Origin of the sequence: Paenibacillus sp. FSL W8-0919 (genome assembly GCF_038003785.1) — a bacterium.
Taxonomy (GTDB): domain Bacteria; phylum Bacillota; class Bacilli; order Paenibacillales; family Paenibacillaceae; genus Paenibacillus_AQ; species Paenibacillus_AQ lactis.
The window spans coordinates 1384110-1614795 of record NZ_JBBOPV010000001.1 but is presented as its reverse complement, the minus strand read 5'-3'; the positions used below and the strand labels follow the sequence as shown (position 1 = coordinate 1614795).

At 53.9% G+C, this 230686-nt stretch carries 198 protein-coding genes, 1 pseudogene, 3 riboswitches and 1 other annotated feature (2 of these 203 only partly in view); of the genes and pseudogenes, 82 read left to right on the top strand and 117 right to left on the bottom strand.

Annotated features, from left to right (window positions below; all coding sequences use genetic code 11):
- A protein-coding gene (locus tag NST44_RS07015; protein ID WP_251535782.1) for a hypothetical protein crosses the window boundary here: on the bottom strand, positions 1-214 show its 5' portion. Its footprint begins 38 nt before the window's first position; 214 of the gene's 252 nt are visible here — the first part of the coding sequence; it begins with the start codon at positions 212-214; its stop codon lies beyond the left edge, outside the window.
- A gap of 180 nt (positions 215-394) precedes the next feature.
- On the opposite strand from NST44_RS07015, the gene NST44_RS07010 reads away from it, so the two are divergent.
- The 5 genes from NST44_RS07010 to NST44_RS06990 all read left to right on the top strand — a co-directional run bounded on the left by NST44_RS07010 (position 395) and on the right by NST44_RS06990 (position 7656).
- Positions 395-1744, top strand: a complete 1350-nt coding sequence (locus NST44_RS07010) for a hemolysin family protein (protein WP_028404092.1) — start codon at positions 395-397, stop codon at positions 1742-1744.
- Positions 1745-1961: 217 nt separating this feature from the next.
- Positions 1962-3554, top strand: coding sequence for a PTS sugar transporter (locus NST44_RS07005; RefSeq protein WP_144879032.1), 1593 nt, complete (start codon positions 1962-1964; stop codon positions 3552-3554).
- 293 nt (positions 3555-3847) lie between these two features.
- Entirely contained in the window at positions 3848-5551 is a 1704-nt protein-coding gene (locus NST44_RS07000; RefSeq protein WP_213616200.1) for a molecular chaperone HscC, read from the top strand.
- Positions 5548-6933, top strand: coding sequence for a J domain-containing protein (locus tag NST44_RS06995; protein WP_213616198.1), 1386 nt, complete (start codon positions 5548-5550; stop codon positions 6931-6933). Before NST44_RS07000 ends, NST44_RS06995 begins: the two co-directional genes overlap by 4 nt.
- An 18-nt stretch (positions 6934-6951) precedes the next feature.
- Positions 6952-7656 (top strand): DUF1266 domain-containing protein, encoded by a 705-nt coding sequence (locus NST44_RS06990; RefSeq protein WP_144879030.1) that lies wholly within the window; start codon positions 6952-6954, stop codon positions 7654-7656.
- A 117-nt stretch (positions 7657-7773) separates the two neighbouring features.
- Here NST44_RS06990 and NST44_RS06985 read toward each other — a convergent pair whose 3' ends face one another.
- The 12 genes from NST44_RS06985 to NST44_RS06930 all read right to left on the bottom strand — a co-directional run bounded on the left by NST44_RS06985 (position 7774) and on the right by NST44_RS06930 (position 25088).
- Positions 7774-8118 carry a hypothetical protein gene (locus NST44_RS06985; protein ID WP_340898523.1) on the bottom strand — a complete coding sequence of 115 codons (345 nt, stop codon included), beginning with the start codon at positions 8116-8118 and terminating at the stop codon, positions 7774-7776.
- Between the two features lie 8 nt (positions 8119-8126).
- Positions 8127-8807, bottom strand: a complete 681-nt coding sequence (locus NST44_RS06980) for a hypothetical protein (protein ID WP_340898521.1) — start codon at positions 8805-8807, stop codon at positions 8127-8129.
- A gap of 140 nt (positions 8808-8947) precedes the next feature.
- The gene (fumC, locus tag NST44_RS06975; protein ID WP_028404086.1) at positions 8948-10336 is read right to left on the bottom strand and encodes a class II fumarate hydratase; all 1389 of its coding nucleotides are present in this window, start codon (positions 10334-10336) and stop codon (positions 8948-8950) included.
- 503 nt (positions 10337-10839) lie between these two features.
- Complete coding sequence (locus NST44_RS06970) at positions 10840-11865, bottom strand: DUF2332 domain-containing protein (protein WP_340898518.1); 1026 nt, start codon at positions 11863-11865, stop codon at positions 10840-10842.
- A 132-nt stretch (positions 11866-11997) separates the two neighbouring features.
- Positions 11998-13980 (bottom strand): amino acid ABC transporter ATP-binding/permease protein, encoded by a 1983-nt coding sequence (locus NST44_RS06965; RefSeq protein WP_144879027.1) that lies wholly within the window; start codon positions 13978-13980, stop codon positions 11998-12000.
- The gene (locus tag NST44_RS06960; protein WP_007128887.1) at positions 13977-16031 is read right to left on the bottom strand and encodes an ABC transporter ATP-binding protein/permease; all 2055 of its coding nucleotides are present in this window, start codon (positions 16029-16031) and stop codon (positions 13977-13979) included. Before NST44_RS06960 ends, NST44_RS06965 begins: the two co-directional genes overlap by 4 nt.
- On the bottom strand, positions 16031-17047 hold the full coding sequence (cydB, locus tag NST44_RS06955) for a cytochrome d ubiquinol oxidase subunit II (protein ID WP_007128888.1): 1017 nt from the start codon (positions 17045-17047) through the stop codon (positions 16031-16033). Before cydB ends, NST44_RS06960 begins: the two co-directional genes overlap by 1 nt.
- Positions 17034-18437 carry a cytochrome ubiquinol oxidase subunit I gene (locus NST44_RS06950; protein WP_340898512.1) on the bottom strand — a complete coding sequence of 468 codons (1404 nt, stop codon included), beginning with the start codon at positions 18435-18437 and terminating at the stop codon, positions 17034-17036. Before NST44_RS06950 ends, cydB begins: the two co-directional genes overlap by 14 nt.
- A 317-nt stretch (positions 18438-18754) precedes the next feature.
- Complete coding sequence (ade, locus tag NST44_RS06945; RefSeq protein ID WP_340898509.1) at positions 18755-20560, bottom strand: adenine deaminase; 1806 nt, start codon at positions 20558-20560, stop codon at positions 18755-18757.
- Positions 20561-20908: 348 nt separating this feature from the next.
- Positions 20909-21010, bottom strand: a riboswitch (purine riboswitch).
- Positions 21011-21171: 161 nt separating this feature from the next.
- A complete protein-coding gene (locus NST44_RS06940; protein ID WP_007128891.1) occupies positions 21172-22416 on the bottom strand; it encodes an MFS transporter in 1245 nt (414 codons plus the stop codon).
- Between the two features lie 171 nt (positions 22417-22587).
- Positions 22588-24372 carry a sensor histidine kinase gene (locus NST44_RS06935; protein ID WP_007128892.1) on the bottom strand — a complete coding sequence of 595 codons (1785 nt, stop codon included), beginning with the start codon at positions 24370-24372 and terminating at the stop codon, positions 22588-22590.
- Positions 24369-25088, bottom strand: a complete 720-nt coding sequence (locus tag NST44_RS06930; protein ID WP_040738309.1) for a response regulator transcription factor — start codon at positions 25086-25088, stop codon at positions 24369-24371. Before NST44_RS06930 ends, NST44_RS06935 begins: the two co-directional genes overlap by 4 nt.
- 141 nt (positions 25089-25229) lie before the next feature.
- On the opposite strand from NST44_RS06930, the gene NST44_RS06925 reads away from it, so the two are divergent.
- The 3 genes from NST44_RS06925 to NST44_RS06915 all read left to right on the top strand — a co-directional run bounded on the left by NST44_RS06925 (position 25230) and on the right by NST44_RS06915 (position 27312).
- Positions 25230-26447, top strand: a complete 1218-nt coding sequence (locus NST44_RS06925; RefSeq protein WP_007128894.1) for a DUF418 domain-containing protein — start codon at positions 25230-25232, stop codon at positions 26445-26447.
- Between the two features lie 135 nt (positions 26448-26582).
- Complete coding sequence (locus tag NST44_RS06920; protein WP_007128895.1) at positions 26583-26888, top strand: antibiotic biosynthesis monooxygenase; 306 nt, start codon at positions 26583-26585, stop codon at positions 26886-26888.
- A gap of 295 nt (positions 26889-27183) precedes the next feature.
- A complete protein-coding gene (locus NST44_RS06915) occupies positions 27184-27312 on the top strand; it encodes a DUF4023 family protein (RefSeq protein ID WP_007128896.1) in 129 nt (42 codons plus the stop codon).
- A gap of 82 nt (positions 27313-27394) precedes the next feature.
- Here NST44_RS06915 and NST44_RS06910 read toward each other — a convergent pair whose 3' ends face one another.
- The 5 genes from NST44_RS06910 to cysK all read right to left on the bottom strand — a co-directional run bounded on the left by NST44_RS06910 (position 27395) and on the right by cysK (position 31486).
- Entirely contained in the window at positions 27395-27742 is a 348-nt protein-coding gene (locus NST44_RS06910) for a DUF1801 domain-containing protein (protein WP_007128897.1), read from the bottom strand.
- Positions 27743-27913: 171 nt separating this feature from the next.
- Positions 27914-28315: a VOC family protein gene (locus NST44_RS06905; protein WP_340898500.1), complete on the bottom strand. Its 402-nt coding sequence runs from the start codon at positions 28313-28315 to the stop codon at positions 27914-27916.
- Between the two features lie 323 nt (positions 28316-28638).
- A complete protein-coding gene (locus NST44_RS06900) occupies positions 28639-29892 on the bottom strand; it encodes an RNA polymerase sigma factor (RefSeq protein WP_007128899.1) in 1254 nt (417 codons plus the stop codon).
- 8 nt (positions 29893-29900) lie between these two features.
- Positions 29901-30332, bottom strand: a complete 432-nt coding sequence (locus NST44_RS06895) for a YciI family protein (protein WP_007128900.1) — start codon at positions 30330-30332, stop codon at positions 29901-29903.
- 236 nt (positions 30333-30568) lie between these two features.
- The gene (gene cysK / locus NST44_RS06890; protein ID WP_007128901.1) at positions 30569-31486 is read right to left on the bottom strand and encodes a cysteine synthase A; all 918 of its coding nucleotides are present in this window, start codon (positions 31484-31486) and stop codon (positions 30569-30571) included.
- A 343-nt stretch (positions 31487-31829) separates the two neighbouring features.
- On the opposite strand from cysK, the gene NST44_RS06885 reads away from it, so the two are divergent.
- From NST44_RS06885 to NST44_RS06865, 5 genes are all read left to right on the top strand, one after another.
- Complete coding sequence (locus tag NST44_RS06885; protein WP_007128902.1) at positions 31830-32681, top strand: lipoate--protein ligase family protein; 852 nt, start codon at positions 31830-31832, stop codon at positions 32679-32681.
- 286 nt (positions 32682-32967) lie between these two features.
- On the top strand, positions 32968-34593 hold the full coding sequence (locus tag NST44_RS06880) for a PhoX family protein (RefSeq protein WP_007128903.1): 1626 nt from the start codon (positions 32968-32970) through the stop codon (positions 34591-34593).
- Between the two features lie 27 nt (positions 34594-34620).
- Entirely contained in the window at positions 34621-34848 is a 228-nt protein-coding gene (tatA, locus tag NST44_RS06875; protein ID WP_007128904.1) for a twin-arginine translocase TatA/TatE family subunit, read from the top strand.
- On the top strand, positions 34784-35578 hold the full coding sequence (gene tatC / locus NST44_RS06870; protein ID WP_276824950.1) for a twin-arginine translocase subunit TatC: 795 nt from the start codon (positions 34784-34786) through the stop codon (positions 35576-35578). The genes tatA and tatC overlap by 65 nt, the downstream gene beginning before the upstream one ends.
- Before the next feature lie 301 nt (positions 35579-35879).
- On the top strand, positions 35880-38186 hold the full coding sequence (locus NST44_RS06865; RefSeq protein WP_007128906.1) for a helix-turn-helix domain-containing protein: 2307 nt from the start codon (positions 35880-35882) through the stop codon (positions 38184-38186).
- A gap of 200 nt (positions 38187-38386) precedes the next feature.
- Here the strand turns inward: NST44_RS06865 and NST44_RS06860 are convergent, their stop codons facing one another.
- From NST44_RS06860 to NST44_RS06825, 8 genes and pseudogenes are all read right to left on the bottom strand, one after another.
- Positions 38387-39421: a glycoside hydrolase family 18 protein gene (locus NST44_RS06860; protein WP_007128907.1), complete on the bottom strand. Its 1035-nt coding sequence runs from the start codon at positions 39419-39421 to the stop codon at positions 38387-38389.
- Positions 39422-39447: 26 nt separating this feature from the next.
- Positions 39448-42081 carry a transglutaminase domain-containing protein gene (locus NST44_RS06855; protein WP_007128908.1) on the bottom strand — a complete coding sequence of 878 codons (2634 nt, stop codon included), beginning with the start codon at positions 42079-42081 and terminating at the stop codon, positions 39448-39450.
- A gap of 8 nt (positions 42082-42089) precedes the next feature.
- Positions 42090-43112, bottom strand: coding sequence for a carbohydrate-binding family 9-like protein (locus NST44_RS06850; RefSeq protein WP_144879839.1), 1023 nt, complete (start codon positions 43110-43112; stop codon positions 42090-42092).
- Between the two features lie 66 nt (positions 43113-43178).
- Positions 43179-44464 (bottom strand): annotated as a pseudogene (locus NST44_RS06845) (alpha-L-fucosidase).
- 66 nt (positions 44465-44530) lie between these two features.
- Positions 44531-45916: an alpha-L-fucosidase gene (locus NST44_RS06840; RefSeq protein WP_210094047.1), complete on the bottom strand. Its 1386-nt coding sequence runs from the start codon at positions 45914-45916 to the stop codon at positions 44531-44533.
- A gap of 181 nt (positions 45917-46097) precedes the next feature.
- A complete protein-coding gene (locus NST44_RS06835; protein ID WP_007128912.1) occupies positions 46098-47708 on the bottom strand; it encodes an extracellular solute-binding protein in 1611 nt (536 codons plus the stop codon).
- 41 nt (positions 47709-47749) lie between these two features.
- A complete protein-coding gene (locus tag NST44_RS06830) occupies positions 47750-48658 on the bottom strand; it encodes a carbohydrate ABC transporter permease (RefSeq protein ID WP_007128913.1) in 909 nt (302 codons plus the stop codon).
- 15 nt (positions 48659-48673) lie between these two features.
- Positions 48674-49645 (bottom strand): ABC transporter permease, encoded by a 972-nt coding sequence (locus tag NST44_RS06825; protein WP_007128914.1) that lies wholly within the window; start codon positions 49643-49645, stop codon positions 48674-48676.
- Positions 49646-50145: 500 nt separating this feature from the next.
- Here NST44_RS06825 and NST44_RS06820 point away from each other — a divergent pair, with 500 nt between their 5' ends.
- Complete coding sequence (locus NST44_RS06820; RefSeq protein WP_340898487.1) at positions 50146-51186, top strand: glycoside hydrolase family 18 protein; 1041 nt, start codon at positions 50146-50148, stop codon at positions 51184-51186.
- 426 nt (positions 51187-51612) lie between these two features.
- Here the strand turns inward: NST44_RS06820 and NST44_RS06815 are convergent, their stop codons facing one another.
- Positions 51613-51831: a DUF378 domain-containing protein gene (locus tag NST44_RS06815; protein ID WP_007128916.1), complete on the bottom strand. Its 219-nt coding sequence runs from the start codon at positions 51829-51831 to the stop codon at positions 51613-51615.
- A gap of 362 nt (positions 51832-52193) precedes the next feature.
- Positions 52194-53081, bottom strand: coding sequence for a LysR family transcriptional regulator (locus NST44_RS06810; RefSeq protein ID WP_340898484.1), 888 nt, complete (start codon positions 53079-53081; stop codon positions 52194-52196).
- A 161-nt stretch (positions 53082-53242) separates the two neighbouring features.
- Between NST44_RS06810 and NST44_RS06805 the strand changes: the two genes are divergently transcribed.
- Both NST44_RS06805 and NST44_RS06800 read left to right on the top strand, forming a co-directional pair.
- Positions 53243-54289: a YeiH family protein gene (locus NST44_RS06805; protein ID WP_340898483.1), complete on the top strand. Its 1047-nt coding sequence runs from the start codon at positions 53243-53245 to the stop codon at positions 54287-54289.
- 355 nt (positions 54290-54644) lie between these two features.
- Positions 54645-56111: an alpha-amylase gene (locus NST44_RS06800; protein WP_340898482.1), complete on the top strand. Its 1467-nt coding sequence runs from the start codon at positions 54645-54647 to the stop codon at positions 56109-56111.
- Between the two features lie 171 nt (positions 56112-56282).
- Here NST44_RS06800 and NST44_RS06795 read toward each other — a convergent pair whose 3' ends face one another.
- Positions 56283-57182, bottom strand: coding sequence for an ABC transporter permease subunit (locus tag NST44_RS06795; protein ID WP_007128920.1), 900 nt, complete (start codon positions 57180-57182; stop codon positions 56283-56285).
- 24 nt (positions 57183-57206) lie between these two features.
- A complete protein-coding gene (locus NST44_RS06790) occupies positions 57207-58115 on the bottom strand; it encodes an ABC transporter permease subunit (protein WP_007128921.1) in 909 nt (302 codons plus the stop codon).
- A 296-nt stretch (positions 58116-58411) separates the two neighbouring features.
- Here NST44_RS06790 and NST44_RS06785 point away from each other — a divergent pair, with 296 nt between their 5' ends.
- Positions 58412-58894, top strand: coding sequence for a glutathione peroxidase (locus tag NST44_RS06785; RefSeq protein WP_007128922.1), 483 nt, complete (start codon positions 58412-58414; stop codon positions 58892-58894).
- Between the two features lie 271 nt (positions 58895-59165).
- Here the strand turns inward: NST44_RS06785 and NST44_RS06780 are convergent, their stop codons facing one another.
- Entirely contained in the window at positions 59166-61139 is a 1974-nt protein-coding gene (locus NST44_RS06780) for a glycoside hydrolase family 127 protein (RefSeq protein WP_340898480.1), read from the bottom strand.
- Positions 61140-61204: 65 nt separating this feature from the next.
- Between NST44_RS06780 and NST44_RS06775 the strand changes: the two genes are divergently transcribed.
- On the top strand, positions 61205-62095 hold the full coding sequence (locus NST44_RS06775) for a helix-turn-helix domain-containing protein (RefSeq protein WP_244869256.1): 891 nt from the start codon (positions 61205-61207) through the stop codon (positions 62093-62095).
- 298 nt (positions 62096-62393) lie between these two features.
- On the opposite strand, the gene NST44_RS06770 is transcribed toward NST44_RS06775, so the two are convergent.
- From NST44_RS06770 to NST44_RS06755, 4 genes are all read right to left on the bottom strand, one after another.
- Entirely contained in the window at positions 62394-62795 is a 402-nt protein-coding gene (locus NST44_RS06770) for a VOC family protein (protein WP_028404052.1), read from the bottom strand.
- A 125-nt stretch (positions 62796-62920) separates the two neighbouring features.
- The gene (locus NST44_RS06765) at positions 62921-63418 is read right to left on the bottom strand and encodes an SRPBCC family protein (RefSeq protein ID WP_340898479.1); all 498 of its coding nucleotides are present in this window, start codon (positions 63416-63418) and stop codon (positions 62921-62923) included.
- Positions 63419-63501: 83 nt separating this feature from the next.
- Positions 63502-63819 (bottom strand): ArsR/SmtB family transcription factor, encoded by a 318-nt coding sequence (locus NST44_RS06760; protein ID WP_244152668.1) that lies wholly within the window; start codon positions 63817-63819, stop codon positions 63502-63504.
- Between the two features lie 261 nt (positions 63820-64080).
- Positions 64081-64818, bottom strand: coding sequence for an HAD family hydrolase (locus tag NST44_RS06755; protein WP_340898478.1), 738 nt, complete (start codon positions 64816-64818; stop codon positions 64081-64083).
- A gap of 341 nt (positions 64819-65159) precedes the next feature.
- On the opposite strand from NST44_RS06755, the gene NST44_RS06750 reads away from it, so the two are divergent.
- Positions 65160-66041, top strand: coding sequence for a class I SAM-dependent methyltransferase (locus tag NST44_RS06750; RefSeq protein ID WP_340898477.1), 882 nt, complete (start codon positions 65160-65162; stop codon positions 66039-66041).
- 205 nt (positions 66042-66246) lie between these two features.
- Here NST44_RS06750 and NST44_RS06745 read toward each other — a convergent pair whose 3' ends face one another.
- From NST44_RS06745 to NST44_RS06720, 6 genes are all read right to left on the bottom strand, one after another.
- Positions 66247-67398, bottom strand: a complete 1152-nt coding sequence (locus tag NST44_RS06745) for a glycerate kinase (RefSeq protein WP_340898475.1) — start codon at positions 67396-67398, stop codon at positions 66247-66249.
- A 90-nt stretch (positions 67399-67488) separates the two neighbouring features.
- Positions 67489-69048: a solute symporter family protein gene (locus tag NST44_RS06740; RefSeq protein ID WP_007128932.1), complete on the bottom strand. Its 1560-nt coding sequence runs from the start codon at positions 69046-69048 to the stop codon at positions 67489-67491.
- A gap of 128 nt (positions 69049-69176) precedes the next feature.
- Positions 69177-70688: a solute symporter family protein gene (locus NST44_RS06735; protein ID WP_007128933.1), complete on the bottom strand. Its 1512-nt coding sequence runs from the start codon at positions 70686-70688 to the stop codon at positions 69177-69179.
- A 4-nt stretch (positions 70689-70692) separates the two neighbouring features.
- Positions 70693-70998: a DUF485 domain-containing protein gene (locus tag NST44_RS06730; protein WP_007128934.1), complete on the bottom strand. Its 306-nt coding sequence runs from the start codon at positions 70996-70998 to the stop codon at positions 70693-70695.
- Positions 70999-71466: 468 nt separating this feature from the next.
- Positions 71467-72267 (bottom strand): LytR/AlgR family response regulator transcription factor, encoded by an 801-nt coding sequence (locus tag NST44_RS06725; RefSeq protein WP_007128935.1) that lies wholly within the window; start codon positions 72265-72267, stop codon positions 71467-71469.
- A complete protein-coding gene (locus NST44_RS06720; RefSeq protein ID WP_007128936.1) occupies positions 72254-74023 on the bottom strand; it encodes a LytS/YhcK type 5TM receptor domain-containing protein in 1770 nt (589 codons plus the stop codon). Before NST44_RS06720 ends, NST44_RS06725 begins: the two co-directional genes overlap by 14 nt.
- Before the next feature lie 273 nt (positions 74024-74296).
- Between NST44_RS06720 and NST44_RS06715 the strand changes: the two genes are divergently transcribed.
- The 4 genes from NST44_RS06715 (at position 74297) to NST44_RS06700 (ending at position 79020) form a co-directional block, all read left to right on the top strand.
- Entirely contained in the window at positions 74297-74929 is a 633-nt protein-coding gene (locus NST44_RS06715; RefSeq protein ID WP_007128937.1) for a hypothetical protein, read from the top strand.
- Positions 74930-75268: 339 nt separating this feature from the next.
- Positions 75269-76081 carry a CPBP family intramembrane glutamic endopeptidase gene (locus tag NST44_RS06710; RefSeq protein ID WP_007128938.1) on the top strand — a complete coding sequence of 271 codons (813 nt, stop codon included), beginning with the start codon at positions 75269-75271 and terminating at the stop codon, positions 76079-76081.
- A 70-nt stretch (positions 76082-76151) separates the two neighbouring features.
- Complete coding sequence (locus NST44_RS06705; RefSeq protein ID WP_340898468.1) at positions 76152-78422, top strand: sensor histidine kinase; 2271 nt, start codon at positions 76152-76154, stop codon at positions 78420-78422.
- Positions 78388-79020 (top strand): response regulator transcription factor, encoded by a 633-nt coding sequence (locus tag NST44_RS06700; protein ID WP_340898466.1) that lies wholly within the window; start codon positions 78388-78390, stop codon positions 79018-79020. Before NST44_RS06705 ends, NST44_RS06700 begins: the two co-directional genes overlap by 35 nt.
- A 56-nt stretch (positions 79021-79076) precedes the next feature.
- Here the strand turns inward: NST44_RS06700 and NST44_RS06695 are convergent, their stop codons facing one another.
- Together NST44_RS06695 and NST44_RS06690 are read right to left on the bottom strand one after the other, a co-directional pair.
- Positions 79077-79526: a threonine/serine exporter family protein gene (locus NST44_RS06695; RefSeq protein ID WP_213616160.1), complete on the bottom strand. Its 450-nt coding sequence runs from the start codon at positions 79524-79526 to the stop codon at positions 79077-79079.
- Between the two features lie 61 nt (positions 79527-79587).
- Complete coding sequence (locus NST44_RS06690) at positions 79588-80343, bottom strand: threonine/serine exporter family protein (protein ID WP_340898463.1); 756 nt, start codon at positions 80341-80343, stop codon at positions 79588-79590.
- Between the two features lie 359 nt (positions 80344-80702).
- Between NST44_RS06690 and NST44_RS06685 the strand changes: the two genes are divergently transcribed.
- From NST44_RS06685 to serS, 4 genes are all read left to right on the top strand, one after another.
- Positions 80703-81227 (top strand): PadR family transcriptional regulator, encoded by a 525-nt coding sequence (locus NST44_RS06685; RefSeq protein ID WP_007128943.1) that lies wholly within the window; start codon positions 80703-80705, stop codon positions 81225-81227.
- A gap of 96 nt (positions 81228-81323) precedes the next feature.
- Positions 81324-82046 (top strand): ABC transporter ATP-binding protein, encoded by a 723-nt coding sequence (locus tag NST44_RS06680; protein WP_340898461.1) that lies wholly within the window; start codon positions 81324-81326, stop codon positions 82044-82046.
- Positions 82047-82133: 87 nt separating this feature from the next.
- Entirely contained in the window at positions 82134-82907 is a 774-nt protein-coding gene (locus tag NST44_RS06675; RefSeq protein WP_340898459.1) for an ABC transporter permease, read from the top strand.
- A gap of 333 nt (positions 82908-83240) precedes the next feature.
- On the top strand, positions 83241-84551 hold the full coding sequence (serS, locus tag NST44_RS06670; RefSeq protein WP_340898457.1) for a serine--tRNA ligase: 1311 nt from the start codon (positions 83241-83243) through the stop codon (positions 84549-84551).
- Between the two features lie 145 nt (positions 84552-84696).
- On the opposite strand, the gene ltrA is transcribed toward serS, so the two are convergent.
- Positions 84697-86088, bottom strand: a complete 1392-nt coding sequence (ltrA, locus tag NST44_RS06665; protein WP_213617299.1) for a group II intron reverse transcriptase/maturase — start codon at positions 86086-86088, stop codon at positions 84697-84699.
- Between the two features lie 620 nt (positions 86089-86708).
- On the bottom strand, positions 86709-87449 hold the full coding sequence (locus tag NST44_RS06660; protein ID WP_340898452.1) for an HAD family hydrolase: 741 nt from the start codon (positions 87447-87449) through the stop codon (positions 86709-86711).
- 399 nt (positions 87450-87848) lie between these two features.
- Here NST44_RS06660 and NST44_RS06655 point away from each other — a divergent pair, with 399 nt between their 5' ends.
- Positions 87849-88892, top strand: a complete 1044-nt coding sequence (locus tag NST44_RS06655) for an LLM class flavin-dependent oxidoreductase (protein WP_210094060.1) — start codon at positions 87849-87851, stop codon at positions 88890-88892.
- A gap of 262 nt (positions 88893-89154) precedes the next feature.
- Here the strand turns inward: NST44_RS06655 and NST44_RS06650 are convergent, their stop codons facing one another.
- From NST44_RS06650 to uxaC, 9 genes are all read right to left on the bottom strand, one after another.
- The gene (locus NST44_RS06650) at positions 89155-89913 is read right to left on the bottom strand and encodes an SDR family NAD(P)-dependent oxidoreductase (protein ID WP_007128949.1); all 759 of its coding nucleotides are present in this window, start codon (positions 89911-89913) and stop codon (positions 89155-89157) included.
- Positions 89914-90075: 162 nt separating this feature from the next.
- Positions 90076-90828 carry an SDR family NAD(P)-dependent oxidoreductase gene (locus tag NST44_RS06645; protein WP_340898450.1) on the bottom strand — a complete coding sequence of 251 codons (753 nt, stop codon included), beginning with the start codon at positions 90826-90828 and terminating at the stop codon, positions 90076-90078.
- Positions 90829-90848: 20 nt separating this feature from the next.
- The gene (locus NST44_RS06640; RefSeq protein ID WP_007128951.1) at positions 90849-91274 is read right to left on the bottom strand and encodes a MarR family winged helix-turn-helix transcriptional regulator; all 426 of its coding nucleotides are present in this window, start codon (positions 91272-91274) and stop codon (positions 90849-90851) included.
- 305 nt (positions 91275-91579) lie between these two features.
- Positions 91580-92221: a nitrite reductase gene (locus tag NST44_RS06635; RefSeq protein WP_251535802.1), complete on the bottom strand. Its 642-nt coding sequence runs from the start codon at positions 92219-92221 to the stop codon at positions 91580-91582.
- A gap of 77 nt (positions 92222-92298) precedes the next feature.
- A complete protein-coding gene (locus NST44_RS06630) occupies positions 92299-94731 on the bottom strand; it encodes a heavy metal translocating P-type ATPase (protein WP_340898448.1) in 2433 nt (810 codons plus the stop codon).
- A 33-nt stretch (positions 94732-94764) separates the two neighbouring features.
- Positions 94765-94965, bottom strand: coding sequence for a cation transporter (locus NST44_RS06625; RefSeq protein ID WP_007128954.1), 201 nt, complete (start codon positions 94963-94965; stop codon positions 94765-94767).
- A gap of 483 nt (positions 94966-95448) precedes the next feature.
- Positions 95449-95772, bottom strand: a complete 324-nt coding sequence (locus NST44_RS06620; protein ID WP_007128955.1) for a metal-sensitive transcriptional regulator — start codon at positions 95770-95772, stop codon at positions 95449-95451.
- Positions 95773-96329: 557 nt separating this feature from the next.
- Complete coding sequence (locus tag NST44_RS06615; RefSeq protein WP_251535804.1) at positions 96330-98429, bottom strand: alpha-glucuronidase family glycosyl hydrolase; 2100 nt, start codon at positions 98427-98429, stop codon at positions 96330-96332.
- 123 nt (positions 98430-98552) lie between these two features.
- A complete protein-coding gene (gene uxaC, locus NST44_RS06610; RefSeq protein WP_007128957.1) occupies positions 98553-99959 on the bottom strand; it encodes a glucuronate isomerase in 1407 nt (468 codons plus the stop codon).
- Positions 99960-100198: 239 nt separating this feature from the next.
- On the opposite strand from uxaC, the gene uxuA reads away from it, so the two are divergent.
- The gene (gene uxuA / locus NST44_RS06605) at positions 100199-101296 is read left to right on the top strand and encodes a mannonate dehydratase (protein ID WP_007128958.1); all 1098 of its coding nucleotides are present in this window, start codon (positions 100199-100201) and stop codon (positions 101294-101296) included.
- A gap of 17 nt (positions 101297-101313) precedes the next feature.
- Positions 101314-102222 (top strand): SDR family oxidoreductase, encoded by a 909-nt coding sequence (locus NST44_RS06600; RefSeq protein WP_340901423.1) that lies wholly within the window; start codon positions 101314-101316, stop codon positions 102220-102222.
- Between the two features lie 324 nt (positions 102223-102546).
- Here NST44_RS06600 and NST44_RS06595 read toward each other — a convergent pair whose 3' ends face one another.
- From NST44_RS06595 to nirB, 6 genes are all read right to left on the bottom strand, one after another.
- Positions 102547-103863 carry a 6-phospho-beta-glucosidase gene (locus NST44_RS06595; RefSeq protein ID WP_007128960.1) on the bottom strand — a complete coding sequence of 439 codons (1317 nt, stop codon included), beginning with the start codon at positions 103861-103863 and terminating at the stop codon, positions 102547-102549.
- A gap of 76 nt (positions 103864-103939) precedes the next feature.
- Positions 103940-104923 (bottom strand): N-acetylglucosamine kinase, encoded by a 984-nt coding sequence (locus NST44_RS06590; RefSeq protein ID WP_340898441.1) that lies wholly within the window; start codon positions 104921-104923, stop codon positions 103940-103942.
- A 113-nt stretch (positions 104924-105036) separates the two neighbouring features.
- Positions 105037-105936, bottom strand: a complete 900-nt coding sequence (locus NST44_RS06585; RefSeq protein ID WP_007128962.1) for an AraC family transcriptional regulator — start codon at positions 105934-105936, stop codon at positions 105037-105039.
- Between the two features lie 374 nt (positions 105937-106310).
- Positions 106311-107066 (bottom strand): uroporphyrinogen-III C-methyltransferase, encoded by a 756-nt coding sequence (gene cobA / locus NST44_RS06580; RefSeq protein WP_034272406.1) that lies wholly within the window; start codon positions 107064-107066, stop codon positions 106311-106313.
- Between the two features lie 64 nt (positions 107067-107130).
- On the bottom strand, positions 107131-107442 hold the full coding sequence (gene nirD / locus NST44_RS06575) for a nitrite reductase small subunit NirD (protein ID WP_007128964.1): 312 nt from the start codon (positions 107440-107442) through the stop codon (positions 107131-107133).
- Positions 107439-109889, bottom strand: coding sequence for a nitrite reductase large subunit NirB (gene nirB / locus NST44_RS06570; protein WP_034272380.1), 2451 nt, complete (start codon positions 109887-109889; stop codon positions 107439-107441). Before nirB ends, nirD begins: the two co-directional genes overlap by 4 nt.
- Before the next feature lie 541 nt (positions 109890-110430).
- Here nirB and NST44_RS06565 point away from each other — a divergent pair.
- Both NST44_RS06565 and NST44_RS06560 read left to right on the top strand, forming a co-directional pair.
- Positions 110431-111033 carry an ANTAR domain-containing response regulator gene (locus NST44_RS06565; RefSeq protein WP_007128966.1) on the top strand — a complete coding sequence of 201 codons (603 nt, stop codon included), beginning with the start codon at positions 110431-110433 and terminating at the stop codon, positions 111031-111033.
- Positions 111034-111058: 25 nt separating this feature from the next.
- Positions 111059-112117 carry an anthranilate phosphoribosyltransferase gene (locus NST44_RS06560; protein ID WP_213616148.1) on the top strand — a complete coding sequence of 353 codons (1059 nt, stop codon included), beginning with the start codon at positions 111059-111061 and terminating at the stop codon, positions 112115-112117.
- Between the two features lie 165 nt (positions 112118-112282).
- Here the strand turns inward: NST44_RS06560 and NST44_RS06555 are convergent, their stop codons facing one another.
- Complete coding sequence (locus tag NST44_RS06555) at positions 112283-113377, bottom strand: branched-chain amino acid aminotransferase (protein ID WP_213616146.1); 1095 nt, start codon at positions 113375-113377, stop codon at positions 112283-112285.
- A gap of 126 nt (positions 113378-113503) precedes the next feature.
- Here NST44_RS06555 and NST44_RS06550 point away from each other — a divergent pair, with 126 nt between their 5' ends.
- Positions 113504-114394: a LysR family transcriptional regulator gene (locus NST44_RS06550; RefSeq protein WP_007128969.1), complete on the top strand. Its 891-nt coding sequence runs from the start codon at positions 113504-113506 to the stop codon at positions 114392-114394.
- Between the two features lie 166 nt (positions 114395-114560).
- Here NST44_RS06550 and NST44_RS06545 read toward each other — a convergent pair whose 3' ends face one another.
- The 6 genes from NST44_RS06545 to NST44_RS06520 all read right to left on the bottom strand — a co-directional run bounded on the left by NST44_RS06545 (position 114561) and on the right by NST44_RS06520 (position 119606).
- Complete coding sequence (locus NST44_RS06545) at positions 114561-114788, bottom strand: GNAT family N-acetyltransferase (RefSeq protein WP_007128970.1); 228 nt, start codon at positions 114786-114788, stop codon at positions 114561-114563.
- Between the two features lie 448 nt (positions 114789-115236).
- Entirely contained in the window at positions 115237-115773 is a 537-nt protein-coding gene (locus tag NST44_RS06540; protein WP_213616144.1) for a GNAT family N-acetyltransferase, read from the bottom strand.
- A 472-nt stretch (positions 115774-116245) separates the two neighbouring features.
- Positions 116246-117163, bottom strand: a complete 918-nt coding sequence (locus NST44_RS06535; RefSeq protein ID WP_213616142.1) for a macrolide 2'-phosphotransferase — start codon at positions 117161-117163, stop codon at positions 116246-116248.
- Between the two features lie 538 nt (positions 117164-117701).
- Positions 117702-118532, bottom strand: a complete 831-nt coding sequence (locus NST44_RS06530; RefSeq protein ID WP_340898430.1) for a formate/nitrite transporter family protein — start codon at positions 118530-118532, stop codon at positions 117702-117704.
- Between the two features lie 47 nt (positions 118533-118579).
- Positions 118580-119023, bottom strand: a complete 444-nt coding sequence (gene cynS, locus NST44_RS06525) for a cyanase (protein WP_007128974.1) — start codon at positions 119021-119023, stop codon at positions 118580-118582.
- A gap of 289 nt (positions 119024-119312) precedes the next feature.
- Positions 119313-119606 (bottom strand): DUF6509 family protein, encoded by a 294-nt coding sequence (locus NST44_RS06520; RefSeq protein ID WP_028404018.1) that lies wholly within the window; start codon positions 119604-119606, stop codon positions 119313-119315.
- A gap of 198 nt (positions 119607-119804) precedes the next feature.
- Between NST44_RS06520 and NST44_RS06515 the strand changes: the two genes are divergently transcribed.
- Positions 119805-120371 carry a hypothetical protein gene (locus NST44_RS06515; protein ID WP_340898427.1) on the top strand — a complete coding sequence of 189 codons (567 nt, stop codon included), beginning with the start codon at positions 119805-119807 and terminating at the stop codon, positions 120369-120371.
- A 92-nt stretch (positions 120372-120463) separates the two neighbouring features.
- Here NST44_RS06515 and NST44_RS06510 read toward each other — a convergent pair whose 3' ends face one another.
- Both NST44_RS06510 and rlmN read right to left on the bottom strand, forming a co-directional pair.
- On the bottom strand, positions 120464-120934 hold the full coding sequence (locus tag NST44_RS06510; RefSeq protein WP_340898425.1) for a DUF3052 domain-containing protein: 471 nt from the start codon (positions 120932-120934) through the stop codon (positions 120464-120466).
- Positions 120935-121060: 126 nt separating this feature from the next.
- The gene (rlmN, locus tag NST44_RS06505) at positions 121061-122122 is read right to left on the bottom strand and encodes a 23S rRNA (adenine(2503)-C(2))-methyltransferase RlmN (RefSeq protein WP_340898423.1); all 1062 of its coding nucleotides are present in this window, start codon (positions 122120-122122) and stop codon (positions 121061-121063) included.
- Between the two features lie 480 nt (positions 122123-122602).
- On the opposite strand from rlmN, the gene NST44_RS06500 reads away from it, so the two are divergent.
- Positions 122603-124084, top strand: a complete 1482-nt coding sequence (locus NST44_RS06500) for an NAD(P)/FAD-dependent oxidoreductase (RefSeq protein ID WP_340898421.1) — start codon at positions 122603-122605, stop codon at positions 124082-124084.
- A 57-nt stretch (positions 124085-124141) separates the two neighbouring features.
- Positions 124142-124738, top strand: a complete 597-nt coding sequence (locus NST44_RS06495; RefSeq protein WP_007128980.1) for a TetR/AcrR family transcriptional regulator — start codon at positions 124142-124144, stop codon at positions 124736-124738.
- Positions 124739-124832: 94 nt separating this feature from the next.
- Here NST44_RS06495 and NST44_RS06490 read toward each other — a convergent pair whose 3' ends face one another.
- Entirely contained in the window at positions 124833-125792 is a 960-nt protein-coding gene (locus NST44_RS06490) for a metallophosphoesterase family protein (RefSeq protein ID WP_007128981.1), read from the bottom strand.
- 188 nt (positions 125793-125980) lie between these two features.
- Between NST44_RS06490 and NST44_RS06485 the strand changes: the two genes are divergently transcribed.
- From NST44_RS06485 to NST44_RS06475, 3 genes are all read left to right on the top strand, one after another.
- A complete protein-coding gene (locus NST44_RS06485; protein WP_007128982.1) occupies positions 125981-126754 on the top strand; it encodes a DeoR/GlpR family DNA-binding transcription regulator in 774 nt (257 codons plus the stop codon).
- On the top strand, positions 126754-127605 hold the full coding sequence (locus tag NST44_RS06480; protein WP_007128983.1) for a DMT family transporter: 852 nt from the start codon (positions 126754-126756) through the stop codon (positions 127603-127605). The genes NST44_RS06485 and NST44_RS06480 overlap by 1 nt, the downstream gene beginning before the upstream one ends.
- Before the next feature lie 109 nt (positions 127606-127714).
- Positions 127715-128530 carry an alkaline phosphatase family protein gene (locus tag NST44_RS06475; protein WP_007128984.1) on the top strand — a complete coding sequence of 272 codons (816 nt, stop codon included), beginning with the start codon at positions 127715-127717 and terminating at the stop codon, positions 128528-128530.
- A 46-nt stretch (positions 128531-128576) separates the two neighbouring features.
- Here the strand turns inward: NST44_RS06475 and NST44_RS06470 are convergent, their stop codons facing one another.
- The gene (locus NST44_RS06470) at positions 128577-129107 is read right to left on the bottom strand and encodes a cysteine hydrolase family protein (protein ID WP_144868040.1); all 531 of its coding nucleotides are present in this window, start codon (positions 129105-129107) and stop codon (positions 128577-128579) included.
- A 395-nt stretch (positions 129108-129502) separates the two neighbouring features.
- Between NST44_RS06470 and NST44_RS06465 the strand changes: the two genes are divergently transcribed.
- From NST44_RS06465 to NST44_RS06445, 5 genes are all read left to right on the top strand, one after another.
- Complete coding sequence (locus NST44_RS06465; protein ID WP_144868038.1) at positions 129503-130600, top strand: GntR family transcriptional regulator; 1098 nt, start codon at positions 129503-129505, stop codon at positions 130598-130600.
- 43 nt (positions 130601-130643) lie between these two features.
- The gene (locus tag NST44_RS06460) at positions 130644-132842 is read left to right on the top strand and encodes a GH92 family glycosyl hydrolase (RefSeq protein WP_340898413.1); all 2199 of its coding nucleotides are present in this window, start codon (positions 130644-130646) and stop codon (positions 132840-132842) included.
- 190 nt (positions 132843-133032) lie between these two features.
- Positions 133033-134697: a spore germination protein gene (locus tag NST44_RS06455; RefSeq protein ID WP_340898411.1), complete on the top strand. Its 1665-nt coding sequence runs from the start codon at positions 133033-133035 to the stop codon at positions 134695-134697.
- Positions 134698-134729: 32 nt separating this feature from the next.
- A complete protein-coding gene (locus tag NST44_RS06450; protein WP_340898409.1) occupies positions 134730-135839 on the top strand; it encodes a spore germination protein in 1110 nt (369 codons plus the stop codon).
- The gene (locus NST44_RS06445) at positions 135836-137047 is read left to right on the top strand and encodes a Ger(x)C family spore germination protein (RefSeq protein ID WP_340898407.1); all 1212 of its coding nucleotides are present in this window, start codon (positions 135836-135838) and stop codon (positions 137045-137047) included. Before NST44_RS06450 ends, NST44_RS06445 begins: the two co-directional genes overlap by 4 nt.
- A 142-nt stretch (positions 137048-137189) precedes the next feature.
- Here NST44_RS06445 and NST44_RS06440 read toward each other — a convergent pair whose 3' ends face one another.
- Positions 137190-138605, bottom strand: a complete 1416-nt coding sequence (locus NST44_RS06440; RefSeq protein WP_213616113.1) for a hypothetical protein — start codon at positions 138603-138605, stop codon at positions 137190-137192.
- 166 nt (positions 138606-138771) lie between these two features.
- Here NST44_RS06440 and NST44_RS06435 point away from each other — a divergent pair, with 166 nt between their 5' ends.
- The 5 genes from NST44_RS06435 (at position 138772) to NST44_RS06415 (ending at position 144685) form a co-directional block, all read left to right on the top strand.
- On the top strand, positions 138772-139473 hold the full coding sequence (locus NST44_RS06435) for a response regulator transcription factor (protein ID WP_340898404.1): 702 nt from the start codon (positions 138772-138774) through the stop codon (positions 139471-139473).
- Positions 139470-140477, top strand: coding sequence for a sensor histidine kinase (locus NST44_RS06430; RefSeq protein WP_213616109.1), 1008 nt, complete (start codon positions 139470-139472; stop codon positions 140475-140477). The genes NST44_RS06435 and NST44_RS06430 overlap by 4 nt, the downstream gene beginning before the upstream one ends.
- Before the next feature lie 380 nt (positions 140478-140857).
- Positions 140858-141628, top strand: coding sequence for an ABC transporter ATP-binding protein (locus NST44_RS06425; RefSeq protein ID WP_340898399.1), 771 nt, complete (start codon positions 140858-140860; stop codon positions 141626-141628).
- Positions 141603-143534, top strand: coding sequence for an FtsX-like permease family protein (locus NST44_RS06420; protein ID WP_340898397.1), 1932 nt, complete (start codon positions 141603-141605; stop codon positions 143532-143534). The genes NST44_RS06425 and NST44_RS06420 overlap by 26 nt, the downstream gene beginning before the upstream one ends.
- A 2-nt stretch (positions 143535-143536) precedes the next feature.
- A complete protein-coding gene (locus tag NST44_RS06415; protein WP_340898395.1) occupies positions 143537-144685 on the top strand; it encodes a DUF418 domain-containing protein in 1149 nt (382 codons plus the stop codon).
- Here the strand turns inward: NST44_RS06415 and NST44_RS06410 are convergent.
- On the bottom strand, positions 144637-145326 hold the full coding sequence (locus NST44_RS06410) for a hypothetical protein (protein WP_340898394.1): 690 nt from the start codon (positions 145324-145326) through the stop codon (positions 144637-144639). The two genes, NST44_RS06415 and NST44_RS06410, sit on opposite strands and share 49 nt — an antisense overlap.
- Before the next feature lie 208 nt (positions 145327-145534).
- Between NST44_RS06410 and NST44_RS06405 the strand changes: the two genes are divergently transcribed.
- Positions 145535-146365, top strand: coding sequence for a MerR family transcriptional regulator (locus NST44_RS06405; protein WP_340898392.1), 831 nt, complete (start codon positions 145535-145537; stop codon positions 146363-146365).
- Between the two features lie 192 nt (positions 146366-146557).
- Complete coding sequence (locus NST44_RS06400; protein ID WP_340898390.1) at positions 146558-147322, top strand: SDR family oxidoreductase; 765 nt, start codon at positions 146558-146560, stop codon at positions 147320-147322.
- A gap of 116 nt (positions 147323-147438) precedes the next feature.
- Here NST44_RS06400 and NST44_RS06395 read toward each other — a convergent pair whose 3' ends face one another.
- Complete coding sequence (locus tag NST44_RS06395; RefSeq protein ID WP_340898387.1) at positions 147439-149031, bottom strand: sigma-70 family RNA polymerase sigma factor; 1593 nt, start codon at positions 149029-149031, stop codon at positions 147439-147441.
- 77 nt (positions 149032-149108) lie between these two features.
- Entirely contained in the window at positions 149109-150086 is a 978-nt protein-coding gene (locus NST44_RS06390; protein ID WP_340898383.1) for a hypothetical protein, read from the bottom strand.
- A 119-nt stretch (positions 150087-150205) separates the two neighbouring features.
- Positions 150206-150490: a binding site (T-box leader), on the top strand.
- 48 nt (positions 150491-150538) lie between these two features.
- Here NST44_RS06390 and trpS point away from each other — a divergent pair.
- Positions 150539-151522, top strand: coding sequence for a tryptophan--tRNA ligase (trpS, locus tag NST44_RS06385; RefSeq protein WP_340898382.1), 984 nt, complete (start codon positions 150539-150541; stop codon positions 151520-151522).
- Between the two features lie 196 nt (positions 151523-151718).
- Here the strand turns inward: trpS and NST44_RS06380 are convergent, their stop codons facing one another.
- The gene (locus tag NST44_RS06380; RefSeq protein WP_340898380.1) at positions 151719-152897 is read right to left on the bottom strand and encodes a YhgE/Pip domain-containing protein; all 1179 of its coding nucleotides are present in this window, start codon (positions 152895-152897) and stop codon (positions 151719-151721) included.
- Between the two features lie 176 nt (positions 152898-153073).
- Between NST44_RS06380 and NST44_RS06375 the strand changes: the two genes are divergently transcribed.
- Positions 153074-153682 (top strand): TetR/AcrR family transcriptional regulator, encoded by a 609-nt coding sequence (locus NST44_RS06375; protein ID WP_007129004.1) that lies wholly within the window; start codon positions 153074-153076, stop codon positions 153680-153682.
- Between the two features lie 53 nt (positions 153683-153735).
- Here NST44_RS06375 and NST44_RS06370 read toward each other — a convergent pair whose 3' ends face one another.
- The gene (locus NST44_RS06370; protein ID WP_340898378.1) at positions 153736-154785 is read right to left on the bottom strand and encodes an NAD(P)/FAD-dependent oxidoreductase; all 1050 of its coding nucleotides are present in this window, start codon (positions 154783-154785) and stop codon (positions 153736-153738) included.
- Between the two features lie 331 nt (positions 154786-155116).
- On the opposite strand from NST44_RS06370, the gene NST44_RS06365 reads away from it, so the two are divergent.
- Genes NST44_RS06365 through NST44_RS06350 form a run of 4 tightly spaced genes read left to right on the top strand, consistent with a single transcriptional unit; the run spans position 155117 to position 158953 of the window.
- Entirely contained in the window at positions 155117-155989 is an 873-nt protein-coding gene (locus tag NST44_RS06365) for an ABC transporter ATP-binding protein (protein WP_077568716.1), read from the top strand.
- On the top strand, positions 155943-156899 hold the full coding sequence (locus NST44_RS06360) for an iron-hydroxamate ABC transporter substrate-binding protein (protein WP_340901422.1): 957 nt from the start codon (positions 155943-155945) through the stop codon (positions 156897-156899). Before NST44_RS06365 ends, NST44_RS06360 begins: the two co-directional genes overlap by 47 nt.
- A gap of 36 nt (positions 156900-156935) precedes the next feature.
- Positions 156936-157946 carry a FecCD family ABC transporter permease gene (locus tag NST44_RS06355; RefSeq protein WP_210094074.1) on the top strand — a complete coding sequence of 337 codons (1011 nt, stop codon included), beginning with the start codon at positions 156936-156938 and terminating at the stop codon, positions 157944-157946.
- Positions 157943-158953, top strand: a complete 1011-nt coding sequence (locus NST44_RS06350) for a FecCD family ABC transporter permease (RefSeq protein ID WP_007129009.1) — start codon at positions 157943-157945, stop codon at positions 158951-158953. Before NST44_RS06355 ends, NST44_RS06350 begins: the two co-directional genes overlap by 4 nt.
- Before the next feature lie 116 nt (positions 158954-159069).
- Here NST44_RS06350 and NST44_RS06345 read toward each other — a convergent pair whose 3' ends face one another.
- Together NST44_RS06345 and NST44_RS06340 are read right to left on the bottom strand one after the other, a co-directional pair.
- Entirely contained in the window at positions 159070-160647 is a 1578-nt protein-coding gene (locus NST44_RS06345) for a BCCT family transporter (RefSeq protein ID WP_007129010.1), read from the bottom strand.
- A 97-nt stretch (positions 160648-160744) separates the two neighbouring features.
- On the bottom strand, positions 160745-161086 hold the full coding sequence (locus NST44_RS06340; RefSeq protein ID WP_007129011.1) for a winged helix-turn-helix transcriptional regulator: 342 nt from the start codon (positions 161084-161086) through the stop codon (positions 160745-160747).
- Between the two features lie 122 nt (positions 161087-161208).
- On the opposite strand from NST44_RS06340, the gene NST44_RS06335 reads away from it, so the two are divergent.
- Positions 161209-161628 (top strand): YybH family protein, encoded by a 420-nt coding sequence (locus tag NST44_RS06335; RefSeq protein WP_007129012.1) that lies wholly within the window; start codon positions 161209-161211, stop codon positions 161626-161628.
- An 81-nt stretch (positions 161629-161709) separates the two neighbouring features.
- Here the strand turns inward: NST44_RS06335 and NST44_RS06330 are convergent, their stop codons facing one another.
- The 3 genes from NST44_RS06330 to NST44_RS06320 all read right to left on the bottom strand — a co-directional run bounded on the left by NST44_RS06330 (position 161710) and on the right by NST44_RS06320 (position 163688).
- Positions 161710-162687: a ring-cleaving dioxygenase gene (locus tag NST44_RS06330; RefSeq protein WP_007129013.1), complete on the bottom strand. Its 978-nt coding sequence runs from the start codon at positions 162685-162687 to the stop codon at positions 161710-161712.
- Positions 162688-162916: 229 nt separating this feature from the next.
- Complete coding sequence (def, locus tag NST44_RS06325) at positions 162917-163438, bottom strand: peptide deformylase (protein WP_007129014.1); 522 nt, start codon at positions 163436-163438, stop codon at positions 162917-162919.
- Positions 163439-163442: 4 nt separating this feature from the next.
- Positions 163443-163688 (bottom strand): helix-turn-helix domain-containing protein, encoded by a 246-nt coding sequence (locus NST44_RS06320; protein ID WP_007129015.1) that lies wholly within the window; start codon positions 163686-163688, stop codon positions 163443-163445.
- A gap of 239 nt (positions 163689-163927) precedes the next feature.
- Between NST44_RS06320 and NST44_RS06315 the strand changes: the two genes are divergently transcribed.
- The 4 genes from NST44_RS06315 to NST44_RS06300 all read left to right on the top strand — a co-directional run bounded on the left by NST44_RS06315 (position 163928) and on the right by NST44_RS06300 (position 168537).
- Positions 163928-164617, top strand: a complete 690-nt coding sequence (locus NST44_RS06315; protein WP_040738326.1) for a response regulator transcription factor — start codon at positions 163928-163930, stop codon at positions 164615-164617.
- Positions 164614-165618: a sensor histidine kinase gene (locus tag NST44_RS06310; RefSeq protein WP_007129017.1), complete on the top strand. Its 1005-nt coding sequence runs from the start codon at positions 164614-164616 to the stop codon at positions 165616-165618. The genes NST44_RS06315 and NST44_RS06310 overlap by 4 nt, the downstream gene beginning before the upstream one ends.
- Positions 165619-165842: 224 nt before the next feature.
- Positions 165843-166604 (top strand): ABC transporter ATP-binding protein, encoded by a 762-nt coding sequence (locus tag NST44_RS06305; protein WP_007129018.1) that lies wholly within the window; start codon positions 165843-165845, stop codon positions 166602-166604.
- Positions 166594-168537 carry an FtsX-like permease family protein gene (locus tag NST44_RS06300; protein WP_007129019.1) on the top strand — a complete coding sequence of 648 codons (1944 nt, stop codon included), beginning with the start codon at positions 166594-166596 and terminating at the stop codon, positions 168535-168537. Before NST44_RS06305 ends, NST44_RS06300 begins: the two co-directional genes overlap by 11 nt.
- Positions 168538-168833: 296 nt before the next feature.
- On the opposite strand, the gene NST44_RS06295 is transcribed toward NST44_RS06300, so the two are convergent.
- The 3 genes from NST44_RS06295 to NST44_RS06285 all read right to left on the bottom strand — a co-directional run bounded on the left by NST44_RS06295 (position 168834) and on the right by NST44_RS06285 (position 171319).
- Entirely contained in the window at positions 168834-169325 is a 492-nt protein-coding gene (locus NST44_RS06295; protein ID WP_007129020.1) for a DinB family protein, read from the bottom strand.
- A 355-nt stretch (positions 169326-169680) separates the two neighbouring features.
- A complete protein-coding gene (locus NST44_RS06290) occupies positions 169681-170898 on the bottom strand; it encodes an MFS transporter (protein WP_100085199.1) in 1218 nt (405 codons plus the stop codon).
- Positions 170891-171319 carry a MarR family winged helix-turn-helix transcriptional regulator gene (locus NST44_RS06285; RefSeq protein ID WP_007129022.1) on the bottom strand — a complete coding sequence of 143 codons (429 nt, stop codon included), beginning with the start codon at positions 171317-171319 and terminating at the stop codon, positions 170891-170893. The genes NST44_RS06290 and NST44_RS06285 overlap by 8 nt, the downstream gene beginning before the upstream one ends.
- 249 nt (positions 171320-171568) lie before the next feature.
- Between NST44_RS06285 and NST44_RS06280 the strand changes: the two genes are divergently transcribed.
- On the top strand, positions 171569-171814 hold the full coding sequence (locus NST44_RS06280; protein WP_007129023.1) for a hypothetical protein: 246 nt from the start codon (positions 171569-171571) through the stop codon (positions 171812-171814).
- A 118-nt stretch (positions 171815-171932) separates the two neighbouring features.
- Here NST44_RS06280 and NST44_RS06275 read toward each other — a convergent pair whose 3' ends face one another.
- The 8 genes from NST44_RS06275 to NST44_RS06240 form a co-directional block, all read right to left on the bottom strand.
- Positions 171933-172154 carry an aspartyl-phosphate phosphatase Spo0E family protein gene (locus NST44_RS06275; RefSeq protein WP_007129024.1) on the bottom strand — a complete coding sequence of 74 codons (222 nt, stop codon included), beginning with the start codon at positions 172152-172154 and terminating at the stop codon, positions 171933-171935.
- Positions 172155-172628: 474 nt separating this feature from the next.
- Positions 172629-173198: a helix-turn-helix transcriptional regulator gene (locus tag NST44_RS06270; protein ID WP_340898364.1), complete on the bottom strand. Its 570-nt coding sequence runs from the start codon at positions 173196-173198 to the stop codon at positions 172629-172631.
- A 289-nt stretch (positions 173199-173487) separates the two neighbouring features.
- A riboswitch (cyclic di-GMP riboswitch) is annotated at positions 173488-173582 on the bottom strand.
- 268 nt (positions 173583-173850) lie between these two features.
- Positions 173851-173945: riboswitch (cyclic di-GMP riboswitch) on the bottom strand.
- Between the two features lie 198 nt (positions 173946-174143).
- Positions 174144-174758 carry an FMN-dependent NADH-azoreductase gene (locus NST44_RS06265; protein WP_007129026.1) on the bottom strand — a complete coding sequence of 205 codons (615 nt, stop codon included), beginning with the start codon at positions 174756-174758 and terminating at the stop codon, positions 174144-174146.
- Between the two features lie 56 nt (positions 174759-174814).
- Positions 174815-176176 (bottom strand): MFS transporter, encoded by a 1362-nt coding sequence (locus NST44_RS06260; protein ID WP_007129027.1) that lies wholly within the window; start codon positions 176174-176176, stop codon positions 174815-174817.
- Positions 176177-176265: 89 nt separating this feature from the next.
- Entirely contained in the window at positions 176266-176856 is a 591-nt protein-coding gene (locus NST44_RS06255) for a TetR/AcrR family transcriptional regulator (RefSeq protein ID WP_007129028.1), read from the bottom strand.
- Between the two features lie 109 nt (positions 176857-176965).
- Complete coding sequence (locus NST44_RS06250) at positions 176966-178027, bottom strand: LLM class flavin-dependent oxidoreductase (protein WP_040738327.1); 1062 nt, start codon at positions 178025-178027, stop codon at positions 176966-176968.
- 204 nt (positions 178028-178231) lie between these two features.
- Positions 178232-178744, bottom strand: coding sequence for an SRPBCC domain-containing protein (locus NST44_RS06245; RefSeq protein WP_007129030.1), 513 nt, complete (start codon positions 178742-178744; stop codon positions 178232-178234).
- A gap of 26 nt (positions 178745-178770) precedes the next feature.
- Positions 178771-179100: an ArsR/SmtB family transcription factor gene (locus tag NST44_RS06240; protein WP_040738328.1), complete on the bottom strand. Its 330-nt coding sequence runs from the start codon at positions 179098-179100 to the stop codon at positions 178771-178773.
- A 1153-nt stretch (positions 179101-180253) separates the two neighbouring features.
- Here NST44_RS06240 and NST44_RS06235 point away from each other — a divergent pair.
- Both NST44_RS06235 and NST44_RS06230 read left to right on the top strand, forming a co-directional pair.
- Positions 180254-181468 (top strand): MFS transporter, encoded by a 1215-nt coding sequence (locus tag NST44_RS06235; protein WP_007129033.1) that lies wholly within the window; start codon positions 180254-180256, stop codon positions 181466-181468.
- Positions 181469-181554: 86 nt separating this feature from the next.
- The gene (locus NST44_RS06230) at positions 181555-182115 is read left to right on the top strand and encodes a hypothetical protein (RefSeq protein WP_007129034.1); all 561 of its coding nucleotides are present in this window, start codon (positions 181555-181557) and stop codon (positions 182113-182115) included.
- 168 nt (positions 182116-182283) lie between these two features.
- Here the strand turns inward: NST44_RS06230 and NST44_RS06225 are convergent, their stop codons facing one another.
- The 4 genes from NST44_RS06225 to NST44_RS06210 all read right to left on the bottom strand — a co-directional run bounded on the left by NST44_RS06225 (position 182284) and on the right by NST44_RS06210 (position 187515).
- A complete protein-coding gene (locus NST44_RS06225; protein WP_007129035.1) occupies positions 182284-183450 on the bottom strand; it encodes a mannitol-1-phosphate 5-dehydrogenase in 1167 nt (388 codons plus the stop codon).
- Positions 183447-183887: a PTS sugar transporter subunit IIA gene (locus NST44_RS06220; RefSeq protein ID WP_007129036.1), complete on the bottom strand. Its 441-nt coding sequence runs from the start codon at positions 183885-183887 to the stop codon at positions 183447-183449. The genes NST44_RS06225 and NST44_RS06220 overlap by 4 nt, the downstream gene beginning before the upstream one ends.
- A gap of 47 nt (positions 183888-183934) precedes the next feature.
- Positions 183935-186007: a BglG family transcription antiterminator gene (locus tag NST44_RS06215; RefSeq protein WP_007129037.1), complete on the bottom strand. Its 2073-nt coding sequence runs from the start codon at positions 186005-186007 to the stop codon at positions 183935-183937.
- 71 nt (positions 186008-186078) lie between these two features.
- Entirely contained in the window at positions 186079-187515 is a 1437-nt protein-coding gene (locus NST44_RS06210) for a PTS mannitol transporter subunit IICB (RefSeq protein WP_007129038.1), read from the bottom strand.
- Between the two features lie 365 nt (positions 187516-187880).
- On the opposite strand from NST44_RS06210, the gene NST44_RS06205 reads away from it, so the two are divergent.
- The gene (locus tag NST44_RS06205) at positions 187881-188561 is read left to right on the top strand and encodes a class I SAM-dependent methyltransferase (protein ID WP_007129039.1); all 681 of its coding nucleotides are present in this window, start codon (positions 187881-187883) and stop codon (positions 188559-188561) included.
- A gap of 136 nt (positions 188562-188697) precedes the next feature.
- Here NST44_RS06205 and NST44_RS06200 read toward each other — a convergent pair.
- Both NST44_RS06200 and NST44_RS06195 read right to left on the bottom strand, forming a co-directional pair.
- Positions 188698-190058, bottom strand: a protein-coding gene (locus tag NST44_RS06200; RefSeq protein ID WP_213617301.1) for an IS1182 family transposase whose coding sequence is annotated in 2 segments (ribosomal slippage) — positions 188698-189491 and positions 189491-190058 — 1362 coding nt in all. Because the reading frame shifts where the segments join, the coding sequence is not laid out codon by codon here.
- Positions 190059-190257: 199 nt separating this feature from the next.
- Positions 190258-190959 (bottom strand): FHA domain-containing protein, encoded by a 702-nt coding sequence (locus NST44_RS06195; RefSeq protein ID WP_244869285.1) that lies wholly within the window; start codon positions 190957-190959, stop codon positions 190258-190260.
- 191 nt (positions 190960-191150) lie between these two features.
- Between NST44_RS06195 and NST44_RS06190 the strand changes: the two genes are divergently transcribed.
- The 3 genes from NST44_RS06190 to NST44_RS06180 all read left to right on the top strand — a co-directional run bounded on the left by NST44_RS06190 (position 191151) and on the right by NST44_RS06180 (position 194470).
- Positions 191151-192131, top strand: coding sequence for a glycerophosphodiester phosphodiesterase family protein (locus NST44_RS06190; RefSeq protein ID WP_210094075.1), 981 nt, complete (start codon positions 191151-191153; stop codon positions 192129-192131).
- Between the two features lie 215 nt (positions 192132-192346).
- Complete coding sequence (locus NST44_RS06185) at positions 192347-193084, top strand: hypothetical protein (RefSeq protein ID WP_007129042.1); 738 nt, start codon at positions 192347-192349, stop codon at positions 193082-193084.
- Between the two features lie 36 nt (positions 193085-193120).
- On the top strand, positions 193121-194470 hold the full coding sequence (locus NST44_RS06180; RefSeq protein WP_007129043.1) for a polysaccharide deacetylase family protein: 1350 nt from the start codon (positions 193121-193123) through the stop codon (positions 194468-194470).
- Between the two features lie 154 nt (positions 194471-194624).
- On the opposite strand, the gene NST44_RS06175 is transcribed toward NST44_RS06180, so the two are convergent.
- Positions 194625-195362: a sulfite exporter TauE/SafE family protein gene (locus NST44_RS06175; protein ID WP_245255828.1), complete on the bottom strand. Its 738-nt coding sequence runs from the start codon at positions 195360-195362 to the stop codon at positions 194625-194627.
- A 237-nt stretch (positions 195363-195599) separates the two neighbouring features.
- Positions 195600-196295, bottom strand: coding sequence for a Crp/Fnr family transcriptional regulator (locus NST44_RS06170; protein WP_210094077.1), 696 nt, complete (start codon positions 196293-196295; stop codon positions 195600-195602).
- Positions 196296-196409: 114 nt separating this feature from the next.
- On the opposite strand from NST44_RS06170, the gene NST44_RS06165 reads away from it, so the two are divergent.
- Positions 196410-196754 carry a DoxX family protein gene (locus NST44_RS06165; RefSeq protein WP_210094078.1) on the top strand — a complete coding sequence of 115 codons (345 nt, stop codon included), beginning with the start codon at positions 196410-196412 and terminating at the stop codon, positions 196752-196754.
- 92 nt (positions 196755-196846) lie between these two features.
- Here the strand turns inward: NST44_RS06165 and NST44_RS06160 are convergent, their stop codons facing one another.
- Positions 196847-197347 carry a cupin domain-containing protein gene (locus tag NST44_RS06160; protein ID WP_210094176.1) on the bottom strand — a complete coding sequence of 167 codons (501 nt, stop codon included), beginning with the start codon at positions 197345-197347 and terminating at the stop codon, positions 196847-196849.
- Between the two features lie 508 nt (positions 197348-197855).
- On the opposite strand from NST44_RS06160, the gene NST44_RS06155 reads away from it, so the two are divergent.
- The 6 genes from NST44_RS06155 to NST44_RS06130 all read left to right on the top strand — a co-directional run bounded on the left by NST44_RS06155 (position 197856) and on the right by NST44_RS06130 (position 205976).
- Positions 197856-199208, top strand: a complete 1353-nt coding sequence (locus NST44_RS06155; RefSeq protein WP_210094079.1) for a glycosyltransferase family 2 protein — start codon at positions 197856-197858, stop codon at positions 199206-199208.
- 24 nt (positions 199209-199232) lie between these two features.
- On the top strand, positions 199233-200324 hold the full coding sequence (locus tag NST44_RS06150; protein ID WP_210094080.1) for an acyltransferase: 1092 nt from the start codon (positions 199233-199235) through the stop codon (positions 200322-200324).
- 6 nt (positions 200325-200330) lie between these two features.
- Positions 200331-201473 carry a glycoside hydrolase family 18 protein gene (locus tag NST44_RS06145; RefSeq protein ID WP_210094081.1) on the top strand — a complete coding sequence of 381 codons (1143 nt, stop codon included), beginning with the start codon at positions 200331-200333 and terminating at the stop codon, positions 201471-201473.
- A 115-nt stretch (positions 201474-201588) separates the two neighbouring features.
- Positions 201589-204759 carry a hybrid sensor histidine kinase/response regulator gene (locus NST44_RS06140; protein ID WP_210094082.1) on the top strand — a complete coding sequence of 1057 codons (3171 nt, stop codon included), beginning with the start codon at positions 201589-201591 and terminating at the stop codon, positions 204757-204759.
- A 201-nt stretch (positions 204760-204960) separates the two neighbouring features.
- Entirely contained in the window at positions 204961-205569 is a 609-nt protein-coding gene (locus NST44_RS06135) for a TetR/AcrR family transcriptional regulator (protein ID WP_210094083.1), read from the top strand.
- A gap of 17 nt (positions 205570-205586) precedes the next feature.
- A complete protein-coding gene (locus tag NST44_RS06130) occupies positions 205587-205976 on the top strand; it encodes a DUF5367 family protein (RefSeq protein ID WP_210094084.1) in 390 nt (129 codons plus the stop codon).
- A 189-nt stretch (positions 205977-206165) separates the two neighbouring features.
- Here NST44_RS06130 and NST44_RS06125 read toward each other — a convergent pair whose 3' ends face one another.
- From NST44_RS06125 to NST44_RS06105, 5 genes are all read right to left on the bottom strand, one after another.
- The gene (locus NST44_RS06125; protein ID WP_210094085.1) at positions 206166-206699 is read right to left on the bottom strand and encodes a DinB family protein; all 534 of its coding nucleotides are present in this window, start codon (positions 206697-206699) and stop codon (positions 206166-206168) included.
- Positions 206700-206848: 149 nt separating this feature from the next.
- Entirely contained in the window at positions 206849-207310 is a 462-nt protein-coding gene (locus NST44_RS06120) for a VOC family protein (RefSeq protein ID WP_210094086.1), read from the bottom strand.
- A 475-nt stretch (positions 207311-207785) separates the two neighbouring features.
- Complete coding sequence (locus tag NST44_RS06115; RefSeq protein ID WP_210094087.1) at positions 207786-208313, bottom strand: class I SAM-dependent methyltransferase; 528 nt, start codon at positions 208311-208313, stop codon at positions 207786-207788.
- A 392-nt stretch (positions 208314-208705) separates the two neighbouring features.
- A complete protein-coding gene (locus tag NST44_RS06110) occupies positions 208706-210178 on the bottom strand; it encodes a protein adenylyltransferase SelO (protein WP_210094088.1) in 1473 nt (490 codons plus the stop codon).
- A gap of 387 nt (positions 210179-210565) precedes the next feature.
- Positions 210566-211465 (bottom strand): 3-hydroxyacyl-CoA dehydrogenase, encoded by a 900-nt coding sequence (locus NST44_RS06105; RefSeq protein ID WP_210094089.1) that lies wholly within the window; start codon positions 211463-211465, stop codon positions 210566-210568.
- Positions 211466-211681: 216 nt separating this feature from the next.
- Here NST44_RS06105 and NST44_RS06100 point away from each other — a divergent pair, with 216 nt between their 5' ends.
- The 3 genes from NST44_RS06100 to NST44_RS06090 are packed head-to-tail and all read left to right on the top strand — an operon-like array spanning position 211682 to position 214561.
- Positions 211682-212818 carry a DUF418 domain-containing protein gene (locus NST44_RS06100; protein ID WP_007129059.1) on the top strand — a complete coding sequence of 379 codons (1137 nt, stop codon included), beginning with the start codon at positions 211682-211684 and terminating at the stop codon, positions 212816-212818.
- Positions 212819-212837: 19 nt separating this feature from the next.
- The gene (locus tag NST44_RS06095; RefSeq protein WP_213616827.1) at positions 212838-213959 is read left to right on the top strand and encodes a sensor histidine kinase; all 1122 of its coding nucleotides are present in this window, start codon (positions 212838-212840) and stop codon (positions 213957-213959) included.
- A complete protein-coding gene (locus NST44_RS06090) occupies positions 213956-214561 on the top strand; it encodes a response regulator transcription factor (RefSeq protein WP_007129061.1) in 606 nt (201 codons plus the stop codon). The genes NST44_RS06095 and NST44_RS06090 overlap by 4 nt, the downstream gene beginning before the upstream one ends.
- Before the next feature lie 191 nt (positions 214562-214752).
- Here the strand turns inward: NST44_RS06090 and NST44_RS06085 are convergent, their stop codons facing one another.
- The 5 genes from NST44_RS06085 to NST44_RS06065 all read right to left on the bottom strand — a co-directional run bounded on the left by NST44_RS06085 (position 214753) and on the right by NST44_RS06065 (position 221136).
- Positions 214753-215331, bottom strand: a complete 579-nt coding sequence (locus tag NST44_RS06085; protein ID WP_423803594.1) for a class D sortase — start codon at positions 215329-215331, stop codon at positions 214753-214755.
- A gap of 59 nt (positions 215332-215390) precedes the next feature.
- Positions 215391-216647, bottom strand: a complete 1257-nt coding sequence (locus NST44_RS06080; RefSeq protein ID WP_244869284.1) for a response regulator — start codon at positions 216645-216647, stop codon at positions 215391-215393.
- A gap of 419 nt (positions 216648-217066) precedes the next feature.
- A complete protein-coding gene (locus NST44_RS06075; protein WP_213616825.1) occupies positions 217067-217984 on the bottom strand; it encodes an SMI1/KNR4 family protein in 918 nt (305 codons plus the stop codon).
- A 317-nt stretch (positions 217985-218301) separates the two neighbouring features.
- Complete coding sequence (locus NST44_RS06070) at positions 218302-218805, bottom strand: DinB family protein (protein ID WP_007129065.1); 504 nt, start codon at positions 218803-218805, stop codon at positions 218302-218304.
- A 270-nt stretch (positions 218806-219075) separates the two neighbouring features.
- Positions 219076-221136 carry a TerD family protein gene (locus tag NST44_RS06065; protein WP_445670716.1) on the bottom strand — a complete coding sequence of 687 codons (2061 nt, stop codon included), beginning with the start codon at positions 221134-221136 and terminating at the stop codon, positions 219076-219078.
- A gap of 416 nt (positions 221137-221552) precedes the next feature.
- Between NST44_RS06065 and NST44_RS06060 the strand changes: the two genes are divergently transcribed.
- Complete coding sequence (locus NST44_RS06060) at positions 221553-222014, top strand: hypothetical protein (protein WP_340898335.1); 462 nt, start codon at positions 221553-221555, stop codon at positions 222012-222014.
- 153 nt (positions 222015-222167) lie between these two features.
- Here the strand turns inward: NST44_RS06060 and NST44_RS06055 are convergent, their stop codons facing one another.
- The 5 genes from NST44_RS06055 to NST44_RS06035 form a co-directional block, all read right to left on the bottom strand.
- Positions 222168-222827, bottom strand: coding sequence for a class D sortase (locus NST44_RS06055; protein ID WP_251537965.1), 660 nt, complete (start codon positions 222825-222827; stop codon positions 222168-222170).
- 379 nt (positions 222828-223206) lie between these two features.
- Complete coding sequence (locus tag NST44_RS06050; RefSeq protein WP_210094097.1) at positions 223207-226677, bottom strand: S-layer homology domain-containing protein; 3471 nt, start codon at positions 226675-226677, stop codon at positions 223207-223209.
- 575 nt (positions 226678-227252) lie between these two features.
- Positions 227253-227783, bottom strand: coding sequence for a DinB family protein (locus NST44_RS06045; RefSeq protein ID WP_210094098.1), 531 nt, complete (start codon positions 227781-227783; stop codon positions 227253-227255).
- A 329-nt stretch (positions 227784-228112) separates the two neighbouring features.
- On the bottom strand, positions 228113-228628 hold the full coding sequence (locus NST44_RS06040) for a hypothetical protein (protein WP_210094099.1): 516 nt from the start codon (positions 228626-228628) through the stop codon (positions 228113-228115).
- Positions 228629-228864: 236 nt separating this feature from the next.
- Positions 228865-229356, bottom strand: coding sequence for a CarD family transcriptional regulator (locus tag NST44_RS06035; RefSeq protein WP_007129072.1), 492 nt, complete (start codon positions 229354-229356; stop codon positions 228865-228867).
- A gap of 131 nt (positions 229357-229487) precedes the next feature.
- On the opposite strand from NST44_RS06035, the gene NST44_RS06030 reads away from it, so the two are divergent.
- Together NST44_RS06030 and NST44_RS06025 are read left to right on the top strand one after the other, a co-directional pair.
- Positions 229488-229928 (top strand): MarR family winged helix-turn-helix transcriptional regulator, encoded by a 441-nt coding sequence (locus NST44_RS06030; protein ID WP_210094100.1) that lies wholly within the window; start codon positions 229488-229490, stop codon positions 229926-229928.
- A 71-nt stretch (positions 229929-229999) separates the two neighbouring features.
- Positions 230000-230686 carry the 5' portion of a hypothetical protein gene (locus NST44_RS06025; protein ID WP_210094101.1) on the top strand. The gene runs 387 nt beyond the window's last position, so the window shows 687 of its 1074 coding nt (coding positions 1-687); its start codon is at positions 230000-230002; its stop codon lies beyond the right edge, outside the window.

Here is a 230686-nt window from a genome sequence, read left to right as displayed (position 1 = left end):
CGACTTGGACCCCATACGAAGGATAAACAGAATTATATGTTCCGCTCTTGGCTTCATGCTGCTCTCTTACGTTACGCCCGCGCTCGGCGAGGATCTGTCTGATTCCGTTATTGCCCAGCAAGGGATGGAGGCGCCCGAAGGAGCATATCCAGCCCCGGCCCCCGTGCCCAAAAGCCCGGATCCCGTCCGGCTGATGCTGGAGCTGCCTCGCCATGAGTCTCTGCTTTCCTTGAATGACGTTACATGCTCCACTGAAACCGATATGTTCCTGATCCTCAAGCACATGATGCTCGAACCTTTGAAGTTCCGGTCGAATTATGTTGACAGCCATGTATAGTTGACACTGGTTATTTAAAAACTAATTCAGATCAGAAAGAAAAAGGATGTGTTTTGTTTGGATGACAATATTGGCCTAAATATATTTCTTGTTGTATTATTAATCGCCGCTACAGCTTTCTTCGTTATGACGGAATTTGCCATCATCAGGCTTCGTCCCAGCCGGGTCGACCAATTGGTCATGGAAGGGCGCAAAGGCGCGCTCGCGGTTAAAAAGGTGACGTCCAACCTCGACGGCTACCTGTCGGCGTGTCAGCTCGGGATTACGATCACCGCGCTCGGCCTCGGTTGGCTCGGGGAACCGACCATCGAGAAGATCCTGCATCCGGTATTCGATAATTTCGCGATTCCGGCCGCCATATCTTCGTTGATCTCGTTCCTGCTCGCGTTCATCATCATGACATATATTCACGTCGTGATCGGCGAGCTTGCGCCGAAGACCATCGCGATCAATAAAGCCGAAGCTGTTACGTTCTTGTGCGCGACGCCGATTATCTGGTTTAACCGCATCATGTATCCGTTTATCTGGCTTCTGAACGGCTCGGCGAATAAAATCGTCCGCCTGTTCGGCATGCACCCTGCAAGCGAGCATGAAGAGGCTCACTCCGAGGAAGAGCTGCGCATGATTCTAAGCGACAGCTATGAGAGCGGCAAGATCAACCAGGCCGAATACGGCTACGTTAGCCGGATCTTCGCCTTCGACGATATGCTCGCCAAGGAAATCATGGTGCCCCGCACCGATATGATCTGCCTCTATGTCGATAAGCCGCTGTCTGCGAACCTGCAGATCATCAAGCGTGAGCAGTATACCCGTTTCCCGGTTGTCCGGGGAGATAAGGACCAGATTGTCGGTACGATTAACACCAAGCAGTTCTTCCTGGAGTTCGACGACAATTCGAACATGGACCTGACCAAGCTGATTCATCCGGCGATGACGGTATCCGAAGCGATTCCGATCAAGAAGCTGCTGCGGAAGATGCAGCTGGAAGGCACGCATATGGCTATCCTGATCGATGAATACGGCGGCACGTCCGGGATGATCACCATCGAGGACATTCTGGAAGAGATCGTCGGTGAAATCCGCGACGAATTCGACGAGGATGAAGAACGCGAGCTCATCCAGCCCGAGCCGAACCGCATTATCGCGGACGGCAAGGTGCCGATCAACCGGATCAATGATCTGCTGCACACCGACCTGTCCACGGACGATCTGGACACGATCGGCGGCTGGCTGTACGGACACAACTCGGAGCTGTCCAAGGGCGACATCTGGACATACGAGAACTTGACCTTCACCGTCTTGGAGAAGAAGACGCATCGCTATACGAAGCTTCAAATCGTCAAAGAGGTTGCCGAGGAATCGATGCAGGAAGCATCGGCGGCTTTAGCCGGAGAACGTGATTCCTAATCGTGAGTCCTTAGGCATAGATGATAGATACAACCGCCGTACAGGCCCCAGTGGGCCGGTACGGCGGTTTTTATCTGTGCACGAAACAAGAGAGCCTAACGGGTATCGCTGATATGCATCACATAGGATGACGATTGTCCATTTTACTGCTTTAATAAGTTACTCCAACGCTGTAATATAGAAAATAACATTTCTCACTTACGGGAGGCGGCTTATTATGAATCGTCAAATTGCCATCATCGGGAGCAGCGGCGGCAATCTGTATAATTTGGGCGGCAAGGAGCCCGGCAAACTGCTGGACGAAATCCTGGTGCAGATGGAGAGCGCGGGGCTGTCGTGCGGGGCGCTGCAGTTCATTGCTGCGGGGGTTTCCATGGATGCTGCCAAGGAGACCACACCTGCGGCGCTCTACAGCTGGAGCTCTTCGCAGGGAGCACCTGTCATAATCGCTGAGGGCACTCTGCAGCAGGTCAATCAAGCCGCAGAGCGGCTGGATCGGGAAATTGCCGAGCAGATTGAGCTCGGAGAGATAGACGGAGTCATCGTCATGAGCGCTGACCCGGAGGGCAGCAACCGCCATGCGGTGGAAGCCTGCGCTAAATACAAGCTGCCGGTGACCGGAACCGGCGGCACCTCGATGGCGATGATTCAGGCGAAAGGCGTGCATGTGATTGCCGCTTCCGGCACGACGGGAACGACGAACCGGACCCGTGCCGTTACGTTCGTCACTTCGCTCAGCAAGCATTGGCGGATTCCGTACCGCCCGGTGATCGGCACAGCCCAGGCATCTTCCTCTTCCGGTTCGGGAAGCAGCGCATCGCCCTGGCGCAGAATTAATATTCGCGGCATGATGATGGCATCGCTCCCTGGCTTTATCGGGATGGCATTGGTCCTGGCTGTGAGTAAAATCCCCGGCTTGTCGGCATTATCCGAGGTATTCGACCTGATGATCAAAGCGCTGCCGGTCATCCTTGCCGCTATCGCTGCCAAGCAGGTATCCGAGCTGGACGAGGTATCGATCGTGGCCGGTATCGTGGCCGGCATCCTGTCCGTAGAGGGAGGCATCATCGGGGGCATCATCGGGGGCATCGGCGCCGGGATCATCGTCCATTACCTGTTCCGTAAATGCGTGGAATGGCGCTTCCCCGCCACAACGGTCAATATCGTCGCCGGAGGCATTTCCGGTCTTATTGCCGGCCTCATCGTCTACTTCCTCATTGCGCCGATTGCGCTCAGCGCGGGTGAAGGCATCCGCACGCTGATTGAAACGCTCGTCTCCTGGAGCCCGGTCATGGCGGGGCTGATTGCCGGCCTGCTCATCTGGCCTGCCATCATCGGTGGCGTATACCATGCCGCCATCCTCCCTATTGTTCTGCTGGAAATGGAGACGACGAGCAACAGCTTCCTGGGTGCCGTCGACATGGTGGGACTAGTGATGGTATCGGCAGGAATCACGCTGGCCAACATGATCGCCCCCCGCGACAAGGGAGAAGCAGCGGTTGCGGCGCCGGGATTCGCCATGAATATGGGCTTTGGCACATTCGTTGAAGCCGCGTATCCCTTCATGTTCTCGAACAAGCTGGTTTTTGCAGGCGCGATTGCTTCAGCCGGTCTCGGCGGCATGCTGGTCGGACTGTTCGGCGTTCGGGGAACGGCCTACGTGCCTTCCTTTGTCGGTCCGATCACATCCAACAACACGTTCGGCTTCCTGATCTCAATGCTGGCGAGCCTGCTCTGCTCTTTCTTGATCACCTTCTTCGTTAACAAAATGTACGTCTACCGGAGCGCCAAGGGCACGATCGGCATGTAATGTAATAGGCAAGCGAGGCGTTACGGCGCTTCGGGCTTAGAATTACGGTAACACTCCATAAAACGGCCTGGGGGGCATCCTCGAGGCCGTTCTTTATTCGACAGAGAGAGCTTTTTCTGTGCAGACTCGTGTCGCATCTTGGAATCACTCTACCAACACTGGTAAAATAGGAGATACGGCCTTCAACATTTAAACGGCTTTATCTAGCCATGGGGCAATTCTAAGCGCCTGCAACAGTTCCTTAACCGGTTCCGTGCAGACGCTCGGATTAGAAAGAGGGGATAATTGACACAATGACGATGATCGGTATTGATCTTGGGACGACAAACAGCCTTGCGGCTTATTGGGCCGAGGACCGGGCGGCAATCATCCCGAACGTGCTCGGAGAGCACCTCACACCTTCGGTCGTAAGCGTTGACGACAACGGGGAGATTTTGGTCGGCCGGGTTGCGCAGGAGCGGCTTATCACGCATCCGCAAGCGACGGCAGCAACGTTCAAACGATTTATGGGGACAGAAAAAACCTACGCGCTCGGCCCTCACACCTTCACGCCGGAAGAGCTCTCATCCTTCATCATCAAAGCGCTGAAGGCCGATGCCGAAGCTTATTTGGGCGAGACGGTGACGGAAGCCGTCATCAGCGTTCCCGCCTACTTCAACGATACCCAGCGCAAGGCAACGAAGACGGCCGCGGAATTGGCCGGTCTCAAGGTGGAGCGGCTCATCAGCGAGCCGACGGCTGCGGCGGTTGCCTATGGATTGCACCAGGAGAGCCCCGAAACGAAATTTCTCGTATTCGACCTGGGCGGCGGCACATTCGATGTATCCATACTGGAATTGTTCGAAGGCATCATGGATGTGAAATCCATTGCCGGCGATAACTTTCTGGGGGGCGAGGATTTTACGGAGCTCCTCTTTACGCACTTTTTACATACGCATGACTTGAATGCCGAAGATCTCAGTGCCAAAACGAGATCGCTGATCTATAAGCAGGCCGAAATGTGCAAGCTGGCCCTCGGCCAGGATAACGAAGCCAAGATGACCGTCCCTGCCGAGACCGGCAGCTTGGAGCTGCGCATAAGCCGGACGGAATTTGAAAAGCTTGCCCAGCCGCTTCTGCTCCGTCTGCGCCAGCCGATCGAGCGTGCGCTGCGGGACGCTTCCCTTACACCTTCCGAATTGGACGCCATTATTCTCATCGGCGGAGCTACGCGCATGCCGCTGATTCGCAGCGTCATTGGCAGGATGTTCGGCCGGATGCCTTACAGCAACATCCATCCCGATGAGACGGTTGCGATCGGTGCGGCGATCCAAACGGCGCTGAAGCAGCGCAACCAAGCGCTCGAAGAGATGATTTTAACGGATGTGTGCCCGTATACCCTCGGTACCAGCGTTGTGCGGGAGATGGGAGGCGGCCAATATTCAACAGGGCATTTCCTCCCGATTATCGAACGGAACACGCCGATACCGGTCAGCCGGGTCGAGCGCCTCTACACGATTTCCGATAATCAGCGGCAAATGACCGTCGATGTGTATCAAGGGGAGAGCCGGCGCGTGGAGAACAACATTAAGCTCGGTGAGCTCCGGATCAAAATTCCGCCGGCCCCGGCGGGGGAGCAGAGCATTGACGTACGCTATACGTATGATATCAACGGCATTTTGGAGGTCGAGGTCATCAGCGTGGCAACCGGCGAGAAAAAAAGAGCGGTCATCGAAAGCAACGCCGGCTCCATGACCAAGGAGCAGATCGAGGCTCGGCTTGCCGAGCTGAAGGATATCAAGATCCATCCCCGGGATCGTACGGAGAACAGGCTGCTGATCGCAAGAGGCGAGCGGCTGTACGAGGAATCGCTGGGCGACCGCCGAGAGATGATTGCCCGGCTGATTCAGCAGTTCGAGATGCAGCTGCAGACGCAAAATGAGCAAGTGGTTAAACAGGCCTCCGAAGCGCTCAAGGAGCAGCTGGATCAGCTCGAAAGGTGGATGGATTTGACATGAGTGTATGGGACATTTTGGGGATCGAAGCAACCGGAGATACATCAGCCATCAAAAGAGCCTATGCGAAAAAGCTGAGACTCCACCACCCGGAGGATGACCCGGAGGGCTATCAGCGCCTTCGCGAGGCTTATGATTCCGCGCTTACGATGGCGCCTTACGTTGAGCCGGAGAAGGATGAGCGCCTGGATTTCGATGAGCCAGCCGCTTACGATGGCGGCCAGACGGCGCTCTCTGGCGGCGAGCTTTGGACGGGTGAAGAAAAAGACGATTACCCCGCATCCGGACGATCTCCGGCTGCTTCCGATTATTACAGAGAACCGCTTCACCACGCCCGCGAGCCGATTCCGCAGGACCCGATTGAGCAGTTCATCGATGAGGTCGACGAAATTTACGAGAATTTCCAGGCGCGCATCAATCCCGAGGCCTGGGAGGACGCGCTTAACCGGGACATCGTGTGGGATGTGCAGCGGAGCGGGGAACTGCAGTACGAACTGATGGACTTTCTGGAGGATCATCGCCATCTCCCCCGCCCGGTATGGCAGCGGCTTGACGACATGTTCCACTTCACGGAGAACAAGGAAGACCTGCTGGGGGAATACCCCGATTCGCTCATCGAATATATCATGAGCCAAATTAACGGTACCTCCGAGCTGCGGTACGAGTGCTTTAAGGAGCATCCCGCTCAGGATATCGATATCGAGCAGTATCTTGATCTGAGGGAACAGGGACAGTACATGATGAAGGAAGGCGAGCTGGAAGAAGCCCTCGACGATTTGACCCACGCCAGCGAGATGTACCCTCATGATCCCGACCTTCAGCTTATGCTCGGTAAATGCCATGCGCGGACCGGCAACCTGACCGCCGCGGACGAATGCTTCGGTCAAGCCATCCGGCTGGCGCCGGAGGAGCTTGATGGATATTGGCACCGTGCCCAGATCCGGTTCGAGCAGGCGGATTACTCGTCCGCATTGAGCGACCTTGAGAAGGTGCTGGGCCAAGAGCCGGAAAATACCGATGCGCTCTGCCTGAAAGGACGATGTTATATAGGACTTGAGGAGATAGATCAGGCACGGGATATCTTGAAACAGTCCAATCAGCTCGAGAATCCCCATATTCACTCGTATATCTACCTGTGCATGGCGTCCAACAAGCATAAATACGGCCGGAGACACATCACAGCCGCTGACCGGTGGCGGTCATGGAGAAGCAATCTGTTATTCGATACGCTCATGGTGCTCCGCTTAAGCTGGCTCTACATTCTGGTTTATCTAGCTCTGCAAATATTCTTCGACCTGCACCCGGTATATACGTGGCTATTGATTGCCGTCATCCTGTGGAACACCTGGAAGGCCATCAAAGTGCATTGGGTGCTTGCAACCTAGAAAGGAGGCATTCGCATCATGGAAGGATTCAGCCGCAAGCACAAGAAAAGAATCGAGCTCTACCTCCGCTGCTTGTCCAGCGTTTGTATCGATAGCATGCTGGGCTATTATTATATTCCTTATGAATTTCATCCCTCGGAGCGTTGGCTGCGAAAAGGCGTGATGAAAAAAGCGCTGGCCGACTGGAAGATCACGGACGCGGCCTCCCTCAAGGAGCGTATCGATTTTTTGCTAAACGACGGCCACTGCCAGGAATACCTGGACATTCATAACCGTTTGTCCGCCCTAACCCTCAAGGCACGCGAGCGTTATCTCGAGGACGCCAAAGACGATCCCGATTACAAAAAAATGATCGTTGTCGGCAAATGGATGGGGATGCTGCCTTCGGCCGATATCACCGCATTAGGCGGGGGCTGGGCCATCCTTCTTAGCCGGATCGGACGGATCTATCGCTTCCTGAGCGAAGAGGAGGCCTGGGAGATCAAACAAAAGGCAGCGGCCCTCCTGCAGCAGCATTACCGCAGCTGGGACGAATATCTTACCGCCTTTGCGGCCGGCACGCATTTTATCAAAGAGGATATCGCAATGAAGTACTCCCACCATGTTATAAGCAGAGCCAGCAACATCCTCGGGGGCAGCAAGCTTGCCTACAATAAGGTGCCTTGGGATCTAAGCCTGCTGCCGGACAAGCACGCTTCGGCCAGCATGTCGGCCTCAGTCTGACTGAACCTGGGTAACTGACGCTTGCGCTTGCGCGAACAAAGGCGGGAAACTCCCCTATCACGAAATAAACAAAAGCCAGGACAGACCGAATAAAGGCTCTGCCTGGCTTTTTCAATTCTACAATTTACGGAGCTCGATGTCCGAAGTGCCCGTGATCCGCGAAATGTCGAACTCCCTGAACTGATACGTCGGCGTCGCATCTTGCAAGGCGCCACTCCCCTTCTCCAGCTTCGCTGCATTGGCGGGCGTGTTCAGTTTTGCCGGATAATACTCGATCTGAAGATCGGTCTTGCCCGGAACCGTAACTCCGGGCAGCTGCTTGACCAGCTCCAGAATGCGCTCCTTCTCTTGGTCCAGGCTGCCCTCCGCAACATCGGCAAACACCACGATGTCTACATTCTGGCTAACCGGCTCGCCGCTGCAGGAATCCAGCTTGTCGTACTCCCGCACCACCTGCTTCATATTGCAGCTCACCCAGGCCTGAACGAAAGCGCCGTCCGGATACAGTCGATGACCGGCTCCGCCTTGTCACGAAGCTGCGCCCCCCATACACGATTGAGGTAGGTTTCACCGGATGGGACCGGCGGGCTGCCGTCGGTGCTGTCCAGCGTGAATTCCAGCTCAGGAGCTCCTTCGGGAATCGCCGTAAGATTGTATGATCCGACAGCCCATATATAGTCCATCTTGGTGACCTTGAACGGCTCGCCGTATTTTTGCTCCAAATATTGCTCGGCGGCTTCCCGAACAACCTGCTTCTCCGCAGCCGACTTGGTAAACGGGGCGGTTCCCTCCGTGTAACCGACATACACGGATCCGGCAAGCAAGAGGAGGCCGATCACCGTGCGCGCGGCGATGGCACCTGGTGAAGACAGCTGCCGCTGCCGTTTCTGCTCCAGCCACGGTTTTTTCGGCGACCGGTAGGTAAAATAAATAATCGTGATCACGATGCCCGCAATATGCAGCGCAAGTGCAGCCGGCAGCGCCAAAAAGCCGAGAAAGCCGAGCGTCAGCAGCAGAAAATAAAGCACAGCTCCCTGCAGCGCCATAAGCAGCGCCCCGGTAATGATCAGCATCGGGGTCCCGATGTAGAATAGGCCGAGGCCTGTAAAGATCACGGAAAGCACCACCGCGGTCAGCTGATGTTTCTTCACTGGTCATCCGTCCTTTTTAAGAAAAATTCCGCCCCATCCATCCGTCGAAGCTTTATTATAACAGCCGCTCCCCCGTTAGAGAAACAAAAACCCATCCACCTCGCGGGTGCATGGGTTGATTGGCCTTCACAGCATCCTGTTTATTCCTTCGGATGAATCATCTCTTCCGGCCGCACGATCCGGTCAAATTCCTCGGCGGTCAGCAGCCCGCTCGCCAGCGCAGCTTCCCGAAGGGTCGTGCCCTCTTGATGCGCGCGTTTAGCGATCGCGGCCGCATTCTCGTATCCGATATGCGGATTGAGCGCCGTCACCAGCATCAGCGACCGCTCCATATTGCCGCGGATGACTTCGAGATTCGCTTCGATGCCGACCGCGCAGTTCCGGTCAAACGAATCCATCGCATCCGACAGCAGGCGTGCCGATTGCAGGAAGTTATAGATGATCACCGGCTTGAATACGTTCAGCTCGAAATTGCCCTGGCTTGCCGCGAACCCGATCGTTGCATCGTTCCCCATCACCTGGCACACCACCATCGTAAGCGCCTCGCTCTGGGTCGGATTTACTTTGCCCGGCATAATCGAGCTTCCCGGCTCGTTGGCCGGTATGGTCAGCTCCCCGATGCCGGAGCGGGGCCCGCTCGCCAGCCAGCGCACGTCATTGGCGATCTTCATCAGATCGGCAGCCAGCGCCTTGAGCGCTCCGTGCGCAAAGACCACTTCGTCATGGCTTGTCAGAGAGTGGAATTTATTGCTGGCAGAGGTGTAGCTTTTGCCGATCTGCAGGCTGATTTCCGCCGCGGTCATCTCGCCGAATTTCGGATGGGCGTTGATGCCCGTACCGACGGCCGTTCCGCCGATCGCCAGCTCCCGCAGCGGCTCGATCGAAGAAGCGACCATAAGCTCGCATTTCTCAAGCATACGGTGCCAGCCGCTGATTTCCTGCCCCAGCGTAAGCGGCGTGGCATCCTGAAGATGCGTGCGGCCGATTTTAATGAGATCCTTGTACTCCTCGCTCTTCTCTTTCAGCGTCTTCTTGAGCCGTTGAAGCGACGGCAGCACGCTGTCCTCCAAGGCGATAACGGCCGCCATATGCATCGCCGTCGGGAAGGTGTCATTGGAGCTTTGGGATTTATTCACGTCATCGTTGGGGTGAATGCGCTGGTCGCTGCCTTTTTCCTGAAGCAGCTGGTTCCCCCGGTTCGCGATAACTTCGTTCACGTTCATATTGGACTGCGTGCCGCTGCCTGTCTGCCAAACGACAAGGGGAAAATGCTCATCATGCTTGCCTTCAATGATTTCATCGGCCGCGACGGTAATGGCCCAGACCTTATCTTCATTCAGCTTGCTGAGCTTGCCGTTGACAATCGCGGCGCTCTTCTTCAACACGGCGAACGCCCGGATAATCTCCTTCGGCATCGTTTCCGTGCCGATCCGGAAATTCTCGGAGCTGCGCTGCGTTTGGGCGGCCCAGAGCTTATCGGCAGGCACCTTCACCTCACCTAGCGTATCCTTCTCAATACGGTATTCCATCTTGTCTTCCTCCTTTGGCATTCTTGATTTCAGCATTAAACGCTTTATAGAGGTTGTTCAAAAAGTAGTCTTTTGATCACGAAGTGAATCAAGAAGTAACTCGGCATCGAATCTTGAATTCAGCCGGGCCTAAGCAGATGCTTCCGAAGCATGTTTCCTGCGGAAACATTTTAGTGCTCACGTACCCAAAACAGCAGATGCTTTCGAAGGCGTTTTCTGCGAAAACGTGTAGCTCCGCTCCTCAGTCCCTAGCTTCATCCAACCTAAAGCGTTTTGAAAAAACGCACTTCGGAAGGATAAGCCTCGGTGCTGAAAATTCGACTTTTTGAACTCCTATTTATATTCCATCTCCCCTATTATGGCACAGTCTGGCGCCGGAGAAAAATGCCGCGGCATGGAGAAGCGTAATGAGGGCACGGGTGAGGATTGCAGACGGTGTGGCGAAGAGAGATGAAGCACGAAGAAGGATTGCAAACGACGTGGAAAATAGGCGGACTAGCGATTCATGCCAGCCATTCAAACCAGCGCCCATGGCCGTCGGCTCTAAGGATGGTCTGTTCGCTCGATATGCCGCCGACAATAAAGTCGGCATGGAGATCGCCATCCCACATGTTGTTGTACACATGGACGATGTCGCGTTGTTTACCGATCGTGCTCAGATGATGGAGCAGCCGATGTTTGTTATCCTCGGGAATCTGGTTGGCTACATGCGTATGAAAGACGCATACGACGGCCTCTCCGGGAATGTCCCTCACAAGATCGGGCAGCAGCTCCGTCCCGTCCCCTTCTATGAACCGAATATCAGACCGGCTCTTAAGAAGAGCTGCGGCCTGCTCGAGCATCGATACCCGGCGGGGATTGCCCGGCCAAATGAGCGCCCGCAGCCATAATACATCCTCTGCGCTGTGCACATCGTTCACGTGAAGATCGATCCCCATCCGGTATACGACCGGGGGACTGGAAGAGAGCAGAAACGGGGACTTCCCGCCCTTGATCTCGGAATCGATGCGAACGACGGACTCCTTGTTGCCGTATACCTCCTGGCCACCGTAAGCATAGCTGTACTGATCCCACAGCAGTTGCAGTCCGGCGCTGCACCCCAGCTCCACAAGGGCAAGCGGCTTCCGAACCTTGGCATACACGGAGCAGAATACCGGATAAAGATACGCACAGCGACGGACCTCGTTCGTCTGCACCCGCTTGCTTCGGAGGATCTCTATAATCCCTTCCCTATGCTCCAGCACAAATGACCGGAAATGCGGGTAGCTTGCCTCCATTTCCTTCGGCTGCTCCGCGAGCCCCGGGTAATAGGCGCTAAGCACCGCCCCCTTCCCCTTTAGCAGCAAATATTGAACCGCTCCGAACAGCAGATTGGGCACTGGCTGTCCGGGCGATGCCTGCGCAGCTATCGACAAAACCTCCGCATCGCCGGCGATCTGCCGCGCCAAATGCGCGTACAAATCGCTGGCTCCCGGAAACTCCTTATCGGCAAAATGCTGAAACTCCCTCACCAGCCGCTCCTGATCCATATGTCACTCTCCTAACGAAAAAATGTATAGACCGGTCTAAGACCATGTTACATCTTTCCAGCCGCGCTTTGGATTGCGATCTTTTATCGGTCCGATAAGAGAAACAGCGGAATGGTTCAGGACCTATTCCGATTATGCGCCGGGGCGGTCCAGCCGATACAACCCGCGATACCTTGGGTAGCGCTCCATCAGCTCGTCGTGCGTACCGCGCATGACGACTTTCCCTTGCTCCAAGAACAGGATCTCATCCATCTGCTCGACGCCGACGAGATGATGGGTCACCCAGATCAGCGTCCGGTCCTGAAGGCTGGAGAAAATGGTAGAGAGCAGCTCGCGCTCCGTTCTGGGATCCAGCCCGACCGTCGGTTCGTCAAGGATAACGACCGGACTCTTCTGCAGCAGAATGCGGGCAAGGGCCACTCGCTGGCGTTCTCCTCCTGAAAAACGCTGCCCTGCTTCCTGCATGCGGGTATGGAGGCCGTCCGGAAGGGAATCGACCAGCGTAGTTAGCTGGGCCATCGCAGCGGCCTGCCGGATATCCTCTTCCGTGGCATCCGGTCGTCCGAGCCGGATATTGTTTGCCAGCGTGGTGTCGAATAGATGAGGGCTCTGATTCAGGACGGAAATCACGGACGAGATATCGTCGCCAAAAAGCGCTGCATCCGTGCCGCCGATCGTGACCGTGCCCGATGAGGGTGCCAAGACGCCCTGGATAAGCTGCAGCAGGGTCGATTTGCCGGCTCCTGAACGTCCGATGACCGCCACCTTGGCTCCGGCGGGAACGTCAAGGGAAATGTCCCGGAGCGCGTGTGTACCGTTGTCCAAACAGCCTGATGCTGTCGCGCCTGCCCAACGTGCCGAATGTGCTGCATCTGTCGCTTCTGGTTGATATGCTGTATCTGCCGCTTCTGGTTGATATGCCGCATCTGCCGTTTCTGGTGAGTGTGCTGCTGGCGAATATGCTGCTTCTGTCGCATCTGGCGAAGGTGCTGCTGGTGAATGTGCTGCTGGTGAATGTGCTGAGTGTGCTGCATCTGTCCCATTTGCATCGTATTGAAACGAGACGGCCTCCACCTTTATATGCGCGCCGCTTCGAATGACGGCATCCACTTCGCCCCGGCTCAATGACAGCTGCTCCGGGTATCCAGTGGTGGCGGAGCCCTCTCCATGCCCGATGGCCTTCAGTCTCTGAACCGATTGACCGTACAGCGGAATCCGCTCTACCGCCTCGGACACCGGCAGAAAAGCGTCCATCAGTGGAAACACCGCAAGCACCATCGCCGCGATCAGCGTAACGTCCAGTGAACCGCCCGCATACTCCTTGCCAGCTACATACACGACCGTGACGACCGTTACCGCAACGACCGAATGCCCGATGAAGCCGCGCAGCCGCGCCCACCGCTTGAGCGCCCGGTCGGTCCGGTCCACCTCGGCTTCATCCTCCTCGTATCCCGTCAGAAACTGCTGCTGCCGGCCGCTGACGTACCATTCATGCATGCCAAGCACCGCATCGGTCAGCTTCTGGTACAGCCGGTTCCTTGCCTGCTTCATCTCCCGGTTCTTCCGCTTCGTCAGCAGCAGGGAAATGAGCGGCAGCACGAATACCAGAACGGCCACATACAAGGCCAGCAGAAGAGCAAATCCCGGATCGAATCGTCCAGCGGCCGCAATCACGCCGGCATATAGGACCAGCGCCACGAACGACGGAAATACCGTGCGGATGTAAACGTCCTGCAAATATTCAATGTCATCGGAGAGCACGCCGAGGAGATCGCCGGTCCGGTAGCGGGAAGTTAACCGGAGTGCCTGAGGCTCCAGAATCCGGTACAGCCTCAGCCGCATCCGGGACAGGATACGGAGAATCGTATCATGCCCCACAAGGCGCTCCGCATAATGCAGGACGGCGCGTCCGATCCCGAATGTGCGGACACCTACCGTCGGCACGTACACCATCAGAATGTTCTCCGGACGGAGCGCGGATTTGGAGATTAAATACCCGGACGTAAACATCAGCATGCACGCAAACAGAACGGTAAGCACGCCGAGCATGGCAATCAGCAGAAAGCGCCAAAAATTTGCCGTCACATAAGGCCGAAACCACGATTCCTGCTTCATCCGATTCCCTCCATCTGCGAAGTAATCAACCCGTAATACACGCCCTTCAATTGCATGAGCTCCTCATGCGTTCCCGTCTCTGCGACGCGCCCCCGGTGGAGCACGATGATAACATCCATATCCTGCATCCAATGCAGTCTGTGCGTAGCAAGGAATACCCACTTGTCCCGGAATAGGGACAGCATCGTCTCTTTCAGCTCATATTCCGTCTCGATGTCAAGATGGGCCGTCGGCTCATCCAGCAGCAGCACCTGCCGCCCGCCGAGCAGCGCTCTCGCCAAGGCGACGCGCTGGGCCTGCCCGCCGCTTAAGGCTCGCCCTCCAGCTCCAATCATTTCATGAAGTCCATTCGGCAACGCGCGCACAAGGTCAATCAGTCCCGCCGCCTCAACAGCGGCCCGTACGTCCGCATCGGAAGCATCCGGCGCATAGAACCGCACATTATCCTCAAGCGTACTGCTGAACAAATACGGATGCTGCGGCATATACGTCACCCCGCTTCGCCAAGCCTCGCGGTTCCCGTCCTCCAGCGTCACGCCGTTCAGCCTGATCTCACCTGCGGTAGGAGCCGTAAAGCCACCAAGCAGATCAATCAGCGAGGATTTGCCGGCTCCGCTCTCCCCCACGATCCCGATCCTGCCCTTGCCCGGAATCCGGAAGCTGACGTCCTCCAGAGAAGCCGGCCCGTGCTCTTCATGCCGCAGGCCGACACCGGACAGCTCCAGCATGCTGCAATCATCCCATCGAAATACAGCCGGCGAGCTTCCGCAGTTTGTCGAACTATCCTTAATTTTAAGTATCGGGGCCGAGAGAGGCGTTCCGACTTTACGTGCCGTATCCGTTGTCGCCGCATGCGGTGCATCAGCTGTCATCCCCATTGCGGTATTGATTGTCTCGACTTTGGCCGCGTTAGTCGCTCGGGCGATAGCCGTGTCGGTTGTCTTCGGCACCGCTCCTTCAGCATCGGCAGCTGCATCAGCTGTGTGTATCCAACCTGCACCGCCGGCAGCCTCACCAACACCCGAATGGGCCACAGCGGCTTCGCCGAAGCCAACGGCGCCCGTATACCGAGCAGTCTCCACCGCTTCCGGCTTGCCGGTCTCCTCGGCCCGCGATGCCCGAATGATCGACTGCATCGCTTCCCCCGCCTGCTTGCCGTCCAGCGTCGCATGGAAATCGGCGCCGACCATCCGCACCGGAAGGAAGTACTCCGGCGCGAGAATCAGAACCAGCAGCGCCGGCAGCAGCTCGATACTTCCGTTTATGAGCCGCAGACCAAGGTTGACCGCAACGGACGCAACGGACAGCATGGTGAAGAAGTCCAGCGCGAAGGAGGACAGAAAGGCCACGCGCAAGGTGCGCATGGTCGCTTTCCGGTAATCTTCGCTGACCTGCCGAATGCTGCCGCTGTGCTTGCGGCTCTGGCCTAGAAATTTCAGCGTCATAAGCCCCCTGAGCGAGTCGACGAAATGATTGGACAGCATCCGGTAAGAATCCAGCTGCCGCTCAGTCTGCTTCCTTGCAGCGAGGCCGACAAGAATCAGGAAGGCAATCAGAATCGGCATGGTCACGAGCAAAATAATGCCCGAAATCCGGTCGGTCATGAATACGTACAGCCATACCAGCGCAGGAGTTATGCCCGCGCCCATCATCCGGGGGATGGTCAGCTCCGCATATTTGCGGAACTTGCCGATGCCCTCCAGCACAAGCGTAACCACATTGCCCGTTCCTTCCTTCCGGATCAGCGCCGGCCCTCTCCGGAAGAGCACGCCGAGCAGCTCCTTACGAAGGCTTGTGCCGGTCTGCTCCGCAGAGCGCTGCGCAATCCCTTGCTGGACGGCTCCGACCCCGTGCCGCATCAGAAAAGCAAGCAGGAACAGGGCAATGGTTCCCCCCTGCTCCTGCAGCGAGGCTCCCGCGAACAGCGCGGAAACCGTCTGTGCAAGCCATTTGGCCTGCAGGAGGATGGCCATGCTCTGTGCCAGGGTACATACGGCGACCAGAAGAAACGTCGTCTTGGCGCCACGGTAGCCCAGCAGATCTTTTCCCATCAGTATTCCAAATGCTCCTTCTCATGTACCCGTTTGTGGAAAACGAAGTAACTCCAGATTTGATAACCCAAGACGAAAGGCAGCAGCGTGACGGCCACGATGGTCATCACCTTCAGCGAATACGGGCCGGAAGCCGCATTATAGATCGTCAGATCGAACGCCTGGCTGATAGAGCTGATCATGACCCGCGGGAACAATCCCGCGAACACGGAGGCTACCGTAAGAGCGATCACGGCACCGGTCATCCCGAACGCCCAGCCATCCCGCTTGAGGCTCATGAAATATCCGCCGAGCAGGAAGGCCAGCAGCGCCAGCCCCAGCAGAACGGCGATCAGGCCGCCCCGGCGCTCGAACACGTCCGTCATGAAATACGTCATGACGCCGAATGCCGCGAACAGTCCCGCAACCGGAAGCAGCAGCTTCCGTGCCATGGAGCGTGCGCGCTCTTGCAAGTCCGAGGTCGTGCGAAGCGTCGTGAACATCAAGCCGTGCAGCAGGCACAGCAGCGTCATCGTCAGCCCGCCAACCACCGTATAGGCATTGACGATATCGAAGAAACCGGCGTGCATTTCCATTGCTTCGTTAATCGGCAGCCCCTGGATCAGGCAGGCAAATACGACGCCGAGCAGGAACGGAGGCAGCACGCTGCCTGTGAAAATGGCGCCGTCCCATACCCTTTTCCAGCGGGCATTCCCCACCTTCCCCCGGAACTCAAAGGCTACGCCGCGGCCGATCAAGGCCAGCAGGAGGAAGACAAGCGGAATGTAGAACCCGCTGAACAAGGTCGCGTACCAGTTCGGGAACGCCGCGAACATCGCGCCCCCTGCCGTTAGCAGCCATACCTCGTTCGCGTCCCAGAACGGGCCGATGGAATTGATGAGCACGCGGCGCTCCGTGTCGCTTTTGGCCAGAAGCTGCGTGGACATCCCAACGCCGAAATCAAAGCCCTCGAGAAAAAAGAACCCGATAAACAATACCGCAACCAGCACAAACCATACTTCATTAAGAGACAGCATTGTAGCCCTCCTTGTTAAACGGATCGCTTGCGTGGCGGTGGTCCGCCTCCTCCGCATACGGCCCTTTCTTAATCACCTTGACGAACAGATAGGCCATGACAGCCGCCAGCACCGCGTAAATCGCCGTAAACACGATCAGCGAGAACAGAATCGACCCGGCGCTGACATTCGGCGAAATGCTGTTCTCCGTCGTAATGAGCCCGAACACCGTCCACGGCTGGCGCCCGATCTCCGTCATAATCCAGCCCGAGCTGTTCGCTATGATCGGCAGGGAGATGCCAATCAGCATCATGCTCAGGAACCACTTCCCGGCCTGCTCGACCTTTTTGCGCAGCATCAGCCAAGCACCGTACAGACCAAGCAGAATCATGGCCGTTCCGGCCGCCACCATAATCCGGAAGCTCCAGAAGGTCGTGCGCACCGGAGGAATATAATCGCCCGGGCCGTATTCCTGCTCGTACTGGTACTGCAGCTCTTTCATCCCGATCACTTCGCCGCTAAATTTGCTGTAAGACAGGAAGCTGAGCAAATACGGGACTTTGAATTCCGCCGAGTTCTCCTGCTTATCCGGATCGATCGACGCAAAGACCGTCCACGGCGCCGGGTCCTCGCTCGTTTCCCACAGGCCCTCCGCAGCAGCCATCTTCATCGGCTGAGTCTGCACGAGGTACTGCGCCTGCTGGTGGCCGAACACCGCAACCAGAATGGAGGTAATCAGGCCAACCACAATCGCGAGGTTGAACGATCTTTTGAAAAAGTCCAAGTCCTGCTTCTTCATCAGCTTATACGCGCTCACCCCGGCTACGAGGAAAGCGCCGGTAGCCAGCGCCCCGAAAATCGTATGCGGGAACTCCACCAGCAGCTGACCGTTCGTGATCAGCGCGAAAAAGTCGTTCATCTCCGCCCGACCGTTGTTGATCTCGAATCCGACCGGACGCTGCATGAACGAGTTGGCGGCCAGAATCCAGAACGCCGACATCAAGGTGCCGAAGGACACCAGCCAGATGCTCAGCAGATGGACCTTCTTCGAAAGCCGGTCCCAGCCGAAGATCCACAGGCCGATGAACGTCGATTCGAGGAAAAAGGCCAGCAGTGCCTCGATCGCCAGCGGCGCGCCAAACACGTCCCCGACGAACCGGGAATAATCGGACCAGTTCATGCCGAACTGGAATTCCTGCAGAATCCCCGTCACTACGCCGACCGCAAAGTTAATGAGAAACAGCTTGCCCCAGAATTTGGCCATCCGTTTATACACGTCCTGGCCTTTGACAACGTACATCGTCTCCATGACGGCGATCAAAAACGCCAACCCGATGGAGATCGGTACGAAAATAAAGTGAAAAATGGTTGTCGATGCGAACTGTATTCGCGCCAGCATCACCGGATCCATAACATACCCCTTCCTTTAGCTCACGTCATCATTTTAAATTTGATTCTTTTGGTATTGTCGCAGACTGGAGCAGGAAGGATTGTGATAAACATCACAATCTCGGGGTCGAAAACGGATAAAAAGTTATAAATTTGTGACAAAAATCACGAAGTCCCGAACTTAAAAGGGACAGGCCCGCCATCCCTGGTGAGCCTGCCCCTTGTATACTATACCACGTGCCTCTCCCGGCGCGCGTCGTTCCTCATCACTGCTGCACGACCCTCGTCGTTATTGCTCGTACGATGCGGCATGCAGATCATTGCATTAGCTTGTACATTTTATTGAACCGGACCCACCTCAGTCTCGATCAGCTTAAACTCTATCACATCCGCAATCCCGCGGTTCGTGATGCGGATTTCCGGAATGACCGGGAGCGCGATGAGGGAGAAGGTCATGAACGGCGCGTTGATGAAGCAACCAAGCTCCTTCCAGGCATCCTCCAGCGCCGCCACTTCCTCGGCCACGACTTCCACCGGACGGTCAGCCAAAAGGCCGGCGATCGGCATAGCCACCTTCGCCAGCACCTTCCCGTCCCGGACGACGATCATGCCGCCGCCGCAAGCCGCCAGCTCATTGGCGGCAAATGCCATATCGTCCACATTCGTGCCCATCACCAGCAGGTTGTGGCTGTCATGGGCCACGGTCGAAGCGACCGCACCCGACTTCAGACCGAAGCCGCTCGCGAACCCTAGCGAGATTTGCCCGGTTCCGCGGTGACGCTCGATGCAAGCAAGCTGCACGACGTCCTGCTCCAGGTCCGGCTGGATGATACCGTCCTCCACCGGGAGAACCGCCGTCATTTTAGCTGTACGGGCACTGTTCTCAATGACGCGCACGACATTGACTTCCGTTCGCGCAGCCGAACCCGATTTGCTGCGGAGCAGGAAATCTTCCGGGGTGAGGGCCCGGGCTAGACGCACCGATTGATAAGCCTTCTCCGGATATTGGTAGGACGGAAACTCCACCACGAGGCGGCCGTTCTCCGCAACGACCTCGCCATCGGCAATGACGACCGATGGAACCATGCGCTTCAAATCGTCAATGAGCAGGATGTCCGCCGATTTCCCCGGCGAGACGCTGCCAAGGTCCAGTTCCATTCCGAAATAGCGCGCAACGTTGATCGTGCCCATTTGAATCGCGGTTACGGGGTCAACCCCTTCTTCCATCGCCCGCCGCACGATATGGTTCATATGGCCGAGCCGCACCAGCGTCTGCGGGTATACATCGTCGGTAATGAGCGACATGTTGTCCGTGCGCACCTTATCCTCGGTCACCACTTTGATGACCTCCTTGATGTCCTGCCATGCCGAACCCTCGCGGATCATCAGATGCATCCCGAGCCTAACCTTCTCCAGCGCCTGCTCCCGTGTCACCGTCTCGTGGTCGGAGCTAACCCCTGTAGCCAAATAAGCCTGAAGCATTCGGTCATCCTCAGCCGGAAAATGTCCGGTTACCGTCTTGCCCGCACGCAGCGTTGCTTCAATCTCTCCGAGCATCGTCGGATCGCCGTTCACGACGCCTGGGAAGTTCATTACTTCACCGAGGCCTGCCGTGCCGGGCCAGGTCAGCCCCTCTTCGATATCGGATACGCCAAGCTGGGCGCCGCCATCCTCCAGATCGAATGTTGCGGGGACGCAGGAAGGAATGGTCGTGAATACCTTCAGCGGCAGCTGCTGACCTTCCTCATGCATCCAGCGCACGCCTTCCATACCGAACACGTTGGCAATCTCGTGCGGATCCATATAGATACCGGTCGTTCCGCTTACGATGGCCGCCTTGGCAAATTCGGTCACCGTCAGCATCGTGGATTCGACGTGCATATGGCCATCAAGCAGTCCCGGCGTAATATACCGCCCTTTGCCATCAATCACTTTCGTGCCCTCGCCGATGGTATGATCCGCATTGCCGATATAGGCAATGCGCCCGGCTGCAACCGCCACGTCCATATTCGCTTGAAGCTCGCCCGTAAATACGTTGACCAGCGTGCCGTTCTTGATCACCAGCTCGGCTGGCGACTGCCCCAAAGCAACCTGTCCCAGCTGCCGGCTGACCTCGTATCGTTTATGTCTTTTGCTTGAACTCATGATGATTGCACGCTCCCCTTTTTTGCTGATTGGATATCTACGCAGTGAGTCTGATGATGCCCTTCATCGCAAATTTTTCACGCATGGAGGGAGGGGCCCATGGTTTAGATCAATACGATCCCCCTGAGCTGCGGAACGCAAAACAACCCGGACAGCGTACCTGCCCGGGATGCCTAAAGATTGAATTCATCAAGATGAGAAAGTCCCTTGCTTATCTGCTGCGCTCGCGTAATATTGCCGCTGATTCCGGATTAGACCTTGCGCCGGTCCCACTCGGACGAATACGTGAAACGCCACGCGTACCGGGGTACCGCCATGCCTCGCGATTCCCCTTCAAAGCTCGGGCTGTCCTATTCTCATCTTTTATGTAGTCAAGTCATTTACGGTAACCTGGTAGAGACGCCTGGGCCCTATTCCCCGGCATATACATCAAGATTTGCTGCTAAGACCTTTACCCTATTCAATTCTACTCATTTGTTGTTAGAATTATAATCCTCCTGTCCAAGAAGTCAAGTGACAGGAAGGAACCGGCCTCTTTAGGAAATACCAGGATGCCGCCAAAATCATGGCCGCAAGCCAGAAGCCTATGTATCGAATGAAGCACCCCTGTATTACAGGCTGACTTCGGCTGGAGCCTTTGATACCTTTTTGGCGTACAGCATCATCAGCGGAATGCTGACGGCAAACGCCCCCGCAACAAGCAGGAACGGAATGCGCGGATCGATGCCATAAGCCCAGCCTCCGATCACGCCGGAAGGCGTAATCACGATCAGGATAAGCACCTGGAGCAGCGCGAATATTTTAGCCCGGTTATCGTCATCAATGGCATTCGCAACCGCCGTTTCAAGATACGGATAGGTCATCATCGTTCCAACCGCCGCGATGATCGTGCTTACGCTGAGCACGACAAGGTCGCCCTCCGGGGCGATGACGAGAACGACGTTCGCAAGCACCGAAATGATGAATCCCCAGACCATCGTCCGGTTCACTTTGGACTCACTGATCCGCGGCATGATCCATCTCATGAACATCAGCATGATGATGGAGGAGAATGCCGGAAAGACGGAAATCAATCCGCTGCCGAGATGCAAATATTCCACCATAAAAATAGAGACATAGGTCGTCTTCACGGTCATCTGAAAGTTAAACAGAATATAAACGCCGAAGATGATCAGCAGGAGCGGGCTTTTCAGCATGCCCTTCATGACGGATATATAGTCGACCATGCCTTCGCGCAGGCTCATGGACTTTGTCTCCTTCATCTTGCGGTAGCCGATCTCCGTCTCCCGGGTCGCATAATGCCTGCCGATGAATTGAATCGTCATCAGGATACAGGCCAGCACGAACATGATCCGCACTCCAGGCACCAACGAGAAGTGATACACCAGCAATCCCCCGAGTGGGGCGAACAAGCCCCCTACTACGCTGATCAGCTGCAGCAGCGTAAACACATACGTCCGCTCCTTAGGGGCCGTGTCTTCAACAAGCAGGCAATAGAACGCCGTATGGGGCACTTTTTGAAAACCGTTGATTACAGCCGCGATGACAAAGAACCAGAAGTTTTGCGAGACGGCCCATAGCAGCGTAGCGATGCTCCAGCTGAGCACGTCGAAATAGAGCAGCGCACGCTTGCGGCCCATCCGGTCCGTAAGATAGCCGCTAAGAAACGAGGAAAGCACTTGGACGAGCAGGCCGATCGAGGTGATCCAGCCGATTCCCGTCTCGGTTACGCCAAGCTGGTACATAAAGATGGAGCTGTACGTCGCAAACATGCTGTAGGGAATCAGGAACAGCGGTTCATAGACGAGACAGCCCCTGGCATTACCGGTTAATTGCCGAAAAGAAGTTGAGCCCATGGATGTCCTCCGGTCGATAGATAGTAAGCAAATGAAATCATTTCCAGGCTATTATAGCGCACCAAGGATCGCAGCGGGTGGATTTTTTTGCAGCTATCCGGCCGAGATCGGCAATCCCGCATTCAGGCGTGCAACCCTAGTTATAGAGCCGATTCCTGCCGGCATCCGCTCTCACTTTCCCCTCGAATCCTTGCCGGTATCGGGCTCATCCCCGTCTCCCTGCCCAGCCTCAGGCAGCAGTACGGTAATGGTCGTGCCCCGACCCAGCTCGGACCAGATGCCTACCTTGCCTGCATGAGCCTCCACGATGGCCTTCGCAATGCTCATCCCGAGACCCGAGCCGTCCACGCTCTCCTCCGTGTTCGTTCCGCGGTAATACCGCTCGAACAGGTTAGCCTTCGTCTCCTCGTCCATGCCGTTGCCCTGATCCGCGACGATGATTGCGGCACCGCCAGGCCGGCTTTCGACCCGAACCTCGATCTTGACCCCTTCCGGATTATGCTTGACCGCATTGATAATCAGGTTATCCATGAGGCGCTGCAGCCACTTCGCATTACCGTTCACGAGCAGCGGCGTTTCCCCGCCGATATAGGTAAAGGTCGCTTCATTCAGCGTGGCATCGTTCACGTATTTCAGCACACAGCGGCGGACCAGCTCATTCAGATCGAGCGGGATAAGCTCCTGCGGGCGGATCGTGCTCTTGAGGCGGAACACGAGCGAGAAATCGTCGATCAGTTCCAGCATATAATCCCCTTTTTCCCGGATGACGGTGCCCATCTCCCGCAGCTCCTCCGCACTCCAATCATTCGGAGCGCTTTCCAGCATGTAACCGTAACCCTGAATGGAGGAGAGCGGAGTACGCAGATCATGCGATATCCCCGACATCCATTCCTCCCGGTTCCGTTCCAGACGTTCGCGTTCCCGTTCAGCCTCTGCCAGCTGCTCGGCCATCCGGTAAAAAGAATGGATCACTTCCTTGTACAGCTTATATCGCATGCGAAGCTTGCCGTTCTTGCGGAAGACCCGTTTGCGGTCTTTCGGCGTCAGCACTTCTTCATACGCTCCGCTGCCCATCCGCTCGAACCAGCCGGTAAAGAGCAGTAACGGGCGACTGTAACGATAGCCGTGCCAGATCGCAATGGCGAGCGAGAGAAGCAGCACGCTCATCATGGCCCACAGGGCGACGCGTATCAGCTCGTTCATCATCGGCCGTTTCCCCAGCGCTTCATCCTGCGGGGTATGGTAGATCCAGGTGTTGCCGCTGTTCTTGTCCCGAAATACGGCAATATGCGTCGAATAGGTACCCGGCTGCTCCTGCATGGCGATGATCTCCAACGGGTGGTACTCCGACTTATCTCCGGCGCCTTCCCCGAGCGACTGCACGATACGGCCTTCCCCGTCAATGATATGGAGGTAGCCGCCTGCGCCGCCAAGCTTCCCTTGCAGCTCCCTTTCGAATTCAGGGTCGACAAGCCCGTCCTTCTCATAAGCGGCCACCCAGTCCAGGAGCTGGTCCGATCCGGCATCGACCCGACCTGCCAGGAACAGCAGCGGTTCTTTATAGAACAGGTCCATCTGCCAGTCCATCGTATATTTGCCGAGCCTCCGTTCTTCCTTTATGGCGAGCAGGGTGCTGACGGAGTACTCGCTTGGAACATCCGAAGGGGTATTCGTGGCATGAATGACGTTCCCTTCCATATCGACGACCTGAAGCCACATGCCGCTCTCCTGCAGCAGCACCTTCCAATGCTCCTCCAGCTGAACGCTCCCCTTCTCCGCAACGGTTTCCCCGACGATGCTGTCCAGCACCCCTGCCGGGAAGTTCCGCTTGATCTCCTCGTTGCTGATATGACTAATAAGGAAAAACATCAGCACGATGATAAAACAGAACATGAATGCCGAGAATGCAATCAATTGATAGGTAAAATGAAAGGCAAGCCTTCTTCGCAGTCTCATCGGCCGCTCTCCTTGACGAGCTTATAGCCGAGTCCCCGAACCGTAAGCAGATACTGCGGGTTGCTCGGATCCTCCTCGATCCGCTCCCGGATGCGCCGGATATGCACCATCACGGTATTGTCCTCGCCCATGCCGTCAATGCCCCATACCGCTTCGTACAGCTGGGATTTGGAGAAGACGACGCCGGGATGCTTGCAGAAATACAGCAGCAGCTGGAACACCTGCGCCGGACACGGCACCGGTTCCCCAAGGACCGTCAGCTCGCCGGCAGCCTCATCCACTCTAAACCGGCCGAAATCCCAGGAGCTTCGAATAACGGCCGGACTGACTGCCGCATTCGTTCCGATGCCGCCGCGCCGCAGCCGCGCTTTGATCCGGGCCGCAATCTCCAGCGGATTAAACGGCTTGGTCACATAATCGTCCCCGCCCATGGCAAAGCCGGTGAGCACGTCAAGATCCGAAGCCTTGGCTGTAAGAAACAGGATGTGCGGACTTCCGTAGGCACGCAGCTGAGGACACAGATCAAAGCCCGTGCCGTCGGGCAGCATGACGTCCAGCAGCACGAAGTCCGCGCCATGTGCAGCGATTTCCCGAAGGGCCTCCTTGCAGCTGGCGGCCGTGTATATCCGGTTGAAGCCTTCTTTGCGCAGCACCATCTGGAGCATTTTCACGATCGAAGGCTCATCATCTACTATTAAAATTCGTGTATTGTCCATAATTCTCACCCGTACATTATGCTAGCACAGCAACCTTAACAGGAGTTAAACAAATGCCGGAGGCGTTAAGAAAAAGTTAGGTTGCCGTTTCCTTTATATTCAAGTGCAATGGCTATACTTATGGCTAAGAGGTGATGATGTGTGAGTACACATAAACGTTCAACGGTCGTCGACGCGATTCGCGGGTTAAGCCTGGCGGGCATTCTGATGGCCAATATGCTCATTTTTCAATACGGCATGTTCGGAAAGGATGAGCTGCATTTCTTCCAGCCCTCCGCGCTGGATACGATCAGCCACAATATCCTGAAGGTATTCGTGGAAGGCAGCTTCATGCCGATCTTTACCTTCCTGTTCGGCTACAGCATGGTGATGATGAGGGAGAGCCTTACAGCCAAAGGCCTGAAATACGGACGCAGCTTCTCCCGCCGCTCTGTGCTGCTGATCGGACTCGGTCTGCTGCACTCGACCTTTATTTGGGAAGGCGACATTCTATTGTTCTATGGGGGAATCGGCTTCTTTCTGCTCCTGTTCGTGAAACGCAAGGCGAAGACGCTGCTGATCTGGGGAATTATTCTGCTGGCCCTCATGACGGCCCTTGGATACGGCTCCATGGAACCGACTCCGGAAGACGCCTCCCGAATGGAAGCCTATGTGACCAAATCAATCGAGGTCTACGGCAGCGGCAGCTTTGGTGAAATCATGGATTTTCGGTCAAACGAGGAGATGCCGCTCAATCTGCCAGATTGGCTGATGCTCCTTGTGGTCCTGATCGCTCCGCTTATGAGCGCCCCGATGTTCCTGTTCGGCATGGCGGCGGCCAAACGGCGACGCTTCCTCCATCCGTCCATGGAAATCCGGCTGTATATCCGGTGGGCGCTGCTCATTCCCGTCGGCCTTGCGCTGAAGACCGCCGGCGTAATGCTGGGCACGACGCATGAATGGAACGGCATCTTCATGATGCTTGGCGGCCCGCTGCTGGCTCTAGGGTATATTTACTTGTTTGCTTCGTTATACGCCTTCTCATCAAGGCAATCGGTCGTGATCCGGGCATTCGAGGCGGTGGGCCGCATGTCGCTGACCAACTATTTGACGCAGAGCGTCGTCTGCGTGCTCATCTTCTACGGATTCGGACTCGGCTTGTTCGGCAAGCTCGGCGTGCTGCAAGGGGCGCTTTTGGCGATCGGCATCTATGCGGTGCTGGCAGCAGGCAGTCTGCTGTGGCTGAAGCGATTCCGCAGCGGTCCCGTGGAGAGACTGCTCCGGATGGGCACCTATTGGTCCTGGAGCGGCCGGCCCAAGACCAAGGCCGCTCCGGCTCCGGCCATCGATACGCCGGGCGAGGGGCCGGCGGCAACGTAAGCATCAGGGGTACAAGAGGCAGCCCGCTCGGCCCGCCTCACCTGCACCGGCTCCCCCAAGATGAAATCGGTCCGTCCGTTCCTGTATAATGGACATACGTTAGAGGAACAGGATGAATGAAAAGGAGGATGCGGCATGCTGGTTGTGACCAACTCGATTAAAGTGAAGCCCGGCCACGGCAAGGAGATCGCACAGCGATTCGCTGAGGCCAAAGGGGTTCAGGAAATTGAAGGATTCGTGCGGATGGAGGTATGGCATGAAGCCAAGGAAGGCGCCGAAGCCGAGGAACTGAAGGTATCTACCGTTTGGGAGGATGAGGAAGCATTCAAGCGCTGGACGTCCAGCGAATCGTTCCGCCAATCCCACGGTCAGGGCCGTAACGAGAATATATTAGGCGCTTCCCTGAATAAATACGAGCTGCTGATTAGCCATTCCAAGTAAGGCAGCGAAAAACGGAAGGCACGTAAAATTGGTTTAAAAGATAAAGGCCTCGGCGCACGTCTCCAAGAATGTGCGCCGGGCGACAGATTGTGCGAAACACAATTAGATCCAGCTGCAGGCATATCGGGGAAGCTCTCCCTTTGCCTGTCAGCTGGATTCTTATTTTTATAGGGACTGTTACCCCAGCCAGTTCCCGCCGCCATCAAAATCACCAAATACAATGACGTCCGAATGGTTATATTAAGCAGGACACGCTTGTTATCTCATATTTTGATGCAAAGGAGCCGAATCATTAATGGAAAGCACCCATGATTTCGTAGAAAAAATGAATGAGAATGCGGAGAAAGCCCGCCGCAACAAAAACAACGGCAAAGGGACGCCTAGCGACAAACTCCCGACGAAGCAGCACGGGACAAAAAAATGAAGCCGGCCTCGTCCGCGATCCCGTCAAGATCGCGGATGAACCGTCTCCACCGATACCGTCCCGCCTGCACACCGGTTTCTTACTATAAGCTCGCGGAAGCCTGCTTCAGCAGGGCAGAAAGCGCCTGCTCATCCACATCCTGTCCTTGGGCAATTTTCATCGTTTTCCGCTCCGGCGGTCCATCAAATGTATCCTCCGGCCATGCCAATCCCTCCGCGTTAAAAATCGTAAAGCTCACCGCGCTCTTGGCAACGCTGATCACGGCCGCGTATTTTCCGTTTTTCAAGAAATGCGGCTTTTTGTACTGCATCCGTTCCTGAACCTCCGGGATCGCGTTGTGGACAAGCTCCCTGAGATTCGTACTCAACTCGATCTTCCAGGCATCGCCTAATGCTTCGATGTAATCGGACACTTCTTGGTTTTGGTTCATTTTTTACAGCTCCCTCTATGTCACTGGATAATGGGCTCACGCTGCAGTAATGCTGCGAAGGCATGTATCCTAAGCACATGCGATCATGTCAAAACGCCAAACACGCTACCGACAAGCTTTATGCTCACTCACTAGGTATGACCGGTATCTTGGAGATCCACGTTCTTATGCCTAGCCCTGCTTCACCAGCTGCCACGTCATGCCGAACCGGTCCACGAGCTCGCCGTAATAGAAATTCCCCCATGGCTGAAGGGCAAACGGATATTTCTCCACGCCTCCGGCGCTCAGGTTACGGTAAGCGGTGCGTGCAGCCTCCTCGTCATCAAACGATAGCGACAGTCCCATATTAGCGCTCAGTTCCGCATCTTGAAAGGCATCCGACATGATTAACGTATTCCCTCCCGCCAGTGTCATCGATAGATGCATCACTTTATCCTTGCTCGATTCCGGCGTGCCCGGAGCGTCCCCGAAGGTAGACAACGCATGGACTTCTCCTCCGACCGCTTCGATATAGAACGCGGCTTGTGCTCTCGCGTCACCGGAAATAATAAATGGAATCAATTGTGCTTGCATATTCTTCATCCTCTTTTCATTTGTTTTTTAATAAGATGTTAGGCAAGTACGTAAAGTGTTCCTACGATCGCTGTTGCTCCCAAATTTCTTAATCTGATGAATTCATATTAGGGTAGAAATTCGGTCGCAAAGGCGACCACTAAGCTTATGCTTCCGATGTAGCTTTCATTTAGAAAGCTTTAGACTTCTTCGGAATCACTTTACTCCCTTGCTAATATCTCATTTTTTTGTTCATCTTATATAAGTGACGAACGGCCATCGCCCAAATCGACATCCACTCGAAATTTTTTCGAAAAATTTTTTGTATGGGAGAGAGCCCACCGTTATTCGCCGCTTGACGCGCATTCCGCGGCACGGCTAAGCAATAATTGCTTCTCCCGCTGGTTATCGGTCAGCGAAGCGGCTCGCTTGAATTCTTGGCATGCCTCATCCAGCCGACCCAGCTTGAACAGCAAATCTCCTCTGACGCTTGGCAGAAGATGGTATCCTTTCAGAGACGGCTCGGCTTGTAAAATGTCCACGATCTCAAGCCCGATCTCCGGCCCGAACGCCATGGAAAGCGCGACCGCCCGGTTCAATTCCACAATCGGGGAAGGGGAGACCTGAGCGAGCGCCTCATACAAGGCCGAAATCCGGATCCAGTCGGTATCCTCGGCCTTCGGCGCACCCGCATGGCAGGCGGAGATCGCGGCCTGGATCGCATACGGACCGGTCATGCCGCCCAGCTGCTCCACCCGCTCCAGCGCGGCAAAACCGCGCCGGATCAGCAGGTAGTCCCATAGTCCCCGGTTCTGATCCATGAGCAGAACCGGCTCGCCGCGTTGATCCACCCGGGCCTTGAAGCGGGAAGCCTGAAATTCCATTAACGCCACCAAGCCGTGGACCTCCGGCTCCGCGGGCGCAATCTCGGCCAGAATCCGTCCGATGCGAAGCGCCTCCTGGCACAGGAGCGGCCTTATCCACTGGCTGCCCGATGTCGCGGCATATCCTTCGTTGAACATTAGATAAATGACCTCAAGCACCGACGAAAGCCGCGGTTTAAGCTCCGGACCTTGCGGAATTTCGAACGCCACCCGGGTCGCGGACAGCGTCCGCTTGGCACGGACGATCCGCTGCGCGACGGTTGCCTCGGAAGTCAGGTAGGCATGGGCAATCTCGGCCGTCGTGAGCCCGCCAAGAAGGCGCAGGGTCAGGGCGACCCGCGCCTCCGGCGAGAGGACCGGGTGGCAGGTCATGAAGATCAGCCGCAGCAGATCATCCCCCACCTCGCCGGGTTCCGGCACATCCGGCTCGGAATCGGCCCACGGCTCCTGCTCCCGGCCAATCAGCTCATACTTCCGATCGCGCAGCTTGTTTCGACGAAGCATGTCCAGCGCTTTACGCTTGGCCACGGTCATCAGCCAGCCGCCCGGATTCTCCGGCATTCCCGTCTCCGGCCACCGTTCCAGTGCGGTCACGAGCGCGTCCTGCGCCAGGTCCTCCGCCAGTCCGATATCGCGCACCATTCGAGTCAAATGGGCAATAATCCGGGAGGACTCAATTCTCCAGATTGCGTCTATCGTACGATGTGTGTCCATGGATCCCTCTATCGCTTCTGCCGCTCGATATGCTCACGCATCTCATATTGCTGGGCCTGGGATTCGGGATCCTCCGTCAATTCAGTCGGCTCGAACACCTGCCGAAGCTCGATCTGCCCCGCGCCATACCCGTGAGGGTCCGGCATGCGCATCGCCCACTCGATCGCCTCTTCCCGCGATTTCACTTCGATCAACGTATAGCCGGCGATCAGTTCCTTGGCCTCGGTGAAGGGCCCGTCCGTCACCTTCGGTTTCCCTCCTGGCTCCGGATACGAAATCCGGATCGCGCCTGAGCTTGGATGCAGTCCGTCCGCTGCGAGCAGCACGCCGGCCCGGGCCAGCTCCATGTTGTACCTCATCATGGCGTCAAGCTGCTCCTTGCTCGGCAGCACACCCGCCTCGGAATCCTCGGTTGCTTTTACAATCATCATAAATCTCATGGGAAGTTCCCTCCTGTTATCAAATAGGACCTCGAAATCGGGCCTTTACTAGTTCAACGAACAACCGACTAGGGAATCGACATGGCAAAAACATTTTTTAGAGAAAAAAATCAACTATCAACCATTTCGTGAGTAAACGGAGGATTCCTTTTATAAAAAAGACAGCTAGAGAGATTTATTGCTCGGCGACATTGTCACGTAAAAGGGGACTCCCGCTGGGAGTCCCCTTTGTCATATCAAAAAATATCCATGCTCAAATACCGTTCGCCCGTGTCCGGCGCAATGCAGACGACCCGCTTTCCTTCGCCCAGCCGCTCGGCGACGCGCATTGCCGCGAATACCGAAGCGCCGGAGGACGGCCCCACAAGGATCCCCTCCTTGCGGGCCAAGTCCCTTGCCGTCTGCAGCGCATCCTCGTCCGCAATCTGAATAATTTCATTATAAATGCCGGTATTCAGAATCTTTGGCACGAACCCCGGACTCGTCCCCACCAGCTTATGAGGACCCGGCTGCCCGCCGGAAAGGACAGGAGAGCCCTTGGGCTCCACGACCGCAATATGCAGGTCCGGCAGATGCCTCCTTAGCTCCTCGCCCGTGCCCGTTACCGTTCCGCCGGTGCCGGCCGTAGCGACAAACGCATCCAACCGTCCTTGGGTCTGCTGCAGAATTTCCGGGGCAGTCGTGGCGCGATGAATATCCGGATTGGCTGCATTCTCAAACTGCTGCGGAATGAAGCTCCCGGGGATCTGCTCCCGCAACTCAAGGGCCTTCGCAATCGAACCCGGCATGCGCTCGCTGCTCGGCGTCAGGACAACCTCGGCCCCGTAGGCCTTTAGCAAATTGATCCGTTCCTTGGACATATTATCCGGCATAATGAGGATGGCGCGATACCCTTTGGCAGCGGCGATCATGGCAAGTCCGATGCCGGTATTTCCGCTGGTCGGCTCGATAATGGTGCCGCCGGGCTTAAGCAGGCCCTTCGTTTCCGCCGTATGAATCAAATTGTAAGCGGCCCGGTCCTTCACGCTGCCGGACGGGTTGAATTTCTCCAGCTTCACATAGATCTCGGCCGCCCCTGGCGGCGCGAGACGCTGAAGCTTTACCATCGGCGTCTCCCCGATCATATCTGCAACGCTTTTATAAATGTTGGCCATGATGCTTCATACTCCTTATATGTTCAAAAATTATATTCAAAAATAATATTCCCGCGGTTTCTGTCATCATTTATCTAACAAAGGTAATAAGCTTACTCGGATTATAGGAGAGTTTCCTCTCGCTTGTCAATGAAGCTGTCTGCTGAGAACGTCCATACCGGACAGCCGCCAAGCCCGCTTTATGGTATGCTGTTCATGAGATTATCCCGATCGGGGATCCGTAATCGCCATACGGCCCCTTGTTTGATCACGGATAAGAGGAAACCTTGTTCACATATGTGGCAACTATAACGAACCGAAGATGGTATATAGCCATTGTACAATAGAGGAGGCGCAAGAAAGCGTGAATACCCCGCTGTCACTGCAACATCAACCGATCCTCCTGCTGGATCGGACCGACGATTTGAATTCAGATGATGTGCTGCTCCATTTTGCATTGGATGAGCTGTTATGCCGGCAGGCCGGAAGCGGCGGTCCTGCCGTGTGTCATTTGTGGCGCCACCCGAGGGCGTTTGTCATGGGCGCTCGAGACAGCCGTCTTCCGCAAGCGCCCGAAGGGGAAACATGGCTCCGCTCCCTTGGCTACGACACTGCCGTCCGCCACTCTGGCGGCGCAGCCGTGCCGCTGGACCCCGGCGTCGTCAATGTGTCCCTGATCGTTCCCTTTCAATCGGCCGGCCCGGCACCGGACTTTCATCAGGATTTCGAGCTGATGGTTGCGCTGATCCGCCAGGCGCTTCAAGGCACGGAACGGCAAGTAGACACCGGCGAAGTCGCAGGCGCCTTTTGCCCGGGAACGTTCGACTTAAGCATCGACGGCCTTAAATTTTGCGGCATCGCCCAGCGGCGGCAGCGGAAGGCTTTCATTGTCCAGGCTTTCGTTATCGCGGAGGGGTCCGGCAGCGAGCGTGCCCGGCTCGTCCGTACCTTTTACGATATCGCAGCCGCAGGCGCCGACCCGAAGCTGTACCCGGTCGTGGAGGATACCAGCACCGCCAGTCTGGAGCAACTGACGGGGATCGGCACGGGCGAAGACGCCGTACACCGCTTTGTCGACGATGTGCGGAACGTGATCCGGAGCTGGCAGGCGGATCAGGATTTGACCGAAGCCGCCGCCTCATTCGCCATGCCGGAGGCCGAGAGCATCCGTACGATGGCCATGCAGATGCGTCAGCGGTATCAGCGAACAGAATAACTTTCTTTTTACAAAAAATTAAAAGCGTTCATCATCCAACTCCCTCCCAATCCGGCAGGGAGTATTCGGCATGCCTGCTCCTCATCGCTCGAGGCGAACGATAGCTTCCTCCCATCCCCTCTTTAATCCCGCCGCAGCTCGCTTACCTCCTTTTGATATTTCCGCACCCGAAATTACTTCTATTTTACAAATCCCCCATGAACGATGATATGGACTTAACATTTCCAGCTTACACTTGTCCTATCGAACATTTAATCATGAGGGGTGGATTAGTTTGAGTAAAACGATGGACCGCAAAACCTTCCTTTCTTATCTGGGCACCGGCGCAACCGCGCTTGCAGCTGCTTCTGCCGGCTTAGGCGTTCTGGAGGGCAAAGCTTCCGCGATGTCGGGAACAGCCAATCATCTGTTCGGATTCAAGACAAACCGCGTCAGCGGATATTTCGATCCGATCGAGCCTACCAAGGCCGACGAGCTCGTCCTGCCGAGAAATTTCAAATACGACGTCATTGCCGCATTCGACGACGTGATCAATCCGGCCGGCGAAAAATTCGGCTCCGGCTGCGATTACAACGCCTTTTTCCCGATCAACGGGTCCAATGTCCGCGGTTTGCTGGTCAATAACCATGAATATTCCACCATCTTCTCGATCGGCCCGGTGAAAGACGGCAAAATGACGGCCGACCAAATCGAGAAAAACTTGTACTATCAAGGCATGTCGGTGATCGAGGTGTACCGTGACGAGAAGGGCGTATGGAAGATGGACACATCCTCCAAGCATGCCCGCCGCATTAACGGTTTCACCAAGTTCGACATTACCGGCCCGGCGCGCGGCATTCCGGCGCTGAAGGGAGCAACGACGGCTACCGGCACATTCGCCAACTGCTCCGGAGGCGTAACCCTCTGGAATACGGTGCTGTCCTGCGAAGAGAATTTCGAGGAAACCGCAAGCATCTCGGGATTGCCGGAAACCCATTACGGCTGGGTCGTCGAGGTCGATCCATTCGATAAATCCTTCCTTAAAAAGCATACGGCGCTCGGAAGATTCAACCACGAGAATACGGCAATGGGTCTTGCGAAAGACGGCCGGGTCGTGGTCTACATGGGCGATGACAAGAAGGATGCCTGCGTGTATAAATTCATCAGCAACGGCAAATACGACAAGAGCAAGGGACGCGCCAACTCCGCCCTGCTGGAGGACGGCACGCTCTACGTAGCCAACCTGAAATCCGGAAAATGGCAGCCGGTTACGCTGGAAGAGGTGCTGAAGGCGGCAGCCGACGCGCCGGAGGTTAAAGGCAAGTTCAAGTCCCAAGGCGATGTCGTCACGTATTGCCAGGAAGCCGCTCGCCTCGTAGGCGGAACGCCGACGGACCGTCCGGAGGATATCGAAATTTCGCCGTTCGACAACACCGTCTTCGTCTGCCATACGAACAATGACAACCACGGCAATATTCATGGCCATATTACGCGGATCTTCGAAGCCGGGAACGATCTGGCAGCCCTCGAGTTCGATTTTGAAATCTTCGCGGCAGGCGGCCGGCAATCGGGCTTCAGCTCCCCGGACAACCTGGCGTTCGATTCCAACGGCGATCTGTGGGTCGTGACGGACATCTCCAGCAGCAGCCAAAATAAAGGCGTGCATAAATCCTTCATGAATAACGGACTGTTCGTTATTCCAACGAGCGGACCGGATCAAGGCAAAGCGCTGCAGTTCGCCTCCGGCCCGGTGGAATGCGAGCTGACAGGCCCGTTCTTCTCGCCGGACGAGCAGACGCTCTTCCTGTCTGTACAGCATCCGGGCGAGAACACGGAGGATCTGAGCAAGCCGACCAGCACCTGGCCGCACCGCTCGGGAGAGAACATGGCGCGCTGCGCAGTAGTCGCCATCAGCGGCTTCAAGCTGGACTAATCTCAACTATAGATAGGAGCGATAGTCATGCCGTTTGGCAATATCGGAATCGGTGGCTTAATCTTGATTTTAATTATCGCCTTGATCATCTTCGGGCCTTCCAAGCTACCTGAGCTGGGACGGGCATTCGGCAGAACCCTGAGCGAATTCAAAGGCGCAACCCGGGGCTTGGTGAACGGGGATGAAGAGAATGAGGACGGGAAGAAAGACGATGCTCCTAAAGCGGCTGCTGCAGCGGGCAAGCAAGGCAGCTAACCCGAACGACCAGAGCGCGATCGAGCATCTCGAGGAAATGCGGAGGCGCCTGATCCGCACCCTGATCGCGTTCCTCGTTGCGATGGTGGCCGCCTTTATCTACGTCGAGGAGATTTACCGCTGGCTGGTTCGGGATATGGACGAGAAGCTTGTGCTTCTCGGTCCTTCCGAGGTCATGTGGGTCTACATGATCATCGCCGGCGTCGTGGCGCTGGCCGTCACGCTTCCGGTTGCGGCCTATCAGGTCTGGAAGTTCGTGCAGCCTGCGCTGCCGGATGGCGCCCAGCGCTCCGCGCTGCTCCTCATCCCGGTCATTAGCGTGCTGTTCATTGTCGGGCTCGTCTTCGGCTACTTCGTGCTGTTTCCGATGGTGCTGCAGTTCATGCAGCGGATGGCGGAAGGCCAATTCGAGACGATGTACACGGCTCAGCGGTATTTCACCTTCATGATTCATATGACCGTCCCGTTCGGATTCCTGTTCGAAATGCCGGCCATTGTCGTATTTCTTACCAAGCTTGGCATCGTGAATCCGCTTCGGCTGGCCAAGATGCGCAAGGCAGCCTACTTTCTGCTCTGCATCGTAGCCGTAACGATCACACCGCCGGATATCATGTCCGACCTGATCGTGATCGTCCCGCTGTTTCTGCTGTATGAGATCAGCGTATCGATCTCCAAAGTCGTTTACCGCAAGCAGCTGCAATTATCGCCTGCAAGCGGAGGCACATCCTGATCCTTCAGCTCCCCCTTGAAGGATGATACCCATGGAACCCGCGAATCTGCTCCCTTACCTAAGTAAGCGGCAGACTCGCGGTTTTTTTCGTATTCGCTCCGCCCAGACAAGTTTATTTTCCCCTTTCTCTGTAGCTTCTGGAAAGAATCCATCAAAACTTTTAAATGATGCATTGATTTATGAGGCAAGTTCTCCTAGTATTTTTAATAGATCATTTAACGGCTCGGCAATCCGGCAATTGCTTCGCTGTCTTTATGATAGCGCTATCACGGTGCTATTAAATAACGGGAGGCCTGCAAATATGAAATGGAATCACTTCAAGTCCAAGCTTTTGGTTAAGTATACACTCTCATATATATCCATTTTCCTGATCCCTCTTGTTATTTTGACCGTCATCATTTATCACAACGCCGTTAAGACCTTACGATCGGAAATTGAGCAGACCAACGTCAATCAGCTGACCCAGGCCAAAACCGTCATCGACGACCGTATGAAGGAGCTGCAGGATATCGCATTCCGTATCGCCTACGACGAACAGTTGACGCGTTATTGGACGCACCATCCGTATTACAGCCGGGAATCGATTGGCGCCCTGGTCAAATATAAAGCCACCAGCTCGATTATCGATGAGCTGTTCCTATTCTTTCGCGGGGATAATAATATCTATTCTTCCCAAGGTCTGGAGAACCTCGACGTGTTCACCGGCCGCTACAAATTCAACACCTGGAACAAGGAGGATCTGATCCGGGACTTGAATACCGTGCGCCTCCCGACGATGCGCCCGGCGGAGCAGGTCATCCAGGGCACCCGGGGGCAGAAATCCATGCTGGCCTATCTTGTGCCGATCGCCCCGAACAACACCCCTGCCCATGGAACCGTCATGTATTTGATCCATGAATCCAATTTGACGGGCTTGATCGATTCCATCTTGACCGATTACCATGGCATGACCTATATATTCGATAATAACGGCCAGGTGCTGGCCGCCAATCATCACGGTGACACCATTACGAAGAACGACGTAAAAGCGCTGTTTCAATTGGAGCCCGGTACGCACAGCCTGTCCCTGAACGGAGAGACCCATTCGGTGGTTTCCGTCAAATCGGATGACGGCTGGACGTATGTTACAGCTATGCCCAGCAGCCAGTTTTTCAGCCGCATCGTCCACATTCGGACCTTTGTTGTATTGGTGTTCTCGTTCGTTGTCATCATGGGTACCGTCCTTGCGATTTTACTGGCCCGGAGGCAGTACCACCCGATCTCCGATCTGATGGAGTTCGTGCGCTTGAGAAATGTCCGCAGCCTCTCCGAGCCCCCCTCCCAGACCAACGAGCTGGACTGGATCAAGAAGACGCTGCATGACTACAGCAAGCGCGTTGACCTTCAGGAGCCTTACGCGCGCAACCATATTCTGCTGATGCTGCTGAAGCACGGACATACCGGGGAATTGCCGTCCGACCTGAAGGAGCAGCTCGGCATCCGCTTCAACCGCTCCCATTATTTCGTCGTTACGATGGGCTGGGAGACGCATGCCCTGCCCGAAGCGGATCCATCAGGCGGCTGGCCGCTGATGCAGCTGATGAACGAGGTCGAGCTGCCGGAGCTGACCGCCCATGCGTACGGAGTGGAGCTGCCGCAGCCTGACCGGCTTGCGCTCATCGTCGGATTCAATGCCGATACCGGGCATGAGGCCAGCCTGAACGGCATCATGGAAGCGATCGTGGAGGCGCTCCGGTCGATGGTTATGGAGCACGCCGGCAGCCCGCCTGTCATCGGGACCGGCAACCGCTACAGTCATCCGGAGCAGCTGAACCAGTCCTACATTGAGGCTTCCACCGCATTTGAGGCCTCCATGCTTCACGGTCAGGGCAGCACCACCTTCTTCCATGCGCTCTCCGGAGCGAAGGATTCCTCCTCCTTCTGGGTGCCGAAGGACGTGCTGCTGAAGCTCGATCAGAGCTTGAAGCAGGGAAGCTACGACGTGGCGGCCCGGATGATCTCCACCGCGCTGGACAGCCTGAAGGAGGAAATGCCGTCGGTTCCGCTGCTGCGCTGCATCTGCTTCGACATTTTGAATACGCTGCTGAAGACGGCCTCGGAGCTCGGCATGCACCATGTCGTTCAAGAGCTTCCGAGTATCACATCATACGACTCCCTGGAGGACCTGGAGAAGAAGCTCGCCGGTCTCGCCGCCGACATCTGTACCCATGTCGAGGCGAAGAGCGAGACGGAAGAAAGCTCCTTGATGGACGAAATCGTAAGCTATATCGATGCGAACTATTCGGATTATGACCTTAGCCTGGGAACGATCTCATCGAAATTTTCGATCTCCTCGTCCTATTTCAGCCGCTCCTTCAAGGAGAAGGTCGGGGTGAACTTCACCCAATATATCTGGCAGAAACGGATGGACGAAGTCATCCGGCAGCTGCTGCATACGTCCGATCCGTTGAAGGACATTATTTCGCGGGTCGGCTACCTGGATACGCCGAACTTCATCCGCAAATTCAAGAAGGAAACCGGCTATACGCCGGGACAATACCGCAAAATGCACAGCCAGAATGGAAGTGCCGACGCCTCGGATGATGAGGATGAGGAATATATCGGGTAGCCGGTTGCTGCCTGCATGCACTACAAACAAAAACCTCCCCTGAAGCTCGCAAGCTTAGGGGAGGTTTTGTTTGTGCTCATATGTCCAAAGAACCATCCAGGTATCCCTGGATTCGCAACGCGCACATTGGGCATGTGCCGTCTATCTTGGTATTACGGAGCCTTCTGTACGGCCTATTCGATTGCTCGGGAACGGGCCGATTATTTGCTCCCCAGGCCTTGATGCATCGCATCCAGCAAGCGTCCGGTCTTGTCGCAGCCGTATTCCCAGAACATGATGCCCGCCAGGCCCTCGTCCCGGACATAGCCGCATTTGCGGCCGATCGACTCCTCATCGTCGTAGGAAATCAGACACGAGCCGTTAAACAAAAACGGCGCGCACGCCTCGTCGTCCCAGTACCGGACATAGCCGTTCTTGTCGATGTAATCGGCGGCAAGCTCGGCGTAGCCTGGCCCATAACCGCCCGTGGTACCGGCCATCTGGTGCAGACCCCGGTTGCGGTCCGGAACCTCGCGCCACATCCGGGAATAGAACGCTGCCCCGATCACGATTTTCTCCTTCGGCACGCCGGCGCGCACGAACAGGTTTACGGAAGCATCGACGCTGATCCGGAACAGATCGCCGGACGGCGCATACAGATTCGTATGATGCCCGGTGAGGATCTGAAAGCCGCCGCGCATGTCATACGTCATCAGCTGGACGAAGTCCAGATACTGCTGGACCTGATCCATCTCTGTGCCATCCACATAATATTGATCGGCTCCCGCCGCGATCGTCAGCAGATAATGGCGGCCATCGCGCTCGCCCTTGGCATCCAGCGCTTCGCGGATCGCCTTCAGCAGCAGCGTGAAATTCCGCTTATCGTCCGGGCTCGAAGCAATGCCGGCTTCGCCGTAGCAAGGATATTCCCAATCAAGATCAATCCCGTCAAACGGATGCGATTCCAGCACCCGGACGGCCGAAGCCGCCATGCGGCTTCTTCCTTCTTCGGTGGAGGCCGCTTCGGAGAATCCCCCCGCGCTCCAGCCGCCGACGGACAGGAGCACCGTAAGGCTGGGATGATCCCGCTTCATGGCATGCAGAACCTCCGCGTTCTTCAAATGCTCCGTCGTAATTTCATCATTCCGAACATGGCCGAAAGCCACGTTCAGATGGGTCAGCTTCAATAAATCCTCCCGCTTCATCTCGGGAAGAACGGCATCAACGGCATAGCCAGCCACAATATATTGCTTCATGTTCCTTCGCCCTCCAGCTCTCCATTTTAAGAGGATATTCCCGACAGTATGCGCAGCGCTTCCTTGCCCGTACCGATCTTATAGCCTGAAGCCGTATACCGGATCTGGTCCTGACTGTCCAGCACGAACAGATGCGGAAATCCGGCTTCGCGGGCCGGCGATTTCGAGATGAAATCAGGCAGGGCCGAGTAGCTGGCGTCACGCGCAAACACCGTGCGCTGCGGCAGCTTCGGATAGCTGGCAGGATCGAACGAAGCGGTCCATTCCTTCTCTCCGATCACCAGGACAATCGGAACGTTAAGCTGATCCAGCGACTCCGCCAGCTCACTCAATTCGCGGAGCAGATGCTTCGTCGGCTCGCGCTCCGGCTCAAGCCAAGCGGCTATCGCGCCTTCGGCACCCAACAGGTCTCCCATAAGCGCAGCCTTTCCATCAAGCAGGGCCAGCCCATGCTCGCGCGTAAGCGTGCCGAGCACCGGAATCTCTTCCCGGGTGTCGCGGAACGTCAAGGATACCGCAGCGGTTCCGTCTGCACGGACTGTAAAATAGGTGAAGCGCACTCGAACCGTGCCGTCCTTGAGACGGACACCGGTCGTTAAGCGATAAGCCCCTGCCTCGACCTCGAACGGATCATCATATACGTTAGACATGCCGTATGGATAAATCAGCGTCTTATATACGCCGTTCGTAAGGCGGGCGAGCGAAAAGTTCTCGCCGTAGGAGGCGGACGGCACGTCCTGTCCGGCATTCGAATCCTTTAACAGACGCAAGAGACCCCATCCGCCGGCTTCCTGATTCGCCTCACGATCAGCGCTGCCGGCAGCGTCCGGCTGCAGCGAAGCCTCTTCCCAAGCGCCGTTATGCCAGTACTGCGGCTTCTGCTCGCTCGGGTGCAGCCGCGCCGGGATGCCCAAGCTGCGGCATACGGCGACGAACAGAATGTCCAGCGACTCCGAATCGCCCTTCCGCAATCGGAAGGTGCCTGCCGGGTTGCCTTTCCCCTTCAGATTAGGAAGGTCCTCCCACAGCTCGAAGCCATCCGCCAGGCGGCCTGCAAGCTTCGCCGGCGTTACCCGGAAGGCTGCGATCTCTTCAGGGGTAAAGGTCCCCTGGAACAAACGGCGATACGGCACGAGCATTTCAAACGATACGCGCGGACAGAGAATGTATGGGACGAACAGTTCCTCCGCCCAGCTCCCTTGATGCTCCATCGCACCGGCCAAATGATCGTTCAGCGTAGGCCGGAAGGTATCGATCAAGTCCTTCTCGTTCAGAGATTCCAAGAGCCGCAGCGGCCACTCGCCATACTCGCCGGACTGCTCTTCAAGGAAAGCGGCAATCTCTCTGCTGTTGCCCCGGGCTTTATGCAGGACGTCCCACACCCGCTCCGGCGGCAGCCCGAGTCCGCGGGCGATGCTCTCCGCCTCCTCGGCTTTCAGGAAGGTATCCTCGTATTCGGTCCGGATCCTCGTCCCTTCCTCCAAGCGGCGGTTATGGCGTTCCAGCTCCTCCTCGGACGGCTGTTCATCGGCATCCCCCTGAGCTTCGGGAGGAGGAACCATATCGAAATCAACCGTACCGACCGGCTGCGCCGCTTCGGCGACCACGATTTGCACCTGCTCTCCGTCCCCGGCGCCCAGCTTATGCTCGCCCCAAGCGCCGTCTTTCACGGCACGGATCAGCACGTCGCCATAGCCCGTCTTGAACGAAGCTTCCCCCTGCTCATTGGTCGGCAGAATCGCAATCGGATACAGCTCCGCCATGTTATACAGCTCGAAACGCACCTCGGCGCCGGCCACCGGTGCCCCGTTGTTATCCTTGACTTTGACATGGATCGTGCGTGTTCTTGCATAATTCTCGAGCAGATTGATTTCGGTAAACCACTTATCGGCCAGCGTAATATCCTCCGGTCCAGGGTAATCGGCGAAAATCCGGGTGTTGATCAGCATCGCTCGCCGTGCGGGCGGACTGAACCAGCCTTGATTCAGGCGGGCTTCCGGCTCGCATGCGCCGATGTAATACCATTGCCCGTCAGCCCATGCCTCCACCCAGGCATGATTGCTGTCGCAATGGGCCCAGCGCGGCGTATATACTTGACGGGCCGGGATGCCGATGCTGCGCAGGGCGGCTACCGCGAGCGTGGATTCCTCGCCGCAGCGTCCGCGCGCGTTCCGAATCATCGTCAGCGGCGATATCGTCCGCAGATCGCTCCCGATGTACGTTGCCTTCTCATGGCACCAGTAATTGGTCTCGAGAATGGCATCCTTCATCGATAACCGCGAAGTTCGCTCTGCCAGCGCATCATATAGAATGCCGCGGGAATCCTCGATATTTTCCGTGTTGACGCGGTAAGGCAGCACGAAGTGCAGGAATAGATGATCCGGCACTCGATTTCCCCAAGGCACCTGCTTTCGGATCGCCAGCGTCCGGCGCACATGGCTGAGGAACAGCTCCCCGTCGTAATCGGCCATGTCATTCACCGGCATGTAGGCGTATAGATACTTCAAAGCCCACGTTTCCTCTTCGGTCAGCTCTTGGTCAAATATGCCGAACAGCTCCTGCTTTCTGGCCTCACCCAGGATCAGCTTCTCTTTGAATTTCGCCTCGATGGTCTCCCGCATATCGGGTTCCAATGAAAATGCGGAGGTTTGAATGGTCATATCGGCTTTCACTCCTTCCACAGCTTCCCGTCTTCCCGTATACAGATCACGGCGCTGCCGTCCGAGGACGGTGCGGTGATCTGGAACAGGCCGCGGGTCGTTTCGATGACGGGCTCGATGCTCCATGAATCCTCGCCCATCAGCAGCTTCAAATCCTTTGTGAATTCGCCATGCCCTTCGTAATAATTGCGCTCGCGGTAATAGAGCTTGCGGAGCTCCCATTTGATCCGCTCGTCTTTTGGCAATTCAAAGCCCGAGCCCGCTTCGCCCTCCGCGAAGACGACGTAGCCCCACAGCTCCGGATAATGCATATTGATGATGCCCATCGGCGACCAGACCCAGTTGTCCTCCGGGTATGGCTTGCCTGTCTCCGGATTGAGCACCTTGCGGTATTCGCCGTCCTGCACCTCTGTCCGCCATTCCACGCGGGAGAAGTTAACGCGCCAGAATTCACCCGGCACCGGCGGACGCCCCTCCTTCGCACATTCCCGCAGACTGCTCCAAGGCATCGCCACTTCCACGCTCCACTTCCGGTTATCCGCCCCGGGACGGTTCAGCTCTCCGTCGATATGCACGGCGGTCTTTAGCCCTGCGATATCCCAGCCGTTGACCGGAGGCCCGCCGTCCCGGTACGGCTTGACCAGCAGCAGATCCCATACGGTATTCAGCGCATTGATTTCGAACTCGTAATATTGATGACTATCCCCGTCCGGATCGATAAAAATCTCAAAATCATTGTCGTAAAAGATCACCGAGTCCCGCTCGGTCAGCGTTGCCCAGATCTGATCCTCGATCAGCTCCGCCGCGAAGTAGAAATACTCGTCATCCCACAGCATTTTGACCCGGGTCCGCTTTTCGGGCTTCGGCCTAAGATCCCCCTCGATATCCACGAAATCCTCGGTCCATTCCGCCGCTTCCCAGAACGGCTTATCGATCCGTCCATCCAGCTCAAGGGGCTCCTTCGCACGACGGCATATGTAATGTTTCGGAGCATATTCGATCTGCGGCTCCGGCACTCCGCTTCGGTTCATTTCATTCCCTCCGTTTGACCCGGGAGGAGGCGCCGGCTGCATAACCCGCGCCCTCCCGGCGATTGTTTAGTTATGGGTGACAACGGCTCCGGAGCCGCCGTACATCTCCAGCTCTTCGTCAAACTCAAGTTTCAGCACCGTTACCTGTTCATGAGCATCTTCGGAGTCATATGGATCCAGGTCGTTCCCGGAATGTTGAACCATGGCACCCCGCCATGAATTTCGTGGGTCAGCTCCTTGCCCGAATGCAGCACCGTAATCCTCTTGATCGGGTTGCAAAGACCTTTCAGGCATACATTCTCCTTCGGATCGTCATAGACGAACAGGTACAGCGTCTTGCGGTCTTTCGAAATGGTGCTTCCCCCTAGATAATAACGGGTCATGATGCCTTCCCCGGTTCCGAATACGGCCTCTTCATGCGTCCGGATCCAGTCGCCCAGACCGAGCAGAATGTCCTCCTGCCGCTTGTCGATCGTGCCGTCTTCCCGCGGGCCGATATCGAGCAGCATATTGCCGCCCATCGAAATGCAATCGCAGAACATCCGAATGATCTGATTCAGCGATTTGTACTTGTGATCCGTCGGCACGTAGCCCCAGGATGTATTGATGGTCGTGCAGAATTCCCACGGCCCCTCCGGCCTCGTGATCGGAATGCCCTGCTCCGGCGTCTTGTAATCGCCATGCCCCTGAAGCCTTGAATTGATGATCAGATCCGGATTAAAGGACTTTAAATAATCCTTGAATGCCGGCAGGTTCCACTGCTCGGCGCTGCGCTCCCAGTCCCCGTCGAACCACAGCAGGTCCACCTTCCCGTAATTCGTCAGAATCTCGCGCAGCTGCTGATTGTTAAATTGAAGGAACCTCTGCCATCTCTCCTCATCCTGAACGCCGTCCACCGGGCTAGAGAATCGGTTGACGCTCCCGAGGTCTTCCGGAACGCGGCCTCCTTCATACACGCTCGGATAGTCCGGATGCGACCAGTCGATCAGCGAAAAATACATCCCGAGCCGAAGCCCCCGCTTCGTCACCGCTTCGGCATATTCCTTGATAATATCCCGCTTCGCAGGCGTCCGCTTGACCACATTCAAGTCGCTGTACTGCGTATCCCACAATGCAACGCCGTCATGGTGCTTTGTCGTCAGCACCGCATATTTCGCGCCGGATTTCTCGATCAGATCCGCCCAAGCCTCGGCATCGAATTTCGATGCCGTAAAGCCGTCCAGCTGTTTCATATACTCCTCATAGCTGATCCTTCCGTTATAGAAGGACCAGGATTCGGAGACCCCGTCCACCGCGTAGATGCCGTAGTGGATAAAGATCCCCAGCTTCGCCTCCTCAAACCATGGCTGCATATCGTCCGCACCTTTCCCCGATGTACTTGTAGCTTTCTTAAGCTTCCCGAGCTGTCGGCCTATCCCTTAACGGATCCGGAACACATGAGCGATCGGCGCCGCCCCATGCAGCTCCCTCTCCGGCAGCCGTACCGCGATTCCGTTCTCCGTCCGGCGGTAATCCAGCACCTCCTGGCCGCCGATCAGGTCGATACGGCTCGGCTCTGTCTGAAGCGGAAGATGCACTTCCCCGGCAACCTCCTCCTGCTCGTCCTTGTACAGATAGAAGGCGTACGTTGTGTCCCCTTTTTGAGTAAAATGCACGTTCTGGACGGAATACGGCTCGCAGGTCCGCGTGCCATAGATAGCATCGCCGTATACCTTCAGCCATTCGCCCATGCCCCTCATCCGTGAGATCGCCGTCTCCGGCAGCCTTCCGTCCGGCTGGGGCCCGATGTTGAGCGCCAGATTGCCGCCCTTGGCCACGATCTCCACGAGCAGATGGATCAGCTGGCGCACCGATTTATAACGGTCCTCATACCGGAAGGAGAACGACGTTCCCATCGTGATGCAGCTCTCCCAAGGAACGTGCAGGGCACGCTCAGGCAGCGTCTGCTCCGGCGTAATGAGATTCTCGTAAGGTCCGCCGACCGTCCGGTCCGCCGACAGAAGCCACGGCTGAATCTCGCGCGCTTTCTCCACGACCTCGCCCAGCCGGATGTTCTGATCCCGATAATCATTCACCCAGCCGGCGTCAAGCCACAGCACGTCAATCCGGCCATACCTTGTCATGAGCTCCATGATTTGCTGATGCGTAAACTGGACGAATTGCTCCCATAACCAAGGGTATTCCTTCGGATTATAGCTAGGCCCCCGCGACGTGAAGCTGCCGGCTTCCATGCCGGGCGCCCAGTAGTAAGGCGTATGCCAATCGGCTTTGGAGAAGTAGGCGGAGATGCCAAGCCCCCTTGCCCGGAACGCATCGAACAGGTTCTTGGTGATATCGGCGTATTTATGCCGATGAAACGGACAATCCGTGCCCGTGATCCGGTAGTCGGTCGTATGGGTATCCCACATGCAGAAGCCGTCATGATGCTTCGTCGTAAAATTCAAATACTTGAAGCCGTTATCGGCGGCCAGGTCCGCCCACAGGTCCGGCTGGAAGCGCAGCGGATTGAACGTTTTATTCAAGTCAAAATACTGCCGCTTGAGCTCCTCCGCGTCGATGTCCCAGTCAATTCCGTCACGCGACCATTCCGCATCCTTATCGCTAAGCGCCCAGGATTCAACGAGCCCCAGCTGGGAATAAGGGCCCCAGTGCATCATGAGCCCCAGCTTCTGGTCCTTAAACCATTCAAGACGCTCCAGCAGCAGCGGATCCTCCGGCTTGACCCATTTGTCTTCACTGCTGTAATTGTGGACGCCTGCCTCCACGACCGGCTGCTCTTCTTCGATCAGCTTGTTCTCCGACATGTTAATACCTCCGAGTAGGTTGATTGTTCGTCACCGGGCGATTCGCTTCGGGCGGTCCGCAAGCCGCTCGCCGGTTTCGCTGCATTCCTCATTCATCCGTTTAAAAATAAGAGCCAACCCCCGGTCTGAAAGCCTAGACCGGGATATGTTGGCCTTTTGTTGTTCTTGTTATAGATCTGTATTATTTATTGGTGTTCCAGCGGTCGTAAGCGCCTTGGTACAGCTCGACGATGCGGTCGCCGCCCATCTTCTTAACCTGCGCTACATACTTATCCCAATTTTCAAGCGGCTCTTGGCCCGTGATGAACTTCGCTTCCATCTGCTTGACGTAAGTGTCCAGATCGGACATCAACGCCGTAGCCTCGCTTTGCTCCTCATTGGTCAAATACACGTTAGGGAATGGAGCTTTGCCGATCGGCACCAGCTTCTCTTGGTTTTGCTGATCGATCCACTCATCAAATTCGGTACGCAGCCCTTTCGCCACTTCAGGATCGTTGATGCCCGGCGTCAGAATGCCGTAGTTTGGCGTGATTTTACCGCGGTATTCCTCACGGTCGCCGCCATCCGGAACAGGAAGCCATTCTTTCACGCGGTTCTCTTTATCCTTGAACTTCCAGAGCACGCCTTCAGGTCCTTGATTGAACAGCGTCGAACCTTCATAGCTGTAGAGGTAGTCGATCCAGCGCATGGTCGCTTCAGGGGCAGGGTTCTTGCTGGAAATGGCGAACGTGCCGCGTGCCGACATGCCCGGATGCTTGCCGTATACCGGAGATCCTTCGATTTCGCTCTTCACCGGCGTCATGAGCGGATGCTCGGTGCTAGGCTCGCCACCCAGGGTGAAGTACGGATGATAGTCGTTGAATAATGCGAGCTGATTGTTTTCGCCTTTGGCTTTTTTCTGGTCTGCCGTCTGGGAGAAGGTTTCGTGATCCAGCAGCTCTTCCTTCCATAGACGGTTCATGAATGTCAGGTAGCCCTTATAGCCTTCTTCTTGGAAAGGATAATGCACCTTTCCTTCCTTGTCGGCATAGATGCCTTCGTTGTACATGCCCCAGAAGCCGAAGAAGTACATCCGCAGGTCATCCAGCTTGACGGAAGTCAGCGGAATCTCGTCCTTCTTGCCGTTGCCGTTCGGATCCTCTTCCTTCACGCGCTTCAGGAACGTATACAGCTCTTCGGTCGTTTTCGGCTCGCTGACATTGAGCGCCTTTAGGAACTTGCCGTTATACCACATCGGTCCGCGGTACCATACCGCTGCGGTATCGATAAACGGCAGTGCATACATATGGCCGTCCGGTGTCGTAAATGATTTGCGCACATCCGGATGCGCATCCAGAACCTTCTTGATGTTCGGGGCATAGCCTTCATCAATGTATTTCTCAAGCGGAATCAGGATGCCTTGACTGCCGTAAGTTACCTGCTCAGCCGGCTTCAAATCCGCAGCGTAAAACATATCCGGGAGATCACCGCTTGCAAACACCAGGTTCTTCTTCGTCTCGAAGCTGTCGATCGGCGAGAGCTGATACTCCAGCTTGATGTTCGTCAATTTCTCCATCTCTTGCAGGACAGGCATCGTCTTCCAGTCCGCCACCCCGGCATCCTGGGACATGACCGTCAGCGTAATCGGCTCATCGACGATCGGGAAGCCTTCCTTCTTGACCTCCGTGCTGCTGGACGTTCCGGAAGGTGCGGCAGAACCGCCGTCTCCCTTAGGCGAACCACAGGCTGCAAGCATGGCTGCCGACAAGGTAAGACAGAGTAAAACGGATGATGCCTTACGAAGCTTCTTCATAACAACAACTCCCCTTTTTTGGTGTAGATTATGGTTTAAGATCAGCCCTTTACAGAACCAATCATAACACCCTGCACAAAGTAACGCTGAAGGAATGGGTAGATGACAATAACTGGCACCGTCGCGACGATGATGACGGCATATTTGACCAGTGCGGCGATTTCGGCCTTCGAGTTCATGGCGGCAGCCGATGAAATGTCGATGGCTCCTCCGCCTTGGGCCGCCATCTCCTGCAGAACCAGAATTTGGCGCAGGAAGAGCTGCAGCGGATACTTCGCCGCATCGTTCAGATAGATCATGGCGCTGAAATAGCTGTTCCAGTGCCCGACGCCATAGAAGAGCGCCATGACGGCGATGATTGGCATCGACAGCGGCAGCACGATTTTGATGAACAACCGGAAATTCGTACATCCGTCGATATGAGCGGCTTCCTGCAGCTCCTTCGGAATGGTCGACTGGAAGAACGTCCGTGCAACGATAATGTTCCAGATCGAAGCGGCTCCCGGCAAAATGAGCGCCCACATGCTGTTGATCATGCCGAGATCCTTGACGAGCAGGTAGCTCGGAACGAGGCCCCCGCCGAAAAACATCGTGACCAAGAACATCGCCATGAAGAATCCACGGCCTACAAAGTCGCTCCGGCTGAGCGCGTAAGCGGCCGGCAGCGTGACAAGCAGGTTGACCGCCGTTCCGATCACGGTATAAATAATGGTGTTCTTGTAGCCGATCCAGATATTCTGGTTCTCGAACACCCGAGCATAGCCCTCGAAGGTAATTCCTTTAGGGAACAGCCACATTTCGCCCGAGGCGACGGCCTTCGGATCGCTGATCGATGCGCTGACGATATACAGCAGCGGGTACAGAACAATGACCAACGCGATCGTTAAGTACAGATAGTTGCAAAATAGAAACAGTTTATCTCCGTTGCTTTCTTTAACTCCGGATGCCATGCGTAATTCCTCCTTCTACCACAGACTGTTTTCGCTGGTGCGCCGCGCAATTTGGTTGACCGTGAGCAGCAGAATCGCATTGACCACGGAGTTGAACAAGCCGACGGCTGTTGAGAAGCTGTACTGCGCATCCACCAAACCGGAGCGATAAACGAAGGTCGAGATGACATCGGACGACTCCATATTAAGCGGGTTCTGGAGAAGCAGGATTTTCTCGAAGCCGACGCCCAGGATGCTTCCCATATTCAAAATCAGCAATATCGTAATGGTCGGAACGATCGCCGGAAGATTGATGTGCAGAATCCGCTTGAACCGGCTGGCACCGTCGACGACGGCAGCCTCATGCAGCTGCGGGTCCACGCCCGACAAGGCTGCCAGGTAGATGATCGTTCCCCAGCCCGTGCTCTGCCAAACCCCGGACAGCACGTACACCGTCTTAAACCAGGCAGGGTCGGTCAAAAATTGGGGCGGTGTGAATCCAAGAAACTCCACCAGATTGACAATCATGCCCGTCGAAGGCGTCAAGAAGGTAATAATCATACCGGACATGACGACCACCGAAATAAAATGCGGTGCATAAGTTACCGTCTGTACCGTCCGTTTGAAGAACGAGTCCCTCACCTCATTAAAGGCAAGCGCCAGAATGATCGGCAGCGGGAATCCTATAGCAAGCTCGTACAAGCTGATGCTCAGCGTGTTCCAGAGCAGGTCCCAGAAATAATAAGAATTAAAGAAGCGAACGAAGTGGTCGAATCCGACCCACGGGCTTCCCGTTATCCCTAATGTCGGGATGAAGTTTTTAAAGGCGATTTGTATCCCGTACATCGGCCCGTAATGGAATATCAGAAAGTACAGAAATGCGGGGGCGATAAACAGGTACAGCTCCCAGTTTCGGACCATCCTCCTCCATAAGGTATTTTTCTTGCGGCTTGCCGTTGTGTTAACCGATATGCTCTGCGACAGGGCGGTGTGGCCATCTTGCTGCATCGGTTTCTCCCTCCTCTTCTAATGGAAATCCGGTCAATTTAAGAGGTTGTTCAAAAAGCCGCCTTCTGATCTCGAAGCCAATCAAAGTGCTGATAAACCGACTTTTTGAACGCTCGCTTTAAGGATAAGCACCCCTGTTCAAATGTAAGGAAAGAGGTTCCTTGAGCACACTTCCTCATCTGCGGGTTTGCCGCACCGGAAAATGTTAACGCTTACATCCCAAGTGTATGGACTGCGTACCGATCCGTAAATATGTCATTTTCAATGGTCGTTGTAAGCGGCTACAATCGTTGATCCTACGCGGTTTTGGTCGTTTTTGCGCAGCTTGTCATTGTCATTTCGGCCAAGGAAAACATGTTGATTTTGACCGCAGCCAACGCTTTGGCATACTGTGCAAACGATTCGCGCTGTCTTGACAGATGCTGGATAGGAACGCTAAGCTTCAAAAAAACAGCCGTATCGCAAATCTCACATATTTTATTGAAACGAGGTTGAAACTCATGACGGAATCCCCTTGGATTTTAGCCGGATATGCGGGACGCAAGGTTCTCTCCGAGGTTACGGCAGAGGACGCGCTGCGACTCACCCATCTGAATGTAGCTTTTGCCCACATCCGGGAAGGCACCATTTCGTACCCCCATCCGGAGACTGCCGATGAAATCCGCCGGCTGAAATCGGTTAACCCTAAGCTTCAGGTTCTGCTGTCGGTCGGCGGCTGGAGCTCCAGCGGCTTCTCCGAGGCAGCCGCCTCGCCGGATGCACGAACACGCCTATGCGAATCGGCAAATGAAATTTTGGAGAACTTCCCCTTTGACGGAATCGACCTGGACTGGGAGTACCCTTGCTACTCCGTTGCGGGCACCTCCGCTTCGCCTGACGACAAGCGGAATTTCACGCTGCTGCTTCAGGCGCTCAGAGAGTCTCTGGACCGGTTCGGGCGGGAGAAGCACCGCCGCTATATGCTGACCATTGCCGCAGGAGCCGATCAGTATTATATAGATGGAACCGAGATCGACCTCATCCACCCCTTTCTGGATTTCATACAGCTGATGACCTACGACATGCGCGGCGGCTTCCAGACATACACCGGGCACCATGCGAATCTGTATACGTCCACCGGCGATCTGTTCCGGATCAGTGCGGACGCCTCGGTCCGATTATTCACCGCGGCGGGGGTGCCGCGCGAGAAAATCGTCATCGGAGCTGCCTTCTATTCGAGACGATGGAACAACGTGCCGAACGTAAACAACGGATATCTCCAGGTCGCTCCGGCCGCAGGCGGTTACGGTCCGACTTATACGGAGCTTGCGGCTCAATATTTGAACAATCCCGCCTTCACACGGCATTGGGACGACGAGGCGAAGGCCCCTTACCTGTTCGACGGCAGCAGCTTCATCAGCTACGATGATCCCGAGTCGTTAACGCATAAATGCCATTACGTAAAGGAGCAGCGGCTTGCAGGGATCATGTTCTGGGAATACAGCTGCGATGCGACACACAGCCTGCTGGATGCGATGCATAAGGCGCTCGCTCTTGAATGATCGCCCTCTCTCAAAGCCCCCTTTCTCTAAATGGATTGTCTTCAGTTACGGCCTGCCTTCTCTTATTTGGAGAAGCAGGCTGTTCTTCGTTCGTGTGATTACACAGATGCAGAATGTTTAGTTGTGTAATGTTTTGTAACACCAAATTGCCATCTGTTCAAATCTGTGCTTGTTGCTTGTTTTCATTCTAGGGGACCCCCCTCTTCGCGTAAATATGTCGTTTTAATCGAAATGAAATGCTGAAATCCCCTTGATACAACTAGGTTCATTCCGCATGATATGTTGATTTTGTCCTGTACGTCCAAATCCATGCACAAGGTTTACATCACCGTTCACACATAAAAAAGCCGCTCCCTTTTGTTGGGGCGGCCTTTAAACAATCCACTTTCTATCACGGATATTACGTTTTATGTTATATAAATTAACTCATTTTGCTGTTCTTCGATCATCATTGGTGACGTCACCGAAGAATCGGATCGAGTACAGCGCACACAGTCCCACAATCGTGTAAACGATCCGCGAGCCTGCAGAGCTCTGTCCGCCGAACAATGCGGCGACCAGATCGTATTGAAACAAGCCGACCAGCAGCCAGTTGATGCCGCCAATGATCAGCAGCAAGAGCGCAATGGTATTCCACGTTCTCATCGTCTTCCCCCCTTATATGAACCGAATGTTGATGAACATCTTGAATCGCATGCTATATAAGATGAACGATTGAACGGGATGCAGGGCAAGTGCGCTAAAATTCTCCTGCAAATCGCTGCTGCTCCGATCTCATTCTTTTGGTTCATTCTATATAGTTCTAGTAGTTTTAGTATCTAGTTTTAACCTTTTCTTGGCATTGTAATCATCCAAGCGCAAAAAAACATCCTCCGTAAAGAAGGATGCTGCGATATCCTGCGATATTAGGATGTTGCAATGAAGGTCACTCTTTGGATTTTTGCAAAATCCTCATGTAAATGACTTATTGATTTTCGCGATCGATGGAAGAACCGCTTACGTATATTTTAGTACATTCCCTGTCTGCTCCTAAGCAGCTCGAGAAATACTTCCACGGCTTTCGTATGATAGGGAGTCTTCTGTGAAATGAGGGAGAAGCGGCGAATCACGGGCCTCCCGTTCGGCTTCAGCATATGGAGGGTGCCGAGCTGAAGCTCCTTGCGAACCACAAATCGTGACAGCAGCGTGACGCCTAAGCCTGCTTCGACTGATTCCTTGATCAGCTGTGTGCTGCCGAATTCAACCACATGCCGGGGATGAAAGCCGCTAGCAGCGAACATTCGCTCCGTCGCCTCGCGGGTGCCTGAGCCCTGCTCGCGCAAGATCCACGTCTCCGTTTGAAGCTCCGCCAGCGGGATTTCAGACCACGGGTCATAGCGCTGCCCGCGCGGAACGACAACGACCATTTCGTCCTCGGCGAACGCCTCAATATGCAGCCGCTCGTCCTGATAATCTCCCTCGACGATACCGACATCCGCCTCGTGCCGCAGGATCATTTCCGCCACTTCGGCCGTGTTTCCGATGGTGATGGTAGGACGGATTAACGGATACTGCTGTCTCAAGGAAGCGATCATACGGGGGAGCAGATACTCGCCGAAGGTATAGCTGGATCCGATCGACAAATCGCCGCTTGCCCGATGCATCACATCATCCACAAGGGTGTTCATGCGCGTATATAACCCCAGGATCTCCTTCGCGTGATGATATACGATCTCTCCCGCTTTATTCAGTCGAACATATTTATTGCTCCGATCCAGCAGCCGCGTCCCCAGGGAACGCTCCAATGCCCGGATATATTGACTTACCGCAGGCTGCGTCATAAGCAGCTCCTCCGCTGCCCGGGTAAAGTTCCCTTTCTCAACGACGGTCACAAATACCTCTAACGCCTGATCCATTTCCTCGCCCTCTTCCTCCCTATACATTCGTTTATGTTGGACAGCTCCATATTATCATAATCAAATACTTATCATTACTATCATTATGATTTATTTTTCTTATTTAATAAAGTGGGATACGATAGGTTCAGACCAACCGAACAAACCGGAGGTTATGACTTATGGCTGAACCTGCGCATTCCCAATCGCAAGCCGCCAAGACCGGCCCTGCAGTAGCCCCGAAGACCCCGTCGATGACGGCTGTCATCGGCGGCATCGCATTTACGCTGGCCATCGCCCTCATCGGCTTAGCGCTCGCAAACCTTCCAGGTCTTCGCTATCTCGGCCAGTTGGCTTGGGCGATCCTGATTGCCGCCGTGTACCGCCAGATTCGCGGCTATCCGGAGGCGCTGCGGCCCGGAATCCAATTTACGGCCAAGCGGCTTCTTCGTCTGGCCATTATATTGTATGGGTTAAAGCTGAATATCGGCATCGTATGGCAACAAGGCCTTGGGCTCATGCTGAGGGATGTCATCAGCGTTGTGTTTGCCATCGCCGTGACACTGCTCATCGCCAAGCGGCTTAAGGCGGATATGTCCCTGTCCCTGCTGCTTGGAATTGGAACAGGCGTATGCGGGGCGGCTGCCATTGCAGCCGTATCGCCCATCGTGCAAGCCAAGGAAAAGGATACCGCGCTTGGGGCAGGGATGATTGCCTTTGTCGGTACGATTGCTGCCATTCTCTATACCTTGATACAGCCGTCACTGCCCTTATCCGATGCCCAGTTCGGAATCTGGTCGGGCGTAAGCCTTCACGAAATCGCTCATGTAGCGCTTGCGGGAGCATCCGCCGGCGAGGAAGCCTTGACGCTCGCCCTGCTCGCCAAGCTTGGCCGTGTTTTCCTGCTCCTGCCCCTGAGCGTCGTCCTGGTGCTCTGGATGAAGCGAACGCATCCGAATGAAAGCAAGGCCAGACCGGAGTTTCCCTGGTTTCTCATAGGCTTTATGGCAGCAAGCATGCTGGGCAGTTGGGAATATACCGGACAGCCGATTATTCCCCTTCCGCTCAAGGATGCGTTGTCGCAAATCGCCTCCTTTCTGCTGGCGATGGCGATGGTAGGCCTCGGATTGAATGTTCATGTCAAAGATTTGCGCAGAGCCTGGAGACCGCTGCTGGCCATGGCCATAGCGACGATCCTGTTGGTCCTGCTGACTTACATGTTGGTTTGAATACACCTGCTCCCGCTGTCTGGGAAGGCAATGTCTGCCGGCGGAAGCAGGTGGAATCCGTAGGCTGCGCCGCCGGAATCGTCAGGAACACCGGCAAATTTCGAGCGTTTTGGAGAGTCTGGAAATCCTCGCGCCCCATGACCCGTGCGGCCCCGTTATCATCCGGGGCCGCACGTTTTTTTATACGCACATTCGTTGTGTCTCGCCGTTTTGCTCGTCTGTTCCATGCCATATTCGGGAACAATTGAACTGTGGTTTAACACGGTATGCTCCCCGGGTATGGTTATGGATATGGATAGCTATACCCTGTATGACATAAACGCAAGCCATCTTTACAGAGGAGATGAACGCAAGAATGCAGCGAAATCATACGATGATGCAATTTTTCGAATGGCATGTCGCCCCTGACGGAAAGCATTGGAAACGTCTGAAGGAAGCGGCGCCCGAGCTCAGCAAGGCGGGCGTCGATACGGTATGGATCCCACCGGTGACCAAAGCGCTATCGGCCGAAGATAACGGCTACGGTGCGTATGATCTGTACGATCTGGGGGAGTTTGATCAAAAGGGCACCGTACGTACGAAATACGGCATGAAGCAGGAATTGATCGATGCCATCGCGGCCTGCCACAAGTACGGGATCGCCGTCTATGTGGATCTCGTGATGAATCATAAGGCCGGAGCGGACGAAACCGAGCGATTCCATGTGGTGCAGGTCGATGAAATGGACCGGACCAAGGAAATATCGAAGCCCTTCGAGATTGAGGGCTGGACGAAATTCACGTTCCCTGGCCGGGGCGGCAAGTACTCCTCTTTCCAGTGGAATTTTCATCATTTCAACGGGACCGACTACGATGCGGGTAGAAAGCGCGCCGGCATATACCGCATTCTCGGCGAGAACAAATCGTGGAACGAGAAGGTGGACCATGAATTCGGCAACTATGACTATCTGATGTTCGCCAATATCGATTACAGCCATCCCGAGGTCCGCAAAGAGATGATCGGATGGGGTCAGTGGCTCGTCGATACCCTGCAATGCAGCGGCTTCCGGCTGGACGCGATCAAGCATATCAACCATGATTTCATCAAGGAATTTGCAACAGCCATGAAGAAGAAACGAGGAGACGACTTCTACATCGTCGGGGAGTTTTGGAATCCGGAGCTTCAGGCGTGCCGAAGCTTCCTTGATCGGGTAGATTACAAGATCGATCTGTTTGACGTATCGCTCCACTATAAGCTTCATGCTGCGGCCAAAGGCGGGCGTTCCTTCGACCTGCGGACGATCTTCGACGATACGCTGGTGCAATCCCATCCAATGAATGCCGTTACGTTCGTCGACAATCATGACTCCCAGCCCCACGAATCACTGGAATCCTGGGTGGAGGACTGGTTCAAGCAGAGCGCTTATGCCTTGATCCTGCTTCGGAAGGACGGCTACCCCGTCGTCTTCTACGGTGATTATTACGGCATCGGCGGGGAGCATTCACTTCCGGGCAAGAAGGAATCCATCGACCCGCTCCTGTATGCCCGGGCTCACCTCGCGTATGGCGAGCAGGATGATTATTTCGACCATCCCAACACGATCGGCTGGGTTCGAAGGGGGCTGCCGGAAGCCAAGCACTCCGGATGTGCGGTCGTTATGGCAAACGGGGACCCCGGCGAAAAACGCATGTATGTCGGCACCCACCGCGCTGGTGAAGAGTGGATGGATCTGACTGGCAACCGGGATGAGCGTGTTACGATCGGGAGCGACGGCTTTGGCGTCTTTCCTGTACACGGCGGCAGCGTATCGGTATGGGCACGGAATACGGACCATCAAAATTGAAGGGCTCCTAACGCGACTCTCCTTGATTGGTTCGGATGATGCACAACAAAAAAACCGGAAGCATTGAATTCGCATATCGCCATGCATCGATTGCAGGCATTTAGGCGAATCATGATCGACTTCCGGTTTTTTTCTCGTAATTGAAGCTCGGCCAGCACGCTCTTAAAGCCTCTAGCCTCTCACCTGGAAACGGCGGCGCAGGCCTTCTGCGAGCAGATTAAATGTCACAATGGCAATCATCATCGCACACGCAGGATAGAATACATATTCAAATTTGCCGAGGAATATATCCGTGCGGTGTCTGGCCAGAATGGTCGCCCAGTTCAGCCCTGTCTCAACGAATTCCATCGTATAATAATCGACTTCCTTCCACTCATGCCCCAGAAAAATGTTTACAATCGCAAGCTGGCCGAGAAGGAGCAAAACCTTGCCCATGTCGAGACAGAAATTGACGATCATCTCCGGAAACATGATGGGAACGTAATAGTTCTTTGTCAGCGTTCTGGTACGGAGCCCCAGTGCGGTGCTCGCTTCCATGTACGGCTCCCTGGACATTTTATAAGCCTGCTCCTGAACGGTGACGGCCACACGTCCGACCTCCACGCTAGCCAGGATCAGAATAGCCCAGGCCAGCCGATGCTGGGCAAACAGGAGGAACGGAAGCGCCAGCAGCAGCGCCGATGCGAATACCGGCGGCATATAGGAGAACAGCTGATTCCAAAACGTGATCAGCCGGTGGCAAAACCCTGTTTTCCTACGGGCCATGATCCCCAGCGGAATCGCGATGATGTACCTGACGGCCGCTATGGCCAGGACAAACAGGATCGTTTCCTTCGCGCCGACAACCAATCGGCTCAGATTATCGACCCCTTCCTTGTCCGTGCCGAGCAGGTTTTTGGACGATGGTTTAAAGGCAGGCAGCACGAGCTTCTCTTCACCGTTCTTCATGACCCACCGGGATCGCTCTTTGCTCAAATCCGCGTCGATAAACGGAAGATGGGGGCCGACGAACGCTACAAACACCAAGAAAGCAAGCAATGTGCCTCCGAGCCATAGAGGGATATTTTTCAAGTCCGGCTACCTCCATTCATTTCTTTATCTAGGATCGAAATATTTGCGGGCTGAATGACTAATCCACTGCACGACCAGGAAGAGCAGCATGAAGAAAAAAGCGATGCCGATAATGACGCCCGGTTCATATTCGGGACCCGTACCCGTGTAGGGGTTGAAATCCAGCGCCTGGAACAGCCTCCAGGCTGCGCCCGGATAGTTCCGGTAATACTCGACCACCAGCAAATTCGATAGAATGAATACGAGCAGACCCGGAAGATGCGTCAAGATCGCCGCGATGCCGTTGCGGAGCATGTGCTTGTACACCACGGCCCTGTCGCTGAGCCCCTTGGCCTTTGCCAACAGGATGTACATCTTTCCTTCCTGGGCAAGAAGCGAAGCGGAGGTCACTCTGGCGATAAAAAAGATGGGATAGATCGAGACCAGAAGCGCGGGCAGCGCGAACGCCTCCCAGCCTTCCACGGCAAAATAGCGGACGGCCGGCACATGCTTGACCAGAAACCACTGCACAAACAGCATGAGGAAAAAATCAGGTATGGACTGGAACAGCCATGTTGTCCAATGGCCGAGCACATTGAATTTCGTCTTGGACAGCTTGTAGTCTGCAACCCCTTTCAAAATCCCGACGACAAACCCGATTAAAAGCGCCGAGACGATGACCAGCAGGCTCATACCGACGGCGACCAATGCCGCTGCCTCTGCCGTCTGCCCCTTATATCGCGACGGTCCGAGGCTTCCGTGCTCGATGATCTGGCGGAAGAAATCACCTATATATGTAAGGTACCGGTTCATGTCGAATGAGGGATCCGCTACAACCTTATGACCATCCAATGAAATATTGATGTCTCGGGGAATCAGGACGATCAGGACAATGAAGCTAAAGGCCAGCAGGCTGATGATCGTCGATTTGAGCATTTGCGTTTTCAAATTCATATCGGCCTCCTAAGTGTCCTCGTAATACGGAAATTCATTCATATGCTTAATTGGTTATTCTACTACTACCATAATTCTCCTAGTTTAGTCCAGTAAAAAATTACATATTTTTACTCTCTTATATGTTGCTAAACTTGCGATGGAGGTGTATTGCCTGCAGCAATGTTGAACGGTAATCAGCGTCGACGCTCGGACGACAAGCCATAACGCGACCGGTACTGCAAAGAAGTTGCAATGCTTCCCGATAGCATATAATCTGGTTGCATAACCCAAGTGCGATGAAGGAGGTTTACCGGATGACCATTTATGATTACGAGGTAACGACAATCACCGGCGAACGCGAGAAGCTCGAGAAATATCGGGGTCATGTGCTGTTAATCGTAAATACGGCGACCAAATGCGGATTCGCTCCTCAATTCAGCGGGCTGGAGAAGCTGCATCAAACGTACCGCGACCAGGGACTGGCCGTGCTCGGCTTCCCCAGCAGCCAGTTTATGAACCAGGAGCTCGAGGACAATGCATCGATCGAGGAAGCGTGCAAATTGAATCACGGGGTGACCTTCCCCCTTTTCGCCAAAATCGATGTAAACGGCACCGATGCCCATCCGCTGTATAAGCATCTGACCCAACAAGCACCAGGCGTGCTCGGCAGTAAATCCATCAAATGGAACTTCACCAAATTCCTTGTGGACCGGGAGGGGAAGGTCGTCAAGCGGTTCGCCCCCGCCGATGCGCCCGAGAAAATCGAAGAGCATATCAAGAAGCTTTTACAGGCGTAGACTAGGGGAATAGCAGAAAAATGCAGCAGACCTCCTTGAATCTCTCCCTGAACCGATAAAAGTTATACTTTTCTATGACTGAAAAAAAGACGCCTCCCGAAGGGCAGCATAAATGCCTCTTCGGGTGACGCCCTATTGCTATGGGATTTACTGTTCCATTAACCGTTTCCGCACGCTCCATGGTTGTCGTCCAAGCGTTGACGCTGATCATCGTGCAGCAGTCATCATTACACCGCGCGCCGGGCTCGGGCCTGCCAGACGAATCCGGCATTTACACCAGGCTCGCTTCTTCCCGGATCCACACGGCCATCTCGTTCTCCCCGCGATTCCCCCACAGATAATACGGAATTGCCTTTAATGTGGCCGATTTCGCCTGCCGCGGCGCTGCCCGGTACAATTCTCCGTTCCAGGACTCCGCCTCTTCCCGCCAGCCGGCTCCTTCGATGACAACGGCGCCTCCCGGCAAATCCGCCTCGAATCGCGACGTTAATTTCGGATCAGCCGCCAGGGTAACGGCCGAGATTGGCGCGCCATTATCGACGCTCTCCCAGCAGTATACAAGCGGTCCCCGCTGAATGGCCGCTTTGCCGGCATTCGCACGAACCAGCGGATGGGCTCTTACCTGAAGAATGTCGAGCGAGAGCGCAAGCTCCAGCGTATCGCCCGAAGCCCAGGCTCGGGTAATGTACGCATAGCCTTCCCGGATCAAGCCTGTCGCCTTCAGCTCCTCTCCATTCACACGGATGACGACTCGGCCTCGGCACCACCCCGGGATGCGCAGTGCCAGTGTCCATTCCGCCGTCTGCGGCGATTCAATGGTAAACGTGACGTTCCCGCTCCACGGAAGCTCGCTGGTCTGCTTGACCTTTACGGCGTTTCCGCGAAGGGACACCGCTGCCTCACCGCCGATGTAAAGATGGGCAAACAACGTATCCTCATTCGAGGTATATACGTATTCGCCGAGTGAGGTCAGCAGTCTCGCCACATTCGGCGGACAGCAGGCGCATGCGAACCATCCCGGCCGGACCGGCTTCACATGATGCTTGCCCGGATCGTGACGGCAGGCATCCGGCCACACCTCGAGTGGATTCACGTAGAAGAAATGGGTCCCGTCCTGCGCCATGCTGCCGATTACCGTATTGTACAGCGCCCGTTCCATCACGTCCGCAAACTCGGATTTCGGCGACAGCTCCAGCATCCGCCGGGCGAAGAAGATCAGTCCAATCGAAGCGCAGGTCTCCGCATAGACGGTATCGTTCGGAAGATCGTAATCGATTGTAAACGCCTCGCCGTGGTGGGTCGAGCCGATCCCCCCGGTAATGTACATTTGTTTATGGACGATGTTGTCCCACAGATTCTCGCATGCCTCCATTAGCGATGCATCTCCGGTGCGGGCGGCCAAATCGGCCATGGCAGTATACATATAGACGGCACGCACCGAGTGGCCCACCGCCACCTTCTGCTCCCTGACCGGCAGATGGCTCTGATGATATGAAAGATGGGGAGCTCCGGATACCGAAGCATAGAAGGAGCTTTTTCCGCGCTGTTCCCACTCTTGATGGAAAAAATGCGGCTCCCTCCCCCGCTCGTCGATAAAGTATTGGGCTAGCCGCAAATACTTCTCCTCATGGGTAACCTCATATAATTTCACAAGCGCCAGCTCAATCTCCTGGTGACCGTCAAAGCCATGGATTTTGCCCTCTTCCGGTCCGAATACCGTATCGATATAATCGGCGAACCGGCAGGCCACATCCAGCAGCTTCCGTTTGCCGGTTGCACAGTAGTGGGCAACCGCAGCTTCGATCAGATGCCCGGCGCAGTACAGCTCATGGCAGTCCGTTAGGTTGGTCCAGCGTTTAGTTGGCTCTTTTACCGTAAAATACGTATTCAAATAGCCGTCCGGCTGCTGGGCATCGGCAATCAGGTCAATCAGCTCGTCCACCTGCTGCTCCAGCTTCGGGTCAGGGTGAATGGCCAGGGAATAGGCCGCAGCCTCCAGCCATTTGGCCACATCGCTGTCCTGAAATACCATGCCTTTATATTCACCCTGCTCCCTGCCGGCGGCGATGCGGAAGTTGGCGACCGCGTGACTCGGCTCCACCCCCGGAATCCGGTCATGAAGCGCCTCGTATTGATAAGGGATGACCACTTCCCTTACCAGCCGGATATAGCGGGACCAGAAGGGATCGTTCAGCTTGACCTGTTGAAGCGGCACCGCAGCGGATCGTTCCGTTACAACTTTCATCGGATAATCACTCCTTGGGATCGTATTGTTGCCTCGACACCTCCCATTCTACGTTTTATGATAGGATGAAAGCGATAAAGGATATGACCCAGTTTTTTATACGATTTCACACATGCATTGAGGTGATTGAGCTGGCCGATTCGAATATTCTATCCATTCCATCCCTGCCCCCGCCCTACTACCTTGAATCCGGTTCAACCTTGTATGCCGCAGGGGATCAGCACCCGAATCGGAGAAATCTTGGCGTATATGATCTCATCCTCGTGCGAAGCGGCTGTCTGTACCTCGGCGAGGAGGAGGAGCAGTGGGAGCTGCACGCGGGAGATCTGGTCATCCTGCTGCCGGATGCCTATCACTATGCGGTGCAGGCATGCAGGGAGGAGACTTATTTTTACTGGCTGCATTTTCAAGCGGCAGCGGATAGTCCCACACATTCAGGCAGCATTTCACACAGCATATTCCTGCCGAAGCTGGCTCATGTCCCATACCCGGATCAAGCCTATCAGCTGTTCGAATCGCTCCACCTCCTCGCGACGGAGCCGCGCTCCATTGCCTTATGGAGGGAGCAGTCGCTGTTTATCGAGCTCATGCAGCTGCTGGACCAGTCAAGGGCCGGGCAGGAGCAATCCCGTGCACGCAAGGTGGCCGAACAAATCGAATCGTTCATCAAAATGCATTACCGGGAACCGATCAGCAATGGCCGTCTATCCGAGAGTCTTCATTTTCACTACAATTACCTGACGCGCTGCATGAAGGAATCCCACGGGGTGACGCCGTCCGAATACCTGCTGCAGTATCGCCTGGATCAAGCGAAAAGGCTGCTGCTGACCACCCGTTGGCCCGTGTCCCGCATCGCCGAGCATGTCGGCTTCCAGTACCCTCCCTATTTCACGCGCCGATTCTCGGCACGCTTTGGCATATCCCCGTTGCAATACAGGAAGCAGTATACCGAATAGGGGGGATAGCTGCTCGATGTGAGATTGGATTTACATATTGGATGAGCCATTGAATTGCAAGTGGGGCACGTACGTAAAATGGTCCTTCGGTCGCCATCATCCTCTATAAATCACACTAAAAAACCGCCCGGGCTAAGCGCCCGGGCGGTTCTGTGGCATTCAAATCACATGAAGGTTCCTATGGAAAGGCCAAGCCTGGGGCTAAAATGCCTACGTCGCATGTCAACACATCTGGCGGCTTTGAGGCTGCAAAGAATTGCGGAAAGAAGCTCCTTCTCGCACAAGCTTAGAGGCAATATTAAGCTTCAGCCGGAAGATCCAGCTGCCACGATACGCCGAACTTGTCCACGATCCAGCCGAATTTGCGGCTAAAGCCGTAATTGCCCAGCGGCATCAACGGTCCTCCGCCGTCCAGCAATAGGCTATACAGCCGATCGATCTCCTCGTCCGAATCGCAGGTCAGATAGATGGAGAACGAAGGCGTGAACGTAAAGTCATGCTTCACGTTGCTGTCGATGCACATGAAGGGCTGTCCCTTCAAGGTAAAGACGGCGTGCATGACGCTTCCTTCTTCTCCCGGCTGTCCGGGACCGTACCGCGTGATGCTCGTGATCTCCGAATCCTCAATCAAGGACGTATAGAACGTCATCGCTTCCTCCGCATTCCCTTGAAACATCAAAAACGGCGTCGCTTTGTTCATCATTCAAACCCCTCTTCTTATCGAATGGATAACATCGGTTAAAGCAGCTGGCGGTCTTTTCAAACGCCCATCCTTGCCCTATTTCTCAATTTGCGCGTGGTGGGAAAACTCCAACCATCAGGTCGTTATGAAGGAAATTCGATCGTACCCGTCTCCAAGAGCTGCTTCAGCCCTCCAAACATCAGGCTCCAGCCGTGTTCCGAAGAGCTGTTGTATTCATTTAGCGCCCGCTCCACGTCCTCGGCGGTCCAACCTTCCTCATGCGGCACAACGATCACCTGCGTAAACGTCATCTCGCAGCCGTCCTCAACCCGCTTCAGCTCGACGGTGACGATATCCTCGGTATCGCTGAATTGCGGCATTCTGAAGGTGAAGACCAGCCTGCGGGGCGGATCGATCTCCCGATATTCTCCGATCGCCCGGTAATCCTTCCCTCCGCGATGGTCGACTATCTCCCAAGTGCCGCCGACATGAGGCTCGTTTCTGGCGATTTTATTGGTCGCCTCCATCGTAAATAGCCACTTCCGCATCATCTCCGGATTCAGCCAGGCGTCAAACACCCGCTCGGGGCTCACTTGAAATATGCGCTTCATGACCAGAGTCGTTGTCGAAGCATTCTCCATAGCTGGAACTCATCCCTTTCTGCATTCAAAATCATCAGGCCTTCCTGTTACCATCGTTACCTCCTCGAGCGAGGTGCAACCCTTTAATGCTCCTCCTTCTTCGCTTTATAGAGCTCGCGCTCCAGCGCGTCGAACTGTTGCGTCCAGAAGCGCTCATAGAATCGAAGCCATTCAAGCGCCCTGGCCATGACATCCCCATTGAGCCGGCAGGTATGGATCCGGCCCTGAACCGTTCGTTCCAGCAGGCCGGAGCGCTCCAGCACCTTAATATGCTTGGAAGCGGCGGCCAGCGACATGTCGAAGGGCTCGGCCAGCTCGGACACCGTCCGTTCCCGCGAAGCGATCATCCGAACCATCTGCCTCCGGGTCGGATCGGCCAGCGCGTGAAAGATATGATCCAATTGTTTCTCATCATTATGTTCAACCATATGGTTAACTATAGGGGATCGCAAATTAAAAGTCAACCATTTGGTTGAATATATATCGTAAAAATATGAGCTGTCTCTTCAACCCGATTCGTCCAGCGATGCCGGAAGAACGAAGCCTTTTACTTTCATATGAGCCAAGCACCGCGCGCTGACACCCACGCACGGTGCGGTTTATCTGGCAGCCCTCTGGACCGCCGCTTGAGGAATGTTTCGAGATATAAAGAGGAGAGTATCTTAAGAACCTAAAAGCCCGTTAAGCATACGTCCGAGCTCCTCATAGCTGGTCGCCACATGATGGGGCTTATGCTCCGATTCAGGCTCAACCCCGCGGTGATTAAACCAAATGACATGCCAGCCGGCCGCCAGGGCGCCGACCACGTCATTGCGCCAGGAATCTCCGATATAATAACAGCGTTCCGGCATGGTCCCCGTCCGTTCGTTCACGTGACGGAAGATCCGGGCATCCGGCTTGTCCCATCCGACCGCCCCGGATACGAATATGCGCTCCTGCGGAATCAGATCCCCCAGCTTCATGGCCGTAATTTTGTTCATCTGATGGTCTGCCGGCCCGTTCGTTATTAACCCTACAAGATGCCCGGCATCCTTCAATGTCTGAAGCAGCTCGCGAGCGCCATCGAACATGGTAATCTCATATTGCTGTCCTAGATACGCCCGCTGAACCGCTTCGGCTTCCTCACGGGTCAGCTGTATCCCGAACTCCGCCAAGGCCAGCTGAAAGCGGCGGGTTCTCATATCCTCAACCGCGTCCCCGTAAGCCGCCGTACCGGCCCCTCCAAGCTCTTCGGACAACCGGTCGCTGTAATACCGCATCCGGTGGTAGGCCTTTTCATATGGGAAGGATTCCCGGGGCTGCACAATCGCCTGCAGTGCATCCCGAAACGGTGCCAAATGGTCGTATAACGTATCATCTACATCAAAGAAAATCCCTTTCCGTTCTGATTGCCCAGTCATGTTCATCCCTCTTCCTATCATCGGGTCGCTTGTCTCTATCGGGATCATGCATCCACATCAATATGGTATGCTTGCCGGTAAAATCATCTGTGACCGGTTCCCTGCCACCCTGATCTTCTAATTCCTCTATTGTACATGCTGGACCTCCTGTCACACCACCCCACCCGGGCCGCCAGCTGCTTAAGGCCATGTCCCCCTCCTTTAGGGATGAACCCCTGTTTACCAACGGCGCGCCCCGCTCCCCGCTCCATCTGTAAATATGTTCCTCCGCTATGATAAGATAGTTACAAACGAATGAGCAGCCAGTTCCATCGAGAAACGAAAAAGGAGATGAATCGCTTATGACCAAGGACTTGACCGAAATATGGCAAGGTGAATCCGTTCCCGAAGGCAACCGTGTCAGCAACGTGGAGCGCTTTAGCGGCTTCGAAGACACCTATGACCGGCACCGCCCGGAGGCGCCGGAGGAGGTCGTTACCCTGCTCACCGGATATCTGAGCCGCAGACCTTCGCTTGTCGTCGATCTGGGCTGCGGGACCGGATTGTCGTCTTTTGTATGGAAGGACGCTGCGGACCGGATTATCGGCGTTGAGCCTAACGATGATATGCGGGGAAAGGCTCTCGCCAAATTGCAGTCCCTCACGGAGCAGGGGGCTGACGGCCATGCCCAATCGGGCGCCATTACCTTCGTCTCCGGCTATTCGAATCAGCTGGCGCTGCCGGATGGGGCTGCGGACATCATTACCTGCTCCCAGTCCTTTCACTGGATGGAGCCTGCCAGTACTTTAAAGGAGGCCGCACGCGTGCTGCGCGAGGAGGGCGTATTCGCCGCCTACGACTGTGACTGGCCGCCCAGCCTCACCTGGAGAATCGAGCATGCTTATCATGAGCTGATCCGGCTGGCCGATGACATCATCGACCGCCGCGTAAATCCGGAGGATCAGGCTTACAAAGGGGATAAAAACGAGCATTTGAAGCATATCCGGGAGAGCGGACTGTTCCGGTTCTCCAAGGAAATCGTTTTCCATCACGTCGAGCCGTTTACCGCAGATCGTTACACCGGGCTTGCCGTCAGCCAAGGCGCCATCCAAACCGTCTTCAAGTTAAATCAGCCTGAGCTTCACGAGAAGATCGCGTCATTCCAAGCGATGGTGAAGGAGTATTTCCAGGAACGAACCCTTCCGCTCATGCTCAGCTACCGCATGCGAATCGGCATTAAATAACCTGGGCAGCATAACAGCAGCAGGGGCAGCCTCTCCCGTAAGAAGAAGCTGCCCCTGCTGTTGTTAACATATCAGGTCGTCCGGGCGAGGACGAACATCGTGCAGGAAGTCATCACTAAAGTGCGCACCGGGAGTTGCACACGGTTGCTAGGCTAAATTCAAACGGAATGCCAATCCAGCCGGTCAACCAGTCAACCGGCCAGGATCATCTCCGGTTCATCGCCTGCATCAGGCGGATGATATTCTCCGAGGTTCTCTCCACATTCCGCCTCCCGCCCGCCAGCGCCTCCTCCAATGTGGAAGCGCCTGGCATAATCCCGAATATCGCATCAATTCCCAGGCCGTACAGGACCTCGGCTCCGTCGCCGACCCGCCCAGCCAGCGCCACGACCGGCTTGCCGTGCCGCTTCGCAACCTGGGCAACGCCAAGCGGCGTTTTGCCGTACTGCGTCTGGAAATCCATCGCGCCTTCTCCGGTCCATACCATATCGGCCTGCCGGATTCTGTCCTCCAGTCCGGTGAAATCGACGACCATTTCGATCCCCTTCCTTAGGTTCCCGTTCAGGAAGGCCATCAAACCTCCGCCCAGTCCGCCCGCGGCCCCGGCACCCGGTACGTCTGCAATATCCTTGCCGAGCTCCTGCTTAATCACCTCGGCATAATGGCGGAGATTGCGATCTAAAATTCGGATCATATCCGGAGTCGCCCCTTTCTGAGGCCCAAACACGCTGGAGGCCCCCCTCTCCCCGCAAAGCGGGTTCGTGACGTCACAAGCAACCTCCACCTGCACATCCTGAAGACGGGAATCGAAGCCCGACAAGTCAACCCTAGCAAGGCGCCCCAGCTCCCCTCCGCCATAGTCAAGCTCCTTGCCTTCCGCATCCAGCAGTCTGCCGCCCAGCGCCTGCACTACTCCGGCTCCGCCATCATTCGTAGCACTGCCGCCGATGCCGACCAGCAGCTTGCGGATTCCGTGGCCCAGGCAGGCTCTGATCAGCTCCCCCGTCCCGTAGGTCGTCGCCGCCAGCGGATTCCGCTCCGCCGGCGGCACGAGATGAATCCCGCTGGCACTGGCCATTTCGAGGATGCCGGTGCTGCCGTCGCCGGAAATGCCGTACGAGGCCATTACCGGATGCCCCATCGGACCCGTCACCCTTCGGGTATAAACCGTACCACCTGTCGCATCCACGAGGGATTGCATCGTTCCTTCTCCGCCGTCCGCCATAGGCACATGAATGCAGGTGACATCCGGACTTCCCTTCTTGATGCCGCGTTCCATCGCTTCACATACTTCCTTGGCTGTCAAACTCTCTTTGAAAGAGTCAGGCGCCAGCACAATGACGTAGTCCCGTTTCACGTTATCCCCTGCCAATCCTCATAATTTCAAGTCTCTTTGTCGCTTCAGGCGTCTTTTGATTGTTCCGGTCATGAATCCCCTTAGTCCTTTTCAACCTGCTTCCCGCGTTCGGATCTCGTCCGGGGCGACATGAGCGATCGTCTGCATGATCTCGAACTGTCCCCTCGAGCTGGTTCTGCGTGCCAGCAGCGTGCCGAGGATGCCGCCGGCGAACCCGATCGGAATCGAGACGATCCCCGGATGCTTCAGCGGAAATATCGCCTCGGCCCGGATCCAGCCCGTAACCGGGTCCATGACGTTCGGGCCGATCGCGATGAGCGCAAGGGACGATACCAGCCCGCAGGTAATGCTCGCCATCGCGCCGAAGGCGTTAAAGCCGCGCCAGAATAGGGTGAACAGCAGCACGGGCAAGTTCGCCGAGGCCGCAACCGCGAAGGCAAACGAAACAAGGAAGGCGACATTCAGCTTCTGCGCTCCGAGCGCGAGCACAATGGAAGCCGCGCCGACCACGATTGCAGACAGCTTGGCCACCTTCATTTGCTGCGCCTCGCTCGCCTGCCCGCTGCGGAAAATGCTGCTGTACACATCATGGGCAAAGGCCGATGAGGCGGTGAGCACGAGACCGGAGATCACGGCCAAAATCGTGGCGAACGCGACCGCCGATACGAATGCCATGAGAAACTCGCCCCCGAGTGCGCTGGCCAGCAGCGGAATCGCCAGCTCCACCCGCTCCGACAGCGCGGACCAATCCACGAAGGCGGCCGCCCCGAAGCCGAGGAAGATCGTCATCACGTAGAAGATGCTGATCGTCACGGTCGCCGTCTTCACCGACAGCCGAACCGCGCGCGGATCCCTAACCGTATAAAAGCGGGCAATGATGTGCGGTAGTCCGGCCGTGCCCAGTACCAGCGCCATGTTGAATGAGATCATATCCAGCGGGTGATCGAACATATTCCCCGGCTTCAGGAACTGTTCCTTGAGCGGTGTTCCATGCTCCATGGAGGCAAACAGCCCCAACAGATCCCAATCAAACCGTGACAGCACGATAAGGCTGATCATTAGCGTGCTGCTCACCAGCAGAATAGACTTCACGATCTGCACCCAGGAGGTTGCAAGCATGCCGCCGAAGGTAACATATACGGTCATCAGACCGCCGACAAGCACGATGGCCCATGAGGTCTCCAGGCCGAACAGCAAATGGACAAGCCAGCCTGCTCCGACCAGCTGGGCAATCATATAAAAGACCGTGATCATCAGGTTATTGAGCGCGATTAATCCGCGCAGCCGTCTCTCTCTGAACCGGACCGCAACCGCATCCGCCATCGTATACCGGCCCAAATTATGAAGCGGCTCGGCGATGAGGTATTGCACAATCACATAGGAGGCCAGAAATCCGATCGAATAGAAAAATCCGTCAAAGCCGTACACCGCAATCGAGCCCGCAATGCCTAGAAAGGACGCGGCGCTTATATAGTCTCCCGAGATGGCCAGCCCGTTCTGGAGGCCGTTCAGCCGGTTGCCTGCCGCGTAGAAATCGTTCGTGCTGGTTGTCCTTCCCGCAGCGTAATACGTCATCATAAGCGTCCCGATGACGATCGCCAGAAAAAAAACGATGCCGGATATGTTCACGTACCAGGCCTCCTTATTCATATACGCTTAAGCTCCTTCTATCATTTTACGATAAGATGACAAAAAAAGGGTGACCCTCCTGCTAAAATGCAGGTAGAAGACCACCCATTTTTGAAATCTGAGCCCATATGAAGTACAATCGGCGCTGCTTATGCGCCCGTATTCGCCTTCACCAGCACTTCGGCATACTTCGCATCGTCCTTGGAGGAGGATAGGAATGTGCCGACGTAGGCGGCCAGGAATCCGAGCGGAATGGAGACAATGCCCGGATTGCTCATCGGGAACAGCGGCTCCCCGATCAGAATGGCCTTGCCCGCCGGATCCCATATATTCGGGCTGAGCGCGACGAGGATAACCGTGCTGATCAGTCCGGTCAGCATGCCGGTGATCGCGCCGGCCGTATTGAACCTTTTCCAGAATACCGTGAACAGGATAACCGGCAGGTTCGCGCTGGCCGCGACCGCAAAAGCAAGCGAGACGAGGAACGCGACGTTCATCTTCTGCGCAAACAGGGCCAGCAGGATCGAGACGACGGATACGCCGATCGAGGCATAACGCGCCATCTTGAGCTGCTCCTTCTCCGATGCGCTTCCGCGGCGCAGGATTTGCCCGTAGAAGTCGTGGGCGAACGCCGATGCCGCCGACAGCACGAGGCCGGTTACGACCGCGAGGATCGTAGCGAAGGCAACGGCCGAGATGAGGGCGAACAAGAAGTCGCCGCCGATGACCTTGGCCAGCAGCGGGGCGGCCATGTTGCCCGCATTGTCGACTGCGGTAATATCGGACGCCCCGACGAAGGCAGCAGCACCGAAGCCGAGGAAAATCGTCATCACGTAGAAGATACCGATGATCCATGTGGCGTAGACGACGGAGCTGCGAGCCGTCTTCGCGTCTCTGACGGTGAAGAAACGGATCAAAATATGCGGCAATCCGGCCGTGCCGAGCACGAGCGCCAGGTTCAGCGAGAGCGTCTCAAGCGGGATTTTGTACTTGTTGCCGGGATTCAGGAAGGCCTCCTTCAGCGGTGTGGCCGTCTTCATATGCTCGAACATATTCGTCAGGCTGAAGTCGAATTTCGCAAATACGATGATCGAGATGATGAAGGTTCCGGCCATCAGCAGCACCGCTTTGGAGATCTGCACCCAGCTGGTGGCATGCATGCCTCCGAACACGACATAGATGGTCATCAGCACGCCGACGATCAGTACGGACGTCACGTAGTCCAGACCGAGCAGCAGCTTAATCAGCGCCCCCGCGCCGACCAGCTGCGCAATCATATAGAAGATGGAGATCGAGATCGTGTTGAGCGCAGCGACGCCGCGTACCTTCTTGTCTGCAAAGCGGGCGGCGATCATATCCGCTACGGTATACTTGCCCAGATTCCGAAGCGGTTCGGCCACAAGGTACAACACGACCAGATAAGCGACCAGGAAGCCGATACTATAGAAGAAGCCGTCGAAGCCGACCAGCGCGATCGAGCCGGCGATGCCGAGGAAGGATGCCGCCGACATGTAGTCCCCGGCGATGGCCGTGCCGTTCTGCCAGCCCTTGAGTCCTCCTCCCGCCGTGTAGAAATCGCTCGTATTGGTCGTCTTTTTGGCAGCGAAATACGTAATGACAAGCGTCAGCAGCACAATACCGCAAAACAAAGCAATCGCCATATGCCTATGCCCCCATATCCTTTTTGATCTCATCGGCAATTCGGTCGAACTGCGAAGCCTTGCGGGAGTATAGGATGCACAAGACCCAAGTCATGATGAACTGCGCGAACGCAAACACCCAGGCCCACGTGATCGGTCCTACGGCCGGACGATTCAGCACGTCGGTGTATGACGTAAGAATCGGCAATGCGAAATAAAACAGCAGGAAAAATACCGTCATCGGGACAATGAATCGTTTCTTGCGGGAGAGCAGCGTTTTGAATTTGTCCGAGTGCCATACTTCCGTATAGCCTTTTTCCTTCGCTTCCATTACTTTCCCCTCCATCCATGGCGGAAATTCGGATTAACCTGCGCCTTTTCGATTGTAAGCGCTTTAAATCGATTATATACGGCAGCCGCGGCTCCTACTACCGCTCCTGCGCAAAGCGTCGGATGAGCTGCGCGAAACGCCGAATTTGCCGTCTGGAAAGTGTCGTTTACCACCGCTTTCCAGACGGCAAATTCACATTCGTGAAGCGTTAGCCGATACAGGGGGGGGAAATGGCTCAGCGTGATCGAACACGTATTCAGCTGACGCCAAGGGGAAGCATTCCCGTATCAGATGCATTCTACCGACGCAGGTGAAAACGACTGCATTGAGTGTGTGCTGCCGACGCAGGGGGAAGTGACTGCATGGAGCGCGTGCTGCCGTCGCCCAGAGAAGCAACTCTGCATCGAAATGCATTCTGCCCTAACACTGGGGACGGAACGCTCCATGAGTCCGGGTGGCGTTAGAGGTCTACGCTTTTCGCAGCAGCCGGAATAAATCCTTAGCCGCCTCTCTGGATAGCGGGATCACCGTCCGCAACTCGTCTTTCATGACAATGTTATAAGCCCCGTTCGTCCAGGGCGACAGCTCGGCAATGCGGTTCACGTTCACCAGATAGCTCCGGTGCGGCCGAAAGAACGAATAGCCGGTCAGTCGCTCTTCCAGCTCCTGCAAGGTCTGCTTGCTCATGATCCGCTGTCCTTCCGCCGTGTGAATGGCGACGATCCGCTCTTCCCTAACGGCGTAAAGAATCGCCTCGGGATCGACCAGCACATGCTTGTCGCCGTCGTCCAGCAGCAGCAATCCGCTCATTTTGCCGGCCTTGGCTTCCGGCGGCTGCAGACCCCCCGGTCGTGCATGGACGGCTGCAGGCACAGTCGCGCCTGACAGTCCCTGACTTCCGGCATACCTGGCGCGGATCCGCTCGAGCGATTCCTTAAAGCGGATATGACTGTATGGCTTCAGCAAATAATCGATCGCATTCAGGCCGAATGCCTCAACGGCATATTCGTCATAAGCGGTCGTGAACACGATAAGCGGCGAGTGCGGCGAGGCTTTGAGCATCCGGGCAGCCTGCAGGCCTTCCAGCTCCGGCATATGGACATCGAGGAATACGACATCGGGCTGCCACTGCGCAGCGAGCTCCAGCAGCTCCCTTCCGCTCGCCGCATAAGGCAGCATCTCGATATCCGGCTCCTGCTCGAGCAAATAGGCCAGCTCTTCCCTTGCCAGCCGTTCATCTTCAGCGATCATCACTTTAATTCGCTTCACGGCAACGACTCCCTTCCAATACGCTGCAGGGGATGCGGAACGATATGCGCAATCCGCCCTCCGCAACATTTTCGATGATAAGCCTGGCTTCCCGGCCGTACATTCCCATAAGCCGCTGATTGATATTGTAAATGCCGATTCCCGTCCCGCCGCTCTCGTGAAGCGGCCGTTCTCCGAGACGCTCGAGCAAGACCGGCGATATGCCTGAGCCGTTGTCCTCCAGCAGGACGACAGCCATATCCCCGTCGCGCCTGAGCGTGAGCTTAATGAGACCGCCGCTGGCCGTATTGCGCAGGCCGTGCTTGATGCTGTTCTCGACCAGCATTTGCAGCGTGGCGGGCGGTATTTGCAGCTCCTCGAGTCCCGGCTCAAGCGCGCAATGAAAATTGAACTGGTCCTCGAACCGGATCTGAATAATGTCCAGGTAGGCACGCAAGAGCTCCATTTCCTCGCGGACCGTCGTGGCACGCGAGGCCATTAGCTTGGCATTCAGACGCATGAACGCGCCCAGCTGCATCGTCGCATGTCTCGCCAGCTGCGGGTCCGAGCGAATCAGGGAGTGAATCGCATTCAGCGTATTATACAGAAAATGCGGGTGGATCTGGGCTTGGAGCAGCTTCAGCTCCGCCTCTTTCATGAGCTTGGCCATATTCTCGTGGGAGGTGGCGCCAAGCTGATAAGAGATCAGCTGGCCCAGCCCCCGGGCCATCGCCAGCTCGACCCGCCCGATATCCTGAGGCCGCTTGAAGTACAGCTGGATGACGCCGACGATCTGGCTTCCTTCCAGCATTGGGACGAGGATCGCGGCGCCGAGCGACGGATGCTGCGGCTGGATATCCTCGGCATGATCCACTACGTGGAGCTCGCCGGTTGCAATCACTTTTTTCGCCATAGAGGAGCTGATCTCTTCTCCTGGCTCAATGGTCCGGCTGGCCGCCCCCGCATGGGCAAGGAGCCGCTCGGTGTCGGTGACCGCGACGGCGGTCGTTGTCTTGAGCTCCCTTAGCAGCAGATCGGCCACCGCCTGTGCCGTCCGGTACGTCAATCCTTGCTTCAGATGAGGAAGGGCTGCTTCGGCGATGTGAAGTGCCTTCTCCGTCTCGTACGCCGCGGCCCGTTCCTCTTCGGCAAGCGCCACCCGCAGCATCGTCGTGAACACGGCGATCGAGATGCTGTTCGTCAGCACCATCGGCAGACCGATCAGATTTACGAGCTCGATCGCCTTTAGGGAATCTTCAGCACAGATCAGGATGACACCCATGAACAGCACCTCGGCAAACATGCCGACAAACAGCGCCTTCGCCGGGGAGACCACCCGCTCCTGCGCGAAGAAGCGGGCGACGCCGCCGGCAAGCACGCCGATCAGCGGTGCCGTAATGGCACCTGCCAGTCCTGTATAGCCGCCCATATAGAGAAGATGCGCTCCCGCCAGAAGACCTCCGCCGAAGCCGACTCGGGGACCGCCCATCAATCCTCCGATCACAACGCCGACCAGGGCGGCATGGGCCAGCGCCTGATCCTTCGTCAGGGGCATCAGCCAAAAGGAGGTGCTGATGCCCCCCTCCTCCACAACCACCCCGGCATACGTGCCTAGAATGCCGAAGAGCCCGAAGAGGCAGGAGTAAAACACGCTTTGAACGCCCGATATCCCCTTCCGATCAAGTAATTGGCGGAACAGCGGAATTCGGGTCAATATAAAGGCAAGGATGAGCAGCATGCCCATCCGTTCGAACAGATGGAGCGCAAGCTCCTGCATAGGAACCTCCCTCTTCCCGCGTAAAATACGGCTTATGCTTCAGCTACTTAGCTTCATTTTGATGTCTGGTTATGGTTACATGATTGGTTACGGTTATGAATGAATTCGATTCCATTCCCACGCGAATGCGTTTTCAATTGATGCATGATGATTATAAGGCACAGGTTGCAGAGAAGACAATAAAAAGGAATATATGAAGCGAATGGCAAAATGATAAAGGGCTGCTCTTGTCTGGTGAAAGGCAAAACAAATGCAAGATAAGGGGGAAGTGAAATGAAGAAAAGATACTTACTAAAGTGGATTATAATAACTACCGTACTTGTACTGATTTCAAACCTGCTCCAATTTGTTGTATCCAACCGAGTTGGTGGGGACAAACTGCCTGTAACTTCTCAACCGATCCACGACAATAACAATAGCTACAATATATTTACGGATTATTCGAGTCGTATTCAAAGCACGTATAGATTGTTATTGGAGCTAGAAAATGATAAGTATAGTAAACCAAATGATGCCTTCTTATTGTCACAGGGATTTTTAATAGGAAACAGTACTGATTACTATTCAAATTTAGAAGTGTTAATCCAAGGTTTGGACAGCAATGATTATAATCATGAGCTTCATAACATTGTTGAAACGAATAAAAATTTGCAAACGATGATCTATAAATTAAACAGATATTTCTTTACTCAACGGAATAACGCAAAACTCCCTGAGAACTGGGAAGAGATAAAAGAATTACTCGCGAAAATAAGCACTCAATTAACTTCAGAATCTACAAAAGATGTGAGTCTGTATAATATTACGAGCTATCCTAAGGAATTTGTTACGAAATCCAAATACACGACTGCTATTTCAACTTTAAACAAAGATATCTTTAAGGTTATTGATTTAATTGATAATTAGGATCCTCCCCAAAAAAAAGCAGCTAAGGACCTTCGTCCTCGTTAACATGTGCGATAAAGCTTGAAATCCATTGTGAGATCCCTGGGGGTCGAACATTCTATCTTTTTAAACTGGACTAGGCAATATGAGCATCACGGTGAAATAAATGGTTGATTTGGGTACGAGTTCAATTCATTCCACGTTGGCCGGCAAAAATCCGCTGCGTGATCACGCAAAAAATTCGGCGTGCTTCCCCCCCGGAATCGTTGGGGAATACGGATTTCCTCCTAATCTAAGCCCTCTATAATAAGGAACATAAACAGCCATTGAATTGGTATCCTTATGTGGAGGGTTATTCTTATGCCTAAAATGCCGTCAACGTTCTATCAGAAAATTATTCATTTCTTCAATTTGTCTGATCCTGATTATGTCCGTTTCGTACGCTCATATGAAGCCAAGACGAAGAAGCAAATCGCGTTCTATCTGTTTCTTGGCCTTCTCCCCGGTCTGATCGCGTACTTATTCACCTTTCCGTTGCGTGAGCCGCTCATGAAGTGGACGGGTCTATCCTCTGTTTATGTACAGTTTATTGCTCTCGTCGTGATGTCGATCGGATGGCATATGCTCTTTCCTTTTTTGATGCTCCGCTTCAAAGACGGGCTGTCGTTCAAACAGTCCCTTGTTTACCTTGGTTTTGGAAAATTCGATCTGAAGGGAATACTGACCGTTCTGCCCCTCTTGACTGTCCTGTTCACAATACTTTCGCTGCCTTACATGAGATATGTGTATACACCGCTGTTTGAGTGGTTGAACGGGTTTTCTGCGCTTCATATGGGAGAATGGCATATTTTCAACCAGGGATATTACGATTTCCCGTTACCGCTGCTTCTGGTCGGCCTTGTCGGCAATTTCATCGGGGAAGAAATTTATTTCCGTGGCTATCTGCTGCGTAAAGTGGGGCGCTTAAAGTTTGACTGGCTGTGGATCTCCTTCATTTTCTATTTCTACCACATGTGGCAGGCTCCCATCAACTGGGCCCTCTTGCCTCTGGCAATCGTTACTCCATTCGAAATTTTAGTCAAGCTGCGGAAAAATATTTATGTAGCCATCCTGTTCCATCTGTTCACCAACTTTTTGTGGGGAGCCATTACACTCTATCTGGTAGGGGTGTGACGCAAACAAACCTGTTTGTCGTTCATCCACAGCAAAAAAGATAGTACAATGGCAGCAAGGGGGTTGCAGCTTGTCGACTATTCTGCGGAAATACAACTGGGTCATATACGGAACGGCCCTTTTATACCTTGTTGCAGCGGCCTACATCCATGTCGCTACGCTTCAAAATCCATATACCGGTTTATTGTTCCGCGAGGATCGTGGCGCATGGATCGTATCATCCGTCGATCGTGCAGGCCATGCAGCGCAATGGGGCGTTCGTATCGGGGATCAGCTCGTCGCGGTGGATGGCAAAGCACCAATTGATATGATCGAGCTCGGCAGCCAGTCATATTTGAAGCAATCGGGGACGCTTCTGTTCATGCGTGATGGACTGGGCACGATTGAAATGCGTAATAGCGCAAAATCATCAGACGTGTACAAGGGGTTGTTCACCGGTTGCGCGGAGCTGGCGCTGCTTGCCATCGGACTGGTGGCTTACCGGAAAAAGCCCGAGTCACATATGGTCCGTCTGTTTTATGCGCTGAATGTATCCATGGCAGCGACGCTGCTGTCCGTATACTCGACGGAGAACACGCTGACCGGATGGATTATGCCGTTGGTGGCGAGCTCGTTGCCTTACCTGTTGTTGGCTTTTTTCATCTCCTTCGTATTCCGATCTGTTCCCCGGTGGATCGGCCTGGTGCTGGCCTTATACCGTGTGATGGCCGCATTGTTCGCCGCGTATGCCCTGATCATCTTCTCACTGGGCGTTATTCCAGGTTGGACCCGGAGCGTCATCCATATGGGGCTGTTCGCAACATTTCTAGCTATATTCGCTATTGCGGCTGCCTATTGGAAAGCGATGGACCGTGCCGAGAAAAACAGCCTGCTCACGTTTGCGACAGCGCTAGCCTTCAGCCTTTTGCCCTATTTGTTCCTGTGTGCGCTGCCCGATCTGCTGTGGGGCGAATTTATGACGCCCCCGGACACGGCGTTGACCGGCCTCGTGGTCCTCCCGGCTTCCGTATTGTGGCTATTGGCACGACAGAAGCTGGTCGACATGCGCTTCTATCTTCCGCGACTGGCCATACACGGCTTATATATCGGGCTGATGCTCATTTTGATCGCTGCTCTCATTCGCAGCAGCGCTTCCAAAACAACGCTTGTGCTATGCGGCGCATTCCTTATCCTTGTGCTGATGCACCAGATGAGCATCAACAGCATCAAGCGACAACGGGAGCGGCGTGAAGACCGGCTTGACCGACAACGGCTGGAGATGTCAATCCGGCTTGCAGAACACCGCAATAGCCGCGACCTGCTGCGCATGCCTGCAGAGCTTGTCCATAGCGTAACGGAAATAGAGGGGTTGTGCTTTGTCTGGAATCGTGATACTGAAGCCGTCATCTACGGAACGGGGCGGTTTGCGGAAATCACGGAATTCGCCGATGCAGGCAAGCCAATTCCGCGGGAGGCGCTGTCAGGACACGGTTTCGAACAGGTGCTGGACCTTGTTGTCCAACCCGGCGAACCGATCATAGGCTATTTGGGATTAGGCGCGAAAAAAAACCGAACCGTTTTCACCTCGGAGGAGCTCGGGTTAATCGATAAGGTGAGACGGGAAACCGTTCGTTTGCTGACGAACACTGCCCTGCTTGATGAGCTGCGTCAAGCACGCGGCACATTGACCGGGGATCAATCCGAATACCGTCTAGTGGAAGCGCAAGAAGCGAAGCAGGTTCGAACGTCATACTATTTGCATGACCATGTTTTGCAAAACCTTATTTTTCTCTCCCGCGATCTGGAAGAATTGCATGATACGCAACAATGCAGCAAGCAGCACACAGCAATCTGGTTGAAATGTCTCTACGATACACAGCGCGACATCCGCCTGCTCTGTGATGATTTGTATCCACATATCGTCGATCAAGCGGGACTGGGTGACGCTCTGCGCTGGCTGATGCGTACGATTAAAGAGAATGGCGGGCCGACGACTAATCTCGTGAATGGGCTGCCGGAAACGCTATCTCCGTTATACAAGATCACATTGTTTCGTATTGTGCGGGAGCTTGCAAACAATGCGTTAAAACACGCCAAGGCGGACAATCTGACTATACGTTTATGGGAAACCCATGACGCGGTCCACTGTCAAATCAAAGATGACGGCATCGGAATAGATCCGGTTGCTGCAGGCGGGCGCGGATTCGGGCTCGCCACGATCGGAAGCCAGGTTGCACAATTCAAGGGTGATATCGATATTGACTCGGCAACCGGGCGCGGGACAAACGTCCACGTTTGGCTGCCGAAGCAGGAAGGGAGTTCAAACCATGGAGCAGCCCATCAAGGTGGTACTGCTGGATGACCATCCACTAGTCATGGAGGGGTTGAAAAATCGACTTGAGCGAGAATCAGATATTCGTGTAGCCGGAACATTCAATGACCCTCGCGAACTATTGTCTCAAATCGCATTGCTGCATCCGGATGTCGTCGTTATTGATATCTCGATGCCAGGCATGAACGGATTCGAGGTGCTAGAGGAGCTAAAACGAACTTATGGCACTTCAGTCAAGATGATCGTATTATCGGGATACGAGTACGACGAATATGTACATAAAGCTTTTGAGATCGGCGTGCATGCCTATTTGTCCAAGCAAGCGACCTACCCGCAAATCATGAATGCCATTCGACAGAGCCTGCTCGGTCACCGGCTGGTATCGGAGCGGATGACTGCTCTCCCCAGAACCGACCAATTGACACCGACGGAACGGGAGGTGTTAAAACACATCGCGTTAGAGAAAACGAACAAGGAAATTGCAACGGTGTTGTTGATGAGTCAACGGACGGTTGAATACCACATGACGGCCATTAACCGGAAACTCGGTGTCAAGACGAGGATTGGTGCGGTTTCCAAAGGCTATGAGCTGGGTTTGCTGGAGCGGCTGCATGATGAGGATAAGTGAACATTCCCGTGGTGTATTACGCCAGCGCTTATACTTGAAGCATTTCATAACCCAGCTTAACGCGTAACGGACCATTTTCGGATCACCTGGTTGATGACCTCCGAGAGCAGCAACCCGAGCGCGATGGCGCCAGAGATCATAAAAGCCTGTGCCCCCAGCTGCACGGCCTGATCGAACTGATTCTCCGCCACATGCCGGAGGGCATTGTAAGCAACCCCGCCCGGTACGAGCGGGATGATGCCCGATACGCTGAAAACGATGATCGGGGTCTTGTACTTCTTCGCAAAAAAGTGGCTGATCATCGTGACGCAGAAGGCCGCCACCACCGTGGCCGTCACCGGCTTGACCGCCATATCCTGTAGCAAAATATAGAGCAGCCAGCCCACCATTCCGGCAAAGCCGCATTGCAGCAACGCTTTCCGCGGCGCGTTGAAGATCATGCCGAAGGCGGCGGAAGCGATAAAGCTCGTCACGAGCTGCTGGATATAAAAGCCGATCACGGCCATCCTCCTCTACTCTATGGATTTTGATTAAAACCACCGATCCGGGATGTCCCACATCCCTCGGCTAGAATGAAAGCGTGAACGCCACGCCCGCTCCGATGGCAAACGACGTAACGAAGGCCTCCGCCCCCTTGGACAAGCCCGAAATCAGGTGACCGGCCATCAAATCACGAATCGCATTCGTGATGAGCAGCCCGGGCACAAGCGGCATAACCGAGCTGATAATGATCGTATCCAGTTCCTGCCCGATCCCGAGATTGACCAGCCATACCGAGACGATGCCAATGACAAGCGCACCCGAAAATTCCGCAAAGAACCGGACCGAAATGACCCGGTGCATCACCACAAAGCATGTAAAACCAAGCCCTCCGGCTACCGCAGCCGGTAGGAAGTCGGCCCAAATGCCGCGGAACATGATCAAGAAGCAGCCGCTGGCGACGGCCGAGAGCAGGATCAGCAGCCAGTTGGGATAGATGGACGGTTCTTGCTCGATCTGCTGAAGAGCCTGATACGCTTCTTCAATCGTCAATTCACCCAGGCTTATTTTTCGCGACACACTGTTGACCTTTTCAATCTTGTCCAAATTCGTGGTCCGGTCGGAAATCCGGATCAAGCGCGTAATATGCTGCGGTTCCTCCACGGAAAAGATGATGCCCGTCGGCGTCATATAGCTGTGGCTGTTCGTAACACCGAACGAGGCGGCGATCCGCATCATGGTGTCCTCCACCCGGTATGTCTCCGCTCCGCTCTGCAGCATGATTTTTCCTGCCAACAGGCAGACCTTGATGATGTCATGCTCCCGCTTCAATGATTCGTTCAATCCCAATCCTCCTGATGACAGCTTCCGATTCAACACGGTATGCCCCTATTATAGTATCATTGCCTCGATAAAGCATAGGATATGCTTTAAAGCATCGCCGCGGACAACAGACGGGCTTCCACCGCAAGTGCTCGGGGCAGTGTTCGTTTCAATCTCGCACCATGGTCTGGTAACTGGAGACTACCCCCGGTGGCCTCTAAAAAGAAGTCTTCCCCCGATCACAGCTTGACAAATGATTCCATCCTCCATATAATCACCTTAGTTGAATATCCAATGTTGGATATTGGATTCTGGATGATCCCTTATTTTCCGCCCTTATATTACAAGGAGTCTCAATTCATTCGAAAGAAGTGAACGACATGACCAATTTGATTCTGCTCTCATTCCTCCGCCAGCGTCCCATGCACGGATATGAGATCCAGCAGCTCATTCAGAGCAGCCGCATGGACTTGTGGACGAATATTTTGTCCGGCTCGATCTATTACGCGCTGAATAAAATGGAGCAGGACGGCCTCATTGTGGCCACCGCGGAGGAGCGCACCGGCGCCCGGCTTCGTAAAATATACAGCATTACGGACGCGGGGGAAGAGCTGTTCCAGCAGATGATCCGCGAAACGCTGACCCTGCCCCCGCACTCGGTCAAATCGGACTTCTCCCTCGGTCTCATCTGGATCGAGAGCATTCCGAAGCCGGAGGCGCTGGAGCTGCTGGAGCAAAATTTGCGGCAGGTCGAGGAATCGCTCGCCCAGTGGCGTTCAGGCAAGGAGATCAAGGGACAATACGGGCTCTCCAAGATCGCCATGGCCACCTTCGATAACGCCATCTCGCTGCTCGAGCAGGATGCCGCCTTTCTCCGAAACATCATGGACTTATTGCAGGAATAAGTGCCTCAGGATAGCTGCAGTTCAGACTGCGGCTTTCATTCACGGCATATATCCAACATTGGATAAATAACATTGGTTAATATAAGGAGGATGTAGATGATGCATACGAAAACCTTGATTCAAGCCTCGGGATTGACGAAAAGCTACGGCTCCCGCACCGTCGTAGACGGCGTGGATCTGGCTATCCGGGAAGGGGAGGTGCTGGCCATCATCGGGCCGAACGGAGCAGGAAAGTCTACGACGCTGGATCTGGTCCTTCAGCTCCGCCGTCCGGATGCCGGACGCGTGCTGTACTGGACGCAGGAGCCCGCGCGCCATATCGGGCTGCAGCTGCAGTCGACCCCGTTCTTTCCCGGCTTCACCGCGCTCGAGAACCTGCGGATGTTCGCAGCCTTCTACGGCCTGCGTCTCCCGGACTCGGAGCTGATGCGCCAGCTGAGCCGCTGCGGTCTGGAGGAGGCCGCGAGAACCGATGCGCTGCGGCTCTCCGGGGGCCAGCAGAAACGGCTCGCGATCGCCATGGCCCTGGTGCACGGGCCGAAGCTGATCGTGCTGGATGAGCCGACGGCCGCACTTGACCCTCGGGCACGCCGGGACATTCGGGAGCTTATTCGCTCGCTGGCCGAATCCGGCGCATCCATCGTCTTCACGTCCCATGACATGGAGGAGGTGCATAAGCTGGCGGGCCGGCTGGTGCTCATCAGCGGCGGAAGGGTCCGGGCCTCCGGCACCCCGGAGGAGCTGCTGGACCGTTACCAGGTCGATAGCCTGGAGGAGCTGTACATCCGGCTGACGGATGCGGATGCACAACCAACGTGAACGAACCTGGCAAGAGCGGGAGCGGCTAATGTCCCTCTCTTCTATGGCTTCTCGCGCCGAAACGAAAACCAAAAAGGAGGAATTTCTATGCTTACCATCATGAACACCATGCTGCGGGCACTCTTCCGCGATACCCACACCCTTGTCTGGAACATTGTCTTTCCCATTGCCATGCTGGCGGGGCTAGGGCTTTATTTTAACGACGGAGCTTATTCGTACCGCCTGCTGAGCGGTGTGCTCACGACCAATATCCTGTTCGGAGCAACGATGGTTACGGCCTTTAACGTGATGGCTCAGCGCAACCGGGGCGTCTACAAGCTGCTGCGCGCCACCCCGTTCCGTACCGCCTCGTTCGTCGCTGCGATGACAGGCTCCCGCACCGTGCTGGCGCTCCTCGTCAGTGCATGCGTAACCTTGATGAGCGTTGTGCTCCTTGGAGTGAAGCTGAATCTGCTCAGCCTGGCGCTGATGCTGACTGTCCTGCTGATCGGTACCGTGTGCTTTACCGCGCTCGGCTTTCTGGCCGCTAACCTGTCAAAGGACGAAGGCAATGTCAACATGATCTCCAACCTGATCAGCTTTCCGATGCTGTTCACCAGCGAGGCTTTCTACTCCCTGGACCATGCTCCGCAATGGGTCGTTACCATTGGCCATCTGCAGCCGTTTCACTATCTGGTGGAAGCCATGGGCATCGCCGTTCATCCTGAAGGGAATGCTTCCGGACTCTGGCTGCCGCTCGCCATCCTGATCGGATTTACAATTCTGTGCCTCGGGGCGGCCGTCTTGACCTTCCGCTGGGACGCAGATCAGCCTCCCTTCTGGAAGAAGCGGCAGGCCGGGCAGCAGGCGGCCTCGATGTAATGTTTCGCGTGCTGCCCCTTGTATAAAAGTGGCCTCTTGCGGTATACTGTACAACAATATCAGCATCAGGCCGATGAAGAGCATCCAACTCGGAGGCGTTTTCGCCAAGGGAACCGGGCAGCCGATCGATTGTAAGGTGCACCGTCCCCTAAGTTAACCGGGTCCGCCCGTTACTGCGGAATCAAGAGGATTGAATGAGGGCCCGCGGCATTGTTATACGCGCAGGTACGGTTCAATCAATTTGGGTGGCACCGCGAGCGCTTAAGCGTCCCTCGTCCCATATGGACTAGGACGCTTTTTTATTTTTCAATATGAAAAGGAGCGCGGTTAACCATGATGGACATGAAATGGATTCGGCAAAGCAAAGAAGCACAGGAGGAATTGCAGCGGGTAGCAGACCAGAAAGGGATCGCCCTGTCGGTGGAAAAACTGCTTGAGCTGGATGACAAGCGGCGGGCGCTGCTGCTGTCGGTGGAAGAGCTGCGCCAGCAGCGGAACGCGCTGTCGGAGGAGATCAGCCTCTTGATGCGTCAGGGCAGCAGAGAAGCGGCCGAACAAACGAAGCAGCAGGTCAAAACGATCAACGAGCGCCTGAGCGGCCAGGAGGCGCAGTTCCGCGAGGTTGAGGCCATATATCAGGAGCTTCTCCTGCTCATCCCGAATATCGTCTCGCCGGATACGCCGGTCGGTGCTTCGGATCAGGACAACGTGGAGGTCAGACGCGTAGGCGCGCCTCCTGCATTTGATTTTGAATATAAAGACCATGTCGCGCTTGGAGAGCTCCACGGCATGATCGACATCCCTCGCGGGGTGAAAACCGCCGGCACCCGGAGCTACTACTTGACGGGTATGGGCGCCCTGCTTCATCGAGCGGTGCAGCAGCTTGCGATCGATATGCTTGTTGAAAAGGGCTTTACCCTGATGGATGTGCCGCTGACCGTACGGACGGAGGCTATGCAAAACACCGCCTTCTTCCCGCTCGGCCAGGATCAGGCATTCCGGATTGCCGAGGAAGACAAATGGCTCGTCGGCACCTCGGAGGTCCCGCTGGTATCGTACTACAGCGGCGAAACCGTCGACGTATCGCAGCCGATCCGCCTGGCGGCCGCATCGATGTGCTTCCGCAGCGAGGTCGGCTCGGGCGGCCGGGACGTCTACGGTCTTTATCGCGTGCACCAGTTCGCGAAGGTCGAGCAGGTCGTATTGTGCGAGGCGAACGTGGAGACGTCGGAGCGGCTTCTTCAGGAGATCACGGCCAATGCCGAGGAGCTGATGGGCAAGCTGGAGCTCCCGTACCGGGTCGTTGCCGTCTGCACCGGCGATATGTCGCAGAAGACGTATAAGCAGTACGACATTGAGACATGGATGCCGAGCCGCGGGGCCTATGGCGAGACCCATTCGTCGTCGAACCTGCTCGACTTCCAGGCCCGGCGCTCGAACATCCGCTACCGGGATGCGGAAGGCAAGCTTCGCCACTGCCACACCTTGAATAACACCGCCGTCGCTTCGCCCCGCATTCTGATCCCGCTGCTGGAGAACCACCAGCTGGCGGACGGCTCGATCCGTATTCCGAAGGCGCTGCAGCCTTATATGAACGGGCTCGAGCGAATTGAAGCTCCGGCTGGCTTCGGCTTGGAGGAGTAAACTATAGATCCAGCGCAGAAAAAAGCAAATTCTGCTTCCCTCTAAGGGAATCGTAATCACGATCGGATAGGAGGCTACCCATTAGTTGAGTAGCCGACCTTCCACACCACCGTACGTACCGTTCGGTATACGGCGGTTCAATCGCTTAAGTGCAATTACGCAGACGCTCGTACTGCGCAGGAAAATCATAATATCCTGCCTGTACGAGTTTTTCGTTTGTAATCGAACGCTGTAGTATCGCGCTTCCGGCTATACGCCAGTAGCCCAGTCGAGAATTCCCCCATTGGTAGGCCTGCCACTGCGGCACCCCCAGCTTGCGTAGGTTCTGTACTTTTGTTCTTGGCTTCTTCCATTGCTTCCAGATGTACATGCGTAGCCGTCTTCTAACCCATTCGTTCCAGCTTTGCAATATCCGTTTCATGTCCGCCACGTAATAGTAGCCAAGCCACCCGCGAATGTAGACTTTCACCTTCTCCATAACTTCTCGTGCGTTTCTTCCTTGACTTCGGCTCGTCAGTTCTTTCAGCTTCTTCTTTGCTTTTGTGAGGGATTGCGGGTGGACACGAATATACAAGCCGTTTCTGTTCTTTCCCAATGCAAAGCCAAGAAATTTGAAGTGCTTCCGGGCCACTACACTGGTCACCTTGCTTTTCTGCGTATTCATCTTAAGTCTCAGCTTGTTCTCAAGATATTTTCTGCACGATTCCAGAAGCCGCGTCGCCGCCCGTTTGCTTTTGGCTAGCACCACTATGTCATCCGCATACCGGATGACCTGGACACCTCGGCTCTTCATCTCCTGGTCGAATTCGTTCAGGTAGATGTTGGCCAGAAGCGGCGATAGGGGGCCACCCTGGGGTGAGCCTTCCTCCGTCTTGCAATGAATCCCGTTTTCCATCACTCCGCTTTTTAGATATTTCTTAATCAGATCGGTAACGCGTTTGTCATGGATTTGTTTTCGCAAGAGATTCATCAGCAATTCATGGTTCAGTGTGTCGAAATATTTGGAGAGGTCGATTTCTACCGCGTATCCGTAGCCCTTTTGCGCGTACTCTTTTACTTTTCGTATGGCTTGCTGCGCGCTTCGCTTCGGGCGATAGCCATAGCTTCCATCTGAGAAGAGCGGTTCAAACAGGGGTTGCAGTTGCTGGGCGATTGCTTGTTGGATGACTCGATCCACGACCGTGGGTATGCCAAGCTTTCGCACTCCGCTTCCATCTGGTTTGGGGATTTCTTTGCGCCGTACCGGATTCGGCTTGTACCTTCCATCTCGAATACTTTGCAGCAGTTCGTCTTTGTTTTCCTGCAGCCACGGTAGTGCCGCCTCGACGGTCATTCCGTCGATTCCCGGCGCTCCGTGATTACTTTTGACCTGCTTGAAGGCCTTGTTCAGGTTGTTCCTGTTCAGTATCCTTTCCAGCAATTCGATTGCACCGTCTCTTTCTCTACTTTCCCGAGTGTCGATGCTCTGCGCTCCTGCATACTCTTCATGTTCCACACTATCCCTTTGCAGGCAGCCCTTACGGTTTTCTGCTTTCATTGCACCGATTCTCCTTCCTGTGTGTACTTGAGACTTACGATTGTTCAGCCCTTCCCAAAAAAAAAACTCGGTAGTATGGCTTCTGCTGACTTCTCACAGTAAGTTTTGCTCCGTGTTTCGGAATTTTTTTTTTTTTTTTTTTCCTACTCCACGTCTGTGAGACCTCCCCGGGTAAGAACGATAACCTTCCCCTCATCTATCTGCCACATCTACATAATGGGGTTCGGGCAGTATTGGACTTTGCTTTGTATGGCAAGCTCGTCCGCCCCACCATGCCTTCTATGTGATTTCTGTTCGTCAGACCGAGGGTTTGCCTCCGGCTTCCTTCAGATTCCGCCTCGCGGCGGACACCCTTGCCTTTGGCTAACAGTTCCTACTGCCAAGCCTGTAGCGGACTTTCACCGCCAAGTTATCGCCCATGCCGGGCGCACCATAAGAGGTGCCCCATAAGATTAGCAGATCTTGGGGGCACCTCTTTGGATTATGGAAAGAGCCCCCGCGATTCATTCCGCAGTCGCTGCTGCATGATGTTTATCGTCGATGCTTGGACGAGTCGCCATTGGGCTTGTCTCGTTATACTACTGCCACTCCATCTCCTTAACGATTACCATCCAAGGCTGTCAATCAGCGAAAATATAGCGCTGAATCGCCTTGGCAACGCCGTCCCGCGCATTCGTGTCCGTCTGCGCATCGGCAATCGCCTTCAGCTCCTCATCCGCGTTCCCCATGGCAATGCCAAGTCCGGCTGCCCGGATTAGACGGTAATCGTTCATGTTATCACCGATAGCCATCACTTCGCGCATATCGATACCAAGCCTGCTGCAAATCGTACGCACGCCTGATTCCTTCGATATGCCGCGAGGGGAAATCTCCACATTGACGGCTGCCGAACGGGAAATTTCAATCGTATCGATCTCGGAGGCAAGCTCCCGCAGCTTCGAAATGACCGACAGATCAGGATGATGCATGCCGAATTTCATCCATCGCCGCTCAAACATCTCCTCCGTCCAGTTTTTGCGATTCGTAAGGCTCTCCACGCTGTATCCCCAGAAATGGGCGTCCGCCTCCAGCGCCAGCCGGTGCAGCTGTCGAATTTCTTCCGGCTTCAAAAAATGCCGCTCGCACAGCTGCTCCCTTCCCGTCCACAGCTCGGCTCCGTTCAGCAGTACCATCGGGCCGTTCAATCCCAGACTGTTCCAAAGGTCGATGACGGTCTGCATCCCCCTTCCGGTTGAGAAAATCACCATGACGCCGGAATCAACCGCCTTTTGAATCCAATACCGGGTCGTATCGGTCACGATTCCTTCTTCATTTAACGTCGTGCCGTCCAGATCAAGTGCCAGCATTTTGTAATTTGCCATAGGCCATTCCCCTTGCTCTCCTGGATAATTTAAAGATCTTCATTTTGAATCGATGTAATGATAAGAAGTTCGTTAACGTCCCTGGCATTCCTTTATATTTTTAGTTTCAAATTTGAGAAAAGTCAGCCTCAATCGATCAATCGGAATGCCCGAATCGGATTATCAATAGCTTCGGAGCCTCGTCGGGTCCTGTTTTGGAATCCGCTAACCCGGCAATCATTCCCTTGCATATTTTTCTTATCAATTAACTAGGTATATAATGATGGTTATATAGGGAATCCGGTGACTGGGTATACCATACTTATCCGCGGTCATCCTCGGTGCCCTATCGTCAGGAAGCCAGGATGCCCGTCTCTATATAATCTTGCCGTGCTCTGCACGAAGAAGGAGGCAACCAACATGTCTGAATCCGATCTTCATCATACAGAACCAAGAACGGTGAGCGATATTCCGATCTCGATCCTGGATCTCGCCCCGATTACCGCTGGCAGCACTGCAGCACAGTCGCTCAAAAATACGCTCGACCTCGCCCAGCACGCCGAGCGATGGGGCTACAACCGCTACTGGCTGGCCGAGCACCATAATATGCCGGGCATCGCCAGCTCCGCGACCTCGGTCGTCATCGGCCACGTGGCCGGCGGAACGAACACAATTCGCGTCGGGTCGGGCGGCATTATGCTGCCGAACCATGCGCCGCTGGTCATCGCCGAGCAGTTCGGCACGCTCGAATCGCTCTACCCGGGCCGGATCGATCTCGGGCTCGGCCGGGCGCCGGGCTCGGATCAGCTTACCTCCCGGGCGCTGCGGCGCGGCCCCGGCAGCGATGGGCAGGATTTCCCGGACCGCCTCGGCGAGCTGCGGACCTATTTCAAGCCCATCTCCGGCTCGTCCATGCGGGTCCGGGCAATACCGGGCGAAGGGCTCGACATCCCGATCTGGCTGCTGGGCTCCAGCGGCTTCAGCGCACAGCTGGCGGGACAGCTCGGGCTTCCGTTCTCCTTCGCGAGCCACTTCGCGCCGGATTACCTTATGCCGGCGCTCGACCTGTACCGCTCCACCTTCCGCCCGTCGGAGGAGCTTAGCAAGCCTTACGCGATGATCGGCGTGAACGTCATCTGCGCCGATACCGACGAGGAAGCCCAGCGGCTGGCGACATCGCCGTATCAGCAGTTCCTGAACATCATCCGGGGCCGTACCGGCCAGCTCAGCCCGCCGGTCGACAGCATGGATGATCTGTGGAACCTGCAGGAGCAGGCGATCGTGAAGCGGCAGCTCAGCTTCTCCGCCATCGGCAGCCCGGCTACCGTCCGCGCGCAGCTGGAGGAGTTCCAGCGCATGACTCAAGCGGATGAAATAATTGTAGCCGCCGCGATCTATGATCACAAGGCGCGTCTCCGGTCCTACGAGCTGTTGGCAGACGCCGTCGGCCTGAGTAAGCGCTAAGCGAATCATTCCACTGGATAAAACCTACCCAGCGTTGTTATACGCGGGTAGGTCTTTTTTTAATGCACACGAAATCACACACAAATATGCACGAAAAAGTCATAGAAGGGGCATAATTAATTTAATATAAACCAGCCAGCCATCTTACCATGCCAGGACCACGCCCCGGCGCACAAGGTGAGGTTCGCTTGGTGTATAAAGCCCAAAAAAGCCAGCCCGCCGCTGAATCCGGCTGACTGGCCTTGCATATTGAAACCCTGTGTTACAGCGTCAACCCGCCGTCGATCGTCACGAGCGAGCCCGTCATATAACTGGACCCCGGTGAAGCCATAAACGCAACCACGTTCGCGATTTCGTCGGCCTCGGCCGCACGCCCCATCCGCATGTCAGGGATCTCCTCAGGCACATAGCCGCTCTCTTCGAAGGACTTCGCCACGGCTGCCGTCAACGGTGTCTGCACGCCGCCCGGACAGATCGCGTTCACGCGAATGCCCTTCTTCACATATTCGAGTGCCGCGGATTTCGTCAAGCCGACGACCGCATGCTTGCTTGCCGAATAAGCTCCAGCACTGTGCTCGCTGCGGATGCCCGCCGTCGAAGCCGTATTCAGAATATGGCCGCTGCCCTGCTCTTTCATGACCTTCAGCACGTATTTCATGCCGAGGAAGCAGCCCTTCACATTAACGGACATTTGACGATCGAATTCGCTCTCCTCGATATCATCGAGCATGGAGAACTTCTGTATAATCCCCGCATTGTTGAAGAAAAAGTCAATTCGGCCGTAGGTTTCGACAGCTTTATTTACGTAGTTCTGCACATCCTCGCTCTTGGACACATCGGCCTGTACGAAAATGCCTTCTCCGCCTTGTTCCTTAATCATACGGAGCGTTTCTTCCCCAGCCTCCTTGTTGAAATCAACCAGGACGACGGCTGCGCCGTTCTCTGCCAGCTTCAGGCTGCTCGCTCTCCCGATTCCGCTGGCCGCGCCGGTGATGACTGCAATCTGTTGATGATCGGACATGGAACAACACTCCCTTAATGGATATAAGTGAACGCTATATATCAAGGACCAATATTCAATGATCTACAAAAGTCTTCTTAAAATTCCTGGGTACCCGTGTATCTGACAGTGATCCATTCGTCATATCCGATCATGTGCTGACCGAACATGAGGGATCTCCGGTTACTTCGCGTAGTATCCGCCGTCGATCGGGAGCTCGATGCCCGTAATGTAAGAGGATTCGTCCGAAGCCAGGAACAAGGCGCCATTCGCGATATCCTCCGGTTTGCCGAGGCGTGGAAGCGGAGTCTGCGATTGGAACCACTGCATCATCTGCTCGTTCTTGAACAGAGAGATCGTCATCGGCGTTTCGATGTAACCCGGATGGATCGAGTTGCAGCGGATGTTATGCTGTGCAAAATCGACGGCGGTCGCCTTGGTCAGCATGCGCACGGCGCCTTTGCTTGCGGTGTAAGGTCCCGCGCCGCTGCCGCCCGTCAGGCCGGCTATGGAGGAAATGTTGATGATGGAGCCGCCGCCGGCTTCGATCATATGCGGGATGACGTACTTTTGGCCGAGGAAAATGCTCGTCACGTTAATCGACATCGTCTTCTCCCAGCCTTCAACCGTCAAATCCATGAACGGGGTTGCGTTCGAGATGCCGGCATTGTTGACCAAAATATCAATCTTGCCGTACTTCCTCACGGTTTCGTCCACGACGCGGATCCAATCTTCCTCCGAAGCGACATTTTGCTTGAAGCCGATGGCTTCGCCGCCGCTGGCTTGGATCTCGGCCACGACCTCCTGGATTTTATCCTCCTGCAGGTCGGTGATCGCTACCTTCGCGCCCTCTTTCGCAAACAGCAAGGCATCCGCCTTTCCCATACCGCCGGCCGCACCTGTGATGATCGCTACTTTATTGTCCAGTCTTCCCATATTGGATGACCTCCTGATTGTTATTTGCCGTCCCTGTTTCCGGACGGGTTCATCTTGAGCTGAAAATGGTCAATCATCTTCGCATAAGCTGAGATCAGCAAATCCAGCTCCTCTTCGGTATAATCCGACCACAATCCTTCGTTCAGCTCCCGGTATTTCTCCACCATGCGGGCTTCCATCTCACGGCCACGTTCCGTGATTCTCAGATAGACCTGCCGCCGGTCGGCTTCGGACGTGACCCGTTCAATGAGTCCCTTACTCACCAGCTTGTTGCTAAGATTGGTGATCGAAGGCAAAGTCACGTTCAGCACGCTCGCAAAATAGGAGCTTGTCTGGTCGCCTTCATTAGCCAGCGTCTGCAGCACGTAATATTGAGGTCCTGTCAGATCGCTGTCCAGTATTTGGGCATAGCTGGCCACAAGCGTCATCATCTGGCGGGACACCATGTGGGACAGCTGCTCCTTCTTATCCAGCTTTGATCACCCCGATCAGGAATAGTCGAATACATATATCACGATATTAAATAGTTAAAAGCTTTTAACAATTAAATTGTATACCCTTTCACTCCGTTCGTCAACTGTCCCGCAGCTGTATCATATGGGGGCTTTCCCTATTCCTCCCTTTTTCATACGACCTCGCTCCCGGCACAAAAAAACCTCTATAAAAAGGCCTTCTAAGTATATCCAGCTGCTCGTCAAATATAATTTCAGGGCGTACAAAAAAAGACACCACCATATGGTGATGTCTCGCTTTACCCTGCCGGCTCCATCCGGGCATTGGCGGTTAGCTTCCGCAGCTGTTCCAGTGTGATCCGGTCCACGAATCTTGAAAATTTCTCTTTCTTCTTACCCTGCTCCTGAAAAATCGCAATCAAGCTCCGTATCATCGGAACAAGCTCCTCTGCTTCCAGGCCGGCATGCAGCTGCTTGGCCAGCAAAGCCTTTAGGCCCCGCGGTTCTCCACCGACATACATATCGTACTTATCCCGCATTTTGATGACGGCGATATCCTTCAGCAGCGGTTCGCTCGTGCCGAGCGCGCAGCCTGCATATCCGATCCTGAGCGGCGAGGGTACCGGATGCCCGGCAATCGCTTCATCAAGGGCCCGGGCTACGTCCAGGCCCGCTTCCTCTGCCCCCCTGCAGAAATGGCAGGCGATCAGACTTTTGGTGACGAAGCCGGAAGGGTGAACCTGGAGTCCGGCTGCCCTTAACAGGCGCTGAGCCTCTTCCATCTGTTCCTCCTCCATCTCGATATACAGCTGTTTGAAGCCTGTCATTTCGATACGGGCATCCTCGCCGACGACGCTGCCCAGGACGGCCAGCTGTTCGGGACGGAACATCGTTCCGCCCACCTCAAACCCTGGCGTTACGGCAAACTTCCGCATACTCATGTGAACACTCCCATTTTGTTCAATTGATCGTATGGCCCCCGCAAACGCTATCTATCTTCAAGCCTTCGATGTCGGGGTTATACTTTCATGCGCTGCAAACGGAGGGCATTGAGTACAACCGATACCGAGCTAAGCGCCATTGCCGCCCCGGCGACCCAAGGGGCCAGCAGGCCGATCGCGGCAATCGGAATTCCCAGCGAATTGTAGCCGAGCGCCCAGAACAGGTTTTGGCGGATATTGCTCATCGTTTTGCGGCTCATATAAATGGCGTCCGGAATGCTGTTCAGATCGCCCTTCATGAGGGTAACGTCCGCCGCCTCCATCGCCACGTCGGTTCCCGTACCGATCGCCATGCCGATATCGGCTACGGCCAGAGCAGGAGCATCATTGATGCCGTCGCCGACCATGGCGACTTTCTTGCCCTGCTGCTGAAGCTTCTTCACTTCATCGGCCTTGCCTTCCGGCAGCACTTCGGCCAGGACATGGTCGATGCCGACCTGCTTCGCAATCGCCTGCGCGGTTCGCTCATTGTCGCCTGTCATCATGATCACTTCAATGCCCATATCCTTCAATCTTGCAACCGCTGCGCGTGAGGTTTCCTTAATCGTATCCGCGACGGCGACGAGTCCGGCATACTTGCCGTCGATCGCTGCCAGCATCGCGGTCTTGCCCTCGGTCTCCAGCTCCGACATCCGGGCGAGAATCGATTCCACCGGGATCTGATGCTTCGCCATCAGCTTGCGCGTTCCGACCAGCACCTCATGGCCGTCCACGCTTGCATAGATACCGTACCCCGGAATCGCTTCGAACTCCTGTGCTGCCGGGAGCGCAATCCCTTTTGCTTCAATTCCGGCTACGATCGCTTCTGCCAGCGGATGCTCCGAGCTCTTCTCGGCAGCGCCGACCAGGCGCAGGAATGCTTCCTCTTCAAAATCATGCGCTTGAACATCGGTCAGCTCCGGTTTGCCCTTGGTTACCGTTCCGGTTTTATCCAGAACAATCGTGTCCATCTTATGCGTCGCTTCCAAATGCTCCCCGCCCTTGAACAGTACGCCAAGCTCTGCCGCACGGCCCGATCCGGCCATAATGGAGGTCGGTGTGGCTAAACCGAGGGCACATGGGCAAGCGATAACGAGGATCGCAATCGCGATTTCGAGCGAATTCGCAAAGTTGCCTGGTGTTACCCAGAAGTACCATATGAGAAAAGCTGCGATTGCAATACCGACCACGATCGGTACGAAAATGCCGGAGATGACGTCGGCCACCCGCTGAATCGGCGCCTTCGACCCTTGAGCTTCCTCAACCACCTTGATAATTTGGGCGAGAGCGGTCTCTTTGCCCACCTTGGAGGCCTCGAACTTCAGACGTCCGTTTTTGTTAATCGTAGCTCCGATGACCGTATCTCCGGCCTTCTTCTCGACCGGAATGCTCTCCCCGGTCAGCATGGACTCGTCGACCGCCGACATGCCTTCGATCACCCGGCCGTCGACCGGGATCTTCTCTCCCGGCTTAACGACGACGATATCTCCAACCATGACCTGTTCAACCGGTACGGTCGTTTCCTGACCGTCTCGGATAACGACGGCCGTTTTGGCCTGCAGACCCATCAGCGTCTTGATCGCTTCCGAGGTTCTGCCCTTGGCCAGGGATTCAAACAGCTTCCCGAGAATGACGAGCGTGATCAAAACGGCACTCGTTTCATAATACATCGCCGGGCCGTGATGCACGCTTCCGCCCGCTGCAGCCCAGCCAATCGTCAGGTACAAGCTGTAGAAATAAGCAGCCGATGTACCGAGAGCTACGAGAACGTCCATGTTGGCGCTCTTGTTGCGAAGGGCTTTATATGCTCCTACATAGAACTGCTTACCGATATAGAACTGAACCGGGGTAGCAAGCGCGAGCTGGAACCATGGGTTCATGAAGAGCTCCGGCATCCAGATCCATGAGGTAAAGGAGAAATGGGTCACCATGGCCCACAGCAGCGGCAGTGACAGGATGGCCGATATGATCAGCTTGCGTTTCTGCTTGGCAATGGCTTCCTTGCGGTGGCTCTCCTGATCGGGCGCCTCCTGCTTGGATACAGCCTGGTACCCCAGCTTTTCTACACGCTGCTGAATGTCGCTGATCGATACTTCCGCAGGGTTAAATTCCACCCGGGCCGTCTCCAGTGCAAAGTTGACATTAGCCTGGGTTACGCCCGGCATCTTGCCGACCACCTTCTCGATCTTCGATGCGCAAGCTGCGCAGTACATGCCAACCAGCTGAAAATCAACGGTTTCCTTTGCCGTGCCATAGCCGAGCTTCTGGATCTTCTCCTCCATCTCCTTGACCGAAACGACCGCCGGATCATAGGTTAAGGAGGCCTTCTCCAGCGCAAAGTTCACGTTGGCGTCTTGGACGCCTTCCATTTTGCTTAGCCCCTTCTCAATCCGGTTCGCGCAGGCCGCACATGTCATGCCGGTCAACTGCAGCGATGCCTTCTTCTGCTCTTGAACTGCTCCTGTTCCCATCGTCTTACACCCCTCTTCCGTCGTCTTCAGCCCTTAGGCTACCGTGTACCCCTGTTCTTCGATGATTCCTTTGATATCTTCGAGGCTGAACTTGCCGGCATCATAGTTCACCGATACGGTGCCCGCCTTCAAATCCACGCTCCCGGAAATCCCCTGCTCCTTCAATGCGCCCTCGATCGAATTTACGCAGTGCATGCAGGACATGCCTTCAACTTTCAATGTTACCTGTTCCATTCTTCATCGCTCCTTAATGGTTTATTTAAAATGCTTCGGCCTTTCGATCATTTCATCATTTCGCTGCAGGCCGTTATGACGTGTTGTTTGTGTTTCTGATGTTAGTATACCCCCCTACCCTATATTTAGTCAACAGTGAATTTCATCTTTTTTGAAAAAATTGTCCGCACCGTAATGATCAGGCTTGCGCCTCTTTACGGGCAGGCTTGTCCCTTTTATATCTAACATCCTCGAATGAAGCTTTTTTTATTCCGAACGTGCTGTAAGGCTAGAGCATTCTTACATTAGGACGGAGCACCGGGCGTAAGGGTCCCTCCGGGGCTTCTAAACTATAGAGCCTGCCGCCCGAAATCGGGCAGCAGGCTCTTTGTTCGTTCGTATGCTGAAGCTGTGCATTCGATTTGCGAAGGCCAGCTTTTTTCAATATCATTAAGCAGCTTAGCAAGCACGGGACACACCTTGAATTCATAAACAGGCCCTCGCTTACTTCATCAGCTTGTTCATCGTTGTCAGCAATTCGGTAATGACGTCATCGTCGCCTTCCTGCAGGCGCTCGACCACGCAGCTCTTCATATGGTGCTCCAGCAGCAGCCTGCCCACGCCGTTCAATGCCGATTGAATGGAGGAGATCTGGTTCAATACGTCATCACAATACGTATCCTTCTCAATCAAGCCCTTCACCCCGCGAATTTGCCCCTCGATCCGATTCAATCGGCTAATGAGGTTGTTTTTCGTTTTCTCGGAATGATGGCTTTTCCGCTCACTCGTTACCGCGCAGGCTTCATGTGTATGGCTTTCGGTTGTCATCCCATTCCCCTCCTTCATCATGACCATGGATCTTTTTTTCAATCTATTCATATCCATAGTATATCATATAGCCCCCCACCCTATAAAGCCCGAGAATCCGCAGGTCTTTTTTCGATGGAGACACGCCTATTTGGAGACGTCTTTATGTAATCTACCCCTATCATATAACAAAACCTGTGCTTGGTTCATTACGTTATTGTTATAAACCGTCTCTATAATCTTAGTTTATGAAGGCCGGCATCCGTTCATACAGGCTTATGACAGCATCTTCTTTTACATGCCCGCTGTGTACCCCGAGTGCAGACACCACTGCACAGATGAACCTGGACCGCACGAAAAAAGAGTAGATCCTCCTTCGCACCGGGTGATCTACTCCCTCTTCCAAGCGGAGCCGCTCGCGTAAGAGCGGCTCCTTCTTAATTATAAGTCGGGACCTCCTGCGACAGTCCGAGTTGAAGCCTTCCATCCTCTATACTTTTTAATGGACGCTGTGCCTTTCCTAACCCATCCATACCATTGTATAGATAAGGAAGCTCCCCTTGCTCTAGCCCATTCCTTTAAAAGATAGTACGCCCCTTCTCATCCGGCACGCCGGACTTGCGGAAGAAATACGTGTTGATGACATCCCGCCAGTGCTTGGCATGCTCTGCCTGTTCGGCCAGCCTCGCGGCCACCTGGGCATGCTGCGCCGGATCGATTCGCCCTTCTAGGGATGCCCATTCCGCTAGGAGCTCTGCCGCTGCATCCGCACCTTCAAAATGGGTGTCATAAATATGCTGAATCACCGTTTTCCCCGACTTCAGGCGGTGCGAGTACGGCACATGGTGGAAGAACAGCAGCACCTCGTCGGGACAGTCCTCCAGCGTCTCGTACCTGCGCGCATTCGGCTCGAAATACTGGGCCGTATAACCCGTCCCCGTAGCAGCCGTACGGTCGACCCCGATGCCGTCCCGGTCCGCAAAATGGTATGTCCCCCACCTGGAATACTCGTATCCGTCCACGTCCGGCCCGTAATGGGTATGCGGCGTCACCATCCAGCCGACCCCGAGCGGGGACGTATAGCTTTCATAGATCGGCCAAGATTTCATCAGCATGCCGCAGACAGTCTTTATAACGGCCTCGTCGTTGCCGAAGGTCAGCCTGGTCCATTCCTCCGCAATCTCCTCCGAGGTCAGATCAGGATTCCAGATCAGCCGTCCGTAGCCGTACAGATTGGCCTGCGCCAGCGTATGTCCCGTCCAGTTCTCGCCATCTCCGATGTTGGATACGGCCGCAATCCCGCTTAGCTTCATGCCGTGAAGCGAACCGGACACGATCCGTTTCACATACGAGCCCTGCCCGTCCGCGTGCGTATCAAAGTCCAGCACGTCCTTCCATTGCGGAACGAGATAGCAGACATGGCGCTGCTGCCCGGTATATTCCTGCGTCACCTGGAATTCCAGCACCTGGTTCGTATGCTTCATGCTGCCGAACAGCGGGGATACCGGTTCCCGGACCTGAAAATCCATCGGCCCGTTCTTAATCTGCAGCAGCACATTGTCCATGAACCGGCCGTCAAGCGGCGTGAAATGATCGTAAGCCGCCTTGGCACGGTCCGTACTCCGATCCCGCCAATCCTGCATGCAGTTATAGACGAAGCAGCGCCAAATCACGATTCCGCCATGGGGCTTCAGCGCTTCGGCAAGCATATTGGCGCCGTCGGCATGGTCGCGCCCGTAAGCGAACGGCCCCGGCCGGTGTTCCGAATCGGCCTTTACCAGGAATCCGCCGAAGTCCGGAATATGGCTGTAAATCTCATCCGCGGCAGCCCTCCACCACCGCCGTACGTCTTCATTCAGCGGATCGGAAGTGCCAACGCCGCCGATATGAAGCGGAGCCGCAAAGTTAATGCTCAAATACAGCGTGATGCCGTACTTGCGAAATACACTTGCGATTTGGGCCACCTGAGGCAAATATTCCCGGGTGATGAACCGCGTTTCAATCTCATGCACGTTCACATTGTTGATCGAAATTGCATTGATGCCGACGGAAGACAGCAGCCTTGCATAGTCCTTGACGCGCGTAAGATCCTCCGTGAAGCGCCCATCCCGGTAAAAGATCGAACGCCCCGCGTAGCCCCGCTCGATCGAGCCGTCCGCATTATCCCATTGATTGATCATCCGGAGCCGGTTAACCGGCTCCTCGGTCACGTTCCATGCCGTTAACGGCTCGTGTGCGGCGACAAGCCGCAGCAAATGAAATACGCCGTACAGCAAACCTTTCTCCGAGCCGCCGATCAGGATCACTCGCTCCTGCAGACTATCCCCCAGATACTGAAGGCGGAAGCCTTCAGGTCCCAGCTTTCCGGGAGCGCTGTTGTCCCCTTCTTCCAGGTCCTGCACGTTATCGGCGGCAGGCTGCACCCGCAGCTGAAGGCCGCGGGGTATCCCTTCGTTCGATGCCAGTTGAGGCATCTCGTTGCCCAGCAACAATAGCTCCGGCTCGATGTCCAGCAGGGATCGGCATCCGCTGCGAAGCTCCTCAATGGCCGAATCCAGAAGCTCGGATCGCCTTCCCTCCAAGGAGATCGTGCCGAGAACCCGGCGGTAAGCCTCCCGAAGCTCCGCATCCTGGATCGGCGAATACTGAAGCCAGGCTCGATATAATGTACTGTTCATATTCCTTGTTCCTCCTTCGTCCTGCTCTTTATGCCAAACGACTGCTTTTTACTAATCAACAAACCAAATACCGGCCACCATAAACGACATCAAGGCAGAGTGAAACCAATACTAAACCCGAGATTATTCGTGGATTTGAAAATAGCGCTCCGCGTTGCGATAGCATATATCCTGGATGATGCCCCCGATATAGTCATAGTCCGCCGGCAGCTCCCCCTCCTTGATCCAGTCCCCGAACAGGCGGCAAAGGACGCGCCGGAAATATTCATGCCTTGGGAACGACATGAAGCTGCGCGAGTCCGTCAGCATGCCGACAAAGGTGCTGATCAGGCCCATAGAGGACAGAGCGGTCAGCTGCTTCAGCATGCCCTCCTTCTGATCATGGAACCACCAGGCAGAGCCGAGCTGAAGCTTCCCTTCGACGCCGGCCGATTGAAAATTGCCGATCGTGGTGGCAATCATCTCGTAATGGGAGGAGTACAGGCTGTAAACGATAGTCTTCGGGAGCCGGTCATCCTTGTCAAGCTCGCTCAAAAATCCGTTAAGACTCGCCGCCAGATGAAAGTCCAGGATGGAATCATACCCGCTGTCCTTCCCAAGCTTAGCCAGCATGCGGGCGTTGTTGTTCCGGGATGCTCCGATATGAAGCTGCATGGCCCAGCCCAAGTCATGGTACATCACAGCAAGCCGAAGCAGCGTATAGGTTCGGTACTTCGCCTCCTCCTGTTCCGAGATCGGGTCCCCTGCCATGGCCTTGGCATAAATGGCCGCTGCCTCTTGTTCGCTGGCAGGCTCATACGGAAATGCTCCGAAGCCGTGATCGGACAGCCGGCAGCCGTGATCATGGAAGTACTGGATCCGCAGCTTAAGTGCTTCAAGCAATTCTTCATAGGTATCTACCGCATGATTCGCCGCCTCCCCGAGCTGCCGGATATATCCTGCAAAATCGGCATGCGTCAGGTCAAGGACCCGATCCGGACGAAAAGCCGGCGCCACGACCGCGGTAATCTCCGGATTGCGCTGAATACGGCGATGAAATTCCAAGGAGTCGGCCGGATCGTCCGTCGTGCACGCTACCTTCACCTTGAAGCGAGCAAGGATGCCTCCAGCCGTTAGGGAAGGGTCCTTCAGCTTCTCGTTGCACGCATGCCAGATCTTCATCGCATTATCCTCAGACAGCCGCTCCTGAATGCCGAAATACCTCGCCAGCTCCAGATGGGTCCAATGATAGAGCGGATTTCCGACGAGCTTTGGAACGCAGCGCGCCCAAGCCGTGAATTTCTCCTCGGGCGGCGCGCTGCCCGTAATCAGCTCTTCTTCAACACCGAGCCAGCGCATCGCCCTCCATTTGTAGTGATCTCCTTCAAGCCAAATCTCGGCCAGATTTCCGAATTGGCGGTTGTCCGCGATATCCTTCGGGCTTAAATGATTGTGATAGTCGTACAGCGGCATGCTCTCCGCATAATCATAGTACAGCTTCCTGGCGCTATTGCTGTTAAGCAGCAGATTATCGATATCCAAACGGCTCATCTTTCCGATCCCTCCGTTCAAAATTTTCGTTTTCCGTTCCATACTACCATACTTGTATGGTAGTATGGAATATATAAGCCTGGCGGATCTGGAGGCGGATTCCGGCGGCCAATGATGAGCCGCGTGATTCAGCCGTCCTGATATTGCGTACCTCAGGTAAAGTACAATGGCAAGCCAGGCTCAAGCGCTTATCATTGATTATTTTATTCAACAACCACATTCGTAAAGGCGGTGCAGCAATGCGTATGGTATTTCGGTGGTTCGGCGAAGGCAACGACACGGTCTCGCTGGATCATATCAGGCAAATTCCCGGCGTAGAAGGAATCGTCTGGTCGCTCCATGATATCCCGGCCGGCGAGGAATGGCCGATGGAGCGGATTGAGGAAGTCCGGGACCAGGCAAGCGCGTTCGGACTTCATATTGACGTTGTGGAAAGCGTGAATGTGCACGAGGATATCAAGCTCGGCCTCCCGTCACGCGATCGGTACATCGCCAATTACATCCGTACGATTGAAAAATTGGGCCAGGTCGGCGTCAAAGTCATCTGCTACAATTTCATGCCGATCTTTGATTGGGCGCGAACCGATATGTTTAAAGCAGCGCCTGACGGATCGACGGCACTCTTCTTCGAAAAAGCCAAGATCCACGGCATCGATCCAATGGAGCTTGTAAGAACGATCACGCAGAACAGCTCTCTTACCATGCCGGGATGGGAACCGGAGCGGCTGGCTCACCTGGCCTCTTTGTTCGAGGCTTATCGCGGGGTAACGGAGGAGGATCTGTGGAGCAATCTGGAGTATTTCCTGAACGCGGTCGTTCCGGTGGCCGAAGCCAACGGCATTCGAATGGCTATTCATCCCGACGATCCGCCTTGGTCCATCTTTGGCCTGCCCCGGATCATCACCAGCCAGGAGAACCTTCGCAGACTCCTGAGCCTGTACGACAGTCCGGCGAACAGCCTCACCTTGTGCAGCGGCTCGCTCGGCGCGAATCCGGATAACGATATCGTCTCGATGATTCATGAATTCCATGACCGGATACCGTTCGCGCATATCCGCAATGTTCGCGTCTTTGATAACGGCGACTTCATTGAGACCTCCCATCGGACGCAGGACGGGACGGTTGATATCACCGGCATCGTCCAGGCCTATCATGAAACCGGATTTACCGGTTATGCCAGACCCGATCACGGACGGCATATTTGGGGCGAGCAATGCCGGCCGGGTTACGGGCTGTATGACCGGGCACTGGGCATTATGTATTTGTGGGGGCTGTGGGATGCGTACACCAGGAAGAGCCAGGATCAAGCCTCCAAAGTGAAGGAGGCTGTTCAATGAGCGGATTCAGTAACGGTATGCCGGAATCAGCCGGATCCGGTCAAGGCGCGGTCGGATCTGCACGCCAAGAGCACATCGCCCTTCCCATCCACCCGTCCATCCATGGCAAAACCGCGGTTATTACCGGTGGATCCGGAGTATTATGCCGAGCCATGGCGCTAGAGCTTGGGCGTCAGGGAGCGAAGGTCGCCGTCCTGAACCGCACGGTGGAGAAGGGTCAGCAGGTTGCAGACGAGATCACCGCGGCTGGCGGAACCGCGATAGCGGTCTCCTGCGACGTGACCGATGCCGAAAGCGTCCGTGAGGCGGAGAAGGCTGTTCGCACAGCATTCGGCCCGTGCGATATCCTGATTAACGGAGCCGGCGGCAACAGGAAGGATGCCAATACAACGAATGAAACCTTCCGTCCCGAAGATGAGGGTCAGCCCGATGTCACCACATTCTTCGGGCTCAGCGTGCCCGGCTTCCGCAGCGTCTTTGACTTGAACTTCATCGGTACGCTGATTCCGACGCAGATCTTCGCGGAGGGCATGGTCGGACGGCCGGGAGCGGTGGTGCTGAATATTTCGTCGATGAGCGCACCAAGCCCGATGACGAAGGTACCCGCCTATAGCGCCGCTAAAGCCGCGGTCAACAATTTCACCCAATGGCTGGCGGTCCATCTTGCAGATGCCGGTATCCGCGTGAATGCAATTGCACCGGGCTTCTTCCTGACCGAGCAGAACCGTAATTTGCTGACGAACAGCGACGGTTCGCTGACGGAGCGTTCTCATAAGATCATTTCCCACACGCCCATGAGACGGTTCGGCGTGCCGGAGGATCTCCTCGGGACGCTGCTATGGCTTGTGGATGATCAGGCTTCGGGTTTTGTCACAGGAACGGTTATCCCGGTGGACGGCGGCTTTATGGCTTATTCTGGCGTATGAAACAAAACGCAGCCCCTTGGGCTGCGTTTTTTGCGCTATGCGTGGCTTTATGGTTGTCGCCTAATGCGTTGCGACTTTATTCGCAGTGCGTATTGCGTTATGGCTTAATGCATTGTGGTTTTATGCATTGTGGCTTTATGCATTGTGGTTTTATGCATTGTGCCTACCTGCGTTGCATTTAGCATTCTGGCAATCTACACTTTCTGCGTTCTCGATCCCGTGATGGTCAGATCCCCCATCTGCATCTTTTTCTCGATGTTTCGGACAAACTTAAGCTCGGTTACACGGGCTTTTTCAGGCTCCGCAACTCCACTTTATGCAGAATTATAGAACTGTCTCCGGCTTGAAAAATGCCGGCAAATACTTCTTGTTCGCTTCCAGCATCTCATCCAGCAGCTTCTTCGCTACAGTGACGGAAGGCACGAGCGGATGATGCACCAGCGCCTGCAATGCGATGCCGCGATCGCCGGTGATGGCGGCTTCAATCGTCAATTGCTCATACACTTTCACGGCATGCATCAGACCCTTCACGTGGGAAGGAACCTTTTGCGGGGCGAGCGGAATCGGGCCCTGGCCGGTTACGACACAGTTGACCTCGATGCTTGCGTCCGCCGGCAAGAAATCGTAGATGTTCCCGTTGGCTACGTTCAGCGTCTGAATATCATGGCGGTCATTATAAATCGATGTCATCAGATTGACCGCCGCTTCGGAATAGTAAGCTCCGCCCCGCTGCTCCAGCTGCTTCGGCTTCTCTGCCAGGTTCTCATCCTTATAGAGCTCGAACAGCTCCTCTTCCACCCGGCTGACGACATCCGCGCGGGTGCCATCCTTCTCTAGGGATGCCAGCATGTCTGCGAACATCGTGTCCGTCATATAGAAATACTTCAGATAATAGGTCGGAATGGCCTGGAGCGAACGAATAAAATCCGCATCCCAACCGAAGGTCGGCACGTTCTTGGCCGTGTAGGATTTGCCTCCGTCCAGAAGCTCCGGCATCTTCTCCTCCCCGTTCACGATCGCCGAGGTTACCCAGTGCAAATGGTTAATGCCGACGAATTCGGCCAGCACCTCTTTTTCCGATACGCCATACTCTTTCGCGAGGAATTTTTGGAAGTTGATCGGCGAATTGCACAGGCCGACGGTTTTCACCTTGCTGTGCTTGAGCACAGCCTCGGTCACGATTCCGGCCGGGTTCGTGAAGTTCAGCATCCACGCATTCGGCGCCAGCTCCTCGATGTCCCGGCAGATGTCCAGAATGACCGGAACCGTACGCAGCGCTTTCATCATCCCTCCCGGACCGGTCGTCTCCTGGCCGATAACGCCGTTCATAATCGGGATATGCTCATCCAGCTTGCGGGCGGCCAGTAAGCCGACACGCATCTGGGTCGTAACGAAATCCGCGCCTTCAATCGCCTGCCGGCGGTCCAGCGTCAAATGAACCTCGATGGGAAGACCCGCCTGCTGCACCATGCGTTTGGCCAAATTCCCTACGATCTCCAGCTTATGCTTGCCTTCTTCAATATCCACGAACCACAGTTCGCGAATCGGCATTTGCTCGTAGTTGCGGATAAAGCCTTCCACAATCTCCGGCGTGTAGGAGGAGCCTCCCCCGATTACCGCTATTTTCAAACCTGCTGCCATATGAATCCCTCCAAGGTAAATATCAGATCAAAACGCAACGTTTCCCCGGCATCCGGTCAAATTGTCGTACTCAGGCTCACGAAACAGCCGTTTCTTCAAACGTGAATGCCTTGAGCTTGGCTTCGGTCTGCGAATCTATGGTCCGCCCGTCTGCATCCATCGCACAGAGCAGCGCTCCGGCTACCGGATCGGATGTCAGCCTTACGCACCGGGCGTAAGGCGCCCGGACGGCCACAACCCGTTCTATCGCATCCGTAAGGATCGAGCTGTTCGGACGGTTGAGTACGCTGCCGATATACACAATATCGAATGCTTCATCGGACATGCCCAGCCGCCGGATCAGCGTGCAAACGGCATTGCCCAGCTCCTCACCTTCGGTCTGAAGAATTCGGGTCGCGACTTCATCGCCGGCTTCTGCCGCCTTGAACAAGGTCTTGACCAGGGTCGGCGGAATGGAGATCCGTCCGTAGAGGACATCCTCGTACATCGGCTCAACCGAGGCGTACCCCATCTGCTCCAGCACGAGCGAAGTCAGCATGGTGGCAGGTCCCCGCTCATCCCAAGCGCGAACCACCGCCCGGAAGGCCAGCGTAGCAAAACCGGATCCGCCGGCGTATCCGTCGCCGTAGAGGAATCCGAAGCCGCCGTACTGCAGCTCCGCCCCCTCGCGGTTCCGGGCTGCGCTGTTAAAGCCGGTGCCGCAGATCAGTGCCGCACCATAAGGCCGGCTCGTTCCGGCCCGCATACCGATGATCGTATCGCAGGCGATATCATGCCGCGGGTAACCCATAGCCCCGATCATCGGGCGCAGGATTTCGTAGTCGGCTTCCCGATCCGCGCCGGCCAGGCCGAAATACGCGTATTCGATGTCGTCCTTGGATACGCCGGCCTCCCGAAGAGCGCTGTTGCAGGCCTCCTCGATATTGCGCGCCGCCTGCTCCCGGTTAATCTGGTGATTCCCGTTTCCGGATGCCCCCTTGCCAACAATGTTGCCTTGATCGTCGCAGATGACGGCATGGGTCTTGCTCCCGCCGGCATCCACTCCCAGATACAAACTCATGGACATTCACTCCTAGACGCCGAACCATTTGGCGTTATGTGATGGTATATGTTTAAGATACCGCTTCCATAAGCGCCCCTTCTACTGTTATACACCCGAGGAGTGATACGATCTTACTGTTTCTCTGCACTGTGCGATAAACGAGGGAGCGGGCTGCCGACAGAGGCACGCTCCCGGATGTCGCTGGGCGATGCGCCAATATGCTGCTTGAACAGCCGGTTGAAGTTGGAGAGATTGCGGAATCCGCAGGTCTGCGCGATCTCGATAATCTTCGCATCCGTTGTTTCCAATAGATGCACCGCGTGAGTCAAGCGAAGCTGAATCAGGTAATGATGCGGGGATGTGCCGACAGCCTGATGGAACAACGCGCTGAATCGGGAAGGGCTCAGATGCGTCATATCCGACAGCTCCTTCAAGGTCCATCCGTAATCCAGGTGAAGCTCCATCGTCCGAAGCACTTCCTTCAGGGCATGCATGCCCCTTCCCTTAATCGGCCGGTCCTCCGCAAGCGGTGCCGACAGATGCCGGTTCGCCAGGCTCAGAAAGCGAATAAGGTCCGAGCGGATCAGACTCATATAGGAGGTGCCTTGAGCTTTGTGCTCCTCCATCATGCTCATAAGCAGCCGGGCCATTTCAGGGCGAATCGGGGATTCCCGGTCTACCATCCCCAAGGAGCGGAACGGGTTCATCAGTTCGGGATCGAACTTCAAATCCAGCGAAAGCAGCGAAGGATCGAACATAATGACGTCCATGATCAGATTATCCGTCTCATAGGCGCGGTGGAGCGCGTTACTATTGATGAATACGATGTCTCCTTCTTGAAACGACAGCTTCATCCCGTTGATCAAAATAAAGCCCGTGCCGCTTCGGATATGATTAAGCTCCAGCGCATGGTGCCAATGCAGCCGCTGTGCGCCGACAAATATGCCGCGTGTCGTCGATGCGGTAAAAGGAAAAGCGGCATTCGAAAAATCAATGGCGTCCGGAACAACGCCCTGCGGACGTTCCACCATTCATGCACCTCCAGCGAGTCGTTATCGTCATTTTGTAAAAAAATCACGGCCAATCCCTATCGTTCTCCATATCGTATCATGCTCGCCGGGCAAACGAAAACAGGCAGCGCCCAAGCAGCGCTGCCCTTTGCCCGAATTCGGATGATAACTCCCGCTTCTCCTCCAAAACCTTCGCTTCTATGCCTCTATTCGATGGGCAGCCGCTTTCTTCGCGTTCCTTGCCGATCCCTGTGCTTCGCACCCATTCCTCTTTCGTTCCCCGTCCGTCACTGGAACCTTTACCATATCGCTACGCACCTATCCGAACCCTCATCTCGAAAATACATTGAAATTTTCTCATCGAAAGTCTCGTTAAGAATCTCTCTGGCACGTACTTATCCGATCCTCGTCGAGACACTCCGTTCCAATAACGCAAGCTGCTCGGGCAGCCGAACCACCTCGCCCAACAGGATGAGCGCAGGGTTACCCAGTTTCACCGCCTTTGCCAGGTCATGCATATTCTCGAGCGTGCAAATGAAGGTGCGCTGGCGGCTCGTTGTCCCCTGCTCAATGAGCGCGACAGGCGTCGATCCCGCTTTGCCGTGCTGCAGCAGCTGCTCTCGGATATACGGCAGCTGGCTGACACCCATGTAGATCGCCAGCGTATCCACCCCGTGCGCCAACAAATCCCACCGGACAGGCGAGCCATCCTCGTGGCAGCGGCTGCCCGTTACGCAGGCGAAGGAAGCGGCCAGGCCGCGGTGCGTCAGCGGGATCGAGGCTGAAGCCGCCGCTCCGACGGCGGACGTAATTCCCGGAACGACCTCATAAGGAATGCCGGCTGCCGCCAGTGCCAGCGCCTCCTCCCCGCCGCGTCCGAAAACGAAGGGATCTCCGCCCTTCAGCCTCACCACCCGCTTCCCTTGCATCGCATAGGCGACAAGACGCCGGTTGATGTCTTCCTGAGAGGCCGCATGCCGGCCCGGCGCCTTGCCGCAATAGATGCGCTCAGCTTCATGCGGCGCGTCCTCCAGCAGCTCTTCATTGACGAGGCGGTCATACAGAATGACCTCAGCCTGCCGGATTCGTTTCATCGCCTTTACCGTAATCAACTCCGGGTCTCCCGGTCCCGCTCCGACGATACTGACCATCCCCAATGCCCGCACGGCCTGCACCTCCTGTCTCTTTTTCTGATTTAGCGTTCGTTCAGCGTGCTTACATCACGATATAAATCGAGCCGCTCGTGCCGTCAATTTCCGTCCGGTACGTCGTTACGCAGCCATCGTCAGGTTCATAGACCCGGCCGCTCGCCAGATCGATCTTCCAGTCATGCAGCGGGCAGTGCACCGCCGTTCCGCATACCATGCCTTCCGACAGCTTCCCGCCCTTATGAGGACAGCGGTTCTCGACGGCCTTGACGCTGCCGTCGCTCAGCCTGAATACCGCGATTTCCGTATCCTCGATCCGGAAGGTACGCGCCCCCTTCGCATCGATTTCCGCCAAACTTGCCACCCGAATTTTGCTCATGATCTTCTCGCCCCCAAACCTTCACCGGTTCCCGCTTCCGCCAGTGGCATGAAGTTCTTGCGAAGCTCCGGATTATCTATGATTTCTTTCCAAGGATCAGTGGTGTAGCTGAGCGTTTCCTCGATCCGGGATACGAGCGCAAGACGCTCCTCACGGCTTTCCAGCGCCGCCTTCACCTCATCCAGGCCAATCCGCTCGATCCAAACGGAGGTGCGCTCGTTCCAGTTCGCTGTCTCGCGGTAATACTGGAGATAAGCGCCGGTCCATTCCATCACGTCCTCCTCGGTCTTCACCGTGCACAGCAGCTCCGATTCCCGAACCTTAACGCCGCCATTGCCGCCGACATAGATCTCCCAGCCGCCGTCGATCGCCACGACGCCCAGATCCTTAATGGTGGCTTCGGCGCAGTTACGAGGACAGCCGGATACGGCAAGCTTTACTTTAGCCGGCGTATTGAGCCGCTCGAAAGCCTTCTCCATCTGGATCCCCATGCCGATCGAATCCTGGGTGCCGAATCGGCAGAAGGTCGAGCCCACGCAGGTCTTTACGGTGCGGAGCGCCTTGCCGTAAGCGTGTCCGGAAGGCATATCGAGCTCCTCCCAAATCTTCGGCAGGTCTTCCTTTTTTACGCCCAGCAGATCGAGCCGCTGCCCGCCCGTAAATTTGACCATGGGCACATCGTATTTCTCGGCGACGGCTGCAATCCGCTTCAGATCCGCCGGCGACGTTACCCCGCCATATACCCGCGGAACGACGGAATACGTGCCGTCTTTCTGGATGTTGGCGTGAAACCGCTCGTTCGTAAACCGGGATTCCTTCTCGTCCTTATACTCGGACGGCCACAGCATCCCCAAATAGTAGTTGAGCGCCGGGCGGCATTTCGAGCAACCTTCCGGCTCATTCCAGCCCAGGACGTTCATCACTTCCTTCACGCTGACCAGGTGCATCTCCTTGATCTTTTCGATTATTTCATCGCGGTCCATCGTCGTGCAGCCGCAAATGCCTTCCTTCACCGGCTCGCCGGCCCCTTCACCGCCGTAGATCGACAGCAATCCTTCAACTTCCGGCCTGCAGCCGCCGCAGGAGCCGGATGCCTTGGTACAAGCCTTGATCTTGCCCACCGTGCTGCACCCGTCCGCGATGGCCTCCATGATTCGCCCCTTCGTCACGCCGTTGCAGCCGCATATGATCTCGTCGACGGAATACGCCTCGAGCCTTGCCAGCGGCGATGCGGAAGTTTGCCCGGCCGGGTAGCCAAGCAGCAATTCCTTCTCGCGCCCGGTGACGGATTCCCCGCTCTTGATCAAGGAAAACAGCGAGGTCCCATCCGATGTGTCCCCGAATAGAACGGCGCCGATCATGCGCTCTCCCTTCATGACAATCTTCTTGTACACGCCCTCGATATCATCCTGATACCGTAGGGATCGCGTATCCGGGGCATCATTGAACATGCCGGCGGAAAATACATCGACACCCGAAACCTTCAGCTTCGTGGACGTTACGGAGCCTGCGTAACCGGAGGTTTCGACGCCGGCCAAGTGCTTGGCAAGCACGGCCCCTTGCTCATACAGAGGGGCCACCAGTCCATAAGCGATCCCCCGGTGCTCGGCACACTCTCCAACTGCATAGATGCCGGGAACGCTCGTCTCCAGAAAATCATTTACGACGATGCCGCGGTTCACCTGCAGCCCGGCCGACTTGGCCAGCTCGACGTTGGGCAGAATCCCGACCGCCATAACGATCAGATCGGCCTGAAGCCGGCTGCCATCGGAAAATTCCAATCCGTCTGCGCGGCGTTTGCCGGTAATGGCCGCCGTCTGTTTCTCAAGAAGGAAGCTCATTCCCTGCGCTTCAAGCTCGCGCTGCAGCATTTCCGAAGCCGGCGGATCCAGCTGACGTTCCATCAAATACTTGTTCAGATGAACGACCGTCACGTCCATGCCCAGATTCAGCAATCCCCGTGCCGCCTCGAGTCCGAGCAGCCCGCCGCCGATGACGGCTGCCTTCTTGTATTTTTTCGAAGCCTCGATCATCATTTCGCAGTCATGGATATCACGGAAGCCGATCACGCCTTCCTTGCGCACGCCCGGCAGCGGAAGCATGAACGGATTCGAGCCGGTTGCGATAATCAGCTTGTCGTAGTCGGAAACGACGCCGGATGCCGATACGACCTTGCGGTGTACGGTATCGATCGATGCGACGGCATCCCCCGTAAAAAGCCGGATGCCGTTTTCCGCATACCAGTCACGGTCATTAATGATGATGTCCTTCATGTCCGTGCCCCCGGCCAGCACCTTCGACAGCATAATCCGGTTATAGTTCGGATGAGGCTCTGCGCCAAACACGGTCATGTCATAAGCCCCCGGCGCCAACTTCAACACATGCTCAATCGTTCGTACGCCCGCCATCCCGTTGCCGACCAGCACCAATTTCTCAGGTTTGTTCATCACGATTTCCTCTCCTCTTCGGGTATGTTCAGGTTTTCGCCTAACAACATAAAAAGCCTGACCGCCGCAATCGCAAGAGATCCATCTCTCTTGTCGTTTGAGGCGAAGTCAGGCTTCGTTGCCGCTTCGAACGGATACACCGTTGTATCCGTGACTTACGATTTTCGTTTTATTGTCCTTAACTATATAAGACGCATTTCACTATGTCAATATTCATGACACAATTTAGCCACAAAATAATTTTATCATGGAACATGTAAACTTTTATTACGTTTATGATCGAAGCAGAGAATATCCGTTATATCGGTATTTCTTTGAACTAAATCAGGGTTCCATCGACCAAACAATGTAAATTTTCCGAACATTACGGGAAGATTTCCTCTTTATGAAAAATTGAAAATGCGTTATCATCATAAAAACACCCCATTTTCAATTACGAAATCCGGTTTGTTTCAAGCACAAACTCACTGTATGTGTAATATTTTATAACATAAATGATAGACATACGTTTATAAGCTTTCGTATAGGAGGGATTCCTTAGATGCGCCGCTTACTCCTTATTCACGAACACGTCGCCCATGCTTCCAAACCGAATCAAGCTTCAGCCGAGGCCAGCGCCGTTGCCGAGGAGAACCTGAGCGAGGGCGGCTATCATGTATATACGGCCTGTTCAGCTGCGGATCTCCCGCGCTGCATCCACGAGGTCGATGCGGCTGTCGTCCATCTGCCGATCGCCAAGATCGCAGGATGGCAAAGGAATCTGGAAAAGCTGAGGCCCGTCCCCATGCTTTGGTGGTGCAGTTCTTACTCAGGCACATCCTCCGCTGATTATTGCCAAGATGACGCTCCGATTGACGGGATTCTGACTCCTTCCATGAGCCCATCCGAGCTTCATTGGGCCCTCCATGTCGGGGCCAAGCAATTTCTCGACCGGCAGCAGTGGCACACCGAGCGGCAGCAGCTGCGTTCCAAGCTGGAGGAACGGAAATGGATCGATATGGCCAAGGGAATCCTGAGCGACATCAACCGGATCTCCGAGGCAGAGGCCTATGATATGCTCCGGCGCAAAGCCATGAACGAACGAAAACGGATCGTGGATGTCGCCACCTCCATCGTCAAGGCGCACCAGCAGCTGAAAGCATGATTACAAGAATGGAGGTTGAAGAAGAATGACGATGATCAAGTTGCTGAAGGAAGTCGGTCGGGGAAAACGGGGTTCTCGGGATTTGAATTATAACGAGGCCGTCTCTGCTGCCGAATGGATTATGGAAGACAAGGCTACCCCGGCGCAAATCGGCGCCTTCTTTATGGCAGAACGAATGAAGATGGAAAGCGTGGAGGAATTGGAAGCCTTCATCAAGGCTTTGCGGGACCGATCTCTCCGTCAAGCTGTCCATGCCGGTCTCGATTGCGCGGGACCTTATGACGGCAGAAAGACATCCTTCTTCGCCTCGTTTCCGACCGCCTTTCTGCTCGCAGCCGCCGGACTGCCGGTTACGCTGCATGGCAGCGCCTCACTGCCCCCGAAATGGGGAGTTACGGTAAATGACCTATTGCTGTGCAAAGGGATTGATCCCGCCAGCATTACGCCCGAGCAGTCCATTCTGGCCGCCGAGCTCACAGGCGTGCTGTTCGCGGATGCCGAGCAGTGGTGCCCTCCCCTGCGCTCCATCCGCCCGATCCGCGAGGAGATCGGCATGCGCACGATCCTGAACACCGCCGAGAAGCTGATCGACTTCTCCCACTCGCCCTACCTCGTGTACGGCGTCTATCACAACACCGTCTTCGACCGGATGTCACAGCTGCTCCAAAACCTTCGTTACCGCAAAGCACTGATCGTGCAAGGCGCCGAAGGCTCGGAGGATCTGCATATCCATCGGGCGACCCGTGTACAGCTGGTGCACCAAGGGCATTCCGAGCTTCATCTGATCGACCCCGAGCTGTTCGGCCTTGAGGCTCAGCTTCCGGAAATCGAGTGGACCGCAGAGGAGCAGGTGCGGGTGACCGAGGAAGTCTTGCAGGGAAAGGGGCACATCGCGTTTACGAACCAGGTCCTCCTTAACGCTGCCGTAAGGCTTCATCTCTGCGAGCGTGCCGCTTCCGTAGAAGAAGGGCTGTACACCCTCAAATCCCTGCTCGACAACAGGCTGGCATGGTACGTCTACGACCGGTGGCTGCGTACGCTGCTGGAGCATCCGGCTCAAGGGTCCGTTTCATCGATCAGATAACGAAAACGATCAGGCCCGATCTCATTTGTTCTACAAAAGGGCCGCCCACAATCCTTATCTCCCCTTTCGGAAGACAACTAAAAAAGGACTGCAGCCAGGCCTATATCATGCGAAGGCCATAAAGCTGCAGTCCTTAAACTGCTGAATAAAAAACTGTCGTCTCTATTAGGAATGCTTCGCCGCATCCGCCAGCGGCAGCTCAATCACCCAACCGAACGGATCTTCAAGGATGCCGCGCTGGATGCCGGTAATTGCGTCATAAACCCGACTCGACAGCTCCCCGGTAACGCCTTGCCCGATCACCAGCTTCTCATCCTGCCATTCCAAAGACCCGATCGGCGAGATCACCGCGGCCGTTCCTGTGCCAAACGCCTCAACCAGCGTTCCGCTGCGGTGTGCGTCAATGATTTCATCGATGGAAATAGCCCGTTCCTCTACCGGAATCCCCCAATGCTGGAGCAGCTGAATAACCGAGCTGCGGGTCACTCCGTCCAGGATACTGCCGTTCAGCGCCGGCGTAACGACCGTATCGCCCAGCTTAAAGAATACGTTCATGCTGCCGACTTCCTCGATGTACTTCCGATGCACGCCGTCCAGCCAGAGCACTTGGGAATAGCCCTTCGCCGTAGCTTCGTCCTGCGCTTTCAAGCCTGCTGCATAGTTGCCTGCGGTCTTGGCATTGCCTACGCCTCCTACAACGGCACGAACGTATTTCGGCTCCACATAAATGCCGACCGGATTGATGCCTTCCGCATAGTATGAGCCGACCACCGACAGAATGATCATGAATTTGTATTGAAGGGATGGGGCCACGCCCAGCACCGGCTCGGTTGCGATAACGAACGGCCGGATATAGAGCGAAGTACCGGGCTCGGAAGGAATCCAGTCCCGATCAACGAGAACGATCTGCTTCAGAGCCTCAAGCACCAGCTCTTCGTCAAGATCCGGAATGCTGAGTCGGCGGTTGGACAAGTTGAGTCGCTCGATATTTTTGTGAGGACGGAACATCAGAATCCGGCGATCCTCGGTCAGATATGCCTTCAAGCCTTCGAACACCGTCTGCCCGTAATGGAACACCTTGGCCGCAGGATCGAGCTGAATCGGCTGATACGGAACGATCCGCGGATCATGCCACCCTTTCTTCGCATCATAATCCAACATAAACATATGGTCGGTAAAGACCGTGCCGAAAGCCTGGTTGTGATGGGCCGGCTTCGGTTTTGGGGACGACGTCAATTCAACGGGTATCGTGTAAGTCATTATGCATACATCTCCTTATCTGCAAGCGTTATTAGTTGAATCATATCAATCGATACCCTATATTAAAAGTATCTGATTTATAGGGATACCATACCTTTTAAGTATAGAGAGGGGCCACTTGAATCCATGGATATTCGCCAGCTCCGCTATTTCCTGACAATTGCCCAGGAAGGCCAGATCACCCGCGCAGCTAAACAGCTGAATATGGAGCAGCCTCCCCTCAGCCGGCAGCTGAAGCTGATGGAGGAGGAGCTTGGCGTCACGCTGTTCGAGCGCAGCGGCAAGCAGCTTCGGCTGACCCATGCCGGCGAGCTCCTGCAGCAGCGAGCCGACTCGCTGCTTAATCAGTTCAACGAGACGCTGACGGAGGTGAAGGAACTTCATGCCGGCATCCGCGGCATGCTGTCCATCGGCGCGGTCGTTTCCTGCATCTCGCTGCTGCCCCAGCGCATCCATTCCTTCCGGCAAACATATCCCGAGGTCACCTTCAAAATCCGGGAAGGCGACCATTCCCTGCTGGCCGACCAGCTGGATCAGCGCCATATCGAGCTTGCGGTGACCCGCCTCCCGTTCGAATCGCGCTTTGATCCGGAACGTTATGCCGTGCTGCCCTTGCCCTCCGATCCGTTCGTTGCCGTTCTCCCCGGCAGCTGGGAATGCGGGCCGACGCGAGGGCAAATCTCAATGCGTGAGCTGGCAGAGCATCCGTTCCTGTCGCTAAAGACCGACCAGACCAAAGGCATGCATGAGCGGGTCATCCAGGAATTCAACCGCAGCGGCCATCCGCCGCGCGTCATATGCGAATGCTCCAGCGTCGCGATCATCGTGGCATTGGTCGCCGAAGGGATCGGCGCCACGATTTTGCCGGAATCGGTCATGTCCTCCTTCGCCATCCCCAACATCCGGACAATGACCATACTCAGCGCCGATTTCCAATCCGATGTCGGAATCGTCTGGCTCAAAGATCATGTGTTGTCCAATCGCGCCCGACATTTTCTGAACACTTTTATAGAATAACATTATTGGAGGCGTATCGTCTTCTCCATGTTTATCCGGTGCCGCGCCAATGATCCGCAGCCCGGACGGCCCCCGCTCTGCCTGTACACCCTTCATGCACGAAAATTTAATGACTGATCAAGCCAAACAGGGAGAGCTGTTACGCTCAATATAACATCCTCCCCGTTTATTCACCGCCGGAGAACGCGATTTCCGCAATTGTTCCGCAGCTTGTAAAGCCGATATTGCGGTATACTCGATTCGAATCAGAATTGGCTTGATCCGCATACAGCATCGGTGTAAGACCCTCCCGGTTCAGAAGCAGACCAAGCTCAGCTACAAGGACGCTGGCATACCCCTTCTTCCACTCTTCCTTCGGCGTATAGACGGCGTTAATGCCTTGAACGCCTCCCATCCAAGCGCTTCATCTCATCCATGGGCACCAGCCTCTCCAGCATCATTCGCCACCCTCTCCTCTCATTCCGGGCCGATAAACGACAAAAAGACCCCGTCCCCATAGGGACGGAGCCTTGCTCCGCGTTACCACCCTGATTCGCGCCGGCTCTTTCCGGCACGCACTCTTCGCCATCATCCATCAATGATGCCCCATGGATAACGGCAGGGAACTCCCGGATCAGCTTCACGTCATGGACAGTCGGCTAATCTGCTCGGAGGTGATGGCCTGTTCATCGCCGCTTCCGCTGCTTCGCACCCACCAGCAGCTCTCTGATTCGAAGCATCCATACGATGCCGGCGTCCTCTTCAGCGCATTTGTTCGAAAATTTTATTCAGTTTAATCCGTTTGCGTTAAGCTGTCAAGGCTGAAATTCGCCCATCAACCCGCCGTTTTATGCAGATCCAGTCTATTTGTTGGTGAACCGAAAGACCAGCATTTCTCCTTTTTCCGGATGGACGCCATCCAGTTCGGAGTATTTTCCACCTGTATACGTATTCAGCGTCTTGCGCCAAAAAATCTGCGTGCTCATATTCCGTTCCGTCGGGTTGGTCTGAAGCTCCCACGCGCCTTGGAACTGATCGAACACAAGCTCAGCTGCTCGCCGCGCTACACCTTGTCTTCGATAAGTCCGAAGCACGAAAAAATCGCTTAAGTAATATTGAATATTGGGCGACGGAACCTGCAGCGGTGTAGAAACCAGCGCGAAACCGGCGGCAATGTCATCCACTGTGATCAGATAAGGAAAGAGAACCGACGGCTGCTCCCACCACACGTCCAGCAGTTTGCTCTGCTCGCTCAAGGTCGGCACATCCCCCTTCTCAAACACTCCATATCGGTTAGGATGGATCCCCCATATTTCAGCGATGTCATGCAAGTACAGCGGATAGAGGTTGTGCAGAATAAATGACTGTTCTTTCGGGCATAAACGCACTTCAATATTCAAGATCAATCCCCTCCCTAATCAATCATTTCAAGCAGGTTAAAATCCCGGTGAGTATGTTTAGAATAACATATTTCCCAGACCAAGATATCGACAAGTATGTAAATTCCGTTACGCATGCCATACAGGGCTGCGGATTGCTCTCCGCAAGCCAAAGCCGCCTCACGATCATTATATGACAGACAGCCTTTCCAAATATTTCTTGATCAGCCTATAAATATCCTGCACGCATCCGGCAGCGATTTCAATGGATTCTTAGGATCACAATCCCTCTCGGGCATCCGTTACATATATAAGCAGAGAACCTCTCTCTATAAGGTTGTCATAAATTCACAGGATTATGAGCACTCCACATCCTCTCCGGCAAAGCCCAAAAAAAAGAGCCAACCGAATTTCATCGGCCGGCTCCTTGCTCCATGATCTGCCCTCGCGGCAGCATGGATGGGAGAGGATTCCCTCAATCACTTCTTGCGTATTAGGTCAGTCCCAGCATGTTACGTGCCATCGCAAGCACTTCTTCCTGTTCCGTCAGCAAAGCAAATTGTCCGACGGCCACCGGATACGCCGCGTATTGCTCTACGATATGGTCGTACATCCGCGGCCACACCTTCCCGCCGGCTTGCTCGTATCGCTCCAGCAGCAGCTTTAGGTTATCCTCGCCGTGAACGGCATAGTACAGAATGAAATCCTTGCCCGGGTTCGTCACTTCAGCCTCTGTCCAATCCAAAAGCCCGGTAACTTGAACCTGGCTGTCGATTAAAATATGCGGAGGATGGAGGTCGCCATGGACAAGCGACGAATGGCCCGGCCAATAGGAGTCATCACCGATCCATTTCTGCCAGCGGTCCCAAAGCGCCGCGGATACTCCCAGGCGGCTTCGCACCTCCTCCATATTCCGCGCCATCTCTTCCCGGGCTTCCTGCGGACTCTTCACCCGGAGGCCGGCTGCCCGAGCATCCTCGTGATCGATGCCGTGGAGAGCTGCCAGCGCCTGTGCCAGCGAATCGACGAATCGCTCGCCCGGCTGCACAGGATCCATGTTCCACGCATACCCTTCTGCACCGACAGATGCGGCAGGCTGACCGCTAAGCAGCGGATAAGCGATAAGCTCTGGCGTGTAGATCCGCCAATCCGGTACGGCAACCGGCAGACGGGGCTGAATCAGCTTAAGCACCCGAGCCTCATTGTCCGCCCGTTCGAGCACATCGCCACGCCGCGGCTTACGCAGTACCCAAGACACACCTTCGGCATCCTCGGCAATGCCGACCAGAAAATCCATGCCGGATTCATTCATTTCGATGCCGTCAGGGCTCAGTTCCACCCCGTGCTCCCCTGCGATCGCCACCATGTCCCGGATAATTTCGGTATAATCCTGAGAATGAGCTGTTGTCATATAAAAACGCCTCCTTGATATCGTTATCACCCTCGCAAGCTTCTTGAGTCAAACAACAAAAAAGCACAGGCAATCATCACCTGTGCTCAGCGTAATCGACAATGGGGCGCTTGCTTCCGCCACGATCCCCTATGTCCGAGTGCACGAAAATAACCCCATCCCGGAAGACAGTAAAGGACACAGCAAATCATCCCCCACCTGCTTCGGATAGTCTTAATTTATTCGTCACTCATGACTATGGGTTACGTAAAATTGGCAGACCCATCCCGATTACCCTGCTTGAGCAGCAGGCCTCTTCATCGCGTATTCCATTAGCCGCGAAAAGATCTCAATCGGGAATAATCCAACACACGTAACCCTCCGTTCATCCTAAGTTGCATTTAGAATAACAGATTGGAGCAGGCAATACAAGGGATGATTTGGATTTAATCATTCTTTCCCTGCTATGTAGTTAGAGGATAGCCAATTCTCTCCAAGCCCGCTTCAGTCCGGTTGGGACCAACGGATTTCCTGCGTTCATCAACAGCCGCCCCCGCGGTCAGCTCGCCTTATGCGAGGAATTCAGCTCGGCAACCGGCGGGGCCGCGGGTTTCTTTTGCGTCAGATACAGCGCCAGTCCCGTAAACAGGAAACCGCCGGCAATGTTGCCAAGCGTCACGGGAATTTGATTCCATAGCCACCAATCCCCCAGACTAACGCCCGCTCCCATCAGCATGCCGGTCGGAATGACGAACAGATTGACTACTGCGTGCTCAAACCCTTGACCGAAGAAAATCACAATAGGCAGCCACATGGCGGCAATCTTGCCGCCTGTGCTCCGGGAGGCGTTAGCCATGACAGCCCCCAGGCACACCACCCAGTTGCACAGCATCGCCTTCACAAACACCGTTCCCATCCCTGCCCAGCCAAGCGAAGCATAACCAATCGTCTTCGCTTCAGCAGCGCCCCGTATAAGGTCAATAACGCCGCCCTCTTGTACATGCCCGAACTGCGTCACCGCCGCGTAATAGAGCAGCCCATAGAATACCGAGCCGATGAGGTGCCCGATAAATACCCACGTCCAGCTGGCAAGCATCCGCAAGGCCGTCGTTTTCCTTTCCATAACCGCGAGCGGAATGAGGGCGAAGTTGCCCGTAACCAGCTCCAGTCCAAGCAGCACGATGATGACGAACCCGGCGGGAAACAACAAGGCACCCGCCATGCCGATCCCCGTCTGGGCCGTTGCCGTAAAGGCCAGCGTCGTGGCAAATCCAAGCAAGGCTCCGCCCAAAAATCCCCGCAGCAGCATTTGCTCAACGGTCAGCTGCGATTTACTCGTCCCCGCTTGAATCATGGCTTCTACTACTTGATCCGGCTTTACATAGGACATGGTATCCCCCTCCTCCTGGGTGTATGGAACTGAACTGCCGCCCCCCATTACCACTTTTTATAAGTCAGGAACTTTCCGTTTAACGTGACGACCACCCGGTCTCCCTTCGGATCCTCCACACGCTGTATATCCATCTCATAGTCGATCGCAGACATGATGCCGTCGCCGAATTTCTCGTGGATCAAGTCCTTGATCGCCGGTCCGTACACCAGCAAGATTTCATAGAAGCGATAAATCAGCGGGTCCGTCGGAGGCATAGGCACCGTCGTTCCACGGTATGGAATAACGGTTAAAGCCGCAACCGCCTCCGGATCCAGCCCAAGCAAATCCCCGACCTTGGCACTCTCTTCATTCGTCAGCGTCCCCTGTCCCAGCAGCGCCGTTGCCGTCCAGGCCTCCGAACGGTCGATTACGCTTGCGATATCGATCCACTTTAACCCCAATTTGCGTTTGGCCTCCACGATTCGTCTTGTGACCTCGGCTCTCTCCATGCATCCTCTCTCCTTTGTAAAAAGCAGTCTTACTCTCTACTGATCGATAGAAAATGAATTAATGTCATGTTTTCGTACACACAATATGAAAATCTGGTCTAATTATACGAATTTTGTTTGTTGTAAGTCAATAAAATTAACATTAATTATAATTATCATAAGACAATTTCAGAAAATAGATTAATTTGCGTCATATTAAATAACATAATCAGAATAAAAAAATGGCATCCTCTTCAGGACGCCATCCCTCTTCATTTCATAATCGCTGGAACAGAATACTGTTTTCGAATCAAGCCTCCACCTGCGCGTGCTCTTTACAGAACGCGGCGAGCTCCTCCTCTTCTTCCGGCTCCATATCAAAATCAAGATACCGATCGGTCGTTCGCTCGTAGAAATCGTATTTTACAATTCGGGAATCAGCCCCGTCTTTGAGAAAGATCACCCGCAGGTAAACTCCCTGTTCGGAATAAAGCTCGTCCTCCTCCGGCACGTCCAGATCGCATACGAACTCATATCGCTGCCCTGCCAGGATCCCGAACGGATCTTGAATCAACTCTACGCTGTATTCCTTAATCGTCAGCATTAAATCTCACCCTTTCTGTCACATTTCTACATTATAAACCACGAAAACGCCCTGCCACACCTTAAAGATAGGTTCTTATCCCGGAGGACAAATGGATCAATTTTTCGTTTCTCTATGCTTTTATCTCTTACACCTGATCCTTCAAATATTCTACGATCAAGAAGAAGTCGTTCTGATAAAAAAAGGAGTTGACGCAAATTGCCGATCAAGGACCAGCTGACGATCACCGTGGAGAAAGGCAGCCACCGGTATTCCTTAACCTCCCCGCTTGGCGGGATCGAACGGTTTACCGTCGTCGTGAATGATCAATTCACCAATGCGCCGAACACGACGCAAATCGCAAGCGGGGCAGGCAAGAGCAGCGCTGCCGGGAACAATGCCGCAATCCGCTCTCCGTTTACGTACCAGCAGCAAAGCGTCGGCGCAGGCGGCATCGCCAAAAACCTCGGCCTTAAGAACCCGCTGCATCATGGTGTCAGACCGGATGGTAAGCATCCCAAGTCCAAGAAACATCAGAAAGAAGTGGTCTTCGTCATTAATAAGCAGGTGGTCAGATTGCCGAGATCAAGTCGGAACGCCTCGGCCACCCAGATTGCGAGCGGCGCCGGAGGCTTCAGTACAGGCGGCACCAACTCGGCGATTGAAAGCCGGGGCACCCGGCAGCAGCACGCCGTCGGTGGAGGGAGCGGCAGCAAAGCGATCAATCGGGATGTTCGCCGCAAGAAGGTTCAGTCCAAGCACCGCCGTCCGCATCACGGAAAGTGAAGCGTTTAGTGGCTGCATTCCAACAAAGAAGGGACCCTGATCAGGGTCCCTCTCGTATTGATATCAAGGATAGCCGCGCCTGTTGTCACGTGTTACATGGATTCTCCTTGGCCTGTCCGTTCTTTGCCCTTCGCGGTGGCCGCGAAGGATCTTGTCATCGTCTTGATCTGCTCCACCTTCCGGTAGCGGAGGGCCGACCAATCCTCGTCGATGGCGATCTGCCGCACCGGCTCATAGCCTTCATCCGCCAAAATGCCGGCGATGCTGTCCCGGCTGCAGTCCGAGTTCTTGTAGGTTTTGGAGGTCTTCTTCGGATAGCAGAGCCAGAGCAAGCCGTTATCCGCCACGGCGCTCGCTGCAACCTTGGCCAGCTCTCGCAGCTGCCCGTTGCTTGTTCCGAACGCCTGAACGAAATCATAGGGAGCTTGCACCGGCTCCGTATGGACCTCCCCTTGCAGCGAGCGGACAACCTCCTGATAGGCCTCCGGCGCGTTCAAGATCAGCACGGGCTGGCCCAAGTCTTTATACTGCAGCTTTTTCACAACCGGATGGGTTTCCAGCATATTGGTTCATTCCTTTCCGCTTGATGTGTCAGGGTCAATAGCAATCGAGGGCTCTCTAGCAGAAAAAAGCATACCGCTTCGTGAGGATATGCTTTTCCCACTACCCTAAGGCGAGCAGCTCTTCAGTTACTGCGCCTTCTTGATCTGCTTGCTCCGCAATTGGCCGCAGGCGGCATCGATATCGGTGCCGTGCTCTAGCCGTACGCTGACGTTGATGCCCTGCTTCTTCAATGTATCGTAGAATGCAGTGATCGTCTCCTTGGAGCTCCGCTGATATTGACTATGCTCATCCACCGGATTGTAAGGGATGAGATTGACGTTCGCCAGGCTGCGACGATCGCCGACCAGTTCCGCAAGCTCCATAGCGTGCTCTCGCTGATCATTGACGTCCTTCAGCAGAATGTACTCGAGGGTGACGCGGCGCTTCGTTTTCTCTAAATAATAATCGATGGCCTCCATCAGCTTCTCGATCGGAATGGCCTTGTTAATCTTCATGATTCTCGTGCGCAGCTCATTGTTCGGCGCATGCAGGGAGATCGCCAGATTCGTATTCAGATCACTGTCCGCGAACTCAATAATTTTGTTGGCCAGCCCGCTTGTGGACACCGTGATATGGCGTGGTCCGATAGCAAGTCCCTTATGGTCCTTGATCACCCGGATAAAGTTCGCCATGTTGTCATAGTTATCGAACGGCTCGCCGATCCCCATCACGACCAGGTGGCTCACCCGCTCATCCTGGCCTCTGCGGTCCAGATGAAGCTGAACCTGCATCACCTGCTCAACGATTTCTGCAGCCGTCAGATCCCGGCTCTTCTTCAGAAGGCCGCTGGCACAGAAGCTGCAGCCAATGTTACAGCCAACTTGGGTTGTTACGCAGACGGACAACCCGAATTTATGGCGCATGAGCACCGTCTCGATCAGGTTGCCGTCAGCCAGCCTGAACAGAAACTTGACCGTCCCGTCCATCGACTCCTGCTTCGTATGCTCCTCCAGCGTCACAATCGCAAAGTGCTCCTCCAGCAGCTCAAGGCATGAAGGATGCACGTCGGTCATCTCCGAAAATGCCGTAACCCGTGAGCGGTACAGCCATTCCCACACCCGGGTCGCCCGGGACTTCTTATGGCCCCGCTGGCCGAGCCAATCGACCAGCTGATCTAATGTCAATCCATAAATGGATGGTTTATTCATGATGGATATCCTCTTTCTATAAACAACATTTATTATGAGGGATATTGCAAAAATCCAAAGGGCGACTTTTAATCAGCAATATATAGATCGAATGGTTTAGTTCGTCTAATTATACCTGTAAGCGGCCGGAATCGAATTTTGCAAATTCCTGATATATCAAACCTTACGGCGAGAAACGGACACCTGATCGTCCACTCTGTATTGTCCCAAAATTTCAAGACGAACACAAGGGGAGTTATAGGCAATTCACGCTTCTTATACGCAAATCAGGATTGACATATCCAATAAATACCTTTATGTTTATCATTGACTGACTTAATCAATCATAAATATCTATAAGAGAAGGGAGACACTCAACACTCATTTCGTTATGGACGATCACCGCTATTTGTCCTGCACCTGTAATCTAAATTTGAATTTCAGAAGATATTTTTCGTTTATTATTGACTGATTAAATCAATCTATATTTGGAGGTTTCGTATGAAAACAAAAGGCAAAGCGCTCATTCTAGGCGGAGGCATAGCCGGACTATTGACTGCAACCGTGTTATCCAAGCATTATGAAGAGGTGATCATCACGGATCGGGATGAGTTTCCGGCAGGACCGGAAAATCGGTCGGGTACGCCGCAGGCCTATCATCCGCACCGTTTCCTTGCGCGCGGCAAAATGATCGTTGAAAGCTGGTTCCCTGGCATAACCGAGGAATTGCTTCAGCAAGGGGCGCATCCTCGAGAAATGAAATCCGTTAAGATGACCAATCGCTACGGCACGCTGGAAATGCCCGATGAGCCCAATGCAGGATGCAGTAGATCCCTGTTTGAGTGGACCCTCCGCAACAGAGTGATCCAAATGCCTAATGTGACTCTCTTACCGAAGCTTGCAGCGCAGGAATTACTGCATGACGCGGACAGGAATGCCGTTACCGGCGTTGTTTTCCGGGACAAAAACGTCAGGGAATCAACGCTTGTTCAAATAAATGCGAATCTGGTCGTTGATGCAAGCGGACGCGGTTCCAAGCTCGCTGATTGGTTGCAGAACCTTGGTTACGCGGTACCGGAAGCAGAGAAACTGCACGTATCCCTAGGATATAGCACGCGGCACTATAGGGTTCCAGAAGAAATCCAGGCTGTATGGAGCACCATCCTGAATGATGGAGATCCCTCCCTTGGTATCGGCACGGCTGTGTTCAATCCGATCGAGAACCACATCGCAGAGGTTGTTCTGTACCGCGCGGGAGGAGCTTCCTATCCGACAACCGACCATCAGTTGTACGACCAGGAGGCGCAAAATCTGTTCGGTTCCACCATCGGAGATTTGCTTCAGCAGCTTGAACCAATCTCAAGCCCGCGGGGCTACCGGATCGAGGAATGCTTGCGACAGCATTTCGAGCAGATGGAGGATTGGCCCTCCGGTCTGCTGGTGCTCGGCGATGCTTTCTGCAGCTTCGATCCGATATTTGGCCAGGGCATGACGGTGGCGGCCATCCAGGCAGATGCGCTGGACCAGTACTTGCAATCGAGGCAAAATGAAGTCCTGCTTGAGGAGGGATTCGAACGCTTCGCCCTTCTAAAGATTCAATCTGCCATTGAGCCTGCATGGTGGCTCAGTACTGCCGCAGATCTCAGATGGCCGGGGGTGACATACGAAGGCCACCTGTCCGCCCAAGGGTTCTCTTTTGCCCAGAGGCTGTTCGATCTATGCCAGGAGCTGGCTTATGCTCATAACGATATGGCCGTATTCGAACAGTATATGATGGTAACGGGTCTTTTCGCTTCGCCGCAGGCTTTGTTTAACGCAGAGTATATCAACTCGCTTGTGAATGCGGATCCATCGGGAAAAGGCAAAGCTTGGCTCCATCAGGTATTACAGGAGGTGAATTTGCCGCTGGAGGAACTACTCGCGCGGATCATCCCGGTTTTTAATAACGAGTTTCTGCCCTTATCCATGGGATTGCCCGAATAAATCAAATGCGTTATTGTTGTTATCAGCACGAGAATACCAGGATGAGGGATGGACGCAATGACCCCTTTAAACGAAGAACAATTGCATCAAATACGCGACGAACGAAAAGAACAAATCATGCGAGCTGCCATCAAAGTATTTTCTAAAAGAGGAATCTTCGGAACCAAAATGAGCATGATTGCCAGCGAAGCCGGAGTCAGCCACGGCCTTCTCTATCACTACTTCAAATCCAAAGACGAGTTGTTCATCACGCTCGTTCAATGGTCGATGGAGGAAGCTCGGCAAGCGTTCTCCGAAATCTATAACGTACCCGGTACCCCTCTTGAGAAAATCGCTCTGCTAACCTCAATGATTCTCCAAGAGGATGATAATTCGCACTTTATGCTGATTCAGCAAGCACGCACCTCGGATGGCGTGCCCGAAGAGGCCAAGCGGATTATCGAGAACTATTCCATCCATGCTTTTGTTGACCAGTTGATGCCGCTGTTCGAAGCTGGGCAGAACGCCGGGGAGATTGCGGCTGGCGATCTGAGAGAGCTGGTGGCCTGTTATTTATCCGTGTTGTCGGGATTAATGACGCTGAAGTCCCAAGAGGATCCAAGCTATACGCCCCCGAAGGCGGAGCTGCTGCTGCGGCTGCTTACGAACGGATAAGGATCATAACGCAAACCAAACACACCTCCCATGAAACCGCCCGGATTGTCTCCGCACATTTCATAAGAGGTGTGTTTTTTACGATTGTCGTATATCAGAGGGGTGCTCCGGGTTCATGCTTCTCCTGCTCCAGGACTCGCGATCCGTCGCTCAGTGTAATCCAAGTATCGAACTCCCGCTGTCCTTCATGCAGGCGAATAACCCTCGCACCGCGGAGCATGCCTTCCCGGCCGTAGGTGCCATAACCGGTAGCTCTGCCGTAGCAAAGCCGGATGCCGTTGAGTTCACCCCAGTAATCGTTAATGTGATCATGTCCGGCGAACGTGCCCATCACATCGCCCCGCTCCAGCATGGCCGCGAACAAACCGGTGTTCAGCTGCGGGCAGCACACTGCCTCAAACTTGTTGCCATAACACGTCCGGCGTTCCCATACATCCCTGTATTCCGGAATCGGGATGTGGAAGAAGGCCAATGCCGGCATGGAGTCGCCGCCACGCTTTACGCTGTATGCGGCAGACGCCATTTCATACCAGCGGATCTGATCGCGCCGAATCCAATCATAGCCTTCAACGGCCGGATGCTGTGACATTTCGCCCGAATCGAAGAAATACAGCACGGCCTCAGCCGTATCTTCCCCTTTTCCGTAAATAGGAAGCGTGTAGTTGCCGACACCGCTAATTTCCGGCGGCCCAGGCTCCGAACAGCAGCCGGGAAGATCCATGGCAGCCTTCATTAATTCCTCCCGCGTAATATCGCCTTCCGTATCATGATTGCCGAATACGAATGCCCAGCGAATCCCCCGAGATTCCGCCGCGAATACGGCATCCTTGAAAGCCTGAACCGGGTCCAGGCAGCTTGCGGAGCTATCCCCTGTCTCCCCCGTATAGATAATATCTCCAGTAAACACAACGAGATCGGGTTGTTCCAGGTCCAGCACCGCCTCCATGCACTGCCGGCTCGCTAAGTCTTGCGCATCGCCATTCCTCCAGTGAATGTCGGTAAACTGTACGATCGTAAACGTCTGATCTTCTTTAAAGCGGAGTACGGGCTTCATATTGCAGCCTCCCTTAATTTCGGTTTGCGGTTTTTGTGTGAATTGTTGTTGTTTTATGTGTATATTAGAGGGTATTCCATGATTTCGTCAATGATTTTTGTTGACATGATGAGGTAACTGCCATAATAATTAGTTGAAATCAACAACACTGGTCAATATCAGTCATACATATGTGAGGTGAATCCGCAATGTCCGTAACCTATGAAGACCGGCGGCAAAAAATCCTGCATCAATTGGAGCTTGAAGGCAAGGTCCAGGTTCACGCCCTCGCGAAGCAGCTGGATGTATCCGCCGAAACGATCCGCAGGGATCTGGATCGCTTGGAGAAAGAAGGCAAGCTGCGCAAAGTTTACGGCGGTGCCGTCAAATCGCGCTCCGGACAGATCGAACCGTCCTTCCTAAGCCGTTCGCAGACGCATTCGGAAGAAAAGGCCGCGATCGGCAAGCTGGCAGCTTCCCTTGTTAAAGACGGGGAGACCATTCTGCTGGACAACGGAACGACCACGATCGAGGTGGTGCGTTATCTTCAGGACCGCCCGCATGTCACGGTCATCACGCACTCGGTGCCTATTCTCAATCTGGCGATGGAGATTTTTCAGGGGAAGATTATTTTTATCGGCGGGGATATGGACCGGACCAAACAGGCTGCAACCGGCCCGCTTACCGAAATGCTGCTGGAACAGTTCAAGGTGAATAAAGCGTTTATCTCTGTCGGGGGCATCTCGTTAACCGACGGCATTACCGATTATGATGTGGATGAAGCCTACATATCCCGAAAAATGCTGGAGCGTGCGGAGGAAGGCATCGTTCTCGCCGATCATTCGAAGCTCGGGGTAACCACATTCTCGAAGCTCGCGAAGCTGGAGGACATCTCCATGCTCATCACGGATCCAGGCTGCCCGCAGGAATGGGTGGATAATCTGTCTGCTCGCGGGATCGAAGTTCTTACCGGGCCGATCTGATGGAGCTTCTGGCCCTGCTTCTGGTCCTGTCATCCGGTCTGACGCATGCGCTCTGGAATCTGTTTACGAAGCGAAGCATTCATAAATCGGTATTTCTGTGGTGCATTCATTCGGTAACCTTAATCATTCTGATGCCCTATTTCTGGATCGAAATGTCGCAGCTCACGCTGAGCCCGAAAGTATACGGCTTCATTCTGCTGTCCATGACCATACAAGGAGGCTACATCCTCCTGCTCTCTAAAGCTTATACGCATGGGGATATGTCCCAGGTCTATCCGTTCATGCGGGGGCTCGGCGCCATGCTGACTTCCCTTTGCAGCCTGGTTCTATTTCACGAGCAAATGAGCACCGCCGGCGTCCTTGGGCTATCCGCCATTATTTTCTCTTTATTCGCCTTATCGGGGATCCGGGCCGGCTCACGTCACAATGTGAATGGAAAAGCGCTTATTTATGCCTGTCTGGTGGGGCTCTGCATTTCAGGCTATACGCTCACGGACAAGGCGATTCTGGATGCCGGAGTTTCCCCCGTGCTGTTAATCCAGTTATCGAATATCAGCTATTTCATCGCGCTTATCATCCCTGTCCTGCGATCCGGACAACTGAAGCGGGAATGGTCCGTTAACTGGCGCACCATACTGCTCGGCTCTGTTCTGGCGCCAGGCTCGTACCTGTTGTTTCTGTTTGCCATGAGGCTGACGCCGCTTGCCCATATTGCACCGATCCGTGAGATCAGCACCGTATTCGGCACGATATTCGGCATTCTTATACTCCGGGAGCAGCAGGGCTCGCGCCGAATCGTGATGTCCGCGCTGATCACATTAGGCATCATCACCATCGCAATCTGGGGTTAGCTCTCGTCTCGTCGGTAAGTCAACCATGTATGAGTCCTGAGTCCAACACTGCCATTCTATGTATCATCAAAATGTACCGATCATGTACATAACAAGGAGGCTGCCATCTATGGCACAACGAGTCGTCATTCTTGGAATCGACGGGGCGGGCGGATTCATCCGTCAAGCAGACGCCCCTCATCTGCTTGAGCTTCTGCAAAGCGGAGCGTATACCTATGAGGCACGGACCGTTTATCCCAGCATCAGTGCAGAGTGCTGGGGTTCGCTCTTATACGGCGTGAGCCCGGAGCGTCACGGGCTTAACAACGACAAAGCGATTCATCGCAAGACCCCTTCCGACTTCCCTTACGCCTCGCTCTTCAAGCTGGCCCGCCGGAAGTGGCCGGATGCACCGTTAGCCGCGTTCAGCTGCTGGGAGCCGATCAACAGAGGGATCATTGAAAACGATCTGGGCGTCCACATGGAATCCATGCCGGACCCTGAGCTCGCGGAAGCCATCACCGCTTATATACATCAGCATCCCGATTTCAAGCTGATGTTCATCCAGCTTGACCATCCGGACGCCGCCGGCCATCAACACGGCTTCGGCACTTCCGGTCAGCTCGCGCAGATTGCCGTCACGGATCAATACGTGCATAGGATTATGGACGGCTTGCGCAAGGAAGGACTGCTGGAGGATACCTGGGTCATCACCGTGAGCGACCACGGCGGAGGCGGCGCCCATTCGCATGATCACGGCAGCGACCATCCGATGGATATGACCATCACCTGGGGAATTACGGGACCTGCCGTAAACGCCGGCCCTATCCAAACGCCGGTTGGCATTATGGATACGGCTGCCGTTACGGCGCATGTGCTGGGATTGCCCGTACAAGAATGCTGGGAAGGAACCATTCCCGGAGGACTGTTTTCATCAAATTTATGAATCGGCCAAACCTTTTTTAAATAGCCAACAGACCAAAAGCCGGCGATTACACGCCGGCTTCTTCGTGGAAATCGATCTCTTCCGTCCGTCGAATTGCCGCAAACCATCGCAGGACGTCATTATGATGATCTATAATCTGCTGGGCGGTCAGGGCCGAATTATTCCAGGTGCTGTGGGCGTCTCTTGCCAGCGTGACCCGGTAGCCCAGGCTTACCGCCCTTCTGCATGTCGTATCCACGCACAGATCGGTCTGCATTCCGGCAAGCACGAGATGCTCGACGCCGTGACGCTTCAATTCATCCTCAAGCGTCGTTTGATAGAATGAATCCGGCTTCGTCTTGTGAACGATCGCATCCATCATTGCAGGTGCAATATCGGCATGAATCTTCCATGCCTCCGACCCCTTCTCCAAGCCCTCATCGCTGTGTTGTATGTAGACCACGGGAACATTGTCCTTCCTGGCCTTAGCTATAAGCTGCTTGATGTTTGTCAGCAGCCGTTCTCCTTCATATACCGGATCCCCTTCCTCAAACATCGCATTCTGAACGTCAATGACCAATAACGCCGTTTTCCCCATCCCGCCAGCCTCCCTGTTCATATTCCAATCTTTCTCCACTATAGAACGTATATTCCCGTTTCACAATACATAAAAGTATATTTCGGAAAATTTCCGGACATTTGAGCAGCAGAGCTGGCTAACCGGAAATGATAAGGGATCATTGAAAAACGGATTGAATAATCCGCACCCCCTCAATTTGATATAACAACTGATACAAACTAAAATACCACAAATAAAGCAATACCACGCCCGCTCACCGTCCATCGAGGAAAAATGAAGCACTAAAACATTAGATTTCCCTCTTCCACCGACTTTTCAGGTTCGACATACCAACTTAAATGATGTAATATTAACCTATCGATTTTTCTGACGAATCCCGCATATATGATATATCAAATTATAAGGGGATATTCATGGAACAATTTCCGCTATACCAGCAAATCGCGAATGCGTTACGGGCAAAGATTAAATCCGGGGAGCTTCAGAGCGGGGATCAACTGCCAACCGAAGCTGAAATCTCGAAGACTTATAACGTAAGCCGCATCACATCCAAGCGGGCGCTGACCGAGCTTGAGAATGAGAAACTGATCTATCGGATCCAAGGGAAGGGCAGCTTCGTCAGTACATCACCGCCTCCCCGCCAAGCTTTCGGCGGAAGCGGCAAGGACGTTCTGCTGATCCTGCCGTTTGCCCATAATCCCGGGCTCGGCGATTACGAGAAAGGGATTAATGAATATCTGGCTGCGACGGATTATACGCTGAACATCCAATCGAATACGATTGTCGGGCAGCGCAAATTGCTGCAAAGCGCCCTTCAATCCTCCCACTCGGGCCTGATCTTCTACCCGGTTAACAGCGTATCGGATCTCGGGATTTTGTATCAGTATCATCTTTCCGACTATCCGTTCGTCACGATGGATAAATGCATCCAAGGGATTCCGTTCCTCTCCGTGGTCGCCGATAACTTCGACGGCGGCTACCAGGCTGCCCGTCATCTGATCGAGAACAATCACAAACGAATTGCCTTTCTCTCGTCCCAGAAGATCGAGGACTCATCGTCGCTCCGGGAGCGCTATTTCGGCTATTTGAAGGCGCTGTTCGAGGCAGGCCTGACCGATCCCGGCATGCATGATCTTACCGAACAGGGGCTGGCCCATGACAATCCTGCATCGCAGGAATATTTCCTCCGGCTCCTCGAATCCGTGATGGAGCAAGGCATCACCGGCATCGTAGCCGAGAATGACCTCATGGCCATCGAGATCATTCAAGCTGCCAAAGAACGGGGGCTGTCCGTCCCGGACCATTTCTCCATCGTGGGCTTTGACGATATTCAGCTTGCCGGTCTCATCGAGCCGAAGCTGACCACCATCTCGCAGGATTTCGAGCGGATGGGGTACCTTGCGGCCAAAAGCCTGATCGGGCTCATCGAGCAGCAGCCCCGGGTTCAAGCCAAGGAGAATGTTGTGGTTCCGGTACGGCTCATTAAGCGCCAGACCGTCAAGAAGCTGTAACCTGCCATCTATTTTCAATTGATTAAAAAAGGAGATGTTACATATGCTGCAATACATCGATACACGACAAGGCTCCAACAGCAGATATCCTTATTCCAACGGAAACACGCTTCCTTATACAGGCGTGCCTTTCGGCATGAACCATTTCGTTGTGCAGACCCACAATGAAGGCAGCTGGTTCTTTAACCCGCATGACCGCATCTTCCAAGGCATTCGGCTGACGCATCAGCCAAGTCCTTGGATGGGCGATTTCACCCACTTTCTGATGACACCGATCGCCGATGACAAGATCAAAGGCTCCGTCTTCACTTGTCAGAGCTCGTACCGCCCGGAAGAGGCCGTATTTAAGCCGCACTATGTGCGGGTTAAGCAGCAGCGCTACAACATTACAACCGAACTGGTTCCGACCTGTTACGGAGCGGCGATGCGCATAAGGTACAATTCCAAGCAACAGGCCGGATTGGTGCTGAACGTGAGCAATAAGAGCGAGTTCCGTCTGGATGCCGCGGGGCGCAGGCTCACCGGATACGTCAGCAATTTTGCCGACTGCCACGACAAGGATTTCAGGATGTATGTGGCCATGAGCTTCAGCAAAGATGTGGACCTCTCCGCGTCCGGTTATTATGACGAAGAAGGCGCGTTCACTCCCGAGGTCTCACTGGGCGGCACCGATCAGCATACCGTCATTCGGTTCAAGGATTGCGAGCGGGAGGTCTTGGACGTGAAGCTGGCAACCTCTTTTATCAGCATTGAGCAAGCCGAGCTTAACCTTCAGCGCGAGGTTACGGGCACCTTGGATGAGCTGAAAGACCGCGCTGCCGAGGCATGGAATCATTACCTTGGCAAGATCAAGGTCACGCATTCTAACGAAGAATATGTGCGCACCTTCTATACCTGTCTGTACCGCATGTTCCTGTTCCCGCAGAAATTCTATGAACTGGATGCCGATCTGCAGCCGGTCCATTACGATACGACGGCCAAAACGGTCAAGAAAGGGATTTTGTACACCAATAACGGATTTTGGGATACGTATAAAACGGTATATCCGCTCTACTCCATCATCGCTCCGAAGGAGTATGAGGAGATGCTGGAGGGCTTCCTGAATTCCTATCGGGAGGCCGGGTTTCTGCCGAAGTGGCTCTCTCCGGACGAACGCGGTCTGATGCCGGGGACGCTGATCGATGCCGTTATCGCAGATGCGGCCGCCAAAGGAATCGGCATGCACCTGATGCCTGAGCTGCTGCAGGCCATGCTGAAGGCGGCCACGACGCAGAGCGGGCAGAATTGCTACGGGCGCCAAGGGACGCTCGATTACCTCCAATATGGGTATGTGCCAAGCAGCTACCACGAAAGCGTGAACCATACTTTGGACTACGCCTACAGCGATTACTGCATCAGCCGTGTTGCCGACGTGCTCGGCGAGGAGAGCATTGCCAAGCAATACCGGCAAAGCGCATTGAATTACCGGAACATCTTCGACTCCGACACCGGCTTTATGCGGGCGAAGGATAAGAACGGACAGTTCCGCCAGGAATTCGACGACACAGCTTGGGGGCGGGATTATGCCGAAGGCAGTGCTTGGCAGAACAGCTTCGCCGTATTCCAGGATTTCGAGGGTCTGATTCGGGCGTACGGTTCAAAAGAACGCTTTTTCGACAAAATCACCGAATTATGCAACAAAGCGCCGGATTTCGACGTGCTCGGGTACGGCTTTGAAATCCATGAGATGAGTGAGATGGCAGCAATCGATTACGGACAGCTGGCGATCTCCAATCAGCCGAGCTTCCATATCCCGTATCTGTTTAATTATGTAGGGCAGCCAGCCTCGTCCCAGGTCGTTCTGAAGCAGCTGATGAGCAATCTGTTCAACAGCGGCTATGACGGCTTCCCGGGGGATGAAGACAACGGCAGCATGTCGGGCTGGTACGTATTCAGCTCGATGGGCTTCTATCCGGTTTGTCCTGGAAGCAATGAATATGTGCTCGGTATTCCGCTCTTCGACAGCGTCACCATTGAGCTGCCAGACGGCAAGCAAATGCGCATTCATACCGATAACAACAATCCGCAATCCAATTTCGTATCGAAGGTGGAGCTCGGGGGCGAGGAATACACCAAGCTGTTTATTACGCATGAGGATATCTTGGCAGGAAAAACCCTGGATTTCCGGCTTGGTTTGGCACCCAGCTACCGTTCCTATACTCCGGAGGAGCTTCCATTCTCCTTATCCAAGCAAGAACGCTAAAGGTTCACTTGTAACTGATGCAAGGGACATCCTCAAGGCCGGATTCATGGCCTGCGGGATGTCCCTTTTCTTTGTTTGGGTTCACTTCTCTGAAAATGAAAAAAACGGAATGTTCCGTGCCGCGTCGGGTAACAATACACTTGATCTTCATTTATGACCGATAATCAGAGGAATTACGGGGGTGATATTGTTGTGGTCGACCGTTTTGTATTACTTTCCAAAGTGGACCGTTTTTGCTCAAGCCTTTCTGCTCTTGATAATCCCTCTCCTGCTCATACCCATGTTCAAGATGATCCGAAAATCCTTAAACTCCAGCTTTTCGTTGAAGCCGGACAAGTATTCCCCTCCTAGAACAAAAAGTCCGCTGGAGGGTATTCGGATTACAGGACAGTTCGATAAAGACGTAAAGGTCGTCATGAACGCTATCGGAAATCAAGCGGATGTTCGTTTCCGCGAGATTATGATTAAGGGAACGAAGTCCAGGGCCGTGATTCTCTATGTGGAGGGGTTGACGGATATCGACCTGGTTGATTCCCATATTCTCAAACCGTTGATGCTTCAGGGGGTACGGGAAGAACAGCAAAGTTCCTTTTTTCAATCAAAAAATATAATGAAACGTTATTTAACTGAGCAACTGATGACCGTATGTGAACTTCAGCCTGAGCCTAGTTTGAAGAAGTTCGTGGAATCGGTACTTTTCGGCAAAACCGGACTGATCGTCGAAGGAATGCAGGAAGCTCTTATTATCGGAGCCGCAAAAGGAAAAAGTCGGAGCATTGAGGACCCGATTTCGGAGGCTCTTCTGCGCGGTCCCCGCGTCGGCTTTACCGAGCGCCTCGGAGACAACACCGGCCTGCTCCGGCTCCACGGACAAAACGAGAGTCTCGTCCTGACGAAGTTCGAAGTGGGGAACCGCGTAAAGAAGGATCTGGTTTTGGCCTATATGAGAGACATCGCCGATTCCAAGCTGGTTGAAGAGGTCTCTTCCCGGATACAAAGGATTGAAATCGATGATCCGATGGAGTCCGGATACATTGAGCAGCTGATCGAGGACAACGTGCTGAGTCCGTTTCAACAGGTACAGAACACCGAAAGACCCGACAGGGTGATTGCCGGATTGCTGGAAGGGAGAGTTGCCATTCTGCTGGACGGTACTCCGTTTGCTCTCATCCTCCCGGTTACCTTCAGCATGCTGCTCCAATCGCCGGAGGATTACTATGACCGATGGCTGCCGGGCACTTTTATACGTGTGTTGCGGTTTCTGGCTGCTATGCTCGCCCTGCTCGCCCCGGCGCTCTATATTTCATTCATCTCGTATCACCCCGGCTTGATTCCGACCAAGCTGGCGCTTTCCATTACCGAGACAAGACAAGGCGTACCGTTTCCCTCCATCATTGAAGCGCTCATCATGGAGGTCTCGATTGAAATCTTGCGGGAAGCGGGGATCCGGCTCCCGAAGCCGATCGGACCTGCGATGGGCATCGTCGGCGGTCTGATCATCGGCGATGCGGCCGTCAACGCGGGCATCGTCAGCCCGTTCCTGGTGATCGTCGTTGCCGTTACCGCCATCTCGTCCTTCACCATTCCGGTATACAGCGCCGGGATTACCCTTCGCATACTTCGTTTCACCGGCATGTTCAGTGCCGCGGTGCTGGGACTGTTCGGCGTCGTCTTGTTCTTCCTGTTAGTCTGCAGCCATCTGGTGAGGCTTAAGAGCTTTGGCGTTCCTTACGTGAGTCCTATGACTCCTTATAACATCAGCGAATGGAAGGACTTTATTATTAGAGCTCCGCTCAAAATGATGAAGAAACGGCCTTCTATGTTAAAAGCAAATGACAGCGACCGAAGAAACTGAAGATATCCATGCAGTGAAAAGAGGTTAGAACGATGAACAGCTCCAACACGGGTCCGAAAGAGAATATCTCCACTTCGCAAGCGGCCGTAATGGTGATCAACTATATGCTTGGGGCTGGTATTCTTACCCTTCCCAGAACAACCGCAGAGGCGGTTCGAACGCCGGACACATGGATTTCAATCATCGTGTCCGGGCTTATCATTTTGGTCGCAGGCTGGATCTTAGTATCGCTGTGCAAAAGATTCCAAGGAAAAACATGGTTCCAGTTCGTACCGGAAATTACGGGGAAATGGATTGCATTCATCTTAAGCCTGCTGGTCATCGGATTTTTCGTTGTCATATCGGCTTTTGAAATTAGGATTTTGGCCGAGGTGACCGGGTTATTTCTACTGGAGGATACGCCCATATGGGCAATCGTCCTGCCCTTCATGTGGATCGGCCTGTATTTGACGCTCGGAGGCATCAACTGCATCGCCCGCCTCTATGAAATCATATTGCCGATTACTCTTGTATTTTTGGTTCTCTCCCTCCTGCTGAGCAGCACGATTTTCGAGTTGGATAACCTGAGGCCGGTGCTTGGATCCGGCATTATGCCTGTATTACGGGGTATCAAGCCTACGCTTCTGTCCTTTACGGGCTATGAGATTATGCTTGTTGCCACAGCTTTTATGAAATTCCCCAAGAAGGCAACTAGTGCTGTGATAATCGGCATATCGGTACCTGTTTTGATGTATACCTTTACCGTCATTATGGTTGTCGGAGGGATGTCGATTGACGGCGTGGTGACGAGAGCATGGCCCACTTTGGACCTGATGCGCAGCTTTGAAGTGCAAGGCTTGATCTTTGAAAGGTTCGAATCCTTGCTGCTTGTGATCTGGATTATGCAGATTTTCTCTACCTACACCGTTACGCTTTATGCGGCATCCCTAGGATGGTCGCAAGTATTTAACAAAAAGTTCCGTCCCTTTGTGTTTGCATTGCTTCCTGTCATCTTCCTCATCGCAATGATTCCTAAAGACGTGACGGAAGCCTTCAAGCTCGGCGATACGGTCGGCTATGCCTCCGTCTCTTTGTTCGGAGTTATCCCGCTGATGCTGCTGTTGGTCAGCTTAGTCCGGAAGAAAGGAGCGAAATCGAAATGAACAGACGGGTCCGCCAATGGCTCAGGGTCGCTGCAGCCATGCTGCTCGTTCTTAATACCGGATGCTGGAGCAGTCAGGAAATCGAAGACCTGAGCATTGTTGTGGGTCTCGGCCTGGATGTAGCCAGCGAATCCCGATTCGAGCGCGAAATCGCTAGGCAAGGGGGAACATATCCGAAGAGAAATGTGCTGACCGCGACGGTGCAGATTGTTCCACCAATCTCAGGTCGCGGCCAGAGGCAGGGCCAAGGCGGCTCAGGCGGTTCACAAGCGTCCAGCATGGCCTATTTAAACGAAAAGCTGACAGGGGATTCCCTGATCCAAATTTTTCGCCAGTTCTCGGTTCGCAGAGACCGCCCGCTGATCGGAGACCATCTCAAGGTAATCGTCGTTGCGTCCGAATTGGCAAAAAAGTACAGCCTGGAGCAAATCTTGGATTTCATCCTGCGCGATAACGCCATACGTCCCAGCTGCCTTGTCGTCGTAAGCCACCAGGCTGCAATCGAGGCACTGAGCTCGACCGAGCCCGGGGAAGTTCCCGCCTTCTATTTGACGGGACTCGTCGATAACCGGAGCCGATCCAACAAAATCCTCCCTCCGGTGACCTTGATCAAGCTGGACAGCACCATGCAGTCGGGCACCAGCTTTCTGCTGCAAAATGTGGTTACATCTCAAGGGGAACACAAATTTTCGGGAGCTGCCATTATTAAAGGCAGCTCCAAGAAGTGGGTCGGGGAATTAACCCAGTTCGACGTGGAGGGCTTGTCCTGGATCAGAGGGGAAGCCCGGGGGGGAGTGCTTAAGGCATACGCCCCAGGCGGGTATACGGTAACCTATGAGATGAAGGATTCCAGCAGCAAGATCATTCCCCGGGTTAAGGATGGCGAGATTTCCTTTCATATTAAGATGAAGTCGGAGGGTCGATTAATTGAGGACTGGAGTTTTCCGGAGATTCCCTCCACCGAGGCCTATCTTAAAGAGATGGAAAAGGTGTTCGAGAAGCAAGCCTCCAAGCAAATCGACCAGGTGCTCCATAAAATGCAGCATGTATACCATGCGGACGTTGGAGGATTCGATGAACAGCTTCGGATTAAGCACCCCAAGCTGTGGAAGAAGATAAAGGATCAGTGGGATGATACCTTTAGCCGCATCCCGATCACCTATGAGTTCAAGATCAAGATAACGGATGCCGGATCATCCACGGATTGAAAAGAGCGGAGCGCGGAGCTGACAGGCCCGCGCTCGTTTACGTTTCCACATAGCCAATACGCAGCGTATGCCTAGCGCTATGGCCCTGCCAATGATTGCTGCAGCAATTGTGCTGCTAGATAGCAGATGCTCAGCAATACCCTTATATGAGGAACATCGCAACCGCTGTTGTGACCGCAAGACCGATCAGCACAGGCTTCAGATTGCGTCTTGCCAGCTCGAACGGACTGACGCCGCATATAGCTGCTGCCGGAATCAGCGCCCAAGGAATCAGCGTGCCGCCTCCAACCCAGATGGCAGCCACCTGGCCGAGCGCAGTCAGCGTCTCGGCGCCGGAGCCGATCGCAGCGGCGAACAGCTGCGCAACCGAGCCGGCCAGCGAGATCCCGGAGAAGCCGGAGCCGTCCAAACCGGTGATGATGCCGGTAATGGTCAAGGTAACCGCGCCCGCCGCACCATTGAGCGGCACCACATGGGCCAGGGCAACCCCCAGATCGTTCACGATGCCGTGCGAGGCGGATGGCAGAACGGATCCGAACAGCTCCGCAAACGCTGCATCGCCCAGGTAGAAGAAAGCCGCGATCGGAATCACGGGCCCGAACACCTTGAAGCCGAACGTAAGACCCTCGATTAAATACGAGGTCATTTTCTCAAGTCCCCGGTTACGGTGAGCGATCAAGGTAATGGCACCAAGAATGAGGACGGCCGTGCCGCCAACGAGGGCGGTTGCATCCCCTCCCTGCAGCTTCAGGAGGAACATCGCCGCAACATCTGCAGCGAACAGCAGCAGGATCGAAATCGCCAGCCATTTCTTCATCCCCGGCGATATAACCGCCGTCGCATGCTCCTCATCCGGATGGGTCGTGAGCGCATCTCCCGTGCTTTTAATCGTGACGAGTCCGTCCCGCCAAGTGCCGTTTCTTAAATCCCTTCGCATCATCCAAAATGCGGTCACTGTTGTAACGACTCCCATCACGATAACAAGCGGCACGCTGGCGGCCATAACACTGGCTACGGGCAGCCCTGCCGCATCGGCCGTCAGCTTCGGCGCTCCCTGGATAATGTAGTCACCCGAGAGCGCGATACCATGACCGAACAGATTCATGGCTACCGCAGCCCCGAGGGCAGGGAGTCCCACCCGAATCGCCACCGGCAGCAGAACGGCGCCGATTAACGCCACGGCAGGCGAAGGCCAGAAGAAGAACGAGGTGATCATCATAATGATGCCGATCCCCCAATAGGCCATCGCGGGTGTGCGGAGAAAACGCGTTAACGGCGCTACCATCGTCTCGTTAATCCCGGTCTTGATCAGCACCCTGCTCATTGCCACAATAATGGATATAATCATGATCGTGCCCATCAGCTCTTTCGTTGCATAAATGAACGATTGGAACACGCCCGAGACCGAGCCGCTGAGTGTCTCCGTCGCCAGCAGGCCGAGCGCAAAGATGCCGGTCACGCAAATCAGCGTCGTGTCGCGGCGCCGGATCAGCAGCGTCAAGATCAGCACGATAAACGCCAGGTACACCCAGTGAATCGCGGTCAGTTGAATTCCCATATGCCGTCACGCCCTTTCCAGGCAGTTGGTTTATTTGTGACTACATCTTATGCATGGGCCTGGGCAAGGGTTCAATGACCCGTACGACCGGACGATTACGAAATCTGCTCGATGCGTATGGTATATTGAATGCGAGGGGTGTTTTGCGAGAAAAGGAGTTGAATCGATGTACACCATTCTGATCGTGGAAGACGATGAACGCATCGCGGATAAATTAAGTTCGGCCATTTCCAAATATGATTTCAACGTACGCATCATTGATGATTTCAGCCGCGTCATGAACATCTTTGCGGATACGAAGCCGGATCTGGTGCTGCTGGATGTTAATCTGCCGAAATACGACGGTTTCTATTGGTGCCGGCAAATTCGCACCCAATCCCACTGTCCGATTATATTCATTTCGGCACGCGACAGCGGCATGGACCAGATCATGGCGCTGGAAAACGGGGCTGATGATTACATTACGAAGCCGTTTGACATGGAGCTCGTTCTGGCCAAAATCCGCAGCCATCTGCGCCGTGCGGTTGGCGCTTATGCCACCGACCAAGAGGAGGAGCATACTGTTGAAAGCGCCGGTCTCATCCTGTATCCGGAGCGATTCGTCGTCGCCTATGGGGACCGGTCAGCCGAGCTTACCCAGAAGGAGGCGGCCCTGCTGATGATGCTGATGGAAAAGGACGGCCGCGTGGTCAGCCGCGAGCGGCTGCTGGATCTGATGTGGGAGGATCAGCACTTTATCGATGACAATACGTTAAATGTCTATATCACTAGGGTTCGCCGCAAGCTTCGCGAGCTGGGCGCCGGAGATCTCATTGAGACCGTTCGGGGAGCAGGCTACCGGTTCGTGACGGGCAGGGAGCCCTTATGAGACTGTTCCTGCGGGAGCATCTCCCGCTCATCTTGTTTTTTACCGTGCAAATGCTGCTTGTCCCCCTCCTGTATTGGCTTACCGGGGAGGGCAGGCCCTTTGCCATCGTGCTGTACGGGATCCTGCTGGGCAGCGTCGTGCTGCTCGCCTATCTTGCGTACCGTTATCTTTCCCACCGCACGATGTATCAGGAGCTTTCTTCCGAGGATCTTGCGGAGGAGTTCTCCAACCCTCCCTTGGGTGAAGCCCCCCTGCCGGAGGCGATGCATGAGCGGATCAGCCATTATGAACGTTTATATCGCGAGCAGCTGTACCGGCATCAAAGCCAGACCGACCAGCATCTCGCCTTCATGAACCGCTGGGTGCATCAAATGAAGACCCCGCTGTCCGTGATTCAGCTCACTCTCGATGAAGTCGGAGAAGCACCCGCCGAGCATATTCGGGAAGAGCTCGAACGGATACGCAAAGGCTTGGAAATGGTGCTGTACACCGCCCGCTTAGACCGGTTCGAGCAGGACTTCGCCGTAGAAGCCATCGGACTCCGTGCCGTGGTAAGCGAATCGGTCGTCGAGAACCGCAGGCTGTTCATTCGCAAAGGCATTACGCCGGTGTTCCAAATCGATGATCAGATCTCCGTCTATACGGATGCCAAATGGTTCAGGTTCATGCTGGGGCAGATTCTGACGAATGCCGTGAACTATTCGGGCAGCCCCGGCAAGAAGATTCATTTGACAGCCGAAGCGTCAGGAGCATTCGTTAAGCTGCACATACGCGATGAGGGGATCGGCATCGCGCCGGAGGATATCAACCGGGTGTTCCACCCCTACTTCACGGGTGAGCGCGGCCGGCAATACCATGAATCCACCGGCATGGGCCTTTATCTTGTGCGTGAAATCACCCATAAGCTTGATCATTCCGTACAGCTGGAGTCCACGCTCGGTGAAGGAACCTCCGTTACCTTGACGCTGCGCCGAGCTGATAACCAAGGCACACCTCGAGACTAGGTGTGTCTTCTTTGTATAGGCATAGGATATCGTGAGATCCATCGTCTAAAGAATACGAACAAAAAATACGAACATAACCTTATGGCAGATGTAAGCTCCGTTTCACCTAAATCCATAGCAGGGCCAGGGCAATATGCGATAGAGTTAGGTTACACTAAGAGGATGTTCAAAAAGTCGTCTGTCGGCATCGAATCTTGAATTCAGCCGGGCCTTCCGGTGCTCACGTACCCAAAACGTACGCTCCACTCCTCACTCCCTAGCTTCATCTAACCTAAAGCGTTTTGAAAAAACGCACTTCGGAAGCATAAGATTCGGTGCTGAAAATCCGACTTTTTGAACTCGCACACTAATTAGGCATATAGAAAGGAGCTTACGGGTTTATGGCTATTCTTGAAGTCACAGCATTAAACAAAGTATATACGGGCAAAGTGGCGACACAAGCTCTTACCGATATTCACCTCACCATCGATGAAGGGGAATTCGTCGGCATCATGGGCCCTTCGGGCAGCGGCAAAACCACGCTGCTGAACATGGTATCCACCATCGATCGGCCAAGCTCCGGCGAGGTCAAAATCGGGGGAAAGAATCCGTACACCATGAAAAAAAGCGAGCTTGCCCACTTCCGCCGGAGACAGCTCGGCTTCGTATTCCAGGATTTCAATCTGCTCGATACGTTAACCGTTGCCGAGAATATCGTGCTTCCGCTGACGCTGGACCGCCGTCCGCTCAAGGACATGGAGAAGCAACTGCAGCAGACCGCCTCGCGGCTTGGCATCCGCGAAATTCTCAATAAACGCGTATACGAGATTTCAGGAGGCCAAAGGCAGCGTACCGCGATTGCCAGAGCGATCATCGGCGCGCCTCTGCTGCTCCTTGCGGATGAGCCGACAGGAGCGCTCGACTCGAATTCCTCGCGGATTGTGATGGAGTCGCTCGCCGAGATCAATGAGCGGGACCGTACCACCTTGATGCTGGTTACGCACGATCCTTTGGCCGCAAGCTATTGCAACCGCATCGTCTTTATTAAGGACGGCAAGCTTGCCGCCGAAATTCACCGCGGCGAGAACCGGCAGGCCTTTTTCCAAAAAATCATCGATACGCTATCGTTCTGGGGAGGGAATACAAGTGAACTTTCCTCAATTCGCGTTTAACAACGTCCGGCGGAATGCACGTCAGTATTTTGCCTATCTCTTAAGCAGCTCGTTCATGGTCATGATCTTCTTTACCTATGCCGTATTTATCTATCATCCGGCTATCGAGAATTCGCCGATGGGCGCCATGACGCGTACGGGCATGACCATTGCCACCGTAATCGTGTATGTGTTTGCCTTCTTGTTCGTGCTGTATTCGATCAGCGTCTTTCTGAAGTCGCGGAACCGGGAGTTCGGCATTCTTACGATCCTCGGGGCCGAAGCCAAACAGATCAATTGGCTGATCTTCCTGGAGAACACGCTGATTGGCGCCATTGCCATCGTGACGGGCATTGTCAGCGGAATGCTGTTATCGAAGGTGTTCTTGCTCATCAGCACCAAAGTGATTGATATGGACGAGCTGCCGTTCTATTGGCCGGTCAAAGCGATCCTGCTGACTGCCGGTGCATTCGCCGCGCTGTTTCTCGTCATTTCGCTCTTCACCTTGCTGTTTATCCGGAAGAATCAAGTTCTTGAGCTTCTCAAAGGCACCAGTAAACCAAAGACCGAACCGAAAGCCAATCTGTTCCTGGCCCTCTTGGGCGCGATCCTGCTCACCATCGGCTTTTCCGTCCTTCGCGTTAAGGAGTTAGACCCTACAGGACTGATGATTGCTGCGTTTACCGGCATTCTGGGCACGTATTTCTTCTACTCCCAACTATCCGTGTGGGTGGTTCGCATGCTGCAGCGAAATCGCAGAACCACTTGGAGAGGGACGAACCTCTTATGGATCTCCGAAATGAGTTACAAGATCAAGGACAATGCCCGCATGCTGTTCCTGGTCACGGTTGTGGTCGCCCTGGCTTCCATGAGCACCGGCTTCGTGCTGGCCATGCAGCAATCGATTCGATCGGTATATTTGGATAACCCCTACGCGCTTAGTTACACCTACTACAGCAATGCCGACGAGACTAAGGTGCAAGATGAGTTGGCCCTGATTGAAAAGCGACTCCAGTCAGAAGGGCTTGAGTATAAACGGGCGGAGGTCGAGACCATCTACTATCGCTTGTCAGCGAATGGGGAGGACTCCTTACACATCATGCCACAGTCCCAATACGACCGTTTGGCTGCCTTGATGAATACCAAGCCGGCTGGGACACTCGGCGAGAATGAAGCCTTATTGACGGAAACCCCGAATGCAGCGAAGAAGAGTAAGGGGAAGCTGATGGAAGCGGATATCGATTTATCCGGTCAGCCCTACTCTTTCAGCTTGGAGAACCGCACAGACCGGATTGCGGCTTTGGTATATAGCGGCAGATTGATGGTCGTTACGGACACCATGTTTGAAGAGCTGCGGAGCGGGAATAAAGCAGATAGAATCAGTGTGAATCATACGTATCCGTTTATTCTTCCCGATTCCCAAGGGCTTCCCCAGAAGGACGATCCTGAAACCAAGCTCGGCCAAGAGCTGTCGGAATGGAACGGTAGCGCAATCAGTGAAGGTTATATAGAATCCAGGGCGGAGAACTATTACACCAATAAACAGGCCATCTCGTTATTCAGCTTTATCGGGGTGTTTGTCGCCTTGATCTTCTCGATTTCAACCGCCAGCTTCCTGTATTTCAAGCTGCACACGGAGCTTTCAGCGGACCAGGTAATGTACCGTTCCCTGTCCAAAATCGGACTCAGCGCCCGGGAGATGAATATCTCCGCAACGATTCAGATTGCCGTGCTGTTCTTTATCCCGATCTTGGTTGCCTCCGTGCAGTCCTTGGTCGTGCTCGGTCCCGTTCTTGGATATCTGGATGCTCCTTATGTAAGCGGTCCTGTATTGGCGGCCTCATCGGCATTCTTGGCTGCCCAAACGATCTATTTTCTAATCGCCAGAGCCCGCTATATTAAAGCTGTCAATGGGATGATGGTGTGAGCGTGCATACAAGAAATCAGGACACAGCGACGCTGCATCGGCCATCCTTGGGACAGGGACGCTTGCCATTTCTAGACCAGTTCAGGGGATTTGCTCTGCTTGGCCTGCCGTTTGTTAACGTACTGGCGCTCTGGCTGATCGCCACGCCGGAGACCGCGGCGGACTTTTGGCTGCAGCGCGGGCTTAATTTCTTTGTGGAGGCCCGGTTCTACACCATCTTCACATTCCTGTTCGGGCTGGGGTTTTATATGTTTCTATCCCGAAGCGCTGAAGCGGGAGGAAAGCCAAAGCTTTGGCTGTATATCCGCCGATTAGTGATTTTGCTGCTGATCGGCTTCATACATCAGCAGTACCAATCGGGGGAGGCATTATTTCATTATACGATTGTCGGCCTGCTCCTGCTCCCCCTCTATTGGGCGCCAAGGAAAATTAATCTTGGGATTGGGGCGGTCGGGTTTACGGTTGCGGCCCTCATGGGAATCAAGCTGCTCACCATCCCGTTTCTGATCCTGTTGGGGCTAACCGCGGGCCAATACCGATTACACGAGGCGATCAGCAATGGAGTACGATTGAGTAAGCTGCGCGTGGTTTGGTTGCTGTCATTGCTCGGAACCGTCATCGCGATCGGAGCCATGTGGGTGACAGCGCCGCCCGAGCCGATGCCCCCGTTTCTATTTACGGTGGAAGGCGAATCGCCATCACCGACCATGGATGCAGCCTTCACGCTGGCACACATCGGGGTAGCGACGGGCCCTATCGTGTCCTTATTTTATCTAAGCTCGCTCTTGATGCTCGGACATACCCGCATAGGCGCCAAGGTCTTGCATCCGTTACAGGCGTACGGCAGGATGGCGCTTACCAATTACATTGGCCAAACCGTTTTTTTGGTCGGAATTCAACGTTTAATATTGAATGGGTCCCCAAGCACGTATGTCGTCTCCACGATCGTTTCCCTAGGGATTGTGGTCTTCCAGATCATAATCAGCAACCTGTGGATGCGTTGGCTCCAATACGGGCCTCTGGAATGGTTGTGGCGGTGCGGGACCTATTGGACCCTCGTGCCAATTCGCAAAAAAAAACAGGAAACCCGCAGGCCTGAGGCCTATAGGTCTCCTGTTTTTTCTTGTAGATGCCGCCCAGTGATCATGTAAATCCCGAAAAGTATCGTCCATATAAACACAGGGCCTGCGGTGACCGGGTAGATGATCACGCTTAATTTCGGAAGCAGCAGTGCAACAGGTATTCCAATCGCTCCCCACACTCCTGCCGCTATGCCAATCCATGCCAAGACGGGCTTCATATTGCCGCCAGCAAGCAGCGTAAGGCCAAGCAGGCTTACTCCGATCCAGGCCAGCATCATGGCAAAGTCGCCGGCCATAATGCCGAAAGCAAATAATCCCACACCCAAGGCGGCTGTCCCAGGGTCTTGCACCGAACCCCACTCCTTGGCCAGGACCGGAAGCACGGTTAACTCCATCGCAAGTACGAGCACCCATATCGTGATCGCCGCAATGAACAAGCGGGAAGCCAACATCGCAGCAGGGCGTCTGCCGGCCACGGCCTCCCCGAGCGACAGTCCGCCCAGCCACAATAATATGGCCGCCAGCATCAGGCTGTGATCCCATTGCCAATAGGTCAGCATGTCCGGAATCATCGATATGACATGATGCCCCGTCCACGGATCTGTAGCCGGCGGGTGCATCAGCGTAGCTGTAACAAACAACGCTCCTCCCAATAAAATGCTGATTCCTGCATACCGGCTGCCCTGTGATGTATTCTTCCATTTGCTCATGAGGGGTTCCCTCCTTGCTTCGTCGTCTACCTATCCATATACTTCCCGCTCTGCGTTGAAACTAGAAGTTTATGATTTTGTCGCGGACATTCAAGCAGATATGCCTTATTCCACTGAAACCAGGCCATTTACGTCCGCTGAAGAGCGGGATATGATATCTTTATCCACACGGTTAAAAAACCTACATCGCAAGGAGGCGGCATATTGGATGATGAAGATCAGCGCTTTTGCCAAGGTCAGCGGACTGTCCATCAAAGCACTGCGCTATTATGACGAGCTGGGCCTGCTCAAGCCGGCCCATGTGGACGAACAAATCGGATACCGTTATTACGCCGAGGAGCAGCTTCTGACCGTCAAGCGGATTGCCGCCTACAAGGAACAGGGGTTTACATTGGAACAGCTTAAGCCGTTTTTGGAAGACAATATAAGAGCCGATGCTGTTAGAGACAAGCTTTCCGAGAAAATGAAGGAGCTTCAGGAGACGGTGCAAAGTCTCCAGCTGCAGCTGGATGAGGTGAACAGCAGACTCTATCACCTGGAGCACATCGGGACGGGGGATCCCGCGGAGTCCATCCGGACCCGGAAAGTCCCGTCTCAACGCGTCGCTTCCATTCGTGACCAGGTCCCCCGCAGCCAGCTATGTCTCTTGCTCGATGAGGTTATGAAATATGCGGCTCTCCAAGGAGAAGAGGAGGCCGGTCAGCTCATCATCCTTTGGCATGACGACGGCAATGGGAATGCCGATGTGGCAGACATTGAAGTTGCCCTCCCTTTATCCAGGGATATACCTGCCAATGGTCGGGTGCGTGTGCATGTCCTGCCAGAGCTGGAATCAGCCGCATCCCTTATCCATCATTGTGATCCGTACGGCTATAGCTGCCCCGTCATACCCGAGCTCAAGGCATGGATTTCGTCCCGAGGTCTCGTTCAATCGGACCGGGAGCCAATCCGTGAAATGTATCTCACCTCGGACAAAGATATTTACGGCAGGAAGCGCCCTGCGGAATTGCTTATTCCCTTGCTAGGTAATACAGAGTAGCCATTCCATAAGATGATCGGATACCGGAGAAGCGCCTGGGCCCAGCCATCATCGTCTCAACACGTACCTGGAGAGGCAGTAATCCGGCTTGTTTCTCATGAAAGCTCAAAAAATGCTCCTCCCCCTCTTGACTCTCCCCTTAACAGGAGAGTGTACAGTAGCTTTAAATCAAACAAGAGGAGTGGGGTTTTCATGAAACGATTGGAAGATAAAATCGCATTGGTTACAGGCGGAAGCCGAGGAATCGGCAAAGGAATTGCGCTTCGGCTCGCGGAAGAAGGGGCACTGGTCGCTGTTCATTACGGAACGCGCAGGGATGCAGCGGAGGAGGTTGTCCAAACCATTCAGAATCAGGGCGGGCGGGCTGTCGCCTTAGGCGCAAACCTGAAATCGGTAGACGGAGCCAAAGGGCTTATTCATTCACTGGAAGAGGAGCTGCTTCGCATCACGGGAGACACCCGTTTCGATATTCTGGTGAATAATGCAGGCATCGGGACTTCAAAAACCTTCGAAGAGACAACCGAGGAAAGCTTTGACGAGCTCCTTGCCGTTAATGTGAAGGCCCCGTTCTTCCTGGTTCAACAGGCCCTGCCGCTCCTGCGTGACGGCGGTCGCATCATCAACATCTCCTCCGGCGTGACGCGGATTGCCTATCCGCATATTATGGCCTACAACATCACAAAGGGCGCGATCAATACGTTTACCTTGCATCTTGCCAAGCTGCTGGGCCCGCGCGGTATTACGGTGAACGCGGTGCTTCCAGGGATTGTGGACACGGATGTGAACGCATCTTGGCTGCACACGCTGGAAGGACAGCAGCATGCCGCGGAGATGTCCGCGCTTGGCCGAATCGGTCAGCCGTCCGATATTGCGGATGTCGTGGCGTTTCTTGCAACAAGCGACGGGCGCTGGGTAACGGGACAAATGGTAGATGCAACCGGCGGTTCTCATCTGTAACTGTGAAGAAGGGCTATCCTTGCTCGGCAGTAACGCCAAGAAGGATAGCCCTTATGCTATATTCCGCTGTTAATTGGAGCTGTTAATATGCTGCTCAATCAAGGTCGCTCTTTCCCTCAATTCGTTGTTCCATCGGACTCACTCCTCCGCACAACCGACTTCCGCTCGGGGTCCCAGCGCCAGGATGGGGCCTTTCCTCGCACATGCAGGCCCCCCACCCATCTATCGATCGTCCCGGTGCAGGCATAGTCGGTTTTCCCGGCTAATACCTCACGCCCCAAACTCGTCACTTGCAGCACCCGATCTTGGAAATGGGGTACAGCCAGTTTGAAGTCCGGAAACGACGCTGTACCGTCTATAGCCAGCAGGCTCACCGGTTCCTCCGTCATCTTCTTCAAATAGTGCCAGAACTCCAGATCTCCCATTCCGAGTGTATGAAGCCGGTCTCCTACCCTTCGGAACAACTCATACGGCTGATGAACTCCATCCGCTACAGCCTCTAACGTCGTCTGCTCGATGATTCCGAGCCCATTGCCCACCGAGGGCAGCCGGGCAAGATGGGCCTCGAATGCATCCCTTGCAAAAGGCAGTGCCGAGGAATCCACCTCCAGCATGCGCTGATGCTTCTCCGGCCGGTCCGAGGTATAGGCTTCCCACAACATGCTGCCGAGTGCAAGCTCGTCTTCTCCGATCGCGTGCCATGTCCCCGATAAAGTCTCGAGCTGCTCCGTGCTGAGCTGCCCCAACCCGCGAAAAAGCTCAATGCCCGGGTAGGCGCCCATGCACAGCAGGCTCAGCTTCGTACTTCCTAATGACTGCTTCTTAAACCAATCGAGCAAATAGGCCAGCATGGTCTGGTCAAACAGGTCATGCTCAAACCAGAGCACGATTTCATCATATTTATGACAATCCCGAAGCTTCCTCTCCTGCGACTCGCAGGTCTCGATATATTCCTTCTGCGGAATCCCGAGCGTTTGCTCCAAATAGCGAGCCCTCGTTCTGCGATTATCCAGGTCGTCCATTCTCGGAAAGACCGGACCAAACGAATAAAGCTCTCTCCACACCAGGATATCTCCTTGAATGTTCCCTTGCTTCAGCTTATCCCCCACTGAATCTCCGTTGACAATATGCAGCATACGCCTGCCTCCCTCATATAGATCGGTGAACACCGATACAAAGTCGGCTACATGAAGCGTGTTCTTCAGCTTCCGCCGGGCATCAAAGAGCCGCTTCTTCAAAGCTGCCAGAGATATATCCAGATATTGCGAAATCTCCTGCAGGCTGTAGCCTTGAAAATAATAGAGCTGAACCGCAATCCGCATGCCCGGCGGCAAATCCGCGATCGTGGCATGCAGCTGGCCGATCAATTCTTTCTTTTCCACAACCGTCTCCAGGCTCCGCTGGTCGCCAGCCGGCAATTCCATCTCGTGCAGCGGTAACGTCTGCAGCTGCTTGCGACGCAGGTCCCTGAAGCACTGCCGCTCAACAATCACTTTGAACCATCCGGGAAAACGCCGGGGATCCTGCAGCTTATGCAGATTTGCAAAAGCCTCCGTAAAGGCCTCCTGCACGGCATCCTCCGCCGAGTGGGGATCCTGCAATTTATCGTAGGCTACGGCCAGCGCCATTCCGGTATAATGCCGGACCAGGCTTTCCTGGGCCTCCGCACTGCCCTGCCGGGCTTCCTCAATCCACTGAAACACGTTCATCTCAACCTCCCTTCCCGGTGTCTCTATCCCTTAAGTGCCGATCTGAATGAAAAAGGTTACCTTCCTTCAGAAAATCTTCAGAAAATGATCGTCTGGACCGGATGGATGATATATCGGAAATTCTCCATCGCCTTCGCCGGCGCTTCCGACACACGGTTCCAATGGTGATAGAAGCTGAATGGAAATTTAAACAAATGGCCGAGGTCCCAGTCGATTGCAGCTCCGTCAATGCCCGCCCAGTACTCCGGCTGATGCGGCAGCCAGGCCGATCTTGGAGCCTCCGCGAGAGGCAGCCGATCCACCGGGGATATGATCCGGATCGGTTCCGCAGGGTCCAGCTGGCGGCTGGCACGGAGCACCTTCACGATTTTGAGCAAGCCCGGCAAGCCACTCTGGAAATAAGTATGGTGGCCTAAATCGTACAACAGGTTTAAGGCATGGGAATAGGTCAGCATATGCCCCAGCAAGTCATGATGGGCTTCCGCGCGGTAGATTACCGAATAAGCGGCCAGTTCGTTCAAAATAAAAGCCGACAGCTGATCGCCGTCCGTTATTTCAGGTATCCCGTCAAGCTCATCCAGAGTCAGCCGTTTAACCTCGGCTGTAGAATATCCGATCCAGGACCTTCCCGGGATCGTCTTCGCGAAAGAGCCAATTAATTCCGCAATATCGGCAGCTTCATGCCGTAGACCGCCTCCAAGCTCATGGAGTGCAGCCAGGCTTATTGCGGAATAGATCACGTTGTGACCTACCCAGTGCAAGCCATCAATCGTAGCGTCCAGGGTCGCGAGAATCCGTGCTTCCGCGTCTTTCACGCTTATGCTGTCCTCTGCCGCCGCCCTTCCCGGCTGCAAGTATTTGCCGACCATCCTCTGATTCTCCACCGCCACGGCCTCTTCAACCTTCCCGGTCAACCGGTTTGCCTTTGCGAAAAAATAACCCGCAATCGCGGCCGCTCCGTAATGGGCCTGCCAAATATCCCCCGTTTGCCGTCTGCACTGCGACAGTATGGTTAATCCGTCAGCGAGAATTGCCGTATCCTGATCCCTCAACATGAATCCCCCCATAACGCTTGACATTAACCTAACACCTGTGTGATGATACTCATCAAATCATCTTGTTCTCTCTTCTCATTCGAAAAAGAGCTGCGCAGATGATTTCAAGAACAACATACCACACGGCTAGGAGAAGAAATAGTAGCTTATCTTTCGAGGTCCAAGCGAACCGGCGAATGGTGCGAGGCCCGGTACCCCGGAATAAGTGAATGGATCTTCTCGCTTCAACCCGAACCTTCGGCTAATGCCGGGGCAGTAGGCCTTGACGGCTCTCCTCCGTTATCATGGGAGATATGACAGGAAGCATGGCGTTGTCCCCCTTCCCCATTCCTCCCGTGTCATGGATAAGAGCGGCTGTACGGTCGAATTCGGGTGGTACCGCGGAGTTACACTTCGTCCCATAGAGGGATGAGGTGTTTTTGTGTTGTTCGCAAAAGATCAGGAGGTGTGTTATGAAACGATTATTGTCTGGCATCAAGCCAAGCGGGGATTTGAATATTGGCGGGTATGGAGGCGCGCTCCGTCAATATGTGAAGCTGCAGCATGAGTATGACTCCTATTTCTTTGTGCCGGATCTGCATGCAGTGACCGTCTATCAGGATCCCAAGGAGCTGCATCAGCGCTCGCGGGACATTGCAGCACTGTATATCGCATCGGGGATCGATCCCGATAAAGCGACGATTTTTCTGCAATCGCAGGTCCCTGAACATGCCCAGCTGGGATGGTTGCTGGAGACACAGGCGCATTTCGGCGAATTAAAGCGGATGACCCAGTTCAAGGAGAAATCCGCCGGGCAGGATACGGTTAGCTCTGCCCTGTTCACGTATCCGGTCCTGATGGCTGCCGATGTGCTGCTCTATCAGGCAACGCATGTGCCGGTCGGTGACGATCAGAAGCAGCATCTGGAGTTGACCCGTGATGTGGCCGAGCGGTTCAATAACCGGTATGGCCGCACGTTTACGATGCCCGAGCCGATCATTCAGGATATTGGCTCCCGCGTCATGGGCCTTGACGAGCCGTCCAAGAAAATGAGCAAGAGCAATCCGAATAGAAATAGCTGCATCCACATGATGGATACGCCAGAGGATATCCGCAAGAAATTCTCCAAGGCCGTTACCGACTCGGACGGACAGGTCCGGTACGACTGGGAGAATAAGCCGGCGGTCAGCAATCTGATCGAGATTTATTCCGTATTCTCCGAGGAGGAAATCCCCTTCATCGAGAAACGGTATGAGGGCCAAGGATACGGTACGTTCAAGAAAGAATTGGCCGAAGTGGTCATCGAGAAACTTCAACCGATCCAGGAGAAGTTCCATCAAATCGTGAATTCCTCCGAGCTTGATCGCATTTTGATGGACGGAGCGAAGCGTGCTTCCGAAACCGCAGGCACAACACTGCTTGCCGCGAAGAAAGCGATGGGATTTGTCACGTTCTGAAAGCACCGCAGGGCGTCCCCTTGATATCTTCATCCTGCTTTAAGGATTGAGATCATGGGGCGCCCTGCATCATTCAACCATTACATCGTACCTTATCCACCGTCAATAACCTCTTATGAAGGCCCACTCCGTAATCCAGTAATCCATCGTATAGTTTCCTTTTCCATGTGCTATTTCGGGCGCTCATCCACTTATGTTACGATGCCGCAACCGACTTTCCTTTATCCGAGCGTTTTCCCTTCTTCACCACCGAAGCTAAGTGCAATACCAAGAAACCGCCGGCGATCGCCCATAGTACCGTATGATTTGCCGTTGCGGATGCCGATCCGTCAAAATACATCACATCCCGAAGCGCCGAAGCGGCAAAGCGCAGGGGGGTCCACGAGTACAGCCAATCCTGCGTGGCCTGCGGCAGAAACTCCGGCGCCATATTGAGAAGCGGCATCGAGAAGAACATCAGGAGCACCAGGATCCCCATCGCCGGAAGTCCGAGCCAGTTAAGCAGCGTGGACTGCAAGAGGAAAAAGGCGGACCCGGCCAGCCACAGCATCAGCCATACGTTGCCCCCGTTCGTTAGCTCCATGCCATACCAGGAGGAAGCCATCCATACCAGGAAACCGGAGGCCAAACCCGCCAGCAGTAAACCAACAGCACCTTGAAGCACGATCGCGATCCCCCTGCTGCCATCACCAGCTGCTGCTGTCCGAAGCGCCTGGAACAAGGACAAGCTAATAATCAGGCATCCGATCCATAAAATTTGCGTCAGCAGCCCCGGCGCATTGCCGCTTGCATGATTAGCTCCGACCGGGTGGACAATCTTTTCTTGAACCTCAAACGGGGTAAGAAGAGCCTGTGCTGTTGTTACGGGCACCAATTCCGCCTGCGCGCCAATCATGGTCAATGCCTGTTTGGATAGCTCGGAGCCTGCCATCTTGAGCACCTGCCCAAGCATCTGCTTGACCACGGCGGACGCTTGGGCATTCATCCCCTCGTTTACCAGTATGTGAATGACAGCCGGGTTGGGAGCCGGAGACTGAAGGGTCAGCATGCCCGAGCTGAGATTCTCCGGAAGCACCAGCGCTCCGTAATATTTCTGCGCATCCATCCCTTCTCTCGCTTCCGCCTCCGAAGCTACGATCTCCCACCGAACGGGCAGCTGCGTGTTTTGCTCCAGCATTCCCTTCATCTTCTCCCCCACAGCAAGCGTCTCCCCGTTCGGAAGCGCTGCAGGCTGATCCAGCACGACCAGCGCCACTGGCAGAGATTTTGGCTTTGCGCCTACGATCGAGCCCATCATGGCAACGCCGAAGACGGTTAACACCAGAAGGACTGCCAATGCGCCAATCCACAGCATTTTTTGCCTTAAGAACACCATATCCACCACTCCTCATTATAATGAACAAACTGTTGATTAATGATCACACCGTTAATTATAATGGGGAAAGAATGCAGTTCAATCATCAGCTTTATTCCGAGTGTTCATTACTCATCATGTTCAAGATAGGTGTTCATTAATTGGGATAAAATCATCGGTCAGGGGGAGAACACGCTTTGCCTAGAAAAACGGACCGCAGGCAGATTCGAACGAATCAGCTGCTGCGCAAAACGCTGTTTGAGCTTATGCAGGAGAAGTCCGTCAATGCCATCACCGTGACGGATATAACGAGCCGCGCGGATATTAACCGGGGGACGTTCTATCTTCATTACAGGGACGTGCCGGATATGCTGGAGAAGTTGAAGGAAGAAGTGATGGCGGAAATCCGCAGCATCGTCCTGGAAATCGACCCGAGGGATACCAGGATTTATGCGGAGAAAGGCGAGCCATATCCGCCCTCCATCCAGATATTCGAGGTGCTCATCAAACACGGCGACTTCATCAAAGCCGTCCTCGGGCCTAACGGAGATATGTCTTTCGTGCGTCAATTCCGGCAGTTCATGACCGAGAATATGTACGACAAGCAGGCCTTTCGAATGGCAGCACAGAATAGCCGGATTCCAAGCGACTATCTGATTGCCTACATGACCTCGGCCAATATCGGGCTGGTCATCCACTGGATCGAGTCAGGGATGAATCTGTCCGCAGAAGAGATGGGCGCCCTGATGACGCAGCTGATCAATTACGGGCCGCTGATCACATCCGGCATCGTAAGCAAGGCATAACGAAGAGGGATCCATTCGCTGGATCCCTCTTTCATCATACCATGCAGCTGCCGCTATTTAATCATCTGCTTCACAAGCTCGCGGTTGCGCTCCTTGAACACCTCGTTGTGCGACGATACCATCGCGCTGCGGTGCGCTTCCGGCTCGATAAAGCGCTTGGCGCTGTTGACCGCATTGGCCGCATCCTGGAACGCGCCGGCAATCAGATGCAGCTTCCCGTCGTAATGCAGAATATCCCCTGCGGCATACAGTCCGGGCACGGAGGATTGGCAGTGTCCGTTCCCGGCAATGTAATAATCGTCCACGCGTTCGATCCCAAGCCCGCTGTTCTCAAGCAGAGAAATGTCGCGTTCATAGCCGTGGTTGATAATGACTTCGTCGACCTCAATGACATTTACCTCGCCGGTCTTGCTGTTCGTGAGCTCCACCCGCTCGATGGTTTCGTGGTTCTCCGAAGCGATCAGCTTCGTAATCTGCGTATGGAAGAAGCAGCTGGCCGAGCTGTTCAGCAGCTGCTCGACCTGGGCCTCGTGGCCGCTCAGCTCTTCTTTCCGGTAAGCCAAGTATACCTTCTTCGCGACCGGCTCGAGTTCATTCGCCCAGTCGATGGCGGAGTTGCCGCCGCCGGATATAATCACGGTCTTATTCTTGAAATGCTGCAGCGATTTGACGGTATAGTTGAGGTTCGACACCTCGAACCGTTCGGCTCCTTCAATCTGCAGCTTCTGCGGATTGAGAATGCCCCCGCCAACGGCAACGATGACCGTTCTCGAGAGGTGGGTGCCGGAGTTCGCGGTATGTAATTCGAAGATCCCTCCCTCGTTACGGGAAATGGATTCCACCTTCTCATTCAGCAGCACTTCCGGACTGAAGGTCAGGCCCTGCTGAACCATCTGCTCGATGAGCTTGGCGCCGGTAATCGGAGTCTGGCCTCCGACATCCCATATCATTTTTTCCGGATAGACGTGAACCTTCCCGCCCAGCACCGGCTGGTATTCAATAATCTTGGTCTTCATTCCGCGAAGCCCGCTGTAGAAAGCCGAATATAAGCCAGCCGGCCCGCCGCCAATAACCGTCACATCAAAAATTTCGTTCCCTGCCACGAATTACACCTCCGGGATATATCGGTAAAAGGTTATGTCCATAACCTATACTTGGACGTAAATGATTATCATTATCATTTAGTATACGTTGCCTTCATTTATTTTACAATCGCGGATTTTATTTTTTTCGTTTTTTTATGATTTTATCTATATATAGTAATCCCATTCGTATTTTAGCTATATATTGAACAATAGTGTTGTGTGCATGAAACTTATTTAAATATTCCATGAAGATACTTATTGACAAAGAGAGGTCCCCATATTATATTATGGCTGATATTGAGAATCATTATCGTTTAAAAAGCGAACTTTCCCCAGGAGGTGAACCTATATGATTCGTCTTTGCACAGATCGATTAACGGTCGGTTACGGTGAGAACGTCATATTAGACCGGCTGAACGTCGATATCCCTGATAAAAAAATTACGACCATCATCGGTCCGAACGGCTGCGGCAAATCCACGCTGCTGAAGGCGATGACGCGAATTATCCCGTATCAATCGGGGGCGGCCATTATCGATGGTCAGGAAATCGCCCGCATCAATACGAAGGAGCTGGCCAAGAAGCTGGCCATTCTCCCCCAAACACCGGAGGGTCCGGGCGGATTGACGGTAGGTGAGCTGGTGTCCTATGGACGCTATCCCCATCAGCGAGGGTTCGGACGTTTAACGAAGCAGGATATGGAGGTTATTGACTGGGCGCTTTCCGTCACCGGAACCCAGGATTATAAATATCGTTCCGTGGATGCCTTGTCCGGCGGCCAGCGGCAGCGGGTATGGATCGCGATGGCACTAGCTCAAGAGACCGAGATGATCTTCCTCGACGAACCGACCACCTACCTGGATATGGCTCACCAGCTCGAGATCCTGGAACTTCTTGAGCAGCTGAACGTCATGCAAGAGCGCACCATCGTGATGGTGCTCCATGATCTGAACCAAGCGGCCAGATTCGCCGATTACATCATCGCTATGAAAGACGGAAGCGTTATTCAGGCCGGTGATCCCGAGAACGTCATCTCGCGCGAGGTGCTGAAGAAGGTATTTAACATTGATGCGGAGATCGGACGCGACCCCCGCACCGGCAAACCGTTATGCATCACATACAATCTATTAAGAGGAGAGCAAGAACATGAACCCGAATTGGAAGCAAAGCCTGAACTTGAGGAAGCTGATCATCCCGTTTATCGCGCTGCTGTTCATTCTTAGCGCTTGCAGCAGCCAGCCGAAGGATACCGGAAGCAACGGAAGTGGAACCGCTGCGCCGGAAGCCCCAGCATCCAACGACAAAGACAGCGCCTCCGGCACGATTACATACCAGTCCGAGAACGGGCCGGTCGAGGTACCCGCTAATCCGCAGCGTGTTATCGTACTTTCCACCTTTGCCGGGGACCTGATCCATCTTGGCGTCAATATGGTCGGCGTCGATTCCTGGTCCAAGTTAAATCCCGCGTTTGCCGATAAGCTTAAGGATGCCGAAGAGGTATCCGATGAGAATCTGGAGAAGATCATTGAACTGAACCCGGATCTCATTATCGGACTATCGACGATCAAGAACGTCGATAAATTGAAAGAAATCGCTCCTACCGTTACGTTCACGTACGGCAAAGTCGATTACCTTACCCAGCATCTTGAAATCGGCAAGCTCGTGAATAAAGAGAAGGAAGCTCAAGCCTGGATCGACGATTTTAAACAGCGTGCGGAGAAGGCCGGTGAAGAAATTCGCGCCAAGATCGGTGAGGACGCGACCGTATCCGTAATCGAAAGCTTCGAGAAGCAGCTCTATGTATACGGAAACAACTGGGGCCGCGGGACTGAGATTTTGTATCAGGCCATGAAGCTGAAGATGCCTGAGAAAGTAAAGGAAACCGCGCTGAAGGAAGGCTACTACGCCATTTCAACCGAGGTGCTGCCGGAATTTGCCGGCGACTATATCATTCTCAGTAAGTTCAACGATGCGGACACCTCCTTCCAGCAAACCGATACGTATAAGCAAATCCCTGCCGTCAAGAACGGCCGCGTATTCGAAGCGGACGGGAACCGGATCTATTTCAACGATGCGACCACGCTCGAATACCAGCTTGAGTTTATTACCGAGCATTTCTTGGGCAAGAAGTAAACTGCCCATCATCCAAACTTAAGGAAAGATGATTCCATGACTAAGCCTACTCAGCGATCCATCCCTTTCTCCGTCAAGCTTGTTGCCGGTCTCATCGCCTTTGCGGCCATGTTCGTCATTGCGATGGTATTCGGAGCGGCGGAGACCAGTATAAAGGACGTGTGGCTCGCCTTGGCCACCAAGGCCGAAGGCGAGAAATTGTCCGTCCTGAGAGATATCCGTCTCCCCCGCGAGATTGCAGCCATCCTGGTCGGAGCCGCGCTGGCGGTCTCCGGCGCGATCATGCAGGGCCTTACGCGCAACCCGCTGGCGGATCCGGGCCTCTTGGGCCTCACCAGCGGCGCCAATGCGGCGCTCGCATTCACGATGGCCTTTATCCCCGCGGCCAATTATTTCGGCATTATGGTGGCCTGCTTTATCGGGGCCGCCGTGGGGACCATCATGGTGTTCGGCATCGGCGCGATGCGCAAAGGCGGCTTCTCGCCGCTCCAGATGGTGCTTGCAGGCTCCGCGGTCTCGGCCTTTCTGTACGCCATCGCCGAAGGGATCGGCATCTATTTTAAAATATCCAAGGATATCTCCATGTGGACGGCAGGCGGCGTCATCGGAACGTCTTGGGGGCAGCTTCAGACGATCTTCCCGTTCATTCTGATCGGAATCCTGATTGCGATCCTCTTGTCGAGACAGCTGACCATCCTCAGCCTGAGCGAAGAGGTGGCGACCGGGCTCGGACAAAATATCGCGGTCATCAAATTCGTTTTATTCGTGGTTATTATTCTGCTGGCCGGCACATCCGTAGCTCTGGTGGGCAATCTGGCCTTCCTCGGCTTAATGGTGCCCCATATCGTCCGGGGGATCGTCGGCACCGATTATCGCCATGTCATTCCGATGTCGGCTACGGCCGGTGCGGTGTTCATGCTGTTTGCCGATACCGTTGGCCGGACGCTGAATGCCCCGTACGAGACACCGGTAGCCGCGCTGATTGCAGTCATGGGCCTGCCCTTCTTCCTGTTTATCGTGCGTAAAGGAGGGCGAGGAATGGCATGATCCATCCATCATTAGTGAAAAAGCAGCGAATTACGTTTCTTATCCTGTTCATCCTAACCGTGTGCACCGTCCTGGTAGGTTTGGGGCTGGGGTACTCTTCGGTCAGCTATGACCGGATTATTCCGACCCTGCTTGGACAAGGAAGCTTCAAGGAAGAGTTCATTATTTTCTCGGTGCGTCTGCCGCGCATGTTGATTACCCTGCTGGCCGGAATGGCCTTGGCGCTGTCCGGCGCCATCCTGCAGAACATCACGCGCAACGACCTGGCGGATCCCGGCATCATCGGGATCAACTCGGGAGCCGGCGTCGGCGTGGCCGTGTTCTTTCTGTTCTTCCCGATCGAGGCCGGCTCCTTTATTTACATGCTGCCCATCGCCGCCTTTATAGGAGCCGTGCTGACTGCGGCATTCATCTACATGTTCGCTTACCGGAAAGGCGAAGGCCTTCAGCCCGTCAAGCTGGTGCTCACCGGTGTCGGCTTCTCTATGGCACTCTCCGGCGTCATGATTGTGCTCACCTCATCGGCTGAACGGGAGAAGGTTGATTTTATCGCCAAATGGCTGGCCGGCGGCATCTGGGGCACGGACTGGCCGTTCATTCTAGCGCTGCTGCCATGGCTGATCGTCCTCGTTCCGTTCACGCTGTATAAAGCGCAGCGCATGAATCTGCTCGGACTCAGCGATCCGGTCGGCATCGGCGTCGGCGTGTCCATTGAACGGGAGCGGATCGTCCTGCTCCTGGCCGCCGTAGCCCTGGCGGGATCCGCCGTATCCGTGACCGGCGGCATCACGTTCATCGGTCTGATGGGCCCGCATATTGCCAAGGCGCTGGTCGGCCCCCGCAATCAGCTGTATATTCCGATTGCGGTCCTGATAGGAGGCTGGCTCCTGCTGCTGGCCGACACAATCGGGCGCAACATCGTGGACCCCGACGGCATTGCGGCCGGCATCATGGTCGCCATTATCGGCGCACCGTATTTCGTCTACTTGCTGTTAAAGCGAAGTTAATCGTGCCTAAACCTTAATAGGAAAGGCTTTAATTTAAGCCCATCCCCTGAATTGTAAAGAGCCCTGAGACATTTCACGTGTCCTCAGGGCTTTATTCATAACGGCTTATTCATACGTCACTTTCTCCCCTTATTCGCCGCTTCCTCCAAACGGCGGAACCGTTTGAGATCAGCCTTTCGTACAGGCAGCGGCTCATGGGCCATCAGCCTGACCACCGCGACGATCAGCAGCAGCAGAAGCACCGTAAACGGCAGCGCTGCGATCAGGGAGGCGGTCTGAAGGGCCTCTAGTCCCCCGGCATACAGCAGCACGCCCGCGATGCCGGCCATCAGCGTACCCCACACGATTTTGACCATCAGGGAAGGGTTCAGGCTGCCGAAGGTCGTCATACTGGATAGAATATACGTCGCTGAATCTGCTGATGTCACCAGAAACGTCAGAATCAGAATGATCGCCAGCACGTTCATCACGGAAGAGAAAGGCAGCTGATTAAACAGCTGGAACAGCGCCGAGGTGACATCCGCATTGACGGCTGCGGCTATCCCGGTATTCTCATGCAAGTCATACCAGAGCGCGGTCCCGCCGAATACGGCAATCCACAGACAGGCGATGAGCGGCGGAACGACCATAACCCCGACAATAAACTCCCGCACGGTCCGTCCTCTGGACACTCTGGCTACGAAAGCACCGACATATGGTGACCAGGCAATCGCCCAAGCCCAATAAAAAATCGTCCATTCCCGTACCCACGAGCCTTCGGCGTATGGCTGCAGCCGCAAGCTGTACGACACGAAATTCGAGATATAATCGCCCAGCGCCATGGTGAAGGTCTCCAGAATGAATACCGAGGGCCCGGTGACAAACACAAACAGCAAAAATATGAGCGCCATCGCCAGATTCAAATTACTTAAGTACTTGATCCCCTTATCCAGGCCAGTCGTGGAAGAGATCATATAAGCGACAAAAATAATCGCCAAAATCCCCAGCTGAAGGCCAACACCGTTATGAATCCCCGTAATGGTATTCAATCCGCCGCTCATCTGCAGCACCCCGAGTCCGATCGAGGTCGCGATTCCCATCACGGTGGCAATGACCGCCAAGATATCAATGCTGTTCTTGACTGCAGGTTTGGAGCCGGTTACCGGTTCGAGGGCCGTGGATACAAGCCCATTCTTGTTCTTGCGAAACTGCAGGAATGCAATCACCAGCCCGACGAGGGCAAATACCGACCATTGGCTGATCCCCCAGTGGAAAAAGGAATACCCCATTGCGACACGGGCTGCATCCACGCCTTGGGCCTCGACGCCTGCAAAGGGGGTTTTGAAGAAATGGCTCATCGGCTCCGCCACGCCCCAGAATACAAGCCCGACGCCGAAGCCGGCCGAGAACAGCATGCCGATCCAGGTGAAGAACGGATATTCCGGCTTTTCCTTCTCGCCGCCCAGGCGAATCGTCCCGTACTTGCTGGCGGCAACCCAAATCAGAAAGATGATGATAGCAAAAATCGAGAGCAGATAGAACCATCCGAAATTCGTGGTCGTGAACCTATACAGATGTCCCGCTACTTCACCAAAGGCGCCCGGCATGACCGCTCCCAAAACAGCGAGCACCGCAATGATGACAGCCGAAACCGAGAACACGACATTTTTCAATATATTCTGTTTCACAATGCTCACCCCAACCTGCTTAGTCATCAATCCCTATACAGTATTTGTATTTAAACCGAAATTCATGTACTTAACCGCGGGGCGGGTGTGCAGGCTAGGGTCTATGGGAAAAAAGAAGCCTTGTTTAAGATTCATGCTCGTCCTTGCGCGATGCGATATATGCTTCACCCAGGTGAACTAGTGCTTCAAGGACCGGTTCAAAGCTTCGGCCGTATTCCGTCATCGTGTATTCCACCTTCGGCGGAACCTCAGCATAAACCGTTCTGCTGACGATGCCGCCATGCTCCAGCTCCCTCAGATGGACCGTGAGTACATGCCGCGATACATCCGGGATCGCCCTTTGCAGCTCGCCGAATCTCCGTGTTCCTTGAAATAGCTCATATAAAATGCGGGGCTTCCACTTTCCGCTGATCATCTGCAGGCCGACATCGGCGGGACAGCCGTAAACCTCGTCTTCATAAGGCATGGTGCTCGACAACCTCCTCTGTCATTTTTAGATGACTATGTTATGAATTACTGCGTACTTCCTGCGCAGCTCTTATTTCGATAAGCTGTGACTATAACCATCATAACGAAAGAGGAGATCCAATGAAATCACCGTTTCCAGACAAGCCTGTCCTTCGGCCGGAAGAGATGAATGCGGCTTTTGCCGACGCCTATAATTCAGGAGAGCTTAAACGGCTGCTTGCGCTGTATGAGCCCGGGAGCATTCACGTGCACCCAAGCGGAGCCTTGGAGATCGGTCTCGAGTCCTTCCGTGCGAGCCTCAAGGAGCTGCTTCAGCTTGGAGGCACCATGACCTCAACCAATGTGTACTGTATCCCCTTTGAAAATATGGCGCTTTTGCGTGCGCACTTCACATTGCATTCGACAGGACCGGACCGAGAGCCCTTGCTGCTGCAAGGCCATACCTCGGAAATCGTCAGGCAGCAGCCGGAAGGTCACTGGCTTTACCTTGTCGACCATCCCTTTGGGTCCGGACCGCTGGAGCTTCTCCCAAGCAAATGACATCACTTGAGCGAAAAAGAAGCCGCCCTGACTCGTTAAACGAGCCGAAGACGGCTTTTCGCTGCTGCAACATTCATTCTATTATTCCTTCACGAGTTCCTTCGTGCTGCGCACCGTATCAATCGGCCGCACCAGCTGCTCGATCTGCTCCCGCTGCGGTTCAAGGAACGGCGGCAGCGACAGCTTCTCGCCCAGTGTCTCATACGGCTCGTCGCCCATGAAGCCTGGGCCGTCCGTGGCAAATTCGAACAAAATTTGCGGAGCGACGCGGGCATAGAGCGATTGGAAGAAGTAGCGGTCGACGAAGCCGGAGGTATGGAACTGGAATTGATCCAGCCGTTGAATCCAATGCTCCAGGACCGACCGGTCCTCGACCCGGAAGGCCGCATGGTGGACCGTACCGAATCCCTGCTGGGCCCGTGGAAGCACGGCGTTATACTCGACAATCACTTGGGCGCCATTGCCGCCTTCGCCAACATCGAACAGATGAAGCGAGCCTTCCTTCGCAATCTCCTTGAATTCCAGAACCTTCTCCATCATTTCCTTGAAGTATTCGAAATTCGAGACCCTGACGAAGATCGGTCCAAGTCCGGTAATGGCATATTCCAGCGGAATCGGGCCCTTCTGCCAAGGCGTGCCGGAGGCAATGCCTTCGTTCAATTCATCGGACACAAGCTGATACTGCTGATCGTCGAAGTCGACGAAGGAGAGTCTTTTTCTGCCGAAAAGCTCTTGAATGCCTTGGTGCTTCACCTTCATCCGGTCAAACCGCTTCACCCAGTATTCCAGCGCCGCATCGCTCGGCACGCGGAACGAGGTTCTGTAGATCTCATCGGTTCCGTGCGTGCCCTTCCGGATGCCGGGAAAATCGAAGAACGTCATATCCGTTCCCGGGCTTCCCGTATCATCGGCAAAGAACAAGTGGTACGTCTGGATATCATCCTGATTGACCGTCTTCTTCACAAGGCGCATCCCCAGAACATATGTGAAGAACTCATAGTTCTTCTCGGCGCTGCTGGTTATGGCTGTGACATGATGTATTCCTTTTAATCCATTCATGGTTTCTATTCCTCCATCTCATATGTTAGGCAGTGTGTACAACACGACAACGATTTATTATTTCTAATTCATATATCTTTAATTTAAGATAATTGTAGCACGGATGCGATCTGCCGTCAACATGAACACCGAAACCAATTATATCGTTAAACAAAAAATAGATGACTCCTGCCCATTACCGGTACAGGAATCATCTTGAATCCCTTACCTAGAAACATGCTTATTCTATTTATACAACCCCCGAATTGGTCAGCCTGATCACGGGCAGCAGCTCGATTCTGCGGTTCGTCTCTTCATGATACAGCCAGCCGTCTTGAACGTGATCGACAAACAGGATTCCGTTCAAATGGTCAATCTCATGCTGCATGCACCGGGCCAGATAGCCCTCTCCTTCCAAAATGACCGTCTCGCCCTGCCGATTGAGCGTCTTCACCTTCACGTGGTCCGCCCGCTTCACATATCCGTAGTAGCCCGGATAGGACAGGCACGCCTCGGGCCCTGTCTGCTCCCCGTCCATCTCCACGATTTCAGGGTTGATGAGCTCGATCAGCCCTTCGCCGCAATCCATGACCAGCAATCGGCGCAAAATCCCGATCTGGGGCGCGGCAAGACCAGCGCGGCCTTCCTCATCATACAGCGTCTCCACGAGATCATCCAAAATTTTCAGTGTTCTTTCATTCACCGCTTCAACGGGCCTCGCCGTCTTGCGCAGAATGGGATCGCCAAATGGCACAATCGGTTTTACCGCCATGGTGTTACGCCTCCTTTATCTTTGAAGGTGTCGGTGTATGGACCCATAAGTCGCTCGGCGTACATTCCAGTGCCGTGCACAGGGCATCCAATGTCTCCACCTTCATCTGCTTGGGCCGGTCCGACAGCAAGGCACTGATGGAAGCCGCTGAAAGACGGTAGTCCGCCTTCTCTTGCAGCAGTCTCGCCAAAGCTGCGCCCGACCAGATTCCGCGCTGGGCCATAACGCTTCGCAGCATCCATTCAAGCAAATGCTCCACCTCCCCATCCAACATTCACAAAATATTAGGTATTACCTAATTTTATTAGGCAGCGCCTAATTCGGCAACCCCAAAGTCATCTTACTCCTCACACAAACGGGCTTAGCCATTTAGGAAGCAGTCAGCCAAGGCCGATCTACTGTTCCTGAGCACCTTCGTCAATAGCACAACACGCCTTTTTGATATACACTGAAAGAAACAAGCCGAATACATAAAGTGTGGTGACTCCTTTGTTCAAAATTATGCTGATCGAAGACGATGCGACCCTGTTCCATGAAGTCAAGGAACGTCTGACCCAGTGGTCGTACGACGTATACGGAATCCATGATTTCGGGAGCGTGCTTCAGGAATTTACGGCCGTGCAGCCGGATCTGGTGATCATCGATATTCAGCTTCCGAAATATGACGGCTTTCACTGGTGCCGCATGATTCGTTCCCATTCGAACGTGCCGATTATTTTTCTGTCCTCGCGCGACCATCCGACCGATATGGTCATGTCCATGCAGCTTGGAGCCGATGACTTCATCCAGAAGCCGTTCCACTTCGAGGTTCTTATCGCCAAAATTCAAGCTACGCTCCGCCGTGTGTACAACTACAACACCGAACGCACAGAGCTGAGAACCTGGCGCGGAGCTACGGTTGAATATGTGAAAAACATGGTTACGAGCCCTTCGGGATCCGTGGAATTAACGAAGAACGAGATGTTCATTTTGAAAATGCTGATTGAGCGCAAAAATCAGATCATCAGCCGGGAAGATCTGATCAAGAGCCTATGGGACAACGAGCATTTCGTCAGCGACAACACCTTGACGGTGAACGTGAACCGGCTGCGCAAAAAGCTGGAACCGCTTGGGCTTGACACCTATATTGAAACCAAGGTCGGGCAAGGCTATATGGCAACGGAAGAGGTTCATTCATGATCCGTGCCTATTTGAGAGAACGGCTGAGCTGGATTCTGCTGTTTGTGTGCCTGCAGGTGCTGCTCCTGTTCGTTGCCGCGATCGACAACGCCATTCCCTTCCAGCCGATCCTTTACATCGCCTTCCTGTCCACGCTGGTGTTCATCGTGTTTCTGGCCGTGCGCTACAACCGGGAGACGAGGTTCTACAAGAGCCTGGAGGCGTGGGACGACACTTATGACTTGGCCGCAATCGATCAGCCGGAGCTTCCGTTCGAAACGCTCGCTATGGAGATGCTCACGCTGCAGACTGAACGCTTCAAGCGTGAATCCTCCATGCGCCGCATGGAGATGGAGCAGGAGAAGGACGAAATCATGTCCTGGATTCACGAGGTGAAGACTCCGCTGACCACGATGCAATTAATCATTGAACGCATGGAGGATGAAACGCTTAAGTCCCGGCTCATGTACGAATGGCTCCGCATCCACCTGCTGCTGGATCAACAGCTGCATCAGAAGCGCATCCCGTTCATCGAGAACGATCTGTTTATCGAAACCGCGCTTTTGGAGCCGATCATCCACAATGAAATCCGGGCGCTCAAATCCTGGTGCCTCCAAAAGGGCATCGGCTTTGATGTCTCCCTGGAGGTTACGGAAGTGCTGACCGATGCCAAATGGCTTGGCTTCATGATCCGGCAGCTGCTGACCAATGCCGTCAAATACAGCGAAGCTTCGGACATTATCATTGAAAGCGTCCTGGTCGATGGACATGCACAGCTGACCATTCAGGATTTCGGCCGCGGCATCGATCCGAAGGATTTGCCCCGCATTTTCGACAAGGGCTTCACCTCTACGACCCAGCACCATGACAGCGCGGCAACGGGCATGGGCTTGTATTTGACGCAAAAGGTAGCGGATGCTCTCTTCATCCGCATTCGCGTCGTATCCACGCCCGGAGAAGGGAGTATCTTCACGCTCATCTTCCCGAAGAAGAATGAAATCGTCCATATTACCGGCATGTGACAACAATGTCACATGCTTTTGCGCTTTGTTCGCCGAATCGAAGGAAAAGCCCTGCCTCCTCCTTTATGATAAGGACAACAAGAAAATAACCGGAGGCCGATCGGTGTGATGAATGCTCAGGGCACATCTGCCAGGTTATTTTCCATGGGAGACCAGTTGGGCTTCTTGGAGTGCTGAGCTCTAAAGCCCCCCGGTATCCATACGACAAAGGAGTGAAGAAAAACGTGGCCATTCTTGAAGCACATCAAATCCATAAAAGCTACGGCAACAAATTCAATAAACAGGAAGTTCTGAAGGGCATCGACATCAACGTGGACAAAGGAGAATTCGTCAGCATCATGGGCGCCTCCGGTTCCGGGAAAACCACGCTGCTGAACGTACTGTCCTCTATCGATAAAGTCAGCCTCGGCAGCATCAAAATCGAGGGTAAGGAATTTACCGGCATGAAGGAGAAGGAGCTTGCGGAGTTCCGGAAGCATCACTTGGGCTTTATTTTCCAGGATTACAATCTGCTCGATACCCTGACCGTCAAGGAAAATGTCCTGCTCCCGCTGTCCATCAAGAAGGTATCCAAGAAGGAGGCCGATCAGAAATTCCAGCGGATTGCGACAGAGCTTGGAATCTATGACCTCAAGGATAAATATCCGAACCAAATTTCCGGCGGTCAGAAGCAGCGGACCTCGGCGGCGCGGGCGTTCATCCATGATCCGAGCATTATATTCGCCGATGAACCGACCGGGGCGCTGGATTCCAAATCGGCCTCGGACCTGCTCAACAAGCTGAGCGATTTGAACCAGAAGATCCACTCGACGATCATCATGGTGACCCATGATCCAGGCGCAGCCAGCTACTGCAGCCGGGTCGTCTTTATCAAAGACGGTCAAATCTATACGCAGCTGAACAAGGGCGAGCAGTCGAGACAAGCGTTCTTCAACGATATTATCAAAACCCAAGGCGTGCTGGGCGGTGTGCAGCATGAACATTAATTATCTGATCTACCGTAATTTGAAGAAAAATATTAAAAATTATTATCTGTACGTTTTCGCGCTGATTTTCAGTGTCGGCTTGTACTTCTCCTTCGTTACGCTGCAGTACGATCCATCCATGGATGAAGTGAAGGGCTCGGTGAAAGGAGCCGCCGGACTCGGGGCCGCCTCGGTGCTGCTGGTAGCAATTGTCGCCATCTTCCTGCTCTACGCCAATACGATATTCATCAAACGCCGAAGCAAGGAGATCGGGCTGTTCCAGCTGATCGGGCTCACCAAGGGAAAAATCTTCAGGATCCTGAGCGCGGAAAATCTGATCCTGTATTTCGGCTCGATGGTGATTGGCGTTCTTGCCGGCTTCGCCGCTTCCCGGCTGATCCTGATGATTCTGTTCAAGGTGACCGGCGTCGAAAGCGAGGCCACCCTTAGATTTTCCAGCCAAGCCTTGATCCAGACGGCCATCGTATTCGCCGCCATCTACATTCTGATCATGGTCATGAATTTCACATTCATTAAGGGACAGAGCATCCTGTCGCTCTTCCGGGTCGTATCGACCACCGAGAACCGCGTCCGGAAAATGTCGGTTGGCGAGATGATTCTCGGGCTGCTCGGCGTCGGGCTCATCCTGGTCGGTTACTATGTATCCACCAAGCTGTTCAGCGGTGATTTCACAAACATGAATGAATTGTTTATGGCGATGGTCTTCATTCTTGGGTCGGTCATTATCGGAACCTACCTGTTCTACAAGGGATCGGTCAGCTTTATTTTCAATCTGATCCGCAAGAGCAAGGGCGGGTATCTGTCGGTGAACGAGGTGCTCTCGCTCTCCTCGATCATGTTCCGGATGAAGTCGAACGCCCTGCTGCTCACCATTATCACAACCGTCTCAGCGCTCGCCATCGGGCTGCTGTCGCTAAGCTACATCTCGTATTATTCGGCGGAGAAGTCGGCGCAGCAAAGCGTTCCGAATCATTTTGCCATCGCGGTACAGGACGATCTTGCAGCCTTCACGCATGCGCTTGCGGAGGCGGATATTGAATTCAAGCAGACCGATCGGGACGTGATTCAGGTGGACGTCGACGTCTCCAGGATTATCGGTTCCAGCTTTGAAGAAACGGGACAGACCGGCTCCATGATCATCGGGGTCATCAGTGATGAAGGAATTAAAGACGTGGACCTATCCCCGGAAGAAACGCTGTTTACGGGTTCAAGCGATGCGATCCAGCAGTTCATGTCCATTCAGGCCACAGGACAGATTGAGCTTAGCGGAAGCAAGGAGAGCATTCCGCAACAGCTGATCGGAACGAACAAGGACTCCTACATCTCGGTTAATTTTTCCAACGGCGGCCTGCCGACCGCCATTGTCGACCAAACCGTATTTGAACGGTTAATGCAGGATCTCGATCCCAAGATCCAGAAGGGAACGACTGTCTACCATGGCATCGATATCGTAGATCCAGCGGCCATCAATCAGGCGAACCAAGTATACATGGATCTGGGGATTGGGGAACATCCCGGTAATTTCTCCCAAATCGGGATGATCACGGACCAGAAGATCAACATGGGGCTAATCATGTTTATCGTTGGCTTCCTTGGCCTAACCTTCCTTATTACTTCCGGTTGTATCCTGTACTTTAAGCAGATGGATGAAGGCGAGGAAGAGAAGCCGACCTACACGATTCTGCGTAAGCTCGGGTACACTCAGGGAAATCTGCTCCGGGGCATTCAGTTCAAGCAGCTCTTTAACTTCGGCATTCCGCTGATTGTGGGATTGTCGCACAGCTACTTTGCGGTTAAATCGGGCTGGTTCTTCTTTGGAACCGAACTTTGGACTCCAATGGTTATCGTCATGCTGCTGTACACGGCGCTGTACTCCATCTTCGGCCTGCTGTCCGTGATGTTCTACAAGCGAGTCATTAAAGAGGCGCTTTAAGTAGGGGAACAATATACAAGCAAGTTTGAGGGTTCTTCGAGCGTCTGGGTTTGTTCAAGTTAATAGAATGAAGAAGGTTAGCTAAATCATATAGAAAGCCAGTTTCGGTTGAGCCCGAAGCTGGCTTTATTTTCGCTTGAAGGTTCATTTTTTCAAGTTAAGAATCATTAGAAGCGGAGCGTTCCCCTTTATCCCCTGACTTCAGCAAACGAAATGGGATTAGAGGAAACCCGGGGATAAGAGGGATCGGAAGTACAATCCGCATGTGCAGTGCTGAGAACACCCCTCCTCTAACATTACCAATCCAGCGCCCTGCAGCTCTTCTGCAGCTTGCGGATGTAAACAATCTGGCCGATATGATAAGCATTATGTGTTGCAGCGTTGCTGATGATCTCCCACCACTTGGCCGGCTCCGGAAAACCGCTAACATCCTTCTCCAGGGTATCCGCAGACTCGGACAGCAGCGGCTGCCATCCTAGTAAAACCTCCAGCAGTCGTTTCCTTAGCTCGGCAAACGTCACATGATCCGGAAGGAGAAAGCTGAGATTATTGTCTTCAATTGCAGGCACCGCATCCATACGTTCTTCCCTGTACCGGGTCTGCCACGTTTCATTCCAATAGAGCAGATGCTGAACGATCTCTGCAATGCTGTGACTGTCGTTCGCCGGCGTCCAGAACGCCTCGTCCTCCGTCAGATCCCGGGTGGACTGCTGGAAGGGAATATACCAGCTCGGATCATTCGCACCCGCGAGCAGCTGATTTCTTAACACCTCACTTGCATGCGCCATAAATGCCTCACTCCTCCACGAAAAAATAAATGAGACGCACAGACAATCATTATTCATTGTATAACAGGTCATGTGTGCGGAGATCGGATGAAACGACTATAAACGTTTTTTCCTGAAGAGCTACCACTTAAGCCACAACCCCCTTGTTTACTTTCCTTATGCATCCCGGTTAGGACATGGGGTACAACAGAAAAAGCCTGCAGATCTGCTCCTTACGGAGGTTAATCTACAGGCTTAAGACGGCTCTAAGTGGGCCAGAGAGTGTTTAATGGCGAGCGTCTGGAACTGGAACCTTGTCGTGCCAAATCCAAGGCCAAGGAGCCGTCACCTAAGCTTCTCTGAATACGAATCTTGGTTAGGCAGCCGTTCGGGCAGCCTTCTCTCGGCTTTCTCGTTTCCCGACGAGGAAATAATACAGAATCACCGACAGCGCCAGCAGGACCGCTATGGTCATGTACATGCCCCGGAACCCTGCCAGCGGCGTAAGGAAGCCAAGAAGGAGCGGACCGAACCCGATGCCGACGTCCACAAAAATGTAAAAGGTCGATGTTGCAAGACCGATCCGGTGCGCCGGAGAGCGTTTAATGGCGAGCGCCTGGGAGCTGGACTGTGTCGTGCCGTATCCGAGGCCTACGAACACCGCGGACAGCAGAAGGGTTATTCCATGATGTGCCAGACCGAGCAGCAGGATCCCGATCGCAAAGGATACGATAGCCGGATACATCACAACATTCGCTCCCCGGTGGTCAAACCAGCGTCCGGTAAACGGCCGGGACAGAATCACCACGATCGCATACACGATGAAGAAGTAGGTTGCCGCTTCCACCAGCCCGATTTCCCCCGCAAAGATCTTCAGGTACGACAAAATGCTCGAATATCCAAAGCCCATCACAAAGCTTATGATCGAAATCGGAAGCGCCTTGAGCTCAATGAAGTTGGATAGCCGGAAGCCCTTCATCTCCCGTGCCTGTTCGGCGGTGAGCACCAGCTTCGGAATGCGCATGAATAACGAGGATACCAATGAGAGCACGCCCAGGATTGCACAAAGGACAAAATTGCCTGTCATGGAGGCATGCTCCAGAATCATAAGTCCGATGAAAGGGCCGATTGCCGATGCAATGATGATGCTGACACCATAATAACCTGTCCCTTCACCCCTTCTCGAGTTTGGAATCAAGCTCGCGGCAATCGTGCCGGTCGCGGTAGAGGCCAGCGCGAAGGCCAGGCCGTGGAGGAAACGGACGATGAGCAGCACCGCTAAGCTGTTAATGATGAAATACAAACCGATTAAGACGCTGAATGAGACCAATCCGGTCAACAGCAGCGGTCTTCGTCCGACCCTCTCGATAATGCTGCCTCCGATCAGCCGCCCGATCAGCGCCCCCACCACAAAGATACTGGAAGCAAAGCCGGCCATTCCAGTCGATGCATGGAATTCCTCAGCTGCATAAGTGGGCATAATAACAACCAATAGATAAAAACAAAGAAAGAGCAGGAAATTGACGCCGAACACAATCAAAAAGTCCTTGCTCCATAAACGATCTTGGGAGTTTTCTTGCTGCAAGTTAATCACCTTTTCTTATAATGTTATCCCTGACTGTCTCCATGACACGGATGACGCTGGCTTGTTCCTCAGCGGAGACACCTTCCATAATCTCCATCTCGTAGTCATCGAATAATTGACGAATCTGCAACGCGACATCGATGCCCTTACTTGATAAACGGATTCGCTTCTCCCGCTTGTCCGATGCCGGGATCTGCTCCACATAACCCAACTTGATCAATGCGTTCACCGTTCTAGTCACCGTGGGCTTCTCTACATACAAAACTTTGGACAATTCCACCAAGGTCATCGATTGGTTCGCGTCCAGATAATACATGATCGACCACTGGGCATAATACAGCCCAAAAACCTCGAGCCGCCGGTTCAGTTCATTGACGAACGGGCGGTACAGTCTGAAGTACTGCTGAAAAAAATGTCGGTGGGTGCTCATGGGGAAACCTCCATCCAATTGGTTACTCAAGGTAACTATTTGATTATAGAGTAGTGTTCCGAAAATGTCCAGACATAATGTCTGGTATTCTGATCCTTTTACTCGACGATGCATCAGTTCACCTAACAATGCCCATCGACCGTTTTTCAACACAGGTTATTCAGAATATATTCAGATTCATATGATTTAATTGGTATATTCCATCCGTCTTCTAGACAGATATTACAGGATTTGTGTGGTGAGGATGAATTGACGTTATCGGAAATACAACAAGAAGCGCTGGAACAGGCCAAGAAGCATGGGAGACTTGTCCGCTGGAAGAAAGGCGGATACTGGACGTATGAGGGTGTCTTGACGAAGGCAAGCGGTGATTCGCCATCTGTACCCAACTTGGAATGGTATTGCCGAACCAATACGATTTTCGCGCTTGTTAGGCGCGGGTACATTACAATGGATAATTGGAGCAGCTGTTCGCTCGTACAGAAAAATGATTGAATCCAAGCACCTGACTTGAAATGGCTTCCCTTAAAGCTGGAAGCACCATATCTTTAAGCAAATAACCCCAGAAGGTCGAGAATCGACATCCGGGGTTCTATTTTTTATGGAGGACTTATTACTCATGGCTTGGTTTATTTAACTTTGCGCACTTTCTATTGATCTCTTCCTCATGGCTTTTTAATTCCATGTAACGGACAATCAGCTTATCGAACGACTGCGAAAGTGCGACAACATCTTGATGTACGAATTCAAGACTGCCGGCCATTCGCTCAAGTTCCCTCCTGAGATATTCGAGCTCGTCGGATACATGCTTCAGTTCGTTCTCTATAGAAACCATCACATCCACCCACCCCCATCGTAGCAAGTGATTTATGACAGCTGCCAACGTTTTTGCGGCAAACCTTCTCAAACAGAGAGTTGATCGCTCATTCCTAAACGAACAAACCGTTAAAGCATGCTCCTCTTCATGAAATGTTGAAGGCTACCCGATTCAGTTTCTGCAGCGGCGTCAGGTCAGCAGGGTTATCTAAAATAAACAGTTCCCTATTCAATCGTTGTCGCATGGCGGATCAGAGGTTTCCGTCGTATTCGGCCAATTGCAGGGATCGTGGTTGCATATGAGCGTCCACAACAGCCTCTGCAGCTTCGCGTCACCACCCTTTCGATGGGTTTGCGATAGATTGTACGAATTATGAATTAGTTTAAATTTTAACTATCTGTCATCAGTGGCTTGCCTATAATTATAAAATTTTACTTTAATAAATAAAATACCCATAATTGGGTAATTAGTGCTTGTGTATTGCCTATATCTTCATGTAAATTTTCTTAGGAATGCCCCTTTATGATTGACTCTCGTTTTGGCGTATATCTTTTTGATGAAAGTACGGACCGTGCTTTGACTGATTCCATAAATATCCGCAATTTCAGGCACGTTTTTATTTTCCAGCCATTCGTAGGCGATTTCTTTCTCGCGGTTTGTTAATTCATATTGGTCAAAGAGTGAGTAGGTCAGCTCTTTTTGTAGCATGGGATCCTTTTGGGGTAACTTTTCTTCAATATTTTTGGCCAGATGTTCAATGAGGGGCAGTACAAATGTAACCTCGTGAAAGTAATGAAAACAGAGGCTGAGGTAGCCTATAATAACATGATTTATTCGTATTGGCGTGCAAACGCAGGACAGCTCTGCAAACAATTTATTGCTGTGCTCGGCGCCGATTACGACTGAGACCGATTGATTTTCCATGGATAACGCAATGGCATTGATTCCCGCCTTGTTCATAGCAGAAGATGTTCCGATTTTCAAATGATTTCTTTCAAAATAACCTTTTAACAGCTCCGTCCCGCAATAATCGATAACGGTTCCCTCTGGGTCCGCAATCACAAATAATATTCCTGGTTTCCTCTTGCAACAGATACAGGATTTCTTTTCGCTCGATCAGCCTTTCTTTAATTTCAGAGATGCTGAGGATATTAGGAAAATGATCGTTTACTTTCAGCAATGTTCTTTGGCCCATTATTTTCCCTTCTTCCTTGTTAAGAATAAGTGATTAATAATGAAATCGATCTCCTATTTATCGCCGCTGTGAAGATTCGGTAGCTCTTAGCGAAAAATAAAAAACCTCCATCCATGAAGATTACCATAGCAAAATAGGACGGAGGCTTCCGTCGTATTCGGCAACTGGCTGGCATCACGTATCTTAGCAGATTCGCATTAGCCCCTATAGCTTTGCGTCGCCACTTTTCAGTGGGTTTGCTATTATCGTACGAAACGATTCGATTGGTTTGCTGTCAAAGACGCTGCCGCATGAATATTCCTTGTTATCCGCTGAGAGTCGAACTGCTGTAGTTATACCGCGCTGCGGGAAATCATGTTCCGCATCATTCACCTCCTTTCAGGCAATTGACCGTAACTTTTAAGGAACAGGCAGTTACTGCAGGAGCCTCCCTATAAAAATTTGTGAACAACAAATAGCCTCCGTCAGCTTGTAGACATAGGTAGTAACTAGCAAGAAGTGACGGAGGCTTCCGTCGTATTCGGCAACTGGCTGGCATCGCGGTTCTATGCAGAACCCCATTAGCCCCTATAGCTTTGCGTCGCCACTTTTCAGTGGGTTTGCGATTATCGTACGAACGATTCAATTGTCGAAAGATACAACATATAGTTCTGAATGAATGACCTAATCAAACTATAACTTACATTGTTTTTCATTGAATATAGGCTTCATGACTCAAATTCCCGACAATTTCCTGCTGGATTTTGTAATTTTTTGTCACAAAGTAACTAGCAGAGCGTGTAATATGTCAAAATAACCAGCTTCTCCATGATTTAAAAAAGCTTTGCCGCTTCGGCTGCCCGCCGAAGGCCTTCCTCAATGATTTCCTCGCTTCGATCCCGGAATTGATTATGCCCCTCAATGATAATCGTAGTAATGTCGGTAATCCCGAACACGTTGAGATGATTTTTTACGAAGCTGACCGCCATCTCGGATGGATCGCCCTCCGCATAGATCCCGCCTCTAGCATTCAGCAGTGCTGCTTTTTTGTCACCCAACAGACCGACCAAGCCCTGCTCCGTATATTTGAACGTTTTACGCGGATGATGCATGTAGTCCAGGTAGGCATGCAGCACTGCAGGAACCGTCAGATTCCAGAGCGGGAAGGCAAACACCAATTTGTCGGCGGCAAGAAATTGCTCCAAGTGCCGGTTGACGATGTCCCGAACGGCCTGCTCTTCCTCCGAAAGCTCCATGCCCATGGCTGACTTGAAATTCCCGCTAATCATAATGTCGTCCAGAAGGGGAATGCGTTCCTGATACAGGTCGACCTCAACCACCGCATCATTCGGATGTGCCTCGCGGTAGCTATTGAAAAATGCGTCGTATAATCTGCTTGTGACGGCCCCTTGGCGGTTGTTGGCTTTAATGAATAAAGTGGTTGTCATTAGAATCTCCTCCTATATTTCCTATTTGTAATGAATGGACTCGAAAGCATGCGATATCAGCTTCCCGCCGCTCTTATATGACCGTGCTCCGTTTTCCCGAACCGTAGGGAATAGAACATCAGCATGGCGAGCAGCAGCCCGGCTAGCACCAAATAAATATTGCTGTAAACCTGCCCCTCGGCATAGGCATACAAGGGGTTCCACGATACCTCGGAGCGGATATCGAGCATTGTTCCGTACACACCGGAAGCGATCCCCGCCGAAATAAAATTCAGCATCTGCATCAATCCCATCCCGATGCCGGCTTGCTCTTTCGCTAAGCTAAGGGAGACGGAGTTGGATAGTGCAATCATCCCGAACGTCTGCCCGACATTACCTAGAATCAGGAAGAGAGCAACCGCGACGGCTGAAATGGCGGAGAACGTGGATAAGAGTACAAAGCAAGCGACCAACATAATCATGGCGGTTAGAAACAGATCCGTGTTCCCTTTGGCATCGGCCAGCTTTCCCCCTGTCTTCCCGAGCAGAGCGGAGGCCGCGGCGGCCGGCACCATGACAAATCCGATCCAACCTGGAGGCAGCGCATGAATCTCTGCCAGCAGCAACGGGCTTAGAAAATGCAGCGCAAAGGCCGCGCCGCTGAACAGAAACATGATGACAAGCCTAACCGAATACTCTTGATTCCGGAACAAAACCGGGCTCACGAACGGGACGGATGCACGATGAATCCGGACAATGAACAACGCGGCTACCAGCAGTCCGGCTAGCGGAAGCCACCAGATTCCGTTCGTTATTCCCAGCAGCAGACAAGTGATCGCGACAGCCAGCAGGCCGCCTCCCAGCAGGTCGAATGATCCTGGAAACTGAGGGTCTTCGTCCTTCAGATATTTCCGGTAAAAAGGAAGCGTGATGAGAATCAGCAAAGGGATGCTGAACAGCCAGCGCCAATGAGCAAAGCCGGCCACTAGCGAGGACACCACCGGCCCAAGCGCGCTGCCGATGGACAATCCAATAAAGGCTGTCGCCATGGCTGCTCCTCTTCGCTCCGGCGGGAAGTAGCGAATCGGTATAAGCGTTGCCGCCGCCGGTATCGCCGCCGCGCCGATCGCCTGAAGGCATCTTGCGGCAAGGACCATCCAGAATGCCTGGGAGACGAGGCCGACCAGAGAGCCGGCCGCGAACAGCAGCAGACCGAATGACAGCAAATTTTTGAGCTGGTAGCGTTCCGTCAGCTTCCCGTACAGAACCGTGCCGATCCCGTACAGCAGGGAATACGAGGAAGTTACCCAGCTAACCTGAGCGGTGCTCAAGCTGAATTCCTCCCGCATGTCCGGCAGGACAAAGTTAAACATCAATCCGCTCATAGCGGACAGACACAGCGTGAACATGAGGACACGCATCAGCTTCCGAGTCTCCATTAAAGCTTCACCCTCCTTGTGAGTAGAAAATTTTAAACAGCGAGATTAGCATGTCTGTCAGTACTTACTGACGTATGCTTTGAAAAAAACTAGGGGGTTAACGCCCTAGCAAAAATCCGCACACTCTCCTCAATAAAGTCATCCAGCGTTACGGAAGGAAATATCTCCTTGGAATCCAGCTCGTTCATGAACGCGCCAAAGTTCATCATCATAAACGAGATCGCCCGCAGCTCGGGATCTCCGGCAACCAGCTTCCCCTTCTCCGTCATGATCGTAAAATATTTCGTCAACACGTCCAGAAACTGCTTCGGATGCTTGCTGGTCATCTCTCGAAGTCCCGGGAGATGATCACTCTCCTTGATGCTGATCGTGATCAGCTTGCGGTTCCGGATCATCAAGTCATGGTACGTCCGGCTGATCAGAATCAGATCCGCAGTAAGCTCTCCCGTGAGCTTCTCCGCGAAAAGCTTCGTCATTTCTTGACCGTAATGATAGCGTTCGAACGCCATCTCCAGGAGATTTCGCTTGCTGCCGAACTTTCGGAATAGAGTCTTCTCGCTGAGCCCGGCTGCCGAGGCAATCTCCTGCGTCGTGACGCCGTTGTAGCCCTTCCGGGATATCAGATCGATTGCGGCCTGCAGCAGCTTGTCGTCACTGCTTATATGTTGATCTCTACTCATGAAAGTCCCCCCTTCCTACATGAATGTCAGTACTGACTGTCATTCGATGGACTTATCATATTTTACATTGTCTGATTTGTCAAACGGAATTTTAATTGGATTTGCTTGCTTACTCCGCCGGCTCGCCGGCCGCTTCCCACCGGTCGATCTCGGAACGAACCCGAGGCGCAACCTCCGTACCGAGCAGCTCGATCGCCCTCATGACCTCTTCATGCGGCATCGAGCCGACCGGCACGTGCAGCATAAACCGGGTAATACCCACATGCTTGCGAAGATGGATGATCTTCTGAGCGACCGTCTCCGGATCGCCTACATAGAGGGCTCCCTCGAAGCTGCGTGCAGCATCGAAACGGGCGCGATCATAGTAACCCCAGCCGCGCTCCCGGCCGAGCACGTTCATGGCCGCCTGGGTGGAGGGAAAGAACTTATCCGCGGCAAGCTCCGTATCCTCCGCGATAAATCCATGGGAATGCGAGGCGACCGGAAGCTTCGATACATCATGCCCTGCATGGGCGGCCGCTTCTTTATACAGCTTCACGAGCGGGGCGAACTGCAGCGGGCTCCCGCCAATGATCGCCAGCACGAGCGGCAGGCCGAGCAGGCCGGCCCGGACGACGGATTCGGAGTTGCCGCCGCTGCCGATCCATACGGGCAGGGGGTTCTGCACAGGACGCGGATATACGCCCAGATTATGGATGGCCGGGCGATGCCGGCCCTCCCAGGTCACCCGCTCCGACTCCCGAATTTTTAACAACAGCTCCAGCTTCTCTTCAAACAGCTCATCGTAATCATGAAGATCATAGCCGAACAAAGGAAAGGATTCGATGAATGAGCCCCGCCCGGCCATGATTTCCGCGCGTCCGTTCGAAATCGCGTCCAGCGTGGCGAAGTCCTGGAATACCCGTACCGGATCCGCTGATGACAGCACCGTCACCGCGCTTGTCAGCCGGATCCACTTGGTCCGGGAGGCAGCAGCCGCAAGCACGACCGCAGGGGACGAGGCCGCATAATCTTGGCGATGATGCTCGCCTACTCCATATACATCCAAGCCGACCTGGTCGGCCAGCACAATTTCCTCCACGACCTCGCGCAGCCTTTGGGCGTGGCTGATCAATTCGCCGGTGTGAACGTCCGGCACGGTTTCAACAAACGAGCTAATTCCGATTTCCATCATCGGTTCCTCCTAGTAACGTATCGTTATGTGTATGTTTCACAGACGCTATATTTTCTTTAGTTAATATATCTTTATATTGAACGTTTACGCATCTTTTTTCAAGTGGAAAAACGTCAGGGCTGCAGCCTAAGGTTATCGGCATCAACAGATTCAAAAAAAAGACCGGCACTTCTCCCGAAGGCCGGTCTCTCCCTATGCGGTTTATTTCTTGGCAAGCAAGTATTCCTCGAGGCGGTCCCAAGTTTGCGTAATGCCTTCCTCCATGCCCATTTCGAGCACCTTCTTAAGCTCATCCGCGGATTGATATACGGTCCGGGAGACGATCTTCGTTCTTCCGTCCAGCTCCTCGAATGTCATCGTTGTTGTGGACGCTGGAAGTTCCTCGGAAGTATTGCCTTCGGCATCGGAGAAATAATCGGTGTAAACGATTTTGGTAGGCTTCTCAATCTCATGGTAGACCGATTTCCCCCATGACTCCATGCCATAAAATTCTCCTTGATTCTTATCCATGCACGTCATGCAATAATGCCATGAACCGCCGGGACGAAAATCCATGTTCGACACGGTTGTCTCCCAGCCACGCGGACCCCACCAGTGCTTCAGATGCTCCCCGTCCGAGAACACCTCGAATACGAGCTCTCGCGGCGCGTCGAATACACGCTCCAACACAATTACAGGTCCTTCCACTCGGGTAATCATTTTGCTTGTCATCATCATTTCCTCCTCAAGTTTAAGTTAGGCTATGGGTCCTTCTTCTCGCCCGATTGCAATTTCTTCAAGTATGCGTCCAAGCTGTCAAAACGTTCATTCCATATTCTGCGGTAATCATTCAGCCATGCATCCAGCTCTTGAAAGGGCTCCGAGCGAAGCATGTAGTTTCGCCTGTTCGCTTCCGCCTGAACCTCTACCAATCCGGCCTCCAGCAGCACCTTCAGATGCTTCGAAGCCTGAGGCTGGCGAATCTGCAGACGTTCGGCGATATCACCCACCGTCATCGGACCTCCGAGGAGCAGCTCTACAATCGCAAGACGGCTCGGCTCGGCTAATGCACTAAATATCGCTTGCTTCATTCCTGGTGGTGACGGTTATAGAACCGAAGCTTCGGGGAATACGGCTTTTGTCTACTGTCTATTCCAGCCACCAACATCACCTCGATGCGTTTATTTGATTATGCCGTGTTCTTGAATTGAATATACCACACTAGGAATATTCCTGTAAAGGAATATTTATTTTGTTCACATCACTTATGCATTCAGCCGCTATATTCGCCTTCCTTCCCCCCCGCTTCTCCATTCCATTAACATCGGTCACACCTGCATGGGCTTCTGCATAGCATATGATGAAAATCATAAATCACCATTCGTATAGGATTGTACAAACCAACGAATGTATCTGCTGCCTATACGGATGCAAGCTTGCAGAGGGCCGGTAGCCAAGCGGTGGCCACTGCCGTTTGCAGACTCTTGCAAGCCGTGCATGGCAGCATGAATCCCATGAAGGAGTGAAGTTATATGGCATTTTTGCCGCCGCAAGGACCACCAGAACTGCAAGGACCCCAAGGACCGCCTGGGCCGCCAGGACTGTTGGGACCACCGGGACTGCAAGGAATGCAGCAAGGACCGACATCCCCTCCTCCCCAGTTCATTCCCCAGAACCCCGCCGCAACTTCCGTCACCGGAGCTGGCCCTTCAACCTTTGCGGTTGATCCCGGCGCCATTCGGGGCTGTCTGTTCCGGTTCACGTTTATATGGCCTAGACGCGGGAGGGGCTTTTGGTTCTTCCCAACGTTCGTAGGACGTACTTCTGTAGCAGGTTTCCGGTGGACCGGAAGCACCTGGGTATTCTCGGGCTTTGATTTAAGAAGAATCGAGTCCTTTACTTGCTTTTAATAGTCCGGATCCGACATAGTATCCGCGACTGGCGATGATCATGCCGAAACATGGAATAATTGCCTGAATCAAAAAAAGGGATTGCTGTTCTTCGGCAGCACTCCCTTCCCCAAGCCAATTCCAAAGAGCAACGTACACCGGCTTACACAACCGTTTAGCGGTGTCGAAACGACCGTACCCTCCCCGTACAACGATTGGACAAGCTCTTCTCTCCAAATAATAACTTGATTATATTTCATCATCGTTAAATAATATGTAGCAGGCCTGCTTAAACCGATTATAAAGATTGGGATTATCAATATATTAGAAGCAGCAGAAAGGTTGACAGAACACAATGGCATTATCCCAGCAGCTTAGTAACAGCAATCCATCCATTAAACAACCGTTTCCCGTGTCCATTCTATCGCTTACGGTCGGCGCGTTTGCGATTGGCATGACGGAGTTCGTCATCATGGGAATTCTACCGAATGTCGCCGCAGATCTAAACGTCAGCATCGCGATGGCGGGCCAGCTGATCACGATGTACGCTTTGGGGGTTGCCGTCGGCGCTCCCATCCTGACGATTCTTACGCATAAAATTCCGCAGAAGAAGCTCCTTCTTCTGCTAATGGGACTATTCATATTCGGCAACGGAATCTCCGTGTTTGCACCGAATTATGCCGTTCTCATGGGCGCCCGGATGCTGACGGCGTTAACGCACGGCACCTTCTTCGGGGTCGGCGCGGTGATCGCCTCCGGCCTCGTTCGCCCGGACAAACGGGCTGGCGCCGTCTCCATTATGATGGCCGGCTTGACGATCGCCAATATAATCGGCGTCCCGCTCGGTACCTTCATCGGTCAACAGATGGGCTGGCGCGCCTCCTTCGGCGCAATTGCCATCATGGGCGTCCTTGCGCTGGTCGGCATCCTGATCTTCATTCCGCAGATTCGCCAGGAGCAGTCTTCAGGCATTGTCCAGCAGGTGAAGGAGCTTTTGAAGCCCAAGCTGACGCTGTTTCTGCTCATTGGCGCGCTCGGCAATGCCGGCCTGTTCGCGGTGTTTACCTACATCGCTTCCCTGCTGATCGAGATTACGGGATACGCGGAGGCAAGCGTCACGTGGATCCTCATTTTATTCGGCTGCGGCGTTACGCTGGGCAACATCGTTGGCGGGAAGCTGGCCGATTGGAAGCTCATGCCTTCGATCCTAAGCATCTATTTCGCGACCGCCGTCATCCTGGCGATCCTGACGTTCACCATTCACCAGCCGATATTGGCTGTGGTAACCATTGTGCTGTGGGGAGCGGCCTCATTCGCCGTCATGCCCGGCCTGCAAATTCGGGTGATGAACTTGGCGCAGGGAGCGCCAGCGCTCGCCTCAACCTCCTCCCATTCCGCCGGCAACTTGGGGAATGCGGCCGGGGCTTTCATCGGAGGGCTTGTCATCACGCATCTAAGCCTGAACGCCCTGCCTTGGGTAGGGGCCATTCTGGCGGGAATCGCCTTCTTATTGGGCCTCGCCTGCTATATCTCCGAGCGCAAGACCGGGGATGCAGCCGTGAAGGCATGAGACGAGGTATGCCAGAATAGTTAATGATGTGCTTCCTGGCTTTTTCTTGAAGATAGACCATATCTAAAATTCCGAGGAGGTCCTCCATGCCGCGACTTATGAAGTTCAGCCTCATATTCGCAGCCATTGCAGCTGTACTCTATGTCATGATCTATGATTTCGGATTCCCCAAATTTCCGTATGAGATCCGAATGAGCTATCCTGCCGTACAGTACACTGCGGAAGATCCCTCCTCTGCCGTTCCTACGACCATCGAAATTGAGGGAACTTATTATCGCCGGTTGTTCCAAGAGCCGCTGTTCGACGGATCGATTCGGGTCCCTCTGTATGACTTCACGATGAGCTCTGATCCTGATACTGAGTATCCGCTGTATCGTTATGACCGCATATACGAAGACCCGCAGGGAAGCAGCAATGACACCTATATCTCCTTCTTGAATTATCCATCGTACACGTTCAAATCGAATGGCGCGATTGATAGCGTAACGATCGAGACGCTCGGTCAGCTATACATGAAGGACCGCTTTCAGCAAGTATTGATTCAAGTCACCCGCGATCCGGACGTAGACGCGAATCCATGGTTCATCGTCGCTCCGGCAGCGACCATCGAGGAGGCCGAGCAGCTGCGGAAACACATACTTCCCTAGGCTCTGTTCATAGGCGGCATACTTATCGTCAAGCCTGCTGAAGATCACCCGGCCTTTTACTCATAAATCGCTCCAACCATTGAATGTCCATGGCAAAAAGCCCCGGATTCCCTATAATTAAGGAATCCGGGGCTTTTCAATTTCAACTCGGCGCTTCCCTGCTTAAGCTTAGGATCGGTTTTCCAGCTCAATCTTCAGCGCCTCATAGTGCTCCATCAGCTCGCCCATAATCGGATGCTCGCCCGCAATGCCCGTATACTTGGACGCCGTATCGCTTGGTCCGATCTCGCGAACGGAGCGCTGCAGCTCAGCGCTTTCCGGGTCCTCAGGCACGTCGAACAGCAGCGCGGCCGCCATCGATTTGGCCAGGCTTTTGTATGCCAGTCCGCTTTCGAAGGCCAGCATGGCCGGGGACACGAGACGGTCCCCGGGCGACAGCTTCCGGATCGGGGAGCGTCCTACGCGCACCACCTCATCGGTAAGAGCCGGGTTGCGGAAACGGTCCAGAATGGTTGCAATGTATGCCTGATGCTCCGCCGGATTGAAGCCGTGCTTGTGGATCAGCGCCGCGCCGGTCTCATCCAGGACGGCACGGACATGCTTCGCCACCTCATCGTCCTTCACCGCATCCTGAATCGTCTCGTATCCTTTCAGGAAACCGATGTAGGCAGCGGAGCAGTGCCCGGTATTCACCGTGAACAGCTTGCGTTCAATGTACGGCTCCAGCCGGTCCACATAATGCACGCCCTCGACCGGCTTGAAGCCATCCAGCATCTGCGAACGGTCCACTGCCCACTCATAGAAAGGCTCGACAACCACCTTGAGCCGGTCCTCATGCTGCTGGAGCGGTACAATCCGGTCAACGGCCGCATCCGGGAACGCAATGCTGGAATCCGCCTTCCGTCTCGTCTCCTCATCCAGCAGGCCATAGACATGCTCTTTCAGCTGGGTGCTGCCGCCGATGGCATTCTCGCAAGCGATAATGTGAAGCGGAGCAGCCTCCCCCTGCAGCCGGAGCTTTAGTCCTTCCGCAATCGTAGGCGCGATAAACTTCAAAATATTGACGCCTACCGCCGTTGTCACAATATCGGCTTCCGCAACTGCCCGCGCAGCCGCTTCGGGCTCCGAGGCGCTGTTCAGCGCAGTGATGCCCTTGACCACCGTCGTCTCCTGACCTTCGCTGGCAAGCGTCACCGGATACTCCCCGCGTGCTTTCAGCTCGGATACCAGCTCTTCGTTCACATCGACGAAGCAAACCTCGTAGCCTGCTTGAGACAGAAGAAGTCCGATAAACCCGCGCCCGATGTTGCCTGCTCCGAAATGGACCGCCTTCATGCGCCCATTCCCCCTTCGAAGATGGCGAGGATCTCCTCCTCCGTCGAAGCGTTCATAACCTTCTCAATGCTCTCGTCATCGGTGAAGATCATCGCTACATTCGTCAAAATCTCCATATGGTCGCCGCCGGCAGCCGCAATGCCGATAACGATGAAGGCCGGCTCGTCGCCGCCAAAATCAACGCCCTCCGGGAAGCGAACGATGGACAGGCCCGTAGAAGCGACCATGCCCTTGGCTTCTTTCGTGCCATGAGGTATGGCGAGGCCGCCGCCCATGTACGTGGAGGCGATCTCTTCGCGCTCCAGCATTTTGTCCACATAGTCCTCCGACACATGGCCCGCCTTCACCAGCAGGTTGCCTGCCATGCGAATCGCTTCGCTCTTGCTGCTCGCCTGAGCGTTCAAAATCACTTTTTCTTTCGACAGTATGTTGGTCATCGTTAATCTCCCTCTTTCTATAGTCTATGTTCGATTTGTCCGTGTACTTATGGTCTATGATTCAAAAAATGCTGCAGCTCCTCCGCCAAGAAGGAGCGTATCTCTTCTTCGCTGCCCTGCTCCATCAGCTCGATCAGCTCGGAGCCGAGCAGCATCGCGCTAATCTCGCTCAGCACCTCCAGACTCTCCTTCGGGAGCTGCTTCGGGGCGAGCATCAGCAGGATGACGTCGGCCTCCAGCCCCTCTTCGAGCGGAACGGGCTCCGCCAAACGGAAGAGCGTGATTGAAGGCTTCGCAATGTGCCGGCTCCGGGTATGGAACAGCGCGAGCCTCGTCTCGGGGATGAGCTGCGTGCCCATCCGTTCCCGCTCAAGCAGGCGGTTCACCACGCTCCCCGGATCATGTACCGCCTCCAACGCATGCATGCGCGATAACGCGTCTGTCAGCGTTCCTTCCAGATCCGCCGGAGCATTATCCAGGCGGTATACATGGAAGCCGTCTAACAGCGCCACGATTTCGTTCATGAGCGCGGCCTGCATCCGCAATCGCTCGAAGGATGCGGCCTTGCGCTCATCTTGCCCTGCGGCAGCAGCGCCTCCGCTGCCCCCTGCCGGCTTTGTCGCCGCGCGCTGGAGGAAATGGAGCAGACGCTCCTTATCATCTGCCGTAAGCAGCGGGCTCAGCCGGATGTATTTATCTTTTGAAAGGGGCAGGTCAATCGTGGAAATAATCAGATCATACTGCTCCTCCGGCATCCGCGCCGCTTCATACCATGACGCGTTGCCGAGAACCTCGATCTGAGGCATCTCCTTGCGCAGCCGGGTTCCAAGAAGCCTGGATGAGCTTAGCCCGCTTGAGCAGACGAGAATCGCCCTCACAGGCTGCTCCGGCTGATTCAGCCGTTCAATGGATGCGCCGAAATGCATGACGAGAAAGCCGATCTCTTCATCAGGCACATCCAGCCCGTTTCGGATTTCATCCACCGCCTGACGGACGATGCCGAACAGCTCCTCGTAATCCTTGCGGATCGGACTCAGCAGCGGATTACGGATGCGGGTGCCCTCCCGGAGCCGCTTCATTGCGGCACCCAGATGCTCCACCAATCCGGCCCGAAGCGTCCGGTCCTCTTGAAAATCCAGCCCTGTCCGCTTCGCCACCGCTTCGGTCAACCGGTGCGCAATCTCCACCATTTCGACATCGGAATGGGCGAGCTCGATAATCTCCGACATTTCGCCCGCTGCGTCAAACAATTTTGCGATATAAACAACCTCTGCGTCGGAGAGCCTTAGGTCCAGCGTATTTTCCAGCCGGACGGCAAAGCTTCTTGCGTCAGCCAGCATCGCTTTTGCGCTTCCTGCCTCCTCGGGCCGGATGGATTCAATCGGACGCCCCTGCCGAATTCGGCTTACGGTGACCGATAGAGCGATCAGCATCCGTGTGTAGGCTTCTTCGGTTAAGCTCTCCGTCCAGCTCCAGCCCATATCCCATAGGGCTCTTTCAACGTCCAGAAGGACAGGCTTGTCGATCATGGACAGCAGGCGGGCGATGGCGGGATGACTGTAGTCTTCGTAGCCGTCTCCGACCAGATCGGAGTAATCCACATGCTCATCGGCCAGCCTGCAGATTGCCCACCGCTTGCCGCTCTCCGCCCCTTCGATCTCGACGCCATATCCCCTGCGCCGGATCAGCGACAGTCCGAACCGCTTCATCCACGGCTCGACCTCATCCAGATCATTGCTGATGGTCGGAACCGTGACCTTCAAGCTGTGGGCCAAGGCAAACAGCTTAACCGGCTCCTCGGCTTCCAGCAGCGCGCAGAGCAGAAGGATTTTCCGCTCTTCCCCGGAGTAATCTGCGGGCTTGCCTGCGATCAGCCGTGCCCGAAGGCTTGCTTCGGCCCCGGGCGCCTTGCTCTCCAGCCGGATGCCCGTTCCCGACTTTTTGTAAAGCAGTACCCCCGCACCCTGTAGATGCTCCTCAACGGCTTCCAGCTCCCGATGGACCGTTCTGACGCTGACCCCGATCTCAGACGCGATCTCTGCAGCCGTCATGCCCTCCGGTCTGTCGAGCAAGAGCAGAAGCAGCTGGCGCTGCCGGGCAGTTATAGGTTCCAGATCCATGCCTCCCTTCTGCACGAAATGGAGACAACGCCGGCGTATAGGCGCCAGCGTGTCATATCGTTACTGCAATATTAATCTTTCAGACGTTCCACAAGCTCATCATATCTCGGGCTCTTCAGGAAGTTGTCGATCGAGATATGCTCCGCATTCGGATTTTTGGCGATGGCCCGTTCCGTCAGCGTCTTCTGCGTGATGACGATATCCGCATCGTCCGGAATTTCGCTGACCGCCGAGTTCACGACGGTAATGTTCACGCCGGCCTGCTGCAGCTTCTTCCGGAGGACGGAAGCGCCCATCGCGCTCGAGCCCATGCCTGCGTCGCAAGCGAATACGATTTTGTTGATATTCGTCTTATCCGCGTTAGCGACAGCAGCTGCGGCAGGAGCGACTTGATCATTCATGCCGCCTGTCTTCATCGCCTTCATTTTCGCAGAGGCTTCTTCCAGGTTCGGCTCCTCTTCACCCTTCTTACCCGTTTTGAGCAGCACTGCCGCAACGAGGAAGGATGCGATCGTCGCCGTGATGACACCGGACAGGACGGCCAGCAGCCCGCCTTTAGGCGCCATGGCAAAGTAAGCGAAGATGCTTCCCGGCGATGCTGGGCCTACAAGTCCAGCACCAAACAGCTGGAAGGTGAACGTTCCGACTACGCCGCCCGCGATGGCAGCGAGAATCAGTACCGGCTTCATCAGAATGTACGGGAAATAAATCTCATGAATCCCGCCCAGGAAGTGAATAACGACTGCGCCCGGTGCGGAAGCCTTCGCGGATCCGCGTCCTACAAGCCAATAAGCCAGCAGGATGCCGAGGCCCGGGCCGGGATTGGATTCAAGCATATACAGCACGGACTGACCGATCCGGGCCGATTCCTCGGTTGCAATCGGGCTCAATATCCCGTGGTTGATCGCATTGTTAAGGAACAGGATTTTCGCCGGTTCAATAATAATGTTGACCAGCGGCAGCAAATTGGCATTGACCAGCACGTCGACGCCCGCGGACAGTGCCTTGGTAACCCCCTGAATCAACGGTCCGATGCCGGTATAGGCGATAAGAGCAAGCACTCCGCCAATAATACCGAGCGAGAAGTTGTTGACCAGCATTTCGAAGCCGGATTTGATCTTGCCGTCGATCAGTTTGTCGAATTGCTTCAGCACCCACGCTGCGAGCGGTCCGACGATCATGGCTCCTAGGAACATCGGAATGTCCGATCCGACAATAACCCCGACTGTAGCGACTGCACCGATGACGGCCCCCCGTTTGTCGTGGACCATCTGCCCGCCGGTGTAACCGATCAAGAGTGGCAGCAAGTAGCTGATCATTGGACCGACCAGCTTGCCGAGCGTTTCGTTCGGGAACCAGCCGGTCGGGATGAATAAGGCCGTAATCAAGCCCCAAGCGATAAATGCGCCGATGTTCGGCATGACCATACCGCTCAGGAGACGGCCGAGCTGTTGAATTTTGACGCGTATGCCTCCGCCGGATGCGTTGGCCTTCGTCTCAGTGGACATGATGCGATACCTCCAGTCCTTATTTTGAAATATATAAAAAAATCGGTTGTGTCATGAACCATGTCTGACATCTTTATGTTAAGGCATTTTGGTAAGCGCACTCAACGAAAGGAAAATTCGGTTTCGGCAAGAATATTGTTGACAATTTTTAAATGGATCATGTTTGTTATTTGAAAATATCTCCCGATAGGCAGTTCTTTCATAGTTCACGGCCAGTTTGATCCTCATAAATTCTCGTTTTTCCCGTTGATTTTCGTTTCATATAGGTTATACCTATAAATTATATTTAATTTATATATTTCCTTAATGAGGCAAGGGTGGGTTACGATGGAGCCAGCCAATCATTTCGAGAGGAGTTTTGAACTATGGACCCGTCGGTAAAAGACCTGTTTGACGCTGTCGCCGGTGACTATGACCGGGAGCGCCGGCAGCTGATCCCCTGTTTTGACGATTTTTACGGAATGGCGCTGTCTCTCGTTGAGAGCGACCATCCATCGCCGCGTATCCTGGACCTGGGAGCCGGCACCGGACTGTTCTCCGGCATGGTGCTGCATAAGCACCCGCATGCCCGCTTAACCCTGATGGACCTGAGCGACAAAATGCTCGAAGGCGCCCGCCGAAGATTCGCAGGAGCGGATCAGGTCCGCTATATTACCGGCGACTACGCGGACTATCCATTCCGCGAGTCTTACGACATCGTCATCTCCTCCCTGTCGATCCACCATCTGACCCACCCTGCCAAGCAGCGATTGTTCCATGCTGTGTACGGGGCCCTCGAGCCGGGCGGGATCTTTGTGAACGCCGATCAGGTTCGGGGAAGGCACACGAGCTCCGATGAATACTACCGGCAGCGCTGGCTGGAATCGATTCGCCGCAGCGGCTTATCCGAGGCAGCGATCGAAGCTTCGATCAAGCGGCGGGCGGTTGACATTAACGCGTCATTGGAGGACCAGCTCCGTTGGATGGAGGAGGCGGGCTTTCAGGAGACGGACTGCATGTATAAGCATTTGGATTTTGCCGTGTTCTTCGGAAGGAAGCCGAGTTAAAACAAACGAAAACAAGCTCGTTCCTCAATAAGAGGAAGAGCTTGTTTGTTCAGATTGTCGAGAAACCCTGTCCTTTTAAAGGATCAGGGTTTCTCTGTATTTCCAAAGTAACTAAGTTAAGAAAAATATGAGGGGGCTACCCCCGTTTTTCCAGGCGATCCAGGTGGATCGCCATCTTCTTCATGTTCTGCACGGCTGCCGTCATCAAGGCCTGTTCCCTGACGTTCTGCAAACCGCGCAAACGGCAATAGCGAAACCCATGGAGCTCTTTGGCATCCGCGAAGCTTCGCTCAATCGTTTCTTTTCGTTTTCGGTAGAGATATTTCCCGGATCGACTCAACCGGTTGCCTCGCACCCACTCTTTGCTGTCCTCCCAGACATGACGGGTTACCACCTTTCGGTGGTTGCGAGACCGTGTGCATTCGTTTAATAACGGGCAGTTCTTGCAATGCTGTGGATCCGAAGCGTACTGCCGGTATCCCTCGCGGTTGGTCGTCGTGTACGGTAATTCGTGCTTCGCTGGACAGACATAAACATTACGCTGTGCGTCATAAGTGAACTTCCATTTTGGGAATAAACCTTGGGTTGAGTGAAATCTTCGGTGAGCAATAACGGCAAAAATATTTCGGCTTTGCAGCCCTTTGCAAATGGGTGAAGTCAAATACCCGGAGTCCAGAGCAACGGCTTCGACTTTAAAACCAAATCGTTGTTGTTGACGATCCAAACGGGATAAATACGGTACAGAATCATGGACATTTCCAGCGGTGACATGTACATCCGTAATCATATTGTATTTCAGGTCCACAGTACGGTGATCTAAGTAGAAAAATCCTTCCGGTTTCCCATCACGGATCATATAACCGCTGTCGGGATCTGTCGTGCTCACTTTGACTTCCTTTTCCTCGATCACGTCCTCTCTAGGCTTTAGCGCTTTTTTCCATGTGCATTCCGGTCAGCCTCCACGGCAGCATTAAGTTCACTCACATAGTCACGGGTGTTTTGTAAAACCTGCTCCTTTGTGTATTTATGCTTGTTCGCACTCGCTTTGACGTGGGTTGAATCGGTAACTAAGACACGTCCGCCCACCATACGGTGCTGGATAGCTTGAAGCACAATCTCATCGAAGATCTCCTGAAAAATCTCGGTGTCTTTAAAGCGAGTGCGACGATTCCAGCTAATCGTAGAATGGTCAGGCACTTTGTCGGTTAGACCTAACCCCAAAAACCAGCGGTAAGCAAGATTGGTTTGAATCTCACGTTCGAGTTGGCGTTCGGAACGGATGCCATAAAAATAACCGAGGAAAATCATTTTAAATAACACGACAGGGTCGATAGCTGGCCGCCCATTATCAGCACAGTAAAGCGGACGAACCTTTTCGTCGATGAAAGAGAAATCGATATACTTGTCCACTTTACGGAGCAGATGATCTTGAGGAACCAATTCTTCAATCGAAACAAATTCGTAAGCCTGCTGTTTTTCTCGATTCGAACGCAACATATGTAACACCCTTCCGAACGGTTTATTTAATACCATTATACAACATTAACGCGGTGTCGTGTTGAATTAAATTCACAAGAAAATAGCTGTCGAGACTTTCTCGACAGCCTGGAAAACAAGCTCGTTCCTCAATAAGAGGAAGAGCTTGTTTGTTATTCGCTTATCTCTACTGATGATCTACTGCCTGTCCGGCACGCCGTCAAGCTTCATCATCCGCATGGATGTGAAGAATATAGCCTTTGCCCCGGATGCTCTCGATCCCAAGCAGTCCGCGGGTCTTCTTCCGAACCCGGTAGATGAGGGCATTCATCTCCTCTGCGCTAACATCCGGCACGTCGTCCGGACCCGCCTCCCGCTCGGGCCAGACCAGGAGCTTCAGCTGCTCTTTGGATACGAATTGCTCCTTGTGATGGAGCAGCAGTTCAACGCATTTATATTCTTTTTCCGAGAAGGCAATCACCGTTCTCCCATGAACGAGCTCCTGCTTATAGGGGTTGAGCGTTATGCCTCCCGTATCCTCGGCAGCCGCCAGATGTTTCATGAGCGGCGTAATATCCATCGTCTCATCCATTCGAAGCACCGAGAAGGTTAACACGACCAGATCACCGGCCAGCGCCACGGAATCCCCATGCTGCAGCGGAGCCTCTCCATTCGGTTCCAGCCGCTGCTGATTGACGAAGGTTCCGTGCTTGCTGTTCAGATCTTTAATGCTGAATTGTCCGTCCCTGTAGATCAGCGCTGCGTGCTTGCGGGACACGTACACATTATCGAACGTGATATCCGGATCCCACTGCTTGCCCTTGCGCCCAAGCACCGTCATCGATCTCCTCAAAGGGATCACATCTCCGCGCTCGTACGGGTTCCCCCGTTCCACCATCAAGTAGGAGGATCTATCCATCATGCTACCTCCTGATTATCGTAATATCGCCCATGCTTTGTTTCATTTATCAGATCGCTATTATGCAATTGTTATGCTCCAGCCATTGAGTATGCGCCCAAAATCACTAACATGGATAAAGAGAATGAAGCTAGAGATATAGAGGAAGCCGAAACGCTCGGCTCTTAACAGTAACGATTTTGGGGGATTGAATCATGCGTATTCGAAAAAGCTGGAGGAACGTCATTCTGGTTATTCTCATCATACTCGGATTTCTGTATGTTAACAACTCGTCGCTATTCACCAAGGAACGCGAAGGTGAGCCCTTGCTGCTCGCGCATCGGGGGATCGGCCAAACCTTTCCGATGGAGGGAATTGAATCCGATACATGTACCGCTTCACGTATTTACATACCGGAGCATGCCTTTCTGGAGAACACCATACCATCCATGAAGGCAGCCTTCGATGCCGGCGCGGATATCGTGGAGCTGGATATTAAGCCGACGAAGGACGGCCAGTTCGCCGTATTCCACGACTGGACGCTGGAATGCCGGACGAATGCACACGGCTCGGTCAAGGATTATACCATGGAGCAGCTGAAAAGCATCGATATCGGCTACGGCTACACGGCGGATCAGGGAGCCACCTATCCGTTCCGGGGGAAGGGCGTCGGGCTCATGCCGTCCCTATCGGAGGTGCTGGCTGCATTTCCTGACGGCGAATTTCTGATTCATATCAAAAGTCAGGATGCCGGCGAAGGGGAGCTTCTGGCCGCCTATCTCGCCCAGCTGCCGGAAGACCGCTTAAGCCGGCTCACGGTATATGGCGACGATGCGCCGATCAGCGAACTAAAATCGAGGCTCCCTGCGTTTCGGGTCATGTCGATGGATTCTCTGAAGAGCTGCCTCATCTCTTATATCGGTGCCGGCTGGAGCGGCTATATGCCGTCGGTCTGCCGCAATACCCAGCTGCATATTCCCGAGAAGTACGCCCCTTATTTGTGGGGCTGGCCCGATAAATTCCTGAACCGCATGGACCGCATCAATACGAGGGTCATTCTGGTCGCCGGAGACGGCGGATGGTCGGAAGGCTTCGATACGGTCGAAGATCTGAAGAGGCTGCCGAAGAACTACAGCGGCGGCATTTGGACCAACCGGGTGGATGTCATCGCACCGGAACTGACGATCAAGAAATGACATGGAGCAAGGCGCGCTTGCTTCTTGGCCATACCCCCAGCAATGGGGGTATTTTTTTCATGTCCGCATCCCCGCGCCATAAGCTCAACGCCTGCCTGCCAATTGAAATCAAGGCAAAGTTTTTGGGCCCATCCAGCCGATGATTTATATAGACCAGAAGGATCAGACCGTGACGAGGTGCCACCGAACTACCGTTGATTAGGAGAGGATATTTTTTGGCCAGAGACACTGAGAAAAAAGGATGGTTTAAAAGCGTGCTTGCCCCGCAAGCCCCATCAGAGAAGGAGCCTGCGGAAACGGCGCCGGTCCCGGCCCCGGCCGAATCGGTGATGGAAACATCCGGGCCCGCGCATCCTGCGCAGCCCCCGGCAGATCATCAGAAATCCCTGTTATCGAAGGATAACCAGGACAAAATCGCGCTGGACGTGATCGTATCGATTGAAAACATGCTCAAGGAGCGACAATTGCTGTCTTATAAAAACAACGGTCTGGAGGATCAGCTGGCGGCGGCAAACGAGACGATCCAGCGGCTGAAGCAAGAGCATATCAAGAAGGATCAGCTGATTCAGGAGAAGAGCAAGGAAATCCGCGAGCTCGAAAACACGCTGACCCACAAGCAGATGGGCTACGATCAGCTTCTTGAGGACTATAAAGAATTCCAGCTTAGCTCCAACCTGGCTTATGAGAAGCTGTCCGGACAGCTGGAGACAGAAACGGCGAAATACGGGAAGCTTTATGAGGAATCCACGAATGCCCAGTACCAGAGCATGCTCAAGATTAATGAGCTGGAGGACAAGATCCGGGAGCTGCAGATCGAGAATCAGAAATATGCCGAGCAATATCGGAAGATCGCCGACGAAAAAGCGGAGCTCTTGCAGACGATTCAGGACTTCACCGAGAGAATGGGCTTCTCCTTCGCACCCAAGACATCAACGACGCAGATGCCGGAGTAATTCCGCGGATCCGCAGCAAGAGAAAGGAGATCCATCATGTCCGTCTTTTACGGAAAAGTGATTGAATTGCAAGACATTGAACAGCATGAAGGGCAGTATGGCATGCGAATCCGGCTATCGGCCGCCGAGTCGTTCGAATATGTCTGGGCCATCGATAATGCGACTGCAGAGAGCCTGCTGGCGATTGTAGACTTTGACGGCATTCATAAATACCGGCTGTCCCGGCATACCGTATGGGATGCTAATCGTCGGCAGTACATAGGCTACATCACCAAAACCCGCCGCGATCAGAGCATCCGTTATCCCTTCGTCTGCTCCGAAGCATTTATACATAATCTTAATGCAGTTCAGCGCGTTCAGCATCTGGACGAAATCCATGCGCTGCCTTTTCTGTCCCTGACGTACGCGGAGCGGGAAGCTGAGACCTTGCAGGAGGAAGAAGAGCCGGGACGAAACCAGCAGAAGAAGCACAAAAGGCAACGATTGCCGATGAGGCGGGTCGCCATCACGGCCCTCAGCATGCTGTCGATCCTGTTATTGGGCTCGTTCGATGCCCTGTCCCTTCCGGTAGCGGAGTCGCCGGGCGCTTCAGCCTTTACGGCAGGGACGGCTCTTCCGGCATTCCAGTCCGTACGGCACACCGCTGCAATGGCTGAGGCCTCTTCGAACCCAGCCCCGAAGAAGCTGGAATCAGAGCCTCGGCCAAAGGTCAGCTCCGAGCCGAAGCTGAGGCCGCAGGCGGAGCTGAAGCCGCAGACGGAACTGAAGCAGCAGACTGGGACGAGGCCACAGACGGAACTGCCGTCCTTCGAGCTTAAGGACGCCGTCACCTACAGCCTGCCGAAGGGCTATGTCGCTTTGACCTTTGATGACGGACCGTCCAAATACTCGGCGAAGATCATGAAGGTGCTGAAGGAGCATCAAGTCGGCGGCACCTTCTTCTTCGTCGGAGAGAATGTGGGCAAGCATCCGGCCGCGGTTCGGGCCATCCAGGAGAGCGGCTATTCCATCGGCAGTCATTCCATGAACCATGCGAACATGCCGCTGCTGGCCTACGAGGAACAGGAAGCGCAGATCAAGAGCGCCGCTGAATCCATCGAAGCCATTACGAAGCAGCCGGTTACGCTCTTCCGTCCGCCATACGGGGCATTCAACGAGATGACGGAAGAGGCGAGCCGCGCACACGGCAGCAGCATCGTCCTGTGGAACAAGGACCCTGAGGACTGGCTGACGCGCGATAGAGACAAGATTCTCCATTATGTCCGCCATACGGAGCCCTCCGGCTCCATCATTCTACTTCACGAGTCGCAGGCGGTCATCGATGCGCTGCCGTCCATTATTGCGTACCTGAAGGATCAGAATTTAAAAATCGTCAGCCTGCAATAGCCATTATCGACTCCTGCATGTGGACCCCCGACAAATAAAGGCTGTGCCTGCAATTGATGTTCATGCAGGCGCAGCCCTTTTTTTCATGATGATACGGCATGGTTCATTACAGCAGATCTCCCTCGCAAGGGACATTTATTATGGCAGGCTTCCTCTACAAGCTCTCGATCAGCATGTACACGCCAGTAAAGATAAGGATCACATACGTAAAGATTTGAAACACTCGCTGATTAATGACCCGGAATAGCCGCTGTCCGAGGAACAGCCCCAGGAATACCAGCGGAAGCGCCATGGCACTGGAAGTCCAGACCGTCTTGGTCGACCCCGCTACGATCGCTTGAATCAGAAGGCTCAGCGTATAGATGAACATGTAGAAAGCAAGCGTCGTCGCTCTAAGCTGCTCCTTCTGCGTATCCGTGCCGGAGAAATACAGCAGCAGCGGCGGCCCCGGCATCCCGATGCTGGTGGTCAGGGCCCCCGACAATCCGCCTACGGCCAAATCTCTGCCCGGGCGCTGCCGGATCCGGAACCGCAGCATCAGCATGACGGTAAGCAGAAGGATGATCAGGCTCACGCCGAGCTTCAGTCGGCCGATATCGATCCAAGAGAAAACGGCTATGCCGATCGGCAGACCGATCGCGCTTCCGATCACCAGCCTTTTGAGGATGCCAAAGTCAATGTCCTTCCGAATTTTAAAGATTAAGGCAGCGGATATGATCAGCGACAGGATCAAATTGATCTGGATCGCCTCCGCCGGCTCGAACAACAGCAAGAGAAACGGCGTTGCGAGAATGGAGAACCCGAAGCCGGTGCTTGTCTGGAGGATGGATGCCACGAATATGATGACCATAAATAGAAGAATGTCCACGGGGTTACACCTGCTTTCTTCCATATGCTGCGTTATGGGGAAGTCGGCCCATATCAAACGCTCCATCCTGCCATTGTAACATATAATCCCAGTGATTCTCCCTTATGAGGCTGTTTTTGTCCTGCCTATTATGCTCGGCTATATAGAGTTCCGGCCTCAACTTACCCGCATCAGAAGCCGGGTGCCAGTCATGTATGCGTTCAGAGAAGCCCGCCCAACAATGAAGCTGAAACGGCCGTGGAGCTTATCGCTAGCTGCCTGTTATTTAGACTCCGATAGTGCAGCCTGCAGCCGGCTCCTTTGGATCCAATACGGTTTGCGGTTTCCTTCTTTTCGAAGGATTCCCTCGTCCGCAAGCTGATTCAGGATGGGCGTTACGGTCTCCCGAATGCTGCCCGTCATGCTGGCCAGCTCCTGGTGCGTCATTTCAATCGGTAACGGAATCCATTCCCCATCGCTCCTTGGAGCCGGAAATTTCGTCACAAGCTTATTGAATAGGAAGAGCAGCCTTTTACGCACGCTTCCGTAAGCCATGTACTCCAGCATGTCCTCGGTTTCCTGCAGCCTGGCGGTGACGATCTCGATGTATTTTAGGGCGAGCTCAGGCTTTTCGGCGATGACCTTGCGAAACTGCCCGCTATCCATCTCGCATATGACGGAGTCCTCCATCGTGACCGCGAACAAGGGGACCCCTGAACGAAAAGAGGTAATCTCCCCGAATAGATGGCCTGTCCCTAAAATATCAAGCGTCAGCTCCTTCCCATCCTTCGTAATCTTATACAGGCGAACGCTGCCGGATTTGATGATATATAGCACCTTGTGCTCCATGTAAGGCGAAGCGATCACGGTTCCTCTGGGCCGTGCTTCAAGCGGCGTGATATGGTTCAACTGCTGCAGCTCATCCTCGCTAAGCCCCTTAAACAAGTCCACTCTCGATAGATACGTAACCATCTCCATCTGACCTCATCCTTTTCCTATGTATTCCAGACTACATCCCTCAGCGCCCTGCCCCGGATAAACTATGCCTTGAAGGCTGTAAAAGCCGCACCTCATAACAAGGAGTGATTTCCCATGGAGCCGATATGGACCGTTCTGTTCCAAGGCATATTAATCGTCATCTTCGTCATTTCCGCATCATTGAAATTTCTGCGCGCCCCTTCGATGGTACGGCACTGGACAGAGTACCGATACCCCTTCTGGGGAATGTATGCCGTCGCCAGCCTGGAAGCCGCGGGTGTCGCGCTTATGATCACGGCATTCTGGTTGCCGGAGAACACATTTTATGCCGCCGCCCTGTTTGCCGTACTGATGATCGGAGCGGTACACGCCCATCTTTTTCGAGCCAAGCATAAACCAATCATGGCCCTCAATGCAATGCTGATGCTCGTGCTGTCCGTTACCCTGCTTTTTCAATAATCACCGCGCAAGTCCCCTAACGAAAAAGAGGCCGGCCGTCTGCATGCAACAGATGACCGAGCCTCTTTCGTCCATTCCATCATCAAAACCCGCTACTTCACCCATTTGTGCAGCAGCGGCCCTTCCTCGCCGTAGACCGGGTCCATAGACGGAACCGGCACGCTTCGGATCTCCGATATGGCCTGCGCCCGATCGGTCGGATTCCGTTCCCGCAGATTAGGCGTGATTCCGCCGGGATAGGCGCCCACCACCGCAAAATCCGGACTGGCGTCCAGCAGCATATGCGCCGTTCCGGCCGGCAGCACGATCACGTCGCCTGTTGCTAGGGACAGCCGCTCCCCGGCATCACCGCCGATCAGCACCGTCGCGCTGCCGGATTGCACGCCCAGCACTTCATGCGTATTGCTGTGGTAATGGTGGTAATCGTACACGCCTCCAGTCCAGCTGCCTGTCCATTGATGGCGGTTGAAGGCCGCCTCTATGCCGGCCGGGTGATCCGCAAACACGCCCTCGTACACGATCACCGGCAAATCCGGATGATTCGGAACTTCTCCATCGTCCCTTACGAAGAATGATCTGACCTGAGCCTCCACTGTCATCCGCTCCTCTCTGCACGATTGATGTACTCGTAGTACCAGTACCCGGACGGCCCGTGACTCAAACAGTAAACAGCCAAAGACCATCGGCGGATGCCGATAATCTGGCGAATGCCTCTTCAGAGATATGAAGCTCCCGCTCCCCTGCTGCGATCTTGCTGAATCGCTTTAGTCTCCTAAAAACTCGAAATGAGAACCAAGACGAAGACAGTCCATGAAAAAATACCATGTATTCGTTTTCTTGGTCCTTAACAGGATTTTACATCGAATCATGAACTAGGATAGTTTATTACATAAGATGTCATTTGGTTTTATATGTAATTTAAGGATGTAATTGGTTTATTTTATCCCTCTGCAATCCATTTTTATCCCTTGACGTCCATCTCGCATCCAAGAATACACCCATGGTCCATTCCGAAAAGCCACCTGCAGATTGCGCAGGACCCGATCAGCAGCAGGCTTACCCGTTCCATCCAATCGAGAGAAAGAGAAAGGAGAGAGACGTTTGCAGTACTTTTTCTACGGCATTGCCGGGATATTTCTGGTGTTCCAGACCTTGTATACGATCATTCCGTTGTGGTGCAGCAAGGTGAAGCGACTCGATCCGGATCTGCCTGAGCATTCGATCTCGGTGCTCGTTCCGGCTTACAACGAAGAGCTGACGATCCGAAACTGCATGGATGCTATGGCCGGTTTGAACTACAGCCGCTATGAGATCCTGATTATCAACGATGGCTCCAAGGACGGCACCTTATCCGTGCTTCATGAGCTGCTGGAGTTGCAAGCGGATTTAAGGCGGCCCGATCAGAAGCTATCCTACAAGACGGTGAAGGGCTTCTACCGCTCGAACCGGTACCCGAACATGTTTGTGATCGATAAGCTCAACGGCGGCAAGGCGGATTCGCTGAATGCCGGCATCGATTATGCAGCTTCGGAAATCGTCATCACGCTGGATGCGGACAGCATGCTGGAGGCAGACTCGCTGCGGTATGTAAATCAATATTTCCATGACGATAAAGTTATTGCGCTTGGCGGCACGGTCAAAATCGTTCAGGGTGCAAAGCGGGATCCAAATGGCGTGATCATCGAGAGGTTTCGCGGAAAGGGCTTGATCAAAAGCCAGATCATCAATTATACGCATGGCTTCTATGTGCGCAAGCTTACGCAATCGTTCTTTAATTCCATCGTGGTCATCTCCGGCGCATTCGGCGCCTTCCACAAAGCTGTGCTCGTGCAGGTGGACGGCTTCCGCAGCACCGTAGGCGAGGATATCGACATTACCCTGAAAATCCATGAGTACATCAAGGCCAACGGCCTGAGGAAAAAGCTTGTGTACGCACCGGAGGCGGTCTGCTACACCGAATGCCCCGAGAACCTGCGCAACTTCTACAAGCAGCGCATCCGCTGGCAAAAGGCCTTCATCGACTGCATCCTGATCTATTGGTCCAGGCTGTCCAGCAAATTTAGCGTTGGCGTCAGCCTCTTTTTTGCCATCGACGGGTTTATGCTGGGCACGTTCTCCGCATTCACCACGCTTTTTTACCTGGGACAGGCCCTGTTTCTGGGCGGCAATGTGCTGCATGCATTCATCTTCCTGCTGATTAGTCTGCTGTTCAATGCGGCGCAGATCATCATTTCGCTGCACCTATGCCGCAAATACGGCAGCACCTACCGCGTGGCCGACTATGCGGCCATGTTCCTGTTCAGCCAGTGGGAGCTCGTCACATACCGGAATTTGCTGCTCTACATCAATATTGCCGGGACGTTTAAGTACTTCGACAATGATGAAGGCTGGGGCTTCGTCGAGCGCAAGGGCGCTGTCGCCATTAGCCAGAACATTGCCGCAGGCTCGAACTAATATCAAGGGAGGCTGCCATAAACCATGATACGAAATAACCGAATTGTCTATGTGGATATGCTCAGAATCCTGTCCATCGTTGCCGTCATCGTGCTGCATTATACGGCGGAGGTGCTGACGAACACGAATGATTTCAACAGCTCCGCATGGTGGATCAGCAACGGGTTCAATTCCATCTCCCGCTTCGCCGTGCCTGTCTTCTTCATGATCAGCGGGGCGATGATTCTGCGGACGAACATCAGGTCCTACCGGGAATTTTACGCTAAACGGGTTATCCCGCTGCTCATTTCCCTCCTCACCTGGTCGCTCATCTACGGCTTGTATAATCAGTACTATATTATTCGAAGCAGCATGAACGCCTACGAATTTGTGATCGACTTCGGCTTCCGGCTGCTCACCGACCGGAACTATGTGCATCTGTGGTTCCTGTATGCCATTATCGCCATTTACATGACCGTGCCGCTCATCAGCAAATTCATCCGATCATGCAGCGAGCGGGATTTACGGTATTATCTGCTCTTATGGTTCATCGTCAGCATCGCGTACCGCTTCATCTCGGATGCCGTATTCCGTGCAACCGAGCAATACATCAACATCCCGATCATGAACATTCCGTTCTTCATGGGATTTCTGGGCTATTTCATCCTGGGACATTATCTGTTCCATTTCGATCTGCCGTTAAAGGCTAAGAATCTGTTGTACAACCTCGGCATCGTCTCCTTCTTCCTTACGCCGGTGGCTACCTATTTTGCGTCCATGCACAGCGGCGTTCTGGACGAGATGTTCTACGGCAACTACTCCATCACCGTGTTCTTCATGTCCGTCGGCCTGTTTATTCTCTTCAAGGAAAAAGAGACCCGTCTCAGCGAATGCTTGAATCACAAGGTTCAGAAATTGATCGGCTCGATCTCCAAAGCCAGCTTCAGCATCTACCTCATTCATCTGCTGGTGGAAATGATGCTCTCCGGCAGAACCGAGGTCGATGCGACGCTGCCGGAGGCGGCCCTCCGTCTTCTGATCAATATCGGCATCATCTTCGCCATCAGCTACGTTACCGTCAAGGTGCTGAACCTGAGCAAGACGGCAACCTATATCCTGTTTGGCGGACGGGGGTGACGCGGGATGAGAGTCAGTATCTATACGAAAATATTTATTGTTGTGCTGCTCGCCGGCATGAGTTTTTATTTCTACCGGATATCCGCGAAGGAGGATCGCAGAATTACGGCCGTGTACGTGGAGGCATGGCAGGATTACCGAACAATGAACCTGACGGAGCAGGGTGTCGACATCGCCTTTATCGCATTCGCCAAAATCAAGGGCACCGATCTGTATTTTCACGAGGACAGCCAAACCGACAGCCAGATCAAAGAAAACATCAAGCAGCTAAAACGGCATCATCCGGATACGAAGATGGTGCTGGCGATCGGAGGCTACGGCGCGGACGGCTTCTCCGATGCATCGCTGGACGGCAACCGTTACTTGTTCACGGAGAGCATTGTTAACATGGTCAAGGAGCTGGAGCTGGACGGAGTCGATATCGATTGGGAGTATCCGGCTTTCGATGCCTGGAAGACGCAGAAGGCCCGACCCGAGGATACGAAGAATTTTACCAGCCTGATGAAGGAGCTGCGGGAGAAGCTGTACCGGCTTCCGCATAAAAACAAGAAGTACCTGCTGACCTTCGCCTCAGGGACGCAGGACTGGTATTTCCGCAACGTCGAGGTGAAGAAGGTCGAGAGATACGTCGACTACATCAATGTCATGACCTACGATCTCACCGGCAAATGGTCGGATACGACCGGCTTTAATGCCAATCTGTATGTAGACAGCCAAGGCAAGTCCGAGCACAGCGTCGACGGCATCGTCTCCATGTATCTCGATCACGGCATCGACAGCAGGAAGCTGCTGCTCGGCATCCCCGCGTATTCCTACGGCTGGAAGGATGTGAAGATTAAGAAGGGTAGCCCGGACGGCCTCTTTGCATCCGGCAAGCCGATCGACATCGATAAGACGGATTTGAGCTATAAGCAGATCAAGCGGTCCTATCTGAACAAAAACGGCTACAAACGATATTTCGACAGCAAAGCGAAAGCCGCTTACCTCTACAATGGGGATACGTTCATCAGCTACGAGGATCCGGAAGCCGTGCAAGAGAAGATCCGCTACATCAAGAGCAAGAATCTCGGAGGCGCAATGTTATGGCAGTATGCGCAGGATGCGGAGGACGGGCTCGTACAGCTCTTATCCGAGCATTTGAACGAATAGTTCAATTGCCGGGCCGCGTATAGATTGGATGTCAGACGATCGTGGTGCCAGCTCAGCAAAGACCTTGCAGCAGGGAAGAGGATTCCTCGCATGATATGTCGAAATCTATCGTATTATGCGAAAATGGAATGAAACAGCTCTCAAATATTCTGCGATCATCATCTTATTTCTTGCCTTGTTATTCGGCCTGCGATGGGCTTGGTCCGAAATGTTCTCCACCTCGCACGATCCTCGCGCCGTTAACGGCGTGCTCGATCTCCGCGGGGTGGATTTAAATTCGTCCTCCCCATTCTATTTGGACGGTGAATGGCAATTCTATCCGTTTCAATTCCGATCCCGGGCGGATGTGGAGGAGACGCCGTTTCGCAGCGTTCAGGTTCCGGGGGACTGGAGCCGCGCGCTTCATGACGACGGGAACGGACCGTCCTACGGATACGGGACATACCGGCTCCGCATCCTGACCGACCCGCTGGAGGAGCCCGTCGCCATCTGGATTAAAGGAATCGAGACGGTCTCCCGCGTAGAAATGAATGGTCTGGCGGAACCGGAATTCGGCAAGCTGGCTGCGGACAAGAACAACTATATTGCAAAGAGCGCTTCGTATACGGCCACCTATTCCGAAGAAGGCGCGACCAAAATCGATCTGCTCATCCAGGTCGCCAATTTCGACGAGCCGCATAACGGCGGTATCGTCCGCTCGATCCGCTTCGGGTCGGCGGCGTCGATCGATTATGTGCGCTGGTATTCGATCGGGTTCCAGCTGGTGACCTTCATGGTCCTGCTGCTGCACGGGCTTTATGCCGGCATTCTGTTTGCGTTCAACCGGCAGGAACCGGCGCTGCTGATGACGGGGCTGCTGACCCTGACGGCGGGCATCGCGATCCTGGCCGGAAACGATTATATCCTGCTGCTGTGGCTGCCGATCGATTACGCGGGAGGGGTTAAGGTCCGTCTGATCGCCCTGCTGTGGCAGAACCTGCTGATGCTGCTCTTGTTCCGGCGATTCCTCTCGCCTGTCTCCGGACGAACCTGGCTGCGGGCATTTACGGCGGGGCTCATCCTGTTCACCGGCTTCCTGGTCGTTTCTCCAGCATCTTGGGTCCACAGTGTCATGGAGTTTAAGCTGTTCGCGTTCTTCTATCTGATTCCGCTTGCGTGGCTTGTCCATTTGGTGGGAACGATGATCTTCCGGCGGCAAACCGATCAGGACATCGTATTCCTGCTGCTTACGGCAGCCGGTATTATCACCAATCAGCTGTGGACCCTGGCGGAGTCTGGCAAGGAGATTACCACCGTCTATTACCCGGTTGATATCATTGCGGCGATTATCGGATTCTCGACCTACTGGTTCAAAAAATATATCCGCAACGCCAAGGAGAACGCCAAGCTGAACATCCAGCTGCAGAAGGCCGATAAGCTTAAGGACGAATTTCTGGCCAACACGTCGCATGAGCTTCGAACCCCGCTGCACGGCATAATGAATATCGCCCAATCCGTTGTCTCCAAAGAACAGGAGAACATGAACAAGGGCAGCGTCGAAGACATGAAGCTGCTCATTACAATCAGCCGCCGCATGTCCCATTTGCTTGAAGACCTGCTCGATATCACCAGGCTGAAGGACCACCGCATTACGCTTGCTCCCGAGCCCTTGCGCATTCAATCGGTCGTTCCCGGGGTATTCGCCATGCTTCAATTCATGGTGGAGGGCAAGCCGGTCCGGCTCCGAATGGAGATTGCGGAGTCGATGCCTCCGGTTATGGCCGATGAGAAGCGGCTTGTGCAAATTCTGTACAACTTGGTTCATAATGCGCTCAAATATACAGAGCAGGGAAGCGTAACGGTCTCCGCCTCGGTTCGGAACGGCCAAGCCGAGATCCAGGTATCCGATACCGGAATCGGCATGAGCACGGAAGCGCTGGAGCGCATCTTTCTTCCTTATGAGCAGGGCTCCCACGGCGTCCATGACGGCCGGGGGTTTGGACTCGGCCTCAGCATATGCAAGCAGCTCGTCGAGCTGCATGGCGGCGCGATATCCGTCAGCTCCGAGCCGGGTGCCGGCTCCGTCTTCTCGTTCAACCTGCCGCTGGCGGAGGCAGGGGCAAGCGAGGCGAGGCTTTCCAAGCCGTCCGGGGAAATGGCGGCGTCTATGGGACACGAGGCATCCGAGGCAACGGAGACAAGCGGAGCTGAACCCGCCTCCCTCCCGTCAGCCGACAGAGGCATCCACGAGCCGCTGCCGCCTCCCGTCGATCCGTCGCTGGGTAACGACGGCAAGGCCAGCATTCTAGTCGTCGATGATGACCCGGTTAACCTGAAGGTGCTGCTGGGCATCCTTTCTTCAGAGCCGTACCACATTACTACAGCCGGTTCAGGGCTGGAAGTGTTAGAGCTCCTGGGAATGCGGACATGGGATCTGCTCATCGCTGATGTGATGATGCCTCAAATGTCCGGCTATGAATTGACGCAGCGCGTCCGGGAGCATTACTCGGTAGCGGAGCTGCCGATTCTGCTGCTTACCGCCCGTAGTCAGCCTGAGGACATCTATACGGGATTCGCGTCGGGCGCCAATGATTATATGACCAAGCCTGTCGATGCAACGGAGTTAAAATACCGAATCCGGGCGTTGATCATGCTCCGGCAGTCGGTCCGCGAGCGCTTGCGGATCGAGGCCGCCTATCTCCAGGCACAGATTCAGCCTCATTTCCTGTTCAATACGCTGAATTCCATCATGGCGCTGAGCGAGATCGACACCAAGAAGATGCAGCATCTGGCGGGTGCATTCGCTTCGTTCTTGCGGATCAGCTTTGATTTTCTGAACACGGGCGAGCTGGTGGATATCACGTACGAGCTCGAGCTTGTCAAAGCCTATCTGTATATTGAGCAGGAACGGTTCCGCGAGCGGTTGGCCGCCGTATGGGAGGTCGACCCGGGGATTCAGCTGCGCCTTCCGCCGCTGTCGATTCAGCCGCTGGTGGAGAACGCCGTCAAGCATGGGATTCTTCGCCGGCATCAGGGCGGAATGGTCCGGGTTCGGATCAAGCGCCAAACCGAAGGGGTGCTGATTGAAGTGATCGACAATGGCCGCGGGATGGAGGCGGATCAGGTAGCCGAGCTGTTGAGCCCTGCCGGGCAGGCGCTGCGGGGGATCGGCATACCGAACACGAATCGCCGGCTGATTCAAATGTATGGTCAAGGATTGACCATCATCAGCCGCCCGGGTGAAGGCACGTCCGTGTCCTTCGTCATTCCGGAGCATCGCCGGCTAGAGAAGAAATCAGGGAATTAACCGATGTAAAGCTCCGATTGCAGACGATACTATATACGGAGCGTATGGTCAGGCAAGCAGAGGCTTGCCTGGCTTTTTTTGCGCTGATCTTCAGCCTTTGAACGTAATAACCTCGATATGCATCTTCCAAATCCAGGATCATTATGATAATATACCTTCAGAAAGAGTTAGTTAGTTGAATAACTTATACTGGAGGTGGGTATGTTGGCAAGACCTCAACGGATTACGAAAGAGGAATTGATCGCCTCAGCCCAGCAATGCATTCAAGAGAAGGGACTCGATAAGCTGACGTTGAAAGCCGTGGCCGAAGGAGCCGGTGTGACGCAGGGGACGGTTTACTACCATTTCAAAACCAAAGAGCAGCTCATGCTCGAAATCGTCCGCTCCATCTGTGATGCGTCCTGGCAAACGGCAGGGTCGGATCCGCAGGATGGCAGCAGACGTGATACGATGGTCCGCGTGCTGGAAGCCGCCCGTGACCGCTGCGCGGAGAAATCGTATCATACGCTGTTCTTCTCGCTGGTGGTACACAGCTTGCAGAACTATGCCCTCCGCGACCAGCTCAAGGGCATGGTCGAGCGTGAGAACACGCATGCTGCCGGCCTCCTTGCCCGGCTCTTCCCGGAAATGGAGATGTCCGGCCCCTCCCTGAAATACCGGGCCATGATGGTCAACGCCCTTATCGACGGCCTGGCGCTTCAGGCGCTTCTCGATCCGGAGTTTGAGGCGGAAGCGGTGTATGCGGAGCTGATCGGGGCAGCCTCCGCCTGGATAGAGAAATCCTCCGATTCATCCAACACTTCAAGTTAGAAAGGAGCTGCAAAGCCATGCGGTTTTGGATCAGCTTAGGATTCCTGCTGTGGTTGGCCGCTACATTCGTGTTCCGATTTTGGGGAGGTGCGCTGATCGATCCCGGCCAGCCCCTCATCTGGCTGTCCTTTATTGGGATCGTTCCCCTGATTCTGCTGACGCTTCGGGCGCTGTTTCGTGCCCGGGAGCTCTCTTCCTCAGAGCGCCCACGGGCTGCCATGCTGGTGGCGATCCCGGGGATGCTGCTGGACCTCTTCAGCGTAGCTTTTCATGACCTGGTGTTCCCCGGACTTCCACAAGCCCATCTGCACCTCTTCTTCGTTTGGCTGCTGTGGGCGTATTCGCTCATTCTTCTGGGAGGACTGCTCGGGCAGTTGAGCGGCAGCCCCAGTCGTGATCAGCCATGACGCCTGGATGTCGGGACACAGGGACGCCGTGACGGTCAGAATAAGGCAGAATAAAGGCAGAGGCAGACGCGGCCGGCCTTCATCGACCGAGCCATCACCCTCGGCTAGGCTGCCTCGCCTCCCTTCGCAAGCGAAAAAAACGGATGCCCATCCTCTCGAATGGCATCCGTATTGTCTTTTTCCGATCCGTTATTTTCCCGTCCGGTTCAAGATGCCCAAGTATTCCACCCAAGGGCCGACATCCATCCGGTACCGCTCCGCTAATACCCGGGCGATTTGGGCCAGATGCGTCAGATCATGCACCACCCAAGTCGAGAGCAATTCCCGTACCTTCACAACGCCGAAGGCCGGATGCACGCCCGTCAGCTCCAGCTGATGCTCCGATTGGACCAGCGTCTTCAGCTTCTCGATACTTTGCGCCCGAGCCTCCTTAAAGGTCTGCAGTCGTTCATCCGTCGACGCCGTCTTCCCTTCGGACAGATGGGCAAACCGGTCAAAAGGAGGGAACGGCTTGCCCTCCCCCTCCTCCAGCATAAACGCCAGCCTCGGCATCCAATTCGTTCGCTCCCCTTCAATAAGGTGATCGATCACTTCGGTAGCATTCCAGGTGCCTTCCCCTTCGTTGCTCGTCAGCCAGCCCTCCGGCAAGCCGGACAGCAACGCCGCAAGCGCTGCCGGCGTCCGTTCCAATAGCGCAATGGCTTCATTTAACTCGAAATTCATAAGAGCCTTCCCCCTATAAAGTTAAATCATGGTCATGATGTGGTTGACCGCCGTTATGTAACGCCGAGCACCGTTGCTGGAGCGAAATCTTGCGGCCGTCGCGGTTTTTTTTGATGCAGAACACATTCAGAGGTGTCTTCCACTGACCCCTAGCCCACCGGATGGAATAATGCTGCTCTCACCTTCTCGGCCTCTTCCGGGGTTCGATGTTGGTCCACGACTTCATTCACATCGAATTTATTCCCATCCGGGTCATAAAATACGAAATTGATTCCGCAGCTGTGACGGTCCTGAAGCTGATCCGTTACGACGCCATTTTCTTTCAATTTATGATACAGCACCTCGATCTGCCTGACTTCAAAGGTAAACCGAAACATTTCATATCCGTCCCTCGTTGGAAACTGATTATTGTGCGGGCCTTCGGTTTCCACCAAGTGCAGCCATTGCCCGTCGGAAAGCTTCAAAATCACTTGAGCTTCCGCTGGATTATAAGGTACGGCATACTCAAGCCCAAAGTTATTCTGCCACCATGCCGCCGACTTTAGCGGGTCACGGACCGGTACATAGATGGAACACACGGCTTTTAAAGCATTTCCTTGAACCTTCGACATTTACAGTTCATTCCTCTCACTGGGTTTATTCTCTTATTCTCTTTCATGATAAGAAACGCTTTCCGGAGCCAAAACCAAACACCTTTCCAAAAAAATAGCTCGGCATATTTCTGATTACATTCGTCTGCCGCCTCCCGATTTCCTGCAAAAATACGGCTCACGCCAGCCAGAATTCCGAAGCGGGGGCTCAGCCCGCCCGGCCAGCCAGCCGCTTATCCCTCCCCGCCGCCACCCGCTTTTACATGAGCAGCCCGCATAAGCCGTCAACGCAAAAAGGCGGAAGGCATCAAGGCCAACCGCCGGAGAAAAGAAATCGATCGAATGATCATCCATCATCTCATCTGCCCAACATCCGTCCTACTAACGGAACGTCACTCTTCAATCCGTTTAGAAGAGGGGGACGTGCCTCCTTCCCGTGCCAAGAAGCGTTGGAAATAAGACGCAGAGCCGCCAAGCGACCTGTACGCCCCGGCGGCTATATTTCCTGCCAGGATAGCTGCTGCCGTCGTTTGCGGCAAATCGTCAGCCCCGGCGAAATTGGAATCGTCACCATCTCATAAGCATCGGTCTTTTTGGATAACTCATCGATCGCTTGATAAGCGGTCCCGCATAGCGTCGGGTCCATCATTTCAGCGCTCCCCGGATGCGAATCATGAAGCAGGATCAGGCCGTGCGGCGACACATAAGGGAAAAAATCATAGAAATCCTGCAGCACGGCTTCTCTGGAGTGATCGGCGTCAATGAACAGCATGTCAATCTGCATCGGGCGAGCCGCCAGCTCCTGGGCAAAGGCCTGTGTCGTTCCATGGAAGAACCGCGTCTTGGGGGTCATCTGCATATGCTGACCGGCCTCACCGTTCAGATCAACGCCGATCAGGGTTTCCGCAAACGGAATGACCCGGTTGAACAGCGCGCATTGGTACAGCCCCAGCTCCACGTATACTTTGGGCCGGACGATGCTTGTCAGAAAGAGGATGAAGTCCTCATGCCAATTGATTCTCACTGGTTCATCGCCTCCTTCGCTTGTACTCATTCCTTTATTTTATTTTGAGCATATGCGATGTGTGCCATGATACGAGACCAAGTGAGAATGCTGCCTGAATGATGCACCGGGACCGCTGAGATGACCGAGCGCGGCAGCTTTACTAGGATAAGCATGGCTCATGATCAGCGGTGCAGTTTCCCGCTCCCCGAAAGCCGATGGAGGTTTCCGGCGCGCCTGATCGTCACCAAACAAAGAACCAACGTCAATAAACCCTGCACCAGATGGCGCAGGGTTGTGCTGTGCTGTATGATAGGCTCGGATTACTCTGATCCCTTCTGTTCCCGCTTCGTGCGCATAAGGAGAACCGTGTGCGATGAACAAACCAAGCCCATGCCTCTATCGGGGCTGCATCAGGTTCCGCAAAAGGTCCTGTAGGGACGGCCTGACTGCGGAGGCAGCGTGCAATATTCGTCCTGCTCGGGGACATAAGCGTACGGATTCGCCAAGGCCGCAACCAGACGCTTCAGCACACTGTAGTCACCGGACTCCACGGCAGCCTCCAGCGCCTCCTCCACCCGGTGGTTGCGCGGGATGATCGCCGGATTGCTGCTGCGCATCCGCTGCTTCGACTCCTCCTCGGACGCTTCCTGCCGGTCTAATCTGCCGCGCCACAGCTCCAGCCATTGTGCGAAATCGGCGCTGCCGTGCAGACCCGTCTCCTCAGGCCGGCCCAGCGTCAAAGCACGGAAGGTGTTCGTGTAGTCCGCTCCGTGTCGCTGCATGAGGTGGAGAAGGCTCTTCACGAGCTCTTCATCCTCTTCCTCCTCGTTCACGATCCCGAGCTTCGACCTCATGCCTTCGAGCCAGTGGCGATGGTACAGCTCGGCAAAATCGCCCAGCGTTTCCTCGGCTGTCGCGATTGCCTGCTTCTCGTCCTCCTGCAGAAGCGGCAGCAGCGTCTCGGCGAAACGCGCCAGATTCCAAGCGGCGATCTGCGGCTGATTCCCGTAAGCATACCGACCCTGCACATCAATGGAGCTGAACACCGTATTCAGATGATACGCGTCCATGAAGGCGCACGGCCCGTAGTCGATCGTCTCCCCGCTAAGCGCCATATTGTCGGTGTTCATCACGCCGTGGATGAACCCGACCAGCTGCCACTTGGCAATCAGGGAAGCCTGTCGCCGAATGACCGCCTTCAGAAGCGCCAGATAGCGGTTCTCCTCCTGCTCCGCCTCGGGGTAATGCCTTTGAATCGTATAATCGGCAAGCGCCTGCAGCTCCCCGGCTCTCCCCCAATTCGCGGCATACTGGAAGGTGCCGACGCGCAGATGACTCGCCGCGACCCGGGTAAGAATGGCACCAGGCAGTTCGGTTTCGCGGAAAATTTCCTCCCCGGTTGTCACTACCGCCAGACTGCGGGTAGTCGGAATGCCGAGCCCGTGCATCGCCTCGCTGATGATGTATTCGCGCAGCATCGGGCCAAGTGCAGCTCGGCCGTCGCCGCCGCGAGAGTATGGGGTTCTGCCTGAACCCTTAAGTTGAATGTCCATCCGCTTTCCCTCGGGCGTGATTTGCTCGCCCAGCAGAATCGCGCGGCCGTCGCCCAGCATCGTGAAATGCCCGAACTGATGCCCCGCATAAGCTTGGGCGAGGGGCTCGGCCCCCTCGGGGACTCGGTTGCCGCCGAATACGTCCGCTGCGCCTTCGGCCTGCAGCGACTCGGCATCAAGCCCAAGCGCTGCGGCTAGCGGCTCGTTGAAGATGACGATCTCGGGAGCGCGCACAGGCGTTGGGTCAAGCCGGGTAAACATCGTTTCCGGCAGGCGGGCGTAGCTGTTGTCAAAGTTCCAGCCTGCAGCTGGCGTTGATTCATTGGTCATCGGAAGTCTCCTTTTTCATTTTCATTATACGTTTCTCGGATTATGCTCTTCGTTTATGCTCGCAACAATGAGTTCCATGATTGCTGTACATCTTCTATGTATCATCCATTTCGACTTCAGCCTTTTATAGATTGTACCGGCTCTCCTGTATTATTCCTTGCCGACGGCTTAAGGGATCAACCCAGCCATTACCCTTTAGTTTACGCTATTCCGCCTGCTTCGCCAAACATGGCATACCTGCTCCCCGGTAATCGGTTAGCGCCAAATTGCGGGCCTTGCCTTGTTCGCGGCCGAATGCGGAAAGAGCAGCCCGAATGCAGCACGCGCGCATAAGACGCGTGCAGGACTGCTCCTTCGGCAGGCCATCTTCAGGGAACGTCCGCTTAATCAGCTCTTTAGGAAATCCGGATCCGCAAAGCTCGGATTCGGATACTTGTAGAAGCCCTCTCCGGTCGCCCGTCCAAGCTTTCCTTTGTCGATATACTCCGTCTTCAGCAGGTTCGCCACCCGAACGAACTCTCCATCCCCGGTCGCATCCGCCTTCGCTTGTCCGATATTGTAGGCTGTGGTGATGCCGACGACATCCAAGATCGCGAACGGACCAAGCGGTGCGCCCGTTGCCACCATCCAGGTTTTGTCGATCGTCTCGACGTCGGCCACTTCCCGGACTAACAGACGCTGGGCCGCCTCAAGCAGAGGCACCAAGAGGGAATTCAAAATATACCCCGGCTGCTCCTTATGGAGCGGCAGCGCCACCATCCCGATTGCCTTAGCAAAGTCAATGACATCTTGAAACACCTGCATGTCCGTTCTTGAATGCTTCATGACTTCAGCCGTATTGTTCTTCCAGATTTCATTGGCAAAATGCAGCGCCAGGAACCGCTCCGGCCGTCCGGTCGAATCGGCAAACTGGCTTGGCAGCAGCGTCGAGGAGTTTGTGGCAAACACCGTTTTGGCAGGAGCGGCCTGTCCCAGCTTGGCGTAAAATTCGGTTTTGATGGACACCACCTCAGGGACCGCTTCAATGACCAGATCCGCCTCGGCCACGGCCTGTGCTAAATCGCTGTGAAAGGAGATTCGGTCAAAGGCTTGATCGGTTTCCTCCTGGGTCGCCCCCAAATCCTGCCGGTAATGCGGCTTCAGCTCCGCAATCCGCTCCTTCGCACGTTCGAGCGCCTGATCGTTAATGTCGTATACCGATACCTGAAAGCCTTTGAATGCGGTCTGGTAGGCAATCTGACTTCCCAATACGCCGCTTCCGGCAACCGTAATGTGTTTGAAATTCATGATGATGTCTCCTTTATCGCTTAGTTAACCCTTTTTCCGTATACAATCCCCCAATTATTACAATACATACCCCCAATCTCTCGGGATGACCCCAGCCTTCCCTAACTTTATGACAGGTGTCATAAGGATCTCTTTACAGGTGTGAATGTTGCGGCAGACCGGCCGAATCTACAATAAAGCTGTAAGAGAGAACGATAAGGAGAGAGGGAAAGAACCATGGAACAACGAAAGGAACGCATTCGTCTGCTGGATATTTTGCGGGGATTCGCCATCCTCGGAACACTCGGGACGAATATTTGGCTCTTCGCGCATGCGGGAGACCTCAATTATATGACAACCTTTGAATATTCCGGCTGGTGGGGAATTGATGATCTTCTTCGCATGATCGTGTTATTCCTTGTGAACGGGAAGCTGCTCGGACTATTGACGATCATGTTCGGCGTCGGGCTCGAAATGAAGTATCGGCAGGCCAAACGGAAGGGAAAGCCATGGCCGGGCGTTTATCTGTGGGCTGTGCTGTTTTTGTTCCTGGAGGGGCTGCTGCATTTTATACTGGTTATGGAATATGACATTTTAATGAGCTATGGGATTACGGCCATCATCGCGGCGTTTATCGTAAAAGGCGGCGACCGGCTCATCGCCCGTTCGATGACGGTCATCGGCAGTGTCTGCGCGGTTGTACTGCTCGGCCTAATGGGATTGATGCTGGCGGTTAGCGGACAGGTATCGATGGGCAGCTTTGACAGTATCGTTGCTCTATATCAAGAAGGTACGTGGATGGAGCAGGTGCGGTACCGGCTGGATAACTTCCTTCCGCTTCGGATCGAAGCCATATTAACGATTCCATCGAACATATTCCTGTTTCTGCTGGGGGTTCGTTTCATGCGTGCAGGGGTGTTTTCCCCGGATGAGAAGGGCCAAAGGATACGAAAGAACCTATTTAAACTCGGCTTGTTTATCGGATTGCCGCTTAACCTGCTCATTTTCATCCCTGGCGGGGCATTCGATCTGCCGGTGCGCTATTTATTTGCTCCGCTGATGTCCATCCTCTATATAGCAATCATTGCGAGAATGATACAATATACGAAGTGGGAATGGCTGTGGCGCCTCCTGGAGAACGCCGGGAAAATGTCTCTGAGCTGCTATGTGCTCCAAAACATCATCGCCTCCTTCCTCTTCTACGGCTGGGGCTTGGGGCTCGCCGGCAAGCTGAATTCTGCAGCCATCATCGCCATCTGGCTGATGATTTGCATCGTCCTGCTGTGCATTTCATCCCTATGGCTTCGAGGCTTTAAGCTAGGACCTATGGAAACCGTCCGCAAACAAGCGATAGGACTCTTTGAATCGAGATAGCCGGAATTGGGGGCTTGATATGTTTCATAAGTTGTACCCGAGAGACCAAATCAAAAATTATCTGCTGATCGACCTCGTACTGACGGTGTTTTTATTCTACCGGGTGTTAAGCTCGGATACGGAACCGGGACTGTGGGGCAGCCTTCTGCTGCTCCTGCTGTTCCTGGTTTCGTTTTATATTGCATTGTGGCGCCGCAGCGGCTGGCTTCTGGCAGCCGTGTTATCAGGCCAGGGTACGCTTACCGTGCTCGGGATCTTTATTGGGCCGGGTATCCTGCTATTCGGCATCCTCTTTGCCGACTTGCTCGGCAAGTCCAGGTCCAAAGGGCAGATCGCTATCGGCAGTGCTGCTATTGCCCTTTCGTATCTGCTCGTATTCGTCATCCGCCAGGAGCCGCTGCTGAAGACGGAGAATGCCATTTACCTGCCGGTTATGATCATTCAAACGTTATACCCGGCCATTATCTATATTCGGGAGAAAGCAAAAAGCCTGCAGGGCGAGCTGGAGGAAGCCAACCAGCAGATCGCCATGTATATCCAGCAGGAGGAGCGTCAGCGGATCGCGAGAGATCTTCATGATACGCTCGGACAGACCCTGATGATGATCAAGATGAAGACCGAGCTGGCGACGAGATGGGTGGATAAGGATCCTGCCCAGGCCAAACGGGAGCTTGGCGAGATTCTGGACAGCTCCAGGACGGCCCTTAAGCAAGTGAGAGAGCTGGTATCGGAGATGAAATTTATCTCCTTGGCCTGCGAGTTAGAGCATTCCGTTAAACTGCTGGGTACGGCAGGGATTGAGCTGAGGATCGAGAAGCCGGAGAAGTCCCCGCTGTTATCCAGCGTGGAGGAAACGATGCTTGCGCTCTGCGTACGTGAAGCTATGACCAACATCATCAAGCATAGCCGCGCCAAGCGATGCACCATCCGGATCGAGGCCAAGGACGAAGCCTACGAGATCCACATTGCGGATGACGGCACCGGGATCAAGGAGCCGGACGGCGGAAACGGCATCCCTTCGATGAAGGAGCGGATGAAGATGCTGGGAGGCTCATTTAGCATTGCCGCTTCCCCAACCGGGGGAACCGCCTTGTCTTTAATACTCCCGTTACGCCAGCATAAAAAGGAGGACCCCTCATGATCCGAATCGTGATTGCAGAAGATCAGAAAATGCTTCGCGGCGCATTCGCCTCATTGCTCCAGTTCGAGGACGACATCGAGGTGGTGGCGGAGGTGCCGGACGGAGAACAGGCATGGGAAGCCATCTCGCTGCATCAGCCGGATGTTTGCGTGCTCGACATCGAGATGCCTCATCTTAGCGGACTCGAAATAGCCGAGAGGATTCGCCATGCCGGCCTGCCTTGCAAAATCATGATCGTTACAACCTTCGCGCGCCCCGGTTATTTGCAAAGAGCGATGGATGCGCAGGTGGAGGGATATTTGCTAAAAGACGAGCCGATCGATTACTTGATCGAGGCCATCCGCCGGGTCATGAAGGGCGAGCGGGTCGTCAGCACCGACCTGGCGGCAGCGCTCTTCATGAAGGAGGAGAACCCGCTCAGTGAACGGGAGATCGAAATGCTTCGCCTGACCAAGGAAGGGATGACGACCGAGGACATCAGCAAGGCTCTGTTCCTGACGCGAGGAACGGTTCGCAATTACCTCTCTTCGGCCATTCAGAAGCTGGACGCCGAGTCCCGGCAGCAGGCGGTCGCGATCGCGGAGGATAAGGGCTGGCTGTAGGCGTTAAGCCGTAAAAGCGTGATATGGTGACTTTAGCAGTATTGTGGCCTGAAGTATTTAGTTTCTCCGATATATATCTCATGTAGACACGAAAAAAACAGCCTGCCGCTTGCCGGCAGGCTGTTCCATCAAATCGTTATAAGAATCTGACCTATCATAAATCAATGAGATCCATATTACCGCGGGAAATCTTATGAGATGATCTTCCCCTTAATAATGAGCCGATGCGTCGGATTGACCATCGGGTGGCAGGTCACGAGCGTAACCTCCTTATTCTTCCCGTCGCTTTCCAGCACCCAGACTTCCTCCGGCTTAACGATCAGCTTTTCGGTTACCTCATATTTAAATACTCGGGTACCCGTATCCACTTCGATGGCATCGCCCACGGCCAGCTCATCCAATCGGTTAAAGTTCCTTCCATAGGTTCGGTTGCGATGGCCGGCAACGGCAAAATTACCGATCTCCCCGGGTCTTCCCGTATGCTCGATGCTGGCCAATGTCGTCCTCAGATTCTCCTTCGTCGCCCCATGCAATACAGGCAGCTTGAGATCGATCTTGGGGATGGCAAGCATCACTTCGAGCTCCCCTTCAGATTTGATGGAGGCATGATCGGATGTACCCGCTCCACCGGCTGCTTCATTGGATTCCTGGTTCCCTGACGCCTGACGATCATCCACAACGCTGATCTGTTGAAGACTATCCTGCCATTCGCGGGCCAGCTGCTCCTGTTCCGCCTGCTGAACCCTTTCCGTCAGCTTCGGATAGAATATTAGGATTATTCCTGCAATGATGAATAGAACAGGCAATGCCCGTTTGATCATGGTCTCACTCACGCCCCTTGCTCATCAGCGACCTCAATGGTCTGCTCCCACTCTTTGTACCATTGAACGATGTTGTCCGAAAGGGGAACCTCATATTCCCCGAGCAGCACTTCCTTCATTCGCTGAAACATCTTTTTGACTTCAGAGTGATGATGCAGCGAAGCATAGATATACATCAATCCGACATAGCCGTCCTCCAAATACGGCAGCCGCTCGATCACCTGCTGGTGGATTCTTACGGCTTCCGCATACTGGCCGATCTCGACATGGCATGCTGCGACGGATTGGACATGCTCGAGCCATAGCAGCCGAAGCCGTTCCTGCTCCGGCTCCGCCCACACATACCGGTGGTCCGCCAGGAAATCCCCTTCGTACACATCCATGATCGACTGGTGGGTGGAAAGCGTGTCCGGCATTACCTCCGGCGCTTTACTCAACCTGTCTTCCCATTTCTCCACGTCCAGCTTACCCGCAAGCTCCAGCCGATAGCTCTCGTCATGATAATGAATTCGGGCATCCAGCCCGCACATTCTGATCATTTTCCGAATCTGATAAATGGCCGTATGGAGCTGCGTCACGGCTTTGTGCGGGTCGTGGACAGGCCACAGCAGATCCATGAGCGTCTGCTTGCTCACCGTCTTCCCCCGGTAGTAAATAAGGTAGGCGAACAGCTCCGGGGCCTTTAACGTTTTCCATGGAAAATGCTTAGGCTCCCCGTTCTCCCTATAGTGCAGGGATTGCAAGCAGCAGAGGGTTATTGGCTCTTGTTCATCTTCGGTACGGCTGACAACTGCTGCCGGCTTTGTTAGCGAACCTTTCACGATTCGGTCGATCGTAACGGAAAGCCTTGAAGGAAGCACCGGCTTCAGCAGATAATCCAGCGCGTTAACCTCAAATGCCTTGATCGCATAATCATCATAGGCGGTCACAAACACGATCTGAAGCTGAGGCCGAACCTCCCATAAACGCTCCGCCAATTCAAAGCCGGTCATCTCCGGCATCTCGATATCCAGAAATACGACATCAGGCTCCTCTGATTGGGCTGCATCTAATGCTTCGTATGGATTTTGATATTCGCCAACCCACTGGAAATCGGCGGCAGCTTCTTCTTGTAACAGCAGTCTCTTTAAATACTGTGTAGCCAGTATTTCATCATCGACGAACATGACCTTCAAGGTCCTCTTCTCCCCCTTCTGCAGGCTCGCCATCCCCCTTGAACCGGGTTCCTTATAGATGAAGTGATGTTCCTGGTTTTTTGCAGTCATGAATGACTTCTCGTGGTCCATCTCACGCAAAACCAGCGAACAGCTCCCCCAATCGTCCAACACCATTTCTTCTATATATTGGCATGTTGCGTTGAATATTTTCTGAATGCTTATTCTAAGTCTTTATACTCATCTTATCACAATAGAATGTTACTTTTGATATTCGATTACAATTTTTACTTGTCGCAGTTGGAATTATTTGTGGTGAGGCTCCCGGTGTAATGCCGACTAATGGAGCATTGTAAAAAAGCTGCTCAGGAGTAAGAGCTCACGCTCCTCTCTGAACAGCTTTTTATCGTATGGTTGTTTTCTTTTCCTGTAACCGGTGTGCCGCAACTGAATTCCAGCAGCATGGCTCTTCTACTGGCTTGGTTTCGGGCGAAGCTTCTTTATCAACGGTGGATGTTCAAAAAAGGCGTTTACGCTTGCACCAATCCCTGAACAAAAGCTTGGAAGTTCGGCGCAAGCCGGGTAATCTTGTCTGGATGTCTCTGGTCAACATGAACGACCTCGGGCTCTCCGTCATTGCCGGCTGCCCGGTAGTCCAGCATGACCGCTTCCGATTCGGAAGGACACAAGCATAGAACGACACCGATCTCCGGGTAGCCTCGATTCTCGATCATATACCGGCTGCCGGCTTCTCCGCAGAGCGAGTGCTTCTTCTCTCGGCCGATGCCCAGCATGCCCGTAATCTCGATGCGGCCATCGGCTGCCTCCCCCGATTGTATAGGGAAAAACCTTCTGCGGGGAATCCCGCCATTATGTACTTTCATCATCTGAATATAGGCTGTCGGCAGTTTAAAAACCAGCTCTTCCTGGATGGATTCAACCAAATCGTCCGTCGGCGGCGCCATGGTATACGAATCGGCAGCTTCCGCGCCATCATCCCAAAAATCCGTAACATCCATGTCGGCAGAGATAAACGCCTGCTCTGTTGGAGCTTCAACTGCTGACACAGCGGCATTAGCGGCATTATGCTCCTGCTCCTCCGTTTTACTCCGGATCCACTCTAGGAACTCCAGCGTATCCTCATCCCCCGGCTCCAGCCCGTCTGCGGCTTCGAAAGCCTCGCGCGCATTGTCATATTGCTCCAGGTAATAATAGGCCAGTCCGATGCGGTAATGCCAGAGCGGGTCCTCTTGCCCTTCTTCCGCAACCGATAAGAACTGCTCAACCGCCTCCTCGTAGCGCTCCAGATTATTCAGCGCTCTGCCCAAATGGCTTGTCAGGACGTAATCCCGTTCTTCTTCCGGAATTTCCGTGATCGCATCTACGATCGCTTCGAATTCATCCTCTTCATGCCATTCCTCGAGCTGTTCCAAGAGTTCTTCCCTCATTGGCCTTGCCCCCTCTCATACTTTAGTAGAATTATACCATTTCCGGCACGGCAGGCTCCACATCATGTATCGTTATCGTTAGTAAGGCTGGACCTGCAAAGGTGCTGTACGAATGCTTCCCGTTGGAGTGGTGCGCAGGGTGGGGTGGGTCAATAACTGCGGGTTAGGCGCCAATACCGCAAAAGGCCGCAATCCCTGTGAGGATTCGCGGCCAGAAAACGGTGAACATCGGACAAACCAATCATCCATGCTGATAAGCTTGACGTGTGATTCGTTTTAAATTTAGCGCCTGAGCTTTCGGTCATGTCATGATTTTTTTACTGCGGCGGCTGTTCCACCCCGAAATGGATCCAGTCTTCTTTAGGAGGCCCGTATACGCCAAAAGGCTTTAATCCCGCTTGACGCATTAGAATCGTAACCTGTCCCCGGTGGTGGACAATGTGTTTGATGAGTCCCATTAAGATGGACGCATTCGATTCATCTCTTCCGAAGGCATTCTGCACCGCTTGCAGCGAGGCATCCGTCCACTGCTCCTCAATGGCGCGAGCCGCCCGGTCGCTGATCTCCGCAAAGGTATCGGCAATTTCCTTCGCGGAAGCAGGGACTTCCTCCGCATTCGGGATCTGTTCGATGGTAATTCCGAACTCTGACAAATATTCCGGGATATTCGTGGTGAAGTGCCAGGCGATTCTCCCCAACGTTCGTCCTTCCCCGTACACCTTCTGCTGCAGCGAGGCATCCGTCAAACCGTTCAATACCTGCTGAGTTAATGCAGCCTCCCTCTTCCACTCCGCAACAAAATCCGAAATTGTTACATACATAAGCGCAGTCCTCCTTATTTTTTAACAATCATATGTTATTTGGCTCGCCCATCCGCTCTGTTCCAGGGTCCTCCCCTAGCTGAAGTTCCGGTTCTCATTTACATGGTTATTGGACCGGCTGCCTTATCTTTATCCTAACCGTTAATAGTGACAAGGTTTGTCATTATTATGTGGCGAATTTAGCGATGATCCTAATTCATCCTGATTTCAATATGTGTTCGTGAAGAAAAAAGAGCACCGTCAATAGGTGCCCTCATCAAGCATATGCGATTAAACCAGGTATTCCGCCATAATCTGCTCGATATCAAACGGCGTGGTTCCATGATCCACCGAAAATACCGTTTCGGCCTGATCTTTCTGTTCGACGCACTCGCCCCGTGCCTTCGCATGGAGCATAAACAGATCGTACAGGTCCGGTTTCCGAAGCGCCGTCATGGCTTTCCCCATCAGAACCATTCCCTTCTGGTTCCCTTCGACATTGTTATAGTAATGCGGATGCCGCGTCAGGGACAGATCGGTCCAAATGACCGTGCGCTCCATCAGATCAAGGATAACGGGAATCGCAATCTGCGTGTCGGCGGTGACATCGATTTTGTTGACCACCGTGGCAGGCTCGAAGATTTCCCCGGAGCCGGGTTTTTTACGCATCATCCAGCCCGTGAAGCACTCCGGCAGCTCGCAATACGGCTGACTCGTATAAGAATGAAGGGTTGCCACGATGTAGCGCCCGCCGTACTGGACGATGGAAGGGATATGGAGATCAATGAATTCGCATGCGCCCTGCGGGGCGGATACGATGTCTCCGCTGTGCACGGCACGGTACTTGGACGACCGCAGATTCGTATACGAAATATGCTCCACATACTGCCAGTTCCCGTCATACATCACTGCGGACAGGTCGATATCCACGCGGCCGGTCGGTTGGCCGTCGACCATTCCCTCTTTCCACCAGCTGAAGAACCGTATGGTATCCCCATCCCCCATCGGGATGCGGCTTCCGCGTACGAGCGTACGCAAAGCTTTACTGGCCGATCGCTGTGAGAACGGGACGTGGTAGTGCTGCAAGCGTTGGTCGATATAGGTCTTCCCAAGCGGCGGCAGCTCGGAGAACCGCTGGATTAATACCTGGTCACATAGGTTCACGATGTCCTCGCAAGCCCCAGAATCCACCTTCGGAAGATTATTCGGAACCGCAAACGCCTTAGCCACATTGCCTTTCGGGAAGAAGATGCGAAGGTCGCTCGGCTCATGGCGGCGGGCAAAATGAGACTTCACCTGCAATAACACCGGCGTCGACACTTGATCCGCGACTTCTCCGAATGCAAGCACGACATACTCTGTATGCTCGGTCGAGCGCAGCAGCTGATCCAGCCGTCTCGCGAATTCGCCGGGACGCTTCATCAAGAGATCGATGAGGGACCAGACTTGATCATAACGGAAGGCGAGCTCTACGCTGCCGTTGAAGGTCGTAAAGGGCTTGTTATTGCGCAAGATATCGAAGGCTTCTTCCGCACGCGGAAAACGCGACTTGTATTCGGAAGGGTGTAGAATCTCGCCAAGGCGAATCCAGCGGTCTTTAAATCTCAGCATATCCTCCGTTATCGGGTGGCATCGCTCCAGCAATCCGAGCAGCAGCCGTCTTTCCGGGCGCTTGAATTTACGGAAGCGCACAGGCGCGGCAAGGCTGACATCGCCCCCCGACCAAGCCGCTGCCAGACGCAAGACATCCGTCGCCGTCTTGAAGTAGCGCTCGATCAGGTTGATGTTTGCCTTGTCATGCTTCAGCAAGGAGCTTGCGACGAAGGCGGCGTTTTCCTTGAACGGAATTTCGGAAGGAAGCAGCTCTTCCAGCTCCTCCGGCTCGGCATTCGCGATCGCGGTATCGATGTCCTGCCGGTCCGTGTCCGAAATGGACGTCTTGGCTTGAATTAGTTGCTGGATCATCATATGGAACTCGGCTTGGCTTCCAAGCTCGATGACGGTCAGCTGGGTTTTATCCAGCAAAGTAGGTCTTACCACACCAGGATGATCGGGAGCCTCCAGCGTAAGATAATGGTAGACCGCATTCAGATACAGCGCTGCATCGTCTTCCTCCATCACTTGCTGCGGGAATCCGGGATACATCGGCTGATACTCCACATGTGCACCGACCATAACGCTAAGGTCAGCGACTAGCTGGGCATAGAATTCGGAAAACTGCTCCATGGATAATGTACGAATGACGTGCATCAATGGGTGGGAGAACGTAAATCCAAGAAACTCGATATTTTTCAGGGCAGTGGCCAGAACCGCTTCCGAAAGCCAGCCCTCCCCTTGCCCTCGCTCCACCATAAGTTTATTCGCTCTTCGTAAATAGATGGTATTATTTATCATCAGGATTCCAGGAAAGCCTTGCCCTAAATACGTGAAAGGTAGTTTAGAAGGAAGGTACAAGATAGCCTGGATGCCTCCTCTCTTAATCAACATCCCTCAGGGAAGCTGCGACCCTAATTCGCTCAATTTGAAATAGAAGGAAGGATCGCAATAGCCTGAAGGTGTGTTCGGTTCCAGGCCATGTGGCCGTGAACCTTGGATGCACCTATCATCACACACGTCGCTTCCTGCGAACAGGGCGGAAGTATTACGACTTATGGAAACGTGCGGAAATCGGGCCATTCCGATGAATTTCCTTGTGCCGTCCTGCAATTTTGCATTATTCTTGATGAGATTAAGTCGACTTGATATGTTGAATTGCAGGAGGAGCAGACATGAGCGAGAAGCTGACCGTGCTTGAATGGCACAAGCAACAAGCGGTAACGAATTTTAATGCCGCATGGGATTTGATTGAAAAAGCGGACAGGTCCTGGGAAGACGATCTTCAGATGATCCACATGGCCCATGCTTCCCGCTATCACTGGGGCGAGATCGGCACCCCCCTTCAATTCTCAAGAGGCGAATGGCAAATCTCGCGGGTATATGCCGTGCTCGACATGTTCGAGAGCGCTTTATTCCACGGGAAAAACTCGCTTAAACTGTGCTTAGAGAATCATATCGGTGATTTCGATTTGGCGTTTGCTTATGAAGCCATTGCGAGGGCTTACATGATTGATCAGAATATAAATTCCATGATGGAATACCTCCAACTCGCCAAGGAAGCAGCCATTCATATTGGCGATCCCAAGGAGAGAGATTATCTTCTATCCGAATTGCAAACCATCTCGCTGGATTAGTACGGCCCTTCCCCTATTTCATTACCATCTATGTTGATCACTTGAAAAAGCGCCGACTGCAAAAAAGCGGGATAACATAAAAATCTCACAATCCTTGATTGGATTGTGAGACATCTTCGCCATTTGCATTAATTTTTTGGTTAACATGAAAAACTAGGTGGTCTGCTCATCTCCAACCGGATATGCATAGAAGATAAAACGATCCGGCGCATTGCCTAAATAGCGGAACGGATAACAGGTGGAAACGACCAGCACCTCGGATCCCATCGATCGAATAACCGATGTATCGTCCTTGTCTACAATATCCGTGCTTCGGATCTCGTATTCAAATGTCCCATACGGCAGCTTTACGATGAATCGATCCCCAACCGCCAGCTTGTCGAAGTTCCGGAACACCGTGTCCCGATGGCCTGACAGCAGAATCTGTTCATCGTCTAGTGGAAATGCGGTAGAGCTATAATGCCCGACTCCTCTTTCAAGCATCTCCTCATCCGTGCCCTCGATAATCGGAAGCTCGGCTTCCAGCTTTGGAACTTCCAGCATCCCGATCACATCGTTCGGACTTGGATCAAACTGGGATCTCTCGGCCATAGGATCACGCTGCGAGGCTGGATCAACACCCTTATCATCCAAATGATCTATGGTTTGCGGCTGAGAAATCAGCGTATTCGCTTCCGCCATGGCTTCCTTCAGGCTTGCTTGATGTTCGAAATATTGTATTGCAGCGAATGTTACAAACCCGACGCCTGCAAGCATCAACAACGCACCTACGATTCTTCGCATGGCTTCCCCTTTCATTCTGTTCAAATTCATCAGTCGGTGACTGCCGGAGCAACAATGGAATCTAATGTTTTTCCAATTGAATATCTATATTTTTACAACCATATCTTACTTCTTCTCCTACTTAAAATCCAGCCGATTGACCGCACTTCTTCTCTTAATAAGCCAAAAGTAATAAATTTCCTTTGAGTGATCCAACCCTCTAATCTATTTATCTTGTGTACTTAAGCGAAGGTTTCTTTTCGCATTCCAACAGCCCCTAACCCCCTGTAATACACGTATGACAATACATGTCGTTTCATAGGGGATTTCTCATGTTATTTTTCAGCCCGCTATACCGATTCATATTTGTATATTAATGAAAAACAACCATTGACGACGTTCATGTCATCAATGGTTGTTTGGGTCGCTTCTACTTATCGATCAGGTTCGTCACTTTCAGCATTCTTGCAATCAGTGCGGTGACTTCGGCGCGCGTCATTTGCGCTTTCGGACTAAGAAGTTCCGAACCGTTCCCGCGAATGATGCCTGCGGAGATCAATTGTGCTACATCGGCTTTAGCCCATTTCGCTACGTTATCTCCATCTTTATATTGAGCCAGAACAGAAGTATCCTGTTCTACTGCATTCTGAGAGAGAATCAGGCGATGAGCCCGGGCTACCATGGCGAACCCTTCCTCTCTCGTAATTTGCCGGCCGCCGACGAAGTTGCCATCGTCATAACCGCGGACAATATCGAATTCATCGGCGATCGCAATCGCATTACGATACCAGATTGTTGCCGGAACATCCGGGAAGCTCATCTGTGGAGCCTCAGGACGCATCAAGCCTAAACCGAGAACCACCATCTCTGCAAACTCGGAGCGCGTAACGCTGCGGTCCGGCGAGAATGTGTTATTCCCGTTGCCCTTCAAATCCAGTCTTGCCGCGATATTGTTCACATCCGCTTTGCCCCAGTGTGTTCTCACATCATCGAAATCCTGCGGATTCCAGATGACCGAATAGGTTCCGCTGCTGCGGAGATCGTTAATCTGAGCAAAATAACGGTTATTGATCTTCGTTACGACAGTTGGCAGATGGTACACACTGCCGTCAGGGTTGACTACAACCCCTGTTGTGATCCGGTTAGGGTCGATGCCCTCCGGAAGAGCGATATATTTCGCCGCATATCCGCTCAGCTGACCGGATCTCACGTTCTTTCCTTCGTGAGCAAACATCAGGTCGAGATCGATTGGATCGACCAGCAGCTCATAGCCTGCCGATGTCGCCTTGCTCTTGGCAGATGCGGTCACGGCTTCCGAAGCACGCTTAATGTCGATACGGACTGCAATATCACCAAGCGCGGCATTTCCAAGCTGCCCAGCTACGGAAGACAGATTCATTTTACCGGCTGGAACCGGATAGATGGCGAGCGGGTTGCTGATTTCCAAGCTTGCGCCCTTATCGCCGAGCCGCTTCAGATTATCCGCAGTCAAGCCGCCAACTGTCAGGTCACCTTCATTCGGCGAGTGAATAGCCAGCTTCGGATCTGTGCTCTTGGATATTGCATCAACCAGCTTGCCCTGATCTACCTTCACTGAGGTTACGGTACGGCCATCCGTAACTGTCGTGGTACCGGTGGCAAATGGATTGTCATTGCCGTCCACTCGGACATCCAGATTGCTCTTTGGAGTTTCCGGCTGAGGTGTTGGAGTTGTTCCCGGCGTGCTTCCGCCTCCTCCGTTTCCGCCTCCATTGTTGTTATCTCCTCCGCCACTGAACGCTCGATATACGGTTAGTTTATAAATCGTCTCTCTACCGTTTACGGTTACCTTGACTTCAATGGTGTTGCTGCCTTCTTTTAAAAGCAAATGATCGCTTGCCTTACCGTCAGCTGCATCCATCCAGGTACCGCCATTGAGTGAAATCTCAATCTTGGCATTCGGATCCAGGCCAGCCAGCTCGTCCAGCGTTGGTGTTAGATAGACGCTGTACGTTGCAGCGAAAACGGATGCGGTGTATTCACGAGTATTTTCAGCAAACTCAGGTGACAGACCAATCGGTGTACCATCATTGCTATTGTTCAATTCCAAACCAATGAGATGGGAATTTCCGGATACATCCACCACGATCGTCTTGGATTCGTTGGACACTTTGCCGTCTTTTATTGCCGTTACATCGACCGTATATTTACCATCCGCCAGGTCAGCTGATGGGATGAAACTCCAGTTGCCACTACTGTCCACTTCGACTTCTCGAGTCTCAATGACATTTCCGTTCTCATCCTTCAGATCTACGGTTACTTTGGCATCCGGGTCTGCGCTGCCCTTGACTTCCGGCTTAGCCACGGATACCAGCTCACCGGTTGGTTCAGTGATCGCAAGCTGTGGCTTGGTCGTGTCCACCGTCACATTTTTGACAGCGGTATTGGACTCGCCGTTCTTCGTGGCTGTCACTTCAACCACGTAGTCCCCATCCGGCAGATCTTGGTCAGGCTCAAAGCTCCAAGTCCCGTCAGCATTCACATTGACTTTTGGAGTGCCAATCACTTTCCCGTCTTTATCTTTAATCACGGCCGTGACATCCGCACCAGGAGCAGACTCACCTTTAAACTCAGGCTTGGCTACGTATGCGTGGCTGCCAGCCGGCTGCGTGATTTTAATCCGGGTCTTCAGTTGATCTTCCGCTGCCTTTAGGGCCTCAAGCGCTTTATTTACTTGCTCTTGCGTTTTGTTTCTGTTTTCAAGCACTGCTTTGGCTTGTTCCAGTGCCTGCTGATACGCTGGCCACTCGTCTTCCATGTAGTCTTCTTCTTTCAATTGGCTGAGTTGCTCAACCGCCTTCTTCAGTTCGGTAATGTTAACAAAAGCTACGGATTTCTCGGCGATAACCTCGTAATTGGTGTCAGTTGACATACCACCGAATTCAATGACGTATCCTGTAACGTTGTTATCATTCGGATAATCATTCCACTTCCCTGCTTGTTGACCAGATGAAAAAATATGAGCTACATATTCCTTATTGCTGTAATCATTAGGCTCCTGAGCGTCCCAGTTGGTATACGCTCCGTCTACTGGCTTCCCAGAGGTTTGATAATAGCCTTCATAGAATTTCAAGCCATTACCGCTATCCTTTTCACCTTCTGGGCCGGTTACCCAACGCCAGTCACCAGTTTTCCTAGGTCCACCATCTTTACGTTCGATATCCTGTGCGCCAATCCAGCCCAAGCCTAGAGTCTTTTCTTTTACGAACTCATTCTCCTTGGCGTCTGTAATCGTGACCAGGTACCCTTGCCGTCCAAAATAAGTCATACCCTCAGCTTCTTGCTTCGCTTTATCCCAAGTAATTGAGCTGCCCTTATTTACATATTTGTAAAAGTGACCGTTACCTTCATAAGGAAGGGCATCGCCTAAGGTAAATTTAATAGTTCTCACTGATTTATCGCTGGACGTCGTCGAGAACTTAACACTGGATAATGTTTGCGTATAAGCTTCTGCTGAAGCCTTTCCCGTAAACATTAGAACGCCGTTATCGGGGGTATTTCTTTTTGCTGTAATTCCCGCAGCCAAGGTATATGATAATGTATCTCCGGTCTGGAAATTTTCAATCATTACCGTTGCAGCATCCAAGTTAGCCGTATCGGGAGAGTTAAGAATCAGAACCTCCGGATCAATAACTACCCCGGTCGGAGTTCCCCCGTCAACAACATCATAGCTGGTCGTACCCCCGGATGTGGTAATTAAGGCTTGTTCTGTATCAGCCGCGTAGACTGAAGCTTTAGCAGCTCCTACCGGAAAACCACCAATAGTAAGAACGCAAGCCAGGAACAATGCTGCATGCTTTTTCTTACGAGGCTTGTTGCTAGATTTAAACACGTTTTTCTTTCCTCCTATCTTTTTCATCATATTTGTAAGCCTCGTGTCTTCCCTTTCCAACAGCCGCTTCGCTTAAGTAATTATGCAGAATAGTTAAAATACCCCTCACATAATCTCTATCCTTTTAAATCTAGGCTACATACTCTGTTAGATTCCTAAATACGAAATTTGTTGGACCGAGGATCTTATTCAAAGTCACTGTCGAATTATAGGAATACACGCCACTACATTATATAGAGGCAGTCTGAATAAAATCTGAACAGCCTTAAAGAATTTATCTATGAGAATTGATATATCGGTGCACGTGAACAAAAGAAAACAACCATCGAAGACGTTCATGTCATCAATGGTTGTTTGCGTTGCTTCATTATTTATCAATCAGGTCATTCACTTTCAGCATTCTTACCAACAGTGCGGTTGCCTCGGCACGCGTCATTGCTTAACTTCCAGCCATAATAGGTTACTTTGAGGATGTACGCAATTCCAGCCTATTCTCCCACATATCGATGAAAGATCGGCCAGACGTACCGCATCCTGGCCCCCCTTTCCGCTTCGCATAAAAGGTTACATCTGCAGATGCCCAATTTTTTAAACTTGATGTCCCTTTATTTTGAAGGCGAATGCTCTGCATACCATTTTCTTAGCAGATTAATATGCGCCTGATGATAGCGGTTATGGTCAGCCATATGCCATAATCCCCAGCGAATCGTTGCTTGCTTTTCATTCTCATGACCAAAGGTGACCACCCGATCTAAATCAGCATCCTGCAATTGGGTACAGATGTCTTTCAGCATGCTTAACACCTCTTCATACTCCGATATCAGCATGTTGAGCGACTTGCCTTGGATCATCGGCAGCCGGTTGTTCACATCGATCATGGGACCGTATTGTTTTTGTAACGAATGAGGGAGCGGCTCCCCTTTCATCCGGTACACCCAATTCAAATCAACATACAGGATATGTCTCATTAATTGAGCAGTGCTGTTAAAGCTGCCATCGGGTCCCTTGTAATCGACTTCTTCCTGCGACATGCCCTTCGTAATCAACTGAAGTCGCTGGCTGTTTTCTTTCACCGCGGAATATAACATCCCAACGATCGGGGACATATTTGCCTCGCCTTGCAAATCTTTAAGCATCAGGCTCTTCCTCCTGCAATAATGGCTTCCCGGCCAATTATTTCTTTATTTCTGTAAGGGTTGCATCCCACATTAATACATTTATATTCGGATTTTGGTCTTCATTCATTATCGAGATGGCAAGCTCCTGTGCTCCTTGAATGTCCATTTCGGAATAAGCAGGATCCTCTCGTTCATTTCCATCTGCGATATATATATTTTTTCTATCTTAGTAGGGGAACAGGGAGGTGTCAATTCCAGACTAATTAGATGTGAGCGCGGCCTGATTCCGTTTGGTTGATCCCTTACGGACAACAGAAGGCCATCGACGAATCGACGGCCTCACGATCTTACGCTTGTATGCTCGATGCTTTGCTTGCCTGTCTTGAGTGCAGAACCTTCATCGCGTATCTTGCGATAGGCTGTGCGATCAACACTTCAATCCAGAACGCAATGCCGAAGTTTCGTGGCCAGGTATGGAGGAAGTTTTTAAACGGATCCAAACTGATGTGTTTGGTACCTACCATGGGGCCAATAATGGAGAGAAGAAGTGATAATACCGTTACGTTGAGCACAATATTTAATAATACTCTTGCATTGACCCCATCAGTCTGCCCCAAGAATTTAGGCATCATCTTGCCAACAATCGGGCCAGCGATCAGCTTCACGCATAACACGACGATGACCCACATGATAGGAATCACTTTTAGACTATCCAGATAAACCTCTTTGCTGAACCCGCGCTCCAATCCAATAATGATCGGCGCGATCGTGTTGACCGAAATAATCGATACGATCAATAAAAATAATATCCCCTCTTTGCCGTTCCTAGGCAGTCTTGTCTCCACGTCCTTCTGGTTTGCCATCTCCTATCATCAACCCTTCATCTAATGTGTCACCGTGTTATTTTAGCGATTTAGGGAGGCTCTTCATAAGTGAACATTCTGTGAATAATTATCCGAATAGAATAGAGAATGAACGTCCGAAACAAAAAAATCACCAACCGATAACGGATTGGTGATTTTTATTGTAATAATGAAGTCTGGATCGCATACATACAGTCTCTCTGCCCTCGCCTTGCTGAATTTCGGTCAGCCAGCGCTTACGCCAGCATGCCGTTTACCTTGCCCAATACCGATTCATAGGATGTATCCAAAGCAATTGCCATTTCCTGAAACAAAATATTTTGAGCCGAAGCTAACATCACTTGATCTTGTTGGTTCAGCTTTTTGTTGTTGCTTTCGGCCTTCTGCTTGTGACGCATTAAGGTGTTGATAATGTTAGCGATCTCCTCCCGGTCGCCTGATCTAATTAATTTGGAGTAGGTCTGGAAACGCTCCGTATTTTTTTCAATCCATCCCGTGCCCGGCGATTTAAAGGATTGCATGACCTTCTCGGCTTCCTCCCGATCGATCAGTTCGACCATGAGCAGACTGTCGTTGTCTACTGGCGTGCTAATCTTTAATTTCACGTTGCTTACCGGATGCAGCTCATAATAGCGTCTGGTTGTGCCCAAGACTTCTTTCTCGCTGATCCCATCAATTTGGCATATGCCATGAACTGAATAGATAACCAAATGACCCGTTTCAAACATGCTGTTGTCCTCCTCACGTTGTCAACTTGGTTGACTATGTACCTCTATTATACACTATCGTCAACTTAGTTGACGAAGAATCGTGAACTTTTGTATATTGGTGGAGGAATTGCTGAAAGGAATGATGACCAATGCATGTAGAAGTGAAGACCGTGGATCTGATCGACCTGATAAGCGAACGTCATGTCCTTCTCCGCACCTTAAACGACCGCTTGTGGCATAAAAGCCATGACCTTCATATATCGAACTCCGAATGGTTTATTATGGCGAGAATCTATAAGAAACAAACGACGATATCCCATGTCGCCAAACAAGTGGATATCTCCCGTCAGGCTACCCATAAATTCATTAAAAATCTGGAAGCCAAAGGACTGGTCGAGGTCAGCAGAGCGCAGCATAACAATAAAGACAAGTGCATCCGTCTCACGCAGTTCGGCGAGGAGTGCTTTGAGCACAACGAAGCGATCAAGGCAAAGCTTGAGGCCAAAATCATCGCCTCGATCGGAGAAGAGCAAGCGGATCAGCTTAAGCGGCTTTTAACGATGGATTGGGGTTTGGGGACGAGTGTTTAACCTTACCTAGCCCTTGGCTGAAGATCATCCGGTTAACCATAATAAATGGATAAGAATCGAGGGTAAGATGAATGAAGCTTCAGCTCCTATTTCATGAATATTTAAATATAAAATTCAACAGAGGCTTGCCGTCGGTACAGACCGTTGGCTTTGAATATGGCGTTCTGGAAGACGAAAGAGCAGCGTTATTCTTTGTCGATCGCAACGGTCAGGCTTTTGTTGAATGGGCGTATGATTTACAGCCGGGAGATCCCCAATATGCTGCGAGCCCGGATTGGAAGCCTGTGCTCGCGGACACGTTTAAGCAGCTGGACGTCTACGATGAACAGATACTCTATTATCTGTTGTTTACCATCAACTCGACGACATCCATTGTTCGAAGCAATCCGTACAACGCCATGAATGATTTGATGAAGAATTATTGTTACTTCCAGTTGTCTCAATTAAACGGTGTCTCCCGGTTGAGCGATGAACAGAAGCTTCAATTAAGGGACTTTTTCCTCTTTTTCTACCTGTATGCCCACCCGGTGAACGAGGAGACGCTTTACGCTTTTTCATTCCACGGTCAGGATTTGGTTCATACGAAAACCGGCATCCACATCGAGCCATATTTCTCGGCGTACCATGATTACTACATCGAGCATTTCGATAAGCATCGCGATCAATTAATGATAGCTCCCCATGAAATCGCCGCCTGCAAAAACCTAACGATTGAGCTGCTTAGGTCCATCGAGGGAAAGTCGACCAAGCTGGTCTTG

What these genes read in the sequence shown, in the direction of transcription:
- NST44_RS06050 (WP_210094097.1), bottom strand. Translation starts at nt 226,677, where the DNA reads ATGATGAAAAAGATAGGAGGAAAGAAAAACGTGTTTAAATCTAGCAAC.
- NST44_RS06355 (WP_210094074.1), top strand. Translation starts at nt 156,936, where the DNA reads ATGACTAAGCCTACTCAGCGATCCATCCCTTTCTCCGTCAAGCTTGTT.
- NST44_RS06915 (WP_007128896.1), top strand. Translation starts at nt 27,184, where the DNA reads ATGGAAAGCACCCATGATTTCGTAGAAAAAATGAATGAGAATGCGGAG.
- NST44_RS06815 (WP_007128916.1), bottom strand. Translation starts at nt 51,831, where the DNA reads ATGAGAACGTGGAATACCATTGCGCTCTTGCTGCTGATCATTGGCGGC.
- NST44_RS06675 (WP_340898459.1), top strand. Translation starts at nt 82,134, where the DNA reads ATGCTTACCATCATGAACACCATGCTGCGGGCACTCTTCCGCGATACC.
- NST44_RS06055 (WP_251537965.1), bottom strand. Translation starts at nt 222,827, where the DNA reads ATGAATTTGAACAGAATGAAAGGGGAAGCCATGCGAAGAATCGTAGGT.
- NST44_RS06245 (WP_007129030.1), bottom strand. Translation starts at nt 178,744, where the DNA reads ATGATGACAAGCAAAATGATTACCCGAGTGGAAGGACCTGTAATTGTG.
- NST44_RS06715 (WP_007128937.1), top strand. Translation starts at nt 74,297, where the DNA reads ATGAAGAAAAGATACTTACTAAAGTGGATTATAATAACTACCGTACTT.
- NST44_RS06545 (WP_007128970.1), bottom strand. Translation starts at nt 114,788, where the DNA reads ATGGGAGGCGTTCAAGGCATTAACGCCGTCTATACGCCGAAGGAAGAG.
- NST44_RS06655 (WP_210094060.1), top strand. Translation starts at nt 87,849, where the DNA reads ATGTCTGAATCCGATCTTCATCATACAGAACCAAGAACGGTGAGCGAT.
- NST44_RS06440 (WP_213616113.1), bottom strand. Translation starts at nt 138,605, where the DNA reads ATGGGAATTCAACTGACCGCGATTCACTGGGTGTACCTGGCGTTTATC.
- NST44_RS06225 (WP_007129035.1), bottom strand. Translation starts at nt 183,450, where the DNA reads ATGAAGGCGGTCCATTTCGGAGCAGGCAACATCGGGCGCGGGTTTATC.
- NST44_RS06170 (WP_210094077.1), bottom strand. Translation starts at nt 196,295, where the DNA reads ATGGAGATGGTTACGTATCTATCGAGAGTGGACTTGTTTAAGGGGCTT.
- NST44_RS06530 (WP_340898430.1), bottom strand. Translation starts at nt 118,532, where the DNA reads ATGTCCTATGTAAAGCCGGATCAAGTAGTAGAAGCCATGATTCAAGCG.
- NST44_RS06585 (WP_007128962.1), bottom strand. Translation starts at nt 105,936, where the DNA reads ATGGTGGAACGTCCGCAGGGCGTTGTTCCGGACGCCATTGATTTTTCG.
- NST44_RS06135 (WP_210094083.1), top strand. Translation starts at nt 204,961, where the DNA reads ATGTTGGCAAGACCTCAACGGATTACGAAAGAGGAATTGATCGCCTCA.
- serS (WP_340898457.1), top strand. Translation starts at nt 83,241, where the DNA reads ATGATGGACATGAAATGGATTCGGCAAAGCAAAGAAGCACAGGAGGAA.
- ade (WP_340898509.1), bottom strand. Translation starts at nt 20,560, where the DNA reads ATGAGTTCAAGCAAAAGACATAAACGATACGAGGTCAGCCGGCAGCTG.
- NST44_RS06855 (WP_007128908.1), bottom strand. Translation starts at nt 42,081, where the DNA reads ATGACCATTCAAACCTCCGCATTTTCATTGGAACCCGATATGCGGGAG.
- NST44_RS06295 (WP_007129020.1), bottom strand. Translation starts at nt 169,325, where the DNA reads ATGGCGCATGCAAGTGAGGTGTTAAGAAATCAGCTGCTCGCGGGTGCG.
- NST44_RS06030 (WP_210094100.1), top strand. Translation starts at nt 229,488, where the DNA reads ATGCATGTAGAAGTGAAGACCGTGGATCTGATCGACCTGATAAGCGAA.
- NST44_RS06075 (WP_213616825.1), bottom strand. Translation starts at nt 217,984, where the DNA reads ATGAGGGAAGAACTCTTGGAACAGCTCGAGGAATGGCATGAAGAGGAT.
- NST44_RS06550 (WP_007128969.1), top strand. Translation starts at nt 113,504, where the DNA reads ATGGATATTCGCCAGCTCCGCTATTTCCTGACAATTGCCCAGGAAGGC.
- NST44_RS06780 (WP_340898480.1), bottom strand. Translation starts at nt 61,139, where the DNA reads ATGAAAGTTGTAACGGAACGATCCGCTGCGGTGCCGCTTCAACAGGTC.
- NST44_RS06255 (WP_007129028.1), bottom strand. Translation starts at nt 176,856, where the DNA reads ATGAGTAGAGATCAACATATAAGCAGTGACGACAAGCTGCTGCAGGCC.
- NST44_RS06730 (WP_007128934.1), bottom strand. Translation starts at nt 70,998, where the DNA reads ATGGAAGCGAAGGAAAAAGGCTATACGGAAGTATGGCACTCGGACAAA.
- NST44_RS06880 (WP_007128903.1), top strand. Translation starts at nt 32,968, where the DNA reads ATGGACCGCAAAACCTTCCTTTCTTATCTGGGCACCGGCGCAACCGCG.
- NST44_RS06410 (WP_340898394.1), bottom strand. Translation starts at nt 145,326, where the DNA reads ATGAGCAAATGGAAGAATACATCACAGGGCAGCCGGTATGCAGGAATC.
- NST44_RS06060 (WP_340898335.1), top strand. Translation starts at nt 221,553, where the DNA reads ATGAGCGAGAAGCTGACCGTGCTTGAATGGCACAAGCAACAAGCGGTA.
- NST44_RS06535 (WP_213616142.1), bottom strand. Translation starts at nt 117,163, where the DNA reads ATGACAACAGCTCATTCTCAGGATTATACCGAAATTATCCGGGACATG.
- NST44_RS06100 (WP_007129059.1), top strand. Translation starts at nt 211,682, where the DNA reads ATGGAACAACGAAAGGAACGCATTCGTCTGCTGGATATTTTGCGGGGA.
- NST44_RS06950 (WP_340898512.1), bottom strand. Translation starts at nt 18,437, where the DNA reads ATGGATCCGGTGATGCTGGCGCGAATACAGTTCGCATCGACAACCATT.
- NST44_RS06425 (WP_340898399.1), top strand. Translation starts at nt 140,858, where the DNA reads ATGGCTATTCTTGAAGTCACAGCATTAAACAAAGTATATACGGGCAAA.
- NST44_RS06400 (WP_340898390.1), top strand. Translation starts at nt 146,558, where the DNA reads ATGAAACGATTGGAAGATAAAATCGCATTGGTTACAGGCGGAAGCCGA.
- ltrA (WP_213617299.1), bottom strand. Translation starts at nt 86,088, where the DNA reads ATGAAAGCAGAAAACCGTAAGGGCTGCCTGCAAAGGGATAGTGTGGAA.
- NST44_RS06635 (WP_251535802.1), bottom strand. Translation starts at nt 92,221, where the DNA reads ATGAGTATGCGGAAGTTTGCCGTAACGCCAGGGTTTGAGGTGGGCGGA.
- NST44_RS06145 (WP_210094081.1), top strand. Translation starts at nt 200,331, where the DNA reads ATGAGAGTCAGTATCTATACGAAAATATTTATTGTTGTGCTGCTCGCC.
- NST44_RS06065 (WP_445670716.1), bottom strand. Translation starts at nt 221,136, where the DNA reads ATGGTGGAGCGAGGGCAAGGGGAGGGCTGGCTTTCGGAAGCGGTTCTG.
- NST44_RS06480 (WP_007128983.1), top strand. Translation starts at nt 126,754, where the DNA reads ATGGAGCTTCTGGCCCTGCTTCTGGTCCTGTCATCCGGTCTGACGCAT.
- NST44_RS06920 (WP_007128895.1), top strand. Translation starts at nt 26,583, where the DNA reads ATGCTGGTTGTGACCAACTCGATTAAAGTGAAGCCCGGCCACGGCAAG.
- NST44_RS06595 (WP_007128960.1), bottom strand. Translation starts at nt 103,863, where the DNA reads ATGGCAGCAGGTTTGAAAATAGCGGTAATCGGGGGAGGCTCCTCCTAC.
- NST44_RS06910 (WP_007128897.1), bottom strand. Translation starts at nt 27,742, where the DNA reads ATGAACCAAAACCAAGAAGTGTCCGATTACATCGAAGCATTAGGCGAT.
- NST44_RS06045 (WP_210094098.1), bottom strand. Translation starts at nt 227,783, where the DNA reads ATGCTTAAAGATTTGCAAGGCGAGGCAAATATGTCCCCGATCGTTGGG.
- NST44_RS06470 (WP_144868040.1), bottom strand. Translation starts at nt 129,107, where the DNA reads ATGGGGAAAACGGCGTTATTGGTCATTGACGTTCAGAATGCGATGTTT.
- cydB (WP_007128888.1), bottom strand. Translation starts at nt 17,047, where the DNA reads ATGCTGTCTCTTAATGAAGTATGGTTTGTGCTGGTTGCGGTATTGTTT.
- nirB (WP_034272380.1), bottom strand. Translation starts at nt 109,889, where the DNA reads ATGAACAAACCTGAGAAATTGGTGCTGGTCGGCAACGGGATGGCGGGC.
- NST44_RS06600 (WP_340901423.1), top strand. Translation starts at nt 101,314, where the DNA reads ATGCCGGAATCAGCCGGATCCGGTCAAGGCGCGGTCGGATCTGCACGC.
- uxuA (WP_007128958.1), top strand. Translation starts at nt 100,199, where the DNA reads ATGCGTATGGTATTTCGGTGGTTCGGCGAAGGCAACGACACGGTCTCG.
- NST44_RS06830 (WP_007128913.1), bottom strand. Translation starts at nt 48,658, where the DNA reads ATGGCATCCGGAGTTAAAGAAAGCAACGGAGATAAACTGTTTCTATTT.
- NST44_RS06365 (WP_077568716.1), top strand. Translation starts at nt 155,117, where the DNA reads ATGATTCGTCTTTGCACAGATCGATTAACGGTCGGTTACGGTGAGAAC.
- NST44_RS06840 (WP_210094047.1), bottom strand. Translation starts at nt 45,916, where the DNA reads ATGTCGGAGAACAAGCTGATCGAAGAAGAGCAGCCGGTCGTGGAGGCA.
- NST44_RS06995 (WP_213616198.1), top strand. Translation starts at nt 5,548, where the DNA reads ATGAGTGTATGGGACATTTTGGGGATCGAAGCAACCGGAGATACATCA.
- NST44_RS06555 (WP_213616146.1), bottom strand. Translation starts at nt 113,377, where the DNA reads ATGACTTACACGATACCCGTTGAATTGACGTCGTCCCCAAAACCGAAG.
- cobA (WP_034272406.1), bottom strand. Translation starts at nt 107,066, where the DNA reads ATGGTCAGTATCGTCGGAGCGGGACCGGGAGACCCGGAGTTGATTACG.
- NST44_RS06625 (WP_007128954.1), bottom strand. Translation starts at nt 94,965, where the DNA reads ATGGAACAGGTAACATTGAAAGTTGAAGGCATGTCCTGCATGCACTGC.
- NST44_RS06300 (WP_007129019.1), top strand. Translation starts at nt 166,594, where the DNA reads ATGAACATTAATTATCTGATCTACCGTAATTTGAAGAAAAATATTAAA.
- NST44_RS06445 (WP_340898407.1), top strand. Translation starts at nt 135,836, where the DNA reads ATGAACAGACGGGTCCGCCAATGGCTCAGGGTCGCTGCAGCCATGCTG.
- NST44_RS06640 (WP_007128951.1), bottom strand. Translation starts at nt 91,274, where the DNA reads ATGGTGTCCCGCCAGATGATGACGCTTGTGGCCAGCTATGCCCAAATA.
- NST44_RS06685 (WP_007128943.1), top strand. Translation starts at nt 80,703, where the DNA reads ATGACCAATTTGATTCTGCTCTCATTCCTCCGCCAGCGTCCCATGCAC.
- NST44_RS06680 (WP_340898461.1), top strand. Translation starts at nt 81,324, where the DNA reads ATGATGCATACGAAAACCTTGATTCAAGCCTCGGGATTGACGAAAAGC.
- NST44_RS06615 (WP_251535804.1), bottom strand. Translation starts at nt 98,429, where the DNA reads ATGAACAGTACATTATATCGAGCCTGGCTTCAGTATTCGCCGATCCAG.
- NST44_RS06765 (WP_340898479.1), bottom strand. Translation starts at nt 63,418, where the DNA reads ATGGAGAATGCTTCGACAACGACTCTGGTCATGAAGCGCATATTTCAA.
- NST44_RS06275 (WP_007129024.1), bottom strand. Translation starts at nt 172,154, where the DNA reads ATGGTTTCTATAGAGAACGAACTGAAGCATGTATCCGACGAGCTCGAA.
- NST44_RS06180 (WP_007129043.1), top strand. Translation starts at nt 193,121, where the DNA reads ATGTCCGTCTTTTACGGAAAAGTGATTGAATTGCAAGACATTGAACAG.
- NST44_RS06130 (WP_210094084.1), top strand. Translation starts at nt 205,587, where the DNA reads ATGCGGTTTTGGATCAGCTTAGGATTCCTGCTGTGGTTGGCCGCTACA.
- NST44_RS06330 (WP_007129013.1), bottom strand. Translation starts at nt 162,687, where the DNA reads ATGAATGGATTAAAAGGAATACATCATGTCACAGCCATAACCAGCAGC.
- NST44_RS06895 (WP_007128900.1), bottom strand. Translation starts at nt 30,332, where the DNA reads ATGAGATTTATGATGATTGTAAAAGCAACCGAGGATTCCGAGGCGGGT.
- NST44_RS06265 (WP_007129026.1), bottom strand. Translation starts at nt 174,758, where the DNA reads ATGACAACCACTTTATTCATTAAAGCCAACAACCGCCAAGGGGCCGTC.
- NST44_RS06490 (WP_007128981.1), bottom strand. Translation starts at nt 125,792, where the DNA reads ATGAAGCCCGTACTCCGCTTTAAAGAAGATCAGACGTTTACGATCGTA.
- NST44_RS06090 (WP_007129061.1), top strand. Translation starts at nt 213,956, where the DNA reads ATGATCCGAATCGTGATTGCAGAAGATCAGAAAATGCTTCGCGGCGCA.
- NST44_RS06175 (WP_245255828.1), bottom strand. Translation starts at nt 195,362, where the DNA reads ATGGAAGAAAGCAGGTGTAACCCCGTGGACATTCTTCTATTTATGGTC.
- NST44_RS06250 (WP_040738327.1), bottom strand. Translation starts at nt 178,027, where the DNA reads ATGGAAATCGGAATTAGCTCGTTTGTTGAAACCGTGCCGGACGTTCAC.
- NST44_RS06990 (WP_144879030.1), top strand. Translation starts at nt 6,952, where the DNA reads ATGGAAGGATTCAGCCGCAAGCACAAGAAAAGAATCGAGCTCTACCTC.
- NST44_RS06190 (WP_210094075.1), top strand. Translation starts at nt 191,151, where the DNA reads ATGCGTATTCGAAAAAGCTGGAGGAACGTCATTCTGGTTATTCTCATC.
- NST44_RS06620 (WP_007128955.1), bottom strand. Translation starts at nt 95,772, where the DNA reads ATGACAACCGAAAGCCATACACATGAAGCCTGCGCGGTAACGAGTGAG.
- NST44_RS06070 (WP_007129065.1), bottom strand. Translation starts at nt 218,805, where the DNA reads ATGTATGTAACAATTTCGGATTTTGTTGCGGAGTGGAAGAGGGAGGCT.
- NST44_RS06105 (WP_210094089.1), bottom strand. Translation starts at nt 211,465, where the DNA reads ATGAATTTCAAACACATTACGGTTGCCGGAAGCGGCGTATTGGGAAGT.
- NST44_RS06195 (WP_244869285.1), bottom strand. Translation starts at nt 190,959, where the DNA reads ATGATGGATAGATCCTCCTACTTGATGGTGGAACGGGGGAACCCGTAC.
- NST44_RS06960 (WP_007128887.1), bottom strand. Translation starts at nt 16,031, where the DNA reads ATGGGAAAAGATCTGCTGGGCTACCGTGGCGCCAAGACGACGTTTCTT.
- NST44_RS06405 (WP_340898392.1), top strand. Translation starts at nt 145,535, where the DNA reads ATGATGAAGATCAGCGCTTTTGCCAAGGTCAGCGGACTGTCCATCAAA.
- tatA (WP_007128904.1), top strand. Translation starts at nt 34,621, where the DNA reads ATGCCGTTTGGCAATATCGGAATCGGTGGCTTAATCTTGATTTTAATT.
- NST44_RS06285 (WP_007129022.1), bottom strand. Translation starts at nt 171,319, where the DNA reads ATGAGCACCCACCGACATTTTTTTCAGCAGTACTTCAGACTGTACCGC.
- NST44_RS06810 (WP_340898484.1), bottom strand. Translation starts at nt 53,081, where the DNA reads ATGGATCAGGCGTTAGAGGTATTTGTGACCGTCGTTGAGAAAGGGAAC.
- NST44_RS06985 (WP_340898523.1), bottom strand. Translation starts at nt 8,118, where the DNA reads ATGAAGCAGGTGGTGCGGGAGTACGACAAGCTGGATTCCTGCAGCGGC.
- NST44_RS06395 (WP_340898387.1), bottom strand. Translation starts at nt 149,031, where the DNA reads ATGAACGTGTTTCAGTGGATTGAGGAAGCCCGGCAGGGCAGTGCGGAG.
- uxaC (WP_007128957.1), bottom strand. Translation starts at nt 99,959, where the DNA reads ATGAGCCGTTTGGATATCGATAATCTGCTGCTTAACAGCAATAGCGCC.
- NST44_RS06695 (WP_213616160.1), bottom strand. Translation starts at nt 79,526, where the DNA reads ATGGCCGTGATCGGCTTTTATATCCAGCAGCTCGTGACGAGCTTTATC.
- NST44_RS06805 (WP_340898483.1), top strand. Translation starts at nt 53,243, where the DNA reads ATGGCTGAACCTGCGCATTCCCAATCGCAAGCCGCCAAGACCGGCCCT.
- NST44_RS06720 (WP_007128936.1), bottom strand. Translation starts at nt 74,023, where the DNA reads ATGCAGGAGCTTGCGCTCCATCTGTTCGAACGGATGGGCATGCTGCTC.
- NST44_RS06510 (WP_340898425.1), bottom strand. Translation starts at nt 120,934, where the DNA reads ATGCTGGAAACCCATCCGGTTGTGAAAAAGCTGCAGTATAAAGACTTG.
- NST44_RS06630 (WP_340898448.1), bottom strand. Translation starts at nt 94,731, where the DNA reads ATGGGAACAGGAGCAGTTCAAGAGCAGAAGAAGGCATCGCTGCAGTTG.
- NST44_RS06210 (WP_007129038.1), bottom strand. Translation starts at nt 187,515, where the DNA reads ATGTCCACTGAGACGAAGGCCAACGCATCCGGCGGAGGCATACGCGTC.
- NST44_RS06905 (WP_340898500.1), bottom strand. Translation starts at nt 28,315, where the DNA reads ATGCAAGCACAATTGATTCCATTTATTATTTCCGGTGACGCGAGAGCA.
- NST44_RS06460 (WP_340898413.1), top strand. Translation starts at nt 130,644, where the DNA reads ATGCTGCAATACATCGATACACGACAAGGCTCCAACAGCAGATATCCT.
- fumC (WP_028404086.1), bottom strand. Translation starts at nt 10,336, where the DNA reads ATGGAATACCGTATTGAGAAGGATACGCTAGGTGAGGTGAAGGTGCCT.
- NST44_RS06165 (WP_210094078.1), top strand. Translation starts at nt 196,410, where the DNA reads ATGGAGCCGATATGGACCGTTCTGTTCCAAGGCATATTAATCGTCATC.
- NST44_RS06150 (WP_210094080.1), top strand. Translation starts at nt 199,233, where the DNA reads ATGATACGAAATAACCGAATTGTCTATGTGGATATGCTCAGAATCCTG.
- NST44_RS06450 (WP_340898409.1), top strand. Translation starts at nt 134,730, where the DNA reads ATGAACAGCTCCAACACGGGTCCGAAAGAGAATATCTCCACTTCGCAA.
- NST44_RS06850 (WP_144879839.1), bottom strand. Translation starts at nt 43,112, where the DNA reads ATGAACCGAAGCGGAGTGCCGGAGCCGCAGATCGAATATGCTCCGAAA.
- NST44_RS06775 (WP_244869256.1), top strand. Translation starts at nt 61,205, where the DNA reads ATGAAAGCGATAAAGGATATGACCCAGTTTTTTATACGATTTCACACA.
- NST44_RS06310 (WP_007129017.1), top strand. Translation starts at nt 164,614, where the DNA reads ATGATCCGTGCCTATTTGAGAGAACGGCTGAGCTGGATTCTGCTGTTT.
- NST44_RS06475 (WP_007128984.1), top strand. Translation starts at nt 127,715, where the DNA reads ATGGCACAACGAGTCGTCATTCTTGGAATCGACGGGGCGGGCGGATTC.
- NST44_RS06235 (WP_007129033.1), top strand. Translation starts at nt 180,254, where the DNA reads ATGGCATTATCCCAGCAGCTTAGTAACAGCAATCCATCCATTAAACAA.
- NST44_RS06740 (WP_007128932.1), bottom strand. Translation starts at nt 69,048, where the DNA reads ATGAATAAGGAGGCCTGGTACGTGAACATATCCGGCATCGTTTTTTTT.
- NST44_RS06785 (WP_007128922.1), top strand. Translation starts at nt 58,412, where the DNA reads ATGACCATTTATGATTACGAGGTAACGACAATCACCGGCGAACGCGAG.
- NST44_RS06935 (WP_007128892.1), bottom strand. Translation starts at nt 24,372, where the DNA reads ATGAGACTGCGAAGAAGGCTTGCCTTTCATTTTACCTATCAATTGATT.
- NST44_RS06965 (WP_144879027.1), bottom strand. Translation starts at nt 13,980, where the DNA reads ATGAAGCAGGAATCGTGGTTTCGGCCTTATGTGACGGCAAATTTTTGG.
- NST44_RS06820 (WP_340898487.1), top strand. Translation starts at nt 50,146, where the DNA reads ATGACGGAATCCCCTTGGATTTTAGCCGGATATGCGGGACGCAAGGTT.
- NST44_RS06390 (WP_340898383.1), bottom strand. Translation starts at nt 150,086, where the DNA reads ATGTTGAGGGATCAGGATACGGCAATTCTCGCTGACGGATTAACCATA.
- def (WP_007129014.1), bottom strand. Translation starts at nt 163,438, where the DNA reads ATGGCGGTAAAACCGATTGTGCCATTTGGCGATCCCATTCTGCGCAAG.
- NST44_RS06335 (WP_007129012.1), top strand. Translation starts at nt 161,209, where the DNA reads ATGAAATCACCGTTTCCAGACAAGCCTGTCCTTCGGCCGGAAGAGATG.
- NST44_RS06930 (WP_040738309.1), bottom strand. Translation starts at nt 25,088, where the DNA reads ATGGACAATACACGAATTTTAATAGTAGATGATGAGCCTTCGATCGTG.
- NST44_RS06465 (WP_144868038.1), top strand. Translation starts at nt 129,503, where the DNA reads ATGGAACAATTTCCGCTATACCAGCAAATCGCGAATGCGTTACGGGCA.
- NST44_RS06495 (WP_007128980.1), top strand. Translation starts at nt 124,142, where the DNA reads ATGACCCCTTTAAACGAAGAACAATTGCATCAAATACGCGACGAACGA.
- NST44_RS06240 (WP_040738328.1), bottom strand. Translation starts at nt 179,100, where the DNA reads ATGAAGCAAGCGATATTTAGTGCATTAGCCGAGCCGAGCCGTCTTGCG.
- NST44_RS06860 (WP_007128907.1), bottom strand. Translation starts at nt 39,421, where the DNA reads ATGAAGCAATATATTGTGGCTGGCTATGCCGTTGATGCCGTTCTTCCC.
- NST44_RS06735 (WP_007128933.1), bottom strand. Translation starts at nt 70,688, where the DNA reads ATGGCGATTGCTTTGTTTTGCGGTATTGTGCTGCTGACGCTTGTCATT.
- NST44_RS06800 (WP_340898482.1), top strand. Translation starts at nt 54,645, where the DNA reads ATGCAGCGAAATCATACGATGATGCAATTTTTCGAATGGCATGTCGCC.
- NST44_RS06220 (WP_007129036.1), bottom strand. Translation starts at nt 183,887, where the DNA reads ATGACCAACATACTGTCGAAAGAAAAAGTGATTTTGAACGCTCAGGCG.
- NST44_RS06750 (WP_340898477.1), top strand. Translation starts at nt 65,160, where the DNA reads ATGACCAAGGACTTGACCGAAATATGGCAAGGTGAATCCGTTCCCGAA.
- NST44_RS06590 (WP_340898441.1), bottom strand. Translation starts at nt 104,923, where the DNA reads ATGAGTTTGTATCTGGGAGTGGATGCCGGCGGGAGCAAGACCCATGCC.
- NST44_RS06900 (WP_007128899.1), bottom strand. Translation starts at nt 29,892, where the DNA reads ATGGACACACATCGTACGATAGACGCAATCTGGAGAATTGAGTCCTCC.
- NST44_RS06825 (WP_007128914.1), bottom strand. Translation starts at nt 49,645, where the DNA reads ATGCAGCAAGATGGCCACACCGCCCTGTCGCAGAGCATATCGGTTAAC.
- NST44_RS06040 (WP_210094099.1), bottom strand. Translation starts at nt 228,628, where the DNA reads ATGGCAAACCAGAAGGACGTGGAGACAAGACTGCCTAGGAACGGCAAA.
- NST44_RS06035 (WP_007129072.1), bottom strand. Translation starts at nt 229,356, where the DNA reads ATGTTTGAAACGGGTCATTTGGTTATCTATTCAGTTCATGGCATATGC.
- NST44_RS06645 (WP_340898450.1), bottom strand. Translation starts at nt 90,828, where the DNA reads ATGGGAAGACTGGACAATAAAGTAGCGATCATCACAGGTGCGGCCGGC.
- NST44_RS06835 (WP_007128912.1), bottom strand. Translation starts at nt 47,708, where the DNA reads ATGAAGAAGCTTCGTAAGGCATCATCCGTTTTACTCTGTCTTACCTTG.
- NST44_RS06120 (WP_210094086.1), bottom strand. Translation starts at nt 207,310, where the DNA reads ATGTCGAAGGTTCAAGGAAATGCTTTAAAAGCCGTGTGTTCCATCTAT.
- NST44_RS06095 (WP_213616827.1), top strand. Translation starts at nt 212,838, where the DNA reads ATGTTTCATAAGTTGTACCCGAGAGACCAAATCAAAAATTATCTGCTG.
- NST44_RS06500 (WP_340898421.1), top strand. Translation starts at nt 122,603, where the DNA reads ATGAAAACAAAAGGCAAAGCGCTCATTCTAGGCGGAGGCATAGCCGGA.
- NST44_RS06710 (WP_007128938.1), top strand. Translation starts at nt 75,269, where the DNA reads ATGCCTAAAATGCCGTCAACGTTCTATCAGAAAATTATTCATTTCTTC.
- NST44_RS07005 (WP_144879032.1), top strand. Translation starts at nt 1,962, where the DNA reads ATGAATCGTCAAATTGCCATCATCGGGAGCAGCGGCGGCAATCTGTAT.
- NST44_RS06340 (WP_007129011.1), bottom strand. Translation starts at nt 161,086, where the DNA reads ATGCCTTATGAAGACGAGGTTTACGGCTGTCCCGCCGATGTCGGCCTG.
- NST44_RS06110 (WP_210094088.1), bottom strand. Translation starts at nt 210,178, where the DNA reads ATGACCAATGAATCAACGCCAGCTGCAGGCTGGAACTTTGACAACAGC.
- NST44_RS06520 (WP_028404018.1), bottom strand. Translation starts at nt 119,606, where the DNA reads ATGCTGACGATTAAGGAATACAGCGTAGAGTTGATTCAAGATCCGTTC.
- NST44_RS06865 (WP_007128906.1), top strand. Translation starts at nt 35,880, where the DNA reads ATGAAATGGAATCACTTCAAGTCCAAGCTTTTGGTTAAGTATACACTC.
- rlmN (WP_340898423.1), bottom strand. Translation starts at nt 122,122, where the DNA reads ATGAATAAACCATCCATTTATGGATTGACATTAGATCAGCTGGTCGAT.
- cysK (WP_007128901.1), bottom strand. Translation starts at nt 31,486, where the DNA reads ATGGCCAACATTTATAAAAGCGTTGCAGATATGATCGGGGAGACGCCG.
- NST44_RS06125 (WP_210094085.1), bottom strand. Translation starts at nt 206,699, where the DNA reads ATGAATTTCGAGTTAAATGAAGCCATTGCGCTATTGGAACGGACGCCG.
- NST44_RS06345 (WP_007129010.1), bottom strand. Translation starts at nt 160,647, where the DNA reads ATGACTAAGCAGGTTGGGGTGAGCATTGTGAAACAGAATATATTGAAA.
- NST44_RS06485 (WP_007128982.1), top strand. Translation starts at nt 125,981, where the DNA reads ATGTCCGTAACCTATGAAGACCGGCGGCAAAAAATCCTGCATCAATTG.
- NST44_RS06380 (WP_340898380.1), bottom strand. Translation starts at nt 152,897, where the DNA reads ATGGTGTTCTTAAGGCAAAAAATGCTGTGGATTGGCGCATTGGCAGTC.
- NST44_RS06205 (WP_007129039.1), top strand. Translation starts at nt 187,881, where the DNA reads ATGGACCCGTCGGTAAAAGACCTGTTTGACGCTGTCGCCGGTGACTAT.
- NST44_RS06435 (WP_340898404.1), top strand. Translation starts at nt 138,772, where the DNA reads ATGTACACCATTCTGATCGTGGAAGACGATGAACGCATCGCGGATAAA.
- NST44_RS06755 (WP_340898478.1), bottom strand. Translation starts at nt 64,818, where the DNA reads ATGACTGGGCAATCAGAACGGAAAGGGATTTTCTTTGATGTAGATGAT.
- trpS (WP_340898382.1), top strand. Translation starts at nt 150,539, where the DNA reads ATGAAACGATTATTGTCTGGCATCAAGCCAAGCGGGGATTTGAATATT.
- NST44_RS06970 (WP_340898518.1), bottom strand. Translation starts at nt 11,865, where the DNA reads ATGGATCAGGAGCGGCTGGTGAGGGAGTTTCAGCATTTTGCCGATAAG.
- NST44_RS06430 (WP_213616109.1), top strand. Translation starts at nt 139,470, where the DNA reads ATGAGACTGTTCCTGCGGGAGCATCTCCCGCTCATCTTGTTTTTTACC.
- NST44_RS06260 (WP_007129027.1), bottom strand. Translation starts at nt 176,176, where the DNA reads ATGGAGACTCGGAAGCTGATGCGTGTCCTCATGTTCACGCTGTGTCTG.
- NST44_RS06660 (WP_340898452.1), bottom strand. Translation starts at nt 87,449, where the DNA reads ATGGCAAATTACAAAATGCTGGCACTTGATCTGGACGGCACGACGTTA.
- NST44_RS06080 (WP_244869284.1), bottom strand. Translation starts at nt 216,647, where the DNA reads ATGACTGCAAAAAACCAGGAACATCACTTCATCTATAAGGAACCCGGT.
- NST44_RS06700 (WP_340898466.1), top strand. Translation starts at nt 78,388, where the DNA reads ATGGAGCAGCCCATCAAGGTGGTACTGCTGGATGACCATCCACTAGTC.
- NST44_RS06770 (WP_028404052.1), bottom strand. Translation starts at nt 62,795, where the DNA reads ATGAACAAAGCGACGCCGTTTTTGATGTTTCAAGGGAATGCGGAGGAA.
- NST44_RS06650 (WP_007128949.1), bottom strand. Translation starts at nt 89,913, where the DNA reads ATGTCCGATCATCAACAGATTGCAGTCATCACCGGCGCGGCCAGCGGA.
- nirD (WP_007128964.1), bottom strand. Translation starts at nt 107,442, where the DNA reads ATGAGCAAAATTCGGGTGGCAAGTTTGGCGGAAATCGATGCGAAGGGG.
- NST44_RS06565 (WP_007128966.1), top strand. Translation starts at nt 110,431, where the DNA reads ATGCGCCGCTTACTCCTTATTCACGAACACGTCGCCCATGCTTCCAAA.
- NST44_RS06350 (WP_007129009.1), top strand. Translation starts at nt 157,943, where the DNA reads ATGATCCATCCATCATTAGTGAAAAAGCAGCGAATTACGTTTCTTATC.
- NST44_RS06560 (WP_213616148.1), top strand. Translation starts at nt 111,059, where the DNA reads ATGACGATGATCAAGTTGCTGAAGGAAGTCGGTCGGGGAAAACGGGGT.
- cynS (WP_007128974.1), bottom strand. Translation starts at nt 119,023, where the DNA reads ATGGAGAGAGCCGAGGTCACAAGACGAATCGTGGAGGCCAAACGCAAA.
- NST44_RS06790 (WP_007128921.1), bottom strand. Translation starts at nt 58,115, where the DNA reads ATGAATTTGAAAACGCAAATGCTCAAATCGACGATCATCAGCCTGCTG.
- NST44_RS06140 (WP_210094082.1), top strand. Translation starts at nt 201,589, where the DNA reads ATGCGAAAATGGAATGAAACAGCTCTCAAATATTCTGCGATCATCATC.
- tatC (WP_276824950.1), top strand. Translation starts at nt 34,784, where the DNA reads ATGAGGACGGGAAGAAAGACGATGCTCCTAAAGCGGCTGCTGCAGCGG.
- NST44_RS06230 (WP_007129034.1), top strand. Translation starts at nt 181,555, where the DNA reads ATGCCGCGACTTATGAAGTTCAGCCTCATATTCGCAGCCATTGCAGCT.
- NST44_RS07000 (WP_213616200.1), top strand. Translation starts at nt 3,848, where the DNA reads ATGACGATGATCGGTATTGATCTTGGGACGACAAACAGCCTTGCGGCT.
- NST44_RS06215 (WP_007129037.1), bottom strand. Translation starts at nt 186,007, where the DNA reads ATGGATCTGGAACCTATAACTGCCCGGCAGCGCCAGCTGCTTCTGCTC.
- NST44_RS06940 (WP_007128891.1), bottom strand. Translation starts at nt 22,416, where the DNA reads ATGGGCTCAACTTCTTTTCGGCAATTAACCGGTAATGCCAGGGGCTGT.